The 224,993-nt window shown below is 69.3% G+C and carries 211 protein-coding genes, 5 tRNA genes and 2 pseudogenes (2 of these 218 running past the window's edge); 128 read left to right on the forward strand and 90 right to left on the reverse strand.

Features of this window, described 5'->3' with window-relative positions; translation table 11 throughout:
* Both uxaC and ACN6M5_RS15525 read right to left on the reverse strand, forming a co-directional pair.
* Positions 1-1,339, reverse strand: partial view of a glucuronate isomerase gene (gene uxaC / locus ACN6M5_RS15520; RefSeq protein ID WP_434951173.1) — the 5' portion only. It extends 77 nt beyond the left edge of the window; 1,339 of the gene's 1,416 nt are visible here — the first part of the coding sequence; its start codon is at positions 1,337-1,339; its stop codon lies beyond the left edge, outside the window.
* The gene (locus ACN6M5_RS15525; RefSeq protein ID WP_085369904.1) at positions 1,336-2,370 is read right to left on the reverse strand and encodes a LacI family DNA-binding transcriptional regulator; all 1,035 of its coding nucleotides are present in this window, start codon (positions 2,368-2,370) and stop codon (positions 1,336-1,338) included. The genes uxaC and ACN6M5_RS15525 overlap by 4 nt, the downstream gene beginning before the upstream one ends.
* Before the next feature lie 144 nt (positions 2,371-2,514).
* On the opposite strand from ACN6M5_RS15525, the gene ACN6M5_RS15530 reads away from it, so the two are divergent.
* The 12 genes from ACN6M5_RS15530 to ACN6M5_RS15585 all read left to right on the forward strand — a co-directional run bounded on the left by ACN6M5_RS15530 (position 2,515) and on the right by ACN6M5_RS15585 (position 13,458).
* Entirely contained in the window at positions 2,515-3,873 is a 1,359-nt protein-coding gene (locus ACN6M5_RS15530) for an ABC transporter substrate-binding protein (RefSeq protein WP_434951176.1), read from the forward strand.
* Positions 3,874-3,885: 12 nt separating this feature from the next.
* On the forward strand, positions 3,886-4,887 hold the full coding sequence (locus tag ACN6M5_RS15535) for a carbohydrate ABC transporter permease (protein WP_085369902.1): 1,002 nt from the start codon (positions 3,886-3,888) through the stop codon (positions 4,885-4,887).
* Entirely contained in the window at positions 4,884-5,759 is an 876-nt protein-coding gene (locus ACN6M5_RS15540; protein ID WP_434951178.1) for a carbohydrate ABC transporter permease, read from the forward strand. Before ACN6M5_RS15535 ends, ACN6M5_RS15540 begins: the two co-directional genes overlap by 4 nt.
* A gap of 20 nt (positions 5,760-5,779) precedes the next feature.
* A complete protein-coding gene (locus ACN6M5_RS15545) occupies positions 5,780-6,613 on the forward strand; it encodes a sugar phosphate isomerase/epimerase family protein (RefSeq protein WP_085369900.1) in 834 nt (277 codons plus the stop codon).
* A complete protein-coding gene (locus ACN6M5_RS15550) occupies positions 6,610-7,752 on the forward strand; it encodes a Gfo/Idh/MocA family protein (protein WP_434951180.1) in 1,143 nt (380 codons plus the stop codon). Before ACN6M5_RS15545 ends, ACN6M5_RS15550 begins: the two co-directional genes overlap by 4 nt.
* Positions 7,753-7,755: 3 nt before the next feature.
* Positions 7,756-8,625: a sugar phosphate isomerase/epimerase family protein gene (locus ACN6M5_RS15555; protein ID WP_434951182.1), complete on the forward strand. Its 870-nt coding sequence runs from the start codon at positions 7,756-7,758 to the stop codon at positions 8,623-8,625.
* Positions 8,622-10,022 carry a mannitol dehydrogenase family protein gene (locus ACN6M5_RS15560; protein WP_434951184.1) on the forward strand — a complete coding sequence of 467 codons (1,401 nt, stop codon included), beginning with the start codon at positions 8,622-8,624 and terminating at the stop codon, positions 10,020-10,022. Before ACN6M5_RS15555 ends, ACN6M5_RS15560 begins: the two co-directional genes overlap by 4 nt.
* A 1-nt stretch (position 10,023) precedes the next feature.
* The gene (gene manD / locus ACN6M5_RS15565; protein ID WP_434951186.1) at positions 10,024-11,274 is read left to right on the forward strand and encodes a D-mannonate dehydratase ManD; all 1,251 of its coding nucleotides are present in this window, start codon (positions 10,024-10,026) and stop codon (positions 11,272-11,274) included.
* Positions 11,271-11,786, forward strand: coding sequence for a gluconokinase (locus ACN6M5_RS15570; RefSeq protein WP_434951188.1), 516 nt, complete (start codon positions 11,271-11,273; stop codon positions 11,784-11,786). The genes manD and ACN6M5_RS15570 overlap by 4 nt, the downstream gene beginning before the upstream one ends.
* A gap of 33 nt (positions 11,787-11,819) precedes the next feature.
* Positions 11,820-12,446, forward strand: coding sequence for a trimeric intracellular cation channel family protein (locus ACN6M5_RS15575; protein WP_434951190.1), 627 nt, complete (start codon positions 11,820-11,822; stop codon positions 12,444-12,446).
* A 92-nt stretch (positions 12,447-12,538) separates the two neighbouring features.
* Positions 12,539-13,273 carry a DUF2510 domain-containing protein gene (locus tag ACN6M5_RS15580; RefSeq protein WP_434951192.1) on the forward strand — a complete coding sequence of 245 codons (735 nt, stop codon included), beginning with the start codon at positions 12,539-12,541 and terminating at the stop codon, positions 13,271-13,273.
* Between the two features lie 94 nt (positions 13,274-13,367).
* Positions 13,368-13,458, forward strand: a tRNA-Ser gene (locus tag ACN6M5_RS15585).
* A 682-nt stretch (positions 13,459-14,140) separates the two neighbouring features.
* Here the strand turns inward: ACN6M5_RS15585 and ACN6M5_RS15590 are convergent.
* The 7 genes from ACN6M5_RS15590 to ACN6M5_RS15620 form a co-directional block, all read right to left on the reverse strand.
* Positions 14,141-14,683 (reverse strand): hypothetical protein, encoded by a 543-nt coding sequence (locus ACN6M5_RS15590; RefSeq protein ID WP_434951194.1) that lies wholly within the window; start codon positions 14,681-14,683, stop codon positions 14,141-14,143.
* A complete protein-coding gene (locus tag ACN6M5_RS15595) occupies positions 14,680-15,264 on the reverse strand; it encodes an RNA polymerase sigma factor (protein WP_434951196.1) in 585 nt (194 codons plus the stop codon). The genes ACN6M5_RS15590 and ACN6M5_RS15595 overlap by 4 nt, the downstream gene beginning before the upstream one ends.
* Positions 15,265-15,359: 95 nt before the next feature.
* The gene (locus ACN6M5_RS15600; protein ID WP_434951198.1) at positions 15,360-15,818 is read right to left on the reverse strand and encodes a hypothetical protein; all 459 of its coding nucleotides are present in this window, start codon (positions 15,816-15,818) and stop codon (positions 15,360-15,362) included.
* Positions 15,819-15,839: 21 nt separating this feature from the next.
* Positions 15,840-16,136 (reverse strand): hypothetical protein, encoded by a 297-nt coding sequence (locus ACN6M5_RS15605; RefSeq protein WP_434951200.1) that lies wholly within the window; start codon positions 16,134-16,136, stop codon positions 15,840-15,842.
* Between the two features lie 437 nt (positions 16,137-16,573).
* Positions 16,574-18,574, reverse strand: a complete 2,001-nt coding sequence (locus ACN6M5_RS15610) for an ATP-binding protein (protein ID WP_434951202.1) — start codon at positions 18,572-18,574, stop codon at positions 16,574-16,576.
* Positions 18,571-18,855: a restriction endonuclease gene (locus ACN6M5_RS15615; RefSeq protein ID WP_434952422.1), complete on the reverse strand. Its 285-nt coding sequence runs from the start codon at positions 18,853-18,855 to the stop codon at positions 18,571-18,573. Before ACN6M5_RS15615 ends, ACN6M5_RS15610 begins: the two co-directional genes overlap by 4 nt.
* A gap of 791 nt (positions 18,856-19,646) precedes the next feature.
* Complete coding sequence (locus ACN6M5_RS15620; RefSeq protein ID WP_434951204.1) at positions 19,647-20,213, reverse strand: TetR/AcrR family transcriptional regulator; 567 nt, start codon at positions 20,211-20,213, stop codon at positions 19,647-19,649.
* Positions 20,214-20,328: 115 nt separating this feature from the next.
* Between ACN6M5_RS15620 and ACN6M5_RS15625 the strand changes: the two genes are divergently transcribed.
* Positions 20,329-21,606 carry an amidohydrolase family protein gene (locus ACN6M5_RS15625; RefSeq protein ID WP_434951206.1) on the forward strand — a complete coding sequence of 426 codons (1,278 nt, stop codon included), beginning with the start codon at positions 20,329-20,331 and terminating at the stop codon, positions 21,604-21,606.
* 27 nt (positions 21,607-21,633) lie between these two features.
* Here ACN6M5_RS15625 and ACN6M5_RS15630 read toward each other — a convergent pair whose 3' ends face one another.
* Positions 21,634-23,061 (reverse strand): MFS transporter, encoded by a 1,428-nt coding sequence (locus tag ACN6M5_RS15630; RefSeq protein WP_434951208.1) that lies wholly within the window; start codon positions 23,059-23,061, stop codon positions 21,634-21,636.
* A gap of 177 nt (positions 23,062-23,238) precedes the next feature.
* Here ACN6M5_RS15630 and ACN6M5_RS15635 point away from each other — a divergent pair, with 177 nt between their 5' ends.
* From ACN6M5_RS15635 to ACN6M5_RS15645, 3 genes are read left to right on the forward strand one after another with little or no spacing between them, the layout of a single operon-like run.
* Positions 23,239-24,126, forward strand: coding sequence for an RNA polymerase sigma-70 factor (locus ACN6M5_RS15635; protein ID WP_434951210.1), 888 nt, complete (start codon positions 23,239-23,241; stop codon positions 24,124-24,126).
* Positions 24,123-24,539, forward strand: coding sequence for a sigma-70 family RNA polymerase sigma factor family protein (locus tag ACN6M5_RS15640; RefSeq protein ID WP_434951212.1), 417 nt, complete (start codon positions 24,123-24,125; stop codon positions 24,537-24,539). The genes ACN6M5_RS15635 and ACN6M5_RS15640 overlap by 4 nt, the downstream gene beginning before the upstream one ends.
* A 48-nt stretch (positions 24,540-24,587) precedes the next feature.
* Complete coding sequence (locus ACN6M5_RS15645; RefSeq protein WP_434951214.1) at positions 24,588-26,501, forward strand: potassium transporter Kup; 1,914 nt, start codon at positions 24,588-24,590, stop codon at positions 26,499-26,501.
* Between the two features lie 30 nt (positions 26,502-26,531).
* Here the strand turns inward: ACN6M5_RS15645 and ACN6M5_RS15650 are convergent, their stop codons facing one another.
* A complete protein-coding gene (locus ACN6M5_RS15650) occupies positions 26,532-27,359 on the reverse strand; it encodes a PfkB family carbohydrate kinase (protein ID WP_434951216.1) in 828 nt (275 codons plus the stop codon).
* Between the two features lie 70 nt (positions 27,360-27,429).
* Positions 27,430-28,218, reverse strand: coding sequence for a GntR family transcriptional regulator (locus ACN6M5_RS15655; RefSeq protein WP_434951218.1), 789 nt, complete (start codon positions 28,216-28,218; stop codon positions 27,430-27,432).
* Positions 28,219-28,359: 141 nt separating this feature from the next.
* On the opposite strand from ACN6M5_RS15655, the gene ACN6M5_RS15660 reads away from it, so the two are divergent.
* The 6 genes from ACN6M5_RS15660 (at position 28,360) to qcrB (ending at position 36,186) form a co-directional block, all read left to right on the forward strand.
* On the forward strand, positions 28,360-29,781 hold the full coding sequence (locus tag ACN6M5_RS15660) for an MFS transporter (RefSeq protein WP_434951220.1): 1,422 nt from the start codon (positions 28,360-28,362) through the stop codon (positions 29,779-29,781).
* Between the two features lie 70 nt (positions 29,782-29,851).
* Positions 29,852-30,877, forward strand: coding sequence for a nucleoside hydrolase (locus tag ACN6M5_RS15665; RefSeq protein WP_434951222.1), 1,026 nt, complete (start codon positions 29,852-29,854; stop codon positions 30,875-30,877).
* A 95-nt stretch (positions 30,878-30,972) separates the two neighbouring features.
* On the forward strand, positions 30,973-32,214 hold the full coding sequence (locus ACN6M5_RS15670; RefSeq protein WP_434951224.1) for an AI-2E family transporter: 1,242 nt from the start codon (positions 30,973-30,975) through the stop codon (positions 32,212-32,214).
* A 98-nt stretch (positions 32,215-32,312) separates the two neighbouring features.
* A complete protein-coding gene (locus tag ACN6M5_RS15675) occupies positions 32,313-33,080 on the forward strand; it encodes an SDR family oxidoreductase (protein WP_434951226.1) in 768 nt (255 codons plus the stop codon).
* Between the two features lie 114 nt (positions 33,081-33,194).
* A complete protein-coding gene (locus ACN6M5_RS15680; protein ID WP_434951228.1) occupies positions 33,195-34,544 on the forward strand; it encodes an NAD(P)/FAD-dependent oxidoreductase in 1,350 nt (449 codons plus the stop codon).
* Positions 34,534-36,186 carry a cytochrome bc1 complex cytochrome b subunit gene (gene qcrB / locus ACN6M5_RS15685; protein ID WP_434951230.1) on the forward strand — a complete coding sequence of 551 codons (1,653 nt, stop codon included), beginning with the start codon at positions 34,534-34,536 and terminating at the stop codon, positions 36,184-36,186. Before ACN6M5_RS15680 ends, qcrB begins: the two co-directional genes overlap by 11 nt.
* Here the strand turns inward: qcrB and ACN6M5_RS15690 are convergent.
* On the reverse strand, positions 36,128-36,514 hold the full coding sequence (locus tag ACN6M5_RS15690) for a sigma-70 family RNA polymerase sigma factor family protein (RefSeq protein WP_434951232.1): 387 nt from the start codon (positions 36,512-36,514) through the stop codon (positions 36,128-36,130). The two genes, qcrB and ACN6M5_RS15690, sit on opposite strands and share 59 nt — an antisense overlap.
* Before the next feature lie 121 nt (positions 36,515-36,635).
* On the opposite strand from ACN6M5_RS15690, the gene alr reads away from it, so the two are divergent.
* From alr to ACN6M5_RS15710, 4 genes are read left to right on the forward strand one after another with little or no spacing between them, the layout of a single operon-like run.
* Positions 36,636-37,811, forward strand: coding sequence for an alanine racemase (gene alr, locus ACN6M5_RS15695; RefSeq protein ID WP_434951234.1), 1,176 nt, complete (start codon positions 36,636-36,638; stop codon positions 37,809-37,811).
* A complete protein-coding gene (locus tag ACN6M5_RS15700) occupies positions 37,804-38,811 on the forward strand; it encodes a D-alanine--D-alanine ligase family protein (RefSeq protein ID WP_434951236.1) in 1,008 nt (335 codons plus the stop codon). The genes alr and ACN6M5_RS15700 overlap by 8 nt, the downstream gene beginning before the upstream one ends.
* A 39-nt stretch (positions 38,812-38,850) precedes the next feature.
* The gene (locus tag ACN6M5_RS15705) at positions 38,851-39,888 is read left to right on the forward strand and encodes an alpha/beta fold hydrolase (RefSeq protein ID WP_434951238.1); all 1,038 of its coding nucleotides are present in this window, start codon (positions 38,851-38,853) and stop codon (positions 39,886-39,888) included.
* Positions 39,889-39,931: 43 nt separating this feature from the next.
* The gene (locus ACN6M5_RS15710) at positions 39,932-40,621 is read left to right on the forward strand and encodes a class I SAM-dependent methyltransferase (RefSeq protein WP_434951240.1); all 690 of its coding nucleotides are present in this window, start codon (positions 39,932-39,934) and stop codon (positions 40,619-40,621) included.
* Between the two features lie 8 nt (positions 40,622-40,629).
* Here ACN6M5_RS15710 and ACN6M5_RS15715 read toward each other — a convergent pair whose 3' ends face one another.
* Genes ACN6M5_RS15715 through ACN6M5_RS15725 form a run of 3 tightly spaced genes read right to left on the reverse strand, consistent with a single transcriptional unit; the run spans position 40,630 to position 44,625 of the window.
* A complete protein-coding gene (locus tag ACN6M5_RS15715; RefSeq protein ID WP_434951242.1) occupies positions 40,630-42,252 on the reverse strand; it encodes a SulP family inorganic anion transporter in 1,623 nt (540 codons plus the stop codon).
* A 9-nt stretch (positions 42,253-42,261) separates the two neighbouring features.
* Entirely contained in the window at positions 42,262-42,933 is a 672-nt protein-coding gene (locus tag ACN6M5_RS15720) for a GAP family protein (protein ID WP_434951244.1), read from the reverse strand.
* Between the two features lie 18 nt (positions 42,934-42,951).
* The gene (locus ACN6M5_RS15725) at positions 42,952-44,625 is read right to left on the reverse strand and encodes a SulP family inorganic anion transporter (protein WP_434951246.1); all 1,674 of its coding nucleotides are present in this window, start codon (positions 44,623-44,625) and stop codon (positions 42,952-42,954) included.
* Between the two features lie 234 nt (positions 44,626-44,859).
* Here ACN6M5_RS15725 and ACN6M5_RS15730 point away from each other — a divergent pair, with 234 nt between their 5' ends.
* Together ACN6M5_RS15730 and ACN6M5_RS15735 are read left to right on the forward strand one after the other, a co-directional pair.
* Entirely contained in the window at positions 44,860-47,205 is a 2,346-nt protein-coding gene (locus tag ACN6M5_RS15730) for an arylsulfatase (protein WP_434951248.1), read from the forward strand.
* A complete protein-coding gene (locus ACN6M5_RS15735; protein ID WP_434951250.1) occupies positions 47,165-47,608 on the forward strand; it encodes an SUMF1/EgtB/PvdO family nonheme iron enzyme in 444 nt (147 codons plus the stop codon). The genes ACN6M5_RS15730 and ACN6M5_RS15735 overlap by 41 nt, the downstream gene beginning before the upstream one ends.
* A gap of 78 nt (positions 47,609-47,686) precedes the next feature.
* Here the strand turns inward: ACN6M5_RS15735 and ACN6M5_RS15740 are convergent, their stop codons facing one another.
* From ACN6M5_RS15740 to ACN6M5_RS15765, 6 genes are all read right to left on the reverse strand, one after another.
* Positions 47,687-48,325: a hypothetical protein gene (locus tag ACN6M5_RS15740; protein WP_434951252.1), complete on the reverse strand. Its 639-nt coding sequence runs from the start codon at positions 48,323-48,325 to the stop codon at positions 47,687-47,689.
* A gap of 127 nt (positions 48,326-48,452) precedes the next feature.
* The gene (locus ACN6M5_RS15745) at positions 48,453-49,091 is read right to left on the reverse strand and encodes a hypothetical protein (RefSeq protein ID WP_434951254.1); all 639 of its coding nucleotides are present in this window, start codon (positions 49,089-49,091) and stop codon (positions 48,453-48,455) included.
* Positions 49,092-49,195: 104 nt separating this feature from the next.
* A complete protein-coding gene (locus ACN6M5_RS15750) occupies positions 49,196-51,127 on the reverse strand; it encodes an alpha/beta hydrolase (protein ID WP_434951256.1) in 1,932 nt (643 codons plus the stop codon).
* A gap of 129 nt (positions 51,128-51,256) precedes the next feature.
* Positions 51,257-51,922, reverse strand: a complete 666-nt coding sequence (locus tag ACN6M5_RS15755) for a response regulator (protein ID WP_434951258.1) — start codon at positions 51,920-51,922, stop codon at positions 51,257-51,259.
* A complete protein-coding gene (locus ACN6M5_RS15760; RefSeq protein WP_434951260.1) occupies positions 51,919-53,028 on the reverse strand; it encodes a sensor histidine kinase in 1,110 nt (369 codons plus the stop codon). The genes ACN6M5_RS15755 and ACN6M5_RS15760 overlap by 4 nt, the downstream gene beginning before the upstream one ends.
* A gap of 9 nt (positions 53,029-53,037) precedes the next feature.
* Complete coding sequence (locus tag ACN6M5_RS15765; protein ID WP_434951262.1) at positions 53,038-53,442, reverse strand: hypothetical protein; 405 nt, start codon at positions 53,440-53,442, stop codon at positions 53,038-53,040.
* A 246-nt stretch (positions 53,443-53,688) separates the two neighbouring features.
* Here ACN6M5_RS15765 and ACN6M5_RS15770 point away from each other — a divergent pair, with 246 nt between their 5' ends.
* From ACN6M5_RS15770 to ACN6M5_RS15780, 3 genes are all read left to right on the forward strand, one after another.
* A complete protein-coding gene (locus tag ACN6M5_RS15770) occupies positions 53,689-55,344 on the forward strand; it encodes a LuxR C-terminal-related transcriptional regulator (RefSeq protein WP_434951264.1) in 1,656 nt (551 codons plus the stop codon).
* Positions 55,341-55,877, forward strand: coding sequence for a hypothetical protein (locus ACN6M5_RS15775; RefSeq protein WP_168688499.1), 537 nt, complete (start codon positions 55,341-55,343; stop codon positions 55,875-55,877). The genes ACN6M5_RS15770 and ACN6M5_RS15775 overlap by 4 nt, the downstream gene beginning before the upstream one ends.
* A 202-nt stretch (positions 55,878-56,079) precedes the next feature.
* Positions 56,080-63,681: a DUF5979 domain-containing protein gene (locus ACN6M5_RS15780; RefSeq protein WP_434951266.1), complete on the forward strand. Its 7,602-nt coding sequence runs from the start codon at positions 56,080-56,082 to the stop codon at positions 63,679-63,681.
* Positions 63,682-63,737: 56 nt separating this feature from the next.
* On the opposite strand, the gene ACN6M5_RS15785 is transcribed toward ACN6M5_RS15780, so the two are convergent.
* From ACN6M5_RS15785 to ACN6M5_RS15795, 3 genes are all read right to left on the reverse strand, one after another.
* Entirely contained in the window at positions 63,738-63,956 is a 219-nt protein-coding gene (locus ACN6M5_RS15785; protein ID WP_168688500.1) for a CDGSH iron-sulfur domain-containing protein, read from the reverse strand.
* The gene (locus ACN6M5_RS15790) at positions 63,953-64,990 is read right to left on the reverse strand and encodes an iron-containing redox enzyme family protein (RefSeq protein ID WP_434951269.1); all 1,038 of its coding nucleotides are present in this window, start codon (positions 64,988-64,990) and stop codon (positions 63,953-63,955) included. The genes ACN6M5_RS15785 and ACN6M5_RS15790 overlap by 4 nt, the downstream gene beginning before the upstream one ends.
* 104 nt (positions 64,991-65,094) lie before the next feature.
* Positions 65,095-65,466 carry an ArsR/SmtB family transcription factor gene (locus tag ACN6M5_RS15795; RefSeq protein ID WP_434951271.1) on the reverse strand — a complete coding sequence of 124 codons (372 nt, stop codon included), beginning with the start codon at positions 65,464-65,466 and terminating at the stop codon, positions 65,095-65,097.
* A gap of 88 nt (positions 65,467-65,554) precedes the next feature.
* Between ACN6M5_RS15795 and ACN6M5_RS15800 the strand changes: the two are divergent.
* Positions 65,555-65,671 (forward strand): annotated as a pseudogene (locus ACN6M5_RS15800) (hypothetical protein); the annotation flags it as partial.
* 191 nt (positions 65,672-65,862) lie between these two features.
* Here the strand turns inward: ACN6M5_RS15800 and ACN6M5_RS15805 are convergent.
* Positions 65,863-66,198, reverse strand: coding sequence for a hypothetical protein (locus ACN6M5_RS15805; RefSeq protein WP_434952448.1), 336 nt, complete (start codon positions 66,196-66,198; stop codon positions 65,863-65,865).
* 191 nt (positions 66,199-66,389) lie between these two features.
* On the opposite strand from ACN6M5_RS15805, the gene ACN6M5_RS15810 reads away from it, so the two are divergent.
* Both ACN6M5_RS15810 and ACN6M5_RS15815 read left to right on the forward strand, forming a co-directional pair.
* Positions 66,390-66,917, forward strand: a complete 528-nt coding sequence (locus ACN6M5_RS15810; RefSeq protein WP_434952450.1) for an NAD(P)/FAD-dependent oxidoreductase — start codon at positions 66,390-66,392, stop codon at positions 66,915-66,917.
* Positions 66,918-66,971: 54 nt separating this feature from the next.
* A complete protein-coding gene (locus tag ACN6M5_RS15815) occupies positions 66,972-67,403 on the forward strand; it encodes an arsenate reductase ArsC (protein ID WP_434951273.1) in 432 nt (143 codons plus the stop codon).
* Here the strand turns inward: ACN6M5_RS15815 and ACN6M5_RS15820 are convergent.
* Positions 67,370-68,236, reverse strand: coding sequence for an SDR family NAD(P)-dependent oxidoreductase (locus tag ACN6M5_RS15820; RefSeq protein ID WP_434951275.1), 867 nt, complete (start codon positions 68,234-68,236; stop codon positions 67,370-67,372). The two genes, ACN6M5_RS15815 and ACN6M5_RS15820, sit on opposite strands and share 34 nt — an antisense overlap.
* Positions 68,237-68,295: 59 nt before the next feature.
* On the opposite strand from ACN6M5_RS15820, the gene ACN6M5_RS15825 reads away from it, so the two are divergent.
* Both ACN6M5_RS15825 and ACN6M5_RS15830 read left to right on the forward strand, forming a co-directional pair.
* Entirely contained in the window at positions 68,296-68,961 is a 666-nt protein-coding gene (locus ACN6M5_RS15825) for a TetR family transcriptional regulator (RefSeq protein ID WP_434951277.1), read from the forward strand.
* A 94-nt stretch (positions 68,962-69,055) separates the two neighbouring features.
* The gene (locus ACN6M5_RS15830; RefSeq protein ID WP_434951279.1) at positions 69,056-69,391 is read left to right on the forward strand and encodes a hypothetical protein; all 336 of its coding nucleotides are present in this window, start codon (positions 69,056-69,058) and stop codon (positions 69,389-69,391) included.
* Positions 69,392-69,482: 91 nt separating this feature from the next.
* Here ACN6M5_RS15830 and ACN6M5_RS15835 read toward each other — a convergent pair whose 3' ends face one another.
* From ACN6M5_RS15835 to ACN6M5_RS15870, 8 genes are all read right to left on the reverse strand, one after another.
* A complete protein-coding gene (locus tag ACN6M5_RS15835; protein WP_434951281.1) occupies positions 69,483-69,884 on the reverse strand; it encodes a hypothetical protein in 402 nt (133 codons plus the stop codon).
* A 101-nt stretch (positions 69,885-69,985) separates the two neighbouring features.
* Entirely contained in the window at positions 69,986-71,638 is a 1,653-nt protein-coding gene (locus ACN6M5_RS15840) for an alkaline phosphatase family protein (protein ID WP_434951283.1), read from the reverse strand.
* Positions 71,638-72,381: a RibD family protein gene (locus ACN6M5_RS15845; RefSeq protein ID WP_434951285.1), complete on the reverse strand. Its 744-nt coding sequence runs from the start codon at positions 72,379-72,381 to the stop codon at positions 71,638-71,640. The genes ACN6M5_RS15840 and ACN6M5_RS15845 overlap by 1 nt, the downstream gene beginning before the upstream one ends.
* On the reverse strand, positions 72,263-73,303 hold the full coding sequence (locus ACN6M5_RS15850; RefSeq protein ID WP_434951287.1) for a lysylphosphatidylglycerol synthase transmembrane domain-containing protein: 1,041 nt from the start codon (positions 73,301-73,303) through the stop codon (positions 72,263-72,265). The genes ACN6M5_RS15845 and ACN6M5_RS15850 overlap by 119 nt, the downstream gene beginning before the upstream one ends.
* A complete protein-coding gene (locus tag ACN6M5_RS15855; RefSeq protein WP_434951289.1) occupies positions 73,303-74,121 on the reverse strand; it encodes a small ribosomal subunit Rsm22 family protein in 819 nt (272 codons plus the stop codon). The genes ACN6M5_RS15850 and ACN6M5_RS15855 overlap by 1 nt, the downstream gene beginning before the upstream one ends.
* On the reverse strand, positions 74,118-75,185 hold the full coding sequence (locus ACN6M5_RS15860) for a glycosyltransferase family 4 protein (RefSeq protein WP_434951291.1): 1,068 nt from the start codon (positions 75,183-75,185) through the stop codon (positions 74,118-74,120). Before ACN6M5_RS15860 ends, ACN6M5_RS15855 begins: the two co-directional genes overlap by 4 nt.
* Complete coding sequence (locus ACN6M5_RS15865; RefSeq protein WP_434951294.1) at positions 75,158-75,553, reverse strand: 6-pyruvoyl trahydropterin synthase family protein; 396 nt, start codon at positions 75,551-75,553, stop codon at positions 75,158-75,160. Before ACN6M5_RS15865 ends, ACN6M5_RS15860 begins: the two co-directional genes overlap by 28 nt.
* Positions 75,553-76,530, reverse strand: a complete 978-nt coding sequence (locus tag ACN6M5_RS15870; RefSeq protein WP_434951296.1) for a zinc-dependent alcohol dehydrogenase — start codon at positions 76,528-76,530, stop codon at positions 75,553-75,555. The genes ACN6M5_RS15865 and ACN6M5_RS15870 overlap by 1 nt, the downstream gene beginning before the upstream one ends.
* Positions 76,531-76,608: 78 nt before the next feature.
* Here ACN6M5_RS15870 and ACN6M5_RS15875 point away from each other — a divergent pair, with 78 nt between their 5' ends.
* The 3 genes from ACN6M5_RS15875 to ACN6M5_RS15885 all read left to right on the forward strand — a co-directional run bounded on the left by ACN6M5_RS15875 (position 76,609) and on the right by ACN6M5_RS15885 (position 78,661).
* Positions 76,609-77,367 carry a CDP-alcohol phosphatidyltransferase family protein gene (locus ACN6M5_RS15875; protein WP_434951298.1) on the forward strand — a complete coding sequence of 253 codons (759 nt, stop codon included), beginning with the start codon at positions 76,609-76,611 and terminating at the stop codon, positions 77,365-77,367.
* A 94-nt stretch (positions 77,368-77,461) separates the two neighbouring features.
* Positions 77,462-78,058, forward strand: a complete 597-nt coding sequence (locus tag ACN6M5_RS15880) for a hypothetical protein (RefSeq protein WP_434951300.1) — start codon at positions 77,462-77,464, stop codon at positions 78,056-78,058.
* Positions 78,059-78,142: 84 nt separating this feature from the next.
* Entirely contained in the window at positions 78,143-78,661 is a 519-nt protein-coding gene (locus tag ACN6M5_RS15885; RefSeq protein ID WP_434951302.1) for a hypothetical protein, read from the forward strand.
* Between the two features lie 365 nt (positions 78,662-79,026).
* On the opposite strand, the gene ACN6M5_RS15890 is transcribed toward ACN6M5_RS15885, so the two are convergent.
* Both ACN6M5_RS15890 and ACN6M5_RS15895 read right to left on the reverse strand, forming a co-directional pair.
* Positions 79,027-79,755 carry a GNAT family N-acetyltransferase gene (locus tag ACN6M5_RS15890; protein WP_434951304.1) on the reverse strand — a complete coding sequence of 243 codons (729 nt, stop codon included), beginning with the start codon at positions 79,753-79,755 and terminating at the stop codon, positions 79,027-79,029.
* Positions 79,756-79,794: 39 nt separating this feature from the next.
* Positions 79,795-80,787: a DMT family transporter gene (locus tag ACN6M5_RS15895; protein ID WP_434951306.1), complete on the reverse strand. Its 993-nt coding sequence runs from the start codon at positions 80,785-80,787 to the stop codon at positions 79,795-79,797.
* Positions 80,788-80,857: 70 nt separating this feature from the next.
* On the opposite strand from ACN6M5_RS15895, the gene ACN6M5_RS15900 reads away from it, so the two are divergent.
* Positions 80,858-81,406: a CGNR zinc finger domain-containing protein gene (locus tag ACN6M5_RS15900; protein ID WP_434951308.1), complete on the forward strand. Its 549-nt coding sequence runs from the start codon at positions 80,858-80,860 to the stop codon at positions 81,404-81,406.
* A gap of 9 nt (positions 81,407-81,415) precedes the next feature.
* Here ACN6M5_RS15900 and ACN6M5_RS15905 read toward each other — a convergent pair whose 3' ends face one another.
* The 3 genes from ACN6M5_RS15905 to cls all read right to left on the reverse strand — a co-directional run bounded on the left by ACN6M5_RS15905 (position 81,416) and on the right by cls (position 84,351).
* Positions 81,416-82,300: a hypothetical protein gene (locus ACN6M5_RS15905; protein WP_434951310.1), complete on the reverse strand. Its 885-nt coding sequence runs from the start codon at positions 82,298-82,300 to the stop codon at positions 81,416-81,418.
* A 29-nt stretch (positions 82,301-82,329) separates the two neighbouring features.
* Positions 82,330-82,824, reverse strand: a complete 495-nt coding sequence (locus ACN6M5_RS15910; protein WP_434951312.1) for a hypothetical protein — start codon at positions 82,822-82,824, stop codon at positions 82,330-82,332.
* A 66-nt stretch (positions 82,825-82,890) separates the two neighbouring features.
* Positions 82,891-84,351, reverse strand: a complete 1,461-nt coding sequence (gene cls, locus ACN6M5_RS15915; protein WP_434951314.1) for a cardiolipin synthase — start codon at positions 84,349-84,351, stop codon at positions 82,891-82,893.
* A 154-nt stretch (positions 84,352-84,505) separates the two neighbouring features.
* On the opposite strand from cls, the gene ACN6M5_RS15920 reads away from it, so the two are divergent.
* Positions 84,506-86,248 carry a cell wall-binding repeat-containing protein gene (locus ACN6M5_RS15920; RefSeq protein WP_434951316.1) on the forward strand — a complete coding sequence of 581 codons (1,743 nt, stop codon included), beginning with the start codon at positions 84,506-84,508 and terminating at the stop codon, positions 86,246-86,248.
* Between the two features lie 30 nt (positions 86,249-86,278).
* Positions 86,279-86,923 (forward strand): annotated as a pseudogene (locus ACN6M5_RS15925) (NADPH-dependent F420 reductase); the annotation flags it as partial.
* A gap of 24 nt (positions 86,924-86,947) precedes the next feature.
* Here the strand turns inward: ACN6M5_RS15925 and ACN6M5_RS15930 are convergent.
* Entirely contained in the window at positions 86,948-88,819 is a 1,872-nt protein-coding gene (locus tag ACN6M5_RS15930; protein WP_434951319.1) for an alkyl/aryl-sulfatase, read from the reverse strand.
* A gap of 155 nt (positions 88,820-88,974) precedes the next feature.
* Here ACN6M5_RS15930 and ACN6M5_RS15935 point away from each other — a divergent pair, with 155 nt between their 5' ends.
* From ACN6M5_RS15935 to ACN6M5_RS15945, 3 genes are all read left to right on the forward strand, one after another.
* Positions 88,975-90,393, forward strand: coding sequence for an ATP-binding protein (locus ACN6M5_RS15935; protein ID WP_434951321.1), 1,419 nt, complete (start codon positions 88,975-88,977; stop codon positions 90,391-90,393).
* Between the two features lie 12 nt (positions 90,394-90,405).
* The gene (locus tag ACN6M5_RS15940; protein ID WP_434951323.1) at positions 90,406-91,491 is read left to right on the forward strand and encodes a hypothetical protein; all 1,086 of its coding nucleotides are present in this window, start codon (positions 90,406-90,408) and stop codon (positions 91,489-91,491) included.
* Between the two features lie 175 nt (positions 91,492-91,666).
* Positions 91,667-92,779 carry a fatty acid desaturase family protein gene (locus tag ACN6M5_RS15945; RefSeq protein WP_085370680.1) on the forward strand — a complete coding sequence of 371 codons (1,113 nt, stop codon included), beginning with the start codon at positions 91,667-91,669 and terminating at the stop codon, positions 92,777-92,779.
* Positions 92,780-92,999: 220 nt separating this feature from the next.
* Here the strand turns inward: ACN6M5_RS15945 and ACN6M5_RS15950 are convergent, their stop codons facing one another.
* Positions 93,000-93,341 (reverse strand): YciI family protein, encoded by a 342-nt coding sequence (locus ACN6M5_RS15950; protein ID WP_434951326.1) that lies wholly within the window; start codon positions 93,339-93,341, stop codon positions 93,000-93,002.
* Positions 93,342-93,507: 166 nt separating this feature from the next.
* Here ACN6M5_RS15950 and ACN6M5_RS15955 point away from each other — a divergent pair, with 166 nt between their 5' ends.
* On the forward strand, positions 93,508-94,239 hold the full coding sequence (locus tag ACN6M5_RS15955) for a hypothetical protein (RefSeq protein WP_434951328.1): 732 nt from the start codon (positions 93,508-93,510) through the stop codon (positions 94,237-94,239).
* 30 nt (positions 94,240-94,269) lie between these two features.
* Here ACN6M5_RS15955 and ACN6M5_RS15960 read toward each other — a convergent pair whose 3' ends face one another.
* The 3 genes from ACN6M5_RS15960 to ACN6M5_RS15970 form a co-directional block, all read right to left on the reverse strand.
* The gene (locus tag ACN6M5_RS15960) at positions 94,270-95,280 is read right to left on the reverse strand and encodes a PHP domain-containing protein (protein ID WP_434951330.1); all 1,011 of its coding nucleotides are present in this window, start codon (positions 95,278-95,280) and stop codon (positions 94,270-94,272) included.
* Positions 95,281-95,288: 8 nt separating this feature from the next.
* A complete protein-coding gene (locus ACN6M5_RS15965; protein ID WP_434951333.1) occupies positions 95,289-96,722 on the reverse strand; it encodes an MFS transporter in 1,434 nt (477 codons plus the stop codon).
* Positions 96,723-96,828: 106 nt separating this feature from the next.
* Positions 96,829-97,392: a TetR/AcrR family transcriptional regulator gene (locus ACN6M5_RS15970; RefSeq protein ID WP_168688522.1), complete on the reverse strand. Its 564-nt coding sequence runs from the start codon at positions 97,390-97,392 to the stop codon at positions 96,829-96,831.
* A gap of 98 nt (positions 97,393-97,490) precedes the next feature.
* Here ACN6M5_RS15970 and acs point away from each other — a divergent pair, with 98 nt between their 5' ends.
* Complete coding sequence (gene acs, locus ACN6M5_RS15975; RefSeq protein WP_434951337.1) at positions 97,491-99,479, forward strand: acetate--CoA ligase; 1,989 nt, start codon at positions 97,491-97,493, stop codon at positions 99,477-99,479.
* Positions 99,480-99,481: 2 nt separating this feature from the next.
* On the opposite strand, the gene ACN6M5_RS15980 is transcribed toward acs, so the two are convergent.
* From ACN6M5_RS15980 to treY, 4 genes are all read right to left on the reverse strand, one after another.
* Complete coding sequence (locus ACN6M5_RS15980; RefSeq protein WP_434951339.1) at positions 99,482-100,351, reverse strand: serine/threonine-protein kinase; 870 nt, start codon at positions 100,349-100,351, stop codon at positions 99,482-99,484.
* On the reverse strand, positions 100,351-102,390 hold the full coding sequence (gene glgX, locus ACN6M5_RS15985; protein WP_085370674.1) for a glycogen debranching protein GlgX: 2,040 nt from the start codon (positions 102,388-102,390) through the stop codon (positions 100,351-100,353). Before glgX ends, ACN6M5_RS15980 begins: the two co-directional genes overlap by 1 nt.
* 115 nt (positions 102,391-102,505) lie before the next feature.
* Positions 102,506-104,194: a malto-oligosyltrehalose trehalohydrolase gene (treZ, locus tag ACN6M5_RS15990; RefSeq protein WP_434951341.1), complete on the reverse strand. Its 1,689-nt coding sequence runs from the start codon at positions 104,192-104,194 to the stop codon at positions 102,506-102,508.
* The gene (gene treY, locus ACN6M5_RS15995; protein WP_434951343.1) at positions 104,191-106,464 is read right to left on the reverse strand and encodes a malto-oligosyltrehalose synthase; all 2,274 of its coding nucleotides are present in this window, start codon (positions 106,462-106,464) and stop codon (positions 104,191-104,193) included. Before treY ends, treZ begins: the two co-directional genes overlap by 4 nt.
* Positions 106,465-106,608: 144 nt before the next feature.
* Between treY and ACN6M5_RS16000 the strand changes: the two genes are divergently transcribed.
* Positions 106,609-106,782, forward strand: a complete 174-nt coding sequence (locus tag ACN6M5_RS16000; protein ID WP_434951345.1) for a CsbD family protein — start codon at positions 106,609-106,611, stop codon at positions 106,780-106,782.
* A gap of 119 nt (positions 106,783-106,901) precedes the next feature.
* Entirely contained in the window at positions 106,902-107,174 is a 273-nt protein-coding gene (locus ACN6M5_RS16005; RefSeq protein WP_434951347.1) for a hypothetical protein, read from the forward strand.
* 96 nt (positions 107,175-107,270) lie between these two features.
* Here ACN6M5_RS16005 and ACN6M5_RS16010 read toward each other — a convergent pair whose 3' ends face one another.
* Positions 107,271-108,215: an NADP-dependent oxidoreductase gene (locus ACN6M5_RS16010; protein WP_434951348.1), complete on the reverse strand. Its 945-nt coding sequence runs from the start codon at positions 108,213-108,215 to the stop codon at positions 107,271-107,273.
* A 105-nt stretch (positions 108,216-108,320) separates the two neighbouring features.
* On the reverse strand, positions 108,321-109,292 hold the full coding sequence (locus tag ACN6M5_RS16015; RefSeq protein ID WP_434951350.1) for a helix-turn-helix domain-containing protein: 972 nt from the start codon (positions 109,290-109,292) through the stop codon (positions 108,321-108,323).
* 86 nt (positions 109,293-109,378) lie between these two features.
* Here ACN6M5_RS16015 and ACN6M5_RS16020 point away from each other — a divergent pair, with 86 nt between their 5' ends.
* Both ACN6M5_RS16020 and ACN6M5_RS16025 read left to right on the forward strand, forming a co-directional pair.
* Positions 109,379-109,600 (forward strand): hypothetical protein, encoded by a 222-nt coding sequence (locus tag ACN6M5_RS16020; RefSeq protein ID WP_434951353.1) that lies wholly within the window; start codon positions 109,379-109,381, stop codon positions 109,598-109,600.
* Between the two features lie 117 nt (positions 109,601-109,717).
* Positions 109,718-110,218, forward strand: coding sequence for an SHOCT domain-containing protein (locus ACN6M5_RS16025; protein ID WP_434951355.1), 501 nt, complete (start codon positions 109,718-109,720; stop codon positions 110,216-110,218).
* Positions 110,219-110,420: 202 nt separating this feature from the next.
* On the opposite strand, the gene ACN6M5_RS16030 is transcribed toward ACN6M5_RS16025, so the two are convergent.
* Together ACN6M5_RS16030 and ACN6M5_RS16035 are read right to left on the reverse strand one after the other, a co-directional pair.
* On the reverse strand, positions 110,421-111,422 hold the full coding sequence (locus tag ACN6M5_RS16030; RefSeq protein ID WP_434951357.1) for a zinc-binding dehydrogenase: 1,002 nt from the start codon (positions 111,420-111,422) through the stop codon (positions 110,421-110,423).
* Positions 111,423-111,425: 3 nt separating this feature from the next.
* The gene (locus tag ACN6M5_RS16035) at positions 111,426-111,719 is read right to left on the reverse strand and encodes a GNAT family N-acetyltransferase (RefSeq protein ID WP_085370664.1); all 294 of its coding nucleotides are present in this window, start codon (positions 111,717-111,719) and stop codon (positions 111,426-111,428) included.
* Between the two features lie 168 nt (positions 111,720-111,887).
* Between ACN6M5_RS16035 and ACN6M5_RS16040 the strand changes: the two genes are divergently transcribed.
* The 11 genes from ACN6M5_RS16040 to ACN6M5_RS16090 all read left to right on the forward strand — a co-directional run bounded on the left by ACN6M5_RS16040 (position 111,888) and on the right by ACN6M5_RS16090 (position 120,481).
* A complete protein-coding gene (locus ACN6M5_RS16040; protein WP_434951360.1) occupies positions 111,888-112,664 on the forward strand; it encodes a dienelactone hydrolase family protein in 777 nt (258 codons plus the stop codon).
* 16 nt (positions 112,665-112,680) lie between these two features.
* Positions 112,681-113,067: an MmcQ/YjbR family DNA-binding protein gene (locus ACN6M5_RS16045; protein ID WP_434951362.1), complete on the forward strand. Its 387-nt coding sequence runs from the start codon at positions 112,681-112,683 to the stop codon at positions 113,065-113,067.
* Positions 113,068-113,107: 40 nt separating this feature from the next.
* Positions 113,108-113,180, forward strand: a tRNA-Arg gene (locus ACN6M5_RS16050).
* 110 nt (positions 113,181-113,290) lie between these two features.
* The gene (locus ACN6M5_RS16055; protein WP_434951365.1) at positions 113,291-113,686 is read left to right on the forward strand and encodes a hypothetical protein; all 396 of its coding nucleotides are present in this window, start codon (positions 113,291-113,293) and stop codon (positions 113,684-113,686) included.
* Between the two features lie 112 nt (positions 113,687-113,798).
* Positions 113,799-114,746 (forward strand): ribokinase, encoded by a 948-nt coding sequence (locus tag ACN6M5_RS16060; RefSeq protein ID WP_434951366.1) that lies wholly within the window; start codon positions 113,799-113,801, stop codon positions 114,744-114,746.
* Entirely contained in the window at positions 114,743-115,744 is a 1,002-nt protein-coding gene (locus ACN6M5_RS16065) for an ABC transporter permease (protein ID WP_085370659.1), read from the forward strand. Before ACN6M5_RS16060 ends, ACN6M5_RS16065 begins: the two co-directional genes overlap by 4 nt.
* Positions 115,745-115,820: 76 nt before the next feature.
* Positions 115,821-116,849, forward strand: a complete 1,029-nt coding sequence (locus tag ACN6M5_RS16070; protein WP_085370658.1) for a sugar ABC transporter substrate-binding protein — start codon at positions 115,821-115,823, stop codon at positions 116,847-116,849.
* Positions 116,850-116,852: 3 nt separating this feature from the next.
* Positions 116,853-118,415 (forward strand): sugar ABC transporter ATP-binding protein, encoded by a 1,563-nt coding sequence (locus ACN6M5_RS16075; protein ID WP_434951369.1) that lies wholly within the window; start codon positions 116,853-116,855, stop codon positions 118,413-118,415.
* A gap of 22 nt (positions 118,416-118,437) precedes the next feature.
* Entirely contained in the window at positions 118,438-118,893 is a 456-nt protein-coding gene (rbsD, locus tag ACN6M5_RS16080) for a D-ribose pyranase (protein WP_434951372.1), read from the forward strand.
* Positions 118,894-118,969: 76 nt separating this feature from the next.
* Entirely contained in the window at positions 118,970-119,677 is a 708-nt protein-coding gene (gene deoC / locus ACN6M5_RS16085) for a deoxyribose-phosphate aldolase (protein ID WP_085370655.1), read from the forward strand.
* Positions 119,678-119,740: 63 nt separating this feature from the next.
* Positions 119,741-120,481, forward strand: coding sequence for a GntR family transcriptional regulator (locus ACN6M5_RS16090; protein WP_434951376.1), 741 nt, complete (start codon positions 119,741-119,743; stop codon positions 120,479-120,481).
* Positions 120,482-120,494: 13 nt separating this feature from the next.
* Here ACN6M5_RS16090 and ACN6M5_RS16095 read toward each other — a convergent pair whose 3' ends face one another.
* Positions 120,495-121,454 carry a helix-turn-helix transcriptional regulator gene (locus ACN6M5_RS16095; RefSeq protein ID WP_434951378.1) on the reverse strand — a complete coding sequence of 320 codons (960 nt, stop codon included), beginning with the start codon at positions 121,452-121,454 and terminating at the stop codon, positions 120,495-120,497.
* Positions 121,455-121,560: 106 nt separating this feature from the next.
* Between ACN6M5_RS16095 and ACN6M5_RS16100 the strand changes: the two genes are divergently transcribed.
* Complete coding sequence (locus ACN6M5_RS16100) at positions 121,561-121,986, forward strand: VOC family protein (protein WP_434951379.1); 426 nt, start codon at positions 121,561-121,563, stop codon at positions 121,984-121,986.
* A 61-nt stretch (positions 121,987-122,047) separates the two neighbouring features.
* Here the strand turns inward: ACN6M5_RS16100 and ACN6M5_RS16105 are convergent, their stop codons facing one another.
* Positions 122,048-122,413, reverse strand: a complete 366-nt coding sequence (locus ACN6M5_RS16105) for a cytoplasmic protein (protein ID WP_168688538.1) — start codon at positions 122,411-122,413, stop codon at positions 122,048-122,050.
* A gap of 210 nt (positions 122,414-122,623) precedes the next feature.
* Here ACN6M5_RS16105 and ACN6M5_RS16110 point away from each other — a divergent pair, with 210 nt between their 5' ends.
* The 7 genes from ACN6M5_RS16110 (at position 122,624) to ACN6M5_RS16140 (ending at position 130,826) form a co-directional block, all read left to right on the forward strand.
* Positions 122,624-123,922 (forward strand): ABC transporter substrate-binding protein, encoded by a 1,299-nt coding sequence (locus tag ACN6M5_RS16110; RefSeq protein WP_434951380.1) that lies wholly within the window; start codon positions 122,624-122,626, stop codon positions 123,920-123,922.
* A 10-nt stretch (positions 123,923-123,932) separates the two neighbouring features.
* On the forward strand, positions 123,933-124,913 hold the full coding sequence (locus ACN6M5_RS16115) for a carbohydrate ABC transporter permease (RefSeq protein WP_434951382.1): 981 nt from the start codon (positions 123,933-123,935) through the stop codon (positions 124,911-124,913).
* Entirely contained in the window at positions 124,910-125,848 is a 939-nt protein-coding gene (locus ACN6M5_RS16120; RefSeq protein ID WP_434951383.1) for a carbohydrate ABC transporter permease, read from the forward strand. The genes ACN6M5_RS16115 and ACN6M5_RS16120 overlap by 4 nt, the downstream gene beginning before the upstream one ends.
* Positions 125,845-127,695: an amylo-alpha-1,6-glucosidase gene (locus ACN6M5_RS16125; RefSeq protein ID WP_434951384.1), complete on the forward strand. Its 1,851-nt coding sequence runs from the start codon at positions 125,845-125,847 to the stop codon at positions 127,693-127,695. Before ACN6M5_RS16120 ends, ACN6M5_RS16125 begins: the two co-directional genes overlap by 4 nt.
* Positions 127,696-127,774: 79 nt before the next feature.
* Entirely contained in the window at positions 127,775-129,082 is a 1,308-nt protein-coding gene (locus ACN6M5_RS16130) for an ABC transporter substrate-binding protein (RefSeq protein ID WP_434951385.1), read from the forward strand.
* Between the two features lie 20 nt (positions 129,083-129,102).
* Positions 129,103-130,008, forward strand: a complete 906-nt coding sequence (locus ACN6M5_RS16135; RefSeq protein WP_434951386.1) for a carbohydrate ABC transporter permease — start codon at positions 129,103-129,105, stop codon at positions 130,006-130,008.
* Positions 130,005-130,826 (forward strand): carbohydrate ABC transporter permease, encoded by an 822-nt coding sequence (locus ACN6M5_RS16140; RefSeq protein ID WP_434951387.1) that lies wholly within the window; start codon positions 130,005-130,007, stop codon positions 130,824-130,826. The genes ACN6M5_RS16135 and ACN6M5_RS16140 overlap by 4 nt, the downstream gene beginning before the upstream one ends.
* A gap of 29 nt (positions 130,827-130,855) precedes the next feature.
* Here the strand turns inward: ACN6M5_RS16140 and ACN6M5_RS16145 are convergent, their stop codons facing one another.
* On the reverse strand, positions 130,856-131,512 hold the full coding sequence (locus ACN6M5_RS16145) for a GntR family transcriptional regulator (RefSeq protein WP_434951388.1): 657 nt from the start codon (positions 131,510-131,512) through the stop codon (positions 130,856-130,858).
* Between the two features lie 195 nt (positions 131,513-131,707).
* Here ACN6M5_RS16145 and ACN6M5_RS16150 point away from each other — a divergent pair, with 195 nt between their 5' ends.
* The 8 genes from ACN6M5_RS16150 to ACN6M5_RS16185 all read left to right on the forward strand — a co-directional run bounded on the left by ACN6M5_RS16150 (position 131,708) and on the right by ACN6M5_RS16185 (position 143,788).
* The gene (locus ACN6M5_RS16150) at positions 131,708-133,792 is read left to right on the forward strand and encodes a beta-galactosidase (protein ID WP_434951389.1); all 2,085 of its coding nucleotides are present in this window, start codon (positions 131,708-131,710) and stop codon (positions 133,790-133,792) included.
* Complete coding sequence (gene gcvPA / locus ACN6M5_RS16155; RefSeq protein ID WP_434951390.1) at positions 133,789-135,255, forward strand: aminomethyl-transferring glycine dehydrogenase subunit GcvPA; 1,467 nt, start codon at positions 133,789-133,791, stop codon at positions 135,253-135,255. The genes ACN6M5_RS16150 and gcvPA overlap by 4 nt, the downstream gene beginning before the upstream one ends.
* Positions 135,252-136,946, forward strand: coding sequence for an aminomethyl-transferring glycine dehydrogenase subunit GcvPB (gene gcvPB / locus ACN6M5_RS16160; RefSeq protein WP_434951392.1), 1,695 nt, complete (start codon positions 135,252-135,254; stop codon positions 136,944-136,946). The genes gcvPA and gcvPB overlap by 4 nt, the downstream gene beginning before the upstream one ends.
* Positions 136,947-138,185 (forward strand): ATP-NAD kinase family protein, encoded by a 1,239-nt coding sequence (locus tag ACN6M5_RS16165; RefSeq protein ID WP_434951394.1) that lies wholly within the window; start codon positions 136,947-136,949, stop codon positions 138,183-138,185. It abuts the gene before it with no gap.
* Entirely contained in the window at positions 138,176-138,934 is a 759-nt protein-coding gene (locus ACN6M5_RS16170) for an SDR family NAD(P)-dependent oxidoreductase (RefSeq protein ID WP_434951396.1), read from the forward strand. The genes ACN6M5_RS16165 and ACN6M5_RS16170 overlap by 10 nt, the downstream gene beginning before the upstream one ends.
* A 128-nt stretch (positions 138,935-139,062) precedes the next feature.
* Positions 139,063-140,793, forward strand: coding sequence for an ABC transporter ATP-binding protein (locus ACN6M5_RS16175; protein WP_168688546.1), 1,731 nt, complete (start codon positions 139,063-139,065; stop codon positions 140,791-140,793).
* A gap of 1 nt (position 140,794) precedes the next feature.
* Entirely contained in the window at positions 140,795-142,936 is a 2,142-nt protein-coding gene (locus ACN6M5_RS16180; protein ID WP_434951399.1) for an ABC transporter ATP-binding protein, read from the forward strand.
* A 51-nt stretch (positions 142,937-142,987) separates the two neighbouring features.
* On the forward strand, positions 142,988-143,788 hold the full coding sequence (locus ACN6M5_RS16185) for a DUF805 domain-containing protein (protein WP_434951401.1): 801 nt from the start codon (positions 142,988-142,990) through the stop codon (positions 143,786-143,788).
* Positions 143,789-143,960: 172 nt separating this feature from the next.
* Here the strand turns inward: ACN6M5_RS16185 and ACN6M5_RS16190 are convergent, their stop codons facing one another.
* A complete protein-coding gene (locus ACN6M5_RS16190) occupies positions 143,961-144,242 on the reverse strand; it encodes a Fe-S cluster assembly protein HesB (RefSeq protein ID WP_085368791.1) in 282 nt (93 codons plus the stop codon).
* 123 nt (positions 144,243-144,365) lie between these two features.
* On the opposite strand from ACN6M5_RS16190, the gene ACN6M5_RS16195 reads away from it, so the two are divergent.
* Positions 144,366-144,590, forward strand: a complete 225-nt coding sequence (locus tag ACN6M5_RS16195) for a hypothetical protein (RefSeq protein WP_434951403.1) — start codon at positions 144,366-144,368, stop codon at positions 144,588-144,590.
* 28 nt (positions 144,591-144,618) lie between these two features.
* Here the strand turns inward: ACN6M5_RS16195 and ACN6M5_RS16200 are convergent, their stop codons facing one another.
* Positions 144,619-145,164, reverse strand: coding sequence for a type 1 glutamine amidotransferase domain-containing protein (locus ACN6M5_RS16200; RefSeq protein WP_434951405.1), 546 nt, complete (start codon positions 145,162-145,164; stop codon positions 144,619-144,621).
* 55 nt (positions 145,165-145,219) lie between these two features.
* Between ACN6M5_RS16200 and ACN6M5_RS16205 the strand changes: the two genes are divergently transcribed.
* Positions 145,220-146,044 (forward strand): aldo/keto reductase, encoded by an 825-nt coding sequence (locus tag ACN6M5_RS16205; protein ID WP_434951407.1) that lies wholly within the window; start codon positions 145,220-145,222, stop codon positions 146,042-146,044.
* 95 nt (positions 146,045-146,139) lie between these two features.
* Here ACN6M5_RS16205 and ACN6M5_RS16210 read toward each other — a convergent pair whose 3' ends face one another.
* Complete coding sequence (locus ACN6M5_RS16210; protein WP_434951409.1) at positions 146,140-148,317, reverse strand: S9 family peptidase; 2,178 nt, start codon at positions 148,315-148,317, stop codon at positions 146,140-146,142.
* A 9-nt stretch (positions 148,318-148,326) separates the two neighbouring features.
* A complete protein-coding gene (locus ACN6M5_RS16215) occupies positions 148,327-149,985 on the reverse strand; it encodes an FUSC family protein (RefSeq protein WP_434951411.1) in 1,659 nt (552 codons plus the stop codon).
* A 78-nt stretch (positions 149,986-150,063) separates the two neighbouring features.
* On the opposite strand from ACN6M5_RS16215, the gene ACN6M5_RS16220 reads away from it, so the two are divergent.
* Together ACN6M5_RS16220 and ACN6M5_RS16225 are read left to right on the forward strand one after the other, a co-directional pair.
* A complete protein-coding gene (locus ACN6M5_RS16220) occupies positions 150,064-151,773 on the forward strand; it encodes a glycoside hydrolase family 13 protein (protein WP_434951413.1) in 1,710 nt (569 codons plus the stop codon).
* Positions 151,774-151,865: 92 nt separating this feature from the next.
* Positions 151,866-152,306: an SRPBCC family protein gene (locus tag ACN6M5_RS16225; protein ID WP_434951415.1), complete on the forward strand. Its 441-nt coding sequence runs from the start codon at positions 151,866-151,868 to the stop codon at positions 152,304-152,306.
* On the opposite strand, the gene ACN6M5_RS16230 is transcribed toward ACN6M5_RS16225, so the two are convergent.
* From ACN6M5_RS16230 to ACN6M5_RS16255, 6 genes are all read right to left on the reverse strand, one after another.
* Entirely contained in the window at positions 152,296-152,718 is a 423-nt protein-coding gene (locus ACN6M5_RS16230; RefSeq protein WP_434951417.1) for a TetR/AcrR family transcriptional regulator, read from the reverse strand. The two genes, ACN6M5_RS16225 and ACN6M5_RS16230, sit on opposite strands and share 11 nt — an antisense overlap.
* Positions 152,719-152,966: 248 nt before the next feature.
* Entirely contained in the window at positions 152,967-155,285 is a 2,319-nt protein-coding gene (locus tag ACN6M5_RS16235) for a transglycosylase domain-containing protein (RefSeq protein ID WP_434951419.1), read from the reverse strand.
* 84 nt (positions 155,286-155,369) lie between these two features.
* A complete protein-coding gene (locus ACN6M5_RS16240; protein WP_256921899.1) occupies positions 155,370-155,738 on the reverse strand; it encodes a MarR family winged helix-turn-helix transcriptional regulator in 369 nt (122 codons plus the stop codon).
* Between the two features lie 436 nt (positions 155,739-156,174).
* The gene (locus tag ACN6M5_RS16245; RefSeq protein ID WP_434951421.1) at positions 156,175-156,675 is read right to left on the reverse strand and encodes a MarR family winged helix-turn-helix transcriptional regulator; all 501 of its coding nucleotides are present in this window, start codon (positions 156,673-156,675) and stop codon (positions 156,175-156,177) included.
* A 32-nt stretch (positions 156,676-156,707) separates the two neighbouring features.
* Positions 156,708-157,262 carry a MarR family winged helix-turn-helix transcriptional regulator gene (locus ACN6M5_RS16250; RefSeq protein ID WP_434951423.1) on the reverse strand — a complete coding sequence of 185 codons (555 nt, stop codon included), beginning with the start codon at positions 157,260-157,262 and terminating at the stop codon, positions 156,708-156,710.
* A 48-nt stretch (positions 157,263-157,310) separates the two neighbouring features.
* The gene (locus tag ACN6M5_RS16255) at positions 157,311-157,688 is read right to left on the reverse strand and encodes a DUF7882 family protein (RefSeq protein ID WP_434951425.1); all 378 of its coding nucleotides are present in this window, start codon (positions 157,686-157,688) and stop codon (positions 157,311-157,313) included.
* A 214-nt stretch (positions 157,689-157,902) separates the two neighbouring features.
* Here ACN6M5_RS16255 and ACN6M5_RS16260 point away from each other — a divergent pair, with 214 nt between their 5' ends.
* The 5 genes from ACN6M5_RS16260 (at position 157,903) to ACN6M5_RS16280 (ending at position 161,230) form a co-directional block, all read left to right on the forward strand.
* Positions 157,903-158,232, forward strand: a complete 330-nt coding sequence (locus tag ACN6M5_RS16260; protein ID WP_434951427.1) for a hypothetical protein — start codon at positions 157,903-157,905, stop codon at positions 158,230-158,232.
* A gap of 45 nt (positions 158,233-158,277) precedes the next feature.
* A complete protein-coding gene (locus tag ACN6M5_RS16265) occupies positions 158,278-158,433 on the forward strand; it encodes a hypothetical protein (protein ID WP_168688558.1) in 156 nt (51 codons plus the stop codon).
* A 130-nt stretch (positions 158,434-158,563) separates the two neighbouring features.
* Positions 158,564-159,238, forward strand: a complete 675-nt coding sequence (locus ACN6M5_RS16270) for a PadR family transcriptional regulator (protein WP_434951430.1) — start codon at positions 158,564-158,566, stop codon at positions 159,236-159,238.
* A gap of 151 nt (positions 159,239-159,389) precedes the next feature.
* Positions 159,390-160,406, forward strand: a complete 1,017-nt coding sequence (locus ACN6M5_RS16275; RefSeq protein ID WP_434951432.1) for an ABC transporter ATP-binding protein — start codon at positions 159,390-159,392, stop codon at positions 160,404-160,406.
* A complete protein-coding gene (locus ACN6M5_RS16280) occupies positions 160,403-161,230 on the forward strand; it encodes an ABC transporter permease (RefSeq protein ID WP_434951434.1) in 828 nt (275 codons plus the stop codon). The genes ACN6M5_RS16275 and ACN6M5_RS16280 overlap by 4 nt, the downstream gene beginning before the upstream one ends.
* An 81-nt stretch (positions 161,231-161,311) precedes the next feature.
* Here the strand turns inward: ACN6M5_RS16280 and ACN6M5_RS16285 are convergent, their stop codons facing one another.
* Both ACN6M5_RS16285 and upp read right to left on the reverse strand, forming a co-directional pair.
* Positions 161,312-162,052, reverse strand: a complete 741-nt coding sequence (locus ACN6M5_RS16285) for a winged helix-turn-helix domain-containing protein (RefSeq protein WP_085368775.1) — start codon at positions 162,050-162,052, stop codon at positions 161,312-161,314.
* Between the two features lie 440 nt (positions 162,053-162,492).
* Positions 162,493-163,125 (reverse strand): uracil phosphoribosyltransferase, encoded by a 633-nt coding sequence (gene upp / locus ACN6M5_RS16290; RefSeq protein WP_168688561.1) that lies wholly within the window; start codon positions 163,123-163,125, stop codon positions 162,493-162,495.
* Between the two features lie 41 nt (positions 163,126-163,166).
* Here upp and tadA point away from each other — a divergent pair, with 41 nt between their 5' ends.
* A complete protein-coding gene (tadA, locus tag ACN6M5_RS16295) occupies positions 163,167-163,634 on the forward strand; it encodes a tRNA adenosine(34) deaminase TadA (protein ID WP_434951437.1) in 468 nt (155 codons plus the stop codon).
* A gap of 42 nt (positions 163,635-163,676) precedes the next feature.
* On the opposite strand, the gene ACN6M5_RS16300 is transcribed toward tadA, so the two are convergent.
* Positions 163,677-164,375, reverse strand: a complete 699-nt coding sequence (locus ACN6M5_RS16300) for a glutamine amidotransferase (RefSeq protein ID WP_085368772.1) — start codon at positions 164,373-164,375, stop codon at positions 163,677-163,679.
* Positions 164,372-165,334, reverse strand: coding sequence for a cation diffusion facilitator family transporter (locus tag ACN6M5_RS16305; protein WP_168688563.1), 963 nt, complete (start codon positions 165,332-165,334; stop codon positions 164,372-164,374). Before ACN6M5_RS16305 ends, ACN6M5_RS16300 begins: the two co-directional genes overlap by 4 nt.
* Positions 165,335-165,357: 23 nt before the next feature.
* On the opposite strand from ACN6M5_RS16305, the gene proC reads away from it, so the two are divergent.
* The gene (proC, locus tag ACN6M5_RS16310) at positions 165,358-166,206 is read left to right on the forward strand and encodes a pyrroline-5-carboxylate reductase (RefSeq protein ID WP_434951440.1); all 849 of its coding nucleotides are present in this window, start codon (positions 165,358-165,360) and stop codon (positions 166,204-166,206) included.
* A 14-nt stretch (positions 166,207-166,220) separates the two neighbouring features.
* On the opposite strand, the gene ACN6M5_RS16315 is transcribed toward proC, so the two are convergent.
* Positions 166,221-167,111: a LysR family transcriptional regulator gene (locus ACN6M5_RS16315; protein WP_434951442.1), complete on the reverse strand. Its 891-nt coding sequence runs from the start codon at positions 167,109-167,111 to the stop codon at positions 166,221-166,223.
* A 73-nt stretch (positions 167,112-167,184) separates the two neighbouring features.
* Between ACN6M5_RS16315 and ACN6M5_RS16320 the strand changes: the two genes are divergently transcribed.
* From ACN6M5_RS16320 to ACN6M5_RS16330, 3 genes are read left to right on the forward strand one after another with little or no spacing between them, the layout of a single operon-like run.
* On the forward strand, positions 167,185-168,402 hold the full coding sequence (locus ACN6M5_RS16320; protein ID WP_434951444.1) for an MFS transporter: 1,218 nt from the start codon (positions 167,185-167,187) through the stop codon (positions 168,400-168,402).
* A 13-nt stretch (positions 168,403-168,415) separates the two neighbouring features.
* Positions 168,416-168,982: a dihydrofolate reductase family protein gene (locus ACN6M5_RS16325; protein WP_434951446.1), complete on the forward strand. Its 567-nt coding sequence runs from the start codon at positions 168,416-168,418 to the stop codon at positions 168,980-168,982.
* Positions 168,979-169,422 (forward strand): VOC family protein, encoded by a 444-nt coding sequence (locus ACN6M5_RS16330; protein WP_434951448.1) that lies wholly within the window; start codon positions 168,979-168,981, stop codon positions 169,420-169,422. The genes ACN6M5_RS16325 and ACN6M5_RS16330 overlap by 4 nt, the downstream gene beginning before the upstream one ends.
* Before the next feature lie 57 nt (positions 169,423-169,479).
* Here the strand turns inward: ACN6M5_RS16330 and ACN6M5_RS16335 are convergent, their stop codons facing one another.
* On the reverse strand, positions 169,480-170,151 hold the full coding sequence (locus ACN6M5_RS16335) for a potassium channel family protein (protein WP_085368765.1): 672 nt from the start codon (positions 170,149-170,151) through the stop codon (positions 169,480-169,482).
* Positions 170,144-171,580: a TrkH family potassium uptake protein gene (locus ACN6M5_RS16340; RefSeq protein ID WP_085368764.1), complete on the reverse strand. Its 1,437-nt coding sequence runs from the start codon at positions 171,578-171,580 to the stop codon at positions 170,144-170,146. The genes ACN6M5_RS16335 and ACN6M5_RS16340 overlap by 8 nt, the downstream gene beginning before the upstream one ends.
* A gap of 65 nt (positions 171,581-171,645) precedes the next feature.
* Here ACN6M5_RS16340 and ACN6M5_RS16345 point away from each other — a divergent pair, with 65 nt between their 5' ends.
* The 5 genes from ACN6M5_RS16345 to ACN6M5_RS16365 all read left to right on the forward strand — a co-directional run bounded on the left by ACN6M5_RS16345 (position 171,646) and on the right by ACN6M5_RS16365 (position 173,177).
* Positions 171,646-172,074 (forward strand): ArsR/SmtB family transcription factor, encoded by a 429-nt coding sequence (locus ACN6M5_RS16345; protein ID WP_085368763.1) that lies wholly within the window; start codon positions 171,646-171,648, stop codon positions 172,072-172,074.
* 104 nt (positions 172,075-172,178) lie between these two features.
* Positions 172,179-172,373 (forward strand): helix-turn-helix domain-containing protein, encoded by a 195-nt coding sequence (locus tag ACN6M5_RS16350; RefSeq protein WP_085368762.1) that lies wholly within the window; start codon positions 172,179-172,181, stop codon positions 172,371-172,373.
* Positions 172,374-172,442: 69 nt separating this feature from the next.
* On the forward strand, positions 172,443-172,541 hold the full coding sequence (locus ACN6M5_RS16355) for a 30S ribosomal protein bS22 (RefSeq protein ID WP_003792170.1): 99 nt from the start codon (positions 172,443-172,445) through the stop codon (positions 172,539-172,541).
* A gap of 76 nt (positions 172,542-172,617) precedes the next feature.
* Positions 172,618-172,881 (forward strand): glutaredoxin family protein, encoded by a 264-nt coding sequence (locus ACN6M5_RS16360; RefSeq protein ID WP_085368761.1) that lies wholly within the window; start codon positions 172,618-172,620, stop codon positions 172,879-172,881.
* Positions 172,878-173,177 (forward strand): Dabb family protein, encoded by a 300-nt coding sequence (locus tag ACN6M5_RS16365; RefSeq protein ID WP_434951453.1) that lies wholly within the window; start codon positions 172,878-172,880, stop codon positions 173,175-173,177. Before ACN6M5_RS16360 ends, ACN6M5_RS16365 begins: the two co-directional genes overlap by 4 nt.
* Positions 173,178-173,276: 99 nt before the next feature.
* On the opposite strand, the gene ACN6M5_RS16370 is transcribed toward ACN6M5_RS16365, so the two are convergent.
* The 3 genes from ACN6M5_RS16370 to ACN6M5_RS16380 form a co-directional block, all read right to left on the reverse strand.
* A complete protein-coding gene (locus ACN6M5_RS16370) occupies positions 173,277-173,978 on the reverse strand; it encodes a GntR family transcriptional regulator (RefSeq protein WP_434951455.1) in 702 nt (233 codons plus the stop codon).
* Positions 173,978-174,661: a GntR family transcriptional regulator gene (locus ACN6M5_RS16375; RefSeq protein ID WP_434951457.1), complete on the reverse strand. Its 684-nt coding sequence runs from the start codon at positions 174,659-174,661 to the stop codon at positions 173,978-173,980. Before ACN6M5_RS16375 ends, ACN6M5_RS16370 begins: the two co-directional genes overlap by 1 nt.
* 233 nt (positions 174,662-174,894) lie before the next feature.
* Entirely contained in the window at positions 174,895-175,284 is a 390-nt protein-coding gene (locus ACN6M5_RS16380; RefSeq protein WP_434951459.1) for an SHOCT domain-containing protein, read from the reverse strand.
* 143 nt (positions 175,285-175,427) lie between these two features.
* On the opposite strand from ACN6M5_RS16380, the gene ACN6M5_RS16385 reads away from it, so the two are divergent.
* Complete coding sequence (locus tag ACN6M5_RS16385) at positions 175,428-177,359, forward strand: thioesterase domain-containing protein (RefSeq protein WP_434951461.1); 1,932 nt, start codon at positions 175,428-175,430, stop codon at positions 177,357-177,359.
* Positions 177,360-177,415: 56 nt separating this feature from the next.
* Complete coding sequence (locus ACN6M5_RS16390; protein WP_434951463.1) at positions 177,416-178,270, forward strand: polyphosphate kinase 2 family protein; 855 nt, start codon at positions 177,416-177,418, stop codon at positions 178,268-178,270.
* A gap of 6 nt (positions 178,271-178,276) precedes the next feature.
* Here ACN6M5_RS16390 and ACN6M5_RS16395 read toward each other — a convergent pair whose 3' ends face one another.
* Complete coding sequence (locus tag ACN6M5_RS16395) at positions 178,277-179,581, reverse strand: isochorismate synthase (RefSeq protein ID WP_434951465.1); 1,305 nt, start codon at positions 179,579-179,581, stop codon at positions 178,277-178,279.
* Between the two features lie 212 nt (positions 179,582-179,793).
* Between ACN6M5_RS16395 and ubiE the strand changes: the two genes are divergently transcribed.
* Genes ubiE through ACN6M5_RS16415 form a run of 4 tightly spaced genes read left to right on the forward strand, consistent with a single transcriptional unit; the run spans position 179,794 to position 184,531 of the window.
* Positions 179,794-181,020: a bifunctional demethylmenaquinone methyltransferase/2-methoxy-6-polyprenyl-1,4-benzoquinol methylase UbiE gene (gene ubiE / locus ACN6M5_RS16400; RefSeq protein WP_434951467.1), complete on the forward strand. Its 1,227-nt coding sequence runs from the start codon at positions 179,794-179,796 to the stop codon at positions 181,018-181,020.
* Positions 181,020-182,099: a polyprenyl synthetase family protein gene (locus tag ACN6M5_RS16405; RefSeq protein WP_085368742.1), complete on the forward strand. Its 1,080-nt coding sequence runs from the start codon at positions 181,020-181,022 to the stop codon at positions 182,097-182,099. Before ubiE ends, ACN6M5_RS16405 begins: the two co-directional genes overlap by 1 nt.
* An 18-nt stretch (positions 182,100-182,117) precedes the next feature.
* A complete protein-coding gene (locus tag ACN6M5_RS16410; protein WP_434951470.1) occupies positions 182,118-183,500 on the forward strand; it encodes an FAD-dependent oxidoreductase in 1,383 nt (460 codons plus the stop codon).
* 38 nt (positions 183,501-183,538) lie between these two features.
* Positions 183,539-184,531 (forward strand): alpha/beta hydrolase, encoded by a 993-nt coding sequence (locus ACN6M5_RS16415; protein ID WP_434951472.1) that lies wholly within the window; start codon positions 183,539-183,541, stop codon positions 184,529-184,531.
* A 69-nt stretch (positions 184,532-184,600) separates the two neighbouring features.
* Here the strand turns inward: ACN6M5_RS16415 and ACN6M5_RS16420 are convergent, their stop codons facing one another.
* The 3 genes from ACN6M5_RS16420 to ACN6M5_RS16430 all read right to left on the reverse strand — a co-directional run bounded on the left by ACN6M5_RS16420 (position 184,601) and on the right by ACN6M5_RS16430 (position 186,568).
* Complete coding sequence (locus ACN6M5_RS16420; RefSeq protein WP_085368739.1) at positions 184,601-185,089, reverse strand: YajQ family cyclic di-GMP-binding protein; 489 nt, start codon at positions 185,087-185,089, stop codon at positions 184,601-184,603.
* A 76-nt stretch (positions 185,090-185,165) separates the two neighbouring features.
* Positions 185,166-186,344, reverse strand: coding sequence for a Fic family protein (locus tag ACN6M5_RS16425; protein WP_434951474.1), 1,179 nt, complete (start codon positions 186,342-186,344; stop codon positions 185,166-185,168).
* 80 nt (positions 186,345-186,424) lie between these two features.
* Positions 186,425-186,568: a hypothetical protein gene (locus ACN6M5_RS16430; protein ID WP_168688225.1), complete on the reverse strand. Its 144-nt coding sequence runs from the start codon at positions 186,566-186,568 to the stop codon at positions 186,425-186,427.
* A 157-nt stretch (positions 186,569-186,725) separates the two neighbouring features.
* On the opposite strand from ACN6M5_RS16430, the gene ACN6M5_RS16435 reads away from it, so the two are divergent.
* Positions 186,726-186,956 (forward strand): DUF2283 domain-containing protein, encoded by a 231-nt coding sequence (locus tag ACN6M5_RS16435; RefSeq protein ID WP_168688574.1) that lies wholly within the window; start codon positions 186,726-186,728, stop codon positions 186,954-186,956.
* Positions 186,957-187,000: 44 nt separating this feature from the next.
* On the opposite strand, the gene ACN6M5_RS16440 is transcribed toward ACN6M5_RS16435, so the two are convergent.
* Positions 187,001-187,639: a TetR/AcrR family transcriptional regulator gene (locus ACN6M5_RS16440; RefSeq protein ID WP_434951477.1), complete on the reverse strand. Its 639-nt coding sequence runs from the start codon at positions 187,637-187,639 to the stop codon at positions 187,001-187,003.
* A 66-nt stretch (positions 187,640-187,705) separates the two neighbouring features.
* Here ACN6M5_RS16440 and ACN6M5_RS16445 point away from each other — a divergent pair, with 66 nt between their 5' ends.
* The 6 genes from ACN6M5_RS16445 to ACN6M5_RS16470 all read left to right on the forward strand — a co-directional run bounded on the left by ACN6M5_RS16445 (position 187,706) and on the right by ACN6M5_RS16470 (position 193,942).
* The gene (locus tag ACN6M5_RS16445; RefSeq protein WP_434951479.1) at positions 187,706-189,178 is read left to right on the forward strand and encodes an MDR family MFS transporter; all 1,473 of its coding nucleotides are present in this window, start codon (positions 187,706-187,708) and stop codon (positions 189,176-189,178) included.
* 98 nt (positions 189,179-189,276) lie between these two features.
* A complete protein-coding gene (locus tag ACN6M5_RS16450; protein WP_434951481.1) occupies positions 189,277-189,978 on the forward strand; it encodes a DedA family protein in 702 nt (233 codons plus the stop codon).
* Between the two features lie 2 nt (positions 189,979-189,980).
* Positions 189,981-191,207: a sensor histidine kinase gene (locus ACN6M5_RS16455; protein WP_434951483.1), complete on the forward strand. Its 1,227-nt coding sequence runs from the start codon at positions 189,981-189,983 to the stop codon at positions 191,205-191,207.
* On the forward strand, positions 191,204-191,878 hold the full coding sequence (locus ACN6M5_RS16460) for a response regulator (RefSeq protein WP_434951485.1): 675 nt from the start codon (positions 191,204-191,206) through the stop codon (positions 191,876-191,878). The genes ACN6M5_RS16455 and ACN6M5_RS16460 overlap by 4 nt, the downstream gene beginning before the upstream one ends.
* Positions 191,879-192,027: 149 nt before the next feature.
* Positions 192,028-193,419, forward strand: a complete 1,392-nt coding sequence (locus ACN6M5_RS16465; protein ID WP_434951487.1) for an acyltransferase family protein — start codon at positions 192,028-192,030, stop codon at positions 193,417-193,419.
* Positions 193,420-193,498: 79 nt separating this feature from the next.
* Entirely contained in the window at positions 193,499-193,942 is a 444-nt protein-coding gene (locus ACN6M5_RS16470) for a helix-turn-helix domain-containing protein (RefSeq protein WP_434951489.1), read from the forward strand.
* Between the two features lie 105 nt (positions 193,943-194,047).
* Here the strand turns inward: ACN6M5_RS16470 and ACN6M5_RS16475 are convergent, their stop codons facing one another.
* Positions 194,048-194,647 carry an ATP-dependent Clp protease proteolytic subunit gene (locus ACN6M5_RS16475; protein ID WP_256921898.1) on the reverse strand — a complete coding sequence of 200 codons (600 nt, stop codon included), beginning with the start codon at positions 194,645-194,647 and terminating at the stop codon, positions 194,048-194,050.
* 177 nt (positions 194,648-194,824) lie between these two features.
* Here ACN6M5_RS16475 and ACN6M5_RS16480 point away from each other — a divergent pair.
* From ACN6M5_RS16480 to ACN6M5_RS16490, 3 genes are all read left to right on the forward strand, one after another.
* Positions 194,825-194,906: transfer RNA gene (locus ACN6M5_RS16480), tRNA-Tyr, on the forward strand.
* A 104-nt stretch (positions 194,907-195,010) separates the two neighbouring features.
* Complete coding sequence (locus ACN6M5_RS16485) at positions 195,011-195,823, forward strand: inositol monophosphatase family protein (protein WP_434951491.1); 813 nt, start codon at positions 195,011-195,013, stop codon at positions 195,821-195,823.
* A 141-nt stretch (positions 195,824-195,964) separates the two neighbouring features.
* The gene (locus tag ACN6M5_RS16490; protein ID WP_434951493.1) at positions 195,965-196,876 is read left to right on the forward strand and encodes a M23 family metallopeptidase; all 912 of its coding nucleotides are present in this window, start codon (positions 195,965-195,967) and stop codon (positions 196,874-196,876) included.
* A gap of 67 nt (positions 196,877-196,943) precedes the next feature.
* Here ACN6M5_RS16490 and ACN6M5_RS16495 read toward each other — a convergent pair whose 3' ends face one another.
* Positions 196,944-198,704: a glycoside hydrolase family 13 protein gene (locus ACN6M5_RS16495; protein WP_434952425.1), complete on the reverse strand. Its 1,761-nt coding sequence runs from the start codon at positions 198,702-198,704 to the stop codon at positions 196,944-196,946.
* 85 nt (positions 198,705-198,789) lie between these two features.
* Positions 198,790-199,854: a LacI family DNA-binding transcriptional regulator gene (locus ACN6M5_RS16500; protein ID WP_434951495.1), complete on the reverse strand. Its 1,065-nt coding sequence runs from the start codon at positions 199,852-199,854 to the stop codon at positions 198,790-198,792.
* A gap of 219 nt (positions 199,855-200,073) precedes the next feature.
* Between ACN6M5_RS16500 and ACN6M5_RS16505 the strand changes: the two genes are divergently transcribed.
* The 4 genes from ACN6M5_RS16505 (at position 200,074) to ACN6M5_RS16520 (ending at position 205,736) form a co-directional block, all read left to right on the forward strand.
* Entirely contained in the window at positions 200,074-201,285 is a 1,212-nt protein-coding gene (locus ACN6M5_RS16505) for a sugar ABC transporter substrate-binding protein (RefSeq protein WP_085368706.1), read from the forward strand.
* Between the two features lie 67 nt (positions 201,286-201,352).
* Positions 201,353-203,005 (forward strand): ABC transporter permease subunit, encoded by a 1,653-nt coding sequence (locus ACN6M5_RS16510; protein WP_085368799.1) that lies wholly within the window; start codon positions 201,353-201,355, stop codon positions 203,003-203,005.
* Positions 203,005-203,892, forward strand: coding sequence for a sugar ABC transporter permease (locus ACN6M5_RS16515; protein ID WP_085368705.1), 888 nt, complete (start codon positions 203,005-203,007; stop codon positions 203,890-203,892). The genes ACN6M5_RS16510 and ACN6M5_RS16515 overlap by 1 nt, the downstream gene beginning before the upstream one ends.
* The gene (locus tag ACN6M5_RS16520) at positions 203,889-205,736 is read left to right on the forward strand and encodes a glycoside hydrolase family 13 protein (protein WP_434951498.1); all 1,848 of its coding nucleotides are present in this window, start codon (positions 203,889-203,891) and stop codon (positions 205,734-205,736) included. Before ACN6M5_RS16515 ends, ACN6M5_RS16520 begins: the two co-directional genes overlap by 4 nt.
* Here ACN6M5_RS16520 and ACN6M5_RS16525 read toward each other — a convergent pair.
* Complete coding sequence (locus ACN6M5_RS16525; RefSeq protein WP_434951500.1) at positions 205,733-206,569, reverse strand: pentapeptide repeat-containing protein; 837 nt, start codon at positions 206,567-206,569, stop codon at positions 205,733-205,735. The two genes, ACN6M5_RS16520 and ACN6M5_RS16525, sit on opposite strands and share 4 nt — an antisense overlap.
* A gap of 121 nt (positions 206,570-206,690) precedes the next feature.
* On the opposite strand from ACN6M5_RS16525, the gene ACN6M5_RS16530 reads away from it, so the two are divergent.
* From ACN6M5_RS16530 to ACN6M5_RS16550, 5 genes are all read left to right on the forward strand, one after another.
* Positions 206,691-207,647, forward strand: coding sequence for an aldo/keto reductase (locus ACN6M5_RS16530; RefSeq protein WP_434951502.1), 957 nt, complete (start codon positions 206,691-206,693; stop codon positions 207,645-207,647).
* Positions 207,648-207,774: 127 nt separating this feature from the next.
* A tRNA-Thr gene (locus ACN6M5_RS16535) sits at positions 207,775-207,846 on the forward strand.
* A gap of 31 nt (positions 207,847-207,877) precedes the next feature.
* Positions 207,878-207,951 (forward strand) — tRNA-Met (locus tag ACN6M5_RS16540).
* Positions 207,952-208,133: 182 nt separating this feature from the next.
* Positions 208,134-210,644, forward strand: a complete 2,511-nt coding sequence (locus tag ACN6M5_RS16545) for an excinuclease ABC subunit UvrA (protein ID WP_434951504.1) — start codon at positions 208,134-208,136, stop codon at positions 210,642-210,644.
* 48 nt (positions 210,645-210,692) lie between these two features.
* Positions 210,693-211,568 (forward strand): hypothetical protein, encoded by an 876-nt coding sequence (locus tag ACN6M5_RS16550; RefSeq protein WP_434951506.1) that lies wholly within the window; start codon positions 210,693-210,695, stop codon positions 211,566-211,568.
* Here the strand turns inward: ACN6M5_RS16550 and ACN6M5_RS16555 are convergent, their stop codons facing one another.
* Positions 211,569-212,015 (reverse strand): MarR family winged helix-turn-helix transcriptional regulator, encoded by a 447-nt coding sequence (locus ACN6M5_RS16555; protein WP_434951508.1) that lies wholly within the window; start codon positions 212,013-212,015, stop codon positions 211,569-211,571. It lies immediately after the preceding gene.
* Between the two features lie 50 nt (positions 212,016-212,065).
* Here ACN6M5_RS16555 and ACN6M5_RS16560 point away from each other — a divergent pair, with 50 nt between their 5' ends.
* On the forward strand, positions 212,066-212,842 hold the full coding sequence (locus ACN6M5_RS16560; RefSeq protein ID WP_434951510.1) for an alpha/beta fold hydrolase: 777 nt from the start codon (positions 212,066-212,068) through the stop codon (positions 212,840-212,842).
* A 15-nt stretch (positions 212,843-212,857) separates the two neighbouring features.
* Here the strand turns inward: ACN6M5_RS16560 and ACN6M5_RS16565 are convergent, their stop codons facing one another.
* Positions 212,858-213,706, reverse strand: a complete 849-nt coding sequence (locus tag ACN6M5_RS16565) for an endo alpha-1,4 polygalactosaminidase (RefSeq protein ID WP_434951512.1) — start codon at positions 213,704-213,706, stop codon at positions 212,858-212,860.
* A 195-nt stretch (positions 213,707-213,901) separates the two neighbouring features.
* Between ACN6M5_RS16565 and ACN6M5_RS16570 the strand changes: the two genes are divergently transcribed.
* The 3 genes from ACN6M5_RS16570 (at position 213,902) to ACN6M5_RS16580 (ending at position 217,566) form a co-directional block, all read left to right on the forward strand.
* Positions 213,902-214,666 (forward strand): hypothetical protein, encoded by a 765-nt coding sequence (locus ACN6M5_RS16570; protein ID WP_434951514.1) that lies wholly within the window; start codon positions 213,902-213,904, stop codon positions 214,664-214,666.
* Between the two features lie 102 nt (positions 214,667-214,768).
* Positions 214,769-216,136, forward strand: a complete 1,368-nt coding sequence (locus ACN6M5_RS16575; protein ID WP_434951516.1) for an NAD-dependent succinate-semialdehyde dehydrogenase — start codon at positions 214,769-214,771, stop codon at positions 216,134-216,136.
* A 77-nt stretch (positions 216,137-216,213) separates the two neighbouring features.
* Positions 216,214-217,566: a flavin monoamine oxidase family protein gene (locus ACN6M5_RS16580; protein WP_434951518.1), complete on the forward strand. Its 1,353-nt coding sequence runs from the start codon at positions 216,214-216,216 to the stop codon at positions 217,564-217,566.
* A gap of 24 nt (positions 217,567-217,590) precedes the next feature.
* Here ACN6M5_RS16580 and ACN6M5_RS16585 read toward each other — a convergent pair whose 3' ends face one another.
* A complete protein-coding gene (locus ACN6M5_RS16585; protein WP_434951520.1) occupies positions 217,591-218,610 on the reverse strand; it encodes an agmatine deiminase family protein in 1,020 nt (339 codons plus the stop codon).
* Complete coding sequence (locus ACN6M5_RS16590; protein ID WP_434951522.1) at positions 218,607-219,605, reverse strand: nitrilase-related carbon-nitrogen hydrolase; 999 nt, start codon at positions 219,603-219,605, stop codon at positions 218,607-218,609. Before ACN6M5_RS16590 ends, ACN6M5_RS16585 begins: the two co-directional genes overlap by 4 nt.
* Before the next feature lie 91 nt (positions 219,606-219,696).
* Here ACN6M5_RS16590 and ACN6M5_RS16595 point away from each other — a divergent pair, with 91 nt between their 5' ends.
* Positions 219,697-220,317 (forward strand): TetR/AcrR family transcriptional regulator C-terminal domain-containing protein, encoded by a 621-nt coding sequence (locus ACN6M5_RS16595; protein ID WP_434951524.1) that lies wholly within the window; start codon positions 219,697-219,699, stop codon positions 220,315-220,317.
* 225 nt (positions 220,318-220,542) lie between these two features.
* Here ACN6M5_RS16595 and ACN6M5_RS16600 read toward each other — a convergent pair whose 3' ends face one another.
* Positions 220,543-221,466: an aldose 1-epimerase family protein gene (locus ACN6M5_RS16600; RefSeq protein WP_434951526.1), complete on the reverse strand. Its 924-nt coding sequence runs from the start codon at positions 221,464-221,466 to the stop codon at positions 220,543-220,545.
* A 954-nt stretch (positions 221,467-222,420) separates the two neighbouring features.
* Here ACN6M5_RS16600 and ACN6M5_RS16605 point away from each other — a divergent pair.
* On the forward strand, positions 222,421-224,993 hold the 5' portion of the coding sequence (locus ACN6M5_RS16605; protein ID WP_434951528.1) for an SdrD B-like domain-containing protein. 1,255 nt of this gene lie beyond the right edge of the window; 2,573 of the gene's 3,828 nt are visible here — the first part of the coding sequence; its start codon is at positions 222,421-222,423; its stop codon lies off the right edge, out of view.

Here is a 224,993-nt window from a genome sequence, read left to right on the forward strand (position 1 = left end):
GCTGGTGCGTGACCACGAGCGAGGACAGGAACGACGCATCCACTCGGCGGGACATGTCGTGCCTGGCCGGGATGGAGCAGAACGCGCGGGTGTCGTCGATGAAGCCGCTGGTCTTGGTGAACCCGGCGCTGTCCGTGATGGCCTGGCGGTAGCGGAGGATGGCGGCAGGGGTGTCGAGGAACCACCACGGAGCGCCGGCGTAGACGGTCGGGTAGAACCCGGCGAGCGGCGCGATCTCGCGGGAGAACGTCGTCTCGTCCACCGTGAACAGCACGATCCGGAACGTCGAGCTGGTGCCGAAGTCGCGCAGGATCGGGGTGAGAGGAGCCGTGAAGCCACCGACGGCCGGCAGGTCGTGGCCGGTGTCCGGCCCGTACGCGTCGAACGTCGGGCGGTGGTGGTTGCGGATCACGCCGGGGTGCAGCTGCATCACCAGGCCGTCCTCCGCGGCCATCTCGGCCAGGCGGTAGAGCATGTTCCTGCGGTAGGCGACGGCCTCCGCGGCGGTCAGGCTGCCGTCGAGCGCCGCCCGGTGGATGCGCGACGCCTCCGCCTCGGAGAGCGGCTCGCTGCCAGCGTCGATCACGCCCGTGTCGGTCGCGGTGCCGCCGGCGGCGATGAACGCCTGGCGGCGGGCGCGCAGCGCGGCGAGGAGGCCGGGGTATGTGGAGGTGTCGATGTCTGCGCGGGCGGCCAGCGCATCCAGTCGTCCGCGCCAGGTCGGCTCGTCCGGGTGCATGTAGCGGTCGGCGCGGAAGGTGGGGACCACGCGGCCGGTGAAGGTCGGGTCGTCGCGGAGGCGCTGGTGCGCTGCCAGGTCGTCCGCCGGGTCGTCCGTGGTCGCCAGCACCGAGATACGGAACCGGTCGAACAGTGCGCGGGGGCGGAACTCCGGGCGCGTCAGGGTCTCGGCGAGCTGGTCGTAGAGTGCGTCGGCGGTGGCGGCCGATGGATGCTCGGTGAGGCCGAACACGTCGCTGAACTCCGACTCGAACCAGAACCGAACGGGCGTGCCGAGGAACGCATCCCAGTTCTCGCAGAGCCTCCGCCAGATCTCCCGGCCGGATGCGGTGGGGGCCGCTCCGTTGCGGGAGAGCCCGAGGTCGTCGAGGGGGACGCCGACGGCGTGCAGCATCCTGGTCACGTAGTGGTCGGGCGTGATCAGCAGCGCCGACGGGTCGCCGAACGGGGTGTCGTCGGCGAGCATCGCGGCGGGGACGTGACCGTGCGGGGAGACGATGGGCGCATCCGCGACGGCGGCGTGCAGGCGTCGTGCCAGGTCGCGCTCGGCAGGATCGGCCGGGAACAGGCGGTCTGGATGGGGGGCGAGCGTCGTCATCGGCGTCCTTTCGGTTCCCGCGCAGGTCCGGTGGACGACCGCACGGTGAGGTGGGTGGGCAGCGTCGCTCCCTGGCGCATCCCGATCGTGCTCTGGTCGTCGAGACGGGCGAGCAGCATCGACACGGCCGTGCGGCCGGCCTGCTCGATGGGTGCGGTGAGGGTGGTGAGCGGCGGGTTGCAGAAGTCGGCGCCGAAGATGTCGTCGCAGCCGACGATGCTGACGTCGCCGGGGACGTCGACGCCGCGCTCGCGGAACCGGGCGAGCATCCCGATGGCGAGGAGGTCGTTGAAGGCGATGCACGCGGTGACGCCGGCGTGCAGCACGGCGTCCGCCGCCGCTGCTCCCGCGTACTGCCGGGGCGAGAACGGTCCGAGCCTGGTGGCCGTGACGCCGTAGCGTTCGGCGGCGCGCACCATCGCCCGCCAGCGGCCTTCGTTCGACCAGGAGGTCTCCGGGCCGGAGGCGTAGCAGAGCTGCGTGTGCCCGAGCGAGACGAGGTGGCCGACGGCCTGCTCGATGCCGCTCGGCGTGTCGATGAAGATGTGCGGGACGCCCCGCGTCTGCCGGTTGATCGCGACCAGCGGGATGTCGTTGGCCAGCACCGTGAGCCGGCGGTCGGTGAGCCGGGAGGCGGCGAGGATGGCGCCGTCGAACGAGCGGCGGAGCTTGTGCAGCATCCCGTCCTCGAGCTCGTCGGACTCCTCGGTGTCCACCAGGATCTGCGTGTATCCGGCGGCCTTCAGCTGCTGCTGCGTTCCGCGGATGATGCCGAAGTAGAACGGGTTGGTCACATCCGAGACGAGCACGGCGATGGCCCTGGTCTTGCCGCTGGTGAGCGCTCTGGCCTGCGAGTTCGGCACGTAGTTGAGCGCGCGCGCCGCCTCCTCGATGCGCTCGCGCGTCGCAGCGTTCACGCGGCCGGGATTGGAGAGCGCGCGGGAGACCGTCGAGGTGGCAACGCCACTGACGGCGGCCACGTCTGCGAGGGTGGCTGGGCGATCCGACCCCGCTCCGGCGAGAGGTTGCATGACGATATCTCAGCACACGATGGCAATTTTTGGCAATCGGTTGCAGCAACATTGCCGTGGTGCTTAGAGTCCTCAGCAACCATCCTCCGTGCACCAGCAGAGGGTGCTGACAACTCACGTCCCTGTCTCAAAGGAGAGTCACGAATGAGATCTCGCATCGCGCTCGGCGCGGTCGCCGGGCTGGCCGTCATCGGCCTGGCCCTGAGCGGCTGCTCCTCGTCGGGGAGCACCAACTCCTCCACCTCCGGGAAGATCGACGGCAAGGGAAAGACCCTCGACGTCATGATCGCAGCCAACGGGCTGTACCCCACCGAACAGCAGCAGTGGTTCAAAGACGTCTCCTCCCAGTTCGAGAAGGAGACGGGAGCGACGGTCAAGTTCGAGACGTTCGCCTCCGCGAACGACGAGCTGACCAAGATCCAGACCTCCGTGCTGAGCGGGCAGGGTCCTGACGTCTACAGCCTCGGCACCACGTTCACCCCCACCGCATACTCCACCGGCGCCTTCGTCAAGCTGAGCGACGCCGACTGGGCCAAGGTCGGCGGTCGTGACCGCTTCGTGCCGGCGACCCTCGGAATCTCCGGGCCGGACAAGAAGAACGAGGTGGGCATCCCGTTCGCGAGCCGCCCGTTCGTGATGGCGTACAACAAGGACCTCCTCAAGGCGGCGGGCATCGACAAGCCGGCCGACACCTGGGACGGCCTCGCCGAGCAGGCGAAGAAGCTCACCAGCGGCGACGTGCACGGTATGGCCATCGGATACGCGGACGGGTTCGACCCGTGGAAGTTCGTCTGGGCGATGTCGATGCAGCAGGGCAACACCATCCTGGATCTGAAGAGCAAGAAGGCCACGATCGACGACGCCGCCGTCAAGAAGGCGTACGAGACGTACTTCGGCTGGATGACGGACGACAAGGTCGTCGACCCCGCCGCGATCGGCTGGAAGAACGCCAACGCCGTCGCCGCCTTCGCGGACGGCAAGGCCGCGTTCCTTCCGATGGTCTCGTCGTCGTCGCAGGTCTCGCTCGACAAGTCCGGCGTCGCAGGCAAGTACGGCTACGCCGTGATGCCGACCATCCCGCCGGGAGCCACCAAGCTGCCGAGCGACGGCAAGGCCGCCGCGACGATCATCTCCGGCGACAACATGGTCGTGGCGAAGTACTCGAAGAACCAGGATCTCGCCTTCGCCCTGGTCAAGATGCTCACGAGCGCCGACAACCAGGTGAAGTACACCAAGACGTTCGGAGACCTGCCGACCAACGCAGACGCCGCCAAGCAGATCGAAGACGGCAACGCGCTGATCGCCCCCATCCTGGAGGCCGGCACCAAGGCGTACGGCACCCCGTTCAGCGGCGCGTGGGGCGACACCCAGCTCGCGCTGACGAACGTGGTGGTGCAGTCCATCCCGTCGCTGTCGAGCGGTTCCGTCTCGTCCTCCGACCTCGACGCCAAGCTCAAGACGGCGCAGGACGCCGCGCAGAGCTCGCTGAACAAGGCCAAGTAGCCGGGACCGATCATGTCCAACTCCACCCTGGCCGCGCCGGAAGGCGCGACCGGCCACGAGAGCGGTTCGCCCGCGGGGTCCACCCCCGCGGGCGGCCGCCCCGGCCGAACCGAGAGCCCCCGCCGCAAGCGCAAGTACGAGCGCAACCGGCCGCTCTGGATGCTGCTGCCCGGCGGCATCCTCATGCTCATCATCATCGTGGTGCCGCTGATCGTGGCCGCGGTGATGTCCTCCCTCGACCTCGACCAGTACACGCTGCAGAGCTGGCTGCAGGCGCCGTTCATCGGCCTGCAGAACTACGTCGAGGCGATCACATCGTCGTCGCTGCTGCGCTCCATCGGCATCAGCGTCTCGTTCGCGCTGATCGCGGCCGTCGTCACCATGCCGATCGGCCTCGCGGCCGCCCTGGCGACGCAGAACAAGTTCCGCGGCCGCGCGCTGGTCCGCTCGCTCTTCCTCATCCCGTACGTGCTGCCCGCGTTCGTGGTCGGCACACTCTGGCGCACCATGCTGCAGCCGGGCGGCGTCGTCGACTCCGTTCTCGGCGGGATGGGCATCCACACCGGGCTGTTCCTCAACGGCCCTCTCAGCTACTGGTCGCTGATCGTCGTGCAGATCTGGACGTCGTGGCCGTTCTTCTACCTGCTCGTGCTCGCCGGTCTGCAATCCGTGGACCACGAGGTGCACGAGGCGGCAGCGATCGACGGCGCGACCTGGTGGATCAAGCTGCGCTCGGTGATCCTGCCGTACCTGCGCGGTCCGATCCTGCTGGCGCTGATCATCGCGTTCCTGCACAACATCAACGCGTTCACGCTGCCGTTCGTGCTGTTCGGCGTCCCCGCCCCTCAGGACGTGGACGTGCTGCCGGTGCTCACATACGTCACCAGCTTCCAGAGCTTCCGCTTCGGCCTGAGCGCCGCCATGGCGATCTGCTCGCTCGTGCTCATCGCGATCCCGCTGTTCATCTACCTGCGGGCCGTGAAACTCGACTCTGGGGAAGAGGAACAACGATGACCGCCGTCAAGCCGTCCTCGGCCGACATCACCCGCCTGCTCCCTCGGCCGCTGCTCGTCGTGGTGATCACGGTGCTGCTGGTGATCGTGCTCGGTCCCGTGCTCTACATGCTGTTCGCGTCGGTCAACTCCGACGTCTCGGTCGCCGGGGGAGCGTTCTTCCCGACCGAGCTGCACCTCGACAACTACCTCAAGGTGTGGTCGACGGTGGATCTGGGCACCGGGCTGATGAACAGCGTGATCGTCTGCGTGGCTGTCGCCATCGTCTGCGCGTTCCTCGCCGTCGCGACGGCGTATGTGCTGGTCCGCTACGACTTCCGCGGGCGCCTGACCTTCCTGCGCGGGCTCCTCGGCCTGCAGTCGATCCCCGGAACGCTGATGCTGCTCCCGGTGTTCGTGCTGTTCTCGTCGACCGCCAGCCTGCTCGGCGTGCAGATCATCGGGACGCGCTGGGCGGTGTTCATCACCTACCTGACGTTCGCGCTCCCGTTCTCCACCTGGGTCATGGTCACCTACCTGCGTGGCCTGCCCAAGGCGCTGGAGGAGGCGGCGCGCATCGACGGGGCGTCGTCGTGGCGCATCCTGACCCGCATCGTGGTGCCGCTCAGCTGGCCGGGCATCGTCGTCTCCGGCATCTTCGCGTTCCTGCTCGGCTGGAACGACGTGCTGTTCGCATCCGTGCTGACCAACCCGGAGACCCGCACCGCCGCTGTGGCGCTGCAGGTTTTCGGGGCGACGCAAGAGGGTGGCGCGGTCCCGCTCTACGGGCAGATGATGGCGGCGTCCCTCATCTGCGCCGTGCCGGTGGTCGTGCTGTACCTCGTGTTCCAGCGCTACCTCGTCGGTGGCCTGACCTCTGGAGGAGTGAAGTGAGCCAGAACGCTCAGAATTCGGTGAGCTGGGCCCTGTCGGGCTTCGGCGACGAGATCGACCAGGACCCTGTCGTGCAGGTTGCGGTGCTGCAGGCACTCGGCGCGAACCACATCGAGGTGCGCAGCGCCTGGGGCGTGAACATCGTGGACCTCGACGCCGAGCAGCTCGATCGCCTGGCCGGCGTCTTCGCCGAGCGGGGGATGGGCGTCTCGGCCATCGCATCCCCGATCGGCAAAGTGGATGTGTCCCTCCCCGTTGAGCACGAGGTCGAACGCCTCGGCCGCGCCATCGCAGCAGCGCACCGCCTCGGCACGCGCTACATCCGGCTGTTCTCCTTCTATTACGGCGACGGCGTCGCCGTCGAGAGCATCCGCGACGACGTGATGCTCCGGATGCGCGCCCTCGCGGACGCGGCGGAAGCCGCGGACGTCGTGCTGCTGCACGAGAACGAGAAGGACATCTACGGAGACACCCCGGAGCGCTGCCTCGACATCGTCGAGACGGTCGCATCGCCGAACCTCCGGCTCGCCTGGGACAGCGCGAACTTCGTGCAGGTCGGCGTCGCGCATCCGTTCGACGACGGATACGCCATGCTCCGGCCGCACCTCGAGTACCTGCAGGTGAAGGACGCGCTCAGCGCCACCGGAGACGTGACCCCCGCCGGGGAGGGCGATGGCCAGCTCCTCGCCACCCTCACCGCCCTGCGCGACGACGGGTACACCGGCTTCGCCTCGCTCGAACCCCACCTCGCCGACGTGAACAACATGGGCGGCTTCTCCGGACCGGAGGCGTTCGGCCGCGCCGGCCGCGCGTTCCGCCGCCTCACCGACCAGATTGGAGTGCAGCTCGTATGAGCGCTCGCCTGAACGTGGCCATCGTCGGCTGCGGCATCATCGGACTCAACCACGCCAGGGCCATCGCCCGGCACCCCGACCTCGCGATCACCGCCCTGGTGGATGCGGTCCCCGCCGCCGCGAGTGCGCTCGCCGACCAGATCGTGTCCGAGTTCGGCGTGCAGCGGCCTGCCGAGTTCGAGACCCTGCCCGCCGCCGTGGCGGGAGCACCGGTCGACATCGTCGTGATCTGCACCCCCAGCGGACTGCACGTGCAGCTCGCGGAGGAGGCGCTCGCCGCGGGCAAGCACGTCGTGATCGAGAAGCCGCTGGACGTGTCGATGGCGCGGGCCAGGCGCATCCTGGAGCTGTCGCGAGAGGCGGAGCGGAACGGCCTGGTGGTCTCGGTGATCAGCCAGCACCGCTTCGATCCGGCTTCCGTGGTGGTCGCCGACGCCGCCCACAGCGGCGCGTTCGGCCGGGTGACCAGCGGCATCGCGTCCGTGGCTTGGTGGCGCAGTCAGGACTACTACGACTCCGGCCAGTGGCGGGGCACCTGGGAGCTCGACGGCGGAGGTGCGGTGATGAATCAGGGCGTCCACACCGTCGACCTGCTGGTCTGGTTCCTCGGCCGTCCTGTCGAGATCGTCGCCCAGACGGCGCTGCTCGCCCACGAGCGCGTCGAGGTGGAGGACATCGCCGTCGCGACGGTGCGGTTCGAGTCCGGCGCGCTCGCCGTCGTGCACGCGACCACCGCCGCGTATCCGGGCGGTTCCGTGCGTCTTCAGGTGCTCGGCGACCGCGGGTCGGCGATCATCGAGGACGACCAGCTGGAGTACTTCGGCACCGCGGACCCCGCGGCGTTCGACCCGACAGGGGCGAGCGTCGTGAACAGGGCGGCGGAGCTCGTCGACGCGAGCGAGGTGCGCGGCGGCGAACGCGGCGCAGACCGTTTCATCGTCGGCCACCTGCGCCAGTACGAGGACGTGGTGGATGCGATCCAGCAGCACCGCGCGCCGGGCGTCACCGTCGAGGACGCGTTCGTGTCGCTCGCTGTCGTGCGTGCCATCTACCTGTCGGCCACCCTCGGCCGTCCCATCGCGTTCGACGAGGTGCTCTCCGGGGCGCTCGACGACATCACCGTCACGACAGGAGCCTGAGCCATGAAGTTCTCGGTGTTCACCGCATCCACCCCGGACTGGACCCCCGCCGAGGCGGCGGAGACGCTCGCCGCCCAGGGCTGGGACGGGATCGAGTGGCGCGTCATCGACCAGGACGACGCGACCCCCGCCGGCTTCTGGGCGGGCAACCGCTCCACCTGGCCGCTCACCGGCCTGGAGGAGTCCGTGCCGGAGATCGCGCGGCTCACGGCGGAGGCCGGACTCGAGTTCTCCGGCATCGGCGGCTACGCCCGCTGCGACGACCACGCGAACGTCGACAGGATGCTCGCAGCCACCGCAGCGCTCGGCGCTCGGCAGGTGCGCGTCACCATGCCGCGCACGGACTCCGGAGACTACCGGGAACTGTTCGCCTCCGCCCGTCGCGACGTCGAGCGGGCGGCAGCCCGGGCGGGTGAGCTGGGCGTGAAGGCCCTGGTCGAGTTGCACCACGAGACCATCACCGCGTCGGCGTCGGCCGCGTTCCGGCTGATCGACGGCATCGACCCGGAGACCGTCGGCGTGATCCACGACCTCGGCAACCTGATCATCGAGGGCCAGGAGGCGACTCTGTCCGCCTTCCAGCTGCTCGGCCCGTACCTCGCGCACGTGCACGTCAAGAACGCGGCGTGGCTGCCGGGCGAGCCGGAGGCGGACGGCACCGTGCGCTGGCACCACGAGTGGGCGCCGCTGCGTACAGGCACCGGCGACGTGGAGGCGTACTTCACCGCACTGCACGCGTACGGCTATGACGGCTGGGTCACCGTGGAGGACTTCTCCACCGAGCTGCCCCTCGCGGAGCGCACGCGCGACAACCTCGCCTACCTGCGCGAGGTCGAATCCCGCACCCGCTCCCTGGCGTCGGCGACCGCATGACGCCGCCGCCGCGCTCAGCGCGTCACCCCGTCCGCATCGTGCACCTCGGCCTCGGCGCGTTCCACCGGGCGCACCAGGCCTGGTACACCCAGCGTGCGAACGAGCGCAGCGGGCAGGGCGGGAACGGCGCGCAGGGCGACGGCTGGGGGATCGCGGCCTTCACCGGCCGCAGCCCGGAGGCGGCGCGCGTGCTGGCGACCCAGGATGCGGTCTACACACTGATCGAGCGCGGCCCCGCCTCCGACACCGCGACCATCGTGGATGCGCTGAGCACCGTCGCAGACGGCGGTGACACCGAGCGCTGGCGCGCAGCCGTCGCCGACCCGGCCGTCGCGGTGATCACCCTGACGGTCACCGAGGCCGGCTACCGTCCGTCGGCGGAGGTACTCGACGCCGACCGGGCGTCGCTGGTGGCGGGGGAGGGCGCATCCACTGCCCCCGGCCGCCTGGTCGACGGCTTGCGGGCGCGCCGAGCGGCTGGCGTCGCCGGGCTCGCCGTGGTCAGCTGCGACAACCTGCCGGGCAACGGGGAGGTGGCCCGGGATGCCGTGCTCGGCCTCGCCAGCAAGGTCGATGCAGGTCTCGCCGACTGGATCGCGTCCGAGGTCTCGTTCGTCTCGTCGATGGTGGACAGGATCACCCCGGCGACCACCGAGGCCGACCGCGAGGCCGCCGCCGTCCTCACCGGGTACGACGACGCGGCCCCCGTGGTCACCGAGCCGTTCAGCGAGTGGGTGCTGAGCGGCGCCTTCCCCGCCGGACGTCCCGACTGGGAGGCCGTCGGCGCGCAGTTCGTCGACGACATCGAGCCGTACGAGCGCCGCAAGCTCTGGCTGCTCAACGCCGGGCACTCGCTGCTCGCATACCGCGGCCTGCTCCGCGGCCACCAGACCATCGCGGAGGCGATGGCCGACGACGACATCGCCGCCGATCTCGAACAGCTCTGGGCGGAAGCGCGCACCGAGCTGCCGTTCGACGACGAGACGCTGGATGCGGCGACCGCCGCCCTCCGCGACCGTTTCGGCAACGCGCGCATCGAGCACACGCTCGCGCAGATCGCGTCGGACGGCTCGCAGAAGCTCGGCCCGCGCATCCTGGATACGCTGCGGTCGAGGCTGGCGGCGGGACGCGCGCCGGGCGAGGCGCAGGCCACCGCACTCGCCGCCTGGGCGCTGCACCTGCTCGGCCCCGACGTGCGCGACCCGGGAGCCGCCGCCCTCGCGGAGACCCTGCGCGCTACTCCGGACGACGATGCGGCGCTCGCCACCGGCGTCCTCACCGCACTCGCACCCGACCTGGCGCGCGAGAGCGCCGTGACCGACCTCATCCAGAACCGGATCGCACAGCTGCGCGCCGGAGCCATCACCGAACCACCGCTACCGACAGGAGCACACTGACATGCGAATCACCTCCGCCGAGGTCCTCGTCTCGAGCCCCGGCCGCAACTTCGTCACCCTCAGGATCACGACGGAGGACGGCATCACCGGCCTCGGCGACGCGACCCTGAACGGCCGCGAGCTCGCGGTCGCCGCCTACCTGAGCGAGCACGTCGTGCCGCTGCTGATCGGGCGGGACGCGCAGCAGATCGAGGACACCTGGCAGTACCTCTACCGCGGCGCGTACTGGCGCAGGGGCCCGGTGACGATGGCGTCCATCGCCGCCGTGGACACCGCGCTCTGGGACATCAAGGCCAAGGTCGCCGGGATGCCGCTGTACCAGTTGCTCGGCGGGCGCAGCCGCGAGGGTCTGCTCGTCTACGGTCACGCGTCCGGTGCCGAGTTGCCCGAACTGTTCGACTCGATCACCGAGCACCTGGAGGAGGGCTACCGCGCAGTGCGCGTGCAGACGGGCATCCCGGGCCTGCCGTCGGTGTACGGGGTGGCGTCGAGCAAGAACGCCGCGGCCGGTGCCGGCTCCGGTTCGGACGCGCGCTACGACTACGAGCCGGCCCGCCGCAGCGCGGTGCCCGTAGAGGAGTCGTGGGACACCCGCGCATACCTGCGCCACGCTCCGACGGTGTTCGAGGCGGTGCGCAACGAGTTCGGCGCCGAGCTGCCGCTGCTGCACGACGCGCACCACCGGCTCACGCCCATCCAGGCGGCCAAGCTCGGCAAATCCCTCGAACCCTACGACCTGTTCTGGCTCGAAGACGTGACCCCCGCCGAAAACCAGGCGGCGCTCCGCCGGGTGCGCGAGCACACCACGACGCCGCTGGCGATCGGCGAGGTGTTCAACACGATCTGGGACTACCGCGAGCTGTTCGAGGAGCAGTTGATCGACTACGTGCGCTCTCCTGTCACGCACGCCGGCGGCATCACGGGCCTGCGCCGCATCTTCGATTACGCTTCGGTGTATCAGATCAAGTCCGGCGTCCACGGACCCACCGACGTCTCACCCGTCGGTCTCGCGGCCGCCATCCACCTCGGCATCGCCATCCCCAACTTCGGGATCCAGGAGTACATGCAGCACAGTCCGACCACCCACGAGGTCTTCCGCACCACGTACACCTTCGAGGACGGGATGCTGAAGCCCAGCGACGCCCCCGGCATCGGTGTCGACTACGACGAGATCGTCGCGCAGTCGTTCCCGTACGAGGCCGCATACCTCCCGGTCAACCGTCTCCTCGACGGTTCGATGCACGACTGGTGAGCGGCTCACTGGGAGAGCACCCGCGCGTCGTCGTGATGGGGGTGTCCGGCTCCGGCAAGAGCACGATCGGCGCCCTCATCGCCGCCGACCTCGGCCTCCCCTTCCTCGACGGCGACGCGCTGCACCCGATCGAGAACGTGCGCAAAATGGCCGGGGGCACCCCCCTCGACGACGCCGACCGAGCCCCCTGGCTGCGCGCGGTCGGCCGTGCCCTTGCGGACGCCCCCGACGGCCTGGTGATCGCCTGCTCAGCGTTGAAGCGCGCATACCGCGACCTCATCGCCTCCGAAGCCCCCGGCGCGGTCTTCGTGCATCTGGCCGGCACGCGCGACGTCTTGGCCGCCCGCATGGAAGGCCGCACGGACCACTTCATGCCGACCACGCTGCTCGACTCGCAACTGGCGACGCTGCAACCGCTCGAGGCGGACGAGCGCGGGGTGACGGTGGATGTGGCGGCGCCGGTGGATGCGGTGGTGCGGGAGAGTGTGGCGGCGGTGCGGGGGCTGGTCTGACCGATCGAGTTCACCCGCCCATAGGCTTGCCCCGTGGACTGGTCACTGGTGCTCGATCTGCTCGGCACGTTCTTCTTCGCGATCTCCGGCTGCCTGCTGGCGGCGCGGCGCGGCTTCGACATCGTCGGCTCGCTGTTGCTCGGATCGCTGACGGGGCTCGGTGGAGGCGTCGTCCGTGACGTGATCCTCGGGGTCCCTCCGGTAGCGTTCGCGCAGCCGTTGCACCTCGTGCCGCCTGTCGCGGCGGCGGTGCTCGTCTATTTCCTCTCCGGAAGCGTCGAACGCATGCCCAGGACGCTGCTCGTGTTCGACGCGGGCGGTCTCGCCCTGTTCTGCACCACGGGCACCGTCACCGCGCTGAACGCCGGGCTGAACCCGGTGGCGGCGGCGCTGCTGGGCGTGACCACCGGCGTCGGCGGCGGCCTGCTGCGCGACGTGGTCGCCAACCGCGACCCGCAGCTGTTCAACCCCAACGACCTCTACGCCGTCCCCGCGATGCTCGGCGCCGCCGCGATCACGGTGCTGTGGTCGTACGGGCTGTACGGCGCGCTGACCGAGCTGCTCGTCGCGGTGCTGGTGTTCGTGTTCCGGCTGTTGTCGCTGCGTTACAAGTGGCGGGTGCCGCACGCTTCCCGCACCGGGGACGCCGCCGCGTACTGACGCGCACATCCGGACTCTGACGGCGCATCCATAGGACTCGGCGGTAGCATACGAGCCGTGCGGCCGACGGGCCGCAGAGCGGAGCCGCGAGCATGACGAACACCGACGCACACGTCCCGGCGGGATGGTACCCGGACCCGAGCGGCGCCCAGCAGCTGCGCTGGTGGGACGGAACGCAGTGGACGGCGCACTACGCGCCGCTGGCGGGCGCGGCGCAGGCGCAGCAGCAGCAGCCGGTGCAGCCGGTGCAGCAGCAGTCGGTCTACGCCCAGCAGCCCGCATACGCGCAGCAGCCCGCCTACCCCCAGCAGCCCGCATACGGTCAGACCTACGCCCCGGTCCGCCCGCGCCTGGCCGACGGCGCGCGCATCTACAACGTCTACATCTGGCTGGTCGTCGCGCTCCCGTTCGTGAGCCTCGTCCTCCTGCCGTTCTACCAGCCCCATTTCGACGTCGTCGCCACCGAGCACGGCTACACCAGCTACGGCAACCCGTTCGGGATGTTCGGCCCGATGTATTTCGCGATCGTCGGCGTCGGCTTCCTCGCATACGCCCTCAGCGTCGTCTTCTCCTGGCTCGACTACCGGGAACTCGAACGCATCGGCGTCGTCCGCCCGTTTCACTGGGCCTGGACCTTCCTCAGCGCCCTCGTCTACGTGATTGGCCGCAGCGTCATCGTCCGCCGCGTCGCCCCCGGCCGAGGCCTCGCCCCGATCTGGGTCACCATCGGCCTCTACGTCCTCTCCCTCATCGTCACCATCGCCTGGACCGTCTCCTTCGTCTCCACGATGGTCCACGACCTGCCGATGCGGAACCTCGGCGCCTGACCCCGGATGCGCCCCGCATCCTGAGAGACCGGTGTCCGACCCCGCCTGAATCGTCCGTTATGATGGCTGTCGTGCGTCCGTTCACGGTCGCTCAGGAGACGTCGCATAGTTCGGCCTAGTGCACCACCCTGCTAAGGTGGAGTGCCCTTTACAGGGCACCGTGGGTTCAAATCCCACCGTCTCCGCACTGAGGGGCTATCTAAGGTGGCCTGGTTGTCGATCTAAGATCTGCTGGAAAAAGAAGCGGCTCCGCTGATGCGGAGCCGTTTTTGTTGTTGGTTGCTCCTTGGAGGGCTCGCATCTTGCCTTCCGTTGAACTAGATGCGGCGGTTCGGAGCAGCTGTGTTGAGTTTTGGGCAGGCTGGCGCCGGCTGTGTCCGATCGGGCTGGTTTCGACGTCTTCTGGGCGCGCCGATTAGCGCTCACGCGTTGCGAGCGAATTGAAGAAGCGGGTCTGCCTGTCGGCTTATGTCCTCATTTGGATGATCTCGAGCGGTTCGTCCCGTCCAGTGACGGCGATTCTGTCCCCTTGACCACCCGCGTCATGTCGATCGGCTGGGTCGGTGGAAGTTCCAGCGCTGCCGAGTCGATCATTCGACCTGCGAACATGTGGTGCCCTTCTGTCTCCTCAGTGCCACACTGTTGTGCAGCCGTTCCCGTTGTTGAACTCCTTCGGGTCGGTAGGTGCCCGCCGCCGCCTACCCCCAGGCGCCGGGCGGCGGGCACCGTCCTCAGTCCGCGCTGATATGCCCCTTGCCATGCGCGCGGGGACCAGCGGTGGACGCGAGGGAAGCGCGCGTCGATCGGGATTGAATGAGGGGGTCACCCTCGCTCGATGCCGCCATACTCTGTTGATGCCGTGCCATCTCAGTTCCCTGACCCGACGAGGAAGCGGCCGATCTGGGTCTCGCCGTCGCTCGTGTAGACCGGAAGCCATTGCCCGTTCGGATAGTTCCTCAGGCGCTCCCGTTGTTGTTTCAGTGCTTGAGCTGGTGACGTCGGTTCCGGACCGCCATTTTCTGCGCGGGTGAGGTCCCGGCTGAACACGTAGCCGTTCACCGGTTTCCCGCTCGCGTCTTCGCCCTGGACTTCGATGAGGTCGGGCGCGATCGGGCTGGATCCTTGCGCACCGTAGGTTTGTCCGTTGGCGTTCTTCGGCCAGTTGGGGACCGGCGCGTACGAGGGCGATGCGCTCGGAGCCGTGCCTGGAAGCGCAGTCCATCCGGGAAGGCCGATGACGACCGCCGAAGCAGCGACGCTGAGCGCCGCGCCAGCGGCGACAGCGCCGCCGAGTATCCAACGCTGCCGGTGGACCCGGCGAACTTGTGCAGGATCGGTGTCGAAACGGACCTTGGCGGTCAGGGCTGCTTCGAGAGCTGCGCTGCGTTTCGGATCGAAGATGACGGTCATTGCATGCTCCTGATCTCTTCGGTTGACAGATCGATCGAGACGATTTCCGCCAGGCGGCTCCGGGCTCGAGAGAGCCGGGATTTCACAGTGCCGGTCGGCACGCGAAGAAGGTTGGCGACCTGTTGGGTGCTCAGCTCTTCCAGGACGCACAGGCTCAAGATCTCGCGATCACGGTCGTTGAGTCGTTCGAACGACTCCCGGACCCTAGCAGCGATGTCGTCGTGTTGGAGGCGATCCAAGACGTCGCTGCTGTGGTCAGCGATCTGCTCCGGTGCGGGTATCTTGGCAAGGAGCGCCTGGTGCCGTCGGAACGCTCGCACGTTGTTTCGTGCCAGGTTCGACGCGGTGACAAGCAGCCACGGGAGGATGGATGAGTCGTCCGAACTGATGCGGTTTCGCTTGCGCCAGACCTCGGCGAACGTCAGGGCGACAAGGTCCTCCGCGTCAGAGGGAGTGCTCGCCAACCTCAAAGTGTGTCGAAACACCCGATCCCGGTGACGGCGGAAGAGCCGGGCGAACGCATCGCCGTCACCGGCACTGGCCTGCCTGAGCAGGTCGAGGTCGGTCGGTTCGGTGTTCATACCCTGTAATGTCCAGCAGTTCGGTGTCGGTTCCAAGCACAGCAGAAGGGGCACGCTACCGAAGACTCGGCTGCGTGCCCCTCTTTCGTCGCTCGCTACTTCTGGGCCACGGCCCCGGAGGTAGCCTTGACGACGAACTCTCCGATCACGGTGCTGCCGTCCGATGTGTAAACGGAAAGGGTCTGATCCTTCCCCTGAATGGAGGCTTGCCAGGCCAAGGCCTCAGCAGGGCTGGCGAATCCAGTTCCCTCCGCTTTGTGTAGGTCCGACTTGAGGACATACCCCTCGAGCCCGTTCGTGGCGACCACGAGAATGAGGTCGGGCTCGTTCGTCGGAGACGTCGCGCTCATCGCCGACCCGAAAGTCAAGCCGCGAGCGTTGGCTTTGAATTTCGGCTCTGCCTTTGGCGTTGTCGGTGTGCCATCGGCTGCGACCAGGCCATGAGGTGCCGGCACGGCAGGAATTCCGTCCGCGAACGCGGCACCAGTGGCGAGGCCCACCGTCGCGAATGCGGCGGCCCCAAGGACGACGAGAGTGGACTTGATCTTCTTCATAGTGTTCGTTTCCTCTCGGGCTTAGGAGCTCTGCTGCGGGCTCTGGAAGGTGTACGTGGTGGCGTATCCGCTGCCGGTGTACGTTGACGAGACGCCGTAGCTGTACCAGTTCCCTGCGCCGCCTCGAGTGCATGAGGTGCCCGACCAGTAGGCGCCAGCACCGAGCGTGACGCTGCTGAAGCTGTTCGAGCCTTCACAGCTCAGGGCGCCGCCTCCGGTGAACAGCCGTCCGCGAGAGCCGACCCAGCCCGACGCGACCGCTGTCGTGCGCGGGCCGGTATACGTGTACGCCAGCGCAGACCCTGCAGAGGTGCGCACGCTTGCGTAATTCTGGTAGCCAACGCCGTTGGTCGTGAACGTCCCAGTCGCACTGTTCGCCGTACCAGCGTTGGCGGCGCTCGGGACGAAGCCGAACAGGAACGCAGCGACGAACGCCGCTGCAAATGCGGCGATGATTCTTGGTCGCGAAAGGCCCGTGGCTCGGGTACTGCCGACAGTTGATGAACTCATTTAAACCCCCATTGGTCATGGAGGAACCCCCTGTTCCCCCGATGGACATGCTTTCGGCCGCGTCACTTCGCCGACAAGTGGGCATTTTGGGGGACACGTGGGAGAGGCCGGGGTACATCATCCAGCAGACGCGGGCCTCGGTCGTTCGCCGACTCCGTTGTCGAACCAGCCTAGAGATGCGCGCCCCGTTGACGAATTTCAGCACCAGGCGCTTACCACTGCGCGGTGAACAACCGTCGAGAAAGTCAACTGCCGGTCAGGTGGGCGAAGATCGATTCCAGAGCCCGCCGCTCGGTCACTGGATCGGTTGCTGAAGGACGAAACTCCTTCGCGTCGTCAGGATCGTCGTCGAGTGCGTCTGCGACTGGAAGGTGGTCGATCGTTTCTCTCACCCTGGAGACCATCTCCTCAGGCGCTTCAACCCCCCACTCTTCGGCAGCGGTTAGACAAGTCTCCAGCTCGTCCACATCGCGGAAATACTCAGGCTGATTCAGTTCTTCGAGTAACCAAGCTCGGCACTCCGTCTGAATCCAATCGACCATGTCGGGAGGGAACCCCTCCGGGGCCACGATGCGCAGAAATTGAAGCTGTTCATACGCATAGGAATGATTTGAAAGGCGAAGTCCGTCGCGCACGGACGTGACCACGCTGATCGGGACGTCATAGCCTGCCTGTTTCAGCTGCTCGATCAGCTGAACCGGTGGTCCAGCGCTCGAGATCCGTGCGGCCCAGCTCGCTGAAGCGACGGTCAACGCTTCGGCGAACCAAGCGGACGAGTCTGCTTTGGCGTGGTGACTCTCGATTACGCGATAGGCAAAGCTCAATCGCTCTGCTGTGGCGTCACCCTTCCGCCATTTCACTGGGTGCTCGCCGTTGTTGACGTACACGTCGTGCCATTCAGGGTTCCCGCTGCGCCACGATCGCCGCATCGCACCCGAAATTCGGTCGACCGCGTCCGGTGAAGAAGGCGTCAGACCGGGGTGGACGACGCGCTCCCACAACCAAGGGAGCTGCTCGAAGAACGCCACGCCGTCGATGAGGGAAAGCGCGTGGTCGAAGTTCTCGCTCAGCCACGATGCGGCAAAATCCTCGATCGACGGGTTCGCGAGAACTATGAACGTCTCGTTTGACTCTTCGTGGCTACGGGTAAACGAATCCTCGAGGATTCTGAGCGCTTGCCTGAAGGACTGGTGCGTTTCTGGTTTACCGCGACTTTCGCCGTCAGTCAGGAACGCATGCCGGAGGTCACTCTCCGTAACTTGGCTTGGCATCGTGGCAACGATCAGCAGTAGTCGGCGGCAGCTCTCGTCCAGCTGACGGTCGAACGCGAACCGCCACACCTGATCGAGGTGGTCAAGGATGTCGACTACGAAACCTACGTAGTCGCGAAGCTCGGTGTCCCCGAGTTGTCGTGAAGCAAGTCCGGTCACATATTCGATGAGTCGCGGGTTGTAGTTTGTGTGATCGACAATCCTTAAGTAGGCACGATCCGTCGCTAGTTGGGTTCTCGCCGCCAGCGTCACCTGTGACGAGTTCCATATGTGATTGTAGAGAATACGTGCCCGGTCGATTCGCGAATAGCTGCTCACTTCGAGCAGGTAACGGCTGAGATGGATCCCCTGACGTGCGAGCTCTTCATACCATGACGTCGCCTGCTGCAGAATGTGCTCCCGCGTCGTCAGCACGAACAGGTGCTTGTCGCTTGCGACGATCCTGTTCATGAACGCGGAGAGTCGTTTGTCCTCGTTCTTCGCCAAACGATCTTGCAGGAAGGTGCTCCCCAGGAAATCGTCATAGTAGAAGACTTGGCGTTCTCGATCGTTGACCACAGCGAACGCTTCCTCGGCGTCCGAGGAGATCTCAACCGGTGTCATACCTTCTGTGACGGCGTCCGCAACCAAGAGTCGGGCGAGGGTGGACTTTCCTATCCCCGGAGGTCCGGAGATCACGAGGACCTTCTCCTGAAGGAGACGGGTTTTCGCGTCGGGGTACGCGTCGCTCGGAACATATCTGCTAATCGCCGCGTCGATCTGAGACTTCAGCAGCCGACTTCGGTCCCAAATGGCGCCGTTAATGCGTTCGTCGAGTTGGCCGGCGCTGGACAGCCACAATTTCACATGCGCCCGTTCCACATGCCCGTTTCGGGTGAAGTACCCCTCAAGGTCTTCCGCGCCGAGGACGTCATCTGGTGACGTGATGTAGGGGCTCAGATCTTTGAGCAGCTTCTGTTTCCGGTCCGCGGTCAATTCCTGAGTTGTGACGAACCTGTAGCTGGCAGGTTGCGGGTCGAGTCTGGCGAGTTTTGACTTCTCATTTCGCGCTGACGAACGAAGCTGCGCGAAGTGCTGCCCACCATGTGTTTGCACTGCACCACATGGACTTCCCCTCCGGCGATCCGACGAAGGTCAACGCCAAGGTCCGCACCGCGCGCGAATGGCTCGTATCGCAGCGACTCGTCAGCACCAAGAAGATCAGCGACTAGAAGTTCAAAGTCATGATCCGAAAGCGACCGATAATTCCTCACCATCACAGATTGGCAGAAGCCGCCGCCGAGCGTGCGAGCGCCGGCTCGGTTCGAGTCTTCCGCCAGAACGAGAGAGCGTCGCACAGCTCGTCCGCACGCTTAGACCACTGGTTCGGGACGCCCACCTCGTGAGCGATCATATATGGGCCGTGAAACCTGGTTGCGTTGGAAGCCTTCGTGCACGAAATTGCGGACGTCTTGACCGGCATCGATACCGGTGGCGATCTCGAGAACACTTACGTGCACCATGGCCGAGCGACCGGGCCGAACCCAAGCACGGCGACGCCGACAATCGAGGAGTAAAAAGCCCCCTGCACTTCTGGTGAGCGTGCTGACGTCTGTGGGGATCGTGGCGAGGGATGCGTTGAGGGTTGATTAACTCGCCGTTCGCAGGGGACTATCCTTCGGCACCCAGGGGATTCTCGAAATAGACGCCCGCGCAAGCGCTGGCGTCTGGGGCACTTTAGATAGCCCCCACTGAGGGCTCTCAGGGTTTGCCCATTCTCGAGTTTGCGAGCATTCGCGGCGGCTTGGACTCAGTGCCGACGCGGTCAGCGACGTCGCATTGACCAACGCGGCTGATTCGAACGGGTTCGTACGCCCTACCGTGACGCTGGCCGTCCAAGCGCCAGAATCTCGCGTCCAGCTATCCTTCCTCATCATGCGTGATCGCGGTGCCACAGCTCTGACGGTGCCGCAGCAAGACACCGAACGGGTCGTAAAGGCCATTCAGAGGGCCGTCGGCTGACCGGGTCGCAGATTCTCTGGCGTCCATCCGCGCCGATCACCCCAGCCTAAAGACCCCACCCGCGCCGGAGGTTCACAAAGATCGCCCGCAGCGCCGTGCCGGGCGCCGCGTCCTGCGCCGCGATATCCGGGCTCTCGAGGATGAATCGCGCCAGTGCCCGGACGGTGCCCGCGGCCGGCTTCTGCTCCTTCGCGAGCGCGGCGGCCAGGACGTCCTCGCAGTCCGTCCACTTCTGACGCGCGTATGCGCGCAGCTGCGGGGTGGAAAGGATGAGGTCCAGGATCTCGTCGCGTGTGCCGCCGTCCGTGGTGAAGGGCAGCCGGGAGACCATGAACGCCTCCACCGCATCCAGCACATCGGCCTGATCGCTGCGCTCGTCGATGGCCCGTGCCAGTTCCGATGGCCGGTCCTCGTCGCGGTCGAAGACGAGCGCGACCTTCCCGCCCGGGTAGTAGGTGAAGAGCGTCGTCAGGGCGACGTCTGCTTCGTCGGCTATTTCGGCGACGGTGACGGCGTCGAAGCCGCGGTCGAGAAAGAGGCGCGTCGCTGTCTTCTGCAGCGTTCGCCTGGTGCGTTCCCGCTTGCGCTCTCGCAGTCCTCCGGTGGTTTCCACGCGCTCAGTCTATCGCGAACATGTATTCGCTACTTACTCGTAGTCAGTACATTTCTGTAGTCACTACAGATTTTGATGTATGGTGGACACCGAACATCCACGACGAAGGACTCCCATGACCAAGACCGCAATCATCAATGCCCGCGTATTCGACGGTGACGCCGTCCTCGACGACACCGTGGTGGTGATCGAGGGAGCCGACATCGTCGCGGTCGGCGGGGCGGTGCCCGACGATGCGGAGATCGTCGACGCATCCGGTGCGACCCTTCTGCCCGGGCTCATCGATTCGCACGTGCACACCTCGATCGAGGGGCTCGAGCTCGCTCTGACGTTCGGGGTCACGACCGAGTTGGAGATGCAGGGCATGTTCACGAGGAGCAAGCGCGGGCAGGTGGCGGAGAACGACCGGATCGCCGACGTGCGCTCAGCAGGGTTCGGGATCACCCCTCCCGGTGGACACCCGAGCGAGCTCATGGGTGGCGACCACGACGACCACGACGGTGACGCGGACGGCGACGCTGAGACAGCCCCCTGGGAGGACGCCGACGACGCCGGAAACGCGGATCAGTGGAAGGACATCGTGATGCCGTTCTCGACCACCGCCGAGGAGGCCGTCTCGTTCATCCCCCGGCTGGCCGAGACCGGCTCTGACTACATCAAGTTCATGATCGACGACGGGACCGTCGAAGGCGCGCCCGGCCTGCCCGTCCTCAGCGGCGACGTGGTGAAGGCCGGCGTCGCGGAGGCCCACCGGCTGCACCTCCTCACCGTCGCTCACGCCCTCACCGTCGACGCGACCATGACCGCCGTGGATGCGGGAATCGACGGCCTGGCGCACCTGTTCATGGACCGCCCCCACACCGGCCAGGTCATCGACCGGATCGCCGCATCCGGAGCGTTCGTCGTCCCCTGCGTCGTCCTGAACGCTTCGATGATGGGGATCACCGCGGCCGACTTCGCCGAGGATCCCCGCGTGAGCGCACGCCTCGACGAGTCCTGGATGGCGACCATGCGAAGCAGCTACAACCGCTACCCACAGGGGCGTCTGGATGACGTGCTCGCGTCCGTGCGAGCGCTGCACGCTGCCGGCGTGGACATCCTGGTGGGCACGGACGTGTCGTTCCCGCTCCCCGTTCTCGGCGGCATGGCGCACGGTGCCAGCGTCCACCACGAACTCCAGCTCCTCGTCCGTGCGGGCCTCAGCCCGGTGGATGCGCTGCGGGCGGCGACCGCCACCCCGGCCCGCAGATTCAACCTCACCGACCGCGGGAGGATCGCGACGGGCCTCCGGGCCGACCTGCTCCTCGTCGACGGCGACCCGACGACGAGCATCGGCGACACGCTCAACACGCGTCAGGTCTGGAGGCGCGGCAGTGCACTGATCCGGATGTGACCGAGCGCACCCCCGGGCTCCGCACCGTCACGACCCCGCGCGAGACCACCCCGGGCCCGTCCGCTCGCCGACCGAAGCGCCGTCGCCCTGCGCCACCGCGCCCGGGTTCCGGATGCCGACCGCCGATGCCACCGCACCGGCGCCCATCGCCACCGCCGCCGCGATGACCAGCTGGTGGAAGCTGTCGACGTCGATCACGGCGGAGCCGGTGAGGGAGCCTGCGAGGGCGACGGCGACGAGGCCGGCCACGCGGGAGACCGCGTTGTTGATCGCGGAGGCGATGCCGGAGCGGGAGGCGTCGACCGCGCCGAGGATGGTCGCCGTGAGGGGTGCGACGGTCACCGCCATGCCGAGGCCGAAGACCGCGACGGCGGGGAGCACCTCGGTGAGGTAGTCGGCGTGCTCTCCGATCCGCGTCATCAGGGCGAACCCGAGGCCGGCGGTCAGCGGTCCGGCCGTCATCATCAGGCGCGGCCCCACCCGTGAGCTGAGCCTTCCGAAGTATGCCGACAGCGCGATCAGCACGACGCTCGACGGGATGATCGCGAAGCCGGCCATCGTGGCCGAGTATCCGGCACCCTGCTGCAGGAAGACGGCCAGCGCGAAGGTTCCGACCGCCAGGCCGCCGTAGACGAACAGCGTGGAGATGTTGCCCACCGTGAAGTTGCGGGCGCGGAAGATGCTCAGCGGGAGCATCGGGTGAGGGGTCCTGCGCTCCCACAGGATGAACGCGGCGACGCACACCAGCCCGACGACCAGCGGGACCGCGATGATCGGCGAACCCCAGCCGTAACGGGACTGCTCGATCAGCGCGAACACCGGCAGGCCCAGGCCGGCGATTCCGAGGCCGGCCCCGACCAGGTCGACATGCGTGTCGGCCGGGGCGGGCGCATCCCGGTGCAGCGAGCGGGTGCCGAACAGCGCGAACACGATGGGAAGCACATTGATGGCGAAGACCCAGCGCCACGACAGCGCGTCGACCAGCACGCCTCCGAGCACAGGACCCGCGACGCTGGCGACGCTCGTGAATGCGGTCCACGTACCGATCGCCCTGGCCTGGCCACCCCCGGAGAAGGCGTCCAGGATGAGGGCGAGGGAACTCGGCACGAGGAGCGCGCCCGCGACCCCCTGCACGCCGCGCGCCACGATCAGCAGTTCGATCGTGGGAGCGAGCGCGCAGGCGACCGACGCGATGCCGAAACCGAACAGTCCCCAGACCAGCACGCGCCTGCGGCCGAAGGCGTCGGACAGCGACCCGGCGAGGAGGATCACCGACCCCAGGGTGAGCAGGTACGCATCCACCACCCACTGCTGCGAGGCGAGGCCGCCGCCGAGTTCGCGGCTGATGGCGGGCAGTGCCACGTTCACCACGCTGCCGTCGAGGAACGCGATGAAGCTCGCGAGCACCGCGACAGTGAGCACGGCGCGTTGGTGGGCGGTGGTCCATCTGGTCATGCGGTTGGTCATGTGAACTATGACCGAGCACCCCCGTCCGCTGTGACCGGACCTGGTCGGCAGAGCCGATTGTCACAAACCCGCACCCCGCCCGGTCTCCCTGGTGAAGGAGTTCTGTGCCCGGCGTTCCCGCCGAGCGCTCGACGGGCCAGAATCGGAAGACGGGACGGGGAACGGATGAACGGCAGAACACACGCAGCCGACGAGTCGCTGGAGATCTTCAGCCGCGAACGGCGGCGGGTCTTCGGCACCGCATACCGGATGCTCGGGTCGGTCTCCGACGCCGAGGACATCGTCCAGGACACCTGGCTGCGCTGGCAGGCCGTCGACCCCGCCGAGGTCGACCAGCCCGGGGCGTTCCTGACCACCATCGCCACCCGGCTGTCGATCAACGTGCTGCAGTCCGCCCGCTCGCGGCGGGAGACGTACATCGGGCCGTGGCTGCCGGAGCCGGTGAACACCGAGGCCGACCCGTCGCTCGGGGCGGAGAACGCGGAAGCGCTCGAGTTCGCCTGCCTGCTGCTCCTGGAGGCGCTGTCGCCGACCGAGCGGGCGGCATACGTGCTGCGGGAGGCGCTCGACTACCCGTACGAGCGCATCGCCGAGGTCATCGACTCGTCTCCTGCGAACGCCAGGCAGCTGGTGAGCCGCGCCCGCAAGCATTTGGCGTCCGGTCGCGGCGAGACGGTTCCCGCCAGCGAGTCGCGGCGACTGCTGGAGGCGTTCCTCAGTGCCGCGCGCACCGGGGACGTCGAGCAGCTCGAGCAACTGTTCGCCTCCGACATCGTCAGCTACACCGACGGCAACGGCGTGAAGCAGGCCGCCCGCATCCCGGTGGTGGGGCGCTCACGCGTGGCGAAGTTCGTCTCCGCGTTCTCCAGCCACTTCTGGACGGGCAAGCGCATCGGCTGGACCACGCTCAACGGCCAGCCGGCGGTGACCGTCTCCGAGGACGGCGCGATCACCACCGTGCTCACCCTGACCGCGTCGCGCGAGGGCATCCTGCAGTTGCTCTGGGTGATGAGCCCGGACAAGCTGCGCCACGTCGCTCCGGTGGGGGCATGACGGGCGGCCCGTCCGGATCCTGGCAGCACGTCCCCACCCGGTCGGCGGCGCGAGTGTACGCCCGGTCGATCGGCGCGATACTGGCGATCCAGGATGCGTGCACGTCCGGTGAGATCGCCGGGCTGGCCCCGCTGCTGCACGAGGACGCCCACCTGATCGTCGACACGGGCGGCAGGGTCGCCGCGCCGGAGTCAGCCTGCGGGCGCACCCACGCTCTGCACGCCCTTGCCCTGATCCTGGATGCGCGGGGGGTGGCGACCACGACCGTCCACTCCATCAACGGCTCGGCCGGGCTCGCCCTGCGCGACGCAGGCGATCGGGTGATCGGGATCGTCAGTGTCGCCGTCCACCGGCGCATCGTGCACCGGATCTGGGTCGTGCTCAACCCGGACAAGCTGCGGCACTGGAACTGAGCATGGCGATTCGTCCGCATGAGCCTGCGGAGGGGTAACGTGGCGACAATGCAGCCTCACCGTCATCCTGGTGGCCGCCGCGGGTCGCTGATGGTCGTCGCGGTGGCAGCGCTGGGGGTCGTGTTCGGCGATATCGGGACGAGCCCGCTCTACGCCCTGAAGACGGTCTTCCTGCTCGACGGCGGGGCCGTGCGCGCCAACGAGGGCGACGTGTTCGGCGTCATCTCGCTGATGTTCTGGAGCATCACCATCATCGTGTCGATCAAGTATCTCGGCATCCTGATGCGCGCAGACAACGACGGCGAGGGCGGGGTGATGGCCCTGGCCGCGCTGGCGCAGCGACTGTATGCGAAGCGTGCGGGCAAGGCGGGCATCCTGCTCGTGATCGGCATCGTCGGGGTCTCGCTGTTCTACGGAGACTCGATCATCACCCCCGCGATCAGCGTCCTCTCCGCCGTCGAAGGTCTGCACGTCACGGTGCCGGCGATCTCGCACCTGGTCATCCCGATCGCCGCGGTGATCCTGGTCGGCCTGTTCCTCGTGCAGCGCTACGGTACCGGAAGGGTCGGCGTGCTGTTCGGCCCGATCATGGTGCTGTGGTTCGTGGTGCTCGCCGCGGCGGGTCTCGGTATGGTGATTCAGTTCCCGTCGGTGCTGCTCGGCCTGTCGCCCAGCTACGCGGTGGTCTTCATCTTCTCCCACCCTGCAATCTCGTTCATCGCGCTCGGTGCCGTGGTCCTCGTGATCACCGGCGCCGAGGCGCTCTACGCCGACATGGGCCACTTCGGGCGCTCGCCGATCCGGAGGGCCTGGTTCTTCCTGGTCTTCCCCGCTCTCACCATCAACTACCTCGGGCAGGCCGCGCTGGTGCTGCACGATCCGGCGGCGAAGGCCAACCCGTTCTTCCTGCTGATCCCGGATTGGGGGAGGCTGCCGGTGGTCATCCTCGCGACCGCCGCGACCGTGATCGCCAGCCAGGCCGTCATCTCCGGGGCGTTCTCGCTGTCCCGGCAGGCCGTGCAGCTCGGGCTGCTTCCGCCGCTCACCGTGCGGCAGACCTCCCGCCGCGAGGGCGGCCAGGTCTACCTGCCCGCCATCAACGCCCTGCTGCTGATCGGGGTGCTGGCGGTGATGCTCGCGTTCGGGTCGTCCGACCGGCTGTCCACCGCATACGGGATCTCCGTCACCGGCGCCCTCGTGGTCGACACGCTGCTGCTCGTGCTGGTCGCCCGGCCGCTGTGGGGCTGGGGGCCGTGGAAGATGGCGGCGGCAGCCATCGTGTTCGGCGGGCTCGAGCTGGCGTTCCTCGCCGGCAACCTCTCGAAGATCGTCAACGGCGGCTGGGTGCCGCTCCTCATCGCCGGCGCGGTCATCCTGGTGATGACGACCTGGCGCCGCGGCAGGCTGCTTGTGCAGGAGGACCGGAAGAAGAAGGAGGGTTCGCTCCAGCAGTTCATCGAGGACATCCGCGCGAAGAACCTTCCGCGCGTCCCCGGCATCGCGGTGTTCCCGCACCCGAACAAGGACAGTACGCCGCTCGCCCTCCGCGCGAACGTCGAACACAACCACGTGCTGCACGAGTCCGTCATCATCGTCTCGATGAGCACGGCGTCCGTGCCGCACGTGCCGCCGCTGGAGGCGTTCACCTACGACGAGCTCGGATACACCGACGACGGCATCGAGCACCTGACGATCCGGTTCGGCTTCTCGGACAAGCCGGACATCCCGCGCGCGCTCCGCGCCGCCTGCTACGCGGGCGTGCTCCCGCTCGACGCCAGAGACTTCAAGGAAGCCTCGTACTTCATCTCCCGCGGGGCGATCCGCACCACCAAGAAGACCGGGATGGTGCGCTGGCGCCGGTCGCTGTTCGTCGCGCTCGCGCACAACGCCGCCGACCCCGCCGCGCGGTTCGGGCTGCCTGCATTGCGCACGGTGACGATGGGCAGTGACGTCGAGATCTGACGCCGACCACTCCGGACGCGGGACCGAGCGTCAGGGGACGTACGTCGCCAGCGGCTGCAGGGCGGGCTGCGACGCGGGATCCGCGACCGCGGCCGCTCCCACCGCACACGCCGTGCTGAGGGCGTCGGCGGGGCTGAAGCCCTCGCGCAGGGCGATGGTCAGTGCCGCGCAGAACGCATCGCCAGCTCCGACCGTGTTCACCGGCGTCGTCGCGACGGCGGGAACGGAGGCGACCGTCTCGCCGCGCTCCAGCAGGGCTGCGCCCTTCGCGCCGTACGTCACGGCGACGAGCGGGGCGTCGCGGAGCTCGGGCATCAGGGCGTACTCGGTCTCGTTGACGATGAACAGGTCGACGCGGTCGAGCACGGTGCGGGGGAGCGGCCGCGCCGGCGCGGCGTTGAGAGCCAGGTAGCCGGGGGCCGTCTCGGCCAGGCGCGTCACCAGTTCCATCGAGATCTCCAGCTGGGCGAGCACCGTCTCGTCCGCCCCGAATTCGACGCCGTCGATGTCGACGAGCGCGTTGGCGCCCTCGCACACCGCGATCTGGTTCTCGCCGTCGGCGTCCACCACGATCAGCGCCGTGCCCGTCGCCTCGCTCACGGCGGCGACGTGCGCGGTGTCGACGCCCGCGTCGGTGAGCGCTGAGCGCATCCACTGGCCGTCGGCGTCGTCGCCCACCGCACCGACCATGCGCACCTGGGCGCCGAGGCGTGCGGCCGCTGCCGCCTGGTTGGCGCCCTTGCCTCCGGCGTCGCGGCGCAGGCGGCCGCCCCCGATGGTCTCGCCCGGCTCGGGAAGGCGGTCGACGATGGCCGTGAGGTCGACGTTGACGCTGCCGACGACGGTGAGTTTCTGCACGCTGAAGGTTCTCTCTGCTACGAGGACGGGCGGGGGAGGAAACGACGGAGCCGGTGGGCGGATGCGCCGGTCAGGACTGGGACGCCTGCACGATGGAGAGGTGGCCGACGCGCGTCGACACGATGCACTTGGCGAGGTAGATCGGCGTTCCGTCGAGCTCGGCGGTCTGCGTGAGGATGAGCACGGGATCGTTGGCTCCCAGGTCGAGGAGCTTCGCACGGGATGCGCCGGCCACGTTGACCGCGATCTGGCAGACGCCGGAGCCGAACACCGGCCCGACGCGCTCGATCATCCCGGCGAGGAGGGTCGCCTTCGCCTCGGCCGCGGCTTCCAGGTGCTCGGCGATGGCCGGGCTGACATCGCTCAGATACCGGCCGGCGGGGAAATGCTCCTGCACGATGGCGACCGGCTCGCCGTCCTGCTCGATCACGCTCTCGCGGAACCAGGTGTTCGCCGCGAGGTCGAGTGCCAGCTTGTTGGAGATGAAGTCGGTGGTGGGCTGCATGGTGAACTCCACCGGCCGCACCGTGAGGGCGCGGTCGCCGTCGGAGAGCGCCTGCTCGAACGGCCGCAGCTCCTCCAGGCCGACCCTCGGGATGCTCGTGGCGACGAAGCGGCCGACGCCGCGCTTCGTGACGATCAGCCCGTCCTCTTCCAGCAGCATCAGCGCCTCGCGCACGACGGTGCGACTGACGCCGAGGGATGCGCCGAGCTCGGTCTCGCGGGGGAGGGCGGACCCGAGCGGGAAGACGTGACCGCGGATGCCCTCCGCGATGCGCGAGTACACGGCGACGCGCAGCGGCTGACCGACCGTGGCGGTGAGATCGCGTTCCAGGAACTGGTCAACGGTCATGGTCATCGCGTGCGCTCCTTCGCTCGGGGTGCCCCAATTCAACCACGAAAAAGAATTGTGTGCACATGTCGTACCAGAGAGGTATAACATCGTACCCACCGCATCCCGTGCGGTCGTAAACCCCGAACCCAGACAAAGGAGTCGCCCGTGAGTTCCCCCACGCTCGACAGCGCCGCCACGGCCGCTGCCCACCCCTCCTCGCCGCCGTTGCGCGGCGGCAAGGCGGTCGCGCTCGTCGCCACCCTGATCCTCGGCGTGCTGTCGTTCCAGCTCAACGCCAGCATGATCACCCCGGCGCTGCCCGACATCGCCCGCGACCTGCACGAGGACGTCGGCGCCGTTTCCCAGGTGTCTTCGCTGTTCTTCCTCGCCGGTGCGATCGGGGGCGTCGTGCTGTCGCGGTGGAGCGACTTCATCGGCCGCAAGCAGGCCCTGCTGCTCGTGCTCGTGGTGCTGGCGGCCGGGACGCTGCTCTGCATGTTCGCGCCGAGCCTGCCCGTGCTGCTCATCGGGCGTGCTCTGCAGGGGGCGTCGAGCGCGGCGTTCCAGCTGTCGTACGTGATCCTGAGCGAACGGATGAGCGCGAAGGTGTTCGGCACGACGCTCGGGATCATCACGGCGGTCAACGGCGGCGTCGGCGGAGTGGACGGCTACTTCGGCGGTCTGCTGGCCGACACCTTCGGCTTCCGCTCGATCTTCGTGGTGATCTTCCTGGTCGGCCTCGTCGCCCTCGTCTGCGTGCTCATCGTCGTCCCGAAGACGTCCAAGCCGGTCTCCGCCGGCCGGATGGACTGGTGGGGCGCCGCCGTGCTCTCGATCGCACTGATCTGCGTCACGTTCTTCGTCTCGCAGGGGTCGTCCGCCGGCTGGACCGCACCGATCACCCTGGTCTACCTGGCCGGGACGATCGCGTCGCTTGTGGCCTTCTGGTTCGTCGAGAAGACCCGCAGCACCCCGCTGATCGCCGTCGAGCACCTGCGCTCGCGGCAGGTCTGGCCCGTGATCGCCACGACCATCCTGACCCTGTCCGGCGTGTTCGCGGTGATCAACTTCACGGTGGTGCTGCTCAGCCAGGACTCGAAGGTGGGCTTCGGGCTCGACGCGGCGACCTCCGCCCTGCTCTTCCTCGCGCCGCCGGCGCTGATCGGCGTGTTCGCTGCGCCGCTGTCCGGCTGGCTGGCCGGTCGGCAGGGCTGGATCCGCATCCTGCGGATCGGGATGGTGCTCTGCATCGCCGCGCTCGTCGTCATCAGTCTCCTTCCGCAGAACCAGGGCGTCGTCATCGCGATGATCGCGCTGCTCGGCCTCACGTACAACGGTCTCGTGCTCACCACGATGAACGGCCTGGGAGTGCTGCTCTCGCCGCCGGACGCGCCGGCGGCACTGCCCGGCCTGAACGGTGCAGGGTTCGGCATCGGCGCCAGCCTCGGCATCGGGATCGTCGCGCCGTTCGTCGCCCAGGGCACGCTCGCCGGCTACGGCATCGCGCTCTGGATCTCGGTCGGCATCACCGTCCTCGCCCTCATCGCTAGCCTGTTCATCGCGCCGCGAGCAGGCCAGCAGATCTGACGCACCACCCCGGCGGGGCATCCGGCCACCGGATGCCCCGCATCACGACCAGAAACACGGAGCACCACGCATGACATCCACCACCCCTTCCCCCTCCCCCTCCTCCGACGCCGGGCGCCGCCCCGTCTACTTCGACTGCGACACCGGCATCGACGACTCGCTCGCCCTCGCATACCTGCTCGCGTCGCCCGAAATCGACCTCGTCGGCATCGGCACGGTCAGCGGCAACGTGAGCGCAGCGCAGGCGGCGGAGAACACGCTGCGCATCCTGGCGCTCGCCGGCCGGCACGACATCCCGGTGGCCGTCGGAGCGCACGACGCCCTGAACAGGGCGTTCAACGGCGGCGCGCCGCACGTGCACGGCGCGAACGGCATCGGCGACGTCGAGCTGCCGGAGTCCGGCCTCACGGCGATCGACGAGGACGCCGCCCAGCTGCTCCTCCGTCTCTCGCACGAGTACGCCGGCGCCCTCGAGGTGATCACGGTCGGACCGACCACCAACATTGCGCTCGCCCTGCGCATCGACCCCAGCCTGCCGTCGCGGGTCGCCGTGGTGACGGCGATGGGAGGCGCAGCGTACGCATCCGGGAACGTCACCCCGGTGGCGGAGGCCAACATCTGGAACGACCCGGAGGCGGCGGCCGAACTGCTCGCCGCGCCGTGGCCGGTGGTGCTCGTGCCGCTCGACGTCACCGTCGAGAACACGCTGGAGGAGTCGCACCGCCAGCAGCTCCTCGCCTCCGACGTGCCGCTCGCCCGCGCGATCGGCGAGATGCTCGACTTCTACTTCGAGTTCTACGTCGAGCTCTACGGCCGCCGCAGCAGCGCCCTGCACGACCCGCTCGCCGCCGCCATCGCGGTCGGCGGCATCGTCGCCACCAACGCTCCTCTGGTGGACGTGGTGGTGGATGCGACCAGCGGTCCAGGCCGCGGCCAGACCATCTGCGACCTCCGCGGACAGCGCCTCGGCCCCGTCGACCAGCCGGGAGCGCACGTGCGCGTCGTACTCGGCACCGACCGGCAGCTGGACGCGCACCTGGTGGAGCGGCTCACCGCATCCCGGGTCGGCGTCGCGGACCCGACGCTCGCCGGGTAGCGGGGAGCAGAACTCCTGCTAGACGCCGGGCGGCGATCGCAATACCCTCGCAGCAAGCGCTGAATCAGCGCGAGCGGGCAGCAGGGAGGCGCCGCGTGACGGATCATTCCCAGCAGGCGGACGGCAAGCGGCGGCGGTGGTGGCCGTTCCACCGCCGCGCCGCGCGGCAGCAGACGCAGCCGCCCGCCGACGCAGACGCAGACGCCGGGGCAGGGGCGACCGGTCAGGGCGGCGGCCGCGGGGTGCGCATCCTGCTCGGTTTCGCCAGCGCCGTGGTCGCCGCCTTCGGGATGCACGCGATCGGCAGCATCCTCGCCCCCGCCCTGCTCGCGCTCGTGCTCACGATCTGCGCGCAACCGGTGCGGGTGTGGCTGACCAGGCACGGCACACCGGCCGGCATCGCGACGGGTGCGGTCGCGCTGACCACCTTCGCGCTGCTGGCCGCGTTCGCCGGGCTGCTGATCTTCGCGATGGCGGACTTCGTCGGGATGCTGCCCCAGTATCAGGCGGAACTGCAGGCGTTCGGCGCTCAGGTCGGGGCGTGGCTGAACAGCATCGGGATCGGGCCCGAGGACGTGAAGGCGGTCACCGGCGGCTTCGACCCGTCCAAGTTCCTCAACTTCTTCACCAGTCTGCTCGGCGGCGCGTTCGGCCTGCTGTCGTTCGGCGTGATCGTGCTGACCATGCTCATCCTGATGCCGGCGGACGCCGCGTACACGCCGACGCTGTTGCGGCAGCTGAAGCCGACCAAGCCGAACCTCGTCTACGCCATCTCGGCGTTCGCGACGAACGTGCGCAGGTACATGGTCGTCACCACGGGGCTCGGTATCGTGCAGGGCGTCATCAACGGTCTGGCGCTGTGGCTGCTCGGCGTGCCCGCCGCGCTGCTCTGGGCGATCCTCGCGTTCCTGTGCAGCTTCATCCCGAACGTCGGCTACTTCATCGCCATCGTGCCTCCTCTGGTGTTCGGCTACCTCACCGGCGGGTGGGAGACGGTGATCGCGATCATCGTGATCTACGGGCTCATCAACGCCGTCGTGCAGTCGGTCGTGCAGCCGAAGGTGGTCGGCAACGCCGTGGCGCTGAGCCAGACGCTCACCTTCTTCTCCGTGCTGTTCTGGGCACTCGTGCTCGGAGCGATCGGCGCCATCCTGGCCGTTCCGCTGACGCTGCTCGTCCGCGCCTTGCTGGTCGACGCCGACCCGCGCGCCCGCGTCTGGCGCGCGGCCATCGGCGACCTGAGCGAGACCCGCGCGATCATGCGCGCGGAGGCGAAAGACAGGAAGGACGCCAAGCGCGCAGGGGGCGTCCCGGATGCGGAGGAGCCGCCCGCCTGACGCGTTGCTCTTCGAGGTGCTCCCGATCGCGTGGAACTGTCACAACGGTTCCCGCTGCCCGGTCAGAGCTGGTGAAACCATCCAGCGAAAGGAATGCCATGAAGATCGTGGTCATCGGCGGTACAGGACTCATCGGAGGGCCGCTCGTCGACCTGCTGCGGCAGGCGGGGCACGAGGTGGTCGCCGCGTCGCCGTCGACGGGCGTGAACAGCGTCACCGGCGAGGGGCTCTCCGACGCGCTCTCCGGAGCGGACGTCGTCCTCGACATCCCCAACTCGCCGTCGTTCGCCGACGACGACGTGCTCGACTTCTTCCAGCGGTCCACCACCAACCTGGTCGAAGCGCAGAAGGCAGCGGGGGTCGGGCACCACGTCGTGCTGTCCATCGTCGGCGCCGACCGGATGCACGACATCGGCTACATGCGAGCCAAGGTCGCGCAGGAGAACATCGTCACGGCCAGCGGTGTGCCGTACAGCTTCGTGCGCGCCACACAGTTCTTCGAGTTCATCCCGCGGCTCGCGGAAGGCGCGGCGGACGGGGACACCATCCGCCTCTCGCCCGTGATGATGCAGCCCATCGCCGCCGCCGACGTGTCCGCGGCGCTCGCCGACATCGCCACCCAGCCGCCGACCAACGGCATCGCCGAACTCGCCGGACCGGAACAGCTCCGCCTCGCCGACCTCGGCCGCCGCGTGCTCGAAGCGCGCGGCGACACCCGCACCGTGGTGGCCGACCCGGATGCTGGGTATTACGGCGGGGTGGTCAGCGACACGTCCCTGGTGCCGGGGAACGACCCGGCCATCACAGCGCTGCGGATCGGGCCGACCCGCTTCGAGGAGTGGCTGGGCGCTGCCGGGGGGAACTGAGCGTCGCGCGCACGGAACCCTCGCCCATCCCGGTGGGCGGGGGTTCTTCGTGTGCCCCGACCTGTCACATTCGCGCCCTCCCGGCTGTCTTATCTAGTGAGACAGGAGAACATCGTGCGAAGGATTCTTGTGGTGGGTGGCGGCTATGCCGGGTTCTACACGGCCTGGAAGCTGGAGGGGATGCTGCGGAGGGACGAGGCGGAGATCACCATCGTCGACCCGCGGCCGTACATGACGTATCAGCCGTTCCTCCCGGAGGTGGCGGCCGGGTCGATCGAGGCGAGGCACGCGGCCGTCTCGTTGCGCGGGCACCTGCGGAGGACCAGCGTGATCCCCGCGACGGTGACCTCGATCGACCACTCGACGAAGACCGTCACCGTCGCTCCGGTCGACGGGCCCGAGTTCACGGTCGGCTACGACATCATCGTCGTGACCGCGGGTGCCGTGACCCGCACCTTCCCCATCCCCGGGCTCTCCGAGCACGCGATCGGCATGAAGCACGTGGAGGAGGCCGTCGCGATCCGCGACCGCCTGCTCACCGCGTTCGACCGCGCCTCGGTGCTGCCGGAGGGCGCTGAGCGCACGAAGCTGCTGACGGTGGCCGTCGTCGGCGGCGGGTTCTCCGGTGTCGAAGGGTTCGGCGAGCTGCTGTCCTTGGCGACCGCCCTGCTGAAGTCGTACCCAGAGCTGCGCTTCTCCGACCTCGCCTTCCATCTCGTGGAAGCGAGCGGGCGCATCCTGCCCGAAGTGACGGAGAAGCCGGGCAGGTGGGTGGTGCGTCACCTCGAAGAGCGCGGTGCGCTGGTGCACCTGGGCAGCCAGCTGCTGTCGGCGGAGGACGGACACGTCGTGCTGTCGACCGGTGAGGAGTTCGACGCGCACCTGATCGTCTGGACCGCCGGCAACGCCGCAAACCCCGTTGTCGCGAAGCACACCGACCTCCCGGTCAACGCCAGAGGCTCGGTGATCGTGCGAGCCGACCTGCGCGTCGGCACCGACGAGGAGCCTGTGCAGGATGCGTGGGCGGCTGGAGACGACGCAGCGGTCCCGGACCTCGCATCCACCGTCCCAGGCGCCACGACCGTCCCGAACGCCCAGCACGCCGTGCGGCAGGGCAAACGCCTGGCGAAGAACATCGCGGCGACCCTGCGCGGCGAGCAGCCGAAACCGTACCTGCACCGCAGCCTCGGGGTCGTGGCGACGCTCGGCCTGGGGCGCGGCATCTTCCAGTACCGCGGCATCGTCATCACCGGGCTGCTCGCCTGGGTGATGCACCGCGGGTACCACGTGCTGGCGATCCCGACGTGGGAGCGCAAGATCCGGGTGTTCCTGGTGTGGGTGACGGCGGTGCCGTTCGGGCGCGACATCGTCTCGCTGCTGTCCGTGCAGCACCCACGGGATGCGTTCCTCCACGGCGGTCAGCCGCTCGCGGCGGCCGCGTCAGGAGCCTCCGATGCCCGTTGACCGGCGCCCGCGCAGGCGCTCCATCACCGACAGGGCCGCGACCGGGATCGCCAAGCGGACGGCGCTCGGGCGACGGCTCACCGCGCTCGCCGCCGAGCTCCGGCAGCGGCACATCACGCTGCACTGGACGAACATGTTCGGCGTCGTCTCGCTGGCGTGCGTGGTGGTCGTGTTCGTCAGCGGCGTCTTCCTGATGTTCTTCTACGCGCCGTCCAGCACGCAGGTCGTCTACGGCGGTGCGTACGCCCCGCTCGGTGGGGCGACCATGTCGAAGGCGATGCGGTCGACACTCGCCATCTCGTTCGAGGTGCCGGGCGGCCTGCTGATGCGGCAGGTGCACCACTGGGCGGCGCTGCTGCTGCCCGCCGCGCTCATCCTGCAGCTGCTGACCACGTTCTTCACCGGAGCGTTCCGCCGGCCGCGCCGCCTCAGCTGGGTGCTGCTGTTCCTTCTCCTGATCGTGGCGCTGGCCGGAGGGTGGAGCGGGTACGCGCTGCCGGACGACATGCTCTCCGGCACCGGCCTGCGCATCGTCGAGGGCATCGTGCTCGGGATCCCGGTGGTCGGGACGTGGGCGTCCGCTCTGCTGTTCGGCGGCGAGTTCCCCGGGCAGATCATCGAGCATCTGTACCCCGTCCACGTGCTCATCGTCCCGGCGGCACTCGTCGGGCTGCTGGTCTGGCGCATCCGGATCGCGTACGTGGAGCGGCCGCCGCAGTTCGCCAGGGAGGGTGCGACGGAACGCGCCGTCGTCGGCGTCCCCGTGCTGCCGAACGCGGCCGTGCGCACCGGAGGGCTGTTCGCGATCGTGACCGGGCTCCTGTTCCTGGTCGCTGCGACGGTGACCGTCAGCCCGATCTGGCTGTACGGCCCGTCGTCGGGCGGCGACGCATCGGCGGGCAGCCAGCCCGACTGGTACACCGGGTTCCTCGACGGGGCGCTGCGGCTCGTGCCTCCCGGCTGGGAGTTCGTCTGGCTCGGCCGCACCTGGACGCTCGCGATCCTCGTGCCGCTGGCCGTCGTCGGGGCGTACCTCGCCGCTGTGCTGCTCTACCCGTTCGTGGAGGAGTGGATCACCGGCGACGCCCGCGAGCATCACATCCTGGATCGTCCGCGCAACACCCCGGCACGCACCGGCATCGGGGTGGCGGGGATCGTCTTCTACGGCGCGCTGTGGGGTGCTGGCAGCGCCGACCTGGTCGCGACGCATTTCCAGCTCGGCATCGAGACGGTGGTGCACGTCTACCAGGCGGCGGTCGTCGTCGGCCCGCTCGTCGCGTTCGCCGTCACCCGCCGGGTCTGCCTCGCGCTGCGGACGAAGGACGGCGAACTGCTGCTGCAAGGCTTCGAGACCGGACGGATCGTGCGCCTTCCGGGCGGCGAGTACGTCGAGGTGCACCAGCAGCTCGACGAGCACGAACGCTGGAGGCTCACGAACACCAGCGACGGCGAACCGTATCAGGCACGGCCGGACGCGCGCGGGCATCTCGGGATGGTCAGCAGGGTGCGGGCGGGTGTCTCCCGGTTCTTCTTCGAAGACAGGGTCAGCCCGGTCGCTCGGAGCGTCGAGCCTCCGCAGCCGGTCACACGTGGTGACCGCGCCGCAGAGCCTGCGGGTGCAGGCGCACCCAGATCACGCTGATCAGCGCCCCGGCGAAGTCGACGGTCATGGCGGCCGTCGTCTCACCGCCGGCGCTGAGCAGCAGCCCGGCCTGACCGTTCACCGGCCGCTCCACCACCTCCAGCTCCGGCTTCCTCGCCATGCTGTGCAGCAGCAGCGAGACGGCGTCGAAGGTGCCGTTCACCATCCGCAGCGCTGGATGCTCGTCGTCGCCGGAATCGACCACGACGGCCACATCCGGGGCGAGCATCGACTCCAGCCGGTCGGCGTCGCCGGATACGGCCGCCAGCCGCAGCTCGCGAACGGCGCGGTGGTGCAGGGGGCGGGGGAGGAACGCGGAGATGTTCATACCCTTAAGACCGCCGGGGCGTGCGGAATGTGACCACCCGTCCTGCAATACATCGAGCGACGGATGCTGCGGCGACCACCGGATGACGCGGCGGCACACAGCGCATCCGTAGCGTCGGAGCATGCTCTCCGTCACGACAGCTTCACCGTCCGGCGCCGTCGCCGCGGCCGTCCCGTTCGCCACGCTCACCGTCGACCACGACGCCATCGCCCACAACGTCCGCGTGCTGCGCGCGGTCGCCGGGGTGCCCGTGCTCGCCGTCGTGAAGGCGGACGGCTTCGGGCTCGGGATGGCCACCGTCGCGCGTACAGCGTTACGTGCTGGAGCGTCCGCGCTCGGCGTCGCGACGGTCGACGAGGCGCTGCAGTTGCGCTCGGCCGGGATCTCCGCGCGCCTGCTCGCCTGGCTCGCCGACCCGCTCACCGACCTCGCTTCCGCGATCCGGCTGGGGGTCGAGCTGGGGGTGCCGAGCGAGCGGATGCTCGACGCCGTCGCCGCGCACGCGAGGGCCATCGGCGTCACGGCGCGCGTGCACCTCGAAGTCGACACCGGACTGTCGCGGGGCGGTGCGGAGCCGGCGGACTGGGCGCGCCTGTGCGGTGCGGCGGCCGAACTGGAACGGTTCGGCACGGTGCGGGTGGTGGGGGTGTGGTCGCACCTCGCCAGGGCGAACGAGCCGCATCCATCGGCCACGGCCGTCGCGGTCGACGCCTTCCGCGAGGCCGTGGAGGTGGCCGTCGTCGCCGGTCTCACCCCCGACGTGCTGCACCTGGCCAGTTCGGGGGCGGCGCTCGCGCATCCCGCGACCCGGTTCTCGCTGGTGCGCTGCGGACAGGCGCTGTTCGGCGTGCAGCCGGTGGACGGGCGCGTCTACGACCTGCGGCCGGTCGTCCGGCTGACCTCCCGCATCGTGCAGCTGCGGAGGGTGCCACCCGGCACGCCCGTCTCGTATGGCGGCGAATACCGCACGCCGGCGGAGACGGTGCTGGCGCTCGTGCCGCTCGGCTACGCCGACGGCATCCCGCGCGCGGCCGGCGACCGGGCGGAGGTGAGCATCCTGGGTCGCCGCTGCCGGGTGGTCGGCCGGGTCTCGATGGACCAGCTGATCGTGGATGCGTCCCCGGTGGGCGCCGAGGTGCGCGAGGGGGACGAGGTGGTCGTCCTCGGCGAGCCGGAGGCGGGGGAGCCCGGGCTGGCCGAGTGGGGGCAGTGGGCCGGCACCATCCCGCAAGAGGTGATGACCGGCTTCGGCGGGCGCATCCACCGGGTGCACCGTGGGGCGGCACGCGTTGCTTAGGGCGCACACGACGATCGCGGTGCTGTACGGCGGCGCCAACTCCGAGCACGAGGTGTCTGTGCGATCGGCTAGGGATGCGGTGGCCGCGTTGCGCGGGCTGGGGTTCGTGGTGCGGCCGGTCGGCATCGACCGCGCCGGGGTGTGGCACGCCGCGGAGGTGGATGCGCTGGGCGCGGTGGCCGCGCCGGGGCAGCCGCGCGGCGTCCGCCCCGAGCTGTGGCGCGGCGTCGACCTCGTCTTCCCGCTGCTGCACGGCCGCTACGGAGAGGACGGGACGGTGCAGGGCGCGATCGAGCTCGCGGGGCTGCCGTACGTCGGGTCCGGCGTGCTGGCCAGCGCGCTCGCGATGGACAAGGCCATGACCTGGCGGGTCGCGTCCGCCGCCGGGGTGCCGATGGTCGAGACGCGCGTGGTCGACGCGGTGCGGACGCTACCGGATGCGGTGCGCGGCCTGCCGTTGCCGCTGTTCGTGAAGCCGAACAGGGCAGGGTCGAGCGTCGGCGCATCCCTCGTCTCCGAGCTGGATGCTCTCGCCCCCGCCGTGCGGACTGCACTCGCCCACGACACGCTCGCGCTGGTGCAGCCCGCCGTGCGCGCGGACGAGGTGAGCATCGGCGTCTACCGGACGCCAGGCGGCGCGACCCGCACCACCGGTCCGTCGCGGGTGACGGTCGCCGGCGACGGGGCGTTCTTCGACTACGACAGCAAGTACAGCGGACGCGGCCCGGCCATCGAGGTTCCCGGCCGCGTCGATCCGGCGCTCATCCCGCGACTGCAGCAGCTCGCCGTGGAGGCGTTCCAGGCGATCGGCGCAGACGGCCTCGCCCGCGTCGACTTCTTCGTGCAGCAGGACGGCACGGTGCTGCTCAACGAGGTCAACACGATGCCGGGGCTCACCGCGCGCTCGCACTTCCCGCGGCTCTGTGCGGAGGCGGGTCTGAGCTACCCGGATCTGCTCGGCACGCTGGTGGAGCGGGCGGTCGAGCTCGGGCCCCGCTGACGGGCGCCGCTGACGGCCCGGCGGGACCACAATGGGGGCATGCAGCAACGCATCGGCTGGCTGACCACCGGCGACGGCGCCCGGATGGCGTTCGCCACGGTCGGCGACGGCCGCCCGCTGCTGTATGTCTCCGGCTGGCTCAGCCACCTCGAACGCGGCTGGGAGCTGCCGGAGGAGCGCGCCTTCTACGAAGGACTGGCCGATGGCTGCACGCTCGTCCGCTACGACCGGCCGGGCACCGGGCTGTCTGCGCCGTCCGGACGCCCGCCCTCGCTGCAGCAGGAGCTCGCCCAGCTGGATGCGCTCGCCGCCACCCTCGGACCGCAGCCGTTCGACCTGATGGGCGCGTCGATGGGCGCGCCCGTCGCCGCGGCGTGGGCGGCCGCGCATCCGGAGTCCGTGCGGCGGCTCGTGCTCTACGGCGGCTGGGTCTCCGGCGCCACCATCGCGACCCCGGAGGTGCGCGACAGCGTGCTCGCGCTGGTCGAGTCGCACTGGGGGCTCGGCTCCGACGTGCTCACCGACATCTTCGCTCCGGATGCGCCGGCCGGTTCCCGTGCGGCGTTCGCGCGCTACCAGCGGGCGGCGTCGACCGCATCCACGGCCCGGTCGTTGCTCGAACTGAGCTACGCGCTCGACATCGGCGACGTGGTCGGACGGGTGCAGGCGCCCACCCTGGTGGTGCACAGGGAGCACGACAGGGCCGCGCCCGTCGCGCAGGCGGTAGCGCTCGCCGACGGCATCCCTGGCGCGCAGCTCGTGGTGCTGCCCGGCCGGTCCCACCTGCCGTGGGCGGGGGACACGCACGCGCTCGTGGCGACGATCCGCCGATTCATCGGCCTGCGAGCATCCCGCACCGCGGCAGGACGGCTGACGCCCAGGCAGGACGAGGTGGCGGCGCTGGTCAGCGCCGGACGCACCAACCGCGAGATCGCCGCCAGCCTCGGCATCGACGAACGCTCGGCGGAAGGCCACGTCGAGCGCATCCGGGTGCGCCTCGGCTTCCGGTCGCGTGCCCAGATCGCCGCGTGGTACGCCGCCCGCCACGAGCAGGCAGGGCCGGGCGAACTGAGGTAGTTCCACGCCTGACCGCGGGGCGGCGGCGGCGCACGCTGGAGCCATGACAGACAGCGACACGACAGCCCCGGCACCGACCCCGGCCCCGACCCCTGCACCGGCCGACTTCGACCTGCACCCGGGACGCGGCCGGTTCAACGCCGCGTTCTTCCACGCGATGGGCCCGACCCTGGAACGCAGCCTCCGGCACCAGAAGCAGCGCGTCTTCGCCGACCTTCCTCCCGTGGTGGTCGAACTCGGCACCGGCGTCGGCGCCAACCTCGGCTACCTCCCGCCCGGCGCGACCCTCATCGCCATCGAACCCAACCGCTACATGCACCCGGCGCTGCGGGATGCGGCCGGTCGCTACGACGTGCGCCTCGACCTGCGCGAACGCACGGCGGAACAGACCGGCCTCCCCGACGACAGCGCGGACACCGTCATCTCCTCCCTCGTGCTCTGCACCGTGCACGACCCGGCGGCCGTGCTCGCGGAGGTCAGGCGCATCCTGCGACCGGGCGGCACCTTCCGTTTCGTGGAGCACGTGGCGGCGGACGACGGCACACCCACCCGAGCTGCCCAGCGGCTGTTCCGCCGGCCGTGGGCGTGGACGTTCGAAGGATGCTCGTGCGAGCGCGAACTCGAACACGCGGTGCGTGCGGCCGGCTTCGAAAGCGTGGAGGTGGAGCGGTATCGGGTGCACACGCCACTGCTGCCGTTCAACACGCAGATCGCGGGGGTGGCGGTGGCCTAGGCGGTGGCCTAACCCGCCCGCCCGGCCTCGCGTAGCATCCGGAACCAGTCTGTGCGCTCCAGCATCGCGAGCACCGCTGGCGCGAACCCGGTCAGGGCGAGGGTGATGCCGCGACCGGTGAGTTCGCGGTCGAGGTCGCGGAGGCCTTCGATCACCGTCACGGACACGTCTTGCATCACCGAGCAGTCGACGGTGACGCGGCGGGTGCCCGGGGTGGCGTCGACGGCCTCCAGCACCGCCTGCTCCGTCGCCAGCATGCTCGCCGTGTACAGCGGCGCGAGCAGGGTCACGACAAGCTCGCCGCCACCACCTTCACCACCGCCACCGTCACCACCCGCCACCCGGATGCGCGGCTTGTTCAGCGCGGACAGCAGCAGGATCAGGGTCAGCACCACTCCCACCAGCACCGCCTGCAGCAGCCCGGCGGTCAGGCCGACCGCCATCGTCACGATCGCGACGGCGAAGTCGCGGCGGCTGATCCGCCAGAGGCGGCGGAGGGAGGAGATGTCGATCAGCCCGAACACCGCGACGAAGACCAGGGCGGCGAGCGTGGCCTGGGGGAGGAGGCTCACCACCGGTCCGAGCCACAGCCCGACCAGCACGGCCAGGCCCGCCGTGACCAGGGCGCTCAGCTGGGAGCGGGCGCCCGCATCCCGGTTGACCGCGCTCTGCGAGAAGCCGCCCGCCGCCGGGAGGGTCTGGAAAATGCCGCCGACCAGGTTGGCCGCCGCGTCAGCGAGGAGTTCCTGGTTGTTGTCGATCGTCCGGTCGCCGGTGCCGCGGAGGCCGCGGGCGACCGCCGTCGTCTCGAGGAAGGCCATCACCGCGATGGCGAACGCGCCGGGCAGGAGGGCGACGATGTGCTCGAACGAGGGGAAGGCCGGCAGCGGGAAACCGCCGGGCACCGGGGCGATGCGGTCGACGCCGGCCTCCGGCAGACCCGCGAACGCGCTGAGCAGGATGCCCGCCGCCACCACGATCAGCGGGCCGGGCACGCGCGGGGCGAAGCGCTTGAGCAGGAACAGCACAGCGACGGAGCCGACGGACAGCAGCACCGTGGCGAGGTTGGCGTGCGGCACAGCCTCCACCACGGTGACGAACGAGCGGATGAAGCCGCTGCCCGTCGTCGTCTGGGAGACCCCGAGCAGCTTGGGCAGCTGGCCGAGCGCCACCGTCGCACCCACGCCCACCTGGATGCCGAGCAGCGTCGGCTTGTTGATGATCTCCACGAGCGATCCGAGCCGCAGCAGCCGGGCGACGGCGAGGATCGCGCCGACCAGCAGCGTCAGCGTGACCAGGTCGCGCGGGATGTCGTCCGAGCCGGAGACGACCCCGGCCGACACGAACGTGGTGGCGGTGAGCGTGGCGATCGTGGAGGTGGTCGACACGCTCATCGCACGGGAGCCGCCGAGCAGCGCGTAGACGATCATCGGCACGATGCAGGTGTACAGTCCGGCCTGCACGGGGAGGTTCGCGATGGTGGCGTACGCCATCGCCTGCGGCACGACCACCGCTCCCGCCGAGAGGCCGGCGAGCACGTCGCGGCCGATCCACGACCGGTGGTAGCCGGACAGGGTCGGCAGCAGCCAGGGATTCCGCGGAGGTCTCTGCGTGCCGTTCTGCGTCGTCATGGCGACCGGCTAGAAGCTTCCGATGCCTTTGCCGATCACCGAGACGCCGATGACGAGCAGCAGGACGGCCATCACGGTCGCGTTGTTGTGGACCAGCCAGCCGCGCAGTGCGTCGAGCGGGCCGCGCATCCGGTCGGCGGCGACGAGGTAGGCGATGACGGGAGCGGCGACCGAGATGACGGCGATCACCGTGAAGACCGCGATGGCGAGGATCTCCGAACCGACGGACAGACCGGCGGAACCGATGACGATGCCCGCGCTCGCCGCGAGCAGCAGGTTCTTGGGGTTGACGGCGGCGAGGACGAAGCCGAGCAGGAGACCGCGGCCGGTGGTCATCGAGTCGATGGCGCTCATCCACTTCGGCAGGGCAGGCTCCTCTCCGTGCTTCGGCCGCGACCGCCCCTGCCGCACCGCCAGCAGGAGCAGCAGGACACCCAGGATGAGCTGGATGGTCCCGGCGATCGGCTTCGACGCATCCGGGTCGTTCTCCGGCAGCACGGCGGCGAGCAGGGTGAAGACGGTCACGGCGACGATCACGCCGACGAGCCAGCCGAGGAGGAAGCCGACGCCCGTGCTCCTCGCCCGTGGCGACAGCAGCATGAGGATCGCCGCGATGATCGGGATGGGGCTGATGGCGACACCGATCGCCAGCGGGAGGATCGCTCCGATCACTTGAGGCATGGTGGTCTCCTTCGTCTCTCAGGCTCCGGCACGGCTGGTGCTCCCCGGCGGTCGGGGGTCGGTCAGCCGGGCGAGCGCATCCCGGTTCGTGTCGTAGACGGTGACGCCGTCGAGCAGGCCGAGGTGCTGCATCCGGTCGCGGAGGCCGGGGCGCATCCTGCTCAGTCCGAGGTCGACGTGGCGGTCGGTGAGCCACTCGTGCACGCTGCGGAAGCCCTCTGCGCCGGTCACGTCCACGTCCGTGACCGCCTCCAGGTCGAGCACGACGTGCCGGACGCCGTCGGCGGAGGTCACCGCGCGCTGCACCGCCTGCCCGAAGGTGACGCTGTTCGCGAAGAAGAGCGGGGCGGCGAGCCGTACGACGACGACGCCCGGCGCGGTCGGCTCGCCGGGTTGTGCGGTGTCGAGGAGGGAACTCTGCGGGTCCCCGTCGGCTGCGAGCGTGTCGATGGCCGGGTTCGCCGCCCGCCGCGTCACGTTGATGACGGCGAGCACGAACGCCACGACGATGCCGGCGATGGATCCGACGAACAGCGTCACCAGGAAGCACACGGCGCCGATGGCGAACTCGAACCTGTCCTGGCGCCACAGGGCGGCGAAGTCGGCGATCCCGAGCAGCGGCACCACGGCGACGGCGACGATCGCGCCGATGGCGGGCGACGGGATGTGCTCGAGCAGCGCCGTGCCGAAGATCAGCAGCGCGAGCGTGCCGATGGCGGTGACGATGGTCGGCAGCTGCGTCCGCGATCCCGCCTGGTCCATCGCGGCCGTGCGCGACGTGGACGACCCGACCGTGAAGCCGCCGGACACCCCGGCCGCGAGGTTGGCAGCGCCGAAGGCGAGCAGCTCCCTGTTCGGCTTCGTCGGGTATCCGCGCTTCTCCCCGTACGAGCGGGAGACCAGCAGTCCCTCGCCCATCGACACGATCGTCAGCGCGATGGCCGACGGGATGAGCGCCAGCCACATCGACCAGTCGATCACCGGCCAGGTCAGTTTCGGCGGCCCGGCTTCGACGGCGCCGAGCACGGAGACGCCCGCCTTCTCCGCACCGCTCAGGACCACCACGATGGTCGCCACCACGAGCACCACCAGCGCCCACGGCACCGCGCGCGCCAGCACCCGGCCGACCAGCAGGATGATCAGCGCGCCCACCGAGATGAGCAGCGACCACACGTTGAGGTGGCCGAGGCCGGTGAACAGCCCGGTCAGTTTGTCGGTGAACTCGCCGCCGGAGTCGATCTTGACCCCCAGCATCTTGGCGACCTGCGACACCAGGATGTCGAGGGCCAGGCCGCCGACGAAGCCGATCAGGATGGGCTTGGACAGGAAATTCGCGAGGAACCCGAGCTTGAAGAACGAGCAGAGCAGGAACAGGACGCCGCAGATCAGCGCCTGCGCGAGCGCGAGCGTGATGTAGTCGGCGCTGCCCGCGACAGCGAGACCGCCGAGCGACGATGCGACGAGGGCAGCGGCAGCCGCATCCGGAGACGCCACCAGCTGGCGGGACGAGACAAGCAGCGCCCACACGATCCCCGGGAGCACCAGCGCGTACAGGCCGGCCGTCGGCGGCAGGCCGGCGATCTGCGCGTATCCGATGTTCAACGGGACGGCGATGGCCAGCAGGGTGACGCCCGACACGATCTCGCGCACCGCGTTCCGGCCGGTGAGGCCGGCGAGCGGGCGTACTGACATGTCGATCCCCTCCGATTGCCTCGGCACCGCGACTGTGAGGGAAGGCTAGTCAGTGCCGGGGCCCGCGTCTAGGGGGACACGTGGGCTCTAGACGAGACGGAGCGTCGCGGGTTACGTTCGAGTCGGAATCGTCTGAACGACAGCGTCGGATGCGCATTTCCCGACGCCGAGGGCGCACATAGTCGTGCGCCGCCTGTGTGGTGATGGGGTACGCAGAGACGTGGGGAACCGGCTGTGACGCGAGAATTCCAAGGCAAGATCGAACTCGATGTGCGGGACTCGGAGGCGGACTGGGAAGCCTTCCTCCCGCCGAAAGCTCCCGAGGGGGCGCCGAACGTCCTCCTCGTGCTGTTCGACGACACGGGTCAGGCGGCGTGGTCGCCGTACGGCGGGCGTATCCAGATGCCGACGATGGACAGGCTGGCGGCCGGGGGGCTCACCTACAGCCAGTGGCACACGACGGCGCTCTGCTCTCCCACGCGCTCGACGCTGCTGACCGGTCGCAACCACCACGCCAACGGGTTCGCGACCATCTCGGAGTCGAGCACCGGGTTCCCCGGGTACAACTCGCACATCCCCCCGGCGAACGCGACGATGGCGAACGTGCTGCGGGACGCCGGCTGGGCCACGTTCTGGGTCGGGAAGAACCACAACGTGCCGATCGACGAGTGGACGGCGGGGGCGTCGAAGAAGAACTGGCCGCTCGCGCAAGGCTTCGACCGCTTCTACGGTTTCATCGGCGGCGAGACGAACAACTGGTTCCCGTCGCTCGCGGAGGACAACCACTACATCGACCAGCCGTACCTCCCCGAGCAGGGGTACCACCTGTCCAAAGACCTCGCTGACCAGGCGCTGAAGATGCTGCGGGATGTGAAGCAGACAGAGCCGGACAAGCCCTGGTACATGTGGTTCTGCCCGGGAGCCAACCACGCGCCGCACCACGCCCCGCAGGAGTACATCGACAAGTACAAGGGCGCGTTCGACGACGGCTACGAGGCGTACCGCGAGTGGGTGCTGCCGCGGATGATCGAGCGCGGGCTGCTGCCGGAGGGCACGGAGCTGACCGCCATCAACCCGATGCCGCCGGGGACGTTCACCCAGACCGACGCCGTGCGCCCGTGGGCGGAGCTCACCGACGAGGAGAAGGCGATGTTCTCCCGGATGGCCGAGGTCTACGCCGGGTTCTCCGAGTACACGGACGCCCAGGTCGGCCGCATCGTCGACTACCTGGAGGAGTCCGGCCAGCTCGACAACACGCTCATCATCTACTGCGCGGACAACGGCGCATCCGGTGAGGGCAGCCCTAACGGCTCCGTGAACGAAGGCAAGGTGTTCGGAGGGTACCCGGACGACGAGAAGCAGAACCTGTCGATGGTGGACGAGCTCGGCTCGCCGAACACGTACAACCACTACCCGACGGGATGGGCGGTCGCGTTCTCCACCCCGTACCGGATGTTCAAGCGGTACACGTACCAGGGCGGCGTCTGCGACCCGCTGGTGATCCACTGGCCGGCGGGCATCCGGAGTGCGGGGGAGGTGCGCAACCAGTACCACCACTCCACCGACATCGTCGCGACCATCCTGGATGTCTGCGGCGTGGAGATGCCGGACACGTACGCCGGCGTGGAGCAGCGCCCGCTGGACGGCGTTCCGATGACGTACACCTTCGACGCCGACCCGGACGGGCCGACCACGAAGGAGACGCAGTACTACGAGATGCTCGGCAGCCGGGGCATCTGGCACAACGGCTGGAAGGCCGTCGCCGAGCACGGGCCGGTGAGCGGCATGAGCGGTTTCGCAAACGACACCTGGCAGCTCTTCCACACCGACGTCGACCGGTCGGAGGCGCACGACCTCGCCGCCGACGACCCGGCCAGGCTGGAGAAGCTGAAGGCGCTCTGGCTGGAGGAGGCGAAGCGCAACCTCGTGTTGCCGCTGAACGATCTGCAGATCATCGGCAACCCGAAAGACTACGAGACGTTCCTCGGCATGGAGTTCAAGGTGCCAGTGCCGCCGAGCGGGCAGTACACCTACTACCCGGGCACGTCCGAGGTCCCCGAACGGTCGGCGGCGAACACCCACGGCGTCTCCTTCAAGGTGCTCGCCGAGCTCGACCTGACGGCCGACAGCCAGGGCGTCGTCTTCGCGCACGGCTCCCGGTTCGGCGGCCACGCCCTGTTCATCAAGGACGGGCAGGTGAACTACGTGTACAACTTCCTCGGCATCCCGCCGGAAGACGTCATCTCGACACCCGTCCCCGGCCCGGGCAAGCACATCATCGGCGTGGAGTTCACCAAGGAGAGGATGGGCGAATACCGGGAAGGCATCGGCCCGCTGTCGCTCTACATCGACGACCAGAAGGTCGGCGAGAAAGAGATCCGCACGGTCCTCGGCCACTTCTCGCTCTGCGGAGAGGGCCTCTGCATCGGCTACGACAGCGGGGATGCGGTGTCCAGCCAGTACACCGGCTCCCGGTTCGAATTCGAAGGAGGCACCATCGTCAAGGTGGTGTTCGACATCGCCGACGACGCATACGTGGATGTGGAGGCGCACTACGCGGCGGCGATGGCGCGGGACTGAGGCGCTTCAAGGTCAATGCGGTGCTGACCGACTCATAGATGCGCATGCGGTGACGAAGGAGCAGTTCGACGTGTTCGTCTACGCAAGCGGGTTCGTCACGATGGTGCAGCGCACGCTCGACGCTACTGGCTTCGCCAGCGCAGAATCGATCGACGCGCTCGCGGAGCGGCATCCGGTGGCCCGGGTGAGTTTCGAGCACGCGTCCGCGCACTCTTCCCGGGTCGGTCGCCGCCTGCCGACCGAGGTCGAGGAGTACGCGGGCGCGGCGGCCTCGGCGGCGCGCGATTCGGCTGGGGCGACCGCGAGCGAGGGGACGACCCGCGGATGCTGCCATCCCCATCGACGCAGGCTCCCGCCCCAGCATCCTCGCCGCTCATGGCCGGGCTCCCTCATCCGGCGCTAGGTGCTCAAAGCGGCTCCCCCTACCTGGGTTGCGCGCGGGCAGATCTACGCGGTGGGAGCCTCGCCGATGGTATCCGCGTCAATCCTCGTCGACCTCCGGCCCCCAGAGCTTCGGGTCGCTCCACTTCGGGAACGGGATGTAGACGCCGGGGACGGAAGTCTCGTCCGGGGGAAAGAACTGGCCTTTGGGGATGCGATAGTCGATGCTGCTGGAGAGTTCGTCCTGGTCGCCCCAGAACATGTTGCTGACAACTTTGAAGTTGTAGTGACCGTTCCCGCGCACCTCGTAGGTCAGGCGATAGCCGTCCTCCGTGTCCGCACGAACCCGGTGACGATCCGGGCCAGTGCCGAGGTCGTCCTCGATCCAGAGCAACTCAGCCGCCCACCCCTTCGACTGGAAATAGTCATAGACCGGCTCCGCATCTGCCCGATCACCGACTGCCCCCGCTAGGAAGATCGCACGCGTCATTCGGATGTAGTACGCGTTCCGGGCGGTGGCCCCGGGGAGCGGATCGGAAGCGGTCGGGCCGGACGTGGGCCCGCCAACACCGCCGATAAGCCAGCGCCACGGTTGGGTGCTGACCTGCTCTTGCGCTTCGGTCATGAGTTCTTTCATACGTTCGTAGCGTTCGCGGTAGAGCTCGAACCGTTGCTCCGGGGTGCGTCGCTCCACCTCGCCCCGGGTCATCCCTCCCGCGTCCCGCACCGTCGAGGTCATCATCGCTCCCATTTCCGCGCACCCGCTTAAGCCGAGTGTCAGAGACAGCGCTACGAGGCCGGAAATCCACCTCAGCCGCCGCGCGCGGGCAGATCTACGCGATGGGAGCTTCACCGTAGTATCCGCGTCAATCCTCATCGACCTCCGGCCCCCAGACTTTCGGGTCGCTCCACTTCGGGAACGGCACGTATACGCCGGGGAGGGAGGTCTCGTCTGGGGGGAAGAACTGGTCTTCCGGGATGCGGTAAGCAATGTCGCTGGAGAGTTCGTCCTGGTCGCCCCAGAACATGTCGCTCCTGACGTCCAGGTTGTACTGGCCGTTCTCCTGCACTTCGTAGATCAGGCGGTAGCCGTCGTCGGTGATCGCGCGGACGTCGTACCTGTCGAACCCGAGTTTCAGGTCGTCCTCGATCCAGATGAGCTCGGCTGCCCATCCTTTCGATTCGAAGTAGTCGTAGACCGGCTCGGCATCGGCCCGATCACCGACCGCCCCAGGGGGGAAGATCGCACGCGACATTCGGATGTAGTACGCGTTTTGTCCAGTGGCCCCGGGGAGCGGGTCGGAAGCGGTCGGGCCAGATGCTGGCCCGCCGACACCACCGACGAGCCAGCGCCACGGATCGGTGCTGACCTGTTCCTGCGCTTCGGTCATCAGCTCTTTCATGCGCTCGTAGCGTTCACCGTAGAGGTCGAAGCGTTGCTCTGGGGTGAGCCGTTCCACCTCGCCCCGGGTCATTCCTGCCGCATCCTGCACCGTCGACGTCATCATCGCTCCCATTTCTGCGCACCCGCTGATACTCACTGCCAACACTGTCATCACTACGCCCGCTATCCACCGCCACCGGGTGAAAACGTGTCCGCCGCCGCCTGTCATTTCGCTCCGGTCGCGAGCATCCTTGACATCTGATCTTGCGCGGTCGCGTCGGGCGAGAGGTAGCCGACAGTGCCTGCCCACATATTCGAGAGCGACCAGGTGTCTTCTTCTTGATACATGTCGTGCATGGTGGTCCGTTTCAGCTTCTTCCCGTCCGCGCTGACCGAGTCCTCTGCGCTGAACTTCTTCACGCCCGCGATGTCGCGGGGGTCGAGGCTTTTGCCGCCGTGCTGGCCGAGCTTCGCGATGCCGTCGCCCTTCGCGTGGGTGGCCAGCACATCCTTGGCGTGAAGTTGGTCGGTGGTGGTGCCGTTCTTCACCCCCGCCGAACCGTAGGTGGCCAGAACGTCGATGTCGAAGTCGAGGTGTTTGAGTGCTTCGACGGCGACGGTCGATCCGTAGGAGTGTGCGTACACGTTGAACTGCTCGATCGGAACTCCGCTTTGGTGTCGGCTGGCGTGTATGCCGTTGAGGAAGTCCGTCAACTGCCGCCCCCCGGACTCTGCCCGGTCCATGCCGTGCACCTCGTCCACGGTCGTCGGCGACCGGTACCCGATCCAGTTCACCACCGCGAACGACTCGAACGGGTTTTTTCTGCTGGCACGCTCGTAAAGCAGCGCGGCGGCATCGTTCCCGTATTCCATGTCGCCGACATTCGAGTTCATCCCCGACACATTCACCCCGACATGGGATGCCGTGTCCAGGTCGCCGAACGAGACAGCCGCCACCAACGCGCCGTCGTGTGCACCGAGGCCGATCAACTGCACCACCGGATTGCCCGGGAGGTTCTTCGCGTCCTTCGCCGCTTTCTTGAGCGCGTCGTCGATTGCGTGCAGCTGGTCGGTGAACTGCTGAATGTCCAGATCCTCGGTCCTCCGGATCGGCGAACCGTACAACGGGTACTTCCACGGGTCGGCGAAGCCCATCATGCGGTACGCGTCCTCCGGGTGCTTCAGCGCGTACTTCAGGAACTCGCGCGACGCCGCATCCTGCGCTGCCGCCGGCAGCCCCGGCAGACTTGACAGGCGAAGCAGCGTCTCCGGCGGCAGCAACCGGATCTCGTCGACGTCGAGGCCAAGGGAGTTCCAGTACGCGGCCGCCTCGGCCGGGGACAGGTTCCCGTTGAGGAAGTTCTGGAACGCCGTCCCCTTCGCCACGTCCAGGACCGTTGACCGGGCCGCCTTGTTCAACACCGTGTGCGACAGCGTGCCACCGCCGGCTTTCTCGAATTGGGCGGCGACCCGCTCGATCCAGGTCGCGTCCGCGTGGTTCTCCGCCAGCATCCGCTCGAACCCGCCCGTGAACGTCACCGTGCCCACCCGCACCCACGAACATCCAGCAGCGAACCCGGCCCACGCGTTCCTGACCGCCGCCACCTCCGACTCCAACACCGCGTTCAACGCCCGCGACCGGGTCACGAACCCCCGCAACGCCACCGGATCCGCCGACGTCTTCCCCTTCGCCGACCCGTCCGCGGTCCGGCGGCGCTCCCTGGACGCGAACGCCGCAGACACCGTCGGCGGCGCCACCGCCACAGCAGACGGCTCCGGATCGGTCAGCCCACTGTCCGCATGGACAAGCCCGGTGGGATCCGCCGCCCGATCCCTGACCCGCTGATCCTCCCGCACCCGCCACTGCGCGACCGCAGTCAACCGGTCCTTCTCCCGCTGCGCCAGAACCTTCGCCTCCGCCAGCCCAGCCGCCAACTCCTCCAACACCACAGCCAACCGGATCCGGTCCTCGGACTCCGCCCCGCACGCCTGCTCGAACAACCGCCCGAACGCGCCGGAGAAGTCCGCCGCAGCACCCTCCGCGCTACTACGCCGCTCCCCAGCCTGATCCCGCAACCGTTGCGCACCCGACGACGCCACCCGGATCAGAGAGTCGGCAGCACCATCGTCGAACACCACCCGCATACCTGTGTGCACCGCCCCGCATCCGTCGCGGGTGCACGCGACCCCTCGAACCGGGGCGGCGCGGAATCCCACATCCGCAGCCCACGCTAATGCGAAAGATGTGGTATATCAAATGGATGGCAAGCTTGGTTGCGCGTCTCCCTACCGGTCCAGCAGCCCCCTCCTGAAGCCCTCCGCCACCGCCGCGGCCCTGTCGCCGACGCCGAGTTTGGCGTAGATGCTGAGCAGGTGGGTCTTTACGGTCGCCTCGCTCAGGTGAAGGCGTGCTCCGGCCTCGCGGTTGGTGGCGCCGTCGGCGACGAGGGCGAGCACCTGCAGTTCCCGGGGGCTGAGCAGGCTGGCCTCCGGCGTGCGGACCCTGTCGACGAGGCGGGAGGCGACGGACGGCGCGAGGGCAGAGTGGCCGTTCGCGGCGGCGTGCACGGCGCGGACGAGTTCGTCGCGGGGGACGTCTTTGAGGAGGTAGCCGGTGGCTCCCGCCTCGATGGCGGGGAGGACGTCGGCGTCGGAGTCGTAGGTGGTGAGCACGACGATACGGCTGCGCACCCCGAGGCGGAGGAGTTCGCGGATCGCCGCGACCCCGTCCATCCCTGGCATGCGCAGGTCCATGAGCACCACATCCGGTTGCAGGGCTCCCGCGAGGCGCACGGCTTCCGCGCCGTCCGACGCCTCGCCGACGACCTCGATCCCGGCGTCGGAGGAGACCATGCCCACGATGCCGTCGCGCACCACGGGATGGTCGTCGACGACGAGGAGGCGCACCGGGCGCATCGGGCTCACCGGGCTCTCCGGGCTCACCGAGCTCATCCGGGGACCTCCGCCCGGACGGAGGTGCCGCGGCCGGGGCAGGACTCGATCTCGAGTTTGCCGGCGAGCGCTGTGATGCGCTCGCGCATCGCGATGAGACCGTAACCGCCGCCGGCGTCCTCGCCGGTGGGAGGGGTTCCAGCCTCGAAGCCGCGCCCGTCGTCGCGCACCTCCAGGCGCGCTCCCCGCTGGTCGTGCCGCAGGGTGAGCGCGACCCGGTGCGCATCCGCGTGCCGCTCGACGTTGGCGAGCGCCTCCTGGGCCGTCCGCAGCAGCGCGACCTCCGCCTCCACCGGCAGCGTCCTGGCGGAACCGGTCGTCGTCACGTCGATCGGGATGCCCGTGCGTGCCGACCAGCGCCGAGCCGTCTCGCGGATCGCCTCGGGCAGCCCAGCGGTGTCGAGGGCGGCGGGGCGGAGTGCCTGCACTGAGCGTCGCGCCTCCGCCAGGCCGTCGCGGGCGAGGGCGAGGGCGGCATCCGTGTGCCGCTCGCGCGCACCGTCGTCGGCCGCGTGCTCCGCGGCCTGCAACTGGGTGACGATCCCGGCGAAACCCTGGGCGAGCGTGTCGTGGATCTCGCGCGCCAGGCGGCCACGCTCCGCCTCGGTCGCGGTGATCTCCAGCTGCCGCTGCGACAGCCGCAGACCCCAGGACAGCCCGCACATCGCCACGACATTGAGCGCGACCACGAGCACCCGGCCGATCGTCCCGGCCACTCCGTGGCTGAAGCTCGACGCCTGGGCGAGCCCGGCGACGACGGCGGTCGCGCCGACCGCCACGAGTTCCCACGGCCACGGCACCAGCGAGTACGCGATCGAGAACGTGGCGATCGTCAGGAAGGCGAACCAGCCCTGGTACAGCACCAGCACGAGGTTCAGCAGGATCAGCGCAGGCATCAGCACGGCGATGGATGCGGTGCCACCCCTCCACGGGAACGGCAGGTCTCGCAGCACCAGCACGAGCAGCCCGTACGCGAGGCAGAGCAGCAGCTCGGGCACCAGGTGCGCCGGGTCGCCCCACTGCATTCCGAGTGCGAAGGCGACGAGCATCCCGAGCACCACGTACGGCGCGACCGCGAGCACGGTCCGCCAGCGCGGATCGATCATAGCCAGACCCTACGCGCCCTTGGGGTACAGCCGGCGCAGGCTCGGACGGTTGAGCAGGATCGCTGCGGGCAGCATGAGCAGCCCGCACAGTGCCTGCTCGATCCGCACCCATCCGGGCAGGAACCCGGGGATCGCCACGATGACGATGACCGCGGCCACCACCACCGCGCTGATGATCCGGATGCGCACGAACGCCCCACGCGACCCGCGGGCGGCGCTCCGGGCGATCAGGAGCATGACGACCGCGCTGGCGAGCACCAGCGAGCAGCGCACCCAGATGGCGGTGGCGACGTCGGCGCCGGTCGCGCTCTGCACGATCAGGACGGCGATCATCGCGAGGCTGACCGCGGCGAACGTCGCCAGCAGCACGAGGACGGGACGGAGGGCAATGGAAGGAGTGAGCGTGTTCGTCATGTCCCCAGCGTCGCGATCCGGCGCGCGCCGGGCATCCACCGGTCGGCCAGAGCTCGTCACCGATCGGTGGGTGTCCGCCGGGATATCGGATGCCGGACACCGCATGCCCGACTCCGGATGCTGGATGCGGCTCCCCGACCCGTGCTAGGTTGCCGATGAGGCACCGCAGCGATTCCGGCCTTACCCGCTCGCCGGAACGCCAGCCGCTGCCTCGTCTGGGAAACACCAACCTCCGAGAGTTGACACGTGACCTTCAGCGCGCCCGATCCGCGGCGCTCGTTCCAGGACGGGCGCGACCCATCGCCGGAAGAGACGTCGGACCCCGACGACATCCGGCTGCACGTCGACCGGACGATGCGGCCGAAACTGATCGCGCTCATCGCCGCAGGGGCGTACCCGGCGGCGTCCGAGCTGGTCCGTGAGAACTGGTTCGATCTGCTGATGAGCGTCGACGAGGAGCTCGGCGGCATCATCGACCGTATCCCGGCGTCGGTGCTGAGGGAGTGGCCGCTGCTGATGATGCTGGCCGGGATCATCTACAACGTGGTCCCGCATCGCAGGGTGAGGGGTCTTCGGTACTTCGCCGCCGCCGCCAGGGCGGCCCGCGCATCCCGTCGCGACGTCGACCAGGTGGACCGCGCGCTGATCCTCGCCAGCGAGAGCGCCGCATACCGCTTGATCGGCCGGCCGACTCTGGGCATCGGTCCCGCGCGGGCGGCCGTTGCAGCACTCGACGGGCTCCCGGAGTCGGAGCGCCGGTCGGTGCAGGCTCTCAGCAGGGTCTACGCCCACGTCGGCACGACGCAGTACTACGCCGGTCAGGTGGACGAGGCGCTGGAGACCTTCGAGAAGGGTCTCGCCGAGTCGCCGGACACGGGGTATTCGCCCGGGTTCGGCAACCTCGCGATGCTGGCCGGTATCCGTGCTCTGCAGGGCGACCTGCTCGAGTCGGAGGCGTACATCGACCTCGCCAGGACCGGCGAATGGACCGACATGCAGCGGTCCTGGTATCCGGGGACCTTCTACCGGATCGCCGAGGCGACGGTCGCCCTCGAACGGTTCGACGCAGCGACGGCGCGCGAGCAGCTGGGCGCGATGGTGCACGACCGGCGCACGATCGAACACTGGATCGCCATCGCCATCACCGAGGCGATGACCGAACTCGTCGCCGGCCGCGCCGCCGTGGCTCTCGCGGAGCTCGACGGCTTCGCCGGGATGCGCGCAGCGGAGGGCCGTTCGTCGTCCGCCAGGTCCGCCCTCGCGCCGACGCGCGCCCTCCTGCAGCTCGCCCTCGGCAACCCGGATGCGGCGGATGTGATCCTCCGCCGCGATCTGAGTGCCGGTGTCGAACGCCACATCGGCCGTGCACGGGTGGAACTCGCGCTCGGTCGTCACGGAGCAGCGCTCCAGGAACTCCGCCACGTGGCGGGCGCGACGCCCACCCCGCGCCTCTCTGCCGCCGCAACCACGCTCGAAGCGGCAGCGCTGCTGCGGTTCTCCGAGAGGATGCGCGCCCGCGCGGTCGTCGAGCAGCTCGGTGCGCTGCTCGACAGAACGGGTCAGCGGCTCGTGGTCGCCCTGCTTCCCCCGCGCGACGTCGAGCGTCTCGTCGCCGCTCTCGGCGATGCCGGCTTCGGGCACCTGTTCGACGGGATGCCGTTCCGCTCCCTGCTGCCCGAGATCGACAGGGAGAGCGTGCTGAGCGAACGTGAGCTGGCCGTCCTCCGCGCGCTGGTCGATACGCCGACGATCTCCGTCATCGCCGCGCAGCTCGTCGTCTCGACGAACACCGTGAAGACGCAGCTCCGCAGCATCTACCGCAAGCTCGGGGTCTCCAGCCGCGACGAGGCGATCGCCATCGCGCTGGAGCGCCACCTCGTCGTGCCCAGGGAGGAGGATTGACGCCGTCGACGCGCATCCTGCTGGTGCTGGCCTCGCTGGGCGCACTCACCGCCCTCGTGCTGCTGGCCCTCATCCCGGTCGGGGGACCGCTCGCCGCGTTCTCGCCGCCGCTCTACGCCCTGGTGGTCGCCGTCAACAGCGTGCTGCCGTTCCTGGCCAGGCGGATGCTCGGCTTCCCGTTCGCTGCGACGTTCGTGTCGTTCTTCGCCGGGCTTCTCACCGGCGCCTTCAGCTCCATCGGCTTCCTGGTGCTCGTCCCGCTGGTGGCAGGAAGCCTGACCTTCGACCTCGTCGTCAGCCTCCTGAACCGGATCCGGCGTGACCGCCGACCGGGCGAGTGGCGGTGGGCGGTCGCGGCGGCGGCATCCGGTGTCGTGCTGTTCCTCGTGTCGCTCCCGGTCTTCTCGCCGGGCGACCTGATCCCGTCCATCCTCGTCGTCACGCTGGTGGCGAGGGTCGCCGGGCAGCTGGCCGCGTCGCTGCTCTCGCGCGTGCTGGCCGCGCGGCTCGCGCGCGCCGGCATCTCGGCCTGACACGCGTTCGCACCTCCTTCGGGGGTGGACGGGCGGGACGTTCGGGCGCTGCGCGCTCGCGCAAGGTGATCGCGGGGTGAAAACCGTCCCGCACGGTGGCGGCGGTTGATATTCCTGAGGTTGGCTCGGCCTCCGATGCCGACGATCTCGCCCGACATCGTCGGCGCCGCGCCCATCCCTTCTGTGTTCTTGGGGGACACGCTTGCTCACGCGCCTTCGCTCCATCCTGTCCACCCGTCTGTCCGCTCGCGCGGCAGGACGGCACGCCGCACGTCGGACCCTTCGCGCTCCGGCGTCCGTCGCGGTCGGTATCGTCATCGCCCTCGTCGGGGCCGTCGCCATCGGCGCGCCGGCGGCCAACGCCGACGACCTCGGATCGGGCGTGCTCAACCTGTCGAAGACGTCCACGGTGGCCGACGCCGACCAGGGCACGCAGTTCATCTACACGCTCAACTTCGGCTGCTCGTCGACCACGACCGGATGCGTGGACGCCACGATCACCGACCCGGTCCCCGCACCGCTGACCGTCGTCGGCACCCCCACCGTCGTCGGCGGAGGCGCGGTCGTCACCGTCACGGGCAGCACGGTGAAGGCCGTCTTCAACGACCCCGTCCCCAACACCACTCCGGCGAGCACCGGACTGGCGGCGGGCGCGACGGGCACCGTGCAGATCCAGGTGAAGGTGCCGGACGCGCTGGCCAAGTCGTTCGACGGACAGGTCCTGACCAACACTGCAGGCTTCACCGCGTCCAACGCGACGACGGTGAACGCATCCACTCCTGTCACTCTGCACGTGCCCGACGTGATCGGGGCGACCGCGTCGAAGACCTGGACACCGTCGTCCACCCAGTACACGCCCGGCGAGCAGTCGACCGCGACCATCACCGCCGTCAACGCCTCCAACATCGGCGCGACCACCATGACCATCGCCGAGCCGGCCGACCCGACGGCCGTCGGCGGCGTCTTCGACTTCTACGACCTCGCCGGATTCGGAGCCGTGGACTTCCCCGACGGCGCCGACCGGGTGCAGGTCGTGGCGATCACGGCCGGCGGAACGGTGCCAGGTCCTGTCGGCACGACCGCTGTCCTTCCCTCGTCCGTGAAGGCGGGAGACGTGGTCGGCTTGAAGCTCGTGTTCAGTTCGAGCAGCGGCTCGGCGATCACGCCGGCCGCCTCCGGTTCCGTCGACGTCACGTTCGCGCAGCGGGCGGCGAACCGGAGGGACGCCTCCCCGCTCGTGACGGGCGGCACACGCGTCAATGGGGTCACCGCGAGTGTCAGCACCGGCGGAGGCGACGCGACCTCCTCGGTCGCCACGGCCTCCCAGGTGGTGGCGCCGCTGACCGTCAGCGTCTCCGCCGACAAGAGCTTCAGCATCCAGCAGCTGCCCGCCGGTCAGTCCACCACCGCCACGCTGACAGCCAAGAACACCTCGACCGGACGCCTGAGCTCACTGTCGGTTCAGGAGCCGGGAAGCGGGACGTTCTTCTCGAACACGATCGTGTTCGGCGGCTTCGGCTCCGGCGCTGCGTGGCCGGAGGGCGCGACGGCCGCTGTCGTGAAGTGGTCGGTCAACACCGGCACGGCCCCTGCCGACTCGTCGTTCACGGAAGCGTCCGGCCTGCCAGCGCCACCGACGCTGTCCGGTGGGCAGTACATCACGGCGTTCACGGTGACATACACCGGCTCCATCGCGACCGGCGCGACCGCGAAACTCCCCGTCACGGTTAACACCACGACGGCGGCCGGGCCGGCCGGTTCCGGATTCACGACATACCCGAACGCTGCGACCGTGACAGGAAGCAACGCGGCGGGCAGCGCGAGCGACGCGGCCTCCGCCAACCTCGACGTGTACTTCCCCGAGGTCGACCTCGCGCTCGACAAGACCATCACCCCCGCGACGGTCATCCCCGGCGGCGCCAGCCTGGTGCAGCTCTCCGCGCAGACTCCTGCCGGCACGAGTTCGGTGCGCCCGACCTCGATCGTCGTCACCGAACCGCAGGACACCGCGTCCGCCCCGTATTGGAACGCGTTCGACGCCACGGCCATCGCCCCGACCTCCGTGCCGGAGGGCTCGACGCTGACGGTCGAGTACACGACCGACGGAACGACCTGGAAGACCCTCGACTCCGTCGACGCCACCTCCAGCGCGAAGACGTACTCCGCCGTGCTCGACGACGAACTCCCGAACGGGACCACGCACACCGACGTGCGCGGCCTCCGGTTCACCTTCGCCGACGCCGACGGCTTCGGCCAGGCCACCAACGTGCGCCCCGCCATCGTGTTCGTCGCCCGCGGAACGCTGCGCGACAACTCCGGGTCGACGAACCCCGGTGCATACCCGGCCACCACACCGTACGAGAACTGTGCGCTGAGCACGGCGAGCGGCACCGTCAACGGCGGCACCGCCATCACCAGCCGTCCCGCCGTCGACTGCGCCACCGCGAACGTGCAGGCGACCGCCGGCGGCCCTGGCCCGCTGATCGCGAGCAAGTCGTGGGACGGCACCAAGGTCCTGCAGGCCCAGTCCGGCACCACCACCGGCGTCACCCTCGGCTGGGGCACCCAGACGACGGGCGTCCAGTCGATGACGATCCAGGACTCCGCGACGCCCTCCCCGGTGTCCGGCAGCGTCTTCCAGGCGTTCGACCTGGTGAGGATCGACGCCATCACCCCCACGTCGACCGGCGGCGCGACGTTCGACCCGCTGATCCGCTACGACAAGGTCTCGAAGGTCGAACTGTTCGACGGCTCCAGCTGGAACGACATCACGGCCAAGGCCTGCCCGTCGGCGAGCAGCTGCGACGGCACCTTCCCCGGATACACCCTGAGCACGGCCGAGCGCGCGAGCACCCAGGGTGTGCGGCTGACCGTGATCGAGAGCCCGAACCGCGCAGCGGCCATCGCGTCCACCGGCGACCCGACAGCACCGAGCGTCGGAAGCGGCGTCGCCAGCGCGTCGGCCGGTGCGTTCCCCGGTGCCAGCACCTCGGCGCGCACGATGCACCTGGACCTCCGCATCCGGAACACGGTGCGCGGAGGGGCGGCGACCGACTGGGTCACCGGCACCCGTGAGTACAACATGGCCGGCTCGCCCGGCGCGGTCGACAACAGCGTGCTCGTCGGTGGCATCCCATTCACCGGGGCGCCGTTCCAGCGCACCGCGGACGACCACGTGACGATCATCGACCCGACCTTCACCACCAAGGTGACCAAGACGGCCAACCCGACCACGCTCGTGATCCCGCAGCTGGATGTGCCCGCCGCGTCGTACCCGTCGACCACGTACACGACCACCATCGCGAACTCCTCGACGAGCAACACCTGGCAGCTCAGGATCAGCGACCCGGTTGACTGCACGAACGCCGCCACCACCGCTCCGTGCGTCTTCGGACCGTACGATCCAGCGGCGAACCCGTTCGACAAGCTGGCCCTGACCAAGATCGCCGTCGACCTGAGCGCCGCCGCCGGCGTGCAGACGTCGCAGAGCGTCGTATCGCTGCTGCACCGCGCCTCCGACGGCACGCTCAGCACCGACACGAAGACCGTCGCGCAGGCCACCGCGCTCACCGCCGCACAACTCGCCGATGTGGTGGGCGTGAGCGTGCTGCTCCGCGGCACGAACGCGCAGGGCACGGACGGCAGCGGCGCCACCATCGCCCCGGGACAGAAGGCCACCGTCACCCTGACCGGTCAGCTGCTCCCGGCCAGCCGCGCTGCCGGCACCGCCCCTGCCGCCGGGATGTTCAACAACACCGTGTTCGGCACGCTGCACGACGACGTCTACCCGGCGGTCGTGGCCGCTGACACGCAGTCGGCCGGAGTGACGCTCGCCAACGGCAACCTCCAGGTCACGACGGCGAAGACCTTCAACCCGGCGAGCACCCTGCAGGCCAGCCCGGTCAACCCGATCCAGGTCAACCTGCGCGCTCGGTCGACGGGGACCCTCTCGCCGAAGTCGGTCACGATCGAGGACTCTGCTCCGACCTTCTGGAACGCGTTCACATTCAGCAGCTTCAGCATCCTGGCCGTTCCCACCGGCGCCGACCGGGTGACAGTGGATGCGCAGACCGGCCAGGGGTCGACGGCCACCTGGCACGCGGGCACCGCATCCACTGTCGGCAGCGCCGCACTCCCGTCCGGGGTGTCAGCGGCGGACGTGACAGGCGTGCGCTTCACCTTCACCAGAGCGGACGGCGCCAGCTTCGCCGCCAGCAACAACGTCGACAACCTCCGGGTGAACGTCAGCCTGCGCTCCGCGCTGCGCGACGGCTCCGGGCCGGTCACCTCCACGGTCTCGCCGGCCCCGATGCCGGGTGAGACCGCGGCAGGCACGGTCACGAACACGGTGTTCGCCGACGCGGCGTACAACGACGTCCACGCCACCAGGGCGCAGGCGACGGCCACCTTCACGGTGAGCCCGGGTACCGCAGCGATCGCCGTGGAGAAGACCAGCCCCGGCCAGGCGGCAGCGGGCAAGGAGGTCAACTGGACGCTGCGGTTCAAGAACACCGGCACCGGCCTCCTCCCCGATCCCGTCGTCGTCGACACGCTTCCCGCGGACGGCTCGTTGCTGTTCGTCCCGACCAACGTGCCGATCTACTCGACGTCGACGGGCGGAAAACTGCCGACCGACCCCGCAACAGTGACGCGTGCCTTCGACCCGGCAACGGGAACCATCCGGTTCACCTGGCCGGCCGGTTCGCAGCTCGCTCCGGGGGAGACGTACAGCATCACCATCGCGCTGCAGATCAAGCCGGGGCTCGCCCCGGCCAGCTCCGCCGTCAACACGTTCGGCGTCAGCACCGGGCGTACGCTCACCGCACCCGCGTGCACCGCGCTCAACCCCGGAAACGGTCGTGGTGCGTCGTTCGCTGCCAACACCTGCTCGACCACGAACGTCGTGACCACTCTCTCGCAGGGCTCGTTCACCGCATCCAAGGGCGTCGCCTCCGACAGCGGCATCGCCCAGAACGTCAACAACGCGGCGATCCCGTGCACGGCGGACACGGACGGCTTCTATCGCTACCCGTGCGCGGCGGTCAGCGCCGTCGGCGACACCGACCACTGGAAACTCGAGATGGTCAACGGCGGCAACGTCGCTGCGAAGAACCTGACGGCGGTGGATGTGTTCCCGTACCCCGGTGACGTCGGCGTCGTCGACCCGTCCCCGCGCGGCTCCGTGTTCACTCCGCGGTTCAACGGCGACGTCGCGTTCCAGGCGACCGGCGGCACTGCGGGAGCCAGGATGGACTGGTTCGTCACCACAGCGGCCCAGCCGTGCGCCAAGGAGATCTCGCCGGGTGCCGGCGCCTGCCCGGCGGGCGCGTGGCTGCCGTCTTCGGCGGTCGGCTCCTCCGTCGACGCGGCGGATGTGACCGGCATCAAGATGGTGTTCGACTTCAGCGGCGCCCCTGGCGCGGTGCTTCCTGCGGGGGCGGGCGTGAAGGTCACGTACTCGACGACCAACATCCCGACCACCGCATCCGGTGACCACCGGGCCCCGGTGAGCACTCCTGTCGCCGGTGTGCGGGCCTGGAACTCGTTCGGCTTCTACCCGACGTACGCGACGGGAACGCAGCCCGCCGGACCGCAGGAGCCGATCAAGGCGGGCGTCATCCTGACCGGCGGCCCCCTGCAGATCACCAAGTCGGTCACCGGGGCAGCCGCGGCGTACGCCCCGACGAGCTTCGACGCCGACGTGGCCTGCACGGTCGCCGGCGCGAACGTGGACCTCGGCGCGGCGAAGACGGTGACGCTCAGCGACGCGAACGCGTACACCGCGCGCATCGACGGCATCCCGGTCGGCGCATCCTGTGCGGTGACCGAGCATGGCGCTCCCGGATCGTACGGGGAGTCGACCCGCACGGTGACACCGTCGGCCGTGACCATCGCGGCGGCAGCGGACGCGAGCCAGCCGGTGCCGGCCGGGCAGTCGGTGACGATCGTCAATGACTACGCGACCACGCAGCTGACCGTCACCAAGAAGGTCGACACCGCGGCGACGGGCGCCTCGTTCGGGCCATTCGTCTTCGCACTGACCTGCACGAGCGCGCTCGGCGCGGCGATCCCGCTGGCCGCCGGAGACGAGGCGTTCACCCTCGCCGACGGCGCATCCCGCACCATCGCCGACCTCCCGATCGGCGCGAAGTGCGCTATCACGGAGACCGACAGCGACGGCGCGGCGACGAGCCCCAACCACGTCGGCATCGCGTTCGACGGCGCCGCGGAGACGGCGGGCGACACCGCGACCGTCACCCTGGCGGGAGCCGTGGGCGGCGACACCGTGCTGGTGACCAACCACTACGCTGCGGGAACGCTGGCCGTCACCAAGACGGTCGACGGGGATGCGGCGGTCGGCTACGGCGACGGACCGTTCACCATCCACGTGCAGTGCGTCTACGACGGCGCGCAGACGCTCTTCGACGGAGACCTCTCCATCCTCGGCGGGCAGACGCTGCCCGTGCCGGGCGTGTTCCCCGCGGGCACGGAGTGCTCCGTGGTCGAGACCGTGGACGGTGGCGCGACGGCGAGCACGGTCGACACCCCGACCGTCGTGATCCCCGGCGCGGCGGACGGCACGGTGCCGGTCGTCACCGTCAACGTGACCAACACGTTCTCCGCCGGTGCCGTCACCGTCATCAAGAAGCGGACAGGCGACGGGGCGGCGACGTACGGCGACGGACCGTTCACCGCTCAGCTCACCTGCACCTGGGTGAAGGACGGCGTGACCTCCACCATTCCGCTTCCCGCCGGAGGAAAGGTCGTGCTCGACAAGGCCAACGGATACACGGCGACCGTCACCGGGCTGATCCAGGGCGCGCACTGCGACACCGTGGAGTCGGCGACGGGCGGCGCGTCCTCCGTCACCGTCGCACCGGCAGCGGGCGTCACCGTGCCGGCGGGCGCCCCTGCGGAGGTGACCATCACCAACACCTTCGACACCGGCTCCCTCGTCATCGACAAGAAGCGGATCGGTGACGGCGTCAAGCAGTTCGGCGACGGACCGTTCACCGTCGAGGTGACCTGCACGTACCGGGTCGACGGGGTCACCACACCGATCGACCTCGGCGCGCGCTCGAAAGTGGTGCTCGACGCGGCCAATGGATACACGGCGACCATCGACGACCTCATCGCCGGGGCATCCTGCTCCATCGAGGAGACGGACGCCGGGCTCGCCACGTCCACGACGCTCGATCCGGCGGACGGCATCGTGACCATCGCCGACGGCGCTGCGGTGACCGTGACGGTCACCAACCGCTTCGACGTCGGTCACCTGAGCATCCAGAAGAGCGCGAACCGGCCGACGGCCACGGTCGGCGACACCATCGTCTATACGATCGTCGTCACCAACGACGGTCAGCTCGACGCGAAGGACGTCGCCGTGACCGACACGATGCCGAAGGGCTTGAGCGTCGTCTCGACCTCCCCGGCGGCGACGGCGAAGGACGGCACACTCGTCTGGACGATCCCCGCGATCGCTCGCGGCGCGTCCGCGACGGTCACGGTGACCGCGAAGCTGATCGCGCCGGTGACCACCACGAACCGCGCCAGTGTCGAGACGCCGACCGGCCCGTGGGACCCGTCTAGCGCATCCGGCACCTGTGGCGCCGCGGGAGTGGCCTGTGCGACGGTGACCGACCCTCCAGCGGCATCGACCGGCTCGGGCACCGGATCCGGCCTCGCGGCCACCGGTTCCGACCTGCTGGCTCCGCTGTGGCTGGCGCTGCTCGCACTGACCGGAGGGGCACTGCTGGTGACCGCAGGACGGCTGAGCAGGAAGCTGCGCCCGCGGAAGCGCTGAGGTCGCTGACGTGAGGGATGCGGGGGTTGCCGTACCGGCCACCCCCGCATCCGGCGTCACCCCTCCAGCTGCGGGTCGGTCTTGAAGCCGACCAGCTTGTGCGTCCCGTCGCAGTACGGCTTGATGGTCGACACCCCGCAGCGGCACAGCGCCACCGTGCGCCGATGCTGCGGGATGGGCTCGCCGTCGGAGCCGAGGATCGTCACCTCGCCGCGCACGAGCAGCGGGCCGTCCGTGCAGGCGACGATGGTCGGCTGACGCTCTGCGGCGGTCACGCGAGCACCGGCTCCCTGTCTCGCAGCGAGCTGCGGCCCGCCTGCCAGCACTCGATCATGTGCGCGCCGACCAGGCCGTCGACGTAGAGGCACGCGCGTGCGCCGAAGACGATGTCCGGCAGCAGCTCCGGATGCTCCTCCGCGAGCCCGCCGGCGAGGTCGCGCCCCGCGATCTGCTCGTGCACGGCGTCCGCCTCGACGTGCTCGTCGAAGTAGTCGGTGACGTCGTCGCCGAAGCCCAGGCGGCGGAAGCCGTTGCCGTACATCCTGTTGGGGATGGAGGACGTCATCTCGAACGCGGCCAGGTGCCCGGCGATGGCGCCGCGGAGGCGACGGTTGATGCCGAACATCGACATCATGGTGAACGAGGCGAGCGTCACGGCCGGAACGCTGTCGATGTATGCGCCGTATGTGTCGTCCAGGCCGACGCCGCGGACCGTCTTGGCGAAGATGGCGTAGTGCATCCGGTCGGGGTCGCCTCCGCCGTATTCGTCGGCCTGCACCTCGACCAGTGCGGCCTTCGCCCGTCCGGTGAGGCGGGGGATCGCCCAGGAGTGCGGGTCCGCCTCCTTGAGCGTGTAGATGGAGCGCTGCATGACGAACTCGATCGCCTGCTCCTTCGTGGCCTTCTTCGCCAGGTAGCGGGAGAGGCTGGGTCCGGAGTCCTCGCCGGTGACGGCGAACAGGTACGACGCGACGGCCTCCGCGTCTGCGGCGGGAAGCTCGCCGAGGTCGATGCGTTCGCGCAGCTGCCGCTCGAACAGGTCCTCGATGGAGGTGCGCATGGTCACCTGGGTGGGGTGCCACTCCCAGCGGTCGTCGGTGTCGACGACGCCGCCGTAGGAGAGGCCGTAGCTGAGCAGCAGGGTGAGCTGGAGGTCGTCGTCGGTGAGGAGGTCCGGCTCGCCCGCGAGTGCTTCGGTGGCGAGGTCGAGCGCGCGCGTCATCGCGGCGGAGTCGCGGTCCGCCGGCTCGGAGAGCGCGGCGAGCAGCTGCGCGCTGACGGGTCCGCGCGGGGTTATCGGTGCAGTCATGCTCCGACCGTGACCCCAACCCCGGATGCAGTCAACCGGGTTGTGATCCGCCGGTTTCACTGCATCCCGTGGTCAGCGCGCGGGAGCGGCCGGCAGCATCCCGGTCAGCGCGCGGCAGCGGCAGGCAGCGCGCCGGTCAGCAGGTGCGACACCCGCTCGAGCGCGCCGGGCACCAGCTTGTAGTACGCCCAGGTGCCGCGCTTGGAGCGCGTGAGGTATCCGGCGTCCATCAGGATCTTGAGATGGTGGGACACCGTCGGCTGACTGAGCCCGATCGGGTCGGTCAGGTCGCAGACGCAGGCCTCCTCTCCCGCGGAGGCGGCGACGATCGAGATGAGCCGCAGCCGGGTCGGGTCTGCCAGCGCCTTGAACGCGACGGCCATCGACTCGGCCTCCTGCACGCTGAGGGTCTCCGTGGTGATGGGGGTGCAGCAGGAGCCCGCGACCGTGAGCGGCAGCAGTTCGACGTTCGTCATGGATGCCACTCTAAACCGAATATTGACAAACGTCGATGGAAGGGCGGAGACTCTCAACATCGACAAACGTCGATGGATGGAGAAGCGCATGACCCTCATCGACCTGACGGCCCCCGTGCTGCGCAGCGACCGCCTCGCCGGCCTGCCCGTCGCCATTGTGGGCGCCGGCCCCATCGGCCTCGCCGCCGCCGCCAACCTGGTGGAGCGTGGCATCGACTTCGTCGTCTACGAGGCGGGCGACTCCGTGGCGAGCAGCGTGGAGCAGTGTGGTCACATCCGGTTCTTCTCCCCGTGGCGTCACGCCATCGACCCTGCCTCCCGGCTGCTGCTCGAGGCGACGGGATGGACGGCGCCGGACCAGAAGACACTGCCGACGGGCGCCGAGCTCGTCTCGGACTACCTGCTCCCGCTCTCCGAGCTGCCCGCCATCGCATCCCGGCTCCGCACCGGCGTCACGGTCACCGCGGTCAGCCGCGACGGCATGGACCGCACGCGCAGCGCCGGCAGGGCGGACACCCCGTTCCTGCTCCGCGTCACCGACGCATCCGATGCAGTGGATGAGGTTCCCGCCCGGGCGGTGATCGACGCCTCCGGGAAGTACCGCAGCCCGAACAGCCTCGCGTCGAGCGGGCTCGAACCGCTCGGCATCTCCGAGGTGGCCGACCGGGTGACGCACGCGCTGCCCGACGTCCTCGGGCGGGAGCGCGCCCGGTTCGCGGGCAGGCGCACCACGGTGGTCGGGGCGGGGCGGGGCGGGGCACTCGGCCGCGAACACACTCATCGACCTCGCGGCCCTCGCCAGGGAGGAGCCGGGAACCCGCATCACCTGGCTGATCCGCAACGCGGGAGCCGCGCGGGTCACGACAGCTCCTGGCGACGAGCTCGTCGCCCGCGCCGCGCTCGGCGGCAGGGTCGAAAGGCTGGTGGCCGCCGGTGTCATCGAGCAGCTCGACCGCTTCGAGATCGCGCGCCTGGCGCCCGCCGGCGACGGAGTCCGCCTCATCGGCCGTCGCGCGGGGGAACCGGCCGAGCACGACACGGACACGGTCGTGAACGCGACAGGGTTCCGCCCGGACCTCGACATGCTGCGCGAGGTGCGCCTCGACCTCGACGACGTGGTGCAGGCGCCCAGGCGGCTCGCGCCGCTGATCGACCCCAACCTGCACAGCTGCGGAACGGTCGCGCCCCACGGCTTCGCCGAACTGCAGCAGCCGGAGCCGAACTTCTTCCTCGCCGGCATGAAGTCGTACGGCCGCGCCCCGACGTTCCTGCTGGCCACCGGCTACGAGCAGGTGCGGTCGATTACCGCGTGGATCGCCGGGGACGTCGCCGCAGCGGCGAACGTGGAGCTGACGCTGCCGTCCACGGGGGTGTGCTCCACGAGTGCCTCGGCTGGCGCATCCGGTGCTGCCGCCGCATCCGGTGCTGCCGCCGGCTCGTGCTGCGGCTGACGCCGCCGTTCACCGCCGCCGCGTAGACTCCGCTCCCGACCCGGAAGGAACCCCATGTCCGACAAGCCCACCGTGCTCTTCGTCTGCGTCCACAACGCGGGCCGCTCCCAGATGGCCGCCGGCTTCATGCGGGAACTGTCCGGCGGTGCGGTCGACGTGCTCTCCGCAGGCTCGGAGCCCAAGGCCGACCTGAACCCGGTGGCCGTGCAGGTGATGGCGGAGGAGGGGATCGACATCGCCAACCAGGTGCCGAAGATCCTCACCACGGATGCGGTGGCGGACTCCGACGTGGTGATCACGATGGGCTGCGGAGACACCTGCCCGATCTTCCCCGGCAAGCGCTACGAGGACTGGGAGCTCACCGACCCCGCCGGGCGCCCCGCCGACGAGGTGCGCCCGATCAGGGACGAGATCAAGCAGCGGGTGCAGAGCCTTCTCGCGGAGATCCTGCCTCAGGCGGCGTCCGGCGGGAACTCCGCAGGGTAAGGCTCTGCGAAGTCGGCCGAGCGGCTGACGGGCGCCCAGGCGAGGTCGTCGGCGAGCAGGCGACGGTCCTGGGCGACGCTCATCTCGGTGGCGTTCACGCCGAGCGGGAGGTGCTCGGGGATGCTGCTGCGCTTGGCCACGGCCACCAGGATCCCTGCGGCGCGTACCGGGTCGCCTGCCGGGCCGTCCGTGCTCTGGCGCATCTGCTTGTTCATCGCGCCGACCGTCTGCTCGTACTGCTCCGGTACATCGCGGACCTCCATCGACGAGCCGGCCCAGTCCGTTGCGAAGCCACTCGGCTCCACGACGAGCACCTTCACGCCGAAGGGTGCCGTCTCCACGCGGAGCACGCGGCTGAAGCCGTCGATGGCGAACTTCGCCGCCTGGTACGACGCGATTCCGGGGGAGCCGCCGACGCGGCCGCCGACCGACGAGAACTGGATGACCAGACCGCCGCCCTGCGCCCGCAGCAGCGGGATCGCCGCCTTGGAGACGTTGTACACGCCCCAGAAGTTGGTCTCGAACTGGGTGCGGAAGTCGTCGTCGTCCGTCGACTCGATCGGCGACACGTTCGCGTAGCCGGCGTTGTTGACGATGACGTCGACCGAGCCGAACCTGTCGCGGGCGGCGCCGAGCGCATCCCGGGCCTGGGCGGGGTCTGTGACATCGAGCTGCAGCGGGAGGATGCGGTCGCCGTACGAGGCGACGAGGTCGTCGAGCTGTTCGGGGCGGCGGGCCGTGGCCGCGACGCTGTCGCCCGCCTCGAGGGCGGCGACGGTGAGTGCGCGGCCGAAGCCGCGGGAGGAGCCGGTGATGAACCATGTCTGTGTCATGCGGTTAATAAAACACTGTTTCTTTAACTAATGCAACCTTGTTGCGCTAAACTCGTCCCGTGACGCCGACCGAGCAAGCAGACACCGCGTTCCAGCGCGCCCGTTCCCCCGAGGCGAAGGCCGCCAGAGAGCAGGCGATCCTGGATGCGGCACGCGCGCTCGCCGCCCGCCGCGGCATCCGCGAGGTCACCCTCACCGACATCGCCGACGAGGTCGGGATGCACAAATCGGCCATGCTGCGCTACTTCGAGACCCGCGAGGAGATCTTCCTGCGCCTCACCGCCGACGGCTGGCGCGAGTGGACCCCGGTGGTCTGCGCACGCATCCTGGCCGCATCGGCGGCGTCCGGCGTCGCCGCCGCCTTCGCCGCGACCCTCGCCGAGCGCGGCACCTTCTGCGACCTGCTCGCCCAGGCCCCCATGAACCTGGAACGCAACGTGTCCGTCGACGCCGTCCGCGCCTTCAAGCTCACGACGGCCGCCTCCCTCGACCAGCTCGTCGACGCGGCGACCGCGACGCTTCCCGGCCTCACCCGCCCGGCCGCCGTCGACCTCGTCGCCACCGCGACGTCGCTCGCCGGAACGTTCTGGCAGATCTCCACGCCGCCCCCGCCGATCGCCGAGCTCTACCGCTCCGACCCGCGCCTCGGACACGCGCTGATCGACCTCGAACCGCGCCTCCGCCGCATCCTGACGGCGTACCTGGATGGTGCGGTGAAGGCGTAGCGTAGACATCACGGGGGTCGGATGGGCGTAGGGGCCAGCCACGAAATCCCGCAGAACGACGACGCACTGCGCATCGGCACACAAAGATGAAGTCATGGGAACGCCATACACAGCAATTCCGTCTCTCCGAGACCTCGTGCTCGAGGAAAGTTACGTACTCGACTTCGCGCTTCATCCCGGATGGCTGCGGTTCGACATGCAATTCGTGTTGACGGAAGGTCATCCCGAATACCGCGACCCGCTTCCCGACGAGCAATTCTGCTATCGCTCGGGAACGCTGCTTTTTCCCGCCGTTTCGAGGGTGAGTTGGGAGAGCGCTGGAATTCGTCCAGCCATCAATCCTGACGGCAGCCTGGATTGGGACAATATCGACGCGATGACTTATGACGGGTCGATGTACGCGCTCGAAGGAAGCTGGGGCCGAATGTAAGTCGTTTCGTCCACGCCAGAAGCGCGACTGATGAATCCGTAAGCACACCGGGTGAGGTTGCGTTGTAGCGCAACCCGCCGTCACGCCGCCGTCACGCCGCCCGCACGCCCCGCGGACTCCGCAGGGCGACGGTGGTCGTGATCGCGAGCACCACCACGCCGATCGCCTCCACGATCACGGTCTCCGGCACCAACGTGAAGTTCCAGGACTCGGTGATGCCGAACAGGCCGACGGTGAGCGCCAGAAGCAGGGAGGCCAGGCTCGCGATGACGAACAGCAGGCTCAGCACCGTCGCGATGGCGAGGAACCGGCCACGGAGGGCGAGCATCCCGATGGCCAGCACGATGCCCGCGATGCCGTTGAGCACGAAGAGCACGCCGAGCAGGCCGCCGACGCCGTCGAAGAGAAGGAAGATGTGGATTCCGGCGATCACGAGGAGCACGATCGCGCTGATGATGCGAAGGACCCTGAGGGCCGAGCCGCTGTCGTTCATGGGTGTACCTGCTTCCGGGAGATCGGGCGGATGGGGACCACAGGGAGAACACGAGATGGATGCGCGGGAGGTTCACGAGGGCGCCGACGGGCCGGTCGGTGTCAGTTTCCGTATGCCGAGAGGAAACGGTCGCGGAACGCATCCATCCGCCACACCGGCGCCGTGGGTGATGGCAGCATCCCGGGTTGCCAGCCCCAGGAGGAGATGCGCTGCATCACCGCCGGGTCTTTGGCGATGATGCTGATCGGCACATCGTGGGTCGCGTCCGCGCCGCTGACCACGCGCGCAGGCTGGTGGTCGCCGAGCACGACGAGCACCAGGTTCGGGTCGTCGAACGTGGTGAGGAACGAGAACAGGGAGCCCATCGTGTACTGGATCGACTGCCCGTAGAGCTGCTGGACGTGAGCGGGGTCCTGCCAGACGACGCTCGGCGGAAGTCCCTGCTCCGGCTGCCCGTCGAAGATCGAGCCGTCTCCGACCGCCGACCAGGGCACGGGATGCGGCAGCGGCGTCCACGGGGTGTGCGACGAGACGAAGTCGATCTCGGCCATCAGCGGTGCGTGCGGCTTCGCGAGCTCGTGCTGTTGGAAGGAGGAGAGCGTGTACTGGTCCGGCACTCTGGCATAGCTGAATTTCGGGCCGCGGTAGCCGACATTCTTCGCGTTGAGCTGGCTGTCGAAGTGGTAGAACGAGCGCCCGACCGGCCACGGTTTGGTGTCGGACGGCACGTCGCTGATGGTCCGCCAGCCCGCACGCCGGAAGGCGTCGCTGAGGGTGAGCCGCTGGCCGGAGGTGACCTGGTCGTACTTCTGCTGCGAGTCGATCCAGAGGCCGGTCTGCAGGGTCGAGTGCGCGAGCCAGCTGACGCCACCGAAGGTCGGAGAGGTGAGGAAGGCGCTGCGCTCGGAGTATCCGTGGGCGGCGAGCTGCGCGTCCCCGTCGCGGAGCACAGCATCCACGCCGGGGGAGAACGACGAGCCCTGCACGGCGGTCTGGCCGTAGCTCTCGACGAACGCGACGATGACGTCTTTGCCCTTCAGCCCGGTGAGGAGGTCGGTCGGGGGCAGCTGCGCGTACGGGTCATCGGCTCCTTCTCGGTCGAATGCGGCCTGATCGCGGGCGGCCGCGACGGCCTGGTCGGCCTTCGCCGCGGTGACGGTGACGGCGTCCGCGGCGGCCACCGGCTCGCCGGGCACGAGCTGCACCCCGACGATGGCGAGGGCGAGCCAGCCAGCGGTGACCGCCGATGCGCCGATCATGGTGGGTGCCCTGCGGTGGCCGAGGACGGCGGCCAGGTGCAGCAGGGAGGCGGCGACCGCGGCGGTCGCGCCGACCACGGCCACGGCGAGCAGCACCAGGATGAGCACGGCGAGCACCGGGCCGGTGGAGTCGCTGACCACGCCGTAGCCGTCGGCGAGCTCCGGCCAGCCGGTCAGCACGTCGAAGGTGCGCCCGACGGTCTCGGTGAACGCGCGGTCGAGCGCTGCGCCCAGGGTGGCGAGCACGATGAGCACCGCGAACAGGATCGCGACGACGCGGCGCGCGGCGGCCCACGGCAGGAATACGAGCAGCACGAGCGCGACGACCGCGTCGAGCGGGACGCGCAGGAGGGCGAGCGTCGACCAGGATGCGACGATGCCGGGCGCGAGGGAGGCGACGAACAGGGTGACCGCGGAGAGGACGGTCGCGGTGGCGGCACGGAGTCGTGGGCGGCGAGGGCCGCGGGGGCCAGAAGGGCGGGGGCGGGACGCCATCAGAGCCGCCTCGCCGCCACGCTGGCCGCCATTCCCGTCCCCGCCGCGCCCACACCCTCCGCGAACCGCCCGGACAGCGCATACCGCAGCAGCACCACATCCCCGATCGTGCGCGCCTCGGCCAGCGTCGCCCTCCGCTCGCCCGTCCACGGGAACAGCGCGTCGCCCACGAACCGTGGAGCCCTCCTGTCCCCGACGAACACCGGCGCGACCGCCAGCTGCAGTTCGTCCACGATGTCGTCGGCGAGGAACTGGGTCAGCGTCGTCCCTCCGCCCTCCACCATGAGTCGCCGCACGCCGCGGTCGCCGAGGTCGGAGAGCAGGTCGGCCATCCGCACGTCGTCCCCGAGCTGCACCACCGTCGCCGTGCCGCCCAGCCGCCTCCGGATGCGCCGCTCCGCGCCGCGGGGACAGTAGACGAGCTTCTCGGTGTCGTCTTCGGCGAAGAACGCCGACCGGGGGTCGAGGTCGCCCGAGGCGGTCACGGTCACCTTCCAGGGCGAGCGCCCGCGTCCCGTCTCCGCGCGGCGGCCCTGCCGTTCCTCGCTGTGCACGAGAAGGCGCGGGTTGTCGAGCCGGATCGTGCGCGCGCCGACCATGATCGCGTCGCTCGCCGCCCTGACCTCATCGACCCTGTCGAAGTCCGCCGGGTTCGAGAGCGCCAGCCTCGGCGGGCGTGCCGTGTCCAGGTAGCCGTCGAGTGAGACGGCGCAGCTGATGGTCACGTACGGGGAGTCGGCCATGATGGCTCCTTCTGTGGACGGTGGATGCGAGTGCCGCCGCGATCACTCCCGGCAGGAGGGACACGATGGCGAGCACGCCGAACAGGGTGGCGGCGGAGATGCCGGCCGCGGTGCCGAAGCCCGCCACGGCGAACGCCCACCCGGCCGCTCCCTCGCGGGGACCCCATCCACCGACGTTGATCGGGAGGGATGCGGCGAGCAGCACGACCACGGCGATGGTGAGCATCCGGAGCGGAGGCACGCTCGCGCCGACCGCCGCCGTGGCGATGGCGAACGTGGCCAGGTGGCAGGCGACGACGACGATGGATGCGCCCACCACGCGCACAGCGACCGTCGCGGACCCGAGGCCCAGCCGCACCGCAGCCGCCTCGCGCCGGAGCACGGTGCGCACCCGCACGCTCGCCAGGGCGGCGACGGCCACCACCGCGACGACGAGCACGACGCCCGCACCGGCGACGGGCAGGAGTACGCCGCCGAACCCGGCGCCGGCGACCGCCAGGACGATCACGGTGAGCACGAGCTGCACCAGCTGTCCGACCGTGCGCTCCACTGCGACGGCTCGCGCGGCCATCGCGAGGCTCTGTGCGCTGCGGCCGTGGTCGACGGCGCGGTGCACGTCGCCCACCACGCCGCCGGGCAGCACGCTGTTGATGAACTGTGACCGGTAGTACATCCCGACCGCGCGGGGCCAGGGCATCCCGACGCCCAGTCGTCCGGCGATCACGTTCCACCGCCAGGCGGCGGCTGCCGTCGCGGTGGCGGTGAGCAGGATCGACGCGCCGATCACCGGCGGGTCGATGCTCTGCAGCCCGTGCAGGAACGGGCCGGTGCCGACGTGCAGCGCGACCGCCACGAGGATGCCCCCGCCGACGATCACCCGGGCGGCGACGCCGAACCGGCTGGACCGCACGATCGCACGCATCAGCGCGGCCAGGCCAGCACGTCGAGGTGGTAGACCACGGCGGAGAGCTCCCCGCGGTCGAGCTGGCGGCCGCGCAGCTCCCGGTAGCCGCCGAGCGTTTCGACCAGTTCGGGCTCCTGTTCCTCGGCGGCGCCCAGCCAGCCGTCGAACCACTCGCGCAGCAGGCGCGGTTCGTGGTCGTCGAGATGCCAGCTGGTGCGGGCTTGGCGCACCCGCCACCCCGCCTGCTCGAACAGCCCGCGCACGATCGGTCCGGCATACCGCCCGAGCAGCCGCCGACCTCCGACCTCCCGCCGCTGGTGCGCGTTGAACGCGTCGCCGACGGCCTTGTCGCGCGCATCCCACGGCTGCAGCTCGACCTCGCCCGTCACGCTCAGCGAGAGGAAGGCGGGGGCGCCCGCCAGCACGCACGCGTCTACGATGGCGTGCGCCTCGGCCGCGGTGAGCACGTCGAGCAGCGCGGACGCCGTGACCAGGGATGCTCCGCCCAGGTCGGCGGCGGTGAGCCGGTCGAGTTCGCCGACGGAGGTGCGGAGCGCGACGGGCGCGCCGTCGGTATCGAGCGGACGCGGCCCGTCGAAGGCCCGGGCGGTGAGCGCTTCATTCCAGTCGTGCAGCACCCAGGTCTGCGGCCCGGGCAGCAGGGGAGCGAGCCAGCGCATCATCGAGCCCGTCCCGCTGCCGAGATCGTGCACGGTGAGGTGGCCGTGCGGCAGCAGCGGAGGGATGCGCGCCGCGAGGTCGCCGGAGCGCGCCGCGGCGTCCTCGGCCTCGCGGAGCGCCAGCCAGTCGCTGCTGACCTCGAGGATGTCGCTCACGATCGCGCCGCCGTTTCCGCTCTCGCCGCATCCGGCACCCGGGCGAGCGCAGCGGCGACCACCTGCGCGGTCGACGCCCACGTCGTGGAGGCGCCCCGCGCATCCATCGCCGCCGCGCGCAGCTGGCGCCGCCGGGCCGGGTCCTTCCACCACTGCCGCAGCGCGACGCGCAGCGCCCACGGGTCGTCGGGCGGCACGATCATCGCCGCCCTCCCGTCGCCGACCGCCTCCGCGATGCCGCCGACGCCCGTGGCGAGCACCGGGATGCCGCGCGCGATGGCTTCGGCGGCGACCATCCCGTAGCTCTCGACGCGCGACGGCACGACGACGAGGTCGGCCTGCCCGTACGCCTCGTCGAGCGCGCTGCCGGCGAGCACCCCGGTGAACGTGACCCGCTCTGCGATCCCGGACGCTGCTGCGCGCGCGGTGAGCGCCGCAGCGAACTCCGGTGTCGTCGCCAGCGAGCCGACGAACGTGCACGACCATTCGTCGATGTCCGCCAGCCCGGAGAGCGCCGACACCAGCAGGTCCTGTCCTTTGTGCGGCGCGACGGCGGCCACGCAGAGCAGGCGACCACCGGACGCGGACGGTTCGGACGGCGGCGCCGCATCCACCCCCGGATGCGCGACCACGATGCTGCGCGGGTCTGCGGCATCGCGCGCGATCAGCTCGGAGCGCGTCCAGGCGCTGGTGGCGACGATCAGCTCCGCAGAGCGTAGGGCGTCGCGTTCGCGGTCGTCCTGCTCGGGCGCGACCATGTGCGCCAGCACGACGACGTGGAGGCGTCCGGACTGGTCGGCCACCGCATCCGGGTGCTGCGCGACGAGCAGGCCGTCGATGAGGACGAGCGCACCGTGGGGCAGCCCGCTCAGGATGCTCCCTGCGTGCCCTCCGCCGTCGGCGACCGTGAGCATCCGGAGGTCGCAGCCGTCGGCCAGCAGCCCGTCGCGGAGGTGCAGGTCGTAGACATTTCCGCCGCTCACCCGTGCTGGGTCGTTCACTGCCTCTGGCACGAGGAAGAACACCGGCCGCCCGTTCACAGCGACCTCGAGTAGCTCGCCCACGCGATGTGCGACTCGTGCATGGTGACGGAGATCGTGGTGACGCTGTTTCCGCCGAGCTCGCCCTCCGCCACCCGTGCAGCGAGCCGGTCGGCCACCACCCGGCAGAGCACTTCGGTGGTCGTGTTGATCCCCGCGAACGCGGGATCGTCGTCCAGGTTGCGGTAGGTCAGCGCTCCGGTGATCTCCGCGAGGGTAGCGCCGGCCCGGCCGATGTCGATCACGACACCGTCCGCCTCCACGTCGTCTGCGCCGAAGGTGGCATCGACGATGAAGGTGGCGCCGTGCAGTCGCTGGGCGGGGCCGAAGAGGTCGCCGCTGAAGCTGTGGGCGATCATCAGGTGGTCGCGCACCGTCACGGTGTATGGCATCAGGCATCCGTCCAATCGATCGTGTGGCAGAGGTCGGCCGTGCGGCCGTCGGCGAGCGCTGCCATCACCCGCGGCAGGTCGCGCCACGACGATTCGCCGGTCAGCAGCGCGTCGAACGCCGGGTCGCGCAGCAGGTCGACGGCGAGCGCGAGGCGATCGCGGGTGGTGCGGCTGCCCCGCCGCCGCGGGGGTACGGAGCCCACCTGGCTGGCCCGGATGGTGAGGCGCCTGGCGTGGAAGTCGGTCCCGAGTGGCAGACTGACGGGCCGGTCCCCGTACCAGCTGGCCTCGATCACCTCGCCCTCGGTGACGACGGTCTCGAGCGCGAGCCGCAGGCCGGCCTCCGCGCCGCTCGCGTTGACGACGATGTCCCTGTCGCGCGGAGCATCCTTCGGCAGGGCGAACCCGACCCCGAGCTGTGCGGCGATGTCGCGCTTCGCCGGGTCGGCGTCCACCAGCACCACTTCCACGCCCGGGATCCCGGCCGCGAGTCGGGCGACGCTGCACCCGATCATCCCAGCACCGACCACTGTGAGCCGGTCGCCCAGCAGCGGGGCAGCATCCCACAGCACGGTGACGGCCGTCTCGACCGCGCCCGCCAGCACCGCCCGCCTGGCCGGCACGGCATCCGGGACGGGCACGACAGCATCCACGGGGACGACGAACGCCGACTGGTGCGGGAACAGCGTGAAGACGGTGCGCCCGCGCAGCGCCGACGGTCCGTCCTCGACGACGCCGACGTTGAGGTAGCCGTACTTCACCGGCCACGGGAAGTCGCCCTCCTGGAACGGGGCGCGCATCCTGTCGTGCTCGCTCTGCGGCACGCGCCCGCCGAGCACGGTCATCTCCGTGCCCCTGCTGACGCCGGTGTGGAGCGTGCGCACGAGCACCTCGCCGTCGCCGGGCGTCGTCAGCGGGCCCGAGCGCAACGATCCGGTGCCGGGACCGTCGATCCAGAATGCGGTTGCCTCCACCACGTCCCTCCTCGGTGAACCATCGGTGCGCGCGTCGCGTGTTAACGGACAGGTGCCATACACGGGAGACACGAGGCGCACGTGAAAAGGGTTCAACTCGCAGCAGCAGGATGGGCGATCGGCGGCGCGCTACTGGTGGCGGCCGTCTACGCGGCATCACCCCCGCCCCCGGCCGGATGGGCTGCCGCCGCCGTCTACCTGGCCGTCGCGCACGCCCTCCTCGCCACCGGTCTGCGGCGTCGAGGCGCCACCCGCTTCGGCCAGGCCAACGTGGTCACCTCGCTCCGCTCCTCTCTGGTCGGCGCGATCACCGGCCTGGTCGTCGCATCCTTCACCGCCCCCATCCCGGTCTGGATGCTTGTGGCCCTGATCGTCCCTGCCCTCGCCCTCGACGCCGTCGACGGCTGGGTCGCCCGCCGCACAGGATCGGCCAGCGACCTCGGCGCGCGCTACGACATGGAGGTGGACGCGTTCCTCCTGCTCGTCCTGAGCGCATACGTCGCCGCCGACCTGGGCCTCTGGGTGCTCGCGATCGGCGCGCTGCGCTACCTGTTCGTGATGGTCGGCTGGGCGCTGCCGTGGTTCCGCGCCCAACTGCCGTACCGCTACTGGCGCAAAGTGGCGACGGCGGTGGCCGGCATCGCGCTGGCGTTGGCTGTGGCCGGGACCGCGCCGGGGGTGGAGCTGGGGGCCGTGGGTGTGGCGGGGGTTGTGGTGGCGCTGGGGCTGCTGGTGGAGTCGTTCGGGCGGGATGTGGTGTGGTTGGTGGTGCGGCGGGGTGCTGGGGTGCGGGGAGTATCTGTCCCTAGGGCGACACGAAGGAGCAACACGACCTCTTGACGCGGGCGACAAATATGATCAGCAGCGTCCGCTGCACATCCACGGCGAAAACAGGCGAGGTCGAATGGTCACAGCCCCGGCAGGCGTATCGAGGGTGCTCGTCGACAGACTCGCCCAGATTCCCGGATTTCGGCGTCGCGTTGCGGGGATCCTGACTTGGCACTCTGCCGATCCGGTCATCGGCTGGGTGGGTCTGAATGTGTCCCGTCCCGCGGGAAGCCCGACCGTCGCCCTGAATCCGGTGATCGGTATCAGGGACGATCGCATCGAAGACCGTGTCGCCGAACTGGGCGGCCGGAAGCGTCATGCCTACGTGCCGCCCACCGTGAGCCGGTCGCTCGGCTATCTGAGTCCGGAAGCTACGTACGTGCCGCACTATTTCTCTATCCCGGCGAGCGCAGAGCAGATCGACTACTTCATCGACGCCGTTGAGGCGAACGCGGTGCCGTTCTTCGTAGCGCACTGCAATCGCGCGAGCGTGCGAGAACTGCTGGACGCACGAATGGTCCCCTATGACGTATTCGCCTTCGAGCGCCTGCTCGCCCTCGCCGTCGAGGAGTCGGATGTGTGCTCCGCCGAGAAGATCGTCAGCGAGTGGAAGCCGAGCCTCCACGGGAGAAGCGACCCAGCTGCGATGGGGGCTCACGCTTACATTGCGGCGGTGTCGTCGGCGCTCGGGATCACGGTTTAGGGCGGTGAAAGTGCTCCTGAGCTTCGGAGCCACGTTCGGCCTCACCGGGGCATACACTTTCGTCCTGCCTGAGTGGAGGATGCAATGAGCGATCGTGCGCGCAATCGTCTCGCGGCACTCCTGCGTACATTCGAGCGCGTCATCCTCGGCGTTGCCCTCGTTCTCGGGCTCGCCGCTCTTATCGTTCCCGGCCTCCGATCGCCACTTCTCGCGCTTGTGTGCGCGCTGACAGCCTTCGCGCTCTGGATGGTGCAGGGGGTCATCATCCTGAGGATCTGGGGTAGGCGATCCCTGATCGGCGGACGCGGCGCGACGTCAATCGGCAGAATGGTCCGCGCGTACAGCAGCTCGGTGAAGGGATGGCCTCTCGCGGGCGGGATCGCCATTCTCGCGCTCGGGATCGTCTTCTTCGCGCTCGATGTCTGGTACCGACGGAACGTCGGCGGTCAGGTCACCGGATGGAGTGGATACGCGGTTGCGATGTGGATCTCTGTTCTTGGCCTCATCTATTGCTCCGCCTGCATTTCGGTCGGGGAGTCTTCACCTCGCACGGGGCCGGATCTGAACCGCTCACCAATCAGCACCATTCGCAGGAGGAGGTGACGGCGTTGACGGGGATCACGTTGGCGCTCGCCGAGGCGGGGACGGCGCCGCTCCCTGGGTGCGTGAATTCGTGATAGCCCTCCCTGAACGGCGACTGATGTTTCCATTCGAGCGGGGCGGATGGGAGGTGCGGACGACGGGAGGCTTAGCCTTCGTCATTGTTTCGGAATCGGTTGAGCTCATAGGGGGCCCCTACGTCTTCACCACCCTGGTGCAGCTCGCAACCTCTCGCGAGTTGATGCCCGTTGCGCGCATTCCAGTTCACCTCGCACCGAGGGTGTTCTCCTCGCAGAAGGGTCCGTATGAGTTGCCCGCCAAAGCGTCGCGACCGGTCACCGTCAGTAACCCGATCCCGACCTGATGCGTCACGTTGACGAACGGGGCTGCCTGGAGGTCACGGCCGACAAGTTCCGTTCGTTCGGACGATGGACCGAGGTTTCCTTCCGCGTGGAGGAGAAAGGGCAACACTGATACGAACTGGTGATGTACGTGCGATCCAAATGGTTCGAGTCTGCCGAACTCGTCAACCGCTGAAGAGAGGCAGCGCCACTAGGCGCGTCAGAGCCCCAGACCACCGGCGTGGTCACGCCGCTGACCCAGTCCCGGCGCAGGATCGCGTATGCCACCGCATCAAGCGGCGGCTCGTTCGCGGTGGTCCAGCCGTCTCGGTAGTGGGCCTCTTTGACGTATCCGGCGGCCTCGAACGTCTTGCGCATCGCGACGTTGTCGATGCGCGTGTTGCCTTCGATCCGCAAAATCTCCGGGTGCCTCTCGAAGATGGCGTTCGTGCCCTCCCGGAGCGCAGCCGTTCCGATTCCGCGGCCACGGTGGGCCTCCGAGAGGCGCAGGTCGATCATCGGCCCGCCGTCTGCCACCTCCTGGAACACGATGAGACCGACGCGATCGTCGGGCCTGGTCGTGATCCAGAAGGCTTCGTTGTCTGGCGCAGCGTAGTCACCCCTGTCGATCCGCGCCTCGGCCTGCGCGCGGGTGAGCCGTTCGACGGCGTGGAACGGGAAACGGTTCGCCGACAGGAAGGAAGCCAGCTCGTCGCGGTCCGCGGCGACGTCGAGCGGCGTGAGCGTAAGATCCACGTTTCGGAGCGTAGCCCATGCCCCGGACCGGGCCGTCGGTCAGTTCCGCTCGCTCTGCGTGAGCGAGCCGGGATGCGTGTCTGGCGCGCTGTCCCGCTCGTCCGCAGGCTCAGCCACAACCTCAACCTCCCCTTTCTCCGACCGCACGAACCCGATCCCCACCAGGATCAGCGCCCCGCCGACGAACTGCAGCAGCCCCAGGTTCTCGCCGAGCAGCAGCCACGCGTAGAAGGTCGCCGCCACCACTTCGAGCAGTCCCGTGAACGACGCCAGCCGCGAACCGAGCATCTCCGTGGCGGTGATGCTCGCCGCGTATGCGATGGCGGTCGCGAACACCCCGATCACCAGGATCGGCACCCACCACGGCGTCTGGCCGCCGAACAGGTTCACCGGCGCGAAGCTGACCTGGAACGGCACGAGTCCCGTCGCTCCCACCAGCGCAAGGGCCACGCCGCCGACCAGCAGCCCGGACGACGCCAGCGCCACCGGGGGCAGCCCGTCGCTTGGCCGCGCCGCGATCAGGTAGAACGCCGCGCAGCCGACCATTGCCGCGATGGCCAGGGTGAGCCCAAGCGGGTCGATGCCGCCGGAGCCGTCCGGGGAGACCACCATGACGAGGCCGCTGACCGCGACCACAGAACCGATGATCACCACCGCCTTCGGTGGGCGCCGGGTGCGCGCCCAGGCGATCGCGACCAGCAGCAGCGGTGCGATGTACTCGATCAGGATGGCCGTGCTGACCGGGATGCGCTGGATGGCGGCGAAGTAGAGCAGTTGCGTCGCCGCCACGCCGACCAGCCCCATCCCGAGCACGCGCCAGCGTCCGCGCCACAGCGCCGACCAGCGGCCGCGCAGCAGCAGGATCGCGACGGGGGCGAGCACGATGCCGCCGGTGAAGGCCCGCACGGTGACGGCGGCGGCGGGGCTCCAGCCGGACTCGAGCAGCGGTTTCACGAAGGCGCCGGACAGACCGAAGGTGGCCGCGGAGATGACGGCGATGAGAAGTCCGAGGGAGGTCTGGCTGCGCTTCATGGCGAATCCTGGTCAGGGTCAAGGTGGATGATGGTCCTGACGCTAGTCTTGTCACGGATAAGGAGTCAACTTGCATTTTGCCCCTGACACCGAGGACGCTCTGGTCTTCGCCGTCGCCCTCTGCAACACCGTGCCCAGCGCATCCAGAAGCGGAGAGGACGAGCTCGCGACCGCCGACCAGGTGGCCGACTTCGTGATCGGCCAGCAGTACTCCGGACGCATCGACCGCGACGCCACCGAACTGGGCGAGGTGCACGAGACCCGCGAGCGACTGCGCCGCACCTGGTCCCTCTCCCGCGACGACGCGGCCGTCGAGGTCAACGCCATGCTCGCCGACGCCAACGCCCGCCCGTACCTGATGCGTCACGACGGCTTCGACTGGCACCTGCACGCGACAGCCCAGGATGCGCCCCTCGCCGAACGCATCCGGGTGGAGGTCGCCCTCGCCCTGGTCGACGTCATCCGCTCCGGCGAGACCGGGCGCCTCCGCGTCTGCGCCGCCGACGACTGCACCGGCCTGCTCCTCGACCTGTCCCGCAACGGCTCCAAGCGGTTCTGCAGCGTGCGCTGTGGCAACCGGATGAACATGGTCGCGTTCCGCCGGCGGCAAGGGGAGTAGCGCCTGCCGCTACGACGTAGGCAGCCCCAGCTCCTGACGCCAGTGCGCCAGGAACTCCGCCCCGGCGTCGTCGTGGATCGCGTCGCCGATCGTGATCACCTCGTACGGCTTCTCCAGGATGCCGTCGCTCGGCCGCACATCCACGTGGGCGACGTCGAAGCCGGCGCTGTGGACGTAGTCGGCCATCTTGTAGTCGCTGCGGGAGTCGCCGATGGAGCGCCAGCGGCGGGGGAGCGGGCCGAGTTTGGCGAAGTAGTCGAGGGCGCGCTGGGCGCCGCGGTCCTTGTCGAGCAGCACCGATTCGATGTCGGTGGAGATGATCGTCTGGTCGATGCGGAACGGCAGCTCGCCGTTCGCATCCGGTGCCGTGCGGTCGCCGTAGCGCAGTCCCACACCCTGCGCCGTCAGCAGCGAGAAGGCGTCGTCCTGGAAACGCGCCTGCGCCGCGGCGTACGCGTCAGCGTCCACGTCGGTGCGCTGCTCGACGGAGATCATCGCGCGCTTGGTCTCGTCGAAGAACATCGTGTCCGCGTAGCGCTCGCGCACCAGGTTCCGGATGCCGTCGACCGCCTCCGGTGCGAACGCCACCGTCTCGTCGACGGTCACCTCGCCCATCCCATCCCCGGTGATCGGCGCCCAGGCTCCGCCCTTCTCGAACACGCCGAACATCCGGGCGCCGTGCTCGTCGAGTGCGTCGCGCAGGCCGGCGTCGCACAGCGGGGTGACCACCTGGTTGCGGATGAAGTCGCCCGAGCGGCCGGTGATGAACGCGATCGGCACGCCTGCCGCCGTCATCGCGACCAGGTCGGTGACGATGCTCCGGATGTTGATGGTCCGGGTGATCGGGCTGGCGATGGGGCCGTCGACGTCGAAGAGGAGTCCGAGATTGTGCACAGTCCATTGTCGCCGAACGGCGGGGCGGGTCAGTGCTTCAGGTCGTTGCGCAGCCCGTCCAGGATGTGGTCGAGCGACGCCCGCTTCTGCGCGGTGTCGACAACACTGGACGGGATGGTCACCTCCAGGCCGGAGCCGTAGGTCGCCTTCATCCGGAACTTGCCCGGCCACTCGGTGTACGAGGCGGGTTCGAACGCCGGGATGCCGCCGCTGATGTCGAGACGCACGAGGTCGCCCCTCCGCTGCAGCTTGGTCGACACCGACGCCTCGCCGACAGCGCCACCGCGGGCCTCGCCGATGGCGATCGTCTCCGGCGTGAACGCTCCGACCCGGAACGTGAAGCCCAGCTCCGACTGTTCGAGGGCGGCGCCGAGGTAGACGATCGGGTCGTCGCCGATGGCGAGAGTGAGGCCGGTGAGGAGCCGGCCGTACCAGTTCGGACGGGCCGCGAGCATCGCATCCAGCCCGGTCTCCGAAGAGATGAGGCGATGCAACGTGTCTCGTGTCTCCTCGAGTGTCGCCATGCCGGTCCTCCCACTTTCCTCCTGCGCGCGTGCGCGCGGCACTCGCAAGGGTACGCCTCTCTTCGCCTACTGCAGAGCCGAGGTGAGCCGGGCTGCGTTGTCCGCGATGCGGCCGAGCACCGGGCGGGCGCGCCACTCCGTCAGGGACAGCTCGCTGCTCTGCGCCCGGTAGTGGTCCTCGACGGCGCGCAGCCTGTCGACCGCCTCCCGGCCGTGCACCAGCACGGACACCTCCATGTTGAGGCTGAACGACCGGATGTCCATGTTGCTCGACCCGATGATGGCCACGTCGTCGTCGATCGAGAAGTGCTTGGAGTGCAGCACCGTCGGCGACCGGTACAGGTAGACGCGCACGCCGGAGCGCAGCAGCGCCTCGTAGTAGGAACGCTGTGCGTGGTAGACGAGGGCCTGGTCGCCCACCTCGGACGCGAACAGCTCCACCTCCACGCCCCGGGCCGCCGCCGTGGCGAGCGCGAGCATGATCGACTCCTCCGGCACGAAGTACGGGCTGGTGATGCTGATGCGCCGCTCCGCCTTGTGCAGCAGGGCCGCGAACAGTTTCAGGTTGTTCTCCGCGTCGAAGCTGGGCCCGCTCGGCAGCACCTGCACGTCGAAACGCCGGCCGTCCGCCGCTGCGCCGAGCGTCACCGGCGTCTCGTCGATCGGCAGCAGCTCCCTGCTCTCACTGAACCAGTCGGTGACGAACACCGCGTCTAGCTCCCGCACGGCCGGACCTTCGATCCTGACCATCAGCTCCAGCCAGTGCAGCCCGCGGGAGAGGTTCTTCCGCTTGTTGTACGAGGCGTCGACGAGGTTCTGCGACCCGGTGAAGCCGACCAGCCCGTCCACCACGACCAGCTTGCGGTGGTTGCGCAGATCGGGGCGCTGCCACTGGCCGCGCAGAGGGCGGAGGGGGAGCATCCCGTGCCAGTGGATGCGGTGCGCGGCCAGGAACCGCATGGTCGCCTTCCTGCCGGGGTTCATGAACCCGGCGAGGTGGTCGGAGAGCACGCGCACGTCGACGCCGCGCTCGGCAGCGCGGGCGAGCGCGTCGAAGAACGGCCGGGTGGTGTCGTCGAGCACGAGGATGTAGAACTCGACGTGCACGAACCGCTGCGCCCTGTCGATTTCGGCGATCATGGCGTCGAACGATCCGATGTAGTCCTCGATGAGGTCGACGGTGTTGCCTCCGACCATCGGCAGGGCGCCGAGCCGCTCCGTCATGGCGACGATGCCGGGAAGCCAGTCCGGCCACTCGTCGCGGTGACCGACCGCAGCCAGACTGGGGACGCGCTCGCGCATCCGAGCGGTGACGAACGCCTGGTCCGCCCTGCGCCGGGGAGGAAGCGTGGTGCGCCCGACCAGCAGGAACGCGACCAGCGCGAGCACGGGCAGGAACACGACCGCGAGCAGCCAGGCGATGGCGGCGGACGGCCGCCGGTTCGCGGACACCACCACGGCGGCGAGGATCACCAGCACGCCGTGCGCGATCAGCAGCAGGATCGCCAGCACCTCGCCGTCCATCATGCGGCGTCGGTGAGGGAGGAGCTGGGGATCACAGCACGGAGCCTAGCGCCCGTCGATCCCCACGACTGGGGTGATGCGATGGTCGGTGGCCGTCGATAGCGTGTGGCGTACCCGAACCGAGTCATCGCGACTCGCCTCCACCCGAAGGAAAGCTGTGAGACGCTCGATCCTCGCGGCGGCCGTGCTGGCCGTCGTCGCCTCCGTCTGCGGTTCCGTCGTCGTCGCTCTGCCGGCGACCGCCGCGTCCGCCACCGGCAGTGCCGTGCTCGCCGGCCTGCCGGTCGCCGCGCCCGTGCAGACCACCACGTACAACCGGAGCCTGTTCCCCACCTGGGTCGACGCCGACCACGACGGCTGCGACACGCGCTCCGAAGTGCTGCAGGCGCAGACCACGGTCGCCGTCACGTTCACGACGGCCACCGGATGCACGGTCGCCACTGGCAGCTGGAACTCCTGGTACGACGCCCAGACCTGGACGCTCGCCTCCGATGTCGACATCGACCACCTGGTCCCGCTGAAAGAAGCGTGGATCTCCGGCGCCTGGGCGTGGACGACCGCGCAGCGGCAGGACTACGCCAACGATCTGAGCATCCCGTACGCGCTGCAGGCGGTCACGGACAACGTCAACCAGTCGAAGAGCGACAAGGACCCGGCGGCGTGGATGCCACCCGTGGCTGGCGTCGCCTGCCAGTACGCGCAGGACTGGGTGCTGGTGAAGTACAAGTGGGGTCTGGCGATCGACCCCGCCGAGCAGGCGAAGCTGGCCTCGATCTTCACGACAGGTGGATGCGGTGCGCAGCCGCTCACCCTGCCCGCCACGGCGACCACGTCCAGCGGTGCGGGCGTGCAGCGCATCGCGGGCTCCGACCGGTTCGGCACCTCCGTCGCGATCTCGCAGAGCGGGTTCCCGACCGGCGCAGGGGTCGCATACCTCGCCACGGGCACGAACTACGCGGACGCCCTCTCCGCTGCTCCGGCCGCTGCCGCGCAGGGCGGTCCGCTGCTGCTGACCACGCCGGGCGGCCTCCCCGCCTCGGTGGCCTCCGAACTCGCCCGACTGAAGCCGGCGCGCATCGTGATCGTCGGCGGGACCTCCGTGGTCTCTTCGGCGGTCGAGCGGCAGGCGCACAGCTACGCGCCGCAGGTGGACAGGATCGCGGGAGACGACCGGTTCGCCACCTCGCGGGCGGTCAGCGCCGCGGCGTTCCCGAGCGCGGCGACCGCCTTCATCGCGACCGGCCGCAACTTCCCCGACGCGCTCTCCGCTGCAGCAGCGGCAGGCGCATCCGGATCGCCGGTGGTGCTCGTCGACGGCGCTGCCGGGGCGGCCGACGGAGCGACCGTCTCGCTGCTGCGCGGGATGCACGTGACCTCCATCGTCCTCGCGGGCGGCACGAGCGCGGTGAGCGGAGGGATCGCGTCGTCGCTCGGCTCGGTGGGGTCGGTGACCAGGCTGTCCGGCGGCGACCGCTACGAGACCTCGAACGCGATCAACCAGGCGCGGTTCCCGTCCGCATCCCGGGTGTACTTCGCGACGGGAACGAACTTCGCCGACGCGCTCGCCGGTGCAGCGCTGGCCGGGCGCGACGGCTCCCCGCTGTTCGTGGTGCCGTCCGGATGCCTTCCGCCGAGCACGGCCGCGACGATCGCGACATACGGAGCGGTCGGCCGGGTGCTGCTCGGCGGACCGAACGCACTGAGCAACGCGGTCGGCGCAGGAACCGTCTGCGCGCCGCCGCCCCCGCCTCCCGCGCCGCCGGCGCCTCCCGTGCCGCCTGCGCCTCCTGCGCCTCCCGCCGGAGCCACCGCCCTGTGCAATGACGGCACGTACTCCTACGCCGCGCATCACCAGGGAGCGTGCTCGCATCACGGTGGCGTCGCCATCTTCTACAAGTAGGAATTCCCCGGCCCCGGTGACGTTGTACGCGGCATGACCAACGTAGGAATCATCGGGGCCGGGCACATCGGCACCGCACTTGCACGCACGTTCATCGAGCACGGGTACACCGTCACCATCGCGAACTCGCGCGGGCCGGAGACGCTCGCAGAGCTCGTCGCCGACCTCGGCCCGTCAGCCACGGCTGCGACCGCCGCAGAGGCCGGTGCCGCCGGGGACTTCGTGGTGGTGACCGTGCCGCTCAAGGCTCTCGCGGACATCCCGGTCGAGCCGCTTGCGGGCAAGATCGTCATCGACACGAACAACTACTACTTCGAGCGTGACGGCCACATCCCGGCCCTCGACGACGGCACGGCCACCGTGTCCGGGCTGCTGCAGGAGCACCTGCCGGAGTCCAGGGTCGCCAAGGGGTTCAACCACATCGGCGCTCGCGACATCCAGGGCAGCGGCTCGCCCGCCGGCACCCCGAACCGTCGCGCCCTCGCCACCGCGAGCGACTTCGACGACGCGGCCGCCCTCGTCACCTCGATCTACGACGAGTTCGGCTACGACACCGTCAACGTCGGACCGCTGTCGGAGAGCTGGCGCGTCGAGCGCGACCGCCCCGCGTACGTCGTCCGCCAGAACCGCGAGGAGCTCGAAGCCAACCTCGCCAAGGCTCCGCGCACCATCTGATCGCCGACGCCCGCACGCCGACTCTCACGGGGTGACGATGGCGAAGTCCGGATCTCCTGTCGACAGGACGGCGAGGAGGGCAGGCAGCGTCCCGGCGTCGCCGCTCACGGTGACGCCGGGGGAGGCGCTGTCCCCTCCGAGCAACCCGATCAGCCGCGCCTTCGTGACGGTGAGCGTCGTGGGGGCGGTGCCGTCCGCCGGTCGCTTCCGGTAGACGAGCACGCCGTTCTTGAGCGTCACGCGGTAGGTGGCGTCGAGGTCGGTGAACGTGATGTCGAACGCCAGGTCCAGATCCCAGGCCTTCGGGCCGTCGACGGAGAGCGCGATCGAGTCGAGCAGCTGCTCGGCGGTGAGCTGGGCCACGATCGCGGGCGCCGACGTCTCCGTCGGCGTGCCGAAGGCGCCCTCGCGCAGCTCCGTCGCCCCGGACAGGAAGAAGTTGCGCCAGGTGCCGTTCTCCGCGCCGTACGCCAGCTGTTCCAGCGTGTCGGCGTAGAGGGCGCGCGCCGCGGCGTGCTCGGCGTCCGTGAACACGGCGTGGTCGAGCAGGGTCGCCGCCCAGCGGAAGTCGCCGGAGTCGAACGCCTCCTGCGCGAGCGTGACCACCCTGTCGACGCCGCCCAGCGCATCCACGTAGCGTTTCGCCTGCTCGACAGGGGGATGCGGCCACAGCCTCGCGGGGTTGCCGTCGAACCAGCCCATGTATCGCTGGTAGATCGCCTTCACGTTGTGGCTGACCGAGCCGTAGTAGCCGTGCGTGTTCCACGCCTTCTCGAGCGCAGGCGGCAACTGGATCGTCTCGGCGATCTCCGCCCCGGTGTATCCGTGGTTGATCATCCGGAGCGTCTGATCGTGCAGGTAGGCGTAGAGGTCGCGCTGGGTGGAAAGGAACCGGATCACGTTCTCCGTGCCCCAGGTGGGCCAGTGGTGGGAGGCGAACGCCACGTCGGTGCGGTCTCCGAACGTGTCGACGGCCTCCGTGAGGTATTCGGACCAGACGTGCGGGTCGCGCACCAGAGCTCCGCGCAGCGTCAGCAGGTTGTGCAGGTTGTGGGTGGCGTTCTCGGCCATGCAGAGCGCCCGGCGCTGCGGGAAGTAGAAGTGCATCTCCGACGGTGCCTCGGTGCCGGGCGCCATCTGGAACTCGATCTCGACCCCGTCGACCGTGTGCTTCTCCCCGGTCTCCGTGATGAACAGCGTCGGCACGATCATCCCGACCTCACCAGAGGAGGTGGTCTGCCCGAGCCCGGCCCCCACCTGTCCGAGCGGGCCGCGGGCGAGGACAGCGCCGTACATGTACCCCGCCCTGCGGCTCATCGCCGTTCCGGCGTAGACGTTCTCCGCGACGGCGTGCTCCACGAACCCTTCCGGGGCGATCACCTGGATGCGCCCGGCCTCCACATCCTCCACCGACGCCACCCCGAACACCCCGCCGAAGTGGTCGACATGGCTGTGCGAGAAGATGACGGCGACGACGGGGCGGTCTCCGCGATTCGCCCGGTACAGGCCGAGGGCGGCAGCGGCGGTCTCGGTGGAGATGAGCGGGTCGATCACGATCACGCCGGTGTCGCCCTCCACGAACGTGATGTTCGACAGGTCGAGCCCGCGCACCTGGTAGATGCCGTCCGTCACCTCGTAGAGGCCCTGGCGGGCGACGAGCTGCGACTGCCGCCACAGGCTCGGGTTGACGCTGGTGGGCGCGTCGCCGGCGAGGAAGGAGTAGCTGTCGTTGTCCCACACCACCCGCCCGTCCTGCGCTTTCACCACCCCGGGTTCGAGGGCGGCGACGAAACCGCGGTCGGCGTCCGCGAAGTCGTCCGTATCGTCGAACGGCAGTGAGTCGAGCAGGTCGCGATGTGCGGCTTCGACGGTCGGTGTCGGCGGCTTCTGGTCCATCTCCGGTCCCCTTCGCTCGCGGTCCCACCCGACGGCGGGCCATCACGCCCGACTATCCTCCGGGTCATCGGAGGCTGTCTAGTACTGAGATTCGACCCTTGCCTACTGAGATTCGACCCTTGCCGCGGGTGCACCCGCGGTCATACCCTGACCACGTGACCTCGGCGCCCGATGGTGTTGCAACGTCGCTCGACGGACGACAGTTCCGGTTCAGGACCCCCGTCGAGACGCCGTTCGTGCCCGGCGGGTTCGTGACGTTGCGCGACGGAGGCGCCGCGGGCGGCGCGGCAGAGGCCCGCGAACAGCTCGGGCAGGTCGACGACCTCGACTTCGACGGCGACGACACGCTCGCGGGCACTGGCAAGCTGCTGGGGGAGCGCAGAGCGGACGGCAGCCTCGACACCGGGGCGACGCATCCCTTCGCCTGGGCGGCCGTGGATGCGGCGGACGACGAGGCGGTCGAGCTCGTCTTCCGCGCGGCGAGGGCCACCCTCGACGTCGGATCGCTGATCGGCGTCGACAACGTGCGGGCCAGGCTGCTCACCCACCGGTTCAACCGCCACACCTTCTGGTGCGGGCAGAGCGGGTCGGGCAAGACGTACGCGCTCGGCGTGCTGCTCGAACAGCTGCTCGTCGACACCGAGCTGCCGATGGTGATCTTCGACCCGAACGGCGACTTCGTGCGGCTTCGCGAGCTGCGCACCGTCGTCGACACGGAGGCGGAGCGCACGCTCGCCGGGAAGGACATCCGGGTGCTGCGGCCCGGCGACAGCGAGAACCCGCTGCTCGCGCGGTTCATCGACTTCCCGATGCGGTCGAAGGCGGCCGTGCTGCGCCTCGACCCGATCGAGGACAGGGCGGAGTACAACGCACTCGTCCACCTCGACGTGCGCGAGGAGGCCAGGCGGCCGGAGGGCATCGTCCCCGCGCTCCTCGCCTCGGGGGACCCGGCGGCGGAGGCTCTCGGCCGCCGCATCGAGAACCTGCGCCTGATCGACTGGGAGGTCTGGGCGGAGGGGCGGGATTCGGTCACCGACATCCTCGACACCCGGCCGGATGCGACCGTGCTCGACCTGGGCGGGTTCGCGTACCCGGACGAGCACCTGGTGGTCGCGCTCGCCGTGCTCGACGACCTCTGGGCCAAACGGGAGTCGCGGCGGCCGCTCCTCATCGTCATCGACGAGGCGCACAACCTCTGCTCGCCGGACGACGACCGGCCGCTGCAGCGCGCGGTGCGCGAACGGATCATCCAGATCGCGGCGGAGGGACGCAAATTCGGCCTGTGGCTGCTGCTGTCGACGCAGCGGCCGTCGAAGGTGCACCCGAACATCGTCTCCCAGTGCGACAACCTCGCCCTGATGCGGATGAGCTCACCGCTCGACCTGGAGGAGCTCGGCACGATCTTCGGCTTCGCGCCGCCGTCGCTGCTCGCGCACGCGCCCAGCTTCCGGCAGGGCGAGGCGCTGCTGGCCGGGGGATTCGCGCCGGCGCCGATGCTCGTGAAGGTGCGGGACAGGCTCACGGAGGAGGGCGGCGCCGACGTGCGCGTGCCCCTGCGGAATCCGGCCGGCTAGGGTCGGGGAACCGTGACGACCCAGGAAGTGACCGCCGAGGCGCCGGCGCGGGGCGCGCATCCACTGTCCCGTGTGCTGCGGAGGCCGGTGGGCAGCGTCGAGTCCGTCGAGTCGTCTGCGCTTCTCATCGGGGCCGCGGTCTTCGTCGTCGGCGGAATCGTCGCGCTGTTCGTGTTCTGGGACAGGGACCTGCCCATCTCCGGCCGCGGCTCGATCGGCGAGTTCGCCGCGATCGGCGGCGCCGTGACCGCCGCCGTGGTGTTCGCGCTCGGGCGCATCCTGATCGACGTGGTTCCGCACCGGGATGCGGGAGCGCGCCCACCGCTGCGCCTGGCCGTGTTCGACGTGGTGGCGCTCGCCGTGGCGGTCGGGCTGATCGCGCTGCTCGCCTGGACGGCCATCTCGGACGTGGTGGAGCGCAGCTTCCAGGGCGCCGTGGTGTTCACACTGCCGGGCGCTGTGCTGGCCGGGGTCTCGCTGGCCCTCACCGCCTACGTCGTGTTCCTGACCGCCGTGCAGCTGACGTCGATGCTGCTCTCGCTCGTGCTCGCGGTCTTCCTGGTGGTCGGCGTGTTCACGAGCATGCTGAGTTCGTCCGACCCGCTCTGGTGGCAGAAGAACCTGTCGGCGCTCGGGATGACGGACGACCTCTCCGCCTTCGCGTTCAACCTGACGCTGATCGTGGCCGGAGCGATCGTCGTGATCATCGCGCGGGTGGCGACGGCGGGCATCCCGACCCCGGATGACGCGAGTCGCAGGGGCCGCGACCTCGTGCGGTGGGCGTTCGTGCTGATCGGAGTGTTCCTCGGGTGCGTCGGCGTGTTTCCCGTCGACCGGTTCTTCGTGCTGCACAACACCGTCGCATCCGGAATGGCCGTCGTGTTCGCCGCCCTCGTGATCGGGTTGCGCTGGTGGGTGCCCGCGATGCCGCGCGTGTTCCTGCTGCTCGGCTACGTGTACGTGGGCGTGGTGGTGGTGCTCGCCGTGTTCTTCGCCGTCGGCTACTACAACCTCACCGCGGTCGAGCTCGTGGCGGCCATCCTCATCTTCAGCTGGATCATCCTGTTCCTGCGGAACACCGCCGCGAGATACCCGTAACTGTCGCGTATCCCGGGCGTTTTGCGACAGTTGCCGGCATCTCGCGAAAACCGAGGCTGGGGATTTGCCCGGGTCGCGCCGGGCTCCCAGGGAGTGCGGGATATGGTGGGGCCATCCGGGCGAGCAGCCCACCCCCATATTGGCTGGGAAGTCGATCCAACCGAACGGCCCGCATATGGTTTCGCTCGCCCCTACCGCCGCACCCCGGGCATCCACGCTCGGCCCGATTCGCCGCACCGGCCCCCGCATCGAAGCGGCGCCCCCGGTCACCCAGAGCTTCAAGATCCTGCTGAACACCGTCCGCGACCAGGGCCTGCTGCGCAGGGCGAAGCTGTTCTACGCTCTCGTCGCCGGCGCTCTCGTCCTCGCCCTCGGCGGAGCGGTCGCCGGGATGATCCTGCTCGGAGACAGCTGGTTCCAGCTGCTCATCGCGGCAGCCCTCGGCCTGATCTTCACGCAGTTCGCGTTCCTCGCCCACGAGGCGTCGCACCGTCAGATCGCCGCATCCGGCCCCACGAACGACCGCCTCGGCAGGATGCTCGCCACCCTGGTCGTCGGCATCAGCTACTCGTGGTGGATGACGAAGCACACCCGTCACCACGCCAACCCCAACACCATCGGCAAAGACCCGGACATCGAGGTCGACACCATCTCGTTCGTCGAGGAGGACGCCGCGAAGCGCACCGGGTTCCTCGCCTTCATCACCAGGAAGCAGGGCTACCTGTTCTTCCCGCTGCTGCTGCTCGAGGGCTTCAACCTGCACGGCCGCTCGTTCGGCACCCTGTTCCAGCGCGGCAAGGTGGATGGGCGCGGCAAGGAGTTCGCGTTCCTCGCGATCCGTTTCAGCCTCTACTTCGGCGCCATCTTCTGGCTGCTGCCGCTCGGGATGGCGTTCGCCTTCATCGGCGTGCAGCTCGCCGTCTTCGGCCTGTACATGGGTGCGAGCTTCGCCCCGAACCACAAGGGCATGCCGCTGATCGCCCCGGGCGTGAAGGTCGACTTCCTCAGCCGCCAGGTGCTCACCTCCCGCAACGTGGTCGGCTTCGGCATGACCGGTCTGCTGGGCGGCCTGAACTACCAGGTCGAGCACCACCTGTTCCCGAGCATGGCCAGGCCGCACCTGCGCAAGGCCGCCGCCATCGTGCGCGAGCACTGCCAGACCGAGAACATCCCGTACACCGAGACCTCGCTGATGAACTCGTACGGCATCGTCATCGAATACCTCAACCGCGTCGGCCTGTCCGCGCGCGACCCGTTCGACTGCCCCGCCGCCGCCTCGATGCGCTGACGCCGCTGTGCGCTGACGCGGCCGTGCGCTGACGCCCTCGCGGCTGTCCCCCGAAGAGTGGACATGCGCTCTGCACAGAGCGGTCTACCGTATGGAGTGATCGCCGGATGGCAGGCCGGACCGTATTCGGGACGGACGGCAGAACTGCACTCCCGGTTTGTGGCGGCGGCGCGAGCTTTCGGGTAGCGAGCGCCGCCGCCGATCTCGTCCCCGGATGCGGCTACGCCCCGAGCGCCCGCACCTCGACCGGCGCGAAGCGCGCTTCGACGAACCGCGCCGCCAGCTCGACCGCCCTGTCGATGCCGTAGACGTCGACCAGGTAGTAGCCGCCGACGAACTCCTTGCTCTCGGTGAACGGCCCGTCGGTGACGTGCACGCCGTGAGCGTCGGTCCTCACGACCCGCGCGTCCGTCACGCTGAGCTCTTGGGTATCGACCAGCTCGCCGCTCGCCGTCAGCTCGCGCTGGAGCTCCTGGTGCGCCCGCTCGAACTCGTCTTTCAGGTCTGCCTCCATCCTGGTCACGAACTCGTCGGTGTTGTAGATCGTCAGCAGATACTTCATCGTCGTCTCCTTATCGGCTCTGTCTCCTTCACGTCGAACGGGGTGCGGCCGATTCGACATCTGGTGAGCGGTCCTTCCCAGAATGTACGCACGCTCAGGCGCGCGGCCCATCGATTCCGCGGATCCCGGTGACCTTTCCGCGAGCCTTTGCTACCCTCGAACGGGTATGCAGTCCGCATCCACCAGCCCCCGCAGTCATGGCCGCCGCTCGGCGGAACGCCGTGCTGCCCTGCGCACACCGGGGCCGAGGGTGCCCGTGCACCACAGGATCGGCGTGACGCTCGCCGTCCTGGCGCTCATCACCGGCTTCTCGATCGTGCCGACGGATGCCGCCCTCGCGGCGACTCTGGCTGCCCCGGTCAGCACCGTCGCCCCCGGCACGGATGCGCCGGATCACACCCCCGCGCAGCGCATCGACGTGGATGCGACCATCGCCGCTCCGGTCGTCGCCCGCGACCAGCTCTCCGCGACCGACGGCGTGCAGACCCTCAGCAACAACGGCACGAACGCCGACTGGGCGAAGCTCGTCCTGATGTTCGGCGGGTGGCCGCAGACCGACGCGAACGTGCAGGTGATGCTGCGCTGGATGCGCCAGGAGAACGGTCCTCCCGACTGGTGGAACCGCAACAACCCGCTGAACAACGGCTACGGCTCCGGCGGAGGGGCTGGTCTCGGCAGCTATCCGGACCTCACCACCGCCGCAGAGTACGCGGCGAAGAACCTGCAGCGCGGTTACCCGGGCATCGTCGCGGGCCTCACGGCCGGCACCTCCGCCGACGCGACCGCAGCGGCCATCTGGGCGTCTCCGTGGGCCACCAGCCACTACGGCAACGGCTCCCACTGGAGCACCGCCCCCGTGCAGCTGGTCAAGGCGCCCGCCTCCGCCTGGGGCAACTGACCCCGGGCCCTGACCCCCGGTCCGCCTCGCCTATTTGGCGGCGAGCCACTCCCGGAGACGGGGGAGCGGCCAGGTGGTGACGATGCGGTCGGCGGGGACGCCGTTGGCGGCGGCGCGGGCTGCTCCGTACGCCAGGAAGTCGAGCTGGCCGGGAGCGTGGGCGTCGGTGTCGATGCTGAACACGCATCCGGCCGCCAGGGCCAGCTGGATGAGGTCGTCTGGCGGGTCCTGCCGTTCCGGCCGCGAGTTGATCTCCACCGCGACGTCGTTCTCCGCGCACGCGGCGAACACCCGCTCCGCGTCGAACTCCGACGGCGGCCGCGTGCCGCGCGAGCCGGAGACCAGCCGCCCCGTGCAGTGCCCGAGCACGTTGGTGTGCGGGTCGCGGATGCCGCCGAGCATCCTGGCGGTCATCGTCGCCCTGTCCGAGCGCAGCTTGGAGTGCACGCTCGCGACGACCACGTCGAGCCTGCCGAGCAGCTCGGGCGTCTGATCGAGCTCTCCGCTCTCCAGGATGTCCACCTCGATCCCGGTGAGCAGCTGCACGCTCCCGGTGTCGAGCGCCGCGATCACGTCGAGCTGTTCGGCGAGACGTTCGGCACTCAGCCCGTTGGCGACGGTGAGGGTGGGCGAGTGGTCGGTGATCGCCTGGTACTCGCGGCCGAGCGTCGCGGCCGCCGCGGCCATCGCCTCGATCGGCGTCGTGCCGTCCGACCACTCGGTGTGCGCGTGCAGGTCTCCGCGCAGCGCCGCCCGCAGCTCGTCGCCGCCCTCGGCCAGTGGATGCGCGTTCTTCTCGCGCAGATCGGCCAGGTAGTCCGGCACCTGTCCGTCCACCGCCTGCGAGATCACCTGGAAGGTGCGGTCGCCGATGCCCTTCGTGCGCTTCAGCCGCCCGTCCGCCACGCGGTCCCGCAGCTCGTCGGCGCTGAGCGGGGCGATGGTGCCCGCCGCCCTCCGGAAGGCCTGCACCTTGAACGTGGGGGCGAGTTCCCGTTCTAGCCAGAAGGCGATCTCGTTCAGGGCGTCGACAGCATCCATGGAGACCATCATGCTCCCGTTCGGCGCTGACGCAGCAGGACGACGACGACCGCGCCGATGATCGCGAGGACGGCGGTCCCGACGAACAGCAGGGAGAAGCCGTCGGAGACCGCGGTGGCCGCAGGGTCGCCGGCGCTGAGTCCCGCCGTGGTGCGGGCGGCCGCCACGCTGCCGAGGACCGCCAGACCAAGCGCCCCTCCGATCTGCTGGCTGGTGTTGACGAGCCCGCTCGCGAGTCCGGAGTCCTGGGCGGTTGCGCCGTCGACCGCGAGCTGCGTGGCCGTGATGAAGCCTGCTCCCAGCCCGGCGCCGATCAGGATGCTCGGGCCGAGGAGCCCGCCCACGAACGAGGCGTGCGGTCCTGCTGCGGCGAGCCAGAGCATCCCGCCGGCGAAGACCACGAGGGCGGCCACGAGGGTCGGCCGCAGTCCGAGCTTGGCGATCAGGGCCGGCACGACGGCGGCGATCACAACGAGCGACCCGGCGAGGGGGAGCTGGCTGATCCCCGCGGTGAGGGCGTCGTAGCCGAGCACCTCCTGCAGGTAGACGGAGAGGGCGAAGAAGAGCGCTGTCGTCGCGCCGCCGGCGAGGAGCATGACGACGTTGCCGGTGGCTGCGTCCCTGTTGCGGAAGAACGCGAACGGCACCAGCGGATGTGCAGCGCGCCGTTCGACCAGCACGAACGCGGCCAGGAGGGCGAGCGCGGCGGCCGATGTGCCGAGGGTGACCGGGTTCGCCCAGCCGAGCTGACCGGCGAAGCTGAGTGCGGCGACGAGCGCGGTGAGCCCTGCGGTGATCGTGGCCGCCCCCGCGATGTCCATGCGCTGGCGGTCACCGGCAGGATCGCGACCGACCAGGAACGGGATGGCGACGAGCACCACGACGCCCACCGGCACGTTCACGAAGAACACGGCCTGCCAGCCGAGCAGCGCGGTGAGCACGCCGCCGAGGAGCACGCCGGCGGCGCTCCCGATCCCGGCGACGGCGCCCCAGACGCCGAGGGCCTTCGCGCGGTCCCGTCCGGTGACGAACAGCTGGGTGACCAGCGCGAGGGAGGCCGGTGCGAGCAGTGCGGCGGATGCGCCCTGGACGGCGCGGGCCGCCAGCAGCATCCCGCCGTTCACCGAGAGCCCGGCGATGGCGGACGCGACCACGAAGCCGGCGACGCCGATCAGGAAGACGCGGCGGTGGCCGTAGCGGTCGGCGAGTCGCCCACCGAGCAGGAGGAGTCCGCCGAAGGGCAGCACGTATGCGGTGATGACCCACGCGAGCGCGGCGGTGTCGAGGTGGAGCTGCGTGCCCAGTGCCGGGAGGGCGATGTTCACGATGGAGGCGTCGAGCACGACGAGGAACTGGGCGAGGGCGAGCACGCCGAGCGCCCACCAGCGATGCGCGCTGCGGGTGGCGGCCGGGGCGCCGACAGTGGTGGATTCGAGGGACATGAGCGATTCCTTCCGATAGTGAGTGACTGATCAGTCACTCTTCTGGGTGTGAAAAACGGATGGTGCGATGAGAAGTGTGAGAAGAAGGGGAGCGGGGAAGGGGCGGCTACGGGTGCCGGATGCCTGCGGTGAGGATGCGGGCCCAGTCGGACGAGTCGCTCTCGATCCCGGCGGTCACGATGAGGTGGCACAGCTGCCCGAAGGCGATGAAGCGCTGCACCTCGTCGTCCGTCGCGCCGGAGCGCGTCTTGGTGAAGCGGGTGATCCTGGCCATGCCCCGCCGCAGGGCCGCGCCGATCTCCGGCTCTGCTGCTGCCGACTGGGCGTGAACCTGGAGCATGAGCAGCGAGCGGTCCGCGATGAGCTCCGCGTACGCGTCGCCCATTGTGTAGAGGATGTCGGAGGGCGACTGGCTCGCGCTCGCCGCCGCGCCCGTGTCGAGGGCGTCCTCGATGCGGTCGAAGCAGCGATCCAGGGCGGCCACGAACAGCTTCTCCTTGCCGGGGAACAGCTTGAACACGTATGCGGGGGAGATCCGGGCATGCTCGGCGACCGCCGAGATCGGGGTGCCGAGGTAGCCGGACGCCCCGAACACGTCGATGGCGCTGGCGATCACGGTCTCGCGCCGTTCTTCGGCGGTCGAGAGGGTGGAGCGCGAGGAGGAGGACATGTGAGTGACTGTACACTCACTCCTTGCGCGCGGTCAAGCGTTACGTCCCCTTACGCCGCGCAGCGCCCGGCCGCGGCCCCCGCCGCTAGCGTCGGAGGGTGAGCTCCACCATCGAGAACCTCGGCCGCGAGACCCGCCTCTATCCGCCGACCGACGCGTTCGCGGCGCAGGCGAACGTGGGGGCGGATGCGTTCGACGACGCCAGCGACCCCGTCGCGTTCTGGGAGCGTCAGGCCGCGCGGCTGGACTGGGCGGAGCCGTGGCACACCGCTCACACCTGGGAGCCCGCGACCGCCGGCACGGACGGCGAGCTGAGCATCCCGCGCGCCGAGTGGTTCGCGGGCGGCCGGCTGAACGCCGCCGTCAACTGCGTCGACCGGCACGTGGACGCCGGCAACGGGGACAGGGTCGCCATCCACTTCGTCGGGGAGCCGGGCGACACGGAGACCATCACATACGCCGAGCTGCAGCGCCGGGTCGCGAAGGCGGCCAACGCGCTCACGGCCCTCGGCATCGGGCAGGGCGACCGGGTGGTCGTCTACCTGCCGGTGATCCCGGAGACCATCGTCATCACGCTCGCCATCGCGCGCGTCGGCGCCATCCACTCCCTCGTGTTCGGCGGGTTCTCGGCGGAGGCGCTGCGCTTCCGGGTGGAGGACACCGGTGCGAAGCTGCTCGTCACCTCCGACGGCCAGTTCCGCCGAGGCACCGCGGTTCCGGTGAAGGCCAACGCCGACGCGGCCGTCGCGGGGGCCAACGCCGTCGAGCACGTGCTCGTGGTGCGCCGCACCGGCGACCTGACCCCGGACATCCCGTGGCAGGAGGGCCGCGATGTCTGGTGGCACGAGATCGTGGATGCGGCGCCGGAGACCCACGAGCCGGAGTTCTTCGACGCGGAGACGCCGCTGTTCATCATCTACACCTCCGGCACGACCGGCACGCCGAAGGGCGTCGTGCACACGACGGGCGGCTACCTCACCCAGGCGTCGTGGAGCCACTGGGCGCTGTTCGACGCCAAGGAGTCCGACGTGTACTGGTGCACGGCCGACCTCGCCTGGGTGACGGCGCACACCTACGTGCTCTACGGTCCGTTCTCCAACGGAGCCACCTCCGTCATCTACGAGGGGACGCCGAACACCCCGCATCCCGGGCGGCACTTCGAGATCATCGAGCGCTACGGGGTCACCACGTATTACACGGCGCCGACGCTCATCCGGACGTTCATGACCTGGTTCCCCGATGGACTGGGCGACGGCTGGGAGCTGTCGAGCATCCGGCTGCTCGGCACGGTCGGCGAGGCCATCAACCCCGAGGCGTGGGTGTGGTTCAGGGAGCAGCTCGGTGCGGGAAGCGCTCCCGTGGTCGACACCTGGTGGCAGTCGGAGTCCGGCTCCGCCATCGTCGCGCCGCTGCCCGGCGTGACCGCGCTTAAACCCGGATCGGCGACCACGGCCGTGCCCGGCGTGACGGTGCGTGTCGTGGACGAGAACGGCGTGGACGTCCCGCGCGGCTCCGGCGGCTCCATCGTGATCGACGGCACCTGGCCGTCGATGGCGCGCACGGTGTGGGGCAACCCGGAGCGCTACCGGGACTCGTACTGGGCCACGTTCGCCGAGCACGGCTACTTCCTCGCCGGTGACGGCGCCGCCGTGGACGAGGACGGCTACATCTGGCTGCTCGGCCGCCTGGACGACGTCATCAACGTGTCAGGGCACCGCCTGTCGACGATCGAGATCGAGTCGGCGCTGGTCGCGCATCCCCAGGTCGGAGAGGCCGCCGTCGTCGGCGTCGACGACGCGACCACCGGCCAGGCCGTCGCCGCGTTCGTCGTGCCGAGCGGCCAGGCGTCCACCGAGCAGCCGCCCAGCGGGCAGGTGCTGCGCGATCAGGTGACGCGGGAGATCGGCGCCATCGCGAAGCCGCGTCACATCGTCATCGTCCCCGACCTCCCCAAGACCCGCTCGGGCAAGATCATGCGCAGGCTCCTCGTCGACCTCTTCGACGGACGCCCTCTCGGTGACACCACGTCCCTCCAGGACGAGACCGTGCCCCACACCATCCGCGGCCTGCTCCAGAACCGGGTCTGAAGCTAGTCGCGCGAAACCCCAGCGGAGGCGTGAACACCGTCGGACTCGATGACCGCGTCGCGGAATGCGGCGGTGAGCGTTGCGAACGGCGGCCGGGCGAGGGGGTCGCGCGCGGTCATGGCCGTCAGCAGCGCCGTCCACTGGCCGGGCAGGTCGCTCGGGATGGGCGGGTCGGTCCGCAGCCGCGCCAGGGCGGACTCCACGGCGGAGCCGGGGAAGGTGACCGTGCGCGTGAAGCACTCCAGCAGCACGAGGCCGAGCGAGTACACGTCGCTGGCCGGGGTGGCGTGCTCGCGCGACGCCTGCTCCGGACTCAGGTAGGCGGCCGTGCCGGTCGTCGTGCCGTTCTCGTCCGGCTCCGGCCCGACGATCCCGCTGGCGATGCCGAAGTCGGTGATGCGCGCCCGTGCGCGGAACGTCGTGGTGCCGTAGGACACCAGCATGATGTTCGACGGCTTGATGTCGCGGTGCACCACCCCGTTGGCGTGCACGTATTCGAGCGCCTCTGACACGTCGTAGGCGATCTCGGCGATCTCCCGCTCGGCGAGGGTGCGCTCCACGATCGCGGTCTGCAGGTCGGTCCCCGACACCAGCTCCATCACCAGGAACGGCCGGGGGTCGTCGAGCGCCGAGTAGTCGACGCCGGCGTCGATCAGGGACACGATGCCGTGGTGGCTGAGCCGCGCGAGCGCCGCCTGCTCCCTGCGGTACTGCAGCATCTCCTCCTCGCCGCCGGAGCGGTAGACCTTGATGGCGACCTCGCGGTCGAGGAGCTCGTCCGTCGCGCGGAACACCCGTGCCTCCCCGCCCCTGCCGATGAGGGTGTGCGGCCGGTACCGGCCGAGGAGGGCGGGCACTTCGTGCTCGGACATCAGCCAGCCCGCGAACGCAGCAGCGCGAACGAGGTCTCGCCCACAATCAGGGACTCCGGATGCTCGACCGCGAGCTCGAGGTCGCTCGACAACTCCAGCTCCCATGCCCCTCCGTCGGTCTCCGGGAGTGCGAAGTCGACGCCGTTCTCCGACGCGTTGAGCAGCAGCAGGAAGCTGTCCGACCCGGCGTGGCGCAGCTCGAACGCGATCGACTTGGCGTCCGCGTCCTCCCAGTCCTCGTCCGAGAACGGCTCGCCGTCGGCACGCACGATGTGCACCGTGTCCGTCGCGCCCGTCTCCGGCGCCTGCCGGTACCAGTCAGGACGCAGAGCCGGCTCCGCCCTGCGCAACCGGATGAGCGCGGTGGTGAAGTCGCGCAGCTCGGTGTCCGCGTCCTCCCAGTGGAACCAGGAGATCTCGTTGTCCTGGCAGTACGCGTTGTTGTTGCCCTGCTGGGTGCGCCCCAGCTCGTCGCCCCCGAGGACCATCGGCACGCCGGCGGAGAGCAGAACGGTGGCGAGGAAGTTCTTCCGCTGGCGTGTGCGCCTGGCGGTGATCTCCGGGTCGTCCGTCGGGCCTTCCACACCGTTGTTGCATGAGCGGTTGTCGGATTCGCCGTCGGCGTTGTCCTCGCCGTTCGCCTCGTTGTGCTTCTCGTCGTAGCTGGTGAGGTCGGCGAGGGTGAAGCCGTCGTGGGCGGTGACGAAGTTGACGCTGGACAGCGGGGAGCGGCGGGAGTCCTCGTAGACGTCCGGGCTGCCGAGCACGCGCTGCGAGAGCGTCGCGAGCATCCCGTCCGTGCCGCGCCAGTAATCGCGCACGTCGTCGCGGAACTTCCCGTTCCACTCCGACCAGCCGGCGGGGAACCCGCCCACCTGGTAGCCGGCGGTGTCCCACGGCTCCGCGATCAGCTTGACCGTCGCGAGGGTGGGGTCCTGCTGCACGAGGGTGAGGAACGCGCTGTGCAGGCTGGCGTCTCCACCCTGCCGGGTGAGGGTGGTCGCGAGGTCGAAGCGGAACCCGTCGACGTGCATCTCGGTGACCCAGTAGCGCAGCGAGTCCATGATCAGCTGCAGCGCGGCGGGGTGGCTGACGTTCACGCTGTTGCCGGTGCCCGTCGTGTCGAAGTAGTGCGCAGCGTCGTCTTCGACGAGCCGGTAATACGCGGGGTTGTCGATGCCTTTGAAGCTGAGGGTCGGGCCGAGGTCGTTGCCCTCGGCGGTGTGGTTGTAGACCACATCGAGGATCACTTCGAGGCCGGCAGCGTGCAGCGCCTTGACCATGCCCTTGAACTCGTCCACCTGCTGGCCGGCGTCGCCGGAGGCGGCGTACTCGCCGTGCGGGGCGAAGAACCCGATCGTGTTGTATCCCCAGTAGTTGCGCAGCCCCTTCTCCTGGAGGTGCGCATCCTGCAGGAACTGATGCACGGGCATCAGCTCGACGGCGGTGACGCCGAGCGAGGTCAGCTTGTCGATGGCGGCGGGATGCGCCAGCCCGGCGTACGTGCCGCGCGCGTCCTCCGGCACCTCGTCGAGCAGCTTGGTGAAGCCCTTCACGTGCGTCTCGTAGACGACCGTCTCGGAGAGCGGGGTCGCCGGCGGCCGGTCGTCTCCCCAGTCGAACGAGTTCGGGTCGATGACGACGGACAGGGCGACGTGCCCCGCTCCGTCGGTCTCGTCGAGCTGGTCCGGGTCGTCCAGGCTGTGCCCGAACACCGCCTGACCGGTGTCGAACGCGCCGGTGACCGCGCGGGCGTGCGGGTCGAGCAGCACCTTCTTGTCGTTGAAGCGGAGCCCGTTCTCCGGGTCCCACGGGCCGGAGACCCGCAGCCCGTACTTCGTGCCCGGCGTGAGCCCCGGCACGATGCCGTGGAAGACGTGCGCCGTGCGCTTGGTCAGCTCGGTCCTGGTCTCCGTGCCGTCGTCGGCGAAGACGCAGACGTACACGGCGTCTGCGTGCTCGCTGTAGACCGCCACGTTGGCGCCGCCATCGACCAGGGTGACCCCCAGCGGATACCGACGGGATGCCTGCTCGGTCATGCGCGTCCCGCTCGATATTCCGTTGTGTTCATGCCAGCCTCGCCTCGTGGTGAATCGTTAGATTATCTAGACATCGTCGCCTGCCGCCACCCGTTGACAGGCGCGGGGGCGTCCGCTAGCCCGCGGGCGCGACCCGCACAGCGTCGCCGAACCGGAGCAGCGCATCCGGGGTCGAGCCCGTACTTTCCGGCAGGCGGTCGCCGCGCAGGTTCACCAGCACGCGCATCCTGCCTCTGGTGAACGAGAACACGTCGCCGTCTGCGACGATGTCCGTCGCCCGCGCATCGGCGGGGACGGTGCGGCGCAGCGCGATGAGGTCGCGGTAGAACGCGAGCAGCCGCGCGTGCTCCTGCTGCTCCGGCTCGGACCAGTCGAGATGCGAACGCTCGAACGTCTCCGGATCCTGCGGGTCGGGGACCACGTCGGGATCCCAGCCCATCTTCGCGAACTCGGCGATCCGGCCGCGGACTGTCGCCTCGCCGAGCTCCTTCTCCGGGTGCGAGGTGAAGAACTGCCACGGTGTCGTCGCGCCCCACTCCTCACCCATGAACAGCATGGGCGTGAACGGCCCGAGCAGCGTGAGCGTCGCGGCGGCCGCCAGCTGCTCCTGGGTGAGCGTGGCGGTGAGCCGGTCGCCGACCGCCCTGTTTCCGATCTGGTCGTGATCCTGGCTGAACGCGACGAGCCTGGTGTGCGGGATGTCCGCATCCAGTGGCCGTCCGTGATGGCGTTCCCGGAAGCTCGACCAGGTGCCGTCGTGGAAGAAGCCGCGGTCGAACACCTTCGCCAGCGACGCCACTCCCGCGAAGTCGGCGTAGTACCCGGTGGTCTCGCCGGTGAGGTTCGCGTGGATGGCGTGGTGCACGTCGTCGTCCCATTGGGCGCCGATGCCGTAGCCGGTGCGCGCGCGGTCACGGATGATGCGTGGGTCGTTGAGGTCGCTCTCGGCGATCAGCGTGAGCGGGCGGCCGAGCTCGGCGCTCGCCTCGTCCACCCTGGTCGCCAGCTCCTCCAGGATGTGCACGGCGCGTTCGTCGTGCAGGGCGTGGACAGCATCCAGTCGCAACCCGTCGACGTGCAGCTCGCGCAGCCAGTACAGGGCGTTGTCGACGATGTACTGCCGCACCTCGTCGGACTGCGGCCCGTCGAGGTTGACCGACGCTCCCCAGGTGCTGTGGCCGTCGCCCAGATACGGGCCGTAGACCGGCAGGTAGTTGCCGCTCGGGCCGAGATGGTTGTAGACCACGTCCTGGATCACCGCGAGGCCGCGGGCGTGGCAGGCGTCGACGAACCGCTGGTATGCGGCTGGGCCGCCGTACGGCTCGTGCACGGCGTACCAGAGCACGCCGTCGTAGCCCCAGCCGTGCTCGCCGTTGAACGCGTTGACCGGCAGCAGCTCGACCGCATCCACCCCCAGCTCGACGAGGTGGTCGAGCCGGGCGACGGCGGAGTCGAGCGTTCCGGTGGGGGTGAAGGTGCCGATGTGCAGTTCGTAGATCACGGCGCCGGTCAGCCCCCTGCCGCGCCATGCTCCGTCCACCCACTCGTGCGCGGACGGGTCGAACTCGCGGCTCAGCTCGTGCACGCCGTGCGGCTGCCGCAGCGACCGGGGGTCGGGATGCGGCCCGTCTCCGTCGACCACGAAGCCGTAGTCGAGCGGGGCGTCGCCCGGCAGCGGCGCGTCGAGCTGCCACCAGCCGCCGTCCGTGCGCGTCAGGGCGTGCTCCGCGCCGCTGTCTCCGCCGCCGACCACCAGGGAGACGGTGGATGCGCCGGGCGCCCACACCGGGAACCGCCGGTTCACAGCGCCACCAGCAGCGCGACCGGGTAGCGCTCGAAGATCGTGGCCAGCGGGGTGACCCCCGTGTGCTCCGCGCCGGTCAGTTCGTCGCGCATCCGTTGTCCTCCGAGGTCGATGGTCGTGTCTCCCCAGCCTCCAGCGGCGGAGAGGCCGATGGGGAGCCTGGTTGCGAGCGCGATGGCGCCGCCGCGGTCGAAGCCGACGAGGTGGTCGGCCTGAGCGCCCTCCGCGAGCACCGGCCGATACGTCGTGAACAGGTCAGGCCCGTCGCGGCGCAGGCGCAGAGCGCGCGAGGTGACGAGCACCTTCGCAGCCCCGGAGGAGTCGATCTCCGGCAGCCAGCCGTCGTCGATCCTGGCGAGCAGCGCATCCGCCACCTCGAAGCCGACCGGGCGCCGGTTGTCCGGGTCGACCAGCGACTGCTCCCAGCGCTCGCTGCCCTGGTAGACGTCCGGCATCCCGGGGGAGAGCAGCTGCAGCAGCTTGGCGCCGAGGCCGTTGGATGCTCCCGCCGCGTCGATGCGCGCGACGATCGCCTCGATCTCTCCGCGCACGATGTCGTCGTCGTATGCCGCGTCGACCAGGCCGAGCAGGCGCTCCTCGAACTCTGCGTCCCCGTCCGTCCACGACGTGCGCGTCCCAGCCTCGCGGGCGGCCTTGAGCGCGTATTCGCGCAACCGCTCACGCGAGATCGGCCACGCGCCGACCGCGGCCTGCCACAGTCCGTCCTCCAGCGACGGGTCGCCGATGGATGCGCGGGCGCCCACCTCCCGCAGGAACCGCGCCCACGCCTCCGGCACCTCCGCCAGGGCGGAGACGCGGGCGCGGGTGTCCTCCCCGCGCTTGGTGTCGTGCGTGCTCAGCGTGGTCAGCGACTCGGGCAGACGGGCCTGCCGGTCGGCCTGTCGCTCGTGGAACGTGGCGACGGGCACCGCGAACTCTGCAGGCTCCGCCCCCACCTCGGTGAGCGTGATGAGCCGCGTGTACCGGTAGAAGGCGTTGTCCTCGACGCCCTTGGCCATGATCATCCCGCTGGTCTGCTGGAACCGGACGGCTGCGGGGTCGGCAGGGTCGGACAGGCGCTCGGAGACGCGGCCGATGGCGTCGGCGATGTCCGGCCGGGAGGCCAGCGCGGCATCCCGTGCGGTGTGGAGGTGTTCGAGACCGAACGGAAGGTAGCTGCGGTAGACGGGGAAGCAGGCGGCGAGCTCGGCGATGGCGTCGACCGTGTCCTCCCCGGCATCTCCGCCGTCCAGCTGGCGGGCGATCCTGCGCACCTCCGAGTTCAGGATGCCGTCGGCCACGGCGCGCTTGCGGTCGTGCACGAGCGTCGCCCAGTCCGTCTCCGCGTCGCCCGCGAGCTCGGTGAGTTCCTGCTCGCCCGCCTGGTCGACGAAGACGCGGTCGATCAGCGCCAGCGCGTCGTACCCCGTCGTGCCGCTGACCGGCCAGTCCGGGATGCGCTCGTCGCCCTCGATGATCTTCTCCACCCACACCGGCTTGCCGTCGGCGAGCGCGCCGAGGCGCTCCAGGTAGCCTCCGGGGTCGGCGAGGCCGTCCGGGTGGTCGACCCTGAGCCCGTCGACGAGGCCGTCGCGCATCCACCTGCCGATCTCGACGTGGGAGTCGTCGAAGACCTTCTCGTCCTCCACCCGGATGCCCGCGAGCGTGTTCACCGCGAAGAACCGGCGGTAGTTGAGGTCGTGGTCTGCGCGCCGCCAGGAGACCAGCTCGTAGTGCTGGCGGTCGTGCACCTCGGCGGGGCTCCCGCCCTCCGTGCCCGGCGCGATGGGGAAGCGGTGCTCGTAGTAGCGCAGCTCGCCGTCGACGAGCTGCAGCTCTGCGGTGTCGTCGTCGCTTCCCAGCACCGGGATGCGCACCCGCCCTCCTCCTGCCGCCCAGTCGATGTCGAAGTGGCCGGCGTACGCGGAGTCCTGGCCGTGCGTGAGCAGATCCCACCACCACGCGTTCAGGCGCGGCGTCGCGATGCCGACGTGGTTGGGCACGATGTCGACGAGCACCCGCAGTCCGCGGCGGTGGGCGGCGTCGGAGAACGCGCGCAGCGCATCCTCTCCTCCGCGGGCCGGGTCGACGCGGGAGTGGTCGATCACGTCGTAGCCGTGCGCGGATCCCGGCTCCGCCTCCAGGAGAGGGGAGAGGTACACCCAGCCCACGCCGAGCCTCCGCAGATAGCCGAGGAGTTGCGCCGCATCGCGCACGGTGAATTCGGGGGTGATCTGGATTCGATAGCTGCTGGTGCTCACGTTTGTCATCCTCTTCGTGTCCGCCCCCGCTGGGAAGGCCCGCATTCTCCGAAGTTCCTGGCAAGGGGGTAGAAGCGACGGGCGGGGAGTGGGAGCGTCGTTCACAGGTCGGCGGGACAGCCGACGCGAATGCGTGAGAAAGGGAGGATCGTCATGGGACTCGACGACAAGATCCACAACGCTGCTGAGAACGCAGGGGGCAAGGCCAAGGAAGCGGCTGGCAAGGTCACCGACAACGAGCGCCTCGAAGCTGAGGGCAAGGCGGACCAGACCAAGGCCGACCTGAAGAACGCCGGCGAGAAGGTCAAGGACGCGTTCAAGGAGTAGTCCAGGAACGACGAGAAACGGCCGTACCCCGGAATGGGGTGCGGCCGTTTCTCGGTGCACAGACTCTTCACCGCGCGTTCATCTGGTGTTCACCGCTTCGCGGGAGTAAATTCCGGAGAATGGGCGACCGTGTGGAGCGCGCCAAGGCCTGGCGCGGAGTGGGTATCGGGCTGTCGTTCGCCGTTCTGACGGCGATCGCGACCGGTGCGCTCGCCGTGGCCATCCCGACGCAGGGCGAGAATCCGCGGGCCTGGGGAGTGATCGTGTGCGGTGTTCTCACCGTCGCGATCTGCGTGCAGCTGGCCCTCCGGAACTGGCGCAGGATCCGTCATTACCGGGGCGACGACCTCCCGCTGGCGAGGGCTGGAGCGAAAAACCGTACGACCGGTTAATGCTAGTATTTTGGGCACGAGGCGCCGGTGTTGGTCGACGCCGTCACGGGGGTTATGGCGCACCCGCCGGCGCCTCTTCTCCGCTGCGCCCCCTCGTCACGGCAGCAGGATGACCTTCCCGCCGGGGTGACCGGACTCCACCAGCCGCTGCGCCTCCGCCGCCTCGGCCAGCGGGAACGTCCGCGCGATCTCGACCACGACCTCGCCGCGTGCGATCAGGTCGAGCGCAACTCCGTACGCCTCCTCCCGCCACGCCTGCTCCTGCGGCGTGAGGGGAACGGGACTGCCACCCGCCCACGCCTGGATGCCCCACTCCGCGGCGCGTGCGCCCATCACGATGGTGCCGATCCGCGAGCGGTCGTCGACCAGTTCGAAGGACGCCTCCAGCGCTTCGTCGGTGCCCACCGCATCCAGGATGCGGTCGTAGCCCTGCGGGGCAGCGGTGCGCAGGCGATCGACCAGCCCCGGCCCGTATTCCACCGGGATCGCACCGAGCGCGCGAAGGGCGTCGTGGTTGCCCGCGCTCGCCGTGGCCACCACGGTCGCGCCGTCACGTGTCGCGAACTGGATCGCCGCGCGTCCCACGCTGCCGGAGCCTCCGTGGATGAGCAGCGTCATCCCCTTCCCAACGCCCAGCGAACGCAGCGCCTGGTACGCGGTGCTCACCGGAACCCCGATCGCGGCGGCCTGCTCCCAGGTCACCGCTCCCGGCTTCCGCACCAGCTGGGCCGTGGATGCGGTGAGCTGGCTCGCGTACGCACCGTGCGCCCCGCGCACCACCACCTCGTCGCCCACCGCCCAGTCCGCGACGCCGTCGCCGACCGCGGACACGACCCCGGCAGCGTCGGAACCGAGCCCGCGCGCCCCGGTGATCGGACCGCTCGGCCGCAGCGCAGACCGGATCTTCCCGTCGATCGGGTTCACTCCCGCCGCCCGCACGTCCACCACCACGCCGCCCGCCGGCGCCGTCAGCGGCGGAACTTCCACCAGCTCGAGCACCTCCGGCCCACCGAACCGCTCATACTGCACCCGCTGCCCCATCACCGCTCCTCTCGCCGCGTCCCCAACCCCACCCCGAAACTATCGAGTCCGGACTTATGTACGCGACACGCCGGGGTCGGGCGTGCATAAGTCCGGACTCGATTTTCAGGGGGAGGTGAGCGCGGGCTCGCGGCGGGCGAACGCGGCGCGGTAGCGCGTCGGCGCGACGCCGACCTCCGCGTCGAAGTGGTGGCGCAGCAGGGTCGCGCTGGCGAACCCGCACTGGCGAGCCACCTCATCCACCGGCAGGTCGGTCGTCTCCAGCAGCAGCCGAGCGTGCAGGATGCGCTGCGTGGTCAGCCACTGCATCGGCGACACCCCGGTCTCCGCGACGAAACGGCGGGAGAAGCTGCGGGTCGACATGTGCACGCGGTCGGCGAGCGCGCTGACCGTGTGGTTCTCGTCGAGGTTCTCCGTGAGGTGGGCGAGCAGTTCGGTGAAGGTGTCGTCGGCGCAGTCCGGCACCGGCCGTTCGATGTACTGCCGCTGGCCGCCGTCGCGCTGCGGAGGGACGACCATGTTGCGTGCGATGGAGTTGGCCGTCGCACTGCCGAGCTCCCTGCGCACCAGGTGCAGGCTCGCATCCACCCCGGCGGAGGTGCCGGCGCTCGTGATCAGGTTGCCGTCGTCGACGAACAGCACATCGGCGTCGACATCTGCGGCGGGGAAGCGCCGGGCGAGCGCGTCGGCGTAGCGCCAGTGCGTCGTGACCTTGCGGCCGTCGAGCAGCCCAGCCGCGCCGAGGATGAACGCGCCGGAGCACACGCTGAGCAGGATCGCGCCGCGGTCGGCCGCGCGGCGCAGGGCGTCGATCAGCTCGGGCGGGTACTCGTCCCTGATGCGCGCGGCCGGCACGGCGATCAGGTCGGCGTCGTCCATCGCCTCCAGCCCGTACGGCGCGATGATCGGCGCTCCTGTCGGGTTCGGGATGGGGACGCCGGGCTCGATCGCGCACACCCGGAAGTCGAACGGCTCGATGCCGGCGTAGCTGCGGTCGAGGCCGAAGACCTCGCAGACGACGCCGAATTCGAACATGGCGAAGTCGTCGATGAGCGGCACTGCGACAGAGCGGATCATGCCCGTCAGCATACTGGCCGAATCTTTGCGAAGGAAGACCCAAAGCCATCTCGTGGCCGAATGTTTTCTTCCGTAACGTTCATGTCATGGCACAGGGAATCTTCGTACAGGGTATGGAACACGGCTGGATCGGCCACGCGACCGGCGCCGAGAGCGCGGTCGACCGCATCCCGCGTCGTCGGCGGTTCGTGTTGAGCGAGTGGCTTCCGGCAGCACTGCAGGCGCGCGGGATGCGCGTCGACCGCGAGACGGAGCGGGCGTACGCCGACCTCAGCGCGGCGCGCGACGCCCGCGAGTCCGGCCGCTGACCGCTCCGCCGTCGCAGAACACCGGCCGTAAAGCGGTCTAGACGGGCCGAACCTCCCGCGCTACTCTCAGCGCATACCCAGGCCCGCCTCGGCCGGGGTCACGGAGGGTGGGGAATCATGTGGGATAACTTCTGGAACATCATCTGGCTCTTCTTCTGGAGCTTCGCGTTCATCGCGTACCTGTTCGCGCTGTTCTCGATCGTGGGCGACCTGTTCCGCGACCACAAGCTCAACGGCTGGTGGAAGGCGCTGTGGATCATCTTCCTGATCTTCGTGCCGTTCCTCACCGCGCTGGTCTACCTGATCGCACGCGGGCCGGGCATGGCGGAGCGCAGCCAGAAGGAAGCGCGTCAGGTGCAGAGCGCGACCGACCAGTACATCCGGACCGTCGCGAGCACGAGCCCGGCCGACGAGATCGCCAAGGCCAAGCAGCTCCTCGACCAGGGTGTCATCACCCAGGAGGAGTTCGCGCACCTGAAGGCCCGCGCCCTCGCGCACGACGGAGGGGCCGCCGGTGGGGCGCATGCAGCGCCACCTGCGCCGGCGCCTGCCGCCGCAGCGCCCGCCGCGCCGACCGCGCCGACGCCGCCCGCACCGCCTGCTCCGCCCGCTGCCTGACGCAGCCCTGACGCGGCGAGCGCCCCAGAAGAAGGGGTCCGTGTTGACCGACCGGTATGCAAAGAGGTTTGCTTAAGGGGTCGGCTGGCGCAGACGCTGGGATCCAGGGGCCCTTTCGACCGCGCCGGCTACTTACCCGCTGCGTGTGTGGGAGGGAGCGTTCTCTCCCACACGCGCCGGGCGGGGTTCCCGGCCGCCGCGGTCACTCCGGCATTGTCACGACGACCTTGCGGCCGCGCTGTGCCCGGTCTGCCGCGCGGTGCGCATCCCGGATGCGTTCGAACGGCACCGCATCCACGGCGGGGGCGGTCAGTTCGCCGGCGGCGAGCATCCCGAGCAGTGCCGTGAGGTCGCGGCGGTAGTCGTTGCGTCTCGTCGCGACCAGCCCCGGCACCGAGCACACCCGCTGCCGCTGTGCCCCGAAGCGGTGTGCTGCAGCGGTGAGCGAGCCGCGCAGCGAGTCGCCGCGCTCGTGTCCTCTGCGCCCGACGAACGCGGTGTGCACCCAGGTGCCGCGGGGCGAGAGTGCGGTCAGCACCTCCGGTGACCCGGTGTGGTCGATGGCGGCGTCGGCCCCGCCGTCCGTCGCGTTCTTGACGCGCGCCGCCCAGAGCGGGTCGGTGTAGTCCACGAACGTCACGCCCAGTGCCTCCGCCGCTTCCCTCGACCGGGTGGATGCGCTGCCGAACACCGTCAGCCCCTCGCGCGTTGCCAGCTGCGCGGCATACGAACCGACCGGGCCGGTGACGCCCTGGACGAGAACGCTGCCGCCCGCATCCACCTCCGCCAGCCGGAGGGCGTGGGATGCGGTCACCAGGTCGAGCGGCGCCGTCGCGGCGACCGCGGAGTCGAGTCCGTCCGGAACGGGGGCGAGGAGCGAGGCGGGGATGACCAGCCGGGTGGCGTGCGCGCCCATCCCGGGGAGCACCCCGGCGACGCGTGCTCCGGCGCGCAGCCCGAGCACCGCAGAGACGGCCGACTCGGTCTCGAGCACGCCGACGAAGTCGTATCCGGGGACGAACCCGGGGAACGGGTGGAAGACGTAACCGCCGCGGCGCGCGAGCACGTCCGTCGATCCGACGGACGCGTGGGTGACCCGCACGACCACCTCTGTGCCGCGCGGTGCGCGCACCTCCTCGTCGACGAGCTGGACGACGTCGGCGTCGCCGAACGCGGTGATCCGCGCCGCTGTGCGCTCCGGCACGGCTCAGCCAGCCCTGCGGGCGAGCAGCCCCGACCGCTCCTGGTGCGCCTCGAACCAGTCGGCGACGTACCAGCACATCGGGACGATCCGCAGCTCGGTGTTCGCCTCGATGTCGTTCACGGCGTATTCGACCAGCTGCGCCGCATACCCTTTCCCGCGTTTCGCGGGGGTGGTGAACGCCCTCGTCAGCGAGATCGAACCGCCCAGGATGCTGTAATCCAGCACGCCGACCAGCTCGCCGTCGATGTGCATGGCGTACCGTTTCGCATCCGTTTCATTGCTGAACTCCGTGGCCATGCGCCCATCGTACGTCCGTCGCGCACGAACGGAACCCGAGGTAGGCTGGCGCCGTGGGAACCCGACCCGCACCCGATCGGGCTTCCGCGCGCTTTCCGCGTTCGAGCCACAGCAGGCCAGGCCGCAGGCGACATCCGTCGCGTGTGCACCGAAGACTCTGGAGCTGTTGTGACGTTCGATTCCCCGTCGCCCCTCTCGCCCGCCCATGAGGCGCTGCTCGCGCAGGTGCCGATCCGCGACAGGGCGGTGATCGAGACCGAGACGCTCGGCTACGAGCACGAGGGGGTGGCCCTCGAGGGCTACCTGGCAAGGGATGCGCAGGCCGACGAGCGCCGCCCGGCCGTCCTCCTGCTGCACGACTGGCACGGCGTCGGCGACACGGTCAAAATGCGCGCCCAGATGCTCGCCCGCCTCGGCTACGTGGCGTTCGCGGCCGACCTCTACGGCGTCGGCGTGCGACCGCAGGGCGACGCGGCGCCCGCGGAGGCGGCGAAGTACTACAACGACCTGGCGCTGCTGCGCACCAGGGTCGCCGCTGGCTTCACCGTGCTGCAGCAGCATCCCACCGTCGACCCGGCCAGGCTCGCGGTCATCGGGTACTGCTTCGGCGGTACGGCGGCGATCGAGTTCGCGCGCACGGGGGCGCCCGCCCGCGGTGTCGTGTCGTTCCACGGCGGGCTGATCGCGCACGAGCCGTCCGACGCCGCGGCGATCGCCGCATCCCTCCTGGTGCTGACCGGCGGCGACGACCCCGTGGTGCCCCCGGATGCGGTGGTCGCGTTCGAGAACGAGCTGCGCACCGCCCCGCACGTCGACTGGCAGGTGACCACATACTCCGGTGCGCCGCACGCGTTCACGATCCCCGGAACGGACAGGTACCGCCCGACGGCGGACGCGCGCAGCTGGCGCGCGATGGTCTGCTTCCTCGACGAGGTGTTCGCCTGAGCGGTACCCTCGCCAGATGGATCACCCGGAACTCTTCGAAGACGGCGACCCGTTCGTCGAACGGATGCGCGCCATCTGCCTCCGCTTCCCCGACGCCGTCGAGGTCCAGACCTGGGGACGCCCCACCTTCCGCGCAGGCAAGAAAGTCTTCGCCCTCGCCGGAAGCGGCCTCGCGCGCCCGTACTCCCTGGTCTTCAAGCCGGACCCGGATGAGGCGAAAGCCTTCCACGAGGACCCCCGCTTCTTCGTGCCCAAATACTGGGGAGCATCCGGCTGGCTGGGCATCGACATCGACCAGGCCGCCGACGACGCCACCTGGAAAGAGGTCGCCGAACTGATCGAAACCTCCTACCGCCAGGTTGCGTTGAAGCGCCAATTGGCGGTACTCGACGGTGTCATGTAAGCTCTAATCCGGCCCGCGAGCAGCAATGTTCGAAGGCATTGCGCCCGTAGCTCAACGGATAGAGCATCTGACTACGGATCAGAAGGTTGGGGGTTCGAATCCCTCCGGGCGCACACTGGTTGAGACAGTAGACACGGCCCCCGCTTCGGCGGGGGTTTTGTCGTTGGTGGGGGTGTGCGATCTGCCAGGCTGGACTCCGACGTCCCCCACCGAGGAGCTCCCGATGCCGCGCATCACATCCCCGCAGGCCAAAGCGACGTTCGTCGTCCTGGGGTGGACAGCTTCAGGCGTCGCCGCCCTGTTCGGGGCGCTGGCGCTCAGCGTGACGGGCGGCGTCATTCTGTACTGCGCGACTCTCGGCGCCGTCATCGTGTTCGGGGCGCGGGTGTTCCGGGGTGAGGAGGAGGACGCGGTGGCGCCGCGACCCCTCTGGCGCATGACCGCGAAGCCGACCGCGGGATTCCTGTTGGCCGGGTTCTTCGCCTTCCAGGCCGTATCGGCCGGCGTCAACGCGGCGACCGCCGACGCGTACGCGCCGCTGTATGTCGTGGCCATCGCCTTCTCGCTGGCGGTCGCGGGCGCGTACCTGAACTCGTCGCTGCGGCTGCGGCGCGGGTAGCGCGCAGCGCCGCACCCACACGCTTCAACGCGACGGCTTGACGCGTGGACAACTATGTACATAGACTCGCTCATGTTCATAGTTGTCCACGTACAAGGAAGTACCCGAATCAATGAAGATTGCCGTTGTCGGTAGCTACGGAGCCGGCCTCACCGTGCGTGTTCCCTTGGCGCCCGAAGCCGGTGAGACCGTGTCGGGAGGCACGTTCGACAGTGGGCCTGGCGGCAAGGGGTCGAACCAGGCCGTCGCCGCCGCGCGGCTCGGCGCGGACGTCTCCCTGCTCACCGCCGTCGGAGATGACGACTTCGGGCGTGCGGCGCGCGAGCTGTGGCGGGCGGAGGGTGTCGACGCATCCAAGGTCGTGACCGGCGCTGGCGCGACGATGGTCGGCTTCATCCTGGTCGAACCGTCCGGGGAGAACCGCATCGCGATCGCGCCCGGTGCACTGGATGAGCTGGGCGAGGCCGCCGTCGAGACGTTCCGCGACGAGATCGCCGCGGCCGACATCCTGGTCGTCTCGATGGAGATCCCGATGGATGCGGTCGTCGCCGCCCTGCGGATCGCCAGAGAGGAAGGCACCCGCACCCTGCTCAACCCCGCGCCCGCGAAGGCACTGCCGGACGACGCCTGGGCGCTCATCGACATCATCACCCCCAACCAGACCGAGGCGCCCGTGCTCCTCGGGCTCGGACCGGATCATGGACGCAGCGAGCGGGAACTGGTCGAGGCGCTCCGCGAACGGCTCGACGGCGGGGTCATCCTGACCCGCGGGTCCGATGGCGCCCTGCTCAGCGACAGCGACAGCGACGCCGACGCCGACAACCCTGCAGACACCATCGTGGCCATCCCGCCCGCCGTCCCCGTGCGCGTCGTGGACACCACCGGGGCAGGCGACTCCTTCACCGCGGCCCTCGCCGTCGCGATCGCCGAGGGCAAGACACTCGCAGACGCCGCAGCGTTCGCCGCCCTCGCCGGCGCCCACACGGTGTCGATCCCCGGGGTCATCCCCGCCCTTCCCACCCGCGCTCAGCTCACCCAGACGAATGGACCGACTCGATGACCGCCACCACCTCAGCGCCGCAACGGAGCGCGATCGACTTCCGCAAGATCCTGCACGCCCGTGAGGCCGGAGTGTTCGCAGCGCTGGTGCTGCTCTTCGTCCTCGGGACCGTGCTCTCTCCGAGCTTCCTGCAGGGCGGGAACCTGCTGTCCGTCGGGCAGCAGGTCTCGCAGATCGGGATCATGGCCGTCGGGGCGACGTTCGTCATCGTCAACGGTGAAATCGACCTCTCCGTCGGCTCGATCTACGCCCTCTCCGCGATCAGCACCGGCATGGCCATCGCCGCCGGGGTGGCCTGGCCGCTCGCGATCGTCATCGGCCTGCTCGTCGGTGTGGTCGCCGGTCTCCTCAACGGACTCGCGGTTGTGCTGCTCGGCGTCCCGTCGTTCATCGTGACGCTCGGAAGCCTCAGCGTCTTCCGCGGCGTCGCCCTGCTCATCTCCGACGGCGCCCCCATCTCGCTCAGCGCGTCGAACTCCGGTGTCGCCGAATTCAACCTGCTCGGTCAGGGCAGGCTGTTCGGCGTCATCCCGATGCAGTTGCTGTTCTTCATCGTGATCGTCGCGCTCGGGGTCGTGCTCCTCTCCCGCTCGCGGCTGGGATTCAACACGTACGCGGTGGGCGGAAACAAAGAAGCAGCGCGCCTGGTGGGCATCAATGTCTCCGGCGTGAAGGTCGCGGCGTTCGTGCTCTCCGGATTCACCGCGGCCGTCGCCGGAGTGCTCGGCCTCTCGTTCCTGTCCTACGTGCAGGGCGTCACGGGCAGCGGACTCGAGCTCACCGTCATCTCGGCCGTCATCATCGGCGGGGCCGCCCTGTTCGGAGGCTCGGGCACCATGTGGGGCACCGTCATCGGCGTGGTCTTCATCGGAGTACTTCAGAACATCCTGAACATCAACGGCATCTCGTCGTTCTGGCAGACCGTCGTCACTGGTCTCGTCATCGTCGCCGCGGTCGCGGCGGACACCTGGCAGCGCAAACGCAAAACCCGCGCGTGACACCCGGATGCGCCGACGCAGACGCATCCGGATCAGCACCATCCAGCAGCACGTCATCACACACGAAGGAGTATTGATGTCATTCCGCACCATTTCGCGCCGCGTCCTCGCGGCGGGAGCCATGACAGCCGCCCTGGCCATCGCCATCACCGGCTGCGGCGCGATCACCAACGCAACAGCAGACTCGACCTCCGGAGGCGGTTTCCAGCTCGCCGACTACATCCAGAAGCGCGTGGATGGAGGAGAGAAGCTGCGCATCAAGCTCAGCTACCACGACCCGTCGCTCGCCTTCGCCACGCCGATCGGCCAGGGGATGGAACGGGCGGGCTCCGAGCTCGGCGCAGACGTCCAGCTCATCGGCCCGACCGGCGGCGACGCTGCGAAGCAGGTCGCTGAGCTGCAGACGCTCATCCAGCAGAAGTCGGTCGACGGTCTGGCCGTCTCGTCCGCCAGCTCGGACGCGCTCAAGCCGGTGATCGCCGAGGCGTACAACGCGGGCATCCCGATCATCTCGTTCAACACCGACAACCCGGACTCCAAGCAGATGGGCTTCGTCGGCCAGGACCTGAAGGCGTCGGGGAAGTCCGAGGCGGAGGAGCTGCGCAAGGCGCTCGGCGACACCGCCACGGGCAAGGTCGTCGTCTTCTCGCTCGACACCGGGGCCGGCTGGTCGAACGACCGGTTCGGCGGGTTCAAGGAGGGGATGAGCGGCTCCACGCTGGAGGTCGTCGGCCCGGTGAACGTCGGTAACGAGCCGAACGCCGCGTACAACGTGGTCGACTCGACCATGTCCGGCCAGTCCGGGGTCGTGGCCATCGCCGGCCTCGACTGCTGCAGCACCACCGCCTCCGCCAAGTGGGTGCAGCAGTCCGGCAACGCGGGAAAGATCACCACGGTCGGATTCGACCTCCTTCCGCAGACCGCCGAGTTCATCAAGGACGGCGTGATGACGTTCACCATCAGCCAGAACCCGTCCGAGCAGGGATACCAGGCGGTGAAGGTGCTCGTCGACTTCCTGAAGAAGGGCACCAAGATCTCCGGCGTCGACACCGGCGCGCAGATCATCACCAAGGACAACCTGTCCGAAGCAACGGTGGAGGGCTAGGCCATGACGTTCCCGTCGTCCGGCGACGGTGCGGCCGTGAAGCCGCGCCCCGCCATCCGCATCACCGGGCTCAGCCGCCGGTTCGGCCCGGTGCGCGCGCTGGAGGATGTGACCTTCGAGGTGCCGGAAGGCGAGGTGACGGCCCTGCTCGGTGAGAACGGCGCAGGCAAGTCGACACTGCTGAAGGTCCTCGCGGGGCTGCAGCCGCCGAGCGACGGGACCGTCACCGTCGGCGACGCCCCGGTGACGCGCTACGACCCCCACACCATGCTCACCGAACACGGCGTCGCCATCGTGCCGCAGGAGTTGTCGCTCCTGCCGGAGCGCACCGTGGCCGAGAACATCCTGGTCGGCGTGGAGCCCGGCAGCCGCTGGTTCCCCTCCCGACGCAGGATGACCGCCCGCGCCACCGAACTGCTCGCCCAGCTCGACCTCAGGCTCGACCCGGCAGCGCCGGTCGGAACGCTCGACCTCGCGACGCAGCAGCTGATCGTGGTGGCGCGTTCGATCGCCCGCGGCTGCCGCATCCTGATCCTGGACGAACCCACCTCGGTGCTGACGCCCGCGGAGTCGGAGCGCTTATTCGCGCTCATGGCGACGCTCAAAGCGCAGGGCACCACCATCGTCTACGTCTCGCACAGGATGCCGGAGGTGTTCCGGCTCGCCGACCAGATCGAGGTGCTGCGCGACGGCAGGCACGTGGCATCCTGGCGCCGGTCGGAGACCACGCCGGAACAGGCCGTCGCCGCGATGGTCGGCCGGGAGCTCGGCAACCTCAGCAGGCGTGCGGACACGACGGACGCGTCGGCCTGGCGGGATGCGCCCCCAGTGCTCGCCGTGACCGGGCTCGCCGGCCGTGCCCATCAGGACGTGACGTTCGAGGTGCGCCCGGGCGAGATCCTCGGTTTCGCCGGACTTCCGGACAGCGGCCGCGTCGAGATGCTGCGCAACCTGTTCGGAGCGGACAGGGGAACGGGCGGAAGCGTCGACCTGCTCGGCTCGCAGTATCAGCAGCGATCGCCCGCCGAGTCTGTCCGGCGCAAGCTGGCGTTCGTGCCGGGTGAGCGCAGGGCGCAAGGGCTGCTGAGCACGATGAGCGTCGGCGAGAACATCGGCGTGCTCGAGGTGCGCAGGCTCACCAGGTTCGGGCTCGTGCGCCGCCGCCAGTTCGACCGGGACGCCGCGGCCCTCTCTGCAGCGATGACGGTGAAGACCGCGTCGCTCGACACCCCGATCGTGAACCTCTCCGGAGGCAACCAGCAGAAGGCGATGCTCGGCCGCTGGATGGCCATCCAGCCCGACGTCCTCGTTCTCGACGAACCGACGCGAGGGGTGGATGTCGGTGCTCGCGCCGAGATCTACGAGCAGCTGTACGCCCTCACCGCCCGCGGGGTCGCGATCGTTTGCTCGTCGTCCGACCTGCCGGAGCTCCTGACGATCACCGACAGGATCGCCGTCATGGCAGAGGGCCGCATCGTCGCCGTGCTCGACTCGGTGGACGCCACTGAGGAGTCGATCATGTCCGCCGCCACCGGCGCGAACGCGTCGGCCTCCTCCGCCGCATGACCACCAGGGAAAGGACCCGACCATGAAGAAGCACGGCATCCTGAACGCCGAACTGAGCGGCGCACTCGCGACGCTCGGCCACACCGATCTGATCCTCGTCGTCGACGCCGGTTTCCCCATCCCGCGCGACGCCCACCGCATCGACCTCGCGCTGGCGGAGAACCTGCCCGACCTGCGCACCGTGCTCGGCCTCATCGCCGGCGAACTGGTGGTCGAGGGCGTCGTCCGGGCGGACGACGTCGTCAGCAACAACCCCAGGCTCGACGAATGGCTGCAGTCCACCTTCGCCGACGCCGAGTTCAGCACGCGCACCCACGCCGAGATGCTGAGCGATGTCGCAGCCCAGGCGAAGGTCATCGTGCGAACCGGCGCCTTCGAGCCGTGGGGCAACATCGGCCTCGTGTGCGGCGTCGACGTTCCGCGCTGGTTCGGCGGCGACGGCGTGATCGCGCCCGACTACTACGCAGACCGGCTCTGACCCGGTCGCGCATTCCCAGACCTGCACCACACCACAAGCACCGCGACCGCGGTGCCCGCGAAAGGAAACAGAAACCGTGACTGACACTTCGACCACCGAGCTGACTCTGGCTCCGGCGCAACTCGCACCGTACATCCAGCACACCAAGATCGAGGTCGGCCTCACCCGCGACGAGATCGTCGCCCACGCCAAGGAGACGGTCGAGCACGGCTTCAACGCCGCGATGGTGCCCGCATCCTGGGTCGACGTGGTCGCCGCAGAACTCGCCGGCACGGGCGTCGGCATCGCGACGGCGCTCGACTTCCCGACCGTCGGCGTGACCACGAGCGCGGGCAAGGCCGCCGAGGCCGAGTCCATCGCCAAGCTCGGCGCCACCCAGCTGGACATCGGTGTGCAGATCGGCTGGCTGAAGAGCGGGATGTACGACGCGTTCCGCGACGACATCGCCGGTGTCGTGCAGGCGGCGGGCATCCCGGTCAAGGTCATGCTCGAGCTCCCGTTGCTCACCCCGGACGAGCGTCGCGCGGCCGTCGAACTGTCGATGGATGCTGGCGTCGCCTTCCTGAAGAACGCGTCGAGCGGGCAGATCGAGACGGCCAGCCCGGAGAGCGTCCGCTACCTGGTCGACCTGGCTCGTCCCGGCGTGCTGGTGAAGGCGTCCGGCTCGATCAAGAGCTACCCGCAGGCGCTCGGCCTGCTGCGCGCGGGAGCCAGCCTGCTCGGGACGAGCGCCGGCCTGTCGATCATCACCGACTCCGGCGACGAGAACACGACCAGCTACTGACGAGCGCCGCCGTCCCGACTGCCGTAGTGTCGGGACGGCGGGTGCCAGTGAAAGAGGGGGAAAGTGACCGACGACCTCGACAGAGACGCACCCGTCGCACTGCACAGCCAGATCTCCGAGCGCATCCGGACCAGGATCGCCGCCGGTGAGTGGCCGGCGCATTACCGGCTGAAGAGCGAACCGGAGTTGGCGCACGACCTCGGCGTGAGCAGGGGGACGCTGCGCAGGGCCCTCACCACCCTGATCGAGGAGGGGTTGCTCCGGCAGGTCAGGGGCAAGGGAACGTTCGTCACGTCGACGACGATCGAGCCGGCCATCGCGCAGAAGCTCAGCACGCTGTCGGAGGATTTCGCCAACCAGGGGATCGTGACCGAGACGGACGTGATCGAGTGCCGCCTGATCGAGCCGCCCCGGCCGGTCGCCGCGCTGCTCGACGTGTCGCCAGGAGCCAGGGTGCTCAAGCTGGTCCGCTTGCGCAGCACGGACCGCGGCCCGGTCGCCCTGCTGGTGAACTACGTCCGCGCCGACCTCGCGCCCGGGATCGAGAAGACCGACTTCCGCACCACCAGCCTCTTCGGGACGCTCGAGGGCGCCTACCACCTGAAGATCGGCAGCGCTCGCCGCACCTTCTCCGCGGAGGCGGCATCCGGCGATGCCGCCTCCGCCCTCGAACTGCCGATCGGCGCACCCGTCCAATACCTGCAGCAGGTCACCTACCTGGCCGACGACCGTCCGGTCGAGTACTCCGACGTGTGGATCCACAGCGAGAAGCTGCGGGTCACCTCACTGCTCTCTCGGCGCTGAGCCCGGCGGGAGGCTACCGCCCGCCCACCGCATACCGGCCCGCAAGCACCCCGAACGCCTCCCGCAGCTCCGCCGGCTGCACGTCCTCCATCGCCGCGTCGAAGCGCCCCAGTGACGCCGCCAGTGCCACCCACGACCACGAGCCGACGTGGATGCGGCAGCGCCCGTCCCCGAGGTCGTCCACGACCGCGTCGCCCGCGAAGGGCAGCACAGCGGAGGCCGGCAGGTGCAGGATCGCGCTGCCGTGGCAGGGCCAGTCGCCCGCGCCTGCCGAGCCCTTGAAGCGGGCGGACACGAATGCGCGCACGTCGCCTCCCGGCACCGGGCGCGGTTCGAAGCGGCGGCCGTTCGGGGTGCGGGGGCGCATCCGGTCGACGCGGAAGGTGCGCCAGTCGTCGCGATCGAGGTCCCAGCCGAACAGGTACCAGCGTTCGGCGGCAACAACCAAGTGGTGCGGTTCGACCCGGCGGGGAGGGCGGTCGTCGTGGTCCCCGTAGTCGAAACGGAGGGTCTCCCGCCCGCGCACCGCGGCGGACACCGAGAGCAGGACAACCGGATCCACCGGCTGCACCGCCGTGTTCCGGCCGTCCGGGATGGTGGTGAACGTGAGCGCATCCAGTCGGTGGCGCAGACGGGACGGCATCACCTGGCGCACCGTGGTGAGCGCGCGCACCGCCGCCTCCTCCACCCCGGCCCCTCTGACCGCGGCGGCCTGGAGGGCGACCGCGAGGGCGACGGCCTGGTCGTCGTCGAAGAGGAGCGGGGGAAGCTCGGCGCCCGCATCCAGCCGGTAACCGCCGTCCGGGCCTTTCGTCGCCTGGATGCGGTAGCCCATCCCGCGCAGCCGGTCGATGTCGCGGCGTACGGTGCGGTGGCTGATGTCCAGGCGTTCGGCGAGCAGGCCGCCCGGCCAGTCCCTCCGCGCCTGCAGCAGGGAGAGCAGCACGAGCAGCCGGGAGGTGGTCGACGTCATGCTGCCAGCGTAGATCGGGTAGAGGACCGAAGCTGTCCTCTACTGCTGTGAGAGTGGGCGTCGACCGTCCGGAACGTCCGGGCGGAACGTCAGCGAGGAGCAGACAATGTCCGTCACCACCACACCCCACCTCAACTTCCGCGGCGACGCCAGGGCGGCGCTGGAGTTCTACCACTCCGTCTTCGGCGGGCAGCTCGTCGTCGTCACGAACGCCGACGCCCACGCCGCGGAGACCCCGGACGAGGCCGGCCAGGTGAAGTTCGGCCAGGTCATCGGCGCGAACGGGTTCCAGGTCATGGCATACGACGTGCCGGCCAGCGTCGGCTACGACCAGGGAGACACGGCGTTCTTCGTCTCGGTGCGCGGCGAGACCGCCGACGAGATCGCCGAGCTCTGGGGAAGGCTGGCCGAGGGCTCCACCATCATCGAAGACCTCGGGCCGTCCGCGTTCTCGCCCGCATACGGGATGCTCGCCGACCGCTTCGGCGTCGTCTGGGTGCTCGACGTGGCGGTGGCGTGGGACGCGGCGTGAGCCTCAGCCCGCGGGCGTGACTGCGGGCCGACCGCGGCGGTGCGGGGCGGGGATCCGGCGGTCACTCCGCCGTGCTCGGCCCCACCGCCGCGGTCCCCGCGCCCGCGGTCCCCGCGTCTCCCGCCGCATCCCCCTTGAGCTCGATCAGCAGCGTGTGCGTCGGTGTCGTGCCCACGTTCTCGCCCGAGTGCCGCTGCGCGGGCAGCCACACGGCTTCGCCGGCATCGAGGTGCACCGTGCGTTCCTTGTCCGGTGTGCGCAGGTGCCGATCGAATTCGCTCAGCGCCACGAGCACGCTGTTCGGATGGTCGTGTTCGTTCGTGCGGAGGCCGGGCGCATCCAGGTATTCGAGCACGCGCACGTACTCGTTCTCCCAGAGCAGGTGATAGTTGTCCGGATCGGTGTCGAGCGGGTCGTCGGTGACCATGCGGCGACCATACGCCCACCCGCGCTGCCGCCGCTACTACGAACGAAACACCAGTAACTGTCGCGAAACGCCCGGGATGCGCCGCAGCTGCTGGTAGCTCGCGGACACTTGCATAACGCGCCTGCCTACTGTATACAGAATACAGACCAGGAGCGGCCCCGTACCCGTGGCCCCCGAATTGCAAGAGACACTTCAAGGAATGAGGTAGGCATGTCTCGCGTCGACTCGAAGATGAGAAGGCTGGTGGCTGTGGGGGCGGCCGTCGCGCTGGCACTCAGCATGGCCGCGTGTTCAGGATCGGGATCGGGGGGTTCCGGCTCCAAGACGGTCGTCTGGTCCACCTGGGGCACTCCGGAGGAGATCGCCCGCTACAAGGACTTCGACAACCAGTTCATGAAAGAGCACCCCGACATCAAGGTGGTGCTGCAGCCGGTCGCCGACTACGGCGACTACCACACTAAGCTCCTCGCCCAGCTCGCGTCCGGCACAGCACCGGATGTGTTCTACATCGGCGACGACAAGATCGGCCAGTTCGTCAACTCGAAGGCGCTGCTGCCTCTCACCGACCTGATGAACTCCAGCGCGAGCAAGACTAAGCCGGAGGACTTCGCGCAGGGCCTGTTCGGCGCCACCAAGAAGGGCGACCAGATCTACGCGGCGCCCAACGACTCCAACCCGGATGCGCTCTGGTACGACAGGGTCGCGCTGAAGAAGGCCGGCGTCACCGATGACCCGGCCACCCTCGCCTCCGAGGGCAAGTGGACCACAGAGGCCTACCTCGACATGAACGAGAAGCTCAAGAAGGCCGGGCTCACCGGATCCATGTTCTGGAACTACTGGTCCACCCATTACAGCTGGATCTCGGCGCAGGGCGGCAAGGCGTTCGACGAGTCGGGGAAGTTCGTCGCCAACACCGACCAGACCAGCGTCAAGGCGATGGACGTGCTGGCCAAGAACTTCCAGAACGGCACGTTCGTCGTCGCGGACACCCTCCCGCAGGGTGCAGGAGCCGACAGCGTGTTCGTCACCCACAAGGCGGGCTTCTTCGTGCAGGGCCGCTACACGATCGGTACCGTGAAGTCGGCGGGCGACCCGGAGAACTACGACGTCGCGCCGTGGCCGACCCCGGACGGCAAAGCCGCGCCGACCGGCACGGCCGTGAGCTACCTCGCCATCAACGCCAAGACCAAGAACAAGGCCGCAGCGTTCGAGTTCTGGACCAACTACCTGTCGGCAGCCGGCCAGACCGAGCGGCTGAAGGGCGGAGGCAACGCCGTTCCGTCGATCAAGGGCGCGGACAAGGTCGTCCTCGACGGATACCCGGAGCACGCCCAGACGCTGCTCGACATGCGTGACATCGGGTTCGAGGACTACGCGACGGAAGCATCCGTCCCCGGCCTCTCCAGCGACATCAGCGACAAGATGCTCGCGCTCTACGAGGGCAAGGCGTCCACCAAGGCGACCCTCGACGATGTCGCGAAGATGATCGAAGACAAAACGGGCAAGTAGGGATCGACGCGTGAGTGCAATCCGAGGGTCGCTGACCGAAGCCCCCGACCAGGCGGCGACGGCGAAACCCGCAGGCACCGCGCCGGGCGGACTCCGAGGGGAGTCCGCCTGGCGGCGGCGCGACCGGCGCTGGGGCTATGTGTTCGTCGGCCCGCAGCTGATCGGCATGGCACTGTTCGTCGTGCTGCCGTTCGCGGCGAGCCTGGTGCTCGCCTTCGCCCAGTGGGACGGTCTCAACGACCTCAGCTGGGTGGGCTTCGACAACTTCCGCAACCAGCTCGCCGACCCGCTGTTCGGCAGGGCCATCCTCAACACCCTGCTGATCGCCGTGATCACGGTCCCCGTCGGCCTCGGCCTCGCCGTCGTGATCGCGGTGGCGCTGGAGAAGCTGAAGACGAAGACGCTGTACCTGATCCTGTTCTTCGCGCCCGTGGTCACCTCGTCGGTGGCAGTTGCGATGATCTGGCAGCAGCTGTTCCGCAAAGACGGCGTGATCAGCGGCTTCATCGCCAGCGTCTTCCACGTGCCAGCCCCGGACTGGCTGGGCGACCCGCACCTCGCGCTCATCGCGGTCTGCATCGTCTCCATCTGGTCGTCGCTCGGCCTCAACGTGATCATCTTCCTGGCCGGCCTGCAGAACATCTCTCCCGCCGTGATCGAGGCGGCGCGCATCGACGGGGCGGGGGCGCTGACGCTGTTCTTCCGCATCCGGATGCCGTTGCTGTCGCCGATCATGTTCTTCTCGTCGGTGATCGCGTTCATCAGTTCGCTGCAGACGTTCGACACCGTGTTCATCCTCACGGCGAACGCCGGCCCGGACAACGCGACCCGCACGATCGTCTACCACATCTACGATCTCGGCTTCGGGAAGTTCCAGTTCGGTCCGGCCAGCGCTGCGTCGGTGATCCTGCTGCTGATCACGCTCGTCATCACGGGCATCCAGTTCACGGCGCAGAAGAAGTTCGTCCACTACGAGGATGGTGCAGCATGACCACCGCCGTCAGAACCGCAGACGAGCGCGGCGGGGCAGCCGCATCCGGTGCAGTCCGCGCATCCGGTGCGCCAGGTGCACCAGGGGCACCCCGCGAGGGCCGCGCAGGCTCCCGCGTCCGCAAGACGCTCCTCCATGTGGTGCTCGCCATCGGCGGCATCGCGATGGTGTTCCCGTTCATCTGGATGCTCATCACCTCGTTCAAGACGCTGCCCCAGCTCCTGAACGACCCGCTCAGCTTCCTCCCCACCCCGTTCACGTTCCAGAACTACGTGGATGCGTGGAACGACGCCCCGTTCGCGCAGGCGTATTTCAACAGCATCTACATCGCCGTGCTGGTCGTCATCGGCACGCTCATCACCGCGGCCATGGCCGGGTACGCGTTCGCCCGCATCCGGTTCCGCGGCAGCCGCGTGCTGTTCGTGGTGTTCCTGGCGACGCAGATGATCCCGATGCAGGTCACGCTCATCCCGTTCTACTTCCTGATGGCGAAGCTGGGCTGGGTGGACTCGCACCTGTCGCTGATCATCCCCGCCGCCCTGGCGAACCCGTTCGCGGTGTTCCTGATGCGCCAGTTCGTGCTGTCGCTGCCGAAGGAGCTGGAGGAGGCCGCGCTGGTCGACGGCGCAGGACGGTGGCGCATCTTCTGGAGCATCATCCTCCCGAACCTGCGCCCGGGCCTCGGGGCGCTCGCCATCATCGTGGCGCTCAGCACCTGGAACAACTTCCTGCTTCCCCTGGTGCTGCTGAACAGTCAGGATCTCTTCACGGTCCCGCTGTTGCTGCAGAGCTTCCGCGGGCAGTTCGGCTCGATCAACTACGGGCTCATCATGGCGGCGTCGGCCGTGGCGACCATCCCGATGCTGATCGCGTTCGTCATCGGCCAGCGTCGCATCCTGAACAGCATGGCGGCGTCCGGGCTGGGCGGCCGATGAACGCGGCGGCGACGACGCGGGATGCGCGGGGCGCGGCGGCACAGGATGCGGCGGCGCTGGATGCTGCTGCACAGGATGCGGCCGACCGTGCCGCTCGGTTCCTCGACCTGGAGAACGCGCCGTTCACGCTGCCGGGGTCGCGCATCCTGGTGCGGCGGACGGACGGCCGCGTGACTGTGCGGCTGGCCGAGTACGAGCGCAGGCTCGACGACTGCGTCGTGGTGCGGGCGCTGCGGGTGTTCGGTGCGGACGGGCGCGTCGCGGAGATCGCGGACGTGCGCCCGGAGAGCATCGCGTTCGACGGGGGAGCGACCCTGACCTTCGACGGCCAGCGGGCGCTGAGCCTCGGCGGCGGCTCGCGGTGGACGGTCGAGCTGACCGTGCCGGGCGCGCTCGACACGACGCACGCGGGTGGCGCATCCGGTGCGTGGGCGCCCGGCTTGCCATCAGCGGCCGAGGCGTCGTGGCTGGCGACCGGCGCGGACGACCTGCTGGTGCGGGAGGTGGGCGGGGACACCGTCGTGCGGCTCTCGTTCCCCGGCGGAGACGGCGCGCAACTGCGGATCGCACTGGGCGCATCCACGGCGGAGAACGCGGAGGCTTCGCACGCTTCGGGTACCCCGCACGCCTCCGCCCTCGCAGCCACCACATCCGTCTGGGCGGACTGGTTCGCCCGCACACCGCGGGTGCGTTCCGACCTCGCCGACCTCACGGCGTTCTGCTGGTGGGTGCTCGGCGCCAACATCGTCACCCTGCCCGGTCGCGGCGACGCGCGCGCCGTCGTCCCGTCGAAGATCGGCTACGTCGGCCTCTGGCAGTGGGACGCGTACTTCATCGCGGCCGGCCTCCGCCACGGCGCCCCGGAGCTCGCACGCGAGCAGCTCGCGCTCGCGTTCGGCTTCCCGACACCGGACGGCCAGCTGCCCGACGTCGTTCACGACGACGGCGTGCTGGCGTCGAGCGACGACCTCCCGCCCGGCGACAGGGACACGCTGCGTCGCGCAGGCTCCTCCATCGCCGACCCGTCGGCGCCGATCCCGCTCACCAAGCCGCCGCTCGCCGCCTGGGCGCTGCGCTCGCTCGAAGGCCTGGTCGACGACCCCGCCTGGTTCGACGAGGCGTGGCAGACGGTCGCGCACAGCCAGGAGTGGTGGTTCGCGCACTCCGACCTCGACGGAGACGGGATGCCCGAGTACGGCCACCCGTACTCCTCCGGCCTCGACGACAGCCCGGTGTTCGACGGCGAGCTTCCCGTCGCCTCGCCGGATCTCGCGGCGTACCTGATCCTGCAGGACGACCTGCTCGCATCCCGGGCCAGGTCGGTGGGGGACACTGCGGCCGCCGAGCGCCACGCCGCACGAGCCGAGCGCACCCTCGCGCTGCTCGAGGCGATGTGGGACGACGCCGCCGGGTTCTTCCGTTCCCGCGGAGCAGGCACGCCGCTCGCCGCGGAGACCGCCGTCAGCCTGCTCCCGCTGCTCACCGGCCGCCTTCCCGGCCGCATCGTGTCCAGGATGCTCGAAGCCCTCGACGACCCGGCCCGGTTCGCGACGCCGTGGGCGATCCCCACGGTCGCTGCCCGGGATGCCGACTTCTCCGCAGAGCGGATGTGGCGCGGCCCCGTGTGGGTCAACATCAACGCCCTCATCGCCGAGGGGCTGGCCGTCTCCGGCCACGCGGACCGCTCCCGCGAGCTGATCGAGGCGACCCTGCGCCTCGTGCAGCACGCCGGCGGGCCGCACGAGTACTTCAACCCGCTCACCGGCAGGAAGGCCAGGACGGCGACGACGTCGTTCGGCTGGTCGGCCGCGCTGTGCGTCGACCTCGCCGTGCGCGCTTCGGGCTGAGGTCCGGAGACCGTGGGGCGGCGGGATCGTTTGCCGTCCCTCTCTGTATACAATATTCACGTTTGACAAAGGAGTCACCATGAAACGCCTCAGAACGCTCGTCCCGCTCGCCGCCGCCGCGCTCGTCCTGAGCGGGTGCGCGATGGCGGGGACCGCCTCCGGACCCGCCGCGACGCTCGACCCGGACGCGAAGGTGTCCGGCAGCATCACGGTCTGGTCGTGGGATGCGGCAGCCGTCTCCCTCAAGCGCCTCGCGGGGGAGTACGAGAAGGAGCACTCCGGCACCAGCATCAAAGTCGTCGACATCGGCTACGACAATGCGTACGACAAGCTCTCCGTCGGTCTCCAGGCAGGCACGGGCCTGCCGGACCTGGTCACGATCGAGACCGACCACACGCCCGGCTACCTGAGCCAGTTCCCCGCAGGCTTCACCGACCTGACCCCGATCATCGGCGACAAGAAGGCCGACTTCGACCCGTCCAAGTGGGCGGCCTCCGTCGACGCATCCGGCGCGGTCAAAGCCGTGCCGTGGGACTCGGGAACGGTCGGGCTGTTCTACCGCTCCGACTACCTCGACGCCGCGGGAGTCGACCCGGCGAGCCTGACCACCTGGGATGCGCTTGTCACCGCGGGGGAGAAGATCAAGGCGAAGACCGGCCACACGCTCCTCACCGCCGACATCTCCTCCGGCGGTCTGTTCCAGATGCTCCTGCAGCAGCAGGGCCAGGGCCTCTTCGACGACTCGGGCGACATCGCCGTCTCATCCCCGCAGGCCGTGAAGGCGCTCACCCTGCTCAAGGAGCTCAACGACAAGGGGCTTCTCAAGAACGTCACCGGCTGGGATGCGCGGGTCACCAGCGCGAAGAACGGCGACTCCGCCGTCACCCCGGAGGCGGTCTGGTGGATCGCGACCCTCACCGGCGAGGCGCAGGAGCTGAGCGGGAAGTACGGCGTGACCGAACTGCCCGCCTTCGGCACCGACGGCGCCCGCACCTCCAACAGCGGAGGCTCGGCGCTCGCCGTCCCCGCCCAGGCGAAGAACCCGCAGCTGGCCGCGTCGTTCGCCGCGTTCGCACTCGCAGACACCGCCAGCCAGGTGTCGATGATGAAGAAGGACGGCCTGTTCCCCTCCTACCTGCCCGCGCTGAAAGACCCGCTGTTCCAGCAGTCGGACCCGTACTTCGGTGGCCAGAAGGTCTACCGCCTGTTCGCCGAGCAGACCGCGAAGATCCCGGCGATCAGCTACACCGCCGACAACGCGAAAGCGGGCGACATCGTCGCGAACGCCGTGGTCTCCTCCGTCATCAACGGAGCGGACCCCGCCACAGCGCTGAAGGATGCGGCGAAGCAGATCGCGACGGCCACCGGCCGCACGATCGCGGGCTGAGCATGGTCACCGTCGATTCCGTGACCGCGGATCGCACGGCGACACCGGCAGGGACCACCCGGTCGCTGGGGCGCAGGCTCCAGCGACCGGGGGCCTGGTTCGCCCTGCCCGCCGCCGCGCTGTTCGCGATCTTCTTCGCGTATCCACTGGTCGTCTCGCTGTGGCAGAGCTTCTTCAGCACCAGGGGAGGAGTATCCAGGTGGGTAGGGCTTGACCAGTACGCGCGGCTGTTCGACGACCCGCTCGTGCTCACCAGCCTGAGCAACGCCGGGCTGATCCTCGTGGTGCAGGTGCCGATCATGATCGGCGTCGCGCTGGTGCTCGCGTACACGCTCAACCAGACCTGGCTGCGGTTCCGCACCGGCTTCCGGCTGATCTACTTTCTTCCCGCCGTGACGACGCTCGTCGCATACTCCGTGGTGTTCCGGGTGATGCTCGCGACGGACGGCGGGGCCGTGAACCAGCTCATCGGGCTGTTCGGGATCGCTCCGGTCGACTGGCTGAACGATGAGCTGTGGGCACGGGTGGCGCTGATCGCATCCATCACCTGGCGGTGGACCGGGTACAACATGGTCATCCTGCTCGCCGGCCTGCAGAGCATCCCCGCCGAGCAGTACGAGGCGGCACGGGTCGACGGGGCCGGGCGCTGGGCGACCTTCTCGAAGGTGATCGTTCCGCAGTTGCGGCCGGCCATCGTGTTCACCACGATCACCTCCACCATCGGCGCGCTGCAGCTGTTCGACGAGAACGTGATCCTCACCGGGGGAGGCCCGAACAACGCGACGCTGACGCCGGTGCTCTACCTCTACAAGGTCGGGTTCCAGCAGTTCGACCCCGGATACGCGTCCGCCATCGCCTGGCTGCTCGTGCTGCTCACCGGAATCATCTCGATCGTCCAGTTCCGTCTTCTGAGGGAGAAGAAATGATCCGCGCCCTGCGGCACACACCGGTCTACGTCCTGCTCGCAGCAGGGGCCGTTCTCAGCGTCGTCCCGTTCCTGTGGATGGTCGTGGCGTCGACCCACACGACGTCGTCGCTGTTCGCCACGCCGCTGCCGGTGCTGCCCGGCGGCGAACTGCTCGCCAACCTGGCCAGGCTGCAGGCCGAGACCAACTTCGGCCTCGTGCTCGCCAACAGCCTCGGGATCGCCGTGGTCTACACGGTGTTCAGCTCGGCGGTGAGTGTGATGGCCGGGTACGGCCTGGCCAAGTTCCGGTTCCGTGGCCGCGGTGTCCTGATGGGCGTGGTGCTCGTGACCATGATGATCCCGATGCAGGTGCTGCTGGTGCCGCTCTTCCAGATGATGGCGAGCATCGGCTGGATCGACACGTACCAGGCCATCGTCGTGCCGTTCCTCGCCAACGCGTTCGGCATCTTCCTGATGCGGCAGGCGTTCCTCGACTTCCCCGACACGATCATCGAGGCGGCCCGCATCGACGGCGCCGGCGAGCTGCGCACCTTCTACCGGGTGGTGCTTCCCATCGCCAGACCGCAGCTCGCCGCCCTGGTGATCTACACGTTCGTGAGCCAGTGGAACGCGTTCATCTGGCCGCTGCTGATGCTCAACACCGAGGACAAGTACACGGTCCCGGTGGCCCTCAACACGATGATCGGCCTGTCCAGGGTGGACTACTCCGGCCTGATGCTCGGCTCGCTACTGGCCACCATCCCGCTGCTGATCGTGTTCCTGCTGTTCCAGCGTCAGTTCGTCGCCGGGTTGCTCGGCGGAGCGGTGAAGGGGTGAGGGGAGACGCCGCGAAGACGCGACGGCGGTCAGCCCAGGCGCTCCCACGAGATCCCCGCGTCCGCGAGCAGACGGCGCATCCCATTGGTCCAGTTGGCCGCCAGCGCCTCTTTCGCCGCCGGAAGGTCGCCGTCGACCAGGTGGCGTGCGATGTCCGCATGCTCGATCGCGCTGCGTTCGACCATCACGTCGTCGGACACCAGCAGCGACTCGTAGCGGTGGATGGCGCGGCGCACGCCGGCGATCTCGTCGAGCAGTCGCTGGTTGGGGCAGGCGCTCAGCATCAGGTTGTGCCACTCGTCGTCGCGGCGGTTGACCAGCGCGTGCTGGGCGACGTCGTCGTTGAACTCGGCGGCGAGGGCGGCGAGCTGTGTGCCGATTCCGGCCAGCTCGTCGGCCGGGCTGAGGTCGAGCGCGAGGCTCTCCAGCGCCACGATGATGGGGCACAGTTCTTCGAACTCCCGGGCGCTCAGCGGCACGAACCGGAAGCCTTTGCCGTTCTCCGACTCGATCTGCCCTTCGCTTTCGAGCGCGATCAGGGCCTCCCGCAGCGGCGTGCGCGACACGCCGAGCTCGGCGGCGAGCTGCACCTCGTTGATGCTCTCGCCGGGGCGCACGTCGCCGGCGCGCATTCTCGCGATGAGTTCTTCGCGCACCTGGGACCGCAGGTTCTTGCGCTCGATCACTGTGACCTCCTGGTCGGTTCGTGCGTGGCCTCCCGGCCGGCCGGCGTCGCCAGCTTAGGGCTTGACCCACCGCGGGAATCGCTTTAGCGTTACTGTATACAGAATACAGTCGACGGTTGCCTGGTGTAAAGCACCACGCCGTCGCCACGCCCAGCACCACCCCAGAACAGCCCCAGCACAGCCGCAAGGAGACCAGTGACGACCACCTCGCCGCGGACCATCCGCCTCGACGCCCTCGCATACGGCGGCGACTACAACCCCGACCAGTGGCCGGAGAGCGCCTGGGCAGAGGATGCACGCCTCATGGTCGAGGCCGGGGTCAACCTGGTCACCCTTCCCGTCTTCTCCTGGCCGCTGCTCGAACCCCGTCAGGGCGAGTACGACTTCGCCGGCCTCGACCGCGTGATCGACCTGCTCTGGGAGCACGGCATCAGCATCGACCTGGCCACCGCGACCGCCACGCCTCCCGCCTGGCTGGTCCGCGAGCATCCGGAGGTGCTGCCCTGGAACGCCGACGGCGTCCGGCTCGAGTTCGGCTCGCGGCAGACGTACTGCCCCAGCTCACCGGTGTTCCGGGATGCGGCCCTCCGCCTCACGCGCACCCTCGCCGAACGCTACGGCGAGCATCCGGCACTCGCGCTCTGGCACGTGTCGAACGAGTACGGCGACCACGTCTCCCGCTGCTGGTGCCCGGAGTCTGCCCGCCACTTCCGCCGCTGGCTGCGGGACCGCTACGAGACGATCGACGGCCTCAACGCGGCCTGGGGCACCAGCTGCTGGGGGCAGCACTACCTCGACTTCGACCAGATCGAGCCGCCGCGCACGGCCACCGGCCCGATCAACCCTGCCCAGCTCCTCGACTTCGAGCGCTTCTCCTCCGACGCGCTGCTCGAACTCTTCCAGTCCGAGATCGACGTACTGCGCGAGGTCACCCCCGACATCGCGGTCACCACCAACTTCATGAGCCTGTTCCGCGAGCTCGACTACTGGGACTTCGCCGACGCTGAGGACATCGTCACCGACGATGCGTACCCCGACCCCGCCGATCCGGATGCGCACATCGGCGCCGCCCTCAACTACGGCCTCATGCGTTCCCTCAAAGACGGCCGCCCGTGGCTTCTGCTCGAACAGGCGCCGAGCGCGGTGAGCTGGCGCGAGGTCAACGTGCCGAAGGCGCCGGGTCAGATGCGCGTCGGCAGCATGCAGGCGCTCGCCCACGGCTCGGACGGCGTGCTGTTCTTCCAGTGGCGGCAGGCCAAGTTCGGTCCGGAGAAGTTCCACTCCGCGATGCTCGGGCACCGCGGAGAGCGCAGCCGCACCTTCCAGGAGACCAAGGCGCTCGGGGCCGAACTGAAGAAGCTCGCGCCGATCAAGGGCACCCGCGTGCGCGCATCCGTCGCCCTCGTCGCGGACTGGGACTCCTGGTGGGGCGTCAGCGAACCGGAGTCCCTGCCGTCCGTGCGCCTCGACTGGCTGAAGGAGGCGCGGGCCTACCACGCCGCCGCGTACGCGCTCGGCCAGCCGGTGGATGTCGCCCGCGCCGCCGGTCCGTACGGAGAGCACCGCGTGCTGCTCGTCCCCAACCTCTACGCAACCACCCCCGAGCAGGCGGATGCGCTCTCGGCGTTCGTCGCGGAGGGAGGCCAGCTGGTCGTCGGACCGTTCTCCGGCGTCGTCGACCACAGCGAGCAGGTGCACGACGGAGGCGCCCCCGGCCCGCTGCGCGACCTGCTGGGCGTCGAGGTGGACGAGTGGTGGCCGCTGGCGGACGGGCAGACGGCGTCCGTCGCGTTCGGAGGCGAGCGCCACGGCGTCCGCGTCTGGAGCGAGTGGATCGAGGCGGCGGACGGCACGGAGGTGCTCGCCCACTACAGCGACGGCGACCTCGCCGGGCGTCCGGCCGTCACGCGCCGCGCATCCGGTGCCGGCGCCGCCTGGTACCTGAGCGCCGGTCTCGACAGCGACGGGATGCGCGCCGTGCTCTCCGAGGTGTTCGCCGCCGCCGGCGTGCCCGTCCCCGCCTCCGCCGAGCGCGACACCGACCTCGAAGTCGTCACCCGCACCGACGGCGAGACCGACTACACGTTCGTCCTCAACCACGGGCGCCGCACGCTCACGGCCCCGCGCATCCCGGGCGGCCGCGACCTGCTCACCGACGCCGACGCCGACGCCGCCCCCGGCCTCCCCCTCGGGCCGTTCGGCGTCGCCGTCATCGCCCACCCCGCCCCCCAAGCCATCGAGTCCGAAGTTATTCACGCGACACGCCGGGATCACCCGTGAACAACTTCGGACTCGATCCTTTCCCCGACCACCAGACCACCGACCGCGAGGCCACCATGACCCAACCATTCGTCCACCCGTACGTGCCGAACACGGCGCCGGCATCCCGTCAGGCGATGCTCGACGCCGTCGGCGCGGAGTCCGTCGAGGAGTTCTACGCCGACGTGCCAGCCGACCTGCGCCTGGCCAGCCCGCTCGACCTGCCGGAGCCGCTCGTCGCCGAGCAGGACCTGGTGCGCCACGTCGGTGGCCTGCTGCGCCGGAACCGCGCGGTGGAGCCCGGCCGGCTGTTCCTCGGTGCCGGCACGTACCAGCACGCCGTGCCCGCCGTGGTGGACGAGGTCATCAACCGCAGCGAGTTCCTCACCGCGTACGCCGGAGAGCCGTACGAGGACCACGGCCGGTTCCAGGCGCTGTTCCAGTACCAGTCGCTGATGGGCGAGCTGCTCAACCAGGATGTGGTCAACGTGCCGACGTACGACGGCTTCCAGGCCGCGGCGACGTCCCTCGCGATGGCGGGCCGCATCACCGGCCGCCGCACCGTCCTGCTGGTGAGCGACGCGCATCCGGACAAGCTGTCCAAGGTGCGCGACTACATCGCGCCCACCATCGACCTCGTCCTGGTGCCGACCGTCGACGGCGTCGCCGACGTCGCCGCGGCCACCCGGATGCTCGACGACGCGACGGCAGCGATCTGGATCGAGACCCCGAGCTGCACCGGAGCACTCGAGACCGCCGTCGCCGAACTCTCCGACGCCGCCCACGCGGTCGGAGCCGTCGTCATCGTCGGCACCGACCCGATCGGTCTCGGCATCCTCACCCCGCCCGCCGACCAGGGCGCGGACATCGTCCACGGCGACATCCAGTCCCTCGGGCTGCACCCCTGGTTCGGCGGAGCGCACGCCGGTTTCATCGCCGTGCACGACGACCCCCGCTTCGTGATGGAGATGCCGTCGCGCCTGTTCGGCCTCGCCTCCACCGACGTGCCGGGCGAGTACGGCTTCGGCGACGTCGCATACGACCGCACCTCCTTCGCCCTCCGCGAGGAAGGGAAGGAGTGGGTCGGCACCGCCGCAGCGCTCTGGGGCATCGCGGCGGGCGTCTACCTCTCCCTGATGGGCCCGCAGGGCATGGCGGAGGTCGGAGAGACCGTCCTCGCCCGCACGGCGTACGCCTCCCGCGCCCTCGCCGCCCTTCCCGGCGTCGCGCTCGCCGACGGGGCGACGCACTTCCGCGAGTTCGTCATCGACCTCCGGGATGCGGCGCTCACCGCACCGGAACTGGTCGCCGCCGGCCGCGCATCCGGTTTCGAGCCCGGCCACGCCATCGACGAGACGCACGTCCTGGTGTGCGTCACAGAGCAGAACACCCAGTCAGACATCGACGACCTCGCCGCCGTGCTCTCCGACGCCCTCGGCGCGGGTGCAGCGGCTGGCGCACAGAAGAAGGAGCAGAGCGCATGAGCCTCCCCATCGCCCCCAAACCGCCCGTGCGGCGTTTCCACCAGGCGCGCTGGGACGAGCCCGTCGTGTTCGAACTGCACACGCCGGGCGAGCGCGGAGTGCTCGTCTCCCGCCCGGAGGCCGGCGTGCGCGAGGCCGTCGGCGACGTCGTGGCGGCGCTTCCCGCATCCCTCCGGCGCAGTGCACCGCCCGCGCTGCCGGAGATCGGGCAGATGCGGGTGCTCAAGCACTACCTGCGCCTCAGCCAGGAGAACCTCGGCGCCGACCTCAACGTCGACGTCGGCCAGGGCACCTGCACCATGAAGTACGCGCCGAAGGTCAACGAGGCGATCATCCGGACCCCCGACCTCACCGAGCTGCACCCGCTGCAGGATCCGGCGAGCGCGCAGGGCATCCTCGAGATCGTCTGGCGCACCGAGCGGATGCTCGCCGAGATCTCCGGCATGAGCCGCGTCTCCCTGCAGACCAGCGGAGGATCGGAGGCGATCTGGGCCAACATCTCGATGATCCGCGCCTACCACGCCTCCCGCGGCGAGGCCGAGAAGCGGGATGAGGTCATCACCACGATCTTCTCCCACCCGTCCAACGCGGCGGCGGCCAAGGCGGCCGGATACCGGGTCATCACCATCCATCCGGATGCGGACGGCTACCCCGACATCGACGCCCTCCGCTCCGCGCTCTCACCGCGCACCGCGGCGATCATGGTCACCAACCCGGAGGACACGGGCATCTACAACCCGCGCATCCGGGAGTGGGTGGAGCTCGCGCACGGTGTCGGCGCGCTCGCCTCGTACGACCAGGCCAACGCCAACGGCATCCTCGGCATCACCCGCGCGCGCGACGCCGGATTCGACGTGTGCCACTTCAACCTGCACAAGACGTTCGGGACGCCGCACGGCTGCGGCGGTCCCGGCTCGGGGGCGAACGCCGTGTCCGAGGCGCTTGCGCCGTTCCTGCCCGGCCCGGTGGTCGAGCGGGTCGGCGACCGCTACGTCCTGGATGCCGACCGGCGCCAGTCGATCGGCTCTGTCGCCCCGTTCTACGGCGTCATCCCGAACATCGTGCGCACGTACGCCTGGATCAGCGCGCTCGGCGCGGAGGGCCTGCGCGCCGTGGCAGAGACGGCGGTGCTGAACAACAACTACCTGATGAAGCGCATCCTCGCGATCCCCGGGGCCAGCGCGCCGTACGCGACCGGCCGCCGCCGCATCGAGCAGGTGCGGTACTCCTGGCAGGAGCTGTTCGAGGAGACGGGCATCAGCTCGGAGGAGATCGGCGTCCGAGCCTCCGACTTCGGCATGCACTACTGGACCAGCCACCACCCGTACATCGTTCCGCAGCCGTTCACGCTCGAACCGACGGAGTCGTACTCGATGGCCGAACTGGACGAGTACGCCAACGTGCTCGCCGAGGTCGCCCGCGAGGCCCGCGAGACGCCGGAGGTGGTGCGCACGGCGCCGCACAACCAGACCGTGCACCACACGCACCACGACGACCTGGACGACCCGGATCGCTGGGCGGTGACCTGGCGGGCGTACCAGCGGAAGTACGCCGGGGCGGGAGAGGGTGCGTTCGCGCCGTTCTCCGCTCCGTCGCCCGAGGCGGCTGGCGCTGGCGCTGGCGCTGCCGCTGGCGCTGCCGCTGGCGCTGGCGCTGCGTCGGCCTCCTCCTCCGACGAGGCCGCTGCGTAAATGTCCTCCCTCCGTCAGCTCCGCCCGGCGCTCGGGGTGATCGTGAACCCCGTCGCCGGGATCGGGGGACCGGCCGGCCTCGTCGGCAGCGACGGCGAGGCCGTGCAGCGTGAGGCCGCCGCGCGCGGCTCGCACGCCCGTGCCGCCGAGCGCGCTGCCGCGGCCCTCGCGGTGCTGGCGGGCGCGCATCCCGGGCTGGAGGTGCTGACAGCGTCCGGGCCGCTCGGCGAGGATGCGGTGCGCGCCGCCGGTCTCCTCCCGCGCGTCGTCTACGCTCCGGACGCGCAGCGCGGCCAAACGGGCGACGGCCTCGTGGGCGACGGCCTAGCGGGCGACGGCACCACGGGCGACGACACCGCGCGTGCCGTCGCGGCCTTCGTGGCCGATGGCGCCACCCTGGTGCTGTTCGCGGGCGGAGACGGCACGGCACGGGATGCGGCACGAGGCGCCCCGGCGCACACCGCGCTGCTCGGCATCCCGGCCGGCGTCAAGATGTATTCCGGCTGCTTCGCCGTCGCTCCCGCCGCAGCGGGCGCGATCGCTGCGGAGTGGCTGACCGCCGGCGGCCTGCCGACGCGCGAGGCGGAAGTCCTCGACCTCGACGAGGAGCTGCTGCGCGCCGGCCGGCCGGATCCTCGCCTGTTCGCGCTCGTCCGCGTCCCCGTCGCCCGCGAGCGCACCCAGGCACGCAAAGCGCCCACCCCCACCAGCGAGGCCGACGCCGTCCGCCGGGCAGCGGCGGGCGCCGTCGCCGCCATGCGGCCGGGCGTGCGCTACCTGCTCGGGCCCGGAGGAACGCTCGCCGCGGTGTCGCGCGAACTGGGCGTGCCGGCCACCCCGCTCGGCGTCGACATCGTGCAGGACGGGATGCTCGTGGCACGCGACGTGTCGGAGCAGCAGGCCATCGCATCCATTGCAGGACACCCCGCGCAGGCCGTCGTGACCGTGATCGGCGGCCAGGGCTTCCTGCTCGGGCGCGGCAATCAGCAGCTCTCGCCCGCCGTGCTCGACGCCATCGGCGCCGACCCTCTGCTCGCCGACCCCCTGATGGTTGTCGCGACAGAACAGAAACTCATCGACCTCGCCGGACGACCCCTCCTGGTCGACACCGGCGACACCAGCCTCGACGCACGTCTCGCCGGTCACCTCCGGGTGATCACCGGTCCGTCGTCGTCGAGCATCTACCCTGTCAGTGCCGCCAGTGCGGCCACCACCGAAGGAGCGCACACATGCGTCTAGCCGACAAGTCCGCCATCGTCACCGGAGGAGCCGGCGGCATCGGCCGCGCCACCTCCCTCGCCTTCGCGGCGGAGGGCGCGCGCGTCGCCGTCGTGGATGTCGCGCCCGGCGCGGCGGAGAAGGTCGCGGAGGAGATCCGCGCGGCGGGCGGAACCGCCATCGCCCTCACAGCAGACGTGTCGAACGAGACGGACATCGAGCGGGTCGTCGCGGACACCGTCACCGCGTTCGGCGGCGTCGACGTCGTCTTCAACAACGCGGGCATCATCCGCCGCACCACAGCGGTCGAGACCACGGCGGACGAGTGGGACCGCGTCTTCGGCGTCAACGTCAAAGGCATCTTCCTGATGTGCAAGCACGTCGTGCCCGTCATGGCGGCCAACGGCGGAGGATCCATCGTCAACACCGGCTCCGGCTGGGGGCTCAAGGGAGGAGCGCAGGCCATCTCGTACTGCGCATCCAAGGGTGCGGTCGTCAACATGACCCGCGCGCTCGCCATCGACCACGGCCCGCAGGGCATCCGCGTCAACTCGGTGAACCCAGGAGACGTCAACACCGGGATGCTCCGCGACGAGGCCCGCCAGCTCGGCCAGGAGGCCGGCTCGTTCCTCGCGGAAGCCGCCGACCGCCCGCTGCAGCGCATGGGGGAGCCGCAGGAGATCGCCGCCGCCGTCGTCTGGCTCGCCTCCGACGAGTCCTCGTACGTGACCGGTTCCGCGCTCGTCGTCGACGGTGGAGGCATCGCCTAGCGACGCCTCCGTTCGCGTGCAATAGGAGCGGGAAAAATGCGACGCCGCAAATTTCAGGTGCGGTGTCACGAATGTCGGAGGCTTCTGTCACAATCTTCAGGTACCGAAAGCCACCCCTGGGGGAATCCTTGATCCTGCTCCGTCTTACCCTGCGTCACGCGCGCCCATATGTGTGGGGGATCGTGGGGGTCGTGGTCCTGCAACTGCTGTCCACGATCGCCGCGCTCTACCTGCCCAGTCTCAACGCCCAGATCGTCGACAAGGGCGTCGTCACCGGAGACACCGACTTCATCTGGAACACCGGCATGACGATGCTCGTCGTCTGCCTCGCGCAGGTGCTGACCGCCGTCGGCGGCATCTATTTCGGTGCGAAGGTGTCGATGGCGGTCGGCCGCGACCTGCGTCGTGAGGTCTACCGCAAGGTCGATTCCCTCGACGCCCTCGACGTCGGCCGCTGGGGCACGGCGACGCTCATCACCCGCAACACGAACGACGTGCAGCAGGTGCAGATGCTCGTGCTGATGACGCTCAACTTCATGGTGTCGACGCCGATCATGTGCATCGGTGGCATCATCATGGCCCTGCGCGAAGACATCGGGCTGTCCTGGCTGGTCTGGGTGTCCGTCCCGGTCCTGTTCGTCGTGGTGGGCATCCTGGTCGTGCTCCTGCTTCCGCTGTTCCGCGAGATGCAGGAGCGCATCGACAAGGTCAACGGCGTGCTGCGCGAGCAGATCGTCGGCATCCGCGTCATCCGGGCGTTCGTCCGCGAGCCGTTCGAATCGGAGCGCTACGCGGAGGCCAACCTGGCACTCACCAAGGTGTCGGTGCGGGTCGGCAACATCTTCGTCCTGATGTTCCCCGTCATCATGGTCATCCTGCACCTCGCCACGGCCGCCGTCCTCTGGTTCGGCGGACAGCGCGTGGATGCCGGTCAGATGCAGGTGGGATCGCTCACCGCGTTCCTGCAATACCTGCTGATGATCCTCACCGCGGTCATGATGGGCGTCTTCATGGTGATGATGATCCCGCGCGCCGTCGTCTGCGCCGGGCGCATCGACGAGGTGCTGTCGACCGAGGCGTCCGACGCCGGGCGAGCAGGGGATGCGCCGCTGCCGTCCTCCGGCAGGGTCGAGTTCCGGGGTGTCACATTCGGCTACCCCGGTGCGGAGAAGCCGGTGCTGAGCGACATCGACTTCGTCGCCGAGCAGGGCAAGATGACGGCCATCGTCGGATCGACCGGCGCAGGCAAGACCACGCTGGTCAACCTCGTGCCCAACCTCTACACGGCGCAGCAGGGCACCGTCACCATCGGAGGGGTGCGGGTCGACTCGCTCACCAGGGCGCAGCTCGCCGGCGTGCTCGGGCTCGTCCCGCAGCGTCCGTACCTCTTCTCCGGCACGATCGCATCGAACCTCCGGTTCGGCCGGCCCGACGCCACGGACGAGGAGCTGTGGGAGGCGCTCCGCGTCGCCCAGGCCGAAGACTTCGTGCTGGCCAAGGAGGGCGGGCTCGACGCGCGCATCTCCCAGGGCGGCACCAACGTCTCCGGCGGTCAGCGCCAGCGACTCTGCATCGCCAGGGCGCTGGTCTCGCAGCCGCAGGTGTACCTCTTCGACGACTCGTTCTCGGCCCTCGACGTCGCGACGGACGCCCGCCTTCGCGCGGCCCTCGCCGACGCGACGAGAGACGCAGCGGTGATCGTGGTCGCACAGCGTGTGTCGACCATCCGGGAGGCGGACACCATTATCGTCCTCGACGACGGCCGCATCGTCGGCCGAGGAACCCATGACGAACTCCTCGAGACGAGCGAGACCTACCGCGAGATCGTCGAATCGCAGCTGAGCCTGGAGGTGGCCTGAGATGGCACGCAAGCGTGCGGACGACGTCCTCGAACGCGACGACGTCACGGCCCCCGAGGTCGAAGACTACGAGTTCACCCCCACCGAGGCGGACGGCGACATGTTCGGCGGAGCCCCGGCCAAGAAGGCGCAGAACTTCTGGCCGTCTCTGCGCCGGCTGCTCGGCCTGCTCCGTCCGGAGCGCGTGCAGTTCTCGTTCGTGGTCGGGCTCGTCGTCATCTCGGTGATCCTCACGGTCATCGCCCCCAAGATCCTCGGCTCGGCGATGGATGTGATCTACCGCGGCGTGATCGGCAAGGGGCTCCCCGCAGGCCAGTCGCTCGACCAGCAGATCGAGCAGGCGCGCGCGGCAGGCAACGACCAGTTCGCCGACATGCTCGCCAAGACCCAACCCATCCCGGGCGTCGGCATCGACTTCGTCGAGCTGAGCCGTCTCATCTTCATCGTGCTCGCCATCTACCTGGTGGCCTCGTTCCTGATGTGGGCGCAGGGCTACGTGCTCAACGCCCTCGTCATGCGCGTCGTCTACCGTCTGCGTGCCGACGTCGAGACCAAGCTCAACAGGCTGCCGCTCAGCTACTTCGACACCCGCCAGCGCGGTGACCTGATGTCGCGCGTCACGAACGACGTCGACAACATCCAGGCCGCCCTGCAGCAGGCGTTCTCGCAGCTGGTCCAGTCGGTGCTCACCGTGCTCGGCATCACGATCATGATGTTCATCGTCTCGTGGCAGCTCGCCCTCATCGCCCTGATCGCGCTGCCGCTGTCCGGCATCATCGCCGGGGTGATCGGCTCACGCTCGCAGAAGCTGTTCGCGGCGCAGTGGAAGAACACCGGCTCGCTCAACGGTCACATCGAGGAGTCGTACTCCGGGCTCGAATTGGTCCGCGCCTTCGGCCGCGACGAGGTCATGCTGGCCGAGTTCGACGAGCGCAACGAGAAGCTCTACCGGGCATCCTTCGGCGCGCAGTTCGTGTCCGGCACGATCATGCCGGCGATGACGTTCGTGTCCTACCTGTCCTACGTGCTGATCGCCGTCGTCGGCGGCCTCCGCGTCGCGACGGGGCAGATGACGCTCGGAGACGCGACGGCGTTCATCCAGTACTCGCGCGAGTTCACGCAGCCGATCACCCAGGTGGCCGGCATCGCGAACATGCTGCAGTCCGGTGTCGCCTCCGCAGAGCGCACGTTCGAGTTCCTCGACGCCGACGAGCAAGACCCGGACGACGTGAAGGCGGAGCTCCCGGAGCGCACGGACGGTCACGTCGAGTTCGAGAACGTCTCGTTCAGCTACTCGCCGGCCACGCCGCTCATCGAAGATCTCTCGTTCTCGGTCGAGCCGGGGCACACGGTCGCGATCGTCGGCCCGACCGGCGCGGGCAAGACCACCCTGGTCAACCTCGTGATGCGCTTCTACGAGCTGAACTCCGGCCGCATCCTGCTCGACGGCATCGACATCACCGAACTAGCGAGGGCCGAACTGCGCGAGCAGGTCGGCATGGTGCTGCAGGACGCCTGGCTGTTCGGCGGCACGATCCGCGAAAACATCCGCTACGGCCGCCTCGATGCCACCGACGAGGAGGTGGTCGACGCGGCGAAGGCCACGATGGTCGATCGGTTCGTGCGTCAGCTGCCGGACGGCTACGACACGGTCCTCGACGCGGACGGCGGAAGCGTCTCGGCCGGTGAGCGCCAGCTCATCACCATCGCGCGCGCGTTCATCGCCAACCCGTCCCTGCTCATCCTCGACGAGGCCACCTCCTCCGTCGACACCCGCACCGAGCTGCTGGTGCAGCAGGCGATGGCGGCCCTCCGCACCGACCGCACCTCGTTCGTGATCGCCCACCGCCTGTCCACGATCCGGGATGCGCACACCATCCTGGTCATGGAGAACGGCGCCATCGTGGAGCAGGGCGACCACGAAACCCTCCTCGGCCGCCGCGGCGCGTACTACGACCTCTACATGACGCAGTTCCGTGGCGAAGACGCGGAGGCGGAGGCCGAACTCCTCGAAGCGGCCGCCGTGCCGCCCGGCGTCGAGTCGGGTGCGTTCGGTGGGGCGGGTGCGGCTGAGTCGGCTGAGTCTGTGTCCGTTGAGGCTGTGTCCGATCCGGCAGGGGACGGCAGCACGCCCGCGAGCTAAGCTGTGTGCGTCCGGGGCCGTGGGTGCCCCGGGCGCACAAAGGGGGATGCCGTGAATCCGATCGTTCCGCTCTGGGCGCCGTACTACGGTGCACCGTTGGGTGCCGCATTCGTGCGGTTCTGGAAGAAGTACGCCCGCTTCGACGGCCGGGCCAGCCGCAGCGAATACTGGTGGTGGTTTTTCGTCAACGCGATCGTCGGCCTGGTGCTGTACATCCTCTTGCTGGTCCTCGGCCTCTCCGGCGCCACCACCGACGACAGCGGCCGCTCGGTTCCAGGCCCCGGCTTCGCCGTCGGCATCGTCCTGCTCGTTCTCTGGGGTCTGGCCACTATCGTCCCGGGCATCGCGCTGACCGCGCGCCGCCTCCACGATGTGAACCTGAGCGGCTGGCTGATCCTCCTCGTCCTCATCCCGAGCCTCGGCGGCATCGCCATCTTCGTGATGACCCTCCTCCCACCGAACCCGGCAGGTGCCCGCTTCGACCGCCCGGACTCCGAGGTCCCCGGCTACGTCCCCGTCGTCCCCGGCGCCGCCCTCCCTCCCCGCGACTACGGCTGGCCCGCGTCCCCGCTTCCCTACGCGAGCCCCGCGGGCGGCCAGCCCCTCTACGCCTCCCCGCAGCCCGCCGCGCCGCCGTCCGCGCCGTCGGCACCATCGTCGCCGCCTTCACCGTCGGCGCCCCAGCCGCCGCTCGCTCCACCGACGCAGCCGTCCGCCCCGTTAGTCCCGCCGACGCAGCCGTCCGCACCGCCGACTCCTCCGACGCAGCCCCTGGCTCCGCCCACGCAGCCCCCCGTTCCGCCGACTCAGCCGCCGGCTCCGCCAGCACCACCCGCTCCACCCGCCCCCTGACCGCGGGCGTTGCACCGCCGCCACCCGCTCCGCCCGCACCCTGACCGCGGGCGGTGCGCCGCCGCCACCCGCATCCATCACCCACATCCAGCCCCCACATCCACCACCCACGCAGAACGGCCCCCGATGCCGGAGCATCGGGGGCCGTTCGTCGCGCGGGGCGTTCGCGTCGTTACGCGAGCGCGCCGATCGCGAAGCTGACTGCGCCCTGGTCGTCCACCTGGGCGTCGAGGATCTTGTCGTCGAGGGCGACCGCGGCGCCCTCTTCGAGGAACAGGCGTGCGCCGCCGGACTCGACCACCTGGTCGGCGGGCTCCGGTGCGGGGGTGACCGCCGCCGCGAACGACGTGTTCTGGGGGTTGTTGCTGCTGATGCGCAGTCCGGCCTCGTCCTGCGGGGCCTGCTCGGTGAGCGTCTTGACGATCGTGCTGGCGTTCTCTGTCAGGGTGAGCATGTTGCTCTCCTTTCCGTTTGTTTCCAGGAGTCGCCTACGCTCCCGCACCCGCCGCAACCCTGCAAGGGGAATCGCCGTCATTGCCAGGGAACACTCACCTGCAGCCCCCTCTAGGCTCGACGAATGGACTCTCTCATACCGGTCATCTGGTTGTGGCTCGCCATCATGACGGGCGGACTCGCGCAGGCCAAGGGCCGTTCCGGCTGGACCTGGTTCGTGCTCGGCCTCATCCTCGGCCCGATCGCCGCGACCTGGCTGGTCGCCTGGAAACAGTTCCAGCCGACCACGCCCGCCGCTCCTGCGAGCCCCGCACCGCCGTCACCGACCCCCGAGGCCGACCCCTCCTAGCCGTCGCGCAGCAAAGCCGCACCAGCCATCAAGCCGCCACGACCGCCACGAATTCGCGGTTGAACGCGGGCAGGTCGTCGGGTTTCCGCGACGACACGAGCACGAATGGCCCCTCGTCCAGCACGACCTCCTCGTCCACCCAGCGGGCTCCGGCGTTGCGGTAGTCCGTCTGCAGGCTCGGCCAGCTGGTCAGTGTGCGATCGGCGACCACCCCTGCTTCGATCAGCACCCACCCACCGTGGCAGATCACGCCGATCGGTTTGCCGGCCGCAGCGAACGCCGAGACCAGGGCCACCGCATCCGGTTGCGTGCGCACGAAGTCGCCGTTCGCCACCCCGCCGGGGAGCATCAGCGCGTCGTAGTCGTCGGCCGTCGCGTCGGCCAGGGTCACGTCGACCGGGAACGTGTCGGCGGGCGTCAGGTGGTTGAACGCCTGCACTTCTCCCGCCTTCTCCGAGACCAGGACCGGCGTTCCGCCTGCGTCGGCGACCGCTTTCCACGGCTCCACGAGCTCTGCCTGTTCGATGCCTTCCTCCGCCACCAGGAACGCGACCTTCTTGCCGTTGAGTGCCATTTTCTCTCCTTCTCTCCCATCCACCTGTACGCCTGTGACGCGGCAGAATGAACCCATGACGCACATCCCGGAGCTTCTTCTCAACGACGGCAACCGCATCCCGCAACTGGGGTTCGGCGTGTACAAGATCCCGGATGCCGAGACCCCGGATGCGGTGCTCACCGCCATCGACGCCGGCTATCGGCACATCGACACGGCCGCGTTCTACGAGAACGAGCGCGGGGTGGGCGAGGGCATCCGCCAGAGCGGCCTCGACCGCGACGAAGTGTTCGTGACCACCAAAGTGTGGTGGGACCAGAACGGCTACGACAGCACCCTCCGGTCGTTCGACCGCAGCCTCGAACGGCTCGGCTTCGACAGCGTCGACCTGTTCCTCATCCACTGGCCCGCGCCGAAGCACGACAAGTACGTCGACACCTGGCGTGCGCTCGAGACGATCCGGGATGAGGGGCGAGCCAGGTCGATCGGCGTCGCCAACTTCCACATCCATCACCTGGAACGGCTGGCTCGGGAGACGGACGCGGTGCCCGCCGTCAACCAGGTGGAGCTGCACCCGTGGCTGCCGCAGGCGGAGGTGCGCGCGTACGGCGCGGAGCACGGCATCGTCACCGAGGCGTGGTCGCCGCTCGCCCGCGGCCGCATCCTCGGGAACGAACCGCTCGCGCGCATCGCGGCGAAGCACGGCGTGACGCCGGCGCAGGTCGTGATCCGCTGGCAGCTTCAGCTCGGCAACGTCGTCATCCCGAAATCGGTCACCCCCGACCGCATCCGCCAGAACCTCGACGTCTTCTCGTTCGAGCTCGACGCCGACGACCTCGCCACCATCGCCACCCTCGAGTCCGGCGAGCGCACCGGCCGCGACCCCGACGACCTCGGCTGACGCCCGCCCCGCCCGGCCCCCAAACAATCGAGTCCGAAGTTATTCACGCGACACGCCGGGCGGGGGCGTGAACAACTCCGGACTCGATTGCTGCGCTACTCGCCGGTCGGGTGCGCGCCGACCGCGTCGACGAGCCAGGCATAGGCGAACGCCCGCTCCCGCCAGGCCGAATACCGGCCGGAGACCCCGCCGTGCCCGGCGGCCATCTCGATCTTCAGCAGCGCGTCGGCTCCCACCTCGCGCAGTCGCGCCACCCATTTCGCGGGTTCCACGTACAGCACGCGCGTGTCGTTGAGGCTGGTCACGGCCAGGATGCGCGGGTAGTGGGTGTCGTGCACGTTCTCGACCGGGGAGTACGACTTCATGTACGCGTACACCTCCTCGTCGTGCAGCGGGTCGCCCCACTCGTCCCACTCGATCACCGTCAGCGGCAGCGACGGGTCCAGGATGCTCGTGAGCGGGTCGACGAACGGCACCTCCGCCAGGATCCCCGAGAAGTATTTCGGCGCCAGGTTCGCGACCGCGCCCATCAGCAGGCCGCCCGCGCTGCCGCCCTGCGCCGCGAGCCGGTCCGGAGCCGTCCATCCGGTGTCGATGAGGTGCCTGGCGCTGTCGACGAAGTCGGTGAACGTGTTCTTCTTGTGCAGCTTCTTGCCGTGCTCGTACCAGAGCCGACCGAGCTCGCCGCCGCCACGCACGTGCGCGATGGCGAACACGATGCCGCGGTCGAGCAGGCTGAGCCGGGGGATGCCGAACGACGGGTCCATGCTCGCCTCGTACGACCCGTACCCGTAGAGCACGAGCGGCGCAGGCTCGCCCGGTGTGACCAGGTCGCGCCGGTACACCAGCGAGATCGGGATGCGCGTGCCGTCCTTCGCGGTCGCCCACTCGCGCTTCTGGGCGAACAGCGCAGGGTCGAACTCTCCGAGCACGGCCTGCTGTTTGCGCATCCGGAGTTCGCGGGTGCGCACGTCGTAGTCGTACACGGTGGAGGGGGTGACGAAGCTGCCGTAGCCGAGGCGCAGGGTCGGCTGGGTCCATTCGGGGTTGCCGCCGGCGCCGACGGTGAAGAGTTCTTCGTCGAAGTGCAGCTCGTGCAGGGTGTCGTCGGCGGAGCCTCCGTCTTCCGGCACGCAGGCCACGGCCACGCGGGTGAGCCCCTCCCTGCGGTATTCGACGGCGACGAAGTCGCGGAACGCATCCACCCCTTCGAGCCGGACGTCGGGGTTGTGGGGGAGCAGCACGCGCCTGGCGCCCTGCGGGTCGTCGGCGGCCACGCTCACCAGCTCGAAGTTGACGGCGTCGTCGTTGTGCACGATCAGCAGCCGGTCGCGCCCGCCGACCACGGCGTGCTCGACGTCGTACTCGACGCCCTCCTTGCGCGGCCAGACAACGGCGAACTCGCCGGTCGGGTCGCTCGACCGCAGCAGCCACGCCTCGCTCGTGATGTTCGACCCGGCCTCGATGACCAGGAAGTCGCGGCTGCGGGTGAGCCCGACGCCGATCCAGTAGCGCTCGTCCGGCTCGTGGAACACCTGCACGTCGGTGCGCGGTGCGGCGTCGCCGTCGCTGACCGCGCCGTCGTTGTCGCCGGTCGCCGGCCCGTCCCCGACCCTGTGTCGCCACACCGTGTCCGGGCGCCAGGCGTCGTCGACGGTCGTGTAGAAGATGTACTCGCCGCTCTGATCGAACAGTGCACCGGACGCGGTGTCTTCGATCTCGTCGGGGAACTCCACCCCGTCGTCCACCAGCGACCGCACCCGGATCGTGTACCGCTCGTCGCCTTCGGTGTCGACCGCCCACAGCAGCCGCGTGCCGTCGGCGCTCACGTCGAAGCTGCCGAGCGCATAGAACTCGTGCCCCTCCGCCTCGGCGTTGTCGTCGAGCAGGATCTGCTCGCCGGGCAGCCCGTTGCGCTGCGCGTCCTCGTCGAGCGCCGGCGGCTCCCAGTCGTCAGCGCCGGCGATGGGTGCGCGGCAGTGGATGCCGTACTGCTTCCCCTCGACCGTCCGCGTGTAGTACCACCAGTCGCCTTCGCGGGTGGGGACGCTCAGATCGGTCTCGCGGGTGCGCCCTTTGATCTCTTCGAAGATCTGCTCGCGCAGCAGCGCCAGGTTCTCGGTGCGGGCGTTGGTGTACGCGTTCTCCTCGTGCAGGTGGGCGACGACGGCCGGGTCGTCCTTGTCGCGCAGCCACTCGTACTGGTCGACGTACACGTCCCCGTGATGGATGCGTTCTGTCGGCTTCTTCGGCGTGATCGGCGGCGTGAGCATTCCATCAGGCTACCGTCCGCCATCCCGCCCGCGCCCGCCGAGCTCGGCCCCGAGCGCCAGCAGAGCCGAGTGGATGCGCGCGAAGTCGGCCGGCGCCGCGAGGCTCTTTCGCGCTTCCCCGACCGCGCGCCGGTGCCGCGCGGCGGCGGGGTCGGCCGCGGCACCTGCGCCTGCCGCGTCGCCCGCACCACCGGTGCCAGCCGCGCCACCTGTGCCATCACGATCAGCGACGCCACCTGCGCCACCACGATCACCGACGCCACCTGCGCCACCTGCGCCACCTGCGCCGCCTGCGCCGCCTGCGCCACCACGATCGCCCCCGCCACCCGCACTGCCGTCCGCGAGCCGCGCATCCACTGCGGGCCCCAGCGCGAGCGCCGCCTCGATGCAGTCGATCGCCCGGATCGTCCTCCGCCCGACCACGACGCGCCGCGCCCGGTGCGCAGGCGCCAGCTGCTCGACGCGGGCCAGGGATGCGCGGAACGCCCCGACCCGCTCGTCCCGCGGCGCAGCGGGGTCGGCCGGGGCGAGCACCGCACCGAGCGCCACCAGCATCTCCGACAGTCGCTTGCGCACCACATCGTCGGAGCGGACGGGCAGCACGAACCACGCCGCCGCGATCCCGATCACGGCACCGGTCACGATCGCGAGCACCCGCTCGCCGAGCACCGCCCAGAGCGACGCCCCCGTCGGAGCGACGCCGAGCAGTCCCTGGAGCAGCGCGACGGCGAGCGTCACGGCCAGCGCCCAGAACGCGTAACTGTATCCGCGCAGCCAGGTGCCGACGAACAGGGCGGCGAAGATGACGACGACCGCGAGCATCCCGGTCGGCTCCGCCACGAACGTGAACGCCACGGCGACGATCGTGCCGCCGAGCGCCCCCGCCACCCGCAGCGCGCTCTTGTGCACCACATCCCCGCGCCCCCGGTTGCCGGAATTGACGATGAACGCGGTCAGCACGGTCCACATCGCATGGTCGGGGAACAGCAGCCACCCAGCGACGAACGCCGCGGCGAGGGCCGCCGCCATCTGCAGCGCCATGCGGGTGCTCGCCGGGAGGCGGCGGGGTGCAGGGGCGGCAGCGGCGGCCGCCCCAGTGCCCTCGCCTGCGCTGGCGCCCTCGCCCGGCCGAGCATCCGCGCCCGCCCCAGCAACCTCACCCACAACCGCAACCCCCGCCAGCACCCCGACCTCCCTGGCGACCGCCACCCACGCAACAGCCACCACGGACGCGCCGACCAGCAGCACCAGATCCAGCCACCACCGCCCGGTCTGCGCCCCCGCGCCCGGGGCGACCAGGATGGCCGTGAACGGCAGCGTGACCAACGCCCCCAGCCGCGCGATCCTCCCGCCGAACCGCCGCATCCAGATCGGCACGCTCATCCCGGCCACGAACGCGACCGCGCCGACCACCGGCGCCACGACGAGCAGCCACCCGACCCCCGCCGCCACCAGCCCGATCACGGGAAGCAGCGCCGCCGACCGCGCGAACTCACCTCGCGACGCGAACGTCCTCCGCGACAGCGTCAGCGCCACCACGGTCGCAAGCACAGCGGTGCCGTACCCTCCACCGACCGCGACCGCGATCCACCACATGGTCGCGCACGCTCCCGCGGCGGCCGCGACGGAGATCAGGGCGGAGAGCCCAGCGCGGGCCACGGGATGCATGGGTGCATTTTCTCACCCGCCCGGCGTTCCGCCACGACCCGCCCCGGCCCGCCACACCCCACCGGCTACTCTGAACAGATGAGCGAGAAATGGTGGCAGTCCGCCGTCGTCTACCAGGTGTATCCCCGGAGTTTCGCGGACAGCAACGGTGACGGCATCGGCGATCTGCGCGGTGTCATCGACCATCTCGACCACCTGGATGCGCTCGGCGTCGATGTGGTCTGGCTCTCGCCGATCTATGCGTCGCCGCACGACGACAACGGCTACGACATCAGCGACTATCGCGCCATTGATCCCGCGTTCGGCACCTTCGACGACTTCGACGAGCTGTTGCAGGAGTTGCACGCGCGCGGCATGAAGCTCGTGATGGATCTGGTCGTCAATCACACCTCCGACGAGCACGCGTGGTTCGTCGAGTCGTCCGCAGGGCCGGACAGCCCGAAGCGCGACTGGTACTGGTGGCGGCCGCCGCGCGACGGCAAGGCGCCGGGCGAGAGCGGTGCGGAGCCGAACAACTGGGGGTCGTTCTTCTCCGGGTCGGCCTGGCAGCTCGATCCGGCGAGCGGCGAGTACTACCTGCACCTGTTCTCCCGCAAGCAGCCCGACCTCAACTGGGAGAACCCGGAGGTGCGGGATGCGGTCTACGAGATGATGAACTGGTGGCTCGACCGCGGCGTCGACGGGTTCCGGATGGACGTCATCAACCTCATCTCGAAGGTGCAAGACCTGCCGGACGGCGTCGTTCCTCCCGGTGCGCTCTATGGGGACGGTTACCCGTTCTACGGGCAGGGGCCGCGCATCCACGAGTTCCTGCACGAGATGCACGAGCGTGTTTTCGCGGGTCGCGACGACCGGTATCTCACGGTGGGGGAGATGCCCGGCGTCACCGTCGACCAGGCTCAGCTGTTCACCGATCCGGCGCGCGGCGAGCTGGACATGGTGTTCCAGTTCGAGCACGTAGACCTCGATCATGGGCCCGGCGGCAAGTGGGATCACCGCCCGGCGTCGGTGCTCGACCTCAAGCGGTCGTTCGCGAAGTGGCAGGACGGCCTCGCCGAGCGCGGCTGGAACAGTCTGTACTGGAACAACCACGACCAGCCCCGCGTGGTCAGCCGGTTCGGCGACGACGGAGATGCGCGCATCCCGTCGGCGAAGGCGCTCGCCACCGTGCTGCACCTGCAGCGGGGCACGCCGTACGTCTACCAGGGCGAGGAGCTCGGGATGACGAACGTGCCGTTCCGCGGCATCGAGGACTTCCGTGACATCGAGACCCTCAACCACTACGCGGAGGCCGTCGACGTGCTCGGCGCCCCCGCCGAGGAGGTGCTGGCCGCGCTGCACACCACGAGCAGGGACAACGCCCGCACCCCGGTGCAGTGGTCGGATGCGCCGAACGCCGGGTTCACGACGGGCACGCCGTGGATTCCGGTGAACCCGAACTTCCGCGAGGTCAACGCGGCGGCGGAACGGCGCGACCCGGACTCGGTGTTCGCGTACTACCGCAGCCTCATCGACCTGCGGCATCACGACGAGCGCGTCTCCAGCGGGACCCTCGAGATGGTGCTCCCCGAGCATCCCCAGGTGTTCGCGTACACGAGGACGCTGGGCCGGCGCCACCTGCTCGTGCTCGTCAACCTCACCGGAGAGCAGGCGGACTACGAGCTTCCGGATGCGGAGGCCTGGGCGGGTGCGCCGACCGTGCTGAGCAACCTCCCGGATGTGCGGGGCGGGGTCACCGGGACGCTCGCGCCCTGGCAGGCGCTCGTGCTCTCCCGCGACGACACCTGAGCTGAAAAGACGGGCACCGCTTGCCACCAGCGGCCGGCGGGTGTCTGATGAGCCCCAGGAAAGCTCTGCGGGGCAGAGCCGGGGAGGCGGTCATGGGCAGCTACGTCGCACGGGCCGAAGTGGATGTGCGCGCGCCGCGTTCGACGGTGTGGCGGGTGCTCACGTCCAACGGTGCGCATCCGGAGATCATGTTCGGCGCCGACGTGCAGTCGGACTGGGGCATCGGGAGTCGCATCGTCTGGCGCGGCGAGTGGAACGGGAAGACGTTCGAGGATCACGGGCGCGTGATCGAACTGCAGGAGCCGAGCAGGATCGTGCTCACGCACTTCAGCCCGCTGAGCGGGTTGGACGACGTCCCGGAGAACTACCACTCGTTGCGGTTCGAACTGGATGAGACGCCGACCGGCACCCACGTCACGCTTGACCAGGACAACAACCCGACGGCGGAGGCGGCCGAGCACTCCCGGGAGAACTGGACGACGATGCTCGCCGGCGTGAAGACCGTCGCGGAGCGCGCAGCCGCTACGCCGTGATCGCCTCGTTCAGGTAGGCGCCGATGAACACGTCGAACGCGGACACCGTCTTCTCCTTGTCGCCGGTGAGCAGATAGCCGAAGTGGAGCCCGGCCGCGGTGTCGGCGAGCCAGTGGGCGAGCACGGCGGCACGTCCCTTCTCCACGCCGTTGCTCGTGAGCCAGCGCTGCACGACGGTGAGCCACTCGGTGAACGAGGTGGTGACGCGTTTGCCGATGTCCGGGTCGATCGGTTCGAGCGCTCCGGCCTCGAACTGCAGGCGGAGTCCGGTGCGGTTGCCATCGCGAAGTGAGTGCCGGAACGCCTCGCTGTACCAGTCGGCGAACTGCTCACGGTCGAAACCGGCGATGTCGACCCCGACGGCAGGCTCGGACTGCTGGCGCACACCCTCCTCGAGGATGGCGTCGATCATGCCCTGACGAGACCCGAAATGGTAGACGAAGGAGTACGTACTGACCCCGAGGGAGCTCGCCAGACTGCGGAAGGTCATCCGCGACAGAGGCTCGGTCGCAACATGTTCCATGATGCGGCCCAAAAGCTCTGGCTTTCGACTGGGGTCTGGTGTACGTCCCACGCGATAACCATAAGCGAGCCGCCACGCGCGAAGGAAGGCAAATCAGGGTATAAAAACCGGAATCCCGATATCGCTTTCGGGCCGCGTCAGCCGCGTCCTGGGGGGTTGCCGCCGCCGTTGCCCGGACCGCCGTTGCCCGGACCGCCGCCGTTGCCCTGGCCGCCGTTCCCTCCACCCGCCGGGGGAGCGGGAGCGGTCGGTGCGGTCGGCGTCGGCGGCTTCGGCGCAGGCGGAGCCTTCGTGAACTTCGCGTCGGGGCCGGGGAACGCCGTTCCGCCGTAGACCGCGTTGAGCGCGGCCAGGATCGGCTTGGCGATGGCGAACTTCACGTTGCCGCCTCCGATGCCGTTGAACGACTGGCTGCGCAGCGCGACCGCGCCCTCCACGTTGCCGACCCAGGTGGCCTGGGCGACCTTGGTGGTGGAGGTGACGAGCCAGTTCTCCAGCGAGTCGTCCGTCGTGCCGGTCTTGCCGAAGATCGGGATGCCGTCGTTCGGGTTGGCCGAGGTGGCCGTTCCTCCGCGGAGCACGCCCTGCAGTGCGAAGATCGCAGCGGCGGCGACGCCGGGATCGATCGGCGTGGTCGAGCACTGCGTCTTCGGAACGGCGTGCTCCGTGCCGTCCGCGTTCAGGATCTTGTCGATGGCGATCGGGCTGCAGGCGACGCCGTTGTTGGCGATGCCCGCGTACGCGGTGGCCATCGTGATCGGGGCGATGTAGTTGGTGCCGAGCACCGAGGAGGGGTTGGCCATGAAGCGGTTGGCCTCTTCGTCCGCACCGTGGACGAGCAGATCCTGCGCACGCTGCTTGATGCCGCACAGGTCGAGCTTGGTGGCCATCTGGGCGAAGATCGTGTTGATCGACTGCGCCGTGGCGTTCATCACGGTGGTGCTGCTGACCGATTCGCCCTCGTCGTTCGACACCGGCCACGGCGCTCCGCCGATGTCCTGACACGGGTCGCTGGAGTGGAACGACGACTGCGGGAACAGGTGCTGCGTGCCGTTGACGGACTCGTACAGCGAGTGACCCTCCTGCAGCCATTCGAGGAGGTCGAACGCCTTGTACGCCGAACCGGTCTGGAATCCTTCCGACCCGCCATCCACGTAGTCGGTGTTGTAGTTGACGGCCGTGGTCGCCGGAGCAGGGGCCGCTGTGTTGTCGTACGGCCGGTTCTGCACCATCGTCACGACGCGTCCCGTTCCCACTTCCACCGACACGTTGGAAGAGCCGAGGTCGAGGTACGGGCTCGCGGGCGGGATGTACGCGGCGATGGATGCCTGGGCCGCCCCCTGCAGGTCGAGGTTGAGGGTGGTGTAGATCTTCAGGCCGCCGCGGTTGAGGAAGCCGGAGCGGTCGTCGCTCGTCTTGCCGAAGATCGCGTTGTTCTCGATCTGGCGCTCGACGTAGTCGCAGAAGAATGCCGCGTTGAACTGCTGGGCCGTCATGCAGCCGTTCTGCACCGGAGTGATCTTGGGCTCGACCTTGGTCGCCTTCGCCGCGTCGTGCTCCGCCGTGGTGATCTTGCCGTTGGCGAGCATCCGGTCGAGCACGTAGTTGCGGCGGTCGAGCGTCTCCTTGTATCCGTCGGCCGCGCCGTTCTCCTTGCTGTTCGGCTTGTCGATGCGCAGGTTGTCCGGGTTGTTCAGGATGGCGATGAGCGTAGCGGCCTGCTGCAGGTTGAGAGCTTTCGCAGAGACGCCGAAGTAGTATTCGGCCGCCTGCTGCACGCCGTATGTGCGACCGCCGAACAGAGCGATGTTCAGGTAGCTCTGCAGGATCTGGTTCTTCGTGTATTCCTTTTCGAGGCCGATCGCGTATCGCATCTCCTTGAGCTTGCGGACCGGGTCGACCTCTGTGGCGTCGTTGTAGCAGGACTCGTATGCCGTGAGCTGCTTCTTCTGCACGGCGGCCGTGGCCGTCACATCCGGCTGCTTGTTCTCGCAGCGCTGCACCAGGATGTTCTTGACGTACTGCTGCGTGATCGACGATCCGCCCTGCACGTCTTTGTGGAGGGCCGTGAGCATCGCGCCGCGGATCGTGCCCGTGACGTCGACGCCGCCGTGCTCGTAGAACCGCGGGTCCTCCGTGGCGATGGCGGCGTCTTTGAGGTTCTGCGAGATGTCGTCCCAGCCGACTTCCACGCGGTTCTGCGAATAGAAGGTCGCGATGGGCACGTCTTTGCCCCCGGACTTCGCGTACATCGTCGATGCCTGCGCGAGCGGCTCGACCTTGATGTACTCCGGGAGGCCGTCGAAGACGCCGATGGTCGAGTCGGCTGCCGACCCGGTCAGTGCAACGGCCGGCGTGACGGCAGCGGCGCCGAGCACACCCGCGACGGCGCTGAGCGCCACGAACCCCAGGAGCGCGGGCGCCCATCCCCATTTGCTGCGACCCGAAGATTTCATGGCGTCATGATACGCGGCGAGGTTGGCGGTTTCACCGGGACACCCGTCAGGTTGGGGAGAAGCACGGGATGTGGATGGACCGTGTTACTCGTCCCGGAGCTTGTCGCACAGCTCGGCCAGACGGTCGAGCTCAGCGGGGTCGAGCCGTCCGCCGACGCGTTCGGTGATCGTCCGCATGTGCTCGACGGCGACCCGCCGGAACATCTCGAAGCCGGAGTCCGTCATCCGGATCACCGTGCCGCGGGCATCCGACGGCTCCGGGCATTTCGCGACGAGTCCGCGGGCGACCAGCCGGTCGACCAGCCTGCTCACGCTGGGCTGGGTGAGCAGCACGTGCTTGTTGAGGTCGCGCAGACGGAGCGAGCGGTCGGGCTGCCTGGACAGGTTGAACAGCACGTCGTATTCGTTGAACGAGATGTCCCTGGTCGGGAACTCGGCGGCGAGGGTGCGCATCACGGCGACCTGGGCACGGAACAGCGACTCCCACGCCGACACGGCGTTGACGCGCGCAGACGCGCGCCGCGCGTCGCCCGTCCGCTCGCCGGTTCCGGCGTGCGTGCCGGTTCGCTCGCCGGTGCTCGCTTGCGCCTCTGTACGCATGATGCTGCTGCCTCCTCGGGTGGGACGAATGCTCGATGCATTCGCATCCTTCCACCAACCGGTGACAGTTCCATCCGTGCCAGCACGGGATCCTGGATGTAGCGGGACCGGCGTTAACAGATTGAGGGCCGGCCGCAGAGGCTAGCGGCCGGCCCTCTCCCTTGCACCAAGAGTGTCCTGCAATCACATTCCGCGTTGGCTGCCACAGCAAACAACTAACGCTCTTGAACTATATAACGAAGAGGTAACGGGATCTAGTTATCTGTTCGTTATTTTTGCTGCGAGTTTTCTATGTGCGCTTTCGAGCCGGCTCAGCGTCCTCGTTCAAGTGGTCGAGGGTCTCGGTGAGTCGCCCGAGGAAAGCGCTGACGACGCGCGCCTGGTCTTCGTCGAGGGATGCGGCGACGGCTAGCAGCCTGTCGTGCATCTGCCCGAGCGTCTCCCTGACCTCTTCGTCCGCGCCCGGGGTGGCGGTGATGACGATGCTTCGCCGGTCGTTCGGGTGCGGCGCCCGCTGGATGTGCCCGGATGCGCCGAGCCGGTCGAGCATGATCGTGATCGACGACGACTTCATGCCGAGCAGTGCCGCGAGGTCGGCGGGCGTGGCCAGCCGGCCCTCTTCTTCGGCGCGGAGCAGGAAACGCAGCGCACGCAGATCGGCCTCGCCCATCTTCATGGACTCGCGGGTGCGTCGGCGCATCGCCTGTTCGACGGCGTGGTAGGTGCGCAGCGAGCGGAGGACGCGCACCGTGCTGGCAGGCGCCGTTTCAAACCAAGGGTGTTCGGGCATACGGTCGCCAGTTTACCCGGCGTGTCGCGAGGTCAGTGCTTCGCCCTGTCGGCGGTCCTGTCGCCCGCTCTGTCCGTGGCGGGACGTGCGCTGTCGATGTGGTCGACGGCGTCGCGCAGGCGGTCGATGAAGTCCACGATCGTGTCCGCATCCTCGTCGGAGAGGGAGGCGGCGACCTCGACCAACTCTTGGCGGATGTCGCCGAGGATGGCCTTGTGCAGCTCGTCCGTCGGAACGGTGGGCACGATGATGAGCGCGCGCCTGTCGAACGGGCTCGGCTCGCGCCGGACGTGCCCGGCCTTCTCGAGCCTGTCCAGGAGGATCGTGATGGAGGAGCTCTGCACGCCGAGGTAGTCGGCGAGCTCCTTCGGCCCGACGTTGACGCCGCGCTCGTTCGCGCGGAGGAGGTAGCGGAGTGCCGAGATATCGTTCTCGCTCATCCGCATCGCCTGCTCCGAGCGTCGCTGCATGGCCGCGTCAGCGGCTCCGTACGCTCGCATGGCTTCGAGGACGGCCACGGCTCTCTCCCGCTCCGCCTCCGGTCCGTACCAGTAATGAGGCGTCGAACCCTGTTTGTTCGTCGTCATGCACTAGATGATAGACCAACTACAAGCTAGTCAATCTAGCGATGCCCGCTAGACTGCCACCGGCGTGGCCATCGCCGACGCGTTCGTCAGCGTGGCCGCGGGGGTGCGCTGCCTGCGCTTGGACAGCGAGGTGACCTCGACGGGCTCCGGAGGAACGACGACTCCGGCCGACCTGCTGGCCATCTCCATCATCAGTTCGAGCCAGGCGTCGTTGAGGCGGTCGGCCGAGTCCCGGCTGAACTCGTAGCGCAGCGGGATGGCGTTGTCGATCCAGACCGAGTGCCTGCCCGGCGTCGAATGCTCCGTGGTCCAGCTCAGCAGGAAGGGCTCCCTGCGCCGCAGTTTGACCGTGATAACCGCTTGGATATGGGCGAGGACCCGATCCTCGAACTCGAATCCTTCGCCGTCGTACACCAGCACACCCATGACACGCTCCCCATCTCGTCGTGCGCCCATCATGGCGACAACACGAGGATAGCGTATTACTAGATCGTCTAGCTACGCATGTTCGGGAATATTCATTGCTGTAGCTAGTAGCGTATCCGGAGCCGTGAATCAACCCCCTGGCCAAATTTGTCTCAGCGTCGGACTATCTAGAGAATCTAGTTATCCATCACCGAGAAGCTCGAAAGGGCACACCATGACGATCGCGACAGACGCACCGGCGCCGATGACGGCACTCTCTCTGGACGCAGCAGACGCCGCAGGCGCCACCCAGCCGGCGGGAGGCACGGAGTGCGTGACCTGGCGCATCCCCACGGCGGGACTCTGGGTCGCCGAGACTCCCTCCGCCTACCTCGGGATGGTCGACCACAGCCGCGACGGGTTCGTCGCCACCAGCAGCACGGGCCGCGACCTGGGCGTCTTCGCCACCCTCGCCGACGCTCAGCTCGCGGTCTACCGCACCTGGTCGACGCCGGATGCTGCACCGCGCGCCGGCTGGACGTTCCGCGGCACGGCCGCCCACTAGCTCTACGACCTCCCACCGTCCCCAACTAGAAGGAATCACCTCGAAATGCTCGCCCTCATCATCGTCCTGCTCGTCGTCTGGGCCATCCTGGCCGTCCTCGGCTTCGCCATCAAGGGGCTCCTCTGGCTGGCGATCCTCGGTCTCGTCTTCTTCGTGATCACCGCGATCGTCGGGTTCATCCGACGCAACAGCAGGGCCTGAGCGCACCCTACGAACAGAGCGGGCCTCCCCGGCGACCACGGTCGCGGGGGAGGCCCGCTCTTCGTGTTCCGGGCATGCTGGACAGAGCACTCGAAAGCGAATACTCTAAACAAAGTATTCGGAGGTGAACATGTCCAAACGCGCGATCTCGAACCCGCTGGCCCTCGCGGTGCTGTCCTGCCTGTGGGAGCGGCCGATGTACCCGTACGAGATGACCACGTCCATGCGCGAGCGCGGCAAGGAAGACAGCATCCGCCTCAACTTCGGATCCCTCTACGCGGTCATCAAGTCGCTGGAGAAGCACGGCTTCATCGTCGCCACCCAGACCGAGCGGGAGGGCAACCGCCCGGAGCGCGTGGTCTACGAGATCACGGACGCGGGCCGCCGCGAGGCCGACGAGTGGCTGAGCGAGCTCATCGACACCCCCGTCAAGGAGTACCCGGCCATCGAGACCGGCCTCTCCCTCCTCCCGATGCTCCCGCCGCAGACCGCGCTCGAACTCCTGGAGAAGCGGGTGGAGCGGCTCGACGACGAGATCGCCTCCCGGCACCGCCAGCTCGACGAGATCGGCGACAGTCTCCCCGAGCTGTTCATGGTCGAATTCCACTACCGCCAGGCGGTGCTGGATGCGGAGCGCGGGTACATCGCGGGGCTCGCATCGCGCATCCGGGACGGGTCGATCGGCGGCCTGCAGATGTGGGAGGGGCTGCACGCGCTCCTCCGCGAAGGACTCAGCATGGCCGATATCCAGCAGAGGGTGTCGGCGGGCGACTTCGGGCAGGAGGTGGCCGACCTGCTGGGCTAGAAAACGAACCGATGGCCGGAGAGCGGCAACTCTCCGGCCATCCAAACCCCAGTCGTTCCGTGAGGAACCTGCGTCAACAGTCACCGAGGGTCCATTTCCAATGGTATCGCGCGGGTCTCTCACGAACGGCTTCACTCGAAAGGAAGCCATCGTGACAACCGAATATCCGTCGGCGCTCATCGCCGACGATCTCAGAAAGTCCTACCCGGCAGGCAGAGGCAAGCCGCCCGTGCGCGCCGTCGACGGCCTCAGCTTCACCGCTGAGACCGGCACCGTCTTCGGGCTGCTCGGCCCGAACGGCGCAGGCAAGTCCACCACCATCAAGATCCTCTCGACGCTCGCGCGCGCGGACTCCGGTCGCGCGATCGTCGCGGGCATCGATGTGGCCAGGCATCCGGGCAGGGTGCGCCGTTCGATCGGGTTCGTGGCGCAGAAGTCCGTCGCGGACCCGACGGACACCGGCGCGGAGAACCTGGTGCTCGCCGGCAGGCTGCAGGGCCTGTCCGGTCGGGATGCGCGCGCACGGGCCGCAGAGCTGCTCGGCCGGTTCGGTCTGGCGGAGCACGCCACCCGCCAGGTGAAGACGTACTCGGGCGGCATGTCCCGCAAGCTCGACGTCGCCATCGGTCTGATGCACCGTCCGGCGGTGCTGTTCCTGGACGAGCCGACCACCGGCCTCGACCCGGAGGCGCGGGCGGAACTGTGGGCGGAGATCGAGCGGATGACCGCGGTCGAGAACATGACCGTGCTGCTCACCACGCACTACCTGGAGGAGGCGGACAGGCTCGCCAAACGGCTCGCCATCGTCGACAGGGGAACGGTCGTGACGGCCGGGACGCCGGAGGAGCTGAAGAACGACCTCCGCGGCGACGCCGTGATCGTCGAGCTCACTGCAGACGGCGACCCGTTCGCCGCCCTGACCGCCCTCGGACGAGTGGATGCGCTGAGCGAGGTCGGCGGCGACGGCCGCACCCTGCGCGCCCGCGCAGACAGCGGCGCCGCCACGCTTCCGCTCGCGCTCGCAGCGCTCGAGGCGGCAGGCGTCGCCGTCGCGTCCGCGACCGTCGCACGGCCGAGCCTCGACGACGTCTACCTGCGGCACACCGGCCGCACCCTCACGAAAGCTCAGGAAACCGCTCAGGACTCAGCACTGGAGAACGCATCATGACCGCCATCGCCCCCACCCGCATCCACTCGGAGCGCACGGCGTCCGGGCCGTCGTTCTTCACCCACACCGCCGTGCTGACCGCACGCTTGCTGCGCGCAGCCTGGCGGATGCCGGTGTTCCTCGTGATGAACCTGGTGCAGCCGATCATCTGGCTGCTGCTGTTCGGGCAGCTGTTCAAGGCTGTCGTGCAGATCCCGGGCTTCGGCAACGGGCAGAGCTATCTGGAGTTCCTGACCCCCGGGATCGTGATGATGATGGCGCTGTTCGGCAGCGCGTGGTCGGGCACGGTCTACATCCAGGACATGCAGCGCGGGGTGATGGACAGGTTCCTCACGTCGCCGACCAGCCGCCCGGCGATGATCGTGTCCACCCTCGTCTACCAGTCGATCCTGGCCGTGGTGCAGTCGCTCGTGGTGCTCGGGATCGCGTTCTGGGCCGGGGCACGGTTCGAGGGCGGTTTCACCGGGATCGTGCTGCTGCTGCTCGCGGTGGTGCTGCTGACGGCGGTGTTCTGCTCGCTCTCGAACGCGGTCGCCCTGCTGGCGAAGGAGCAGACGGCGCTGATCGGCATCTCACAGCTGATCACGCTGCCTCTGATGTTCCTCAGCTCCGCGATCATGAACACGAAGCTCTCCCCGGAGTGGGTGCAGAACGTCGCGGCGTACAACCCGTTCGAGTGGGCGGTGATCGTCGGCCGTCAGGCGCTCTCCGCGCATCCCGACTGGGCGTCGCTCTGGCTGCACGTCGGCCTGCTCGCCGCGCTCACCGTCGTGATGGCCGCTCTCGCCACCTCGGCCTTCCGCGCCTACCAGCGCTCCGCCTGACCCGAACAATCGAGTCCGAAGTTATTCACGCGCCACGCCGAGTGGCACCGTGAACAACTTCGGACTCGATGGCGTGGCGGCTTAGAACAGGTCGGGGGAGGGGGCGGACGCGTGCCGGATGGACACGTCGGCGTGGCGGTCGAAGCGGTAGCCGACGCCACGGACGGTGCGGACGATGTCCTCGTACCGTCCGAGCTTCGAGCGCAGGCGGCGCACGTGGACATCGATGGTGCGCTCGTTCGGCACCTCGTCGTCCGCGGAGCCCCACAGCGACGAGATCAGCTCGGCGCGCTCGATGGTGCGGCCCTCGCGCAGCACCAGGTACTGCAGGAGCTCGAACTCCTTGTAGGTGAGCGCGGCGGTCTGGTTGTCGAGGAGGAGGCGCTTACGCGAGATGTCGACGACGACGCCACCGGATGCGCGGTCCTCGTCCTCGTCCGGCGTCACCTGGTGGCGGTGCTTGGCGATGGCGGAGGGGTCCTGCAGGGCGAGGCGGACGACATCCACGTCGCGTCCACCGGCTCCTTCTGGAGCGAGTGCGACGGCGGCGTACGTCTCGGCGGACGGTGCGATCTCGGCGGTGAGGCGCTTCAGGGCTTCGACGATGCGGCCGAGGTCGGTGCCGGCTGCAGCGGCCTTGGCCTCGTCGATGCCGACGTAGAGGACGAATCCGCGGGCCTCGGTGCCGTTCGGCACGGCGCGGATCTGGGTGGCGGGGACGGCGGGGGCGGCGGCCGGCGTCGGAACCGCTGCTGCGGGAGCCGGGGCTGCTGCGAGGTGACGGCTGGGGGAGTACGCGGTGTCGATGGTTGCCAGAGACATGGGATGGGTCCTTTGCGATGATGCGGTGAATCCCCTGCCGGATACGGCGTCCCCGGTGGCGTCGAAACGTTCGACGTGTACAGGTAGGTGGCGGGGTGCGAGGATTCGCGAGTGTGTGTTGGGCCTGAGAGCGGCCGGTGTGCGGATGCGTGAGTGTGGCGCATCCGGGGAGCTGGTAGCCCTGTCCCGACTCAGTGGGTCGGCGGGCGGCTGGCTCGGCGAAGGGTCGTCAGATTAGCGACACATTCGGCAACACATGACCGAGTCGCGGCCGGGCATCATCATGCCGGCATCCCCAGGGGCCTCGAAGGAGGTCAGGGTACGCGAGTTGTCAGTCATGCATTGAAGTAAAGCGTCCCGTGACGGCCCGTGTCAAATCATTACGGAATGTTGCGACGTCTCTGTCGCATTCGTGGCTGCCGTCAGCAGGGGTGGACGGGTCAGACCGTGCCGTAGAGGCGGTCACCGGCGTCGCCGAGGCCGGGCACGATGTAGCCGTTCTCGTTGAGGCGCTCGTCGAGGGCGCCGAGCACGATGGTCACGTCGCGGCCCTCCGTCGCCTTCTCCAGGGCGGCGATGCCCTCCGGGGCGGCGAGGATGCAGATGGCGGTGACGTCGACAGCTCCGCGCTTGAAGAGGAACTCGATGGCGGCGCCGAGCGAGCCTCCCGTTGCGAGCATCGGGTCGAGCACGAAGCACTGGCGGTCGGAGAGATCGTCCGGCAGGCGCTCCGCGTACGTGGTCGGCTCGAACGTCACCTCGTTGCGCGCCATGCCGAGGAAGCCGACCTCGGCGGTCGGCATCAGGCGGACCATGCCCTCGAGCATCCCGAGCCCTGCGCGCAGGATGGGGACGACGAGCGGACGCGGCTCGCTGAGGGTGACGCCCGTGGTGGTGGTGACCGGCGTCTCGATCTCGACCGGCTCGACCTTGACGGCGCGGGTCGCTTCGTACGCGAGCAGTGTCACGAGTTCCTCGGTGAGCGCGCGGAACACCGGAGACGGGGTGTGCTTGTTGCGCAACACCGTCAGCTTGTGGGTGATGAGGGGGTGGTCGGCAACGTGCACTCGCATAGGCTCAAGGCTAACCGACGTTTCCCCCGTGAGGAGCCCGCGTGAGTCTGGCCGTCCCCGACGACTACGAGCAGTGGATGCGCCGCGCCATCGCCGACGCGCGGCTCGCCTTCGACACCGGCGACGTCCCGGTCGCCGCTCTGGTCGTCGACGAGAACGGTGAGGTCATCGGGACCGGCCGCAACGAGCGCGAGCTGCACAACGACCCGACCGCCCACGCGGAGGTGCTCGCGCTGCGCGAGGCAGCAGCATCCAGGGACGACTGGCACCTGGAGGGATGCACGCTCGTCGTCACCCTCGAACCGTGCGTGATGTGCGCGGGCGCCGTGCTGGCCGCCCGGGTGCCGCGCGTGGTGTTCGGCGCCTGGGATGAGAAGGCGGGTGCGGCGGGGTCGGTGTACGACGTGCTGCGCGACCGCCGGCTGAACCACCGGGTCGAGGTGTACGCGGGCGTGCTGGCCGAGGACTGCGCCGACCTGCTGCTGGACTTCTTCCGCGCGAAGCGCTGAGGGGGCGGCGGCGTGCGCGGCGCCGAAGCGGGCGCGGGCGCGCTACGGCAGCTGCGCCAGCCACTCCGAGAACGCTGCGCGGGATGCGGCCTGCATCGCCGCCGAGTACTGCTCGCGGTCGCGGCGCATGGCGTCGGGGTCGATCGCATGCTCGTCCAGCTCGTTGTACCCGTCGGACACCCAGCGCTCGTGCATCTCGTCGGTGACCTCCGGGTGGAACTGCACGGCGAGGGCGAAGTCCCCGATCGCGAACGCCTCGTTGGAGTAGTCGCTCGAGGATGCGAGCAGCGTCGCGCGCTCCGGCAGGTCGAACGTGTCGCCGTGCCACTCCACGACGGGGACGCCGTCGAAGTGCCTGATCGGCGACTCCGCTCCCGCCGCCGTCGGCTCGACCCTGCGGAAGCCGATCTGCATCGTGCCGCCCTTGTAGACGCGCTCGCCGAGGGCGCCGGCCATCAGCTGCGCGCCGAGGCACACCCCGAGCGTCGGGAGTTCGGTGTCGAGTCTCTGCCTGATGAGGGCCTGCTCGTGCGCCAGGTGCGGGAACTCGCGCGTCTGGTATGCACCCATCTCGCCGCCGAGGATGACGAGGAGGTCGGCCGTCTCCGCATCCACTGCCGTCAGGTCCTCGGTCGTCGCGTCGACCACGCTGACCTCGTAGCCGTGCTCGGCCAGGACCGGCCCGATGTTGCCGAGGTGGATGGTGGGGTCGTGCTGCAGCACGACGGCGCGGCGGGTCACTCGAGGCCCTTGATGACGATGGCGTCCGTGGCCGGGTGCTTCTCGTTGGGGTCGATCCACACATCCGGTTCGATGTAGATGACGCGCGCGGACGGCACGGCGGCACGGATGCGGCGCTCGACGCTGTCGATGGCGGCGGCGACCTCGGAGAGCCTGCGCTCGCCGTAGATCGCGAGCTTCACGCCCACCAGCAGCTCGTCCGGTCCGAGGTACAGCGTCTTCATGTGGATGATGCGCTCGGCCTCGTCGCCGTCGAGAATCGCCTTCTCGATGGCCGCGACGTCTTCGTCGCTCGCGCCCTCGCCCACCAGCAGGCTCTTCGTCTCCATGCCCAGGATGACGGCGACGGTGATCAGCAGCGCGCCGATGAGGAGCGTGCCGATCGCATCCCACACCCCGTTGTGCGTGATGATCGTGAGGCCGACGCCCAGCAGCGCGAACACCAGACCGGTGAGCGCCGCGACGTCTTCGAGCAGCACGACCGGCAGCTCGGGGGCCTTGGCGCGGCGGATGAACTGCGGCCACGACATGCTCTTCTTGTGCGGGCGGGACTCGTGCACCGCCGTGCGGAGCGAGAACGACTCCAGGCCGATCGCGATGACCAGCACCAGCAGCGGCAGCCACCAGTTCTCGAGGGGATGCGGGTGCGTCAGCTTCTCGATGCCCTCGTACAGGGAGAACACGCCACCGACGGAGAACAGGATGATCGAGACGACGAACGCGTAGACGTAGCGCTCGCGGCCGTAGCCGAAGGGATGCTCCTTGTCCGCCTTCTTCTTCGCCTGGCGTCCGCCGAGCAGCAGGAGCAGCTGATTACCGGAGTCCGCTACCGAGTGGACGCCCTCCGCGAGCATCGACGACGAGCCGGAGAAGGCCCACGCGATGAACTTCGTGATGGCGATCCCGAGGTTGGCGGCGAAGGCCGCGACGATTGCCCTGGTTCCACCCGATGCGCTCATGGCAACATCCTAGGATGGCGAGCATGACCGACACGCAGAACGTCACGCTCCCGACGATCGCCATGCTCGGAGCAGGCTCCATGGGCCGCGCCATCCTCAGCGGCCTCCTCGCGCCCGGTGTCACCGTCCAGGGCGGCATCCGGGTGACCAACCGCTCGGCGGCGCGCGCCGCGGAACTCTCCGGCACAGCAGGGGTGACCGCGTACGCCACCGAGACCAAGGCCGACGCGAACCGCCTCGCCGTGGACGGCGCCGAGATCGTCATCGTGGCCGTGAAACCGGCGATGGTGCCGGACCTGCTGCGCGAGATCGGCGCATCCCTCACCCCCGGCGCCGTGGTCGTGAGCGTCGCGGCCGGCGTGACGACGGCGACGTTCGAGTCGCTGCTGCCGCAGACCGTGACCGTGGTGCGGTCGATGCCGAACACGCCGGCGGTGGTCGGCAAGGCGGTCACCGGCATCAGCGGAGGCAACCGCACGCGTCCGGACGACCTCGCGCTGGTGCGCACGCTGTTCGAGACAGTGGGCGAAGTGGTCGAGGTCCCCGAATCCCAGCTGGATGCGCTCGGCACCATCTCCGGCTCCGGCCCCGCATACGTGTTCTTCCTGATCGAGCAGCTGACCGCCGCCGCCGTCGCCAAAGGCTTCACGCCGGAGCAGGCGGCGACCCTGGTCAACGGCACCTTCCTCGGCGCCTCCGAGCTCCTCGTCTCCTCGGGCGAGGACCCCGCAGAGCTCCGCCGCCGCGTCACGAGCCCCGGCGGCACCACGGAGCGCGCCATCGCCGTTCTCGCCGACGCCGACCTCGCCTCCCTCTTCACCCGCGCCACCGACGCCGCCCTCGCCCGCTCCCGCGAGCTCGCCGCCTCCTAGCCGGCCGCGGCGCATCATTCCTGATCGAACCCTGAGGTGTTGAGGCCCGCCGCCGCAACGGCGGCAGCCGTGGCCTGGATGAAGTCGTACGCGATCCCTGCGCCGTCGGACGCTCGGGCGACCGCCCACACTCGGCGCTTCATGCCGGGGAGGGGGGTGGCGGCGAGTCGGGTCATGTCGAGTGAGCGGAGCGCTGTCCCTGGCATGGTGACCACGCCCAGTCCCGCGGCGACGAAGGATGCCTGGACGTTGATGTCCTCTGTGCGCAGCGAGACCCTGGGCTGGAAGCCGGCGGCGAGGCAGACGGCTTCGATGCCGGCCTGGCAGCGCTCGCATCCGGCGATCCAGCTGGAGTCGCGATGGTTGGCGACGCGGTCGTCCGGGGTGGTGCTCAGCAGGTAGATCGGGTCGTCGTAGAGCTTGACCGCGGCGAACTCGTCACCGACGGGCGCGTCATCCGGGCGGTGCATCACCGCGACGTCCACCTCGTTCCGGCGCAGGAGCGCCATCGAGTCGATGGGGTCGCTCTCCTGCAGCTCCAGGGCGATGTCGTCGTAGTCGTCTTGCAGGCGACGGAGCGCAGGGGGCACGAGTTCGAGAAGCGCAGACTGGAACGCGGCGATGCGAAGTCTGCTGCGGAGCTGGCGGCTGAGCGCGGTGACCTCGGACTGGGTTTCGTCCAGTCGTCGCAGGATCTCGCGGGCGCGGGATGCGAGGAGCTGCCCTTCCGGGGTGAGCACGATTCCGCGGCCACGGCGCACGGTGAGTGCTGCGCCGACGTGCTCCTGCAGTCGGGCCAGATGGTGGCTGACCGAGGCCTGGGCGTAGTGAAGTTCTTCCGCGGCCGCGGTGAGGGATCCGGTGCGCGCGATGGCGTCGATGACGCGGAGCTGGTTGATCTCCATTCATCGACCATACCGATGAATACCGGTAAATCATTGCCTTGATCGATTTTATGGATGCGGCGAGCATTGAAGCATGACCAGATCGAGCGAGGCAGGCGCCGGCTACGGCCGGCTGTTCCTCGACCGCGAGTTCCGTGCCCTGTGGGCCGGAAGCGCACTGGGGACGGCATCGACCTCGATGGCCGGGCTGGCTCTCGGTCTTCTCGTGCACGCCGAAACCGGTTCCGCGTTCCTGACCGCGCTGGTCGTGTTCGGTCCCTCGCTCGCGCAGCTGTTCGGGGCGAGCGCGCTCATGTCGGCCGTCGACACGGTGCCACCCCGGATGCTGCTTGCGGCGTCTGGGGCGGCGCTGGCGATCGCGTTCACTGCGCAGGCAGCGTTCGATCTGGCACCGGCCGGGCGACTCGCGATCGTGGTGTGCACCTCGGTGGTCCTGTCTCTCGCCAGCGGCGCCCGCTGGGGGCTGCTGGCCGACGTCGTGCCGGCGAACCGTTACGCGCTCGCCCGTTCGGCGATGAACGTCTCGGTCGGCGTGATGCAAGTGGTCGGCTTCGCTCTCGGCGGTGTTCTGTCGGTTCTGTGGGCTCCAACCGCGATCTTCTGGATCGCGACGGGCTGCTCCGCGGTGGCCGCGCTGGTGAGCTGGTTCGGGATCGGGTCGCACGCGCCGCGACGTTCCGGACGGCCCGGTTTCCGGGCGACGTGGGCGGCCAACACGCTGCTCCTGCGTCAGCCGTCCACCCGGTGGCTTCTGATCGCGCTCTGTGTCCCGAACGGCCTGGTGGCCGGATGCGAGGCCCTCTTCGTCTCGTACGCGCCGTCAGCAGCGGCTTCGTTTTTCGTGGCCGGCGCCGCAGGAATGCTCGCCGGGGACGTGCTCATGGGCCGGGTGCTGACCGAGCGCTCACGAAGGGTCGGCACCGAGTGGTTGCGGCTGCTGCTTCCGGTTCCGTTCCTGGTCTTCGTCCTCCAGCCGCCGATCCCTGTCGCGGCCGTGATGGTTGGGATCGGATCGATCGGGTACGCCGCCTCGCTCGGCCAGCAAGAGCTCCTCGTCGCGGTGACTCCGCGTGAGCTCACCGGCCAAGTCTTGGGAGCAGAGTCATCCGCCCGGGTCGCCTTCCAAGGCGTCGCCGCAGCCGTGGCGGGTGGCCTTGCCGAGATCGTGCAGACCGGGCTGGCGATCGGTCTGCTCAGTCTCACCTCGATCGCGGTCTCGGTGATGCTCATCCCGGGCCTTGGCCGGGCCGTCCACTCAGGGCCGGTCGGCCAGCCTCTCCTCCATCAATGAAAGGACAACAGCAATGCGAAAACTGATCGCCCAGCAATGGGTCACGCTCGACAACATCGTCGCCGAAGAGGACGGGGGCCTCGGCTTCGTCTCCGGCGAACCCTTCGACGACGGCACAAGGACCCCGTTCCAGGACAGCGCCATGAACCTCATCGAGTCCGTCGACACGATGATCCTCGGCGCCACGACGTACACGCAGTCCACGGGATGGGCCACCGCCGACGACCAGGGCGAGTACGGCCGCAAGCTCAACGAGCTCGCCAAGTTCGTCGCCTCCAGCACGCTCGACGACGCCCCGTGGGGAGACTTCCCTGCGGCGACGGTGGTCGCCGACCCGGCGGCGACCATCCGGCGGCTCAGAGAGCACGACGGCAAGAACCTCTGGCTGTGGGGGAGCCTGACGCTCATGCAATCCCTTTTCGACGAAGGCCTCATCGACGAAGTCCGGCTGCTGGTCTGCCCGACGACACGCGGCGCCGGACGCCGTTTCTTCCAGGACCGCCAGGATCTGTCCCTGATCGAGGCGACCGGCTTCGAGAACGGGGTCGTCCTTCTCCGCTACGAGGTGAACAGTAAATGACCATCAGACTCGACAACGTCGGCATCGCCGTCCGCGACATCGAGGAAGCGATCTCCTTCTTCACCGACCTCGGCCTCTCGATTCTGGGGCGCGACACGGTCAGCGGCGAATGGGCCGACACCGCCGTCGGACTCGACGGCAACCACGCCAAGATCGCCGTGCTCCAGACACCGGACGGCCACGGCCGGCTCGAGTTCTTCGAGTACATCCACCCGGATGCCATCGAGACCACACCGACCCTCCCGAACGAGATCGGAATGCACCGCGTCGCATTCACCGTCGACGACATCGACGCCGCGCTCGCGATCGCCGCGCAGTACGGGTACCACCCGCTTCGGGGTGTGGCAACCTACGGTGACTTCTACAAGCTCACCTACCTGCGCGGCCCCAGCGACATCCTCGTGATGTTCGCCCAGGAACTCACGCCCGCCCGAACCTGACAACGCCGCATGCCCGGATCGTGCCGCGGGGCGGGCGCGGCAGGCAGGCGGCGCCGGTCAGGAGTCGAGGGCGGCGAAGCGCTCGATGTCGGAGGAGGAGCCGGAAACGATGATGAGGTCGTGGTTGGAGACCACGGTGTCCGCCGTCGCGTAGGTGAACGGCTTGCCGGGGCTCTTCACACCGACGACGGTGATGTGGTACTTCGTGCGCACGCCGGACTCGGTGAGGTTGATGCCGCGGATGGGCTTCGGCGGGTACATCTTGACCAGGGCGAAGTCGTCGTCGAATTCGATGAAGTCGAGCATCCGGCCGGAGACCAGGTGGGCGACGCGCTCGCCGGCCTCCGCCTCCGGGTAGATGACGTGGTTGGCGCCGATGCGTTCCAGGATCTTGCCGTGCGACTGCGAGATGGCTTTGGCCCAGATCTGCGGCACCTTGAGGTCGACCAGGTTGGCGGTGATGAGCACGCTCGCCTCGATGGACGAGCCGACAGCGACGACGGCGATGGAGAAGTCCTCCGCCCCGATCTGGCGCAGCGTCTCGATCGAGCGGGCGTCGGCCTGCACCGTGTGCGTCACCCTGTCCGCCCACTTCTGCACCAGCCCGGCGTCCGTGTCGATGGCGAGCACCTCGCGGTCCAGCCGGTCGAGCTCTCCCGCCGTCGCTGCGCCGAAGCGGCCGAGCCCGATCACCAGGACGGGAGCGTTGTGCTTGATCCGGTCAACCAACGAGCGGCCTCTCCTCAGGGTTCTGGTACAGCTGCTTGCGCTGGCTCTGGGCGAGCGCCGCGGCGAGTGTCACTGTACCAACGCGCCCGCAGAACATCGTGGCCGCCATCACGTACACCCCCGCATCCGGCAGCTTCTCCGTCAGGCCGGTCGACAGGCCGCAGGTGGCGAACGCGGAGATCACGTCGAACAGCACGTGGTCGAGCGGCGCCTTGGTGATCTGCAGGATCAGGATGCTCGACACCGCCACGATCGTCGCACCCCACAGCGCCACCGCCACCGAGAGCCGCAGCACGTCGATCGGGATGCGGCGACGGAACGCATCCATCGACTCCACCCCGCGCGCCTCCGCGAACGCCGCGAGGAACAGCACGGCGAGCGTCGTCACCTTGATGCCGCCGGCCGTGGATGCGGACCCGCCGCCGATGAACATCAGCATGTCGGTCACCAGCAGGCTCGATCCGTGCAGGTCGTCGATCGGCACCGTGGAGAACCCGCCCGACCTGGCCATCGTCGACAGGAACAGCGACTGGAAGACGGTGTGGCCGGCATCCAGGTGGCCGAACGTCTTCGGGTTGTCCGCCTCGAGGACGATGTAGAGCACGGCGCCGGCGACCAGCAGAATCACCGAGGTCACCAGGGTCAGCTTCACGTGGATGGACCAGCGACGGCGACGCTTGCGCAGGTTCGTCGCGATGGCGAGGATCACCGGGAAGCCGATCGCCCCGAGGAAGACGCCGATCATCAGCGCGCCGAGGAACCAGAAGTCCTCGGCGAACGGGGCGAGACCTTCCGCGTTCGGCGTGAATCCGGTGTTCGTGAACGCCATCGCCGCGTAGTAGATGCTCTCCCAGAGCGCTGTGCCGAACGGGATCCCGGCGATCAGCATCCTGGGCAGCAGCAGCAACCCGACGACGCCCTCGATCACCACCATGCTGAGGGCCACCGTGATGAGCAGCTTGCCCACCTCGCCCAGCCGCACGGCCTGTCCTTCTGCCACCGGGCCGGCGTGGATGCGCAGCGGGTTGCTGTCGCTCGCGGCCATCAGCTTGGCGCGCAGCCCCAGCTTGCGCGAGACCACCAGGCCCAGGATGCTCGCCATCGTCAGCACGCCGACCGCGCCGATCTGCACGCCGAAGAACACCAGTAGGTGGCCGAAGACGCTCCAGTGCGTCGCCATGTCCACGGTGGAGAGTCCGGTCACGCAGATGACGCTGACCGCGGTGAAGAGCGCGTCGGCGAGCGGGGTGGTCGACCGGGCTGTGGTGGCGATCGGCAGCGAGAAGAGCAGCGTGAAGACCAGGATCAGCAGGGTGAAGACGAGGATCGCGAACCGCGAAGGGCTCCTGCTCGCGAAACCGTTGATGCCGTCGCGCATCCGACCGGCCGGCGTCAGGCTCATCCGCCCGGACGTCTGTGTCGCTCGCATGACCGTTCCTCCCGCCGACAGCTTGGGACATGGTACTCCGCTGGGCGAGTGACTAGCCTGGGGTGATGGCCGACATCTTTGACGTGATCGCGGATGCGACGCGGCGCGACATCCTGCGAGTGCTTCTCGACCGCCATGCCGACGATGTCCATTCCTCCGGAGAGATATCGGTCTCCGAGATCGTGTCGACACTGGAATTGAGCCAGCCGACGGTCTCCAAGCACCTCAAGGTGCTGCGCGAGGCCGGGCTCGTCTCGGTGCGCGAGGAGGGTCAGCACCGTTACTACCGGCTGGATGCTGCGCCCCTGGAGGCCGTCGAGGACTGGGTCATTCCCTTCACGGCATCCGATGTCGACCTCGCGGCGATCGAAGACCAGCTGGCCGACGAGACGCGTGAGTTCGCGAGCACGGTTGGCAAGGTGCTCGCCGACACCGGCCACCGGGTGACCACCGCCGTGGAGCGCGTGACGCCCCGCAAATGGCGTCGCGACTGACCGCTGCACGACCTCCACTTGTCTGCGAGCCCCGGCGGGTTCTAGAGTTCGTGTCACCACTCGTGTCACACGAGTACCATGACAGCAGAAGAAGGACTTGGCAGATGGCACGCGATCTCTCGGATGTGCGCTTCCTGACGGTCGCCGAGGTGGCCGACATGATGCGCGTCTCCCGCATGACCGTGTACCGCCTCGTGCACTCGGGGGAACTCCCCGCCATCCGTTTCGGGCGCTCCTTCCGGGTGCCGGAATCGGCCGTAACACAGGCTCTTGAGAATCACGTCGCCGACACAGCGTGACGTCGGGTAGACTGTTGGCTTGTGTCGCCGCGCATTCCGCGGCCAGCCCCCTAACTTTGTGAGGTCTACGTGGGTTCCGTTATCAAAAAGCGTCGCAAGCGTATGGCGAAGAAGAAGCACCGCAAGCTTCTTCGCAAGACGCGCCACCAGCGTCGCAACAAGAAGTAGACCTCGGTCTGCAGCTCAGGCGTCGGCCCCTCGGGACCGACGCTTTTTGCTGCCCGCAGCCGGATAGGCTGGATGCGTGTCCAGCGTCTCCCTCACCCTGATCGGCAAGCCGGGGTGCCATCTCTGCGATGACGCCCGTGAGGTGATCGGCGCCGTGATCGGCGACCTGCCTCCCGGAGCGCCGACCGTCGTGGTGGACGAGCGGAACATCCTGGAGGAGCCCGAGCTGCACGCGCAGTACGTCGAGGACATCCCGGTGGTGCTCGTCGATGGCAGGGTCCACACCTATTGGCGCGTTGATCCTGCGCGTCTCCGCACCGCACTCCTGGAGGTCCGATGACCATTCGCCATGTCGTCTCGTGGAAGCTCGCCACCTCGGATGATTCCGAGCGCGCGGAGCAGGCCGCGGCCGTAAAGGCCGGCCTGGAGTCGCTGCCCGTGACCATTCCGGAGATCCTCGCGCTGGAGGTCGGGGTGAACGCGCTGAGCGCCGACAACTTCGACCTCGTGCTGATCAGCGACTTCGCCGACGAGGATGCACTGCAGCGCTACGTCGACCACCCGGATCACCAGAGGGTCGCCGCGTACATCCGGTCGGTGGTCGGCGGTCGTTCCGCCGTCGACTTCCTCGTCTGACCTCTGGCCTCGGCCGAAACGCAATCGAGTCCGGACTTATGCACGGCCGACACGGCGTGTCGCGTGCATAAGTCCGGACTCGATTATGTGGAGCGGGAGTTAGACGATGGGGGTGTCGTCGATCTCGGCGTCGGTGCGGCGGTAGTCCGCGATGAACTGGGCGTGCGACGGGGCGTACAGGGCCTTGACCAGGTCGCCGGCCTTCTCGCCGTCGCGCTCCTTCGCCGCCGCCGCGATCTCCGCGATGCGCGCGGGGAGGTCGTCGGTGTCGAACGGGCGCTGCCAGACGCTGATGTAGCGCAGCAGCTGCGGGCTGAGGCCCTCGCTCACGCTCACCAGGACATCGTTGCCGGTGTTCCGCTCGAATTCGAGGAAGAACTCGTTGAGCGTGTGGCCGAGCGCGGGGAGGTCGCCGGACTTGGCGAGCTTCTTCGCCTCCTTGGCCAGCTTGTCGAGCCGGGAGGCCGCCGCGTTGTCGAGCGCGGGGACCGCGCTGCGCGCCGCACGCTCGTGCAGGAGCCCGGAGATGTAGACGGCCTCGTCGATCGCGCGCATGTCGATCGGCGCGACGCGGGTGTACCGGTTCGGGGCCATCTCGACGAGGCCGATCTCGGCGAGTTTCATCAGCGCTTCGCGGATCGGGGTGCGGGAGACGCCGAGCCAGGCGGTCAGCTTCTCGTCGAGGAGGGTCTCACCCGGTTCGAGCGTGCCGTCGAGGATGCCGTCGTAGAGACGGTTGTACACGACATCGCGGAGGAGCTGACGCTCGACCGGCGCGGTGTCTTTGACGGGGAGCGGCATCAGTTCTCCTTCTTCTCGAGCGCGGCGAACTCGTCGACGAGCTGAGCGAGTGCTTTGGACCAGTAGCCGTCCACGGCGGTGGCCGCCTTGTCGGCGTTGCCCGCGACGGACGCCTCCACGATGGTGGTGAGGTACGGCAGGCTCGCCTCGAACGCGCTGGTGCTCGGGGCCGCGATGAGCGCCCGGCGGATCTCGGGAAGGTGGCGGTTGAGCAGGCGGGCGACGGTCTTGTTGTCGAGCCTGCGCACGTAGACGTTGATGAAGTCGTCGGCGAACGACTTGTCGCGGATGAGCGCTCCGAGGTCGTCTCCGCTGGTGGCCCTGGCGGCGAAGTCGCGCAGCGTGGCCTTGTCGTCGTCGGTGAGGAGAGCGGTGGAGTCGCGCACCACGCCGTGGAGGAGCGTGCCGACGGTCTCGATGAGCCCGCGCAGACGGACGGCGTCGATCGGGGTGACGCGCGTGCGCTTCTGCGGCATGATCTCGACGAGGCCCATGGACGCGAGCTGGTTCAGCGCCTCGCGCACAGGGGTGCGGGACACCCCGACCCACTTCTCGATCTCAGCGTCGTAGAGCTGCTCGCCGGGGGTGAGATCGCCGTCGACGATCGCGTCGAGCAGGCGAAGGAAGACTTCGTCTCTGATGAGCCGTCGTGGGCTGACGGTCTCGGTAATGGGTACAGGCATACATGAATATTACATCCGCCGAGTTCGAATTCAAGCCATTGGGAGCACGAAAGTCGCGGATGTGGGATCGGAGCGTCTGGGATGCAGATCACTGTGGTGATGGATGCGGGAGCGTCATCCTGTGAAGTCTCCCATGTCAAATATGAGTATAGCTTATCGGGCGCGAACGCACGACGGGCGCGGTGCCCAGACTCGCTGGAGCACCGCGCCCGAAGAGACTCGGAACGTGCCGATCAGAACTTGTTGCCGAGCGCCTTCGCTTTGAGCGCGTCGAACTCTCCGGCGCTGATGACGCCCTGGTCGAGCAGTTGCTTGGCCTTGGCGATGTCGTCGGCGGGGGAGGCGGAGGCGACCTGCCGGATGTAGTCGTCCGCCTGCGACTGAGCCTGCTGCACATCCCGTGCCTGGCGCTCCGCCATGCCGCGGCCGCGTGCGATCAGGTAGACGAGCGCCGTGAGGAAGGGAAGGAAGATGAGGAAGATGACCCAGAGCGCCTTCCACCAGCCGTTCAGCGTGCGGTCGCGGAACAGGTCTCCGATGATCGCGAACAGTGCGAACAGGTATGCGATGAACGCGAAGGCCCAGAAGATGAGCCAAATGACGTTCCAGAAGTTGTTCCACATGGTCTGACTGCCCTTCCGACGAGCCGCCCGATGCGGCATCTGAGCACACGCTAGTGCTCGCGTCGGGCACGGCGCTAGCAAAATCGGTCCAATGCATACATTGCAGAAACCGCCTGTCGGAGGCAGCGGGTTAGGCTGACGCCATGCTGCCGCAGATCCCACCGCGCACGTGGCGCGGCAGGAGCGCTGCTGCGACAGCGCTGTTCGTGCTCTGGTTCGTGGTCGGGGTGCCGATCGCCCTGCTGGCCGGGCTCGTGCTGCTGGTGCTCGGCGTGGCGGTCGCCGTGATCGCGCTGGTCGTCTGGCTGCTCTGGGCGGGGATCGCCTGGGTGTGGTTCGCGATCGTGCGGGCGCAGCGCATCCCGTACCCGTTCCGGCTGCTGCCGCCGGAGAGCCGCCGGTCGCGTCGGCTGGCGGGCAGCTCGCTCTACCTGCAACTCGCTCCGCGGCTCGTCGGCGGCGTCGCTCGTCTCGCCGGGGTGCTGTTCGGACCCCTGCTGCTGGCGACGAGCATCGCCGGGCTGTTCTCCGCTCGCTGGCGTGCCCGCCCGTATCTCGCGGTCTTCACGCTTCCCGCCGTGCTCCGCAAGGTGGTGAACCTGGGACGCAGACGCGGGCTGCTGCGCGACGGCCACGACGCGGACATCCTCCGTTACGACGCCTTCCTCTCCGGGGCGTTCCCGCACATCCTGGACTTCCTCGACTGGTGGCGCGACCCGCAGGCGCCCCGGGAGTACACGCCGTCTCCCGGGCTGGTGGATGTGCCAGCGGGGCTCCTCGGCCTCGACCTCGAGCCGTATCCCGACCCGCTCGGTTATCCGGGACTGGCCGCCGGAGCGCTCCGCCGTCACAGCATCCGGAGTCTGCGCGAGGTGTTCCTCAGCCAGCGCGAGATCGACGACCTGTGCGACCCCGACCTCGACGACCGGGCAGACGTCGGCCTCATCCGCGTGGCGAGCCGGGTGGATGCGCACGGGCTGCGGCACTGGATCGTCCAGTTCCCGAGCACCAAGTCCTGGCACCCGCGCTCAGGCGCCGCCCCCAACGACCTCACGGCCGACCTCGTGATCGGCGCAGAGCAGGAGCCGACCGCCACCCGCGCCGCCATCGCGACGATGCGGGATGCGGGCATCCGGCCGGGCGAGCCCGTGCTGCTCGCGGGCTTCAGCCTCGGCGGCATGGTGGCGGCGCAGGTGGCCGACCGGGCGACCCGCGCCGGTCTCACCGTCGCGCATCTCGTGGTGGGGGGCACCCCGCTCGGGCGGGTGCGCATCCCGGACGGTGTGCGGGTGCTCGCGCTCGAGCACGTGCTCGACATCGTCCCGCGCATCGACGGCAGGGAGAACCCGGTGCGCCCGCCGCTCTCCGCGCAGGGGACGGACGGCTTCGTCACGGTGAAGGCCGGCCCGCTGCTCCCCGTCGGCTTCCGGCTCGGCGCGCTGCACCAGTCGACGGCGTACGCGGACACGGCGAAGGCCATCGAGGAGCAGCCACCGGATGCGCTCGTCGCGTCCATGCTCGACGAGCTCGCGGTGTACTTCGGCCAGGGCCAGACCGTCGTCGACCACGCCATGCTGCGGACGGGCGGCCTCGGCCCGCAGCCGTCCGTGCCGTTCTACCTGCACAGCACGGTGCAGGAGGGGATCACGCGCGGGACGCTCCGCCAGACGCTCCGGCGCATCCCTGACGTGATCGCTGTCGATGTCTACCAGTCGAGGGCCGGGTTCGCCACGACCATCCTCTGGAACGCCGACGTGCTCGTGCGCAGCTTGAAGCCGTGGTTCACCACGGTGGAGCGGTTCGCCGTCTACCGCGGCCTGCTGTCGCTCCTGAAGCGCCGCCGAGCGGTCGGCATCCACTTCAGGCTGCAGGCGAAGGAGACGCCGGGGGTCACCTGGGAGGCGACGGTGCAGCGGATGGCGGACGGGCAGTGGAGGGAGATCCTCGACGTGTCGTTCGACGACGCTCCCGCGGAGGCGGAGTTCGACGATGCGTTCCCCGGCGGAGCCGAGCCGACGGTCGTGTTCTACCCTCCGTCGGCGTTCGATCCCGTCGTGGACGCATCCCGTCGCTGACCTGGCCGCCGCTGACCTGGACGTACTATGGAGCCCACGCGAACGAGGAGGTCACCGTGGGACGTGAAGGTTACTGGACGACCGACCCGACGGATGCCTTGCGCGTCGGCCCCGGTTTCCGGCTGGACGCCCAGGATGCGGCGGCGAAGCCCGGGTTCGACGGACACAAGTCCGACGGGGAGGCAGCGCTCGCCGAGGGGGCCGGGATCCTCGCCGACCTCCAGGAGCGGCTGTACGCGGCGGGCACCGTGGGTGACAAGCGCAGCCTGCTGCTCGTTCTGCAGGCGATGGATACGGCGGGCAAGGGCGGCATCGTCTCCCACGTCGTCGGGGCGGTCAACCCCGGCGGGGTGCGGTACGCCGGGTTCAAGAAGCCGACGCCGGAGGAGCTGGCGCACGACTTCCTCTGGCGCGTGGATCGCGAGGTGCCGTCCGCGGGCCAGCTCGGGGTCTTCGACCGCTCGCACTACGAGGACGTGCTGATCGGGCGGGTGCGGCAGCTGGCCCCCGCCGACGAGATCGAGCGGCGTTACGGCGCGATCAACGGCTTCGAGGAGGAGCTGCGGGAGAGCGGCACCACGATCGTGAAGGTGATGCTGCACCTCAGCAAGGACGAGCAGCGCGCCCGCCTGGCCGACCGGCTGGAGCGGCCGGAGAAGCACTGGAAGTACAACCCGGGCGACGTGGACGAGCGGCAACTCTGGGACGAGTATCAGGCGGCGTACCAGGTGGTCTTCGACCGCACCTCGACGGAGGGCGCTCCGTGGTACGTGGTTCCCGCCGACCGCAAATGGTATGCCCGGCTGGCGGTGCAGCACCTGCTCATCGATGCCCTGGAAGGCATGAACCTCGACTGGCCAGCGCCCGAATACGACGTGGAGGAGGAGAAGAGGAGGCTTGCGGCGTCCTGACGCCGATCAGCCGAACGCTTCGACCACCGGGCGGAACTTCATCGTCGTCTCGACCAGCTCCCGCTCCGGGACGGAGTCCGCGACGATGCCGGCGCCGGCATATGCCGTGATGTCGCCGGACTCGGAGACCTGAGCGCAGCGCAACGCGATGGCCCACTCGCCGTCTCCGTCTCCGCCGACCCAGCCGACGGGGCCGGCGTACCGGCCGCGGTCGAACGGTTCGAGTTCGTGGATGACGGCCATCGCATCCCGGGTCGGGGTGCCGGCGACGGCGGCGGTCGGGTGCAGGGCGTCGACCAGGTCGAGCGAACTCGACCCGTCGCTCAGGGTGCCCTGCACGTCGGTCGCGAGATGCCAGAGGTTCGGCAGCTTCAGCGTGAACGGCAGGTCGCTCGCCGCGAGATCCGCGCTGTGCTCACGCAGGGCGTCGACGACGCTCGAGACCGCGTACCGGTGCTCGTCTTGGTCTTTGGTGCTGCTGGCCAGGGTGACGGCGGCGTCGTGGTCGCTGACGCTGTCGGCCCCGCGGGAGATGGTGCCGGCGAGCACGCGAGCGCTGACCGTGCCGTGGTCGACGCGCACCAGGGTCTCCGGGGAGGAGCCGACCAGTCCGTCGACGGCGAACGTCCAGCACTCGGGGTAGCCGAGCGCCAGCTCGACCAGCGCGCGACGCACGTCGGACTCGTGCGGGAGGTGGCCGGTGAGGTCGCGGGCAAGAACGACCTTGCGCAGGTCGCCGTGCCGAATGCGGTCGACGGCCGCCTGCACGGCGGCGCGGTAGCCCTCCTTGCCGAGCGAACCGGGAAGCAGGGTGAGACGGTACTCGTCGCCGAACGGCGTCGGGCGGGGGAGGCGCGACGCGGCTGCGCCAGCACCCGGTGCGCCGGTGCCGGTGCCGTCACCGTCTGCGTCGTCTGCCGGGCGGATGCGCGTGATCCAGCTGCGCCCATCGCGGCGGCCGATCACGAATTCGGGCACGATCAGCACACTCGGCGCTGTGCTGTCGTCGGCGAACGCGAACGTGCCGAATGCGACCAGCCCGGTGCCCGGCTTGCCGACGGCGTCGGTGACGGACGCCTGCGAGACGACCTCTCTCCACGCGGCGGCGGCAGCGCGCATCCGGTCGTTGCCGGAGAATTCGAGCCGCAGCGCCTCGCCGATGCCCGCCATTCCTTCTCCCTTGCGGAGCCACAGCAGCGGGTGCCTGGCGTCGAGGAAAGGGATGAGCTGACGAACGTCGTCGATGGGGGTGGTCTCGACCAGGAGTGCCGTTGCGCTCGATGTCCGGGGCGTGGTCGCTGTTGCTGTCACCCGATCAGCCTACGCCCGGGATGCTGGGCGCCGGATGCGCGCGGGCTGGGGGTTGTCGGGGGCTGTGGGGAGGTGTGCTGGGGGTTGCGGGTCGCCGTGGCTGTGGGCAGCGTGGCATCCGTAACCGGGGCTGCGGCATCCGTGGCTGGGGCCGCAGCGGCCTCACAGGGAGCTGGAATGCATGGCGCAGCGGTGCCGCCTAAGCTAGGGGGGTGAGTAAGGCCGACCTCAGCAAGCAGCCCGCCCAGGTCGCCGCCATGTTCGATCAGGTGTCGACGCACTACGACAGGACCAACAACGTCCTCTCGATGGGCAACGCGGCACTCTGGCGTGTGGCGACGACCAAAGCCGTCGGCCCGCGCGCCGGCGAGACAATCCTCGATGTCGCGGCGGGCACTGGCACGTCCAGCGCGTCCCTCGCGAAGAACGGTGCGACGGTCGTCGCCGCCGACTTCTCCGAAGGGATGATCAAGGTCGGACGACGCCGCCAGGCGGACAACCCGTTCGTCCGCTTCGTCCAGGCCGACGCCACCCAGCTTCCGTTCGACGACGACGAGTTCGACGCCGTCACCATCTCCTTCGGCCTCCGCAACATCGTCGACCCGAAGAAGGCGCTCGCCGAGTTCTACCGCGTGACCAAGCCGGGCGGACGCGTCGTGATCTGCGAGTTCTCCCAGCCGCCGGCATCCATCGTGCGCACCGGATACTCCGCATACCTGCGGTTCGGGATGCCCGTGCTGGCCAAGCTGGCGAGCTCCAACCCCGCCGCATACGAATACCTGATGGACTCCATCGAGGCATGGCCGTCCCAGCCCGTGCTCGCCGACTGGCTGCGCGAGGCCGGGTTCGAGCACGTCGCGTACCGCAACCTGACCGCCGGGATCGTCGCCCTGCACCGTGGCTACAAGCCGCGGGATGCGGGCGGTGCGCGCGCGGCGAAGGTCGCCGCCCCCGCGGAGCAGGCTGTGACCGCCGAGAAGCCCGTAGCTGAGAAGGTTGCAGCGGAGAAGCCCGCGACCGCCACGCCTGCGACGTCGAAGCCTGCCGCCGCGAAGCCCGCAACCGCGAAAGCCGCAACCGCGAAGCCCGCAACCACGAAAGCCGCAACCGCGAAAGCCGCGACCGCGAAGCCTGCGGCAGCGAAGCCCGCAACCGCGAAACCCGCAACCGCGAAGCCTGCGACCGCGAAACCCGCAGCGGCGAAGCCCACGGCCGCAAAGCCCGCCGGCAAGCCCGCGGCCGCGAAGCCCACCACCACCAAACCAGCCGCCGCGAAGCCCAGCACTACCAAGCCGGCAACCGCCAAGCCCAGCGCCACAAAGCCCGCGCCCGCGAAGCCGGCCACCACCAAGCCCACCACCACCAAGCCCGCTGGCTCCGACCGAGCGACGGGCACCACGGGGGCGTCGGCTTCCGGCGTCCCACCCGAGGGGGAGTAGTGCCACCAAGCGTCCCCGCTGTGCGGCGTACCGCGTCGCTGTCCAGCCAGATCGGTCTGACCGAGCGGATTTTCGCATCGGGTCAGGACAGGGAGCTCGCCGCCGCCGTCGATGCGGGGCTCGCGCTCGTGGAGGAGGGCCTGCACGCAGAAATGCGGTTCGCGGACAACCTCGCCGACGTCACCGCACGCTACCTGCTCGAGGCCGGCGGCAAGCGGGTGCGCCCCATGCTGACGTTGCTCACCGCGCAGCTCGGGCGGGGGAACACCCCCGAGGTGCTGCAGGCGGCGGAGGCCGTGGAGATCACGCACCTCGCATCCCTCTATCACGACGACGTCATGGACGACTCGCAGATGCGGCGCGGGGTTCCGAGCGCGCAGTTCGTGTGGGGGAACTCCGTCGCCGTGCTCACCGGAGACCTGCTGTTCGCCCGCGCGAGCAAGATGGTGTCTTCGCTGGGCGAGCGCGCCATCCAGTTGCAGGCCGACACCTTCGAGCGGCTGTGCCTCGGGCAGCTGCACGAAACCATCGGACCCCAGGACGGCGAAGATCCCGTCGAGCACTACATCCGCGTGCTCGAAGACAAGACCGGCTCGCTGATCGCCGTCGCGGCGCAGATGGGCGTGGTGTTCGCGAAGGCTCCGGAAGAGTACGAGCAGCCGGTCGTGACGTTCGGCGAGAAGATCGGCGTCGCCTTCCAGATCATCGACGACGTGATCGACCTGTCGTCGAAGGGCGTCAAGGAGACAGGGAAGACGCCGGGCAACGACCTCCGCGCCGGTGTCGCCACCCTTCCCGTGCTGCGGCTGCGCGAGCTCGCCGAGACCGACCAGGGTGCGCGCGAGCTGCTCGATCGGCTCGAACGCGATGTGATCGGCACCGCGGAGGAGGGCGAGATCACCCCGGAGGCGACGGCCGCCATCGCGGCGCTCCGCGACCACGAAGTGACCGCCCACACCCTGCAGGAAGCCCACCGCTGGGCCCGCGAGGCCGTCGAAGCGCTCGAGCCGCTGCCGACCGGCCCCGTCAAGAAGGCGCTGATCCGCTTCGCGGACACCATCGTCGAACGTTCCAGCTGAGCAAGAAAGACACAACGAATGACCAAATTGCGACTGGCCATCGTCGGTGCAGGCCCCGCCGGCATTTACGCCGCGGACATCCTCCTCAAGGCGGAGCGCGCCTTCGACGTCTCCATCGACCTGTTCGAACAGCTTCCCGCCCCATACGGCCTCGTGCGTTACGGGGTCGCCCCCGACCACCCGCGCATCAAGGGCATCATCACGGCTCTGCGTGAGGTGCTCGACCGCGGGGACATCCGCATCTTCGGCAACGTCACGTATGGCGAGGACATCACCCTCGACGACCTCAAGCGCCACTACAACGCTGTGATCTTCGCCACCGGGGCCGTGCACGACGCCGAGCTGGACATCCCCGGCATCGAACTGCAGGGCTCGTACGGCGCCGCCGACTTCGTCAGCTGGTTCGACGGGCACCCGGATGTGCCGCGCACCTGGCCGCTGGAGGCCGAGTCCGTCGCCGTCATCGGCAACGGAAACGTCGCCCTCGACGTCTCGCGCATCCTGGCCAAGCACGCCGACGACCTGCTGCCCACCGAGATCCCGGACAACGTCTACGAGATCCTCAAGAACTCTCCCGTCACCGACGTGCACGTCTTCGGTCGCCGCGGGCCGGCCCAGGTGAAGTTCACCCCGCTGGAGCTCCGCGAGCTCGGCGAACTGCGCGACGTCGACATGATCCTCTACGACGAGGACTTCGACTACGACGAGCAGTCGAAGGCCGCCATCACGAGCAACAAGCAGGTCATGGTGATCGACCGCGTGCTGCAGCAGTGGCGTCAGCGCGAGGTGGGGAACGCATCCCGTCGCCTGCACCTGCACTTCTACGCCAAGCCGCTCGAGGTCGTCGACGACGGGAACGGTCACGTGGCCGCGTTCCGGTACGAGCGCACCGAGTCGGACGGCGAGGGCGGCGTGCGCGGGACCGGCGAGATCCGCGAGGTGCCCATCCAGGCCATCTACCGCGCTGTCGGCTACTTCGGGTCGCCGCTTCCCGGCATCCCGTTCGACAAGAAGCACGGCGTGATTCCGAACCACGAAGGCCAGGTGCTGCGCAAGGGCGACAACGAGCGCATGTACGGCGTGTACGCCACCGGGTGGATCAAGCGTGGACCGGTGGGTCTCATCGGCCACACCAAGTCGGACGCCATGGAAACGATCAAGCATGTGATCAATGATCAAGGGAACTGGTGGTCGCCCACCGACCCCTCCGAGGAATCTGTGGAGAACCTGCTGCGCGAGCGGGGTGTGGAGTACACGAACCTCGACGGCTGGCACAATCTCGACACGCACGAGCAGGCACTCGGCGCCGAACGGGGCCGCGCCCGCGTCAAGGTCGTCCCGCGCGACGAGATGGTCAGGGTGTCGAACGCCACCCCTGTCGAGGCGTCCACCGAGAGCTGACGGTCGCGCGAACCCGCCGCGCCTGCCACGCTGGGGTCATGACGCGCGCACAGGAGTGGTCGCCGGATGTGCTGGGGGAGCCGTTCGAGCAGCTCACGCTGCCGCTGAAACCGGATGCGGAGGGCGAGGTCGTCGCGACCCTCGTCCGCTATGCGCCCCCACCGCACCTGGCCGACCTGCGCCTGCTCCGCGCCGTCGCGGCCGACGCAGACGTGCTCTACGTGCACGGCTGGTCCGACTACTTCTTCCAGAAGGAGCTGGCCCGGTTCTGGCACGAGAACGGCGCGCGCTTCTTCGCCATCGACCTGCGCAAGTACGGCCGCAGCCTGCGCCCGTGGCAGACGCCAGGGTTCGTCGACGACCTCGCGACGTACGACGAGGAACTGGATGCGGCCATCTCGGTCATCCGGGAGAGTGCGCAGAAGGACCGCAAACTCATCCTGCTCGGCCACTCGACGGGCGGCCTCACGCTCAGCCTCTGGGCCGACCGCCATCCCGGAAAAGCGGATGCGCTGGTGCTGAACAGTCCCTGGCTCGAGTTCCAGGCGCACTCGGCGGGGCGGGCCGCGTTGGCTCCGCTGATCGGCCTGCAGGCGCGCGTCGACCCGAAAGCCCCGCTGCCGAACGTCGACCTCGGCTTCTACACCAGGACGGTGTCGTCGACGATGGAGGGCGAGTGGGACTACAACCTCGACTGGCGGCCCGTCCGCGGTTTCGCGGTGCTACCGGCGTGGTTGACGGCGGTGATGGCGGGGCATGCGCGCGTGGCGGCCGGTCTGCACATCGACGTCCCGGTGCTGACGATGGTGTCTGCGCGGTCGACGATCCTCCCGCGGTGGACGCCGGACATGATGAGCTCGGACATCGTTCTCGTCGTGGATGAGATCGCTCAGCGGGCGCTGAAGCTGGCGCCGTCGGTCACGGTCTCGCGCATCGACGGGGCGATCCACGACATCTTCCTGTCGCGCCAGCCGGTGCGCCAGGCGGCGTACGCCGAAGTGCGGCGGTGGCTGCGCGGCTACCTGCGCTGAGCGCGGGGTGCTGCGGATGCGCGGGATGCGCGGCCTCCGCGTCTCCGGCGGCCGCGCATCCCGGATCGTCTAGCGGAAGTTGACGAACTGCAGCGCGACGTCGAGGTCGGCGCCCTTGAGCAGGTTCATGGTGGCCTGCAGGTCGTCACGGCTCTTCGACGTGACGCGGAGTTCGTCGCCCTGGATCTGCGACTTCACGCTCTTCGGCGCTTCGTCGCGGATGAGCTTGTTGATCTTCTTCGCCGCATCCTGCTCGATGCCGTTCTTGATGCCGGCCTCGATGCGGAACTCCTTGCCGGACGGGTACGGCTCACCGGTGTCGAGCGAGCGCAGCGAGATGCCCCGCTTGATGAGCTTCGACTCGAACACCTCGAGGACTGCTTTGACGCGCTCCTCGGTGTTGGCCTTCATCAGAACCTTTTCGCCGCTCCACTCGATGGATGCGCCGACATTCTTGAAGTCGTAACGCTGCTCCACCTCTTTGCGAGCCTGGTTGAGGGCGTTGTCGGCCTCCATCTTGTCGACCTTGCTGACCACGTCGAACGATGAGTCTGCCATTCGTCGCCACCTTCCTGAGAGAACTACGGGTGCCGTGCGGCACCAGACAATTCAAACAGGGTCGGGCGGGAAACGGTTAACCTTGGCGTCGGCGTCCGGTGCGTACCGCGAAGGCATCCAGGGAGTCGAGTACATCCTGGTTGACCCAGACGCGATTCCGCTGTTTCGAGTTTCCCGGGGCGAGGACCCCGCGTTTCACCAGTTCGTCGAAACCGTTGCTCACGGACGGCTTGCTCAGACCGGTGACCGCGACCGCGGTCGGGGAGTTGAGCACCGGGTACTCGATGGTCAGCCTGGCGAGTGTGCGCGCGGCAGCGTCGGCACGGAGACCGGCCAGCTTCTCGTCCCACGCCTCCTGAAATTCGGCGATGTCGCGTGCCAGGAGTTTCGCGTTCTGGAGTGCGACCAGGGACGCCTCGGCGAAGACCTGGACGATCGGGCCCGGGTCGCCGCTGCGGTATGCGGTGAGCGCGTCGAAGTACGACTCGACGTCGGTCAGCAGCCCCGCGGACACGGGAACGGTCAGGTTCCGCAAGACACCGCCGTGCCGCAGCATCGCGTGCAGCAGTGCCCGCCCAGTGCGCCCGTTGCCGTCGGGGAACGGGTGGATGGTCTCGAACTGTGCGTGAGCGATGGCCGCGTGAGCGAGCACAGGGAGGTCGGCCCGGACCGCGAACCTGACCAGGTCGTCCATCGCGGCGTCGACGCGGTCGTGGTGGGGAGGAACGAAGCTGGCGGAGTGGGGGAGCCGCCCACCGATCCACACCTGCTCGCGACGGTATTGACCGGCCAGGTCGGGGTGCGAGTCGCGGAGCAGCGCGTCCTGCATGGCGATGATCGACGCGTTCGAGATATCGTCGGCCAGTGCGAGAGCCGCCTCCATCGCCCGGACGTTGCTGACGATGAGCGGGGCGTTGCCGTCTGAGCGCTCGCCGATCGCCGCCTCGGCGATCGCGCGCGGACCGGACGTCAACTGCTCGATCTGCGAGCTCGACGCCGACTCCGTCCGCAGCAGCACGGAGGAGAACGGAGCGGGGAAGTCGCCCATGTGCGCGTCGAAGCGCACCAGTTCGGCTGTCGCGTCGTCGATGTCGGCGAGGATCTCCGGTGCGAGGTCGAACGCTGCTTCGGCGATTTCGGGGACGACCGCAGCCCGATATGGACGGCGGCGTTCGAGGTTGAGTCGACGCGACGACATCTGCGCCTCGTCGGGCGCGGGAAGCGTGCGCTCCTCGAACGTCACAGCGGTGCTCACCCTTACCTCCGACCCTGTCGTTAGTAAAGTTTAGCGGATAAGCTTTACTAAGAACAGGTGCGCAGTAAAGGTTGCGGCTGCTACGCCGTCTGCTGCAGTTCGGCCAGGTAGGTCACGTGGCAGCCGTCGCCGCTGCACTCCACGCACACTGTGATCTCTTCATCGTGCTGGAACGGGTCGGCGCCGGTTCCGTCGCACCGTTCGCAAATCTCCAACGTTCTCATGCCGACGATTCTGCGCCGCACCACCGACATTGCGGGCAGTGGATGCGGGGTGTCGCGGATCGGCCGACGCCGCCGAAGACTTCTCCTCCTGCGGTCGAACGGGAGGTGGTACGACGGTCCGACGACACGCCGCCGCGCGGTTCCTAGGCTCGGAGTCATGCGACTCACCTACGACCCGGAGCTCGACGTCGCGCACTTCCGCCTCGACGTCCCGACCGATCCGTCCCTGCCCGACCGTTCGGCCGTCCCGGATGCTCCTGCCGCGGGCGCTCACATCGATGCCGAGTTCGACGCGGCGGGGTTCCTCGTCGGGTTCGAGGTGCTCGGGGCGCACCTTGTGCTGCGCCCGGACGTGCTCGCAGCCGCGGAGCGGTCGAGCCGCGCGTAGCGCCGAGCGCAGGGCGCCAAGCGCGTAGCGCCAAACGACGAGCACTAGCGCGCCCCCGCACCACCCGCATCCACCGGTCGCACCAGCGGCAGGAAGATGGTGTCCACGATCTCCTCGATCGTCTCCGCCGGCACCGGCCGCAGGGTCATGATGGCGTCGTGCCGGAAGAGGTCGAACGGCAACGTCGCGATGCGCGGGGTGAGGCGTGCAGGGTCGATCTCTCCGCGGTCGATGCCGCGCTGGATGACGGTGTCCACTCTGGTCGTCCTTCCGCCGATGAGCACGTCGCGGAGGTCGGAGAGGCTCGTTCCCGTCTCGGCGAAGTAGCCGCCGAGGTGGACGCTCATGGCGGCGGCGAAGCCGATCCTGGTCTCGTTGGCCGTGGTGAGGAGGGCGATCAGGTCGCCGCGGAGGCTGCCCGTGTCCGGCGTCGCCGGCTGGTCGCGCAACCCTGCACGTGCGACGGCCGCCCTGACCAGTTCCTGCCTGGTCGGCCAGCGACGGTAGACGACCGGGCGGCTGGTCTCGGCGCGCGCCGCGACCGCGTCGATGGTGAAGGCGGCATAGCCGTGCTCGACGAGCTGGTCCCAGGCTGCATCGAGGATCGCGTTCTCCAGCTCGGCCCCTCGGCGTCGCCGGGCGGGTGCGTCCGCCTCCGCGGTCGGCTGCTCAACAAGATCCATTTGCGTATCTTATCGCGTCGACCTATGATCTCGATAAGATACAGTCGCGTACCTTAAGGAGACATGGTGACCGAGAAGTCCAAGCTCGACCCCGGGGTCGTTCGCATCGCCGTCGTCGTGATCATCGGCGCGCTCGCCGTGATCTTCGACACGACCATCGTGAGCGTGGCCCTGCACACGCTCGCCACCGACCTGCACACCTCGGTCGACACCATCCAGTGGGTCAGCACCGGGTATCTGCTGGCGCTCGGCGTGACCATCCCGATCGTCGGCTGGGCGCAGCAACGGATCGGCGGCAAGCGGCTCTGGATCATCGCCCTCGCGATCTTCCTGCTCGGCTCCGTGCTCTGCAGCCTGGCGTGGGATGCGCCCAGCCTCATCGCCTTCCGCGTCGTTCAGGGCATCGGCGGCGGCATCATGCTCCCGCTCATGTCCACCCTCGTGATGCAGGCGGCGCACGGCCAGAACCTCGGCCGCATCATGTCCGCGGTGAGCCTCCCCGCCGTGCTCGGCCCCATCCTCGGCCCGGTGCTCGGCGGCCTCATCCTCAGCTACCTCGATTGGCGCTGGCTGTTCTGGGTCAACGTCCCGTTCTGCGTCGTCGGCATCGTGCTCGCCATCCGGATGCTGCCCCGCGACACCCTCGGCGCCCGGCCGAGACTGGACTGGGTGGGGCTGGTACTACTGTCGCCGGCGGTGGTCGGCCTGCTCTACGGTCTGTCCAATGTGAGCAAGGACGGCGGCTTCGGCCGCGGCGACGTGCTCGTGCCCCTCATCGCCGGAGCCCTGCTGCTCGCGGCCTTCGTGCTCTGGGCGCTGCGGCGCGGGGAGGGAGGGCTCGTCGACGTGCGGCTGTTCCGGCACCGCCCCGTGGCCTCCGCCTCCACGCTGCTCTTCCTGTCCGGCGCTTCGCTCTACGGGGCGATGCTGCTCCTTCCCCTCTACTTCCAGGAGGTCAGGGGAGCGGACGCGCTCGGAGCTGGACTGCTGCTGGTGCCGCAGGGCATCGGCACCCTGCTCAGCCGCACGACGGCCGGACGGCTCACCGACCGCCTCGGCGCACGCTGGGTGTCGATGGCGGGCTTCGCGATCGTCGGCATCGCGACCGTGCCGTTCGCCTTCACCACCCCCACCACGAACGAGTGGATGCTCATGGCCGCCCTCTTCGTGCGCGGTTTCGGTCTCGGAGCCGTCACCATCCCGTTGATGGCGGTCGCGTTCATCGGGCTGGAACGCAGCGAGGTGCCGCACGCGAGCATCCTGACCAGGATCACCTCGCAGCTCGGCGGTTCGTTCGGCGTCGCGCTCCTGGCCGTGATCCTGCAGGGTGCAGCGGTGGGCGCCACGTCGCTGGACGGAATCGCGGACGCGTTCGACCAGGCGTTCTGGTGGGCGGTCGGGTTCACCGTGCTGGCGATCGGGCTGTCCGCTCTGCTGCCGGGACGCCCGGCCGCGCAACCCGCCGCAGCAGCGCCGGAGCAGACGGCGCCGCTCGCTCCGGCGCAGGCCGCGGCATCCGGAGATATCCCCCTCCGGTAGGGGTGCCGGGGTACCCCCGGGTGACGCGCTACGGCACCCCGTCTCCCTAACGTCGGATACGGGCGGAAACCTCCGCCCGTATCCGAGGGGAGCACGGGATGGACGCACTGAACGAACTGATCGCGCAGGCGGTGTCGTCGCCGTGGATCTACCTGCTGGTCGCCGCAGTCGTCTTCGTGGACGCGTTCTTCCCTCCCGTGCCGAGCGAGTCGGTGGTGATCGCGGCAGCGGCGGCGAGCATCACGCTCGGCCAGCCGAACATCGCCATCATCATCGCCTGCGCCGCCATCGGCGCGATCGTCGGCGACAACGTCACCTTCGCGATCGGTCGCGGCGTCGGGCTCACCCGGTTCCGCTGGATGCGGAGGCCCAGGATGCAGGCGGCCCTCGGTTGGGCCCGCGACGGCCTCGATCGCCGTGCCGCCGTGCTGCTGCTGACCGCGCGCTACATCCCGGTCGGACGGGTCGCCGTGAACCTCGTCGCGGGAGCATCCGGGTTCTCGCGCCGCCGGTTCTTCGGGCTGTCGGTCCTCGCCGGTCTGTCCTGGGCGGCGTACAGCGTTACGGTGGGACTGCTCGCCGGGCACTGGCTGCACGGCAACCCGCTGCTCGGGATGCTCGCGGGCATCGCGATGGGACTCCTGACCGGTGTGCTGCTCGACGCGGGGATGCGGTTCGCAGCCCGGCGCCGCGCGAAGCGTGCTGCGGCGGCCGCGCCCGCCGCGGTGCTGGATGAGGTCGAGGCCGCGGAGACGCGGCCGGATGGAGTGCTGGTGTGCGCGGACGGACCAAGGAGATGACGATGACGGCCGAACACCCACCGCTGCGCACCAGGCTCGACGGGATGCTCGTCCTCCTCTGGGGGATCGGCTCGACCGCCGCCGTGGCGATCCTGGCGCTGACCTCGTCGCTCGGCTCGACGCTGTACGGCATCCCGGTGGTCATCGCTCTCGGCCTCGGTGTCGCTCAGGCGGCGTCGATCGTGCTGGCGATCGTCTCGCCGCGCCTTGCCGTCGTGATCTCGGTGGTGACTCTGGTGGCCGCCGGATTCGCGTCCGTGCCGGACGGCGCGAGCCCGTGGCCCGTCGCGGTGCCGACGATCGTCGCCAGCGCGCTGGTGCTGGTGATCGCGACGCTGCGCTCCGACTGGCGCGTCGGCCTGGTCGGCTGGGCGGGCGGCGCCCTCGGCAGCATCCTTGTCGCCCTGGTCGCAGCCCGGCCGCCCGCGACCTCCGGCGCGATCACCGCCGACCTCATCGTCTTCTGGTCGATCACCGCCGCCGCGATGCTGGGCGCCACGTTGGTCACCAACTGGCAGGATGTGCGCCGCCAGCTGCTCAGGGAGCAGCAGATCTCCGCTTCCGAGCTGACCCGCCGCGAGATCGCGGAGGAACGCACCCGCATCGCCAGGGAACTGCACGACGTGGTCGCCCACGGCATGTCGGCCATCCAGGTGCAGGCGTCGAGTGCCAGGTATCGCATCCCGTCGCTGAGCGAGGAGGCGGCCGAGGAGTTCGACGACCTCGCCGCCACCGCGCGTGCGGCGATGGGCGAGATGCGCACGCTGCTCGGAGTGCTCCGCAGCGAGGACACGGTGGTGGAGACGGCGCCGCAGCCTGGGGTGGGCGAGATCGCCGGGCTGGTGGCGCGCGCATCCCGAGCAGGCGGGGCCGTGCGCCTGGACGACCGGGTGGCCGCACAGGACGTCGCCGCCCTCGACCCCGCCGTGTCGCTGACGGTGTACCGCATCGTGCAGGAGGCCCTCAGCAACGTGGCCAGGCACGCGACGGGCGCAGCGACGGTCGTGACGCTCGACCGCAGTGGGGACGCCCTCGACGTGTCTGTGCGCAACGAGCGCGCGCCGGGGCGACCGGCCTCCGCACCGGCTCCGGACACCGGAGGACACGGCATCCGCGGGATGCGCGAGCGCGCCGCCCTGCTGGGTGGCAGTCTGGAGGCGGAGCGCACGGACGACGGCGGTTTCGTCGTCCGTGCGCGCATCCCCGTCGTGTCGAGAGGAACAGTATGACCATCACCGTACTCATCGCCGACGATCAGGCGATGGTGCGGGCAGGGTTCGCCGCCATCCTCGACGCCCAGGACGACATCACGGTGGTCGGTCAGGCGGCGGACGGCGAGGAGGCGGTCACGCTCGCCAGGCGGCTGAAGCCCGACCTCGTACTCATGGACGTCAGGATGTCGGGGATGAACGGCATCGACGCCACTCGCGAGCTCATCCACCCGACGGGCAGAGGCGAACCGCACCAGCCGCTCGTGCTCGTCCTGACCACGTTCGACGCCGACGACTACGTACACGAGGCCCTCTCGGCCGGCGCCAGCGGCTTCCTCCTGAAGGACGCGACCCCCGGCGACCTGGTGCAGGCGGTCCGCATCGTGGCGGCAGGGGATGCGCTGCTCGCCCCGCGCGTGACCAAACGGCTCCTGGAACGCTTCGCCGCCCAACGCCCGGCCGGAAGCAGGCACGCGCTGCAACTCGCCGACCTCACCGAGCGGGAGCGCGAGATCCTGGTGCTGATCGGACGAGGCAAGTCCAACGGCGAGATCGCCGCGGACCTGTTCATCGCGGAGCAGACGGTGAAGACGCACGTGAGCCGCATCTTCAGCAAGCTCGGGCTGCGCGACCGCGTGCACGCGGTGATCCTGGCGTTCGACGCCGGGCTGGTGGAACCGGCGCCGTAGCGGCGGCGGACCCTACCGGCTGACGCCTGCCGCGTGACCCGTACCGCGGTAGGGGTCAGGGTTGGCTCCCCGGGCGGACGACCGTCGGTCGAGCCCGCTGAGAACCTTCCGGAGACGGCCCACAGGGGGCCGGACGGAAGGGGAAACCTATGTCGGTCTCGTTCGCACCGGAGGCGGTGCGGGATGCCGCAAGTGGCACAGCGCGGAGTCGGGCGGGTGCGTCCGCGGGTGGCCGTGCGGGTGCTCGTGATGCTGCGGTCGACCTCGCCAGGGCCGCCTGCCTCGTGGTCGTGGTCCTGCTGCACGCGCTGATGGTCGGCGTGAGCGTGCACGACGGCGCACCCGTGCTCGAGAACGCTCTCGACGGCTGGGCAGGCCTCCCCGCGCTCACCTGGCTGGCGCAGGTCATGCCCCTCTTCTTCGTGCTCGGCGGGTTCTCCAGCTTCCTGCACTGGTCCGGGATGCGCGCCGGCGGCACCACGCCCGCCGCCTACCTCGCCGGCCGGATGCGCCGCCTCCTTCTCCCCGCAGCCGCCGCCATCGCCGCCTCGGCCGTGGTCCTGGCGGTGCTGACGCTGTGCGGTGTTCCGCCGGAGCTGGTCGCCGTCGCCGGGTTCCGGCTGAGCCAGCCGCTCTGGTTCCTCGGCGTGTACGTGCTGTGCACGGCGGCGGTGCCCGCGCTCGTCGCCGCGCACAGGCGGTTCCCCGTTGCGACGGTGGCCGTGCTGGCGGCGCTGGCGGTCGGTGTCGACGTCGTCCGCGCATCCACCGGGGTCACGGCTGTCGGCTTCGCGAACCTCCTCTTCGTCTGGCTGCTGGTGCAGCAGCTGGGATTCTGGCTCGCGGACGGCACCCTCTCCAGGCTGCAGCGCCGCACGCTCGTCGCGCTCGCCGCAGGGGCGACGGCCACGCTGTTCCTGCTCGCGGCGACCGGGGTGTACTCCTTCGACCTGCTCGCCAACCTCAACCCGCCCACGTTCGCCCTGGTGCTGCTCGGGATCGCCCAGCTGGCACTGTTCTCCCTGGCAAGGCCCGCCCTGCGCAGGCTCGCGGGCAACCGGATGCTCTCCGCCGTCGTGCAGGCCGTCAACGCCCGCGCGATGACGATCTACTCCTGGCACATGCTCGCGCTGATCGCGCTCGCCGGGCTGCTCCTGCTGTCCGGGGTCTCGCTGCCGCAGCCGCTGACGCCGGACTGGTGGGCGACGCGCGGGATGTGGCTGGCGGCGGTGGGCGTCGCGGTGGCCGCGCTGGTCGCGGTGGCCGGGCGCGCGGAGGCGGGGCGCGGTGGGGCGCGGCGTGGAACGGCCGGGCGCGCGACGGCTGATGGTGGCGGCGCGGAACGTGCGGCGGTGCGGCCGGGGGTCGGCGCGCATCCCGGGCTGGTGGCGCTGTCTGTGGCGTGCGGTTCAGGCGGGGTGCTCGTGATCCTGCTGGCCGGGGCGATGGTGGCAGGCTGGGTCACCGGATGCGCGCTCGTGGTCGGCGCGCTCGCGTTGGCGCGTGCGGCGGCGGCGCCCGGGTCGCGGATTCTGCCGTGAGCAGAATCGTGCGGAGGTGCGGGCGCGTCGGCGGGTGCGCGCCTAGGCTGGCGGACACGTCGACGGACGAGGAGGGGACATGCTGCTCAGACATGCGATCGGGGCCGTGCTCCGGCGGCTGAGGCTGGAACGCGGTGAGACGCTGCGTCAGCTGTCCGAGACGGCCAGCGTCTCCATCCCGTACCTGTCGGAGATCGAGCGCGGTCGCAAGGAGGCCTCCTCCGAGATCCTCGCCACGCTGTGCCGTGTCTTCGACATCAGCGAGGGCGAACTGCTCACCAGGGTCGCCGCCGAGTTCGCCACCGCCGACCTCGTCAGCCTTCGCCCCGTCGAGACCCGTACGGCAGCGCCGGTCCGCGAACTCGCTCCCGCGGGAAGCGGCAGCAGCAGCGCGGGCGCCTTCGGGCCCGGCATCTCCGTCGACCTCCGCCTCGCCGACCTGCTCGACGCGCAGCCCGCCGACCTCCGCATCGCCGAGCCCCCGCAGGACGGACCCGCCAGCGCGGTGCTGCTGGCCGCCTGACGCACCCCGCATACGCCGCGCATCCCGCGCATCCCGCGCATCCCGTGCATCCACCGGTCGGTGCTGCGCCACTGTCTCGTCCTCCACCTCGACGTGCAGCACGGTTCAGCCTTTCGGCAGCGCGCGGGTCGACCCGACGACGTGGTCGACGAACCCGTAGGCGAGCGCTTCGTCGGCTGTGAACCAGCGGTCCCGGTCGCCGTCTTCGAGGATCTGCTCGATCGGCTTGCCGGTCTGGACGCTCGTGAGTTCGGCCATGCGCTTCTTGAAGTACAGGATCTGCTTCGCCTGGGTCTGGATGTCCGCCGACGTCCCCCCGAAACCACCGTGGGGCTGGTGCATCACCACGCTCGCGTTCGGCAGCGCATATCGTTTGCCCTCCGCGCCGGAGGACAGCAGGAACTGCCCGGCTGACGCGGCGAAGCCCAGCGCGACCGTCGCGACGTCGGCCTGCACGAAGTTCATGGTGTCGTAGATCGCGAACGCCGCGGTGATCGAGCCGCCCGGCGAGTTGATGTAGAGGTAGATGTCCCGCTCCGGCTCGATCGAGTTGAGGATCAGGAGCTGGGCGCAGATCTCGTTGGCCGAGTCGTCGGTGACCTCGCTGCCGAGGAAGACGATCCGCTCTTCGAGAAGACGTTTGAAGATCAGTTGGTCCGGTGTGTTGTCCGTCATGGTGCTCATGCGCCCATCCTGCGAAGGGATGGCCACCGAGCGCGAGCGTTTCTGCCCGGCGCGAATCTGCCGACGGCAGAGGCGGGCGCCGACCCTGCCACGCCCGGGAACCGGCTGGGCGTGCGCTGATTTCGTCTGCGGGCGTTGGAACAGTATTCTTGTCGAGCGCCTTCGATCACGAGAACACTGGTGGTCGGGAGCGCCAACGGCGAGTTACCCAAGCGGCCAAAGGGATCTGACTGTAAATCAGCCGGCGTAGCCTTCGGGGGTTCGAATCCCTCACTCGCCACATCGCTTGAAAGCCCCGGTCTGTGTGACCGGGGCTTTTCTGTGCGACCGGGGCTTTCGCATCGCCGACCGACCGGACGCCTCCACGTCTGTCAGGCTGTCCTCATGCCTTCCAACGCCGAACTCCGGGATATCGCACTCACCGTCGCGCGTCGCGCTGCCGACCTCGCCCAGCTGCGGCGGTCGGAGGGGGTGGAGATCGCCGCATCCAAGTCGTCGCTGACCGACATCGTGACGCGTGCCGACCGTGAGGTGGAGCGTCTGGTGCGTGAGGCGATCGCCGCGTCTCGGCCGCGGGACGGGTTCCTCGGGGAGGAATCGGGCGGCGGTGAAGGGACGAGCGGGCTGACCTGGGTGGTCGACCCCATCGACGGGACCGTCAACTACTTCTACGGCATCCCCGCCTATGCCGTGAGCATCGCCGTGGTCGAGGGCGACGCGGACCCGCAGACCTGGACCACCCTCGCGGGCGCTGTGGTCAACCCGGTCAGCGGCGAGGCGTTCACGGCGGCGGCGGGCGGGGGAGCGCGGCTGAACGGCAAGGAGCTGCACGTCAACGGGGACGTTCCGCTCGAGCTGGCACTGGTCGGCACGGGGTTCGGCTACGACGCCACGATCAGGGAGCGCCAGGCGGCGTTCGTCGCGCAACTGATCGGCAAGGTGCGGGATGTTCGGCGCATCGGCACCGCATCCCTCGACCTCTGCAATGTGGCGTCCGGGCGGCTGGATGCGTACTTCGAGCGTGGCCTGAATCCCTGGGACCACGCGGCGGGGGCGCTCATCGCGCGGGAGGCGGGGGCGGTCGTCGGCGGGCTCGGCGACCTGCAGGCCGGAGCGGAGTTGCTGGTGGCCGCACCGCCTGCGCTGTACGAGAAGCTCAATCCGCTCGTGCAGGAGTACTACTCGGCCTGGCGCTGAAATACCCATGTGTTCGCATCATTTTTGCTGAATGGCTTGGGAAGTCGGTTACGCATTCGTTACATTGGGAGGGTTGTCTTGCCGCCGCGCAAGAGTAATCCCCTGTGAACGTCTGAGAAAGATCGAAAGCCGACCATACCGTTGACTCCCGACCGCCTGAACTCCCCGGTGCCCGAGCGCCCGGTCGACGTGTCGGCGACTCCGGATGCGGTCCCGCTCATCCGGCGCGCGTTGCGCGAGCGCGAGCGGATGCTGGAAGCCGGACGACGTGGGGCGGCGGGGCCGACGCGTAGTGCGGCTCCGGCGGGCAGCGCTGCGCGCACCTCTCCCACGTCCCGCTCCCGCAAGGGCCTCAGCGCCGTCGCCCTGACCTTTGCCGTCGCGATCGGCGTGGCCACGTCCGTCCCTGCGATGGCGCTGCTCACCGAGGAGGACGTGCGCGCCCAGGCCATCCAGGCGCAGCAGCTCGCTCCCGCCACCCCGTCGGACGGGGTGCAGGGGTTCGCGGCTCCCGCCCAGCAGGGCGTCGCATCCATCGTCCGGGACGGCATGCAGGTGAGTTCGCGCGAGAAGGTCGCCGGGCTGCGTTCCATGCGGATCGCGGACACGTTCACCAACAACCCGGCGGGGGCCGTGCAGTGGCCGTTCCCGCTCGGGGTGCCGATCTCCGACTGGTTCGGGCCGCGGGCGGCACCGACCGAGGGTGCATCCACGAACCACATGGGCATCGACTTCACGCCGGGGTCCGGGGTGCCCATCCAGATCATGGCCGACGGCGTCGTGCGCGAGGTGGTCACCGGCGACAACGGTGGATGCGGCGTCAACGTGACGATCGACCACATGATCGGCGGGCAACTGGTGAGCAGCAAGTACTGCCACATGCAGTCCGGGTCGGTGCGCGTGAGCGTCGGTCAGCAGGTGAAGGTGGCGGAGACCGTCGGTCTCGTCGGCAACACCGGTGTCTCCACCGGCGCGCACCTGCACTTCGAGATCCTGCTCGACGGCACCCGGCAGGTCGACCCGTACGCCTGGCTCACCGCCAACGCCTCCTAACGGCGAGATGCCAGTAACTGTCGCGAAACGCCCGGGAGGCGGCGCAGTTACTGGCATCTCGGGGTAACTACGCGCGCAACCAGACCGTGGTGTCCTGCGGGAGCGTGCGGTCGCTGAGCGGGGCGCTCGCGAGGAGCACCTCACCGTCGGGGAGCGCCACCGGCGCGGAGCCAACGTTGGCCACCACGAACACATTCCCGGAACGGAATGCGAGCACATCCTCGCCCAGGTCGGCCCACTCGAGCGTGCCGAAGGCGAGGTCGTGCTCCCGGCGCGCCGCGAGCGCATCCTGGTACATCGTCAGCGTCGAGCCGGCGACGCCCTCCTGGGTGTCTCGCGTGTACGACGCCCAGGATGCGGGCTGCGGCAGCCAGCTGGCCGCGCCGGGCCCGAAGCCGTAGGACGGCTCCGTGCCCTCCCACGGCAGAGGCACGCGGCAGCCGTCGCGGCCGTACCGCTCTCCGTTGGTGCGGAACCACGTCGGGTCCTGGCGTGCGGAGTCCGGCAAGTCGATCGCCTCGGGAAGGCCGAGCTCCTCGCCCTGGTACAGGTACGCCGAGCCGGGGAGCGCCAGCATCAGCGCGGTCGCAGCACGGGCGCGGCGCAGCGCGAACGCCGTGTCCGGGATGCCCGTGGACTTCGGCCCGATGCCGTGGCCCTGCAGGTTCTCGCCCTCCAGAGCGAGGCGGGTGGCGTGGCGGACCACGTCGTGGTTGGACAGCACCCAGGTGCTCGGCGCGCCGACGCTCGCGAAGACGGAGATCGAGCGGTCGATCACCGTGCGCAGCGCCGCCGCGTCCCACGGGGTCTCCAGGTAGCCGAAATTGAAGGTCTGCTGCATCTCGTCCGGGCGCACCCAGCGGGCCAGCTTCTCCAGCGGCTCGACCCAGGCCTCGCCACAGAGCACGCGGTCGCCCTCGTACTCCTCGAGGACCTTGTGCCAGTCGCGGTAGATAGCGTGCACCCCGTCCTGAGCGAAGTACGGGGGAGTGGGCGGCTCGCTGGACGCGTGAGCGCCGATCTCGGGTTCGAGGGCGACACCGCCCATGCTGCCGGCGTTCGCGGGAGGCGTGTAGTCGGGGAGGCCGGCCTCCTTGACCATGCCGTGCGCCACATCCACGCGGAAGCCGTCGACGCCGCGGTCGAGCCAGAACCGCAGGATGCCGCGGAACTGCTCCCACACCCACGGGTTCTCCCAGTCGAGGTCGGGCTGGGACTTGTCGAACAGGTGCAGGTACCACTGGCCGGGGGTGCCGTCCGGCTCGGTGATGCGCGTCCAGGCCGGGCCGCCGAAGATCGACTCCCAGTTGTTCGGCGGGAGGTCGCCGTTCTGGCCCTTGCCGTCGCGGAACATGTACCGCGCGCGCTCCTCGCTGCCGGGGGCGGAGGCCAGCGCGGCCTGGAACCAGGCGTGCGCGCTGGAGCTGTGGTTGGGGACGATGTCGATGATGACCCGCAGGCCGAGGCTGTGCGCGCGCTCGAGCATCGTGTCGAAGTCGGCGAGCGTGCCGAACAGCGGGTCGACGTCGCAGTAGTCAGCGACGTCGTATCCGCCGTCGTTCTGCGGCGAGGTGAAGAACGGGGACAGCCAGACCGCATCCACGCCGAGACTGCGGAGCGCGGGGAGGCGGTGCGTGATGCCGGGCAGGTCGCCCATGCCGTCGCCGTTCGCGTCGGCGAACGAGCGCGGGTACACCTGGTAGATGACGGCGGAGCGCCACCACTCCCTGCCGGGGCTGCTCGGCGCGAGGGCGGTGCCGGATGCGGCGCCCGTGGATGCTGCTGGGGTGGATGTGCGCTGCTCGCGCGACGATGCTGGGGACGTGATGACGATCACCTGTCTCGGAAGGGGGATGGGGTGGTTTCGGGCGATGGCGGCGCTGGGGACGGGCCGATCGACAGGGCGGTTCCGCTCAGTGTGCGGGCGGGACGGCCGTGCTGCTTCTGACGATCAACTCGTATGGGACCGGAATCGTGGCGGCATCGTCGGCGCTCACGGACATGGTAGCCGCCTCCGCCTTTGTGGACGATGAGGGCTGCGGTGAAGGCTGAAGCGACCGCATCAGCAGCTCCACCGCCTGCTCGCCCTGGCGGTCGGGGAACTGCGCGACCGTGCTGAGGCCGAAGAAGTCGGACAGGTCGTGGTCGTCGATGCCGATCACCGACACGTCGCCCGGCACGGTGAGCCCCAGGTCGCGGGCCGCGAGGATGCTGCCGATGGCCATCTCGTCGGACGCGGCGAAGATCGCCGTCGGCCGGTCGTGCGGGGCTCCGAGCAGCTGCTTCGCCGCCCCGTATCCGCCCGCGATGGTGAAGTCGGCCTTGCGGTAGAGGGCGTCCTCGGCCGGGATGCCCGCCGAGGCGAGAGCCCGCTCGTAGCCGAGCCTCCGGTTGGTCGGGATGTGGAAGTCGAGGTCGAACTCGTGGCTGCCGCCGATGTGGCCGATCCGGCGGTGGCCGAGCGCGATCAGGTGCGCCGTGGCGAGCTCCGCGACGGCGACGTCGTCGATCGTGAGCGACGGCACCCCGCGCAGCGGCCCTCCGACGCCGACGAGCGGCTTGCCGATGCGCAGCAGGCGGCCCACCTCGTCGTCGGTGAGTTCGAGGGAGACGGCGATGACCGCATCCACGCGTTGCCGCAGCAGATGGTTCTCGAACACCGTGCGCCGCTCGTCGCCGCTGCCGCTCAGGTTGTAGAGCGTGAGGTCGTATCCGCGGCGCAGCAGCGCGCGTTCCGCACCCTCGATGACCGAGCAGAAGAACCACCGGTTGAGGTGTGGCACCACGGCGCCGACGTTCTTGGTGCGACCGGATGCGAGGCTCGACGCGTACGAGGAGACCACGTAGCCCAGCGTGGATGCGGCCTCAGCCACCCGCGCCCGCGTCCCCTCCGAGACGTGCGCGTTCCCGCTGAGCGCCCGGGAGACGGTCGCGGTGGAGACTCCGGCGAGACGCGCGACGTCTTCGATGCCCGCCATGTTCTCCTCGCCTTCGGTCGCTGATGATCCTAGCGGCGCCCGGGACCGGGTGTGCGAGGATCGTGCAAGCGTTTCCATGATCGAGCGATCCTATGCGCGCAGCATTGCCCGCGCAAACTCGGGAGACCCGTAACATCCACGTATTCTCTGCGCTTGCAAACGACGCAGAAGTCCGGTATCAATGAAAACGCTTGCAGCATTCCAACGAAAGGCACACCAATGACGGTGAAACCCCGCACCCTTCTGACCGCAGGCGCGGTCGCCATCACGGCGGCGCTCGCGCTCGCCGGATGCTCGGGAGGAGCCGGCTCCTCCTCGACGTCCGGCTCTGAGAGCAAGACCCCGTTGACCGTCTGGGTCGACGCAGACCGGGCCAAGGTGATGAAGGACGCAGCAGCTTCCTTCACCAAGGAGACCGGCGTGAAGGTCACCCTCGTGCAGAAGGACTTCGCCAAGATCCAGGACCAGTTCGTCGCCCAGGTCCCCACCGGCAAGGGCCCGGACATCACCATCGGCGCGAACGACTGGACGGGCAACTTCGTCACCAACGGCGTCGTCCAGCCCATCGAGCTCGGCGACAAGGCCGCCGGCTTCGAGAAGGTCGCCGTCAGCGCGATGACCTACGAGGGCAAGACGTACGGACTGCCGTACTCGATCGAGAACATCGCGATCCTGCGCAACACCGCGCTGGCCCCTGAGCCGGCGTCGTCGTATGCCGACATGGTCTCCAAGGGCTTCGTGGTGCAGGTCGGGCCGCAGTCCGACCCGTACCACCTGTACCCGTTCCAGGCGTCGTTCGGCGCCCCCGTCTTCGGCACGGCCGCCGACGGCAGCTACGACCCGAAGAAGCTCACCATCGGTGGAGCATCCGGTGATGCCTTCGCCGCCTGGCTCGCCGAGCAGGGCAAGGCCGGGGTGCTCAGCACCTCGGTGACCGGCGACATCGCCAAGGAGAAGTTCAACTCCGGCAAGGCGCCGTTCTTCCTCACCGGTCCGTGGAACGTCGCTGACGCGGAGAAGGCCGGCATCAAGCTGGCCGTCGACCCCATCCCGTCGGTCGGGAGCGCGCCCTCCGCACCGTTCGTGGGCGTGCAGGGCTTCTTCGTCAGCTCCAAGACGAAGAACAAGCTCGCCGCCAACGACTTCCTCACCAACTACATCGGCACCGAGAAGGTGCAGACCGCGCTCTACAAGGTGGGCGCTCGCCCGCCGGCGCTGACCGCGGCGTTCGACAAGGCGGCCAGCGACCCCATCATCGAGGGCTTCGGCAAGGTCGGCGCCTCCGGAGAGCCGATGCCGAACATCCCGGCGATGGGCAAGGTGTGGCAGTTCTGGGGCGTGACCCAGGCCGCCATCATCGACGGCAAGGGCGACCCGGCTGCGCTCTGGCAGAAGATGACCACCGACATCCAGACGGCGATCGCCCAGTAACCGGATGCGCGTCCCGGCCGGTCGGCAGACCGGCCGGGACGCCGCCGTGGTCGAGGAGGGCCGCGCGATGACGACAACCCAGCGAACTGCACCGGACAGCGACGAGCGGTCGCGTCCGGACGGCGGAGACGACCCCACTCCCCGCTCGAAGCGCTCCCTGCGCGCTGCGCGGGTCGCGGAGGAGGCGTCGGTCGGCGTGAAGACGCTGATCCTGAAGATCCTGCTGCTCGGCATCGTGGACGCGACCAGCCTCTACGCGCTGTTCGTCCTCTTCGCCAACAAGAGCTGGCTGCCGTTCGGCATCGTGCTCGCGGTGACGCTCGTCGTCAACTGGATCTACTTCGGCAAGCGCAAGCTTCCGGCGAAATACCTCACCCCCGGCGTGATCTTCCTGCTCGTGTTCCAGGTGTTCGTGATCGGTTACTCCGGCTACATCGCGTTCACCAACTACGGCACAGGGCACAACAGCACCAAGGAGGACGCGGTCACCGCCCTCCTGCAGTCCGCGCAGGCCAGGGTTCCTGACTCGCCGACCTACCGCCTGAGCGTCGTCGAGCGCGCGGGGCAGCTCGGCTTCCTCGTGACGGACCCGGACGGCTCCGTCGAGGTCGGCACGGCGGATAGCCCGCTCGAGAAGGTGTCCGGCGCGACGCTCGACGAGGAGGGGACGGCGGTGGCCGCTCCCGGCTACCGCACCCTGAACTTCGCGCAGGTGATCGACAAGCAGGACGAGATCGCGAAGCTGAGCGTCGCCGTCAGCAGCGACCCCAACGACGGAGCGCTGCGCACGTCGGACGGCAGCAGCGCCTACCTCTACCGGTCGACGCTGAGCTACGACGCCGCGGCGGGGACCATGACGGATAGCAAGACCGGCACCGTCTACTCGGACACCGGGCAGGGTGCCTTCACGGCGCCGAACGGCAAGCAGCTGATGCCCGGCTGGCAGATCACGGTCGGCTTCGACAATTTCGTGCGCGCATTCACCACCGAGTCCATCCGCGGACCGCTCCTCGGAGTGACCCTGTGGACGTTCGCGTTCGCCATCCTCTCCGTCGCGACCACGTTCGTGCTCGGCCTGTTCCTCGCGATCGTCTTCAACGACATGCGGATGCGCGGCCGCAAGTTCTACCGGATCGCCATGATCCTGCCGTACGCGTTCCCCGCCTTCCTCTCCGCCCTGGTCTGGGCCGGGATGCTCAACCCGCAGTTCGGGTTCGTCAACCAGGTGCTGTTCGGCGGGGCGGAGATCCCGTGGCTGACGAACGAGTGGCTGGCGAAGGCGAGCATCCTGTTCGTGAACCTGTGGATGGGCTTCCCGTACATGTTCCTGGTCTGCACGGGTGCGCTGCAGTCGATCCCCGACGAGTTCCAGGAGGCGGCACGCGTCGACGGCGCGAGCGCCTGGGCGTCGTTCCGGCTGATCAAGTTCCCGCTGCTGCTCGTCTCGCTCGCGCCGCTGCTGATCAGCTCGTTCGCGTTCAACTTCAACAATTTCAACCTGATCTACATGCTGACCAACGGCGGACCGCAGGATGCGAGCGCCGGCATCAACGTCGGGGCGACGGACATCCTCATCTCGATGGTCTACAAGGTCGCCTTCGTCGGTGCCAACCGCGACTACGGCCTCGCCAGCGCGCTGTCGATCATCATCTTCATCGTGGTGGCCGTCATCTCCGCGATCAGTTTCCGCCAGACTAAAGCCCTCGAGGAGCTGACCTGATGACCGCACCAGCACTGACAGCATCCCGTCGGCCGACGTTCGGGAAATGGTTCCGCGCCACAGGGTGGCGGCACGTGGTCGGCGTGGTCATGGTGATCTTCTCCGCGTTCCCGCTGGTCTACGTGCTCTCCGCATCCCTGCGTCCCGGCGGCACGCTGATGACCGCGAACGCTCCGTTCTCGGTGATCGACCCGGCCAACTACGTCACGCTGTTCCAGTTGCCGCAGCAGCCGTACGCCGCGTGGTTCGGCAACACTCTCGTCATCGGCATCGCGACCTCCGTCGGCTCCGTGTTCCTCGGGGCGCTCGCCGCGTACTCCTTCTCCCGGATGCGGTTCCGCGGCCGGCGCATCGGCCTGCTGACGCTGCTCCTCGTGCAGATGTTCCCGCAGCTGCTCGCGATGGTCGCGATCTTCCTGCTGCTCGACGGCATCGGCAACGTGTTCCCCGCGCTCGGCCTGGACAGCCAGCTCGGCCTCATCATGGTCTACCTCGGCGGAGCGCTCGGGGTGAACACCTACCTGATGTACGGGTTCTTCAACACGGTGCCCACCTCCATCGACGAGGCGGCCAAGCTCGACGGCGCTGGGCACGCACGCATCTTCTTCACGATCATCCTGCGACTGGTGGCGCCCATCCTGGCCGTGGTGGCGCTGCTGTCGTTCCTCGGCACGACCAACGAGTTCGTCATCGCGAGCACCGTGCTGATCACGCCGGAGAAGCAGACGCTGGCGGTCGGGCTGTTCCAGTTCGTGTCGCAGCAGTTCTCCGAGAACTACGGTATCTTCGCTGCTGGCGCGGTCCTCGCCGCGCTTCCGGTGATGGCGCTCTTCCTCTTCCTGCAGAAATACATCGTCGGCGGACTCACGGCCGGGAGCGTCAAATGACCACCTCGTTCCACCTGCCCCACCACGACGGCTCGCCGCTCCACGTGTCGACCCAGGAGCCGTCGCTCGGCGACCACGTGCAGGTGCGCCTCCGTATCCCGCACAGCTGGGGAGCAGTGGATGCGGTGCGCACCCGCTCCAACCCCGACCACGAGCCGCGGTTCTCCGACGCACAGCTCGTCGCGTCCGCGGACGGCTGGGACTGGTGGGAGGCTCCGGTCATCGTCGAGAACCCGGTGCACGGCTACCGGTTCCTCATCTCCCGCGCGGACGGCGGCAAGGTGTGGGTGAACGCCACCGGCGTGCACGACATCGAGACGCTCGACTCCGAGGACTTCAAGCTCGTCGCGTTCTCCGCCCCGCCGGCGTGGGTCAAAGAGACCGTGCTCTACCAGGTGTTCCCCGACCGCTTCGCGCGCTCGGCCGCCGCGGACTCCCGGCCCGCGCCGGCCTGGGCCATCCCCGCGGCCTGGTCCGACCCCGTGGACGACGTGCCGCCCGGCCGGTCGCAGCAGTTCTACGGCGGCGACCTCGACGGCGTGATCGAGCACCTCGACCACCTGGAACGCCTCGGCATCACCACCATCTACCTCACGCCGGTCTTCCCGGGAAGCTCGAACCACCGCTACGACGCCTCCAGTTTCGCGATGGTCGACCCGCTGCTCGGCGGCAACGAGGCGCTCGCGCGTCTGACCGCCGCCGCCCACGAGCGCGGCCTGCGCGTGATCGGCGACCTCACCTCCAACCACTGCGGCGTCGGCCACGAGTGGTTCACGGCCGCGTACGGCAACCCGGATGCGCCGGAGAGCGAGTTCTTCCTCTGGCTGAACGAGGAGCACACGCAGTACGTCTCCTGGCTCGGCGTCCCCAGCCTGCCCAAGCTGAACTGGAACTCGAACGAGCTGCGCCGACGCTTCATCGAGGGACCGGACTCGGTGGTCGGCCGCTGGCTGCAGGAGCCGTACGGCCTCGACGGCTGGCGCATCGACGTCGCCAACATGACGGGACGGTACGGGGACCAGGACCTCAACGAGTCCGTGCGCCGGATGATCCGCGCCACGATGCTCGCCGTCAACCCGGACACGATCCTGCTGGGCGAGTCGACCAACGACGCGTCGAGCGACTTCCAGGGCGACGCCTGGCACGGCGCCATGACGTACGCGAACTTCACCAGGCCGGTCTGGGGCTGGCTGTCGGAGGAGGGCAGCGCATCCAGTTATTTCGGGCTGCCGTTCGGCACCATCCCGACGTACACGGGCGGGCAGGTGTTCGCTGCACACCGCCAGTTCACGGCCGGGTTCCCGTGGCGCACCAGGCTCGGGACGATGAACGCGCTCGACACCCACGACACCCCGCGCTTCCTGACCAACGCCCGGCCTGGCACCGTCCCCGTCGCGCTCGGCCTCTCGGTGACGCTGCCCGGCATCCCCGTGGTGTTCGCCGGCGACGAGTTCGGGCTGACCGGGATCGACGGCGAGGCATCGCGGACGCCGCTGCCGTGGGGAACGGAGCACACCACCGCCGCAGCCTCCGTCGACCTCTACGCGACGCTCATCGGCCTGCGGCGCGCGCACCCGGCGCTCAACAGCGGCGGGATGCGGTGGCTGCACGTCGGAGACGACGCTCTCGCCTTCGTGCGCGAGGCGGAGGACGAGTCGGTGCTGGTGCTGGCAGCGCGGGCCGATGTGTCGTTCACGGTGGATGCTGCCGCTCTCGGTGGAGTGGACGCCGCGACGCCGCTGGTCGGGGATGCGATCGTCTCCGGCGGAGAGGACGGCATCCGGTTCACCTCCAGCGGCCCGGCGTTCACGGCGTGGGCGCTGCCAGGGATCGGCGCGCTCTAGACCGCCCAGTGCGACGGGGCGACGAGCCCTGCGGGGAGCAGCGTGCGCGCATCCCCTTTCGCCGCGTTGACCTGCACCTGGGTGACGTAGATCGCCGTGCGCAGGTCGGCGCCGCGGAGGTTCGCATCCCGGAGGTCGGCGCCGATCAGCTCGGCGTACGACAGGTCGGACCCGCTCAGGTCGGCGGCGATCAGGAGGGCGCCGCGGAGTTCGGCGCCGCGCAGGTCGCGTCCGGCGAGGTCCGCCCCGACAAGGTCGGCGCCGGGGGCGAGGCGCTGATCGGGCGGTGCAGCGGCGACGTTCGCCTCGCGGGTGAGGCGGCTCGCGGCCCGCAGCAGTTCGGCGACGGGTGCCCGCAGGTCGTCCACCTCGACGCTCAGGATGCGGTGGGCGGGAGAGTCGGCGACCAGCGCGACCTCGGTGCGTGCCGCATCCAGTCGCTGTCGCAGCGGAGCCGCCGCCGGCATCAGGATGGCCTCGTCGAGGTACCAGAGCAGCTCGTGCAGCTGGCGCATGATCGGGAAAACGGCGAACATCTCGCCGCGGAGCTCGGGGCGCTCGCGCCAGTCGCCTCCGCCGAAGGTGTGCTGGGTGACCTGCTGGCCGGCCCCGAAGCAGTCGAAGACCGTGCATCCGGAGAAGCCCCGCTCGCGCAGCTCCGGGTGGATGCGGCAACGGTGGCCGTCGTCGAGATTGACGCACGGTTCGCCTGCCGCCTTGTCGAACGCGAACTCGGAGGAGCGGGCGAACGCGAGGGCGACGCAGCAGAGGCCGACGCACCGCGCGCAATCCGCGGTCAGGTCGGCGCGATCGGGGCGCGCGGAGATCTGCATCCCTCCACAGTAGGCATCCGCCGTAACTTCTCCACATCTTCAGACGATCCCGGAATAGCCGTCAGCACTCCGCGTTAGCGTGAGAGCACCGTCAATCGACGCCATCGAAGGAGAAATACGAATGACAGCACCACGTCGCACCATCGGATCGTCCGACCTCTCGGTCTTCCCCCTCTCGCTCGGGGGCAACGTCTTCGGATGGACGGCCGATCGGGACACGTCGTTCGCCGTCCTCGACGGCTACGTGGCTGCGGGTGGCAACTTCGTCGACACGGCGGACGGATACTCGGCGTGGGTGCCCGGCAACACCGGAGGGGACAGCGAGCGCATCCTGGGCCAGTGGTTCCAGGCGCGCGGCAACCGCGACGACGTGGTGCTCGCCACCAAGGTCAGCCAGCACCCCGACTTCAAGGGTCTCGCGGGCGACAACATCCTGCGCGCGGCGGACGCATCGCTCGAACGCCTCGGCTCCGACCACATCGACCTCTACTACGCGCACTTCGACGACGAGACGGTTCCGCTGGAGGAGACCGTCGCCGCGCTGTCGAGCCTGGTCGACGCCGGCAAAGTGCGCTACATCGGCATCTCCAACTACTCCCCGGAGCGCATCGAGGAGTGGTTCAGGATCACCGAGGCGGAGGGCCTGCACCGCGCGGTCGCCCTGCAGCCGCACTACAACCTGGTCGAGCGCGACTTCGAGCAGAAGTACCGCGCGCTGGCCGAGCGCGAGAACCTCGGCGTCGTTCCCTACTTCGCGCTCGCCGCCGGCTTCCTCACCGGCAAGTACCGCGACGGCGTCACGGTCGACAGCGCCCGCGCCGCCGGGGCGTCGAAGTACCTCGACGACCGCGGCCGCGCCGTCCTCGATGCCCTCGACAGCGTGGCGGCCGCCCACGACGTGTCCGTCGCATCCGTCGCCCTCGCCTGGCTGGCGGCACAGCCCACCGTCGTCGCCCCGATCGCGAGCGCGCGCACCCTCGACCAGCTCCCCGACCTCCTCGCGTCGGTGACGCTCGACCTCACCGACGACGAACTGGATGCGCTGTCCGGCGCCTCCGAGGAGCGCGACGCGGCCTGACCCACGGCATCCGGCTCGGGATGGTCGCCACTCCGGGCCGGGGGCGTGCGCGTGTACAAACCACCCTCGCGCAGATGGTATCCTCGTACGGTTGCCAAAAACGCGAAGCGGAAGCTGCGCAGGCTTCGCCCCCTTAGCTCATTGGTAGAGCACTTCCTTGGTAAGGAAGAGGTAGTGGGTCCGATTCCCACAGGGGGCTCCCTCCTCCCGGCACGACAGCGGGAGGCAGCGGCGGGGTAGCTCAGGTGGTTAGAGCACACGGCTCATAATCGTGGTGTCGCGGGTTCGAGTCCCGCTCCCGCTACTGGCCCCGAGATCTCGCCATCTCGGGGCTTTTTTTGTGCCCGCCGGGTCGCATCCCCGTGGGTCTGGGGTCTCCCCCTACCGATTCGTCGCCCTCCCGGGGAGTATGGGTGGATCGGCTTGCGCACCTTCTCGGGCGTCGACGCTGTGAGCATCCGGCGGTGAAGGAGGGGTCGGGAGACCATGACGAATGAAGACCCGTCCGTGATACAGCCGGATGTTCAGGTGCGAGGCGCCCGCGAGCACAACCTGCAGAACGTGGACCTCACCGTCCCGCGCGATGCGATGGTCGTGTTCACCGGGGTGTCCGGGTCGGGGAAGTCGTCCCTGGCCTTCGGGACGCTTTTCGCGGAGTCGCAGCGCAGGTACCTGGAGTCCGTCGCCCCGTACGCCCGGCGTCTGATCGACCAGGCCGGTGTCCCGGACGTCGACTCGATCACCGGAATGCCGCCGGCGGTGGCGCTCCAGCAGCAACGCGGTGGGCGCAGCCCGCGCTCGACGGTGGGCAGCATCACGACGCTGTCCAGTCTCGTGCGGATGCTGTACTCGCGTGCGGGGGAGTACCCGGACGGTCAGTCGATGCTCTACGCGGAGGACTTCTCGGCCAACACCGTGCAGGGCGCCTGCCCGGAATGCCACGGCATCGGCCGGGTGTACGCCGTCACAGAGCAGCAGATGGTCCCCGACCCATCGCTCACGATCCGGGAGCGGGCGATCGCGTCCTGGCCGACGGCGTGGCACGGGCAGAACCAGCGGGACATCCTGGTGTCCCTGGGCTACGACGTCGACACGCCCTGGCGCGACCTTCCGCGCGAGGATCGCGACTGGATCCTCTTCACCGAGGAACGCCCGACCGCCCCGGTCTACGCGGGGTTCACTCCCGAGCAGACGCGGAGGGCGATTTCCGCAGGGATGGAGCCGAGCTATCAGGGGACCTTCGTGGGCGCCCGCCGCTACGTGCTCGACACGTTCGCCACGACCAAGAGCGCGTCGATGAAGAGGCGGGTCGCGGAATATCTCACCTCCGCCGTGTGCCCGGTGTGTCACGGCAAGCGGCTCAAGCCGGAGGCGCTCTCCGTGACGTTTGAAGGACTCGACATCGCCGAGTTCTCCCGGCTTCCGCTGCGCGAGCTCTCCGTACGGCTCGCAGACCTGGTGCGGAACCCGAACCAGGCGGTGGAGAAGGGCGCGGCGGCTGCCCGCCTCGCCGCCGAGCTGCTGGAGCGCCTGCGCCCGATCATCGACCTCGGGCTGGGGTACCTGTCGTTGCACCGCACGACGCCGACCCTGTCCGGAGGGGAGCTGCAACGACTGCGGCTCGCCACCCAGCTGAGCTCTGAGCTGTTCGGGGTCGTATATGTGCTCGACGAACCGTCGGCCGGCCTCCACCCGCAGGATGTGAACGCCCTCCTGGGCATCCTCGAGGGGCTCAAGAAACGAGGCAACAGCCTGTTCGTCGTCGAACACTCCGTCGACGTGATGCGGCACGCGGATTGGCTGGTCGACATCGGTCCGGGAGCGGGCGAAAGGGGCGGTCGCGTCCTCTACAGCGGAGCACCGGATGGGCTGGCGGACGTCGATGAGTCGGTGACCAGGGACTATCTGTTCGGCCGGCGCGGGCTCGCTCCACGGACTCCGCGCGAGACGACAGGGTGGCTGACGCTGGAGCAGATCACCCGCAACAACCTGCGCGACGTGTCGGTCTCGATCCCACTCGGGGCGTTCACTGCGGTGACGGGAGTGTCCGGGTCGGGAAAGTCCAGCCTGGTCAGCCAGGTGCTGCCCGCGCTGCTCGGGGACCACCTCGGCCGCCCGGTCGACCTGGCCGACAGTGCTCCGGAATCCGACGACCTCCTGCTCGCGGACGGCCCTGAGCTGCTCGAAGGCACGGTGTCCGGCGACCTTCGTGGCGTCCGCCGGGTGGTCAACATCGACCAGAAGCCCATCGGCCGCACCCCGCGCTCCAACGTCGCGACATACACGGGCCTGTTCGACCATGTCCGGCGTCGTTTCGCCGAGACCCCGGAGGCGCGCACGCGAGGCTACCGGCCCGGCCGGTTCTCCTTCAACGTGGCCGGGGGCCGCTGTCCGACCTGCGAAGGCGAGGGTGCAGTGATGGTCGAGCTGCTGTTCCTGCCATCGGTGTACACGGTCTGCCCCGAATGCCACGGCGCCCGGTACAACGACGACACGCTCGAGATCACCTGGCGTGACCGGAACATCGCCGAGATCCTCGCGCTGTCGGTGGAGCAGGCCCATGACTTCTTCGGCGGCGAGAACGAGATCATGCGCTCACTGACGGCGCTCATGGATGTCGGACTCGGCTACCTGAGGCTGGGGCAACCGGCGACCGAACTGTCCGGTGGAGAGGCGCAACGGGTGAAGCTCGCCTCCGAGCTGCAGCGTGCCCAGCGCGCAGACACCCTGTACGTGCTCGACGAACCGACCTCCGGCCTCCACTGCGCAGACGCCGACCGCCTGATCGAACACCTGCAGAGCCTGGTCGACGCGGGAAACACGGTGGTCGTGGTCGAACTCGACATGCGCGTCGTTGCCACCGCCGACTACGTCGTCGACCTCGGCCCCGGCGCCGGCGAGCTCGGCGGGACGGTCGTCGCCGTTGGGACACCCCAGGAGGTCGCCGGTGCGGCCGCCAGCGCTTCTGCCCCGTACCTGGCGGCGGCCCTCGCTTGACGCACCGGTCTCTACCGCACCACCGCAGACGCGCGGTATAAACGGCACATGGCGAAACGTGCCGTCCAAGACCGACGCGACGAGGACGTGTCGTACCCGCGGCTGTCGACGACCGACCGTGGCGGCAGGATCACCCAGCTCCCGCCCGGCCGCATGCCGGGCCGCTTCGACGGCGTGATGGCCGCCCAGTCCATAGCAGCAGTGCTCTTCTGGGCCGCCAGTACCGGGATGCTCGCGGCCGCCCTGTTCGAGCAGCCCGGTTCCGCGCTCGGCCACGCGCTCGATCAGCCTGTCCCCGTCGTGGCCGCGCTGGTGATCGCGGTCCTCGCCCTGTACGCCACGGTCGCTCTCCGCCATAGGATCGCCGAGGCGTTCGGGCAGTCGCGGGTGGCGTCGATCACCGGTGGCACGGCTTTCTGGGGTGGACTGACGCTCGGGATCGGCGGCTGGAGCATCGTCACATACGCGGTGCACCCGACACCTCCGTTCGACCTCACGGCGGTGGTGGCATCGCCGACCATCCCGCGCGAGCTGGGCGTGCTCGCGGCTGCCGCGTCCGGGATCACCCTGCTCGTCTTCGTCGTCCGGCTCGCCCCGGCGTTCGCGCACGCCCGCTCCCGTCAGTCCACCATCGCGCGCCTCCGCGCAGACGGTACCCGCCGCGTCGGCACGCTCTCCGAGCGCCGCTTCCGCAACCTCTGGGTCTCCGATCAGCCGATCTTCGACGGCACGGTGACTTTCCCCTCCGGCACCGGGACCGCATCCGTACCCGTGCGCATGACGACGATCGCATCCCGCGTCCCGGTGGTCGGCTCCCAGTTGGTGGTGATCACCGACCAGACGGGCGCGATCATCGTCGAACTGGACCCGGCCGCGCCCACCGAGTTCGAACCGGATGCGCTGTTCGCGGCCCCGGAGGGCTGATCACCGACGCGTGAGAATCGGCCCCGGAGACTCCGCCGCATCCGCCGTCAGCACCTGCAGCACCGCGAGCAGGGTCGCACGCTGGTCCTCGTCGAGCGGTGCGAAGAGCTCGTCGAGCACCCCGGAGGCCACACGGTAGCCGTCCGCCAGCGCCGCGTGGCCCGCGTCGGTCAGGGCGTGCTCGATGCGGCGGCCCCGGCCCGCCGAGCGGGAGATGAGGCCGCGGGCGACGAGGCGGGTCGCCAGGGTGCCGAACGACTGGTCGCTCTGGAAGGTCGCTACTGCCAGGTCGTGCCCGGAGGCGTGGGGCATGCGCTCGATGGCGCGCAGCGCGTCCCACTGCACGAGGCTGATGCCGACGTCATGCAGGGCGGCGTCCATCGTGCGGTGGTTGCGGTACTGCGCGCGCTTGATCGTCTGGCCGAGCACTTCCAGGTTCGTCGTCACAGTGCTAGCGTATCAACATCCGTAAATAAACATGTTGATTTAGGAGCATGATGACCATGTCCCCGTTCGAAGACCTCCCGCTCAGCCAGGCCGGCGACCCCGCGTCGCACACGGCGCTCGTGCTCCACGGCGGGGGCGGACCGCAGACCGTCGCTCCGATCGTCGGGCACCTCGCGTCGACGATGCACGCTGTCGCCCCGACGCACCCGGGGTGGGAGGGGACGCCGCTCCCCGCATCCATCGCCTCGGTCGCCGACCTCGCCTCCGACTACCTCGGGCGCCTGCTCGCCGGCGGTGAGCGGGACGTCGTGCTGGTCGGGTCGTCCATCGGCGGCTGGCTCGCCCTCGAGATGGCGGTGCAGGCCGCAGCGGACGAGCGGTACGCCGGCCTGATCGGCGCCGTGGTCGATATCGACGGTGTCGGGGCGGTGGTCGACGGCGAGCCGGTCGCGGACTTCTTCGCCCTCGACGCCCGCGGTCTCGCCGAGCTCGCCTGGCACGATCCGGACCGCGGCTACCGGGACCCCGCGCTGGCGACAGACGCGCAGCGCGCCGTGCAGCAGTCCAACGGTCGAACGATGGCCGCCATCGCGGGCGCCGGGATGAGCGACCCTGCCCTGCTCGGCCGGCTCGGTGGCATCCGGGTGCCCACCCTGATGGTGTGGGGCGAGAGTGACCGGATCGTCACCCCGGCATACGGACGGGCGGTCGCCGACGCGATTCCCGGTGCGCAGTTCGCCGAGATCTCGGCAGCAGGGCACCTTCCCCACCTGGAAGCGCCGGAGGAGACCTGGGCGGCGATCGACCCGTTCCTCGCGCGGTCCTGACGCTCCCGCCCCGACTCAGCAGCTGCGGTACACGTACCCGTCGTCGTCCGGGGTGACGAGCGAATGGTCTCGCAGAATCATGGTCTGCGGTCGCTCCGAACTCGAGCACGCGCGACCGAACGCATCCTCGCCGAGCTCGTCGGTGTATTCGATGTCCAGCACCACGGAGTAGACGTCGGTGTACGCGTCGCACTCGGAGAACTGGAAGCACGACTCTGTCACCGCGAAGTCGTAGCCGGCGGCTTTCAGCTCGGTCGACCGATCTGCCGTGTTCTTCTGCGCGATCGCCAGGCCGGCGTCGTGGGCGATCCGGGCGTAGTCGGCGGCGAGAGCGAGGTTGTCCTTGACCGAAAGGGCGCCGTCGGAGCGCGTGTACGAGTCGAGGTTGTCGATCTCGACAGCGGAGAAGCCGCTGTCCGCGCACCCGCGGATCCACGTCCCGACGATTGCGGCCAGCGACTCTCGTTTGTCCTCTGTCGAGGTGTCGAAGATGTACTCGTCCGGCCATCCTTCGTCGACAAGCGGACCATCCGGTGTCTGCACGACCAGCTCGGGATGCTCGGCCGCGAATGCTTTCGACGCGTCCGGCTGGGTCTGGAACCCGTTGACGTAGCAGATGTCGTAGCCGGCACCCGACGGTTCGGACGTGCGGTCGCGCTCGACGACGGTCACTCCCTCTGGTGGCGTGTACGCACCGCCCAGCTGGTAGTCGAACCGGGCGCCGGCCGCGGGCAGTGCAACGGCCGGATGCGCAGGGGCTGGATGCGCTGAGGTCGCTGCTTCGCCCGCACCGGGCGCAGCGCAGCCGGCGAGGACGAGCACCGCGGCGGCGAGGAGGAACGCGGGCACGATACGAAAGGTCACTCGTTCTCCAGATCGGTGGCGATGGGGAGAATCACGATACAGGGCGCCGCCGGGCATCTCGGGCATCTCGGGCATCTCGGGCATCTCGGGCATCTCGGGTAGCGTGGAGGTGTCCGTGCGCCGCGACCCGGCGGCGCTCGTCTCGCGGGGGAGAATCTGGTGAAGACACGTCGTCGGTCCGTTTATGTTGTGTGCGTGCTGGCGGTGGGGGCGTCGCTCCTCGCCGGATGTTCTGCGACGGGGCGCACAGCGGGAACGGACCCAGGCGCAAGCACAGGCCCGAGCGCGGGTGCGACCGCCGCCTCGGAGCGCACGTACTCCGCCCGCGATCTCGCGAACATCCTGGACAGGGCGGGCACCTCGCTCGGCGTCGACGGCACCCTGGTCACCGACAGCGAGCTGAAGGACGCCGCCGCGAAGGTGGGCGGGCCCGCCGGACTCGCCCAGCTGCTCGGCGGGTCGAACGTCACATACTCTCCGCGCGCGTGCGGTGACCTGCTGGCGACGGCGATGCAGGGCGGTGTGCCCCAGGATGCGATCGCCGCGCAGTTCCGCACCTCCACGGGCGCGGTGACGGCCGCATCCTTCGCCGGCAAACCGCTGACCTCCGCGCAGAAGGCGTCGTGGACCACCACCGTCGACAGCGTGCTCGACCAGTGCGGCACGGTGTCGCTGTCGTTCGAGGTCGCGGGCAAGTCGGTCTCTGCGAAGGTCACGACGGCGAAGGCCACCGCCACGACCACCGCGGATACCACCGTCGGACTGCGCCAGACGATGTCCATCGAGGCCGCAGGGCAGAACCTGTCCGCGGTGAGCACCGTCGTCCAGGCCGTGTGGGGCAACCTGCTGATCTCGGCCACCACGATCGCGACAGACCAGACGACCGACGCCCAAGCACAGGCCAAGACGGTGACAGCGGGAGCCGCCGTGGATGCGGTCGTGGCGGCCGCGAAGCGCTGATCCCGGCCGCCGGCAATCCAGGGTGACAGGTGCGCATCCGGCGGCGCGCATCTAGTGTCGTCTCTGTCGACCATGCACCACCACACGAGAACGAGGAACGCTATGAGCTATGCCGTGACCAATCCCGCCACCGGTGAGACGGTCAAGACCTACGACACGATCAGCGATGCCGACCTGCAGGCGGCCATCGCGGCGGCCGACAACGCATACCGCACCTGGGCCAAGAGCACGACCGTCGAGGACAGGGCTGTCCTCGTGCGTCGCGTCGGTGAGCTTCACGTCGAGCGCAGGCAGGAACTCGCCGAGATCATCGTGCGCGAGATGGGTAAGCCGATCGAGCAGGCGCTGGGCGAGGTCGACTTCGCCGGCGCCATCTACGAGTACTACGCCGACCACGCCGCCGAGTTCCTGAAGGACGAGCCGATCACGCTGCTCGACGGGGACGGCTCCGCGGTCATCCGCCGCTCCGGTCTCGGCGTGCTGCTCGGGATCATGCCGTGGAACTTCCCGTACTACCAGGTGGCCCGGTTCGCCGCGCCCAACCTGATCATCGGCAACACCATCCTGCTGAAGCACGCGGAGCAGTGCCCGGAGTCGGCCGCAGCGATCGAGCGGATGATGCTCGACGCCGGCTTCCCCGAGGGCGCGTACGTGAACATCTACGCCGGTCACGACCAGATCGAGCAGGTCATCGCCGACCCGCGCGTCCAGGGCGTCTCCCTCACCGGTTCGGAGCGCGCAGGCGCGAAGGTCGCCGAGATCGCCGGACGCAACCTGAAGAAGGTCGTGCTGGAGCTGGGCGGCTCCGACCCGTTCATCCTGCTGTCCACCGACGACCTGGATGCGACCGTGCAGAACGCCGTCGACGCGCGGCTGGACAACAGCGGCCAGTCCTGCAACGCCGCCAAGCGGTTCGTCGTGGCCGACGAGCTGTACGACGCGTTCCTCACCAAGTTCACCGAGAAGCTCGCCGAGGTCGAGGCCACCGACCCGACCAGCGACGACTCGGCGCTCGGGCCGCTCTCGTCGCTCCGCGCGGCGGAGAACCTCGACGAGCAGGTCAAGCGGGCCGTCGAGAACGGCGCGACCCTGGTGCGCGGTGGAGGCCGCAACGGCGCCTTCTTCGAGACCACGGTCCTCACCGACGTGTCCGAGGACAACCCGGCATCGAAGGAGGAGTTCTTCGGACCGGTCGCGCAGGTGTTCCGCGCGAAGGACGAGGAGGACGCCGTGCGCATCGCCAACGACACCCCGTTCGGGCTCGGCTCCTACCTGTACACGACCGACCCCGCCCAGGCGGACAGGGTGGCCGACCGCATCGAGGCCGGGATGGTGTTCGTGAACGTCGTCCTCGCCGACGGCGCCGAGCTGCCGTTCGGCGGCGTCAAGCGCTCCGGCTCCGGCCGTGAGCTCGGCCGGTTCGGCGCTGACGAGTTCGTCAACAAGAAGCTCATCCGCATCGGCGGCTGAGTCCACGAACGTCGCGGCGCTCATCCATCGGCCAGGCCAGTGGATGGGCGCCGCGCCCGGTGAACGAGAGACACACCATGAGCAGCATCGAACGCGACGTCGTGATCGTCGGAGCAGGAGCATCCGGGCTGACGGCGGCCACCGAACTGAGGAAGGCCGGGCTCAGCGTCGCGGTCCTCGAAGCGCGCGACCGTGTCGGCGGACGGCTGTGGACGGACGACGTCGACGGCGCCACCCTCGAGATCGGCGGCCAGTGGGTCTCACCCGACCAGGATGCGCTGATCGACACCCTGGACGAGCTCGGCCTCGAGACGTATGAGCGCTACCGCGACGGCACCAACATCTACATCAGCCCCACCGGGGAGCGCCGTACCTTCGACGGCGAGATCTTCCCCGTGCCCCCGAAGACCGAGCACGAGATCGTCAGCCTGATCGACAAGCTTGACGCGCTGGTGGCGGAGATCGACCCAGACCGGCCCTGGGAGCACCCGCAGGCGGAGGAGCTGGACGAGATCTCGTTCCGCCGCTGGCTGGAGACCCAGACCGACGACGAGGAGGCCCGCCTCAACATCGGCATGTTCATCGCGGGCGCCATGCTCACCAAGCCCGCCCACGCGTTCTCCGCGCTGCAGGCGCTGCTGATGGCCGCCTCCGCCGGCAGCTTCTCGCACCTGGTCGACGCCGACTTCATCCTGGACAAGCGGGTGAAGGGCGGCTTGCAGCAGGTGCCGCTGCTGCTCGCGGAGCGCCTTGGAGACGACCTGCACCTGAACGCGCCCGTGCGCACGATGCGCTGGGACGAGAAGGGCGTGACCGCCATCGCGGACGGCGTCGAGGTGAAGGCGCGGTTCGCGATCCTCGCCCTTCCGCCCGTGCTGATCAGCCGCATCTCCTACGAGCCCCCGCTGCCGCGCCTCCAGCAGCAGCTGCACCAGCACCTCTCGATGGGCTTCGTCATCAAGGTGCACGCGGTCTACGAGACGCCGTTCTGGCGCGAGGACGGATACTCGGGCACCGCGTTCAGCCCGTACGAGCTCGTGCACGAGGCGTACGACAACTGCTACGACGGCGACCAGCGCGGCACCCTCGTCGGCTTCGTGTCCGACGAGGCGGCGGATGCGGTGTTCCGCCTGTCTCCGGAGGAGCGGAAGGCGCGCATCCTGGAGTCGCTGTCGCACTACTACGGCCCGAAGGCGCTCGACACGGTGGTCTACTACGAGAGCGACTGGGGCAGCGAGGAGTGGACGAGGGGCGCGTACGCCGCGAGCTTCGACATGGGCGGGCTGGCGCGCTACGGCGCCGATCTGCGCACGCCGGTCGGGCCCATCCACTTCTCCTGCAGCGACATGGCAGGCAAGGGATACCAGCACGTCGACGGCGCGATCCGGGTGGGTCGGGAGACCGCGGCGGCCATCGTCGCGCGCGCGTAGCCCGGCTCGCGCAGCCCGGCCCTGCTAGCGGGCCGGCTGCTGCTGCGTGATGCAGTGGATGCCGCCGCCGCGGGCGAACAGCGGGCGCGCATCCACGGTCACCACGCGACGGCCGGGGTATGCGTCGGCGAGGATGCCGGCCGCCTCCTCGTCGTTGTCGTCGCCGAAGTTGCACGCGATCACGCCGTCGTTGACGAGCAGGTGGTTGATGTAGCTGTAGTCGGTCCAGCCGTCGTCGTCGCGGAGGGTCGCGGGGGCCGGCACCTCGACGATCTCGAACGGCCTGCCCGCCGCATCCCGTGCCGCCTCCAGGGTCTCCCGGATCTCGCGCGTCACAGCGTGGTCGGGATGCTCGCTGTCGCGCTGGGTGTGCAGCAGCACGACGCCCGGCCGGGCGAACGCCGCGACGATGTCCACGTGACCGCGGGTGCCGAAGCGCTCGGAGTCGCGGGTGAGGCCGCGCGGCAGCCAGACGGTGGTGGTCGCGCCGATGGTGCGCGCGAACTCCGCCTCGACCTCCGCGCGGGTGATGCCGGGGTTGCGTCCGGGATCGAGCTGGACGGTCTCGGTGGCGAGCACGGTTCCCTCGCCGTCGACGTGGATGCCGCCGCCCTCGTTCACCAGGGCGCTCGACACGATGGATGCTCCGGCCAGTGACCCGACCACGCCGCCGATGCGCGCATCCAGGTCCCACTGCGCCCAGTCCTGGGCGCCCCAGCCGTTGAACACCCAGTCGACGGCGCCGAGCTCTCCGTCGTCGCCGAACACGAACGTCGGGCCCATGTCGCGCATCCACGCGTCGTTGAGCGGCGCCTCGTGCAGCTCGATGCCCGCGGACAGGTAGCGCGGGGCGATGGCGCGGTCGCGCGGGTCGATCACGACGGACACCGGCTCGAACTCGGCGACGGCATTCGCGACGGCCGCCCAGCTGCTGCGCGCCTCCTCGGCGTCCTCGGCCGTGTCGCCGAGCGTGTATCCCGAGGTCGGGAAGGCGAGCCAGGTGCGTTCGTGCCGCGCGCCCTCGTGCGGCATCCGCCAGGTCATCGGGCGGTCTCCGCGGCCTCGGTCGCGGAGCCGGTGCCGTCGGTGCCGAGCACACCGTACGTGTCCGGGCGGCGGGTCGACAGGAACGGGAAGAGCTCCAGCCAGTCGGAACGCTGCGGCAGGTCGAGGTCGGCCACGAGCACGGCCTTCTCGTCCCGCGGGGCCTCGGCGAGGATGCGGCCGTACGGGTCGCTCACGAACGACGAGCCGTAGAAGGTGTTGCCCGGCGTGCCGTCCGGGCGCGTCTCCGAGCCCGTCCGGTTCGGGACGACCATGAAGGTGCCGTTGGCGATGCCGTTCCCGACGATCACCTGGCGCCACAGCGGCTGCGTGTCGAACTCGGGATGGTCGGGCTCCGACCCGATGGCCGTCGGATACACGAGCACGTCCGCTCCCTGCAGGCTGTACGCGCGTGCGACCTCGGGGAACCACTCGTCCCAGCAGGTCGGCAGCCCGAGCTTGGCCGGGATGCCCGGGATGCTGTGCACGGGATACGGCGTCTCTGCCGGTCCGGCGCGGAAGTACTTGTCCTCGTAGTATCCGGCGGTGACCGGGATGTGCAGCTTGTGGGTCTTCGCCACGATCTCACCGGTCGGAGCGACGACGATGGCGGTGTTGAGGCCGCGTCCGTCGTCGTCGCCGGTGCGCTCGTAGAGGGACGCGTGCACGAAGACGTCGTTCGCCGCGGCGGCCGCTGCCGCCCACGCGCGAGTCGGACCGGTCTCGAGGTCTTCGGCGAGCACGTCCGCCCGGCCGTCCGGCAGGGTGTCCGCCGGGTAGCGGGAGAGCGTCAGCTCGGGGAGGAAGACGATCTGCGCTCCCTCCGCGGCCGCGAGGGCGACGGCCTCGTCCAGCTCGGCGGCGAGGGCGGCGATGTCCGGCTGCCAGGCGTGCTGGACGACGCCGATGCGCAGGGGAGCGGGGTCGTCGCGGCTGCCTGCGACGCGGGCGAGGGAGGTGGGCGGGGTCGTCGCGCGGACGAGTGCGAAAGTCATCTGGGCCATCCCGATCGAGGAACGTGCTAAAACGAATAGTGTTCGTTTATTATGCACAGGAGACGTCACCGACGGAAGAGGGGGAGCAGAGATGCCACGGCCGTCATCGCCCATCCTGAGCCCCGACCGTATCGCGGACGCCGCCATCGAGCTCGTCGATGCCGGCAAGCCGTTCGGTGTGAACGCGCTCGCCCGGCAGCTCGGCGTCACGCCGTCGTCGCTCTACAACCACGTGGACGGGCGGGATGCGATCGTCGAGCTGATGCGCGGGCGGCTGGCGGAGCGCGCCGCCATCGTGGTGCCGGACGGCCTGGCCTGGGATGCGGTGGTGGAGTACGTGGTGCGGGAGCAGCGCGCGATGTTCTCTGCGCATCCACTGGTGCTGCCGCTGCTCGTCGGCAAGCCGGTCACGGACGCGACCGTGCTCGGCTACTACGAAGCGCTCGCCGAGGCGCTGCTCGACGCCGGGTTCCCCGAGGGCGACGTGCTGGTGATCGTGGCGATCCTGGATGCGTTCGCACTCGGCTCGGGGCTCGACCTGTCCGCCCCTCCGCAGGTGTGGCGGGCGCGGCAGGGAACGGCCCTCGCCCGCCTCGTCGAGAACGGCGAGCCGGGCGACGTGCGGGCCGACCGCGCCTTCGACCTCGGGGTCGAACTCCTGCTCGGATCGTTGCGCGCGCGTCTGGCAGAGCGCGACGACTCCGGGCATTGATGACCTGAAACGCCTTTATAGCGCGGGAATCGTCGTAAAATTTGGCATCCGGCATGTAGGATGGACGAAACGAGACCGTGAGTCATCCGGCCCTCGAACGGACGGATCGCCTGAACGGGTACAGGTCCCGTCCGGAATGCGCGAGCGTCCTAGCGCGCCGCGTCGGTGCCCCCAGCTGTTTCGGGTTCAGCTGGGGGCATCCCTTTGTCTGCGTCAGGTCCCGCGTCAGATCCCGCGGATGGTCCAGCCGGCGGTCGTGGAGGCGCCCGGGGCGAGGACGACGAGGTCGGTGCCGGAGTTGAAGGCGTCCGGCGGGCAGGTCATCGGCTCGACGGCGAGGCCGATGCGGTTCGTCGCCTCGTCGTCCGTGTCTGCCGTGTGCACCTGCACCCATGGGCAGGCGTCGTCCCAGCTCATCGCGACGCCGCTTCCGTCGGCGGCGCGCAGCCACACCGTGGCCGTGTCCGTCTCGTCGCGCTGCAGCCCGGTGAAGGCGTGGTCGATGAAGGTGTCGCCGATCGGCCGCGGCTCGCGGAAGTCGAACACGCCGTCTCCCTCTGCCGCCACGTCGGCGAGGCCGACCGGGATCAGGCGATTCTCCGTGACCGTGAGGACGGTGGCTGCGGGAAGGGTCAGCGTCCAGTCGTCGACGCGTCCGTCGCCCGCCACCAGGTATGGATGCGGTCCGGTGCCCCACGGGGCGTCGTCGTGTCCGGTGTTCGTCGCGGTGACCGACGTGTGCAGGCCGTCCTCGTCGAGCTCGAACGCCACGACGACGTCGACGCGGTGCGGGTAGCCCGCCTGTGCCTCGATGGTGGCGGTGAACGTGACGCTGCTCGCGGAGCGGTCGACGGCGGCGAAGTCGAGCCAGGTCGCGAGGCCGTGCAGGGCGTGCCCGCGGTTCGGCTCCGTGAGCGGCAGCTGCTGCTCGACCCCGGCGAACGTGTACTTCCCGTCGACCACGCGATTCGGCCACGGCGCGAGGGTCGCCCCACGGTATGCCGGGCGCACCTCATCCGCGTCGAAGGGGACGACGAGCGGGCGCCCCTTGTACTCGAGCGTGCGCAGCGATGCGCCGACGGAGGCGATCGTGGCGTGGTAGTCGCCGGCGGTCAGGCCGAAATGCGTTCCGGAGAGGGGAGTAGTCATCCGTCCATTCTGTTGTACAGGGGCGCGCCGCGTACACCCGTGGGGGCGGGTGGGTCGTAGCGATTGGGTTGTACATCGGTATATATGAAATATATACATCTACAATGTGGTAATAATGCCCCATGAACGTGAAACATTCTTCGCGGCTAGGGCCGCGAAAGAAGCCGATGGCCTGGGCGGCCCTCGCGCTGACAGCGCTGCTCGCCGCCTCCCTCCCCGCCCTCCCGGCCGCGGCGTCGTCGGCCGCCATGGCTGCCACCGTCGTGGCCATCGACGAAGAGGTGAAGTCCGGCGGGCAGGCGGTCTATCGGGTCGCCTACCAGTGCTCCAATCTGACCTTCGACAACTGCGTCGCGCCGACCATCACGGTCCCGACGCCCGAGGGAACCGGTCCGGATGGTCAGCCTGCGGCCTTCGCGGGGGAACCGGTCGTCCACGGCGGCGCCGGCATCCTCTCCTCGACGGGAACGCCGCTCGTGATCGCGCTGAGCGACCTTACGCCGGGCGAATCCGGCGAGTTCACGCTGTCCTGGCAGGTGCCCAACTTCGTGACGCTGCCAGGAACGGCCTTCCCCGTCACGGTCGAACTCGGCTATGACGACGCCTCCGCGCCCGGTGGAAGGGCAGCGATGAAGATCTCCACGCCGTCGCCCGTCGTCGTCGAGTCGAGCTCGGCTCTGACCGCGGTCAAGCAGATGGCCAGCCCGGTGCGAGAGACGCTGGTCCGGCCCGACGAGCCGGTGACCTACCGCATTTACGGCTGCAACCCGAACATCGCATTCCTCGGCAGCCTCGACTACACGGACCTGGTGCTCGTCGACACGCTTCCGAAGGGGGGCGACGTTCGTCTCCGCCAGCGATGGCGGTGTCTACGACGCTGCGGCGGAGACGGTCACCTGGACGACGCCGTCCCCGGATCGCAACGATTGCACCAGCCCGTCGCAGGTTCACGAAGTGACGGTCGTCTATTCGAACGAGAAGTTCATTGCGTCCATCCCCTCCGGCCAGTCGGTCAACTCCTTCCAGAACAGGGTCGACGGCACCGCCATCGCGCTGGACGGCAAGAAGCTCACGGCGTCCGACCAGCGCAACCACACGTTCATCTCGCCGAACGCGGAGAGGCAGACCAACTACCTCTCCAACAAGACCGCGTCGAACAACAACTACGTGCACGTCGACACCACCAGCGAGTACCAGTGGGGGCTGCTGTCCCACTGGCACGGAGGCATCCCCGGGTACGAGTCCGGCGATCTCCGCACGGCAGCCGTGATCGATCGACTGCCCTGCCTCGTCAACGGCAAGGCGGTCTCGCTGCCCATGCCGACCACGGATCCCTTGAGCATGTCCTTCCCCGGCACGATCGGTGTCCCGTCCGACCAGTGCGCAAACCCTGCGTTCAGCACGGAGCAGTTCCGCTTCGATGAGACGACGGTGAACCACCTCGTGCAGGTCGAGGTCGTCACCTGGAACGGCGTCATCCCGCAGACGCACCGTTACGTCAAGCCGGCCGACAAGGTCGAGCCGTTCCGCCTCAACGTCCATCGCCCCGCCACGGCGGCGTACGAGGAGACCCTCGGACTTCCGGCGAGCGAGATCGTCACGGACATCCGGATCGTCAGCATCGCCGAAGACAACGTTCCGGATTGGTGGGCGGTGCGCGGTGTGAGCACGCAGGCGTTCGCCCAGTCCGGGCTGCTCACGATGGCGAACAGCTATGTTCCGTTCTACGGGCCGCAGTTCGCGCCGGACAGCAGTGCGACCGCCGGTATCGCCGGCGCGGCAAGCCAGCGCACGGCCGTGGAGCTCTTCGCGACGCCGCAGCCGGACCCGCAGGTCGTGAAGACCGCCACCTCCGATGTCGACGCCCTGCGCCCCGGCCTCTCCGCCTCGTGGAAGCTCACCATCGCCAACGGCGCGAACGGCAAGGTTCCGCTGCGGCCGATGCTGGTCGACGTGCTGCCCATCGGACTCGAGCCGGTCCTCTCGTCGATCTCGTGGAGCAACCTGGATGCGATCGGGCAGCCGACGCTCACGCAAGGCACGATCGAGATCGACGGCAAGGCGCACAAGACGCTGACCTGGACCTGGCCGTTCGGGACCGAACTCGGGACGGACGACCCGCGTCCCACCGTGGTCTTCGACACCGACGTCACCCTCGACGCCACCGAAGGCTCGCACGCGAGCCCGGACTCTCAGCGCGCCGTGCTGTTCGACATGAATCACACGCTGTCGAGTGCGGGCACCGGTGAGGCGACCGACGTCGATGACCTCAACGGCAACGGCAACACCACGGAACGTGTCTCCGAGAGCACGGTCGGCTGGACGGTCATCGCGAGCTCGGGGGCGGCGATCGAGAAGTCCGTCAAGGGAGCCCTCGACGCCGACTGGACCCGCGACGGTCTGACGAACGCGACGTTCGACGGGAACGGAACGCAGGTCGACTACCGGCTGGCCGTGACCGACCCGAACAACACCGCGCTCAAGGACCTCGTGATCTACGACCTGCTGCCGCACGTGGGCGACACCGCGATCAGCGGAGTGCTGGAAGGCGTAGAGCGCGGGAGCGCGTGGGACGTGACGTTCGACTCGATCCTGTCGAAGCCGGCCGGCGTGACCATCGAGTACTCGACGTCGTACAACCCGTGCCGTCCAGAACTGTTCGACCGTCCATCCGGCCAGGCGCTGCCTGCCGGCTGTGACGCCGACTGGTCGCCGACGCTCCCCGCGGACCCCGCGAGCGTCACCGCGCTCAGGATCGTCTTCGCCGAGCTGGCGCCGACGCTCGAGCCGGAGTACATCGAGTACCGCACCACCGCACCGGCGCTGAGCGGAGCGGACGACCTCGCGGTCACCGATCCGGCAGCGGTCGCCAACAACAACGTCGCCTGGCAGACCTCGCGCGTCACCAATGCGGGTTCCGCCGCTGCGATGCTCGCGTCCGAGGCGCCGGTCGTCGGCGCCCGGCGCGTCGCCGGTCAGCTCGGTGACCGCGTCTGGCTCGACGCCGATCGCAACGGTGTGCAGGATGCTGGTGAGGTCGGCGTCCCCGGCATCACGCTCGAACTCCGCGACGAGAACGGCCAGCCGGTCACCGGAGCGGACGGCGAACCGGTGCGCACCACCACCGACAAGAACGGCGAGTACGTGTTCACCGTGCCGCTCGGCAGGTGGAGCGTCGCGATCGTCGGGCTGCCGGCCGAGTACGAGCTCACCGCGCACCACGCAGGCACCGACACGGGCGTCGACTCCGATTTCACGGGCGTCGGCGTCGCCACCGCACCGGTGACCATCGCCGACCCTGTCAGGAACGGTGAAGGGGCGAACATCGTCACGACGCTCGATGCCGGGCTCGTCCGCGCCGGAGTCACCATCACCAAGGACGACGGTCTGACCGTCGTTCATCCTGGTGAGTCGATCACCTACACGATCACCGTGACCAACACGGCGGCGCAGGCCGTCGCGAAAGCCGTGGCCGTCGCCGACGCGCTGCCCGCGGAGCTGGACTTCGTCGGCGCCACGGAGAGCGG

It is taken from the genome of Leifsonia araucanica, assembly GCF_051161895.1.
GTDB lineage: Bacteria > Actinomycetota > Actinomycetes > Actinomycetales > Microbacteriaceae > Leifsonia.

What these genes read in the sequence shown, in the direction of transcription:
- ACN6M5_RS16460 (WP_434951485.1), top strand. Translation starts at nt 191,204, where the DNA reads ATGACCATCACCGTACTCATCGCCGACGATCAGGCGATGGTGCGGGCA.
- ACN6M5_RS15950 (WP_434951326.1), bottom strand. Translation starts at nt 93,341, where the DNA reads ATGAAGTATCTGCTGACGATCTACAACACCGACGAGTTCGTGACCAGG.
- ACN6M5_RS15590 (WP_434951194.1), bottom strand. Translation starts at nt 14,683, where the DNA reads ATGACCGTCATCTTCGATCCGAAACGCAGCGCAGCTCTCGAAGCAGCC.
- ACN6M5_RS16235 (WP_434951419.1), bottom strand. Translation starts at nt 155,285, where the DNA reads ATGAAATCTTCGGGTCGCAGCAAATGGGGATGGGCGCCCGCGCTCCTG.
- ACN6M5_RS16165 (WP_434951394.1), top strand. Translation starts at nt 136,947, where the DNA reads ATGTCCTCCCTCCGTCAGCTCCGCCCGGCGCTCGGGGTGATCGTGAAC.
- ACN6M5_RS15595 (WP_434951196.1), bottom strand. Translation starts at nt 15,264, where the DNA reads ATGAACACCGAACCGACCGACCTCGACCTGCTCAGGCAGGCCAGTGCC.
- ACN6M5_RS15845 (WP_434951285.1), bottom strand. Translation starts at nt 72,381, where the DNA reads ATGGCCGACTCCCCGTACGTGACCATCAGCTGCGCCGTCTCACTCGAC.
- ACN6M5_RS16260 (WP_434951427.1), top strand. Translation starts at nt 157,903, where the DNA reads ATGACGATCGCGACAGACGCACCGGCGCCGATGACGGCACTCTCTCTG.
- ACN6M5_RS16530 (WP_434951502.1), top strand. Translation starts at nt 206,691, where the DNA reads ATGACAGCACCACGTCGCACCATCGGATCGTCCGACCTCTCGGTCTTC.
- ACN6M5_RS15580 (WP_434951192.1), top strand. Translation starts at nt 12,539, where the DNA reads ATGACGAACACCGACGCACACGTCCCGGCGGGATGGTACCCGGACCCG.
- ACN6M5_RS16075 (WP_434951369.1), top strand. Translation starts at nt 116,853, where the DNA reads ATGACGTTCCCGTCGTCCGGCGACGGTGCGGCCGTGAAGCCGCGCCCC.
- ACN6M5_RS15630 (WP_434951208.1), bottom strand. Translation starts at nt 23,061, where the DNA reads ATGACCAGATGGACCACCGCCCACCAACGCGCCGTGCTCACTGTCGCG.
- ACN6M5_RS16170 (WP_434951396.1), top strand. Translation starts at nt 138,176, where the DNA reads ATGCGTCTAGCCGACAAGTCCGCCATCGTCACCGGAGGAGCCGGCGGC.
- ACN6M5_RS16305 (WP_168688563.1), bottom strand. Translation starts at nt 165,334, where the DNA reads ATGAGCGCATCGGGTGGAACCAGGGCAATCGTCGCGGCCTTCGCCGCC.
- ACN6M5_RS16505 (WP_085368706.1), top strand. Translation starts at nt 200,074, where the DNA reads ATGACGGTGAAACCCCGCACCCTTCTGACCGCAGGCGCGGTCGCCATC.
- ACN6M5_RS16420 (WP_085368739.1), bottom strand. Translation starts at nt 185,089, where the DNA reads ATGGCAGACTCATCGTTCGACGTGGTCAGCAAGGTCGACAAGATGGAG.
- ACN6M5_RS16465 (WP_434951487.1), top strand. Translation starts at nt 192,028, where the DNA reads ATGTCGGTCTCGTTCGCACCGGAGGCGGTGCGGGATGCCGCAAGTGGC.
- ACN6M5_RS16525 (WP_434951500.1), bottom strand. Translation starts at nt 206,569, where the DNA reads ATGCAGATCTCCGCGCGCCCCGATCGCGCCGACCTGACCGCGGATTGC.
- ACN6M5_RS16255 (WP_434951425.1), bottom strand. Translation starts at nt 157,688, where the DNA reads ATGGGTGTGCTGGTGTACGACGGCGAAGGATTCGAGTTCGAGGATCGG.
- ACN6M5_RS16340 (WP_085368764.1), bottom strand. Translation starts at nt 171,580, where the DNA reads ATGCGAGCGACACAGACGTCCGGGCGGATGAGCCTGACGCCGGCCGGT.
- ACN6M5_RS16580 (WP_434951518.1), top strand. Translation starts at nt 216,214, where the DNA reads ATGAGCAGCATCGAACGCGACGTCGTGATCGTCGGAGCAGGAGCATCC.
- ACN6M5_RS15765 (WP_434951262.1), bottom strand. Translation starts at nt 53,442, where the DNA reads ATGACGAACACGCTCACTCCTTCCATTGCCCTCCGTCCCGTCCTCGTG.
- ACN6M5_RS16320 (WP_434951444.1), top strand. Translation starts at nt 167,185, where the DNA reads ATGACCAGATCGAGCGAGGCAGGCGCCGGCTACGGCCGGCTGTTCCTC.
- ACN6M5_RS15895 (WP_434951306.1), bottom strand. Translation starts at nt 80,787, where the DNA reads ATGAAGCGCAGCCAGACCTCCCTCGGACTTCTCATCGCCGTCATCTCC.
- ACN6M5_RS16285 (WP_085368775.1), bottom strand. Translation starts at nt 162,052, where the DNA reads ATGTCTCTGGCAACCATCGACACCGCGTACTCCCCCAGCCGTCACCTC.
- ACN6M5_RS16220 (WP_434951413.1), top strand. Translation starts at nt 150,064, where the DNA reads ATGAGCGAGAAATGGTGGCAGTCCGCCGTCGTCTACCAGGTGTATCCC.
- ACN6M5_RS16240 (WP_256921899.1), bottom strand. Translation starts at nt 155,738, where the DNA reads ATGCGCACCCTCGCCGCCGAGTTCCCGACCAGGGACATCTCGTTCAAC.
- cls (WP_434951314.1), bottom strand. Translation starts at nt 84,351, where the DNA reads ATGATGGACGGCGAGGTGCTGGCGATCCTGCTGCTGATCGCGCACGGC.
- ACN6M5_RS16365 (WP_434951453.1), top strand. Translation starts at nt 172,878, where the DNA reads ATGACCATTCGCCATGTCGTCTCGTGGAAGCTCGCCACCTCGGATGAT.
- ACN6M5_RS16380 (WP_434951459.1), bottom strand. Translation starts at nt 175,284, where the DNA reads ATGTGGAACAACTTCTGGAACGTCATTTGGCTCATCTTCTGGGCCTTC.
- ACN6M5_RS16010 (WP_434951348.1), bottom strand. Translation starts at nt 108,215, where the DNA reads ATGGGGCAGCGGGTGCAGTATGAGCGGTTCGGTGGGCCGGAGGTGCTC.
- ACN6M5_RS16105 (WP_168688538.1), bottom strand. Translation starts at nt 122,413, where the DNA reads ATGGTCACCGACGACCCGCTCGACACCGATCCGGACAACTATCACCTG.
- rbsD (WP_434951372.1), top strand. Translation starts at nt 118,438, where the DNA reads ATGAAGAAGCACGGCATCCTGAACGCCGAACTGAGCGGCGCACTCGCG.
- ACN6M5_RS15690 (WP_434951232.1), bottom strand. Translation starts at nt 36,514, where the DNA reads ATGAACATCTCCGCGTTCCTCCCCCGCCCCCTGCACCACCGCGCCGTT.
- ACN6M5_RS16330 (WP_434951448.1), top strand. Translation starts at nt 168,979, where the DNA reads ATGACCATCAGACTCGACAACGTCGGCATCGCCGTCCGCGACATCGAG.
- ACN6M5_RS16585 (WP_434951520.1), bottom strand. Translation starts at nt 218,610, where the DNA reads ATGACCTGGCGGATGCCGCACGAGGGCGCGCGGCACGAACGCACCTGG.
- ACN6M5_RS16455 (WP_434951483.1), top strand. Translation starts at nt 189,981, where the DNA reads ATGACGGCCGAACACCCACCGCTGCGCACCAGGCTCGACGGGATGCTC.
- ACN6M5_RS15885 (WP_434951302.1), top strand. Translation starts at nt 78,143, where the DNA reads ATGAGCGATCGTGCGCGCAATCGTCTCGCGGCACTCCTGCGTACATTC.
- ACN6M5_RS15840 (WP_434951283.1), bottom strand. Translation starts at nt 71,638, where the DNA reads ATGGCGTCCCGCCCCCGCCCTTCTGGCCCCCGCGGCCCTCGCCGCCCA.
- ACN6M5_RS16120 (WP_434951383.1), top strand. Translation starts at nt 124,910, where the DNA reads ATGACCACCGCCGTCAGAACCGCAGACGAGCGCGGCGGGGCAGCCGCA.
- ACN6M5_RS15735 (WP_434951250.1), top strand. Translation starts at nt 47,165, where the DNA reads ATGTGGAGGCGCACTACGCGGCGGCGATGGCGCGGGACTGAGGCGCTT.
- ACN6M5_RS16230 (WP_434951417.1), bottom strand. Translation starts at nt 152,718, where the DNA reads ATGATCGACGCCATCCTCGAGGAGGGTGTGCGCCAGCAGTCCGAGCCT.
- ACN6M5_RS16070 (WP_085370658.1), top strand. Translation starts at nt 115,821, where the DNA reads ATGTCATTCCGCACCATTTCGCGCCGCGTCCTCGCGGCGGGAGCCATG.
- ACN6M5_RS16270 (WP_434951430.1), top strand. Translation starts at nt 158,564, where the DNA reads ATGTCCAAACGCGCGATCTCGAACCCGCTGGCCCTCGCGGTGCTGTCC.
- ACN6M5_RS16545 (WP_434951504.1), top strand. Translation starts at nt 208,134, where the DNA reads ATGACGAATGAAGACCCGTCCGTGATACAGCCGGATGTTCAGGTGCGA.
- ACN6M5_RS15615 (WP_434952422.1), bottom strand. Translation starts at nt 18,855, where the DNA reads ATGGTGAGGAATTATCGGTCGCTTTCGGATCATGACTTTGAACTTCTA.
- upp (WP_168688561.1), bottom strand. Translation starts at nt 163,125, where the DNA reads ATGCGAGTGCACGTTGCCGACCACCCCCTCATCACCCACAAGCTGACG.
- ACN6M5_RS16125 (WP_434951384.1), top strand. Translation starts at nt 125,845, where the DNA reads ATGAACGCGGCGGCGACGACGCGGGATGCGCGGGGCGCGGCGGCACAG.
- ACN6M5_RS15850 (WP_434951287.1), bottom strand. Translation starts at nt 73,303, where the DNA reads ATGCGTGCGATCGTGCGGTCCAGCCGGTTCGGCGTCGCCGCCCGGGTG.
- ACN6M5_RS16020 (WP_434951353.1), top strand. Translation starts at nt 109,379, where the DNA reads ATGGCACAGGGAATCTTCGTACAGGGTATGGAACACGGCTGGATCGGC.
- ACN6M5_RS16200 (WP_434951405.1), bottom strand. Translation starts at nt 145,164, where the DNA reads ATGGCACTCAACGGCAAGAAGGTCGCGTTCCTGGTGGCGGAGGAAGGC.
- ACN6M5_RS15525 (WP_085369904.1), bottom strand. Translation starts at nt 2,370, where the DNA reads ATGCAACCTCTCGCCGGAGCGGGGTCGGATCGCCCAGCCACCCTCGCA.
- ACN6M5_RS16515 (WP_085368705.1), top strand. Translation starts at nt 203,005, where the DNA reads ATGACCGCACCAGCACTGACAGCATCCCGTCGGCCGACGTTCGGGAAA.
- ACN6M5_RS16205 (WP_434951407.1), top strand. Translation starts at nt 145,220, where the DNA reads ATGACGCACATCCCGGAGCTTCTTCTCAACGACGGCAACCGCATCCCG.
- ACN6M5_RS16195 (WP_434951403.1), top strand. Translation starts at nt 144,366, where the DNA reads ATGGACTCTCTCATACCGGTCATCTGGTTGTGGCTCGCCATCATGACG.
- ACN6M5_RS15970 (WP_168688522.1), bottom strand. Translation starts at nt 97,392, where the DNA reads ATGTCCTCCTCCTCGCGCTCCACCCTCTCGACCGCCGAAGAACGGCGC.
- ACN6M5_RS15555 (WP_434951182.1), top strand. Translation starts at nt 7,756, where the DNA reads ATGAAGTTCTCGGTGTTCACCGCATCCACCCCGGACTGGACCCCCGCC.
- ACN6M5_RS15960 (WP_434951330.1), bottom strand. Translation starts at nt 95,280, where the DNA reads ATGGATGCTGTCGACGCCCTGAACGAGATCGCCTTCTGGCTAGAACGG.
- ACN6M5_RS16370 (WP_434951455.1), bottom strand. Translation starts at nt 173,978, where the DNA reads ATGCCGCTCCCCGTCAAAGACACCGCGCCGGTCGAGCGTCAGCTCCTC.
- ACN6M5_RS15795 (WP_434951271.1), bottom strand. Translation starts at nt 65,466, where the DNA reads ATGACGAACGTCGAACTGCTGCCGCTCACGGTCGCGGGCTCCTGCTGC.
- manD (WP_434951186.1), top strand. Translation starts at nt 10,024, where the DNA reads ATGCGAATCACCTCCGCCGAGGTCCTCGTCTCGAGCCCCGGCCGCAAC.
- ACN6M5_RS16035 (WP_085370664.1), bottom strand. Translation starts at nt 111,719, where the DNA reads ATGGCCACGGAGTTCAGCAATGAAACGGATGCGAAACGGTACGCCATG.
- ACN6M5_RS15980 (WP_434951339.1), bottom strand. Translation starts at nt 100,351, where the DNA reads ATGTCCGAGCACGAAGTGCCCGCCCTCCTCGGCCGGTACCGGCCGCAC.
- ACN6M5_RS15760 (WP_434951260.1), bottom strand. Translation starts at nt 53,028, where the DNA reads ATGATCGATCCGCGCTGGCGGACCGTGCTCGCGGTCGCGCCGTACGTG.
- treY (WP_434951343.1), bottom strand. Translation starts at nt 106,464, where the DNA reads ATGACAAACGTGAGCACCAGCAGCTATCGAATCCAGATCACCCCCGAA.
- ACN6M5_RS15755 (WP_434951258.1), bottom strand. Translation starts at nt 51,922, where the DNA reads ATGAGCTCGGTGAGCCCGGAGAGCCCGGTGAGCCCGATGCGCCCGGTG.
- ACN6M5_RS15640 (WP_434951212.1), top strand. Translation starts at nt 24,123, where the DNA reads ATGACGGGCGGCCCGTCCGGATCCTGGCAGCACGTCCCCACCCGGTCG.
- ACN6M5_RS15740 (WP_434951252.1), bottom strand. Translation starts at nt 48,325, where the DNA reads ATGACCTCGACGGTGCGGGACGCGGGAGGGATGACCCGGGGCGAGGTG.
- ACN6M5_RS16470 (WP_434951489.1), top strand. Translation starts at nt 193,499, where the DNA reads ATGCTGCTCAGACATGCGATCGGGGCCGTGCTCCGGCGGCTGAGGCTG.
- qcrB (WP_434951230.1), top strand. Translation starts at nt 34,534, where the DNA reads ATGCCCGTTGACCGGCGCCCGCGCAGGCGCTCCATCACCGACAGGGCC.
- ACN6M5_RS16485 (WP_434951491.1), top strand. Translation starts at nt 195,011, where the DNA reads ATGCCTTCCAACGCCGAACTCCGGGATATCGCACTCACCGTCGCGCGT.
- ACN6M5_RS15645 (WP_434951214.1), top strand. Translation starts at nt 24,588, where the DNA reads ATGCAGCCTCACCGTCATCCTGGTGGCCGCCGCGGGTCGCTGATGGTC.
- ACN6M5_RS16055 (WP_434951365.1), top strand. Translation starts at nt 113,291, where the DNA reads ATGCCGCGCATCACATCCCCGCAGGCCAAAGCGACGTTCGTCGTCCTG.
- ACN6M5_RS16315 (WP_434951442.1), bottom strand. Translation starts at nt 167,111, where the DNA reads ATGGAGATCAACCAGCTCCGCGTCATCGACGCCATCGCGCGCACCGGA.
- ACN6M5_RS15530 (WP_434951176.1), top strand. Translation starts at nt 2,515, where the DNA reads ATGAGATCTCGCATCGCGCTCGGCGCGGTCGCCGGGCTGGCCGTCATC.
- ACN6M5_RS16045 (WP_434951362.1), top strand. Translation starts at nt 112,681, where the DNA reads ATGGATCACCCGGAACTCTTCGAAGACGGCGACCCGTTCGTCGAACGG.
- ACN6M5_RS16450 (WP_434951481.1), top strand. Translation starts at nt 189,277, where the DNA reads ATGGACGCACTGAACGAACTGATCGCGCAGGCGGTGTCGTCGCCGTGG.
- ACN6M5_RS15705 (WP_434951238.1), top strand. Translation starts at nt 38,851, where the DNA reads ATGCAGCAACGCATCGGCTGGCTGACCACCGGCGACGGCGCCCGGATG.
- ACN6M5_RS15820 (WP_434951275.1), bottom strand. Translation starts at nt 68,236, where the DNA reads ATGACACAGACATGGTTCATCACCGGCTCCTCCCGCGGCTTCGGCCGC.
- ACN6M5_RS15550 (WP_434951180.1), top strand. Translation starts at nt 6,610, where the DNA reads ATGAGCGCTCGCCTGAACGTGGCCATCGTCGGCTGCGGCATCATCGGA.
- ACN6M5_RS16245 (WP_434951421.1), bottom strand. Translation starts at nt 156,675, where the DNA reads ATGCCCGAACACCCTTGGTTTGAAACGGCGCCTGCCAGCACGGTGCGC.
- ACN6M5_RS16510 (WP_085368799.1), top strand. Translation starts at nt 201,353, where the DNA reads ATGACGACAACCCAGCGAACTGCACCGGACAGCGACGAGCGGTCGCGT.
- ACN6M5_RS16250 (WP_434951423.1), bottom strand. Translation starts at nt 157,262, where the DNA reads ATGACGACGAACAAACAGGGTTCGACGCCTCATTACTGGTACGGACCG.
- ACN6M5_RS16440 (WP_434951477.1), bottom strand. Translation starts at nt 187,639, where the DNA reads ATGGATCTTGTTGAGCAGCCGACCGCGGAGGCGGACGCACCCGCCCGG.
- ACN6M5_RS15835 (WP_434951281.1), bottom strand. Translation starts at nt 69,884, where the DNA reads ATGAACGACAGCGGCTCGGCCCTCAGGGTCCTTCGCATCATCAGCGCG.
- ACN6M5_RS16350 (WP_085368762.1), top strand. Translation starts at nt 172,179, where the DNA reads ATGGCACGCGATCTCTCGGATGTGCGCTTCCTGACGGTCGCCGAGGTG.
- ACN6M5_RS16140 (WP_434951387.1), top strand. Translation starts at nt 130,005, where the DNA reads ATGATCCGCGCCCTGCGGCACACACCGGTCTACGTCCTGCTCGCAGCA.
- ACN6M5_RS16435 (WP_168688574.1), top strand. Translation starts at nt 186,726, where the DNA reads ATGCGACTCACCTACGACCCGGAGCTCGACGTCGCGCACTTCCGCCTC.
- ACN6M5_RS15830 (WP_434951279.1), top strand. Translation starts at nt 69,056, where the DNA reads ATGGGAACGCCATACACAGCAATTCCGTCTCTCCGAGACCTCGTGCTC.
- ACN6M5_RS15955 (WP_434951328.1), top strand. Translation starts at nt 93,508, where the DNA reads ATGCAGTCCGCATCCACCAGCCCCCGCAGTCATGGCCGCCGCTCGGCG.
- ACN6M5_RS16005 (WP_434951347.1), top strand. Translation starts at nt 106,902, where the DNA reads ATGGGCGACCGTGTGGAGCGCGCCAAGGCCTGGCGCGGAGTGGGTATC.
- glgX (WP_085370674.1), bottom strand. Translation starts at nt 102,390, where the DNA reads ATGACCGAGCAGGCATCCCGTCGGTATCCGCTGGGGGTCACCCTGGTC.
- ACN6M5_RS15910 (WP_434951312.1), bottom strand. Translation starts at nt 82,824, where the DNA reads ATGGCGACACTCGAGGAGACACGAGACACGTTGCATCGCCTCATCTCT.
- ACN6M5_RS16385 (WP_434951461.1), top strand. Translation starts at nt 175,428, where the DNA reads ATGCTGCCGCAGATCCCACCGCGCACGTGGCGCGGCAGGAGCGCTGCT.
- ACN6M5_RS15600 (WP_434951198.1), bottom strand. Translation starts at nt 15,818, where the DNA reads ATGAAGAAGATCAAGTCCACTCTCGTCGTCCTTGGGGCCGCCGCATTC.
- ACN6M5_RS16600 (WP_434951526.1), bottom strand. Translation starts at nt 221,466, where the DNA reads ATGACTACTCCCCTCTCCGGAACGCATTTCGGCCTGACCGCCGGCGAC.
- ACN6M5_RS15865 (WP_434951294.1), bottom strand. Translation starts at nt 75,553, where the DNA reads ATGCCATACACCGTGACGGTGCGCGACCACCTGATGATCGCCCACAGC.
- ACN6M5_RS16575 (WP_434951516.1), top strand. Translation starts at nt 214,769, where the DNA reads ATGAGCTATGCCGTGACCAATCCCGCCACCGGTGAGACGGTCAAGACC.
- ACN6M5_RS15710 (WP_434951240.1), top strand. Translation starts at nt 39,932, where the DNA reads ATGACAGACAGCGACACGACAGCCCCGGCACCGACCCCGGCCCCGACC.
- ACN6M5_RS16130 (WP_434951385.1), top strand. Translation starts at nt 127,775, where the DNA reads ATGAAACGCCTCAGAACGCTCGTCCCGCTCGCCGCCGCCGCGCTCGTC.
- ACN6M5_RS16590 (WP_434951522.1), bottom strand. Translation starts at nt 219,605, where the DNA reads ATGACTTTCGCACTCGTCCGCGCGACGACCCCGCCCACCTCCCTCGCC.
- ACN6M5_RS15720 (WP_434951244.1), bottom strand. Translation starts at nt 42,933, where the DNA reads ATGCCTCAAGTGATCGGAGCGATCCTCCCGCTGGCGATCGGTGTCGCC.
- ACN6M5_RS15665 (WP_434951222.1), top strand. Translation starts at nt 29,852, where the DNA reads ATGACATCCACCACCCCTTCCCCCTCCCCCTCCTCCGACGCCGGGCGC.
- ACN6M5_RS16410 (WP_434951470.1), top strand. Translation starts at nt 182,118, where the DNA reads ATGACCAAATTGCGACTGGCCATCGTCGGTGCAGGCCCCGCCGGCATT.
- ACN6M5_RS15745 (WP_434951254.1), bottom strand. Translation starts at nt 49,091, where the DNA reads ATGACGTCGACGGTGCAGGATGCGGCAGGAATGACCCGGGGCGAGGTG.
- ACN6M5_RS16180 (WP_434951399.1), top strand. Translation starts at nt 140,795, where the DNA reads ATGGCACGCAAGCGTGCGGACGACGTCCTCGAACGCGACGACGTCACG.
- ACN6M5_RS16065 (WP_085370659.1), top strand. Translation starts at nt 114,743, where the DNA reads ATGACCGCCACCACCTCAGCGCCGCAACGGAGCGCGATCGACTTCCGC.
- ACN6M5_RS16280 (WP_434951434.1), top strand. Translation starts at nt 160,403, where the DNA reads ATGACCGCCATCGCCCCCACCCGCATCCACTCGGAGCGCACGGCGTCC.
- ACN6M5_RS16210 (WP_434951409.1), bottom strand. Translation starts at nt 148,317, where the DNA reads ATGCTCACGCCGCCGATCACGCCGAAGAAGCCGACAGAACGCATCCAT.
- proC (WP_434951440.1), top strand. Translation starts at nt 165,358, where the DNA reads ATGACCGACACGCAGAACGTCACGCTCCCGACGATCGCCATGCTCGGA.
- ACN6M5_RS15945 (WP_085370680.1), top strand. Translation starts at nt 91,667, where the DNA reads ATGGTTTCGCTCGCCCCTACCGCCGCACCCCGGGCATCCACGCTCGGC.
- ACN6M5_RS16100 (WP_434951379.1), top strand. Translation starts at nt 121,561, where the DNA reads ATGTCCGTCACCACCACACCCCACCTCAACTTCCGCGGCGACGCCAGG.
- ACN6M5_RS16215 (WP_434951411.1), bottom strand. Translation starts at nt 149,985, where the DNA reads ATGCATCCCGTGGCCCGCGCTGGGCTCTCCGCCCTGATCTCCGTCGCG.
- ACN6M5_RS16325 (WP_434951446.1), top strand. Translation starts at nt 168,416, where the DNA reads ATGCGAAAACTGATCGCCCAGCAATGGGTCACGCTCGACAACATCGTC.
- ACN6M5_RS15790 (WP_434951269.1), bottom strand. Translation starts at nt 64,990, where the DNA reads ATGACTGCACCGATAACCCCGCGCGGACCCGTCAGCGCGCAGCTGCTC.
- ACN6M5_RS16560 (WP_434951510.1), top strand. Translation starts at nt 212,066, where the DNA reads ATGACCATGTCCCCGTTCGAAGACCTCCCGCTCAGCCAGGCCGGCGAC.
- ACN6M5_RS16060 (WP_434951366.1), top strand. Translation starts at nt 113,799, where the DNA reads ATGAAGATTGCCGTTGTCGGTAGCTACGGAGCCGGCCTCACCGTGCGT.
- ACN6M5_RS16520 (WP_434951498.1), top strand. Translation starts at nt 203,889, where the DNA reads ATGACCACCTCGTTCCACCTGCCCCACCACGACGGCTCGCCGCTCCAC.
- ACN6M5_RS16025 (WP_434951355.1), top strand. Translation starts at nt 109,718, where the DNA reads ATGTGGGATAACTTCTGGAACATCATCTGGCTCTTCTTCTGGAGCTTC.
- ACN6M5_RS16190 (WP_085368791.1), bottom strand. Translation starts at nt 144,242, where the DNA reads ATGCTCACCCTGACAGAGAACGCCAGCACGATCGTCAAGACGCTCACC.
- ACN6M5_RS15625 (WP_434951206.1), top strand. Translation starts at nt 20,329, where the DNA reads ATGACCAAGACCGCAATCATCAATGCCCGCGTATTCGACGGTGACGCC.
- alr (WP_434951234.1), top strand. Translation starts at nt 36,636, where the DNA reads ATGCTCTCCGTCACGACAGCTTCACCGTCCGGCGCCGTCGCCGCGGCC.
- ACN6M5_RS15675 (WP_434951226.1), top strand. Translation starts at nt 32,313, where the DNA reads ATGAAGATCGTGGTCATCGGCGGTACAGGACTCATCGGAGGGCCGCTC.
- ACN6M5_RS16095 (WP_434951378.1), bottom strand. Translation starts at nt 121,454, where the DNA reads ATGACGTCGACCACCTCCCGGCTGCTCGTGCTGCTCTCCCTGCTGCAG.
- ACN6M5_RS16595 (WP_434951524.1), top strand. Translation starts at nt 219,697, where the DNA reads ATGCCACGGCCGTCATCGCCCATCCTGAGCCCCGACCGTATCGCGGAC.
- ACN6M5_RS16430 (WP_168688225.1), bottom strand. Translation starts at nt 186,568, where the DNA reads ATGAGAACGTTGGAGATTTGCGAACGGTGCGACGGAACCGGCGCCGAC.
- ACN6M5_RS15815 (WP_434951273.1), top strand. Translation starts at nt 66,972, where the DNA reads ATGTCCGACAAGCCCACCGTGCTCTTCGTCTGCGTCCACAACGCGGGC.
- ACN6M5_RS15930 (WP_434951319.1), bottom strand. Translation starts at nt 88,819, where the DNA reads ATGGACCAGAAGCCGCCGACACCGACCGTCGAAGCCGCACATCGCGAC.
- ACN6M5_RS15635 (WP_434951210.1), top strand. Translation starts at nt 23,239, where the DNA reads ATGAACGGCAGAACACACGCAGCCGACGAGTCGCTGGAGATCTTCAGC.
- ACN6M5_RS16110 (WP_434951380.1), top strand. Translation starts at nt 122,624, where the DNA reads ATGTCTCGCGTCGACTCGAAGATGAGAAGGCTGGTGGCTGTGGGGGCG.
- ACN6M5_RS16500 (WP_434951495.1), bottom strand. Translation starts at nt 199,854, where the DNA reads ATGGCGGGCATCGAAGACGTCGCGCGTCTCGCCGGAGTCTCCACCGCG.
- ACN6M5_RS16415 (WP_434951472.1), top strand. Translation starts at nt 183,539, where the DNA reads ATGACGCGCGCACAGGAGTGGTCGCCGGATGTGCTGGGGGAGCCGTTC.
- ACN6M5_RS16000 (WP_434951345.1), top strand. Translation starts at nt 106,609, where the DNA reads ATGGGACTCGACGACAAGATCCACAACGCTGCTGAGAACGCAGGGGGC.
- gcvPB (WP_434951392.1), top strand. Translation starts at nt 135,252, where the DNA reads ATGAGCCTCCCCATCGCCCCCAAACCGCCCGTGCGGCGTTTCCACCAG.
- ACN6M5_RS16265 (WP_168688558.1), top strand. Translation starts at nt 158,278, where the DNA reads ATGCTCGCCCTCATCATCGTCCTGCTCGTCGTCTGGGCCATCCTGGCC.
- ACN6M5_RS16015 (WP_434951350.1), bottom strand. Translation starts at nt 109,292, where the DNA reads ATGATCCGCTCTGTCGCAGTGCCGCTCATCGACGACTTCGCCATGTTC.
- ACN6M5_RS16550 (WP_434951506.1), top strand. Translation starts at nt 210,693, where the DNA reads ATGGCGAAACGTGCCGTCCAAGACCGACGCGACGAGGACGTGTCGTAC.
- ACN6M5_RS15965 (WP_434951333.1), bottom strand. Translation starts at nt 96,722, where the DNA reads ATGTCCCTCGAATCCACCACTGTCGGCGCCCCGGCCGCCACCCGCAGC.
- ACN6M5_RS15560 (WP_434951184.1), top strand. Translation starts at nt 8,622, where the DNA reads ATGACGCCGCCGCCGCGCTCAGCGCGTCACCCCGTCCGCATCGTGCAC.
- ACN6M5_RS15725 (WP_434951246.1), bottom strand. Translation starts at nt 44,625, where the DNA reads ATGTCAGTACGCCCGCTCGCCGGCCTCACCGGCCGGAACGCGGTGCGC.
- ACN6M5_RS15655 (WP_434951218.1), bottom strand. Translation starts at nt 28,218, where the DNA reads ATGACCATGACCGTTGACCAGTTCCTGGAACGCGATCTCACCGCCACG.
- ACN6M5_RS16375 (WP_434951457.1), bottom strand. Translation starts at nt 174,661, where the DNA reads ATGCCTGTACCCATTACCGAGACCGTCAGCCCACGACGGCTCATCAGA.
- ACN6M5_RS15535 (WP_085369902.1), top strand. Translation starts at nt 3,886, where the DNA reads ATGTCCAACTCCACCCTGGCCGCGCCGGAAGGCGCGACCGGCCACGAG.
- ACN6M5_RS15715 (WP_434951242.1), bottom strand. Translation starts at nt 42,252, where the DNA reads ATGACGACGCAGAACGGCACGCAGAGACCTCCGCGGAATCCCTGGCTG.
- ACN6M5_RS16225 (WP_434951415.1), top strand. Translation starts at nt 151,866, where the DNA reads ATGGGCAGCTACGTCGCACGGGCCGAAGTGGATGTGCGCGCGCCGCGT.
- ACN6M5_RS15540 (WP_434951178.1), top strand. Translation starts at nt 4,884, where the DNA reads ATGACCGCCGTCAAGCCGTCCTCGGCCGACATCACCCGCCTGCTCCCT.
- ACN6M5_RS16345 (WP_085368763.1), top strand. Translation starts at nt 171,646, where the DNA reads ATGGCCGACATCTTTGACGTGATCGCGGATGCGACGCGGCGCGACATC.